Origin of the sequence: Tepidanaerobacter syntrophicus (assembly GCF_001485475.2) — a bacterium.
Classification (GTDB): domain Bacteria; phylum Bacillota; class Thermosediminibacteria; order Thermosediminibacterales; family Tepidanaerobacteraceae; genus Tepidanaerobacter; species Tepidanaerobacter syntrophicus.
In genome coordinates this window covers 173,015-395,430 of sequence record NZ_DF977000.1, presented here as the reverse complement: position 1 = coordinate 395,430, position 222,416 = coordinate 173,015, and the positions used below count along the sequence as shown (strand labels likewise).

General features: G+C 38.7%; 208 protein-coding genes, 3 tRNA genes, 1 pseudogene, 1 riboswitch and 1 other annotated feature (1 of these 214 cut by a window edge). Of the genes and pseudogenes, 94 read left to right on the top strand and 118 right to left on the bottom strand.

Annotated elements, in window-relative coordinates:
• Window positions 1-209 (top strand): annotated as a pseudogene (locus tag TSYNT_RS11975) (ISLre2-like element ISTxy1 family transposase); the annotation flags it as partial.
• 10 nt (window positions 210-219) lie between these two features.
• Here TSYNT_RS11975 and TSYNT_RS04980 read toward each other — a convergent pair.
• The 12 genes from TSYNT_RS04980 to pdxS all read right to left on the bottom strand — a co-directional run bounded on the left by TSYNT_RS04980 (window position 220) and on the right by pdxS (window position 12,564).
• On the bottom strand, window positions 220-1,647 hold the full coding sequence (locus TSYNT_RS04980; RefSeq protein ID WP_059032309.1) for a cellulose biosynthesis cyclic di-GMP-binding regulatory protein BcsB: 1,428 nt from the start codon (window positions 1,645-1,647) through the stop codon (window positions 220-222).
• Between the two features lie 9 nt (window positions 1,648-1,656).
• Window positions 1,657-2,886: a glycosyltransferase family 2 protein gene (locus tag TSYNT_RS04975; RefSeq protein WP_059032353.1), complete on the bottom strand. Its 1,230-nt coding sequence runs from the start codon at window positions 2,884-2,886 to the stop codon at window positions 1,657-1,659.
• 37 nt (window positions 2,887-2,923) lie between these two features.
• Window positions 2,924-4,567, bottom strand: a complete 1,644-nt coding sequence (locus TSYNT_RS04970; protein ID WP_059032307.1) for a DUF2334 domain-containing protein — start codon at window positions 4,565-4,567, stop codon at window positions 2,924-2,926.
• Entirely contained in the window at window positions 4,557-5,408 is an 852-nt protein-coding gene (locus tag TSYNT_RS04965) for a GGDEF domain-containing protein (RefSeq protein WP_059032306.1), read from the bottom strand. Before TSYNT_RS04965 ends, TSYNT_RS04970 begins: the two co-directional genes overlap by 11 nt.
• Window positions 5,405-6,556 carry a glycosyl hydrolase family 8 gene (locus TSYNT_RS04960; RefSeq protein ID WP_059032305.1) on the bottom strand — a complete coding sequence of 384 codons (1,152 nt, stop codon included), beginning with the start codon at window positions 6,554-6,556 and terminating at the stop codon, window positions 5,405-5,407. The genes TSYNT_RS04965 and TSYNT_RS04960 overlap by 4 nt, the downstream gene beginning before the upstream one ends.
• A gap of 249 nt (window positions 6,557-6,805) precedes the next feature.
• Entirely contained in the window at window positions 6,806-8,464 is a 1,659-nt protein-coding gene (ilvD, locus tag TSYNT_RS04955) for a dihydroxy-acid dehydratase (RefSeq protein WP_059032303.1), read from the bottom strand.
• Window positions 8,461-9,000 (bottom strand): acetolactate synthase small subunit, encoded by a 540-nt coding sequence (gene ilvN / locus TSYNT_RS04950; RefSeq protein WP_059032300.1) that lies wholly within the window; start codon window positions 8,998-9,000, stop codon window positions 8,461-8,463. The genes ilvD and ilvN overlap by 4 nt, the downstream gene beginning before the upstream one ends.
• A 21-nt stretch (window positions 9,001-9,021) precedes the next feature.
• Window positions 9,022-9,708, bottom strand: a complete 687-nt coding sequence (locus TSYNT_RS04945; protein ID WP_059032299.1) for a prepilin peptidase — start codon at window positions 9,706-9,708, stop codon at window positions 9,022-9,024.
• Between the two features lie 25 nt (window positions 9,709-9,733).
• On the bottom strand, window positions 9,734-10,108 hold the full coding sequence (locus tag TSYNT_RS04940) for a type II secretion system protein (protein WP_202859724.1): 375 nt from the start codon (window positions 10,106-10,108) through the stop codon (window positions 9,734-9,736).
• Window positions 10,109-10,199: 91 nt separating this feature from the next.
• Window positions 10,200-10,661, bottom strand: coding sequence for a chemotaxis protein CheX (locus tag TSYNT_RS04935; protein WP_059032297.1), 462 nt, complete (start codon window positions 10,659-10,661; stop codon window positions 10,200-10,202).
• A complete protein-coding gene (locus tag TSYNT_RS04930) occupies window positions 10,652-11,515 on the bottom strand; it encodes a response regulator (RefSeq protein WP_059032295.1) in 864 nt (287 codons plus the stop codon). Before TSYNT_RS04930 ends, TSYNT_RS04935 begins: the two co-directional genes overlap by 10 nt.
• A gap of 194 nt (window positions 11,516-11,709) precedes the next feature.
• Entirely contained in the window at window positions 11,710-12,564 is an 855-nt protein-coding gene (gene pdxS, locus TSYNT_RS04925; RefSeq protein WP_059032293.1) for a pyridoxal 5'-phosphate synthase lyase subunit PdxS, read from the bottom strand.
• A gap of 185 nt (window positions 12,565-12,749) precedes the next feature.
• Between pdxS and pdxR the strand changes: the two genes are divergently transcribed.
• Complete coding sequence (gene pdxR / locus TSYNT_RS04920) at window positions 12,750-14,207, top strand: MocR-like pyridoxine biosynthesis transcription factor PdxR (protein ID WP_059032291.1); 1,458 nt, start codon at window positions 12,750-12,752, stop codon at window positions 14,205-14,207.
• 1 nt (window position 14,208) lies between these two features.
• Here pdxR and TSYNT_RS04915 read toward each other — a convergent pair whose 3' ends face one another.
• The gene (locus TSYNT_RS04915; protein ID WP_059032289.1) at window positions 14,209-14,877 is read right to left on the bottom strand and encodes a GntR family transcriptional regulator; all 669 of its coding nucleotides are present in this window, start codon (window positions 14,875-14,877) and stop codon (window positions 14,209-14,211) included.
• Window positions 14,878-15,199: 322 nt separating this feature from the next.
• On the opposite strand from TSYNT_RS04915, the gene TSYNT_RS04910 reads away from it, so the two are divergent.
• Together TSYNT_RS04910 and TSYNT_RS04905 are read left to right on the top strand one after the other, a co-directional pair.
• Window positions 15,200-17,278, top strand: coding sequence for a PAS domain S-box protein (locus TSYNT_RS04910; RefSeq protein ID WP_238142642.1), 2,079 nt, complete (start codon window positions 15,200-15,202; stop codon window positions 17,276-17,278).
• A 42-nt stretch (window positions 17,279-17,320) separates the two neighbouring features.
• Window positions 17,321-18,313, top strand: a complete 993-nt coding sequence (locus TSYNT_RS04905) for an HD domain-containing phosphohydrolase (RefSeq protein WP_059032285.1) — start codon at window positions 17,321-17,323, stop codon at window positions 18,311-18,313.
• Window positions 18,314-18,460: 147 nt separating this feature from the next.
• On the opposite strand, the gene TSYNT_RS04900 is transcribed toward TSYNT_RS04905, so the two are convergent.
• The 11 genes from TSYNT_RS04900 to TSYNT_RS04850 all read right to left on the bottom strand — a co-directional run bounded on the left by TSYNT_RS04900 (window position 18,461) and on the right by TSYNT_RS04850 (window position 31,833).
• Window positions 18,461-19,468, bottom strand: a complete 1,008-nt coding sequence (locus TSYNT_RS04900) for an SIS domain-containing protein (protein WP_059032283.1) — start codon at window positions 19,466-19,468, stop codon at window positions 18,461-18,463.
• Between the two features lie 36 nt (window positions 19,469-19,504).
• Window positions 19,505-20,341 (bottom strand): carbohydrate ABC transporter permease, encoded by an 837-nt coding sequence (locus tag TSYNT_RS04895; RefSeq protein WP_202859723.1) that lies wholly within the window; start codon window positions 20,339-20,341, stop codon window positions 19,505-19,507.
• Window positions 20,342-20,354: 13 nt separating this feature from the next.
• On the bottom strand, window positions 20,355-21,230 hold the full coding sequence (locus TSYNT_RS04890; protein ID WP_059032349.1) for a carbohydrate ABC transporter permease: 876 nt from the start codon (window positions 21,228-21,230) through the stop codon (window positions 20,355-20,357).
• A 67-nt stretch (window positions 21,231-21,297) separates the two neighbouring features.
• The gene (locus tag TSYNT_RS04885) at window positions 21,298-22,614 is read right to left on the bottom strand and encodes an ABC transporter substrate-binding protein (RefSeq protein WP_059032281.1); all 1,317 of its coding nucleotides are present in this window, start codon (window positions 22,612-22,614) and stop codon (window positions 21,298-21,300) included.
• A gap of 24 nt (window positions 22,615-22,638) precedes the next feature.
• Window positions 22,639-23,445: a PfkB family carbohydrate kinase gene (locus tag TSYNT_RS04880; RefSeq protein WP_059032280.1), complete on the bottom strand. Its 807-nt coding sequence runs from the start codon at window positions 23,443-23,445 to the stop codon at window positions 22,639-22,641.
• 28 nt (window positions 23,446-23,473) lie between these two features.
• Complete coding sequence (locus tag TSYNT_RS04875; RefSeq protein ID WP_162780988.1) at window positions 23,474-24,208, bottom strand: GntR family transcriptional regulator; 735 nt, start codon at window positions 24,206-24,208, stop codon at window positions 23,474-23,476.
• 202 nt (window positions 24,209-24,410) lie between these two features.
• A complete protein-coding gene (locus TSYNT_RS04870) occupies window positions 24,411-25,775 on the bottom strand; it encodes an FAD-dependent oxidoreductase (protein WP_059032277.1) in 1,365 nt (454 codons plus the stop codon).
• Between the two features lie 32 nt (window positions 25,776-25,807).
• Window positions 25,808-26,722 carry a dihydrodipicolinate synthase family protein gene (locus TSYNT_RS04865; protein ID WP_059032275.1) on the bottom strand — a complete coding sequence of 305 codons (915 nt, stop codon included), beginning with the start codon at window positions 26,720-26,722 and terminating at the stop codon, window positions 25,808-25,810.
• A 214-nt stretch (window positions 26,723-26,936) separates the two neighbouring features.
• Window positions 26,937-28,184: a dicarboxylate/amino acid:cation symporter gene (locus TSYNT_RS04860; RefSeq protein ID WP_238142634.1), complete on the bottom strand. Its 1,248-nt coding sequence runs from the start codon at window positions 28,182-28,184 to the stop codon at window positions 26,937-26,939.
• Between the two features lie 78 nt (window positions 28,185-28,262).
• Window positions 28,263-29,537 carry an L-cysteine desulfidase family protein gene (locus tag TSYNT_RS04855; RefSeq protein WP_059032273.1) on the bottom strand — a complete coding sequence of 425 codons (1,275 nt, stop codon included), beginning with the start codon at window positions 29,535-29,537 and terminating at the stop codon, window positions 28,263-28,265.
• A gap of 523 nt (window positions 29,538-30,060) precedes the next feature.
• On the bottom strand, window positions 30,061-31,833 hold the full coding sequence (locus TSYNT_RS04850) for a sigma-54 interaction domain-containing protein (protein ID WP_059032271.1): 1,773 nt from the start codon (window positions 31,831-31,833) through the stop codon (window positions 30,061-30,063).
• A 270-nt stretch (window positions 31,834-32,103) separates the two neighbouring features.
• Here TSYNT_RS04850 and TSYNT_RS04845 point away from each other — a divergent pair, with 270 nt between their 5' ends.
• Genes TSYNT_RS04845 through TSYNT_RS04835 form a run of 3 tightly spaced genes read left to right on the top strand, consistent with a single transcriptional unit; the run spans window position 32,104 to window position 34,360 of the window.
• Window positions 32,104-32,841, top strand: coding sequence for an NAD-dependent protein deacylase (locus TSYNT_RS04845; RefSeq protein WP_059032269.1), 738 nt, complete (start codon window positions 32,104-32,106; stop codon window positions 32,839-32,841).
• 18 nt (window positions 32,842-32,859) lie between these two features.
• A complete protein-coding gene (locus tag TSYNT_RS04840) occupies window positions 32,860-33,690 on the top strand; it encodes a DegV family protein (protein WP_059032267.1) in 831 nt (276 codons plus the stop codon).
• 16 nt (window positions 33,691-33,706) lie between these two features.
• On the top strand, window positions 33,707-34,360 hold the full coding sequence (locus TSYNT_RS04835) for an endonuclease III domain-containing protein (protein WP_059032265.1): 654 nt from the start codon (window positions 33,707-33,709) through the stop codon (window positions 34,358-34,360).
• A 95-nt stretch (window positions 34,361-34,455) separates the two neighbouring features.
• On the opposite strand, the gene TSYNT_RS04830 is transcribed toward TSYNT_RS04835, so the two are convergent.
• Window positions 34,456-34,959: a flavin reductase family protein gene (locus TSYNT_RS04830; protein WP_059032263.1), complete on the bottom strand. Its 504-nt coding sequence runs from the start codon at window positions 34,957-34,959 to the stop codon at window positions 34,456-34,458.
• A 229-nt stretch (window positions 34,960-35,188) separates the two neighbouring features.
• On the opposite strand from TSYNT_RS04830, the gene speE reads away from it, so the two are divergent.
• Window positions 35,189-36,052, top strand: coding sequence for a polyamine aminopropyltransferase (gene speE / locus TSYNT_RS04825; protein WP_059032260.1), 864 nt, complete (start codon window positions 35,189-35,191; stop codon window positions 36,050-36,052).
• A 78-nt stretch (window positions 36,053-36,130) separates the two neighbouring features.
• On the opposite strand, the gene TSYNT_RS04820 is transcribed toward speE, so the two are convergent.
• Both TSYNT_RS04820 and TSYNT_RS04815 read right to left on the bottom strand, forming a co-directional pair.
• Window positions 36,131-36,460, bottom strand: coding sequence for a P-II family nitrogen regulator (locus tag TSYNT_RS04820; RefSeq protein WP_059032257.1), 330 nt, complete (start codon window positions 36,458-36,460; stop codon window positions 36,131-36,133).
• A 12-nt stretch (window positions 36,461-36,472) separates the two neighbouring features.
• On the bottom strand, window positions 36,473-37,174 hold the full coding sequence (locus tag TSYNT_RS04815) for a DUF1538 domain-containing protein (RefSeq protein WP_059032255.1): 702 nt from the start codon (window positions 37,172-37,174) through the stop codon (window positions 36,473-36,475).
• A 191-nt stretch (window positions 37,175-37,365) separates the two neighbouring features.
• Between TSYNT_RS04815 and TSYNT_RS04810 the strand changes: the two genes are divergently transcribed.
• From TSYNT_RS04810 to amrB, 3 genes are all read left to right on the top strand, one after another.
• A complete protein-coding gene (locus tag TSYNT_RS04810) occupies window positions 37,366-37,611 on the top strand; it encodes a thioredoxin family protein (protein ID WP_059032254.1) in 246 nt (81 codons plus the stop codon).
• 158 nt (window positions 37,612-37,769) lie between these two features.
• Window positions 37,770-42,617, top strand: a complete 4,848-nt coding sequence (locus TSYNT_RS04805) for an Ig-like domain-containing protein (RefSeq protein WP_059032252.1) — start codon at window positions 37,770-37,772, stop codon at window positions 42,615-42,617.
• Entirely contained in the window at window positions 42,614-43,489 is an 876-nt protein-coding gene (amrB, locus tag TSYNT_RS04800; RefSeq protein WP_059032250.1) for an AmmeMemoRadiSam system protein B, read from the top strand. Before TSYNT_RS04805 ends, amrB begins: the two co-directional genes overlap by 4 nt.
• A gap of 22 nt (window positions 43,490-43,511) precedes the next feature.
• Here amrB and TSYNT_RS04795 read toward each other — a convergent pair whose 3' ends face one another.
• The 13 genes from TSYNT_RS04795 to TSYNT_RS04735 form a co-directional block, all read right to left on the bottom strand.
• Window positions 43,512-44,078: a biotin transporter BioY gene (locus tag TSYNT_RS04795; protein WP_059032248.1), complete on the bottom strand. Its 567-nt coding sequence runs from the start codon at window positions 44,076-44,078 to the stop codon at window positions 43,512-43,514.
• Between the two features lie 253 nt (window positions 44,079-44,331).
• A complete protein-coding gene (gene pgmB, locus TSYNT_RS04790; protein ID WP_059032246.1) occupies window positions 44,332-44,985 on the bottom strand; it encodes a beta-phosphoglucomutase in 654 nt (217 codons plus the stop codon).
• A gap of 18 nt (window positions 44,986-45,003) precedes the next feature.
• Window positions 45,004-46,698 (bottom strand): sugar phosphorylase, encoded by a 1,695-nt coding sequence (locus TSYNT_RS04785; protein WP_174221081.1) that lies wholly within the window; start codon window positions 46,696-46,698, stop codon window positions 45,004-45,006.
• A 93-nt stretch (window positions 46,699-46,791) separates the two neighbouring features.
• On the bottom strand, window positions 46,792-49,152 hold the full coding sequence (locus TSYNT_RS04780; protein WP_059032244.1) for a glycoside hydrolase family 65 protein: 2,361 nt from the start codon (window positions 49,150-49,152) through the stop codon (window positions 46,792-46,794).
• 56 nt (window positions 49,153-49,208) lie between these two features.
• A complete protein-coding gene (locus TSYNT_RS04775) occupies window positions 49,209-50,249 on the bottom strand; it encodes a Gfo/Idh/MocA family protein (protein ID WP_059032243.1) in 1,041 nt (346 codons plus the stop codon).
• Window positions 50,237-51,058, bottom strand: a complete 822-nt coding sequence (locus TSYNT_RS04770) for a sugar phosphate isomerase/epimerase family protein (RefSeq protein WP_059032241.1) — start codon at window positions 51,056-51,058, stop codon at window positions 50,237-50,239. Before TSYNT_RS04770 ends, TSYNT_RS04775 begins: the two co-directional genes overlap by 13 nt.
• A 9-nt stretch (window positions 51,059-51,067) precedes the next feature.
• Window positions 51,068-52,123 carry a zinc-dependent alcohol dehydrogenase gene (locus TSYNT_RS04765; RefSeq protein WP_059032239.1) on the bottom strand — a complete coding sequence of 352 codons (1,056 nt, stop codon included), beginning with the start codon at window positions 52,121-52,123 and terminating at the stop codon, window positions 51,068-51,070.
• A 75-nt stretch (window positions 52,124-52,198) separates the two neighbouring features.
• The gene (locus tag TSYNT_RS04760; RefSeq protein ID WP_059032237.1) at window positions 52,199-53,584 is read right to left on the bottom strand and encodes a family 4 glycosyl hydrolase; all 1,386 of its coding nucleotides are present in this window, start codon (window positions 53,582-53,584) and stop codon (window positions 52,199-52,201) included.
• Window positions 53,585-53,596: 12 nt separating this feature from the next.
• On the bottom strand, window positions 53,597-54,592 hold the full coding sequence (locus tag TSYNT_RS04755) for a Gfo/Idh/MocA family protein (RefSeq protein ID WP_059032235.1): 996 nt from the start codon (window positions 54,590-54,592) through the stop codon (window positions 53,597-53,599).
• 4 nt (window positions 54,593-54,596) lie between these two features.
• A complete protein-coding gene (locus TSYNT_RS04750) occupies window positions 54,597-55,589 on the bottom strand; it encodes a zinc-dependent alcohol dehydrogenase (RefSeq protein WP_059032234.1) in 993 nt (330 codons plus the stop codon).
• A gap of 34 nt (window positions 55,590-55,623) precedes the next feature.
• Window positions 55,624-56,469: a carbohydrate ABC transporter permease gene (locus TSYNT_RS04745; RefSeq protein ID WP_059032232.1), complete on the bottom strand. Its 846-nt coding sequence runs from the start codon at window positions 56,467-56,469 to the stop codon at window positions 55,624-55,626.
• A complete protein-coding gene (locus TSYNT_RS04740) occupies window positions 56,453-57,325 on the bottom strand; it encodes a carbohydrate ABC transporter permease (protein WP_059032230.1) in 873 nt (290 codons plus the stop codon). The genes TSYNT_RS04745 and TSYNT_RS04740 overlap by 17 nt, the downstream gene beginning before the upstream one ends.
• A 132-nt stretch (window positions 57,326-57,457) precedes the next feature.
• Window positions 57,458-58,780 carry an ABC transporter substrate-binding protein gene (locus TSYNT_RS04735; protein ID WP_059032228.1) on the bottom strand — a complete coding sequence of 441 codons (1,323 nt, stop codon included), beginning with the start codon at window positions 58,778-58,780 and terminating at the stop codon, window positions 57,458-57,460.
• A gap of 270 nt (window positions 58,781-59,050) precedes the next feature.
• On the opposite strand from TSYNT_RS04735, the gene TSYNT_RS04730 reads away from it, so the two are divergent.
• On the top strand, window positions 59,051-60,097 hold the full coding sequence (locus TSYNT_RS04730) for a LacI family DNA-binding transcriptional regulator (protein ID WP_059032226.1): 1,047 nt from the start codon (window positions 59,051-59,053) through the stop codon (window positions 60,095-60,097).
• A gap of 18 nt (window positions 60,098-60,115) precedes the next feature.
• Here TSYNT_RS04730 and TSYNT_RS04725 read toward each other — a convergent pair whose 3' ends face one another.
• The 7 genes from TSYNT_RS04725 to TSYNT_RS04695 form a co-directional block, all read right to left on the bottom strand.
• The gene (locus tag TSYNT_RS04725; RefSeq protein WP_059032224.1) at window positions 60,116-61,033 is read right to left on the bottom strand and encodes a metallophosphoesterase; all 918 of its coding nucleotides are present in this window, start codon (window positions 61,031-61,033) and stop codon (window positions 60,116-60,118) included.
• On the bottom strand, window positions 61,011-61,286 hold the full coding sequence (locus tag TSYNT_RS04720; RefSeq protein WP_059032222.1) for a hypothetical protein: 276 nt from the start codon (window positions 61,284-61,286) through the stop codon (window positions 61,011-61,013). The genes TSYNT_RS04725 and TSYNT_RS04720 overlap by 23 nt, the downstream gene beginning before the upstream one ends.
• 67 nt (window positions 61,287-61,353) lie before the next feature.
• Window positions 61,354-62,109 carry an exodeoxyribonuclease III gene (locus TSYNT_RS04715; protein WP_059032220.1) on the bottom strand — a complete coding sequence of 252 codons (756 nt, stop codon included), beginning with the start codon at window positions 62,107-62,109 and terminating at the stop codon, window positions 61,354-61,356.
• A 247-nt stretch (window positions 62,110-62,356) separates the two neighbouring features.
• A complete protein-coding gene (trxB, locus tag TSYNT_RS04710) occupies window positions 62,357-63,601 on the bottom strand; it encodes a thioredoxin-disulfide reductase (protein WP_059032218.1) in 1,245 nt (414 codons plus the stop codon).
• Between the two features lie 18 nt (window positions 63,602-63,619).
• Window positions 63,620-64,162: a YeeE/YedE thiosulfate transporter family protein gene (locus TSYNT_RS04705; protein WP_059032215.1), complete on the bottom strand. Its 543-nt coding sequence runs from the start codon at window positions 64,160-64,162 to the stop codon at window positions 63,620-63,622.
• A gap of 15 nt (window positions 64,163-64,177) precedes the next feature.
• Window positions 64,178-64,405 (bottom strand): sulfurtransferase TusA family protein, encoded by a 228-nt coding sequence (locus tag TSYNT_RS04700; protein ID WP_013779586.1) that lies wholly within the window; start codon window positions 64,403-64,405, stop codon window positions 64,178-64,180.
• Between the two features lie 33 nt (window positions 64,406-64,438).
• Window positions 64,439-65,107, bottom strand: coding sequence for a YeeE/YedE thiosulfate transporter family protein (locus tag TSYNT_RS04695; protein ID WP_083497650.1), 669 nt, complete (start codon window positions 65,105-65,107; stop codon window positions 64,439-64,441).
• 133 nt (window positions 65,108-65,240) lie between these two features.
• Between TSYNT_RS04695 and TSYNT_RS04690 the strand changes: the two genes are divergently transcribed.
• Window positions 65,241-66,143: a selenium metabolism-associated LysR family transcriptional regulator gene (locus TSYNT_RS04690; protein WP_059032213.1), complete on the top strand. Its 903-nt coding sequence runs from the start codon at window positions 65,241-65,243 to the stop codon at window positions 66,141-66,143.
• 11 nt (window positions 66,144-66,154) lie between these two features.
• Here the strand turns inward: TSYNT_RS04690 and TSYNT_RS04685 are convergent, their stop codons facing one another.
• The 7 genes from TSYNT_RS04685 to TSYNT_RS04655 all read right to left on the bottom strand — a co-directional run bounded on the left by TSYNT_RS04685 (window position 66,155) and on the right by TSYNT_RS04655 (window position 71,655).
• On the bottom strand, window positions 66,155-66,376 hold the full coding sequence (locus TSYNT_RS04685) for a sulfurtransferase TusA family protein (RefSeq protein ID WP_059032211.1): 222 nt from the start codon (window positions 66,374-66,376) through the stop codon (window positions 66,155-66,157).
• Window positions 66,377-66,557: 181 nt separating this feature from the next.
• On the bottom strand, window positions 66,558-67,937 hold the full coding sequence (locus TSYNT_RS04680) for a PTS fructose transporter subunit IIC (protein ID WP_059032209.1): 1,380 nt from the start codon (window positions 67,935-67,937) through the stop codon (window positions 66,558-66,560).
• A 134-nt stretch (window positions 67,938-68,071) separates the two neighbouring features.
• Window positions 68,072-68,512, bottom strand: a complete 441-nt coding sequence (locus TSYNT_RS04675) for a PTS sugar transporter subunit IIA (RefSeq protein ID WP_059032207.1) — start codon at window positions 68,510-68,512, stop codon at window positions 68,072-68,074.
• Window positions 68,513-69,454 (bottom strand): 1-phosphofructokinase, encoded by a 942-nt coding sequence (pfkB, locus tag TSYNT_RS04670; RefSeq protein ID WP_238142633.1) that lies wholly within the window; start codon window positions 69,452-69,454, stop codon window positions 68,513-68,515.
• Between the two features lie 21 nt (window positions 69,455-69,475).
• The gene (locus TSYNT_RS04665) at window positions 69,476-70,240 is read right to left on the bottom strand and encodes a DeoR/GlpR family DNA-binding transcription regulator (protein WP_059032205.1); all 765 of its coding nucleotides are present in this window, start codon (window positions 70,238-70,240) and stop codon (window positions 69,476-69,478) included.
• Between the two features lie 271 nt (window positions 70,241-70,511).
• Window positions 70,512-70,838 carry a cupin domain-containing protein gene (locus tag TSYNT_RS04660; protein WP_059032341.1) on the bottom strand — a complete coding sequence of 109 codons (327 nt, stop codon included), beginning with the start codon at window positions 70,836-70,838 and terminating at the stop codon, window positions 70,512-70,514.
• Window positions 70,839-70,926: 88 nt separating this feature from the next.
• On the bottom strand, window positions 70,927-71,655 hold the full coding sequence (locus tag TSYNT_RS04655) for an ATP-binding protein (RefSeq protein WP_059032203.1): 729 nt from the start codon (window positions 71,653-71,655) through the stop codon (window positions 70,927-70,929).
• 93 nt (window positions 71,656-71,748) lie between these two features.
• Here TSYNT_RS04655 and TSYNT_RS04650 point away from each other — a divergent pair, with 93 nt between their 5' ends.
• Complete coding sequence (locus tag TSYNT_RS04650; protein ID WP_059032201.1) at window positions 71,749-72,450, top strand: Crp/Fnr family transcriptional regulator; 702 nt, start codon at window positions 71,749-71,751, stop codon at window positions 72,448-72,450.
• 2 nt (window positions 72,451-72,452) lie between these two features.
• Here TSYNT_RS04650 and argH read toward each other — a convergent pair whose 3' ends face one another.
• From argH to TSYNT_RS04615, 7 genes are all read right to left on the bottom strand, one after another.
• Window positions 72,453-73,835, bottom strand: a complete 1,383-nt coding sequence (gene argH / locus TSYNT_RS04645) for an argininosuccinate lyase (protein WP_059032199.1) — start codon at window positions 73,833-73,835, stop codon at window positions 72,453-72,455.
• Window positions 73,832-75,043 carry an argininosuccinate synthase gene (locus TSYNT_RS04640; protein ID WP_059032196.1) on the bottom strand — a complete coding sequence of 404 codons (1,212 nt, stop codon included), beginning with the start codon at window positions 75,041-75,043 and terminating at the stop codon, window positions 73,832-73,834. The genes argH and TSYNT_RS04640 overlap by 4 nt, the downstream gene beginning before the upstream one ends.
• 123 nt (window positions 75,044-75,166) lie before the next feature.
• On the bottom strand, window positions 75,167-75,973 hold the full coding sequence (locus TSYNT_RS04635) for a lipid II flippase Amj family protein (RefSeq protein WP_059032195.1): 807 nt from the start codon (window positions 75,971-75,973) through the stop codon (window positions 75,167-75,169).
• 73 nt (window positions 75,974-76,046) lie between these two features.
• Window positions 76,047-76,526, bottom strand: coding sequence for a 23S rRNA (pseudouridine(1915)-N(3))-methyltransferase RlmH (gene rlmH, locus TSYNT_RS04630; protein ID WP_059032193.1), 480 nt, complete (start codon window positions 76,524-76,526; stop codon window positions 76,047-76,049).
• Between the two features lie 32 nt (window positions 76,527-76,558).
• Window positions 76,559-76,873 (bottom strand): AzlD domain-containing protein, encoded by a 315-nt coding sequence (locus tag TSYNT_RS04625; RefSeq protein WP_238142632.1) that lies wholly within the window; start codon window positions 76,871-76,873, stop codon window positions 76,559-76,561.
• Entirely contained in the window at window positions 76,866-77,582 is a 717-nt protein-coding gene (locus TSYNT_RS04620; RefSeq protein ID WP_083497648.1) for an AzlC family ABC transporter permease, read from the bottom strand. The genes TSYNT_RS04625 and TSYNT_RS04620 overlap by 8 nt, the downstream gene beginning before the upstream one ends.
• 379 nt (window positions 77,583-77,961) lie before the next feature.
• Window positions 77,962-78,498, bottom strand: a complete 537-nt coding sequence (locus tag TSYNT_RS04615; RefSeq protein ID WP_059032189.1) for an HdeD family acid-resistance protein — start codon at window positions 78,496-78,498, stop codon at window positions 77,962-77,964.
• A gap of 297 nt (window positions 78,499-78,795) precedes the next feature.
• Window positions 78,796-78,910, top strand: a riboswitch (SAM riboswitch).
• A gap of 107 nt (window positions 78,911-79,017) precedes the next feature.
• On the opposite strand from TSYNT_RS04615, the gene TSYNT_RS04610 reads away from it, so the two are divergent.
• From TSYNT_RS04610 to TSYNT_RS04590, 5 genes are all read left to right on the top strand, one after another.
• Window positions 79,018-80,199: a homocysteine biosynthesis protein gene (locus TSYNT_RS04610; protein WP_059032187.1), complete on the top strand. Its 1,182-nt coding sequence runs from the start codon at window positions 79,018-79,020 to the stop codon at window positions 80,197-80,199.
• Entirely contained in the window at window positions 80,192-80,428 is a 237-nt protein-coding gene (locus tag TSYNT_RS04605; RefSeq protein WP_059032184.1) for a 4Fe-4S dicluster domain-containing protein, read from the top strand. The genes TSYNT_RS04610 and TSYNT_RS04605 overlap by 8 nt, the downstream gene beginning before the upstream one ends.
• Window positions 80,429-80,446: 18 nt before the next feature.
• Window positions 80,447-81,169, top strand: coding sequence for a UPF0280 family protein (locus TSYNT_RS04600; RefSeq protein WP_059032182.1), 723 nt, complete (start codon window positions 80,447-80,449; stop codon window positions 81,167-81,169).
• A 61-nt stretch (window positions 81,170-81,230) separates the two neighbouring features.
• Window positions 81,231-81,899, top strand: coding sequence for a vitamin B12 dependent-methionine synthase activation domain-containing protein (locus tag TSYNT_RS04595; RefSeq protein ID WP_059032181.1), 669 nt, complete (start codon window positions 81,231-81,233; stop codon window positions 81,897-81,899).
• On the top strand, window positions 81,880-84,273 hold the full coding sequence (locus TSYNT_RS04590; RefSeq protein ID WP_059032178.1) for a homocysteine S-methyltransferase family protein: 2,394 nt from the start codon (window positions 81,880-81,882) through the stop codon (window positions 84,271-84,273). Before TSYNT_RS04595 ends, TSYNT_RS04590 begins: the two co-directional genes overlap by 20 nt.
• Window positions 84,274-84,282: 9 nt before the next feature.
• Here the strand turns inward: TSYNT_RS04590 and TSYNT_RS04585 are convergent, their stop codons facing one another.
• The 39 genes from TSYNT_RS04585 to TSYNT_RS04390 form a co-directional block, all read right to left on the bottom strand.
• Window positions 84,283-85,035 carry an amino acid ABC transporter ATP-binding protein gene (locus TSYNT_RS04585; protein ID WP_059032176.1) on the bottom strand — a complete coding sequence of 251 codons (753 nt, stop codon included), beginning with the start codon at window positions 85,033-85,035 and terminating at the stop codon, window positions 84,283-84,285.
• Window positions 85,036-85,048: 13 nt separating this feature from the next.
• Entirely contained in the window at window positions 85,049-85,693 is a 645-nt protein-coding gene (locus tag TSYNT_RS04580; protein ID WP_059032174.1) for an amino acid ABC transporter permease, read from the bottom strand.
• A 71-nt stretch (window positions 85,694-85,764) separates the two neighbouring features.
• Entirely contained in the window at window positions 85,765-86,631 is an 867-nt protein-coding gene (locus TSYNT_RS04575; RefSeq protein ID WP_059032173.1) for an amino acid ABC transporter substrate-binding protein, read from the bottom strand.
• Window positions 86,632-86,835: 204 nt separating this feature from the next.
• Complete coding sequence (locus TSYNT_RS04570; RefSeq protein WP_059032171.1) at window positions 86,836-87,996, bottom strand: DUF362 domain-containing protein; 1,161 nt, start codon at window positions 87,994-87,996, stop codon at window positions 86,836-86,838.
• Window positions 87,997-88,099: 103 nt separating this feature from the next.
• Window positions 88,100-88,954 carry a two-component system regulatory protein YycI gene (yycI, locus tag TSYNT_RS04565; protein ID WP_162780987.1) on the bottom strand — a complete coding sequence of 285 codons (855 nt, stop codon included), beginning with the start codon at window positions 88,952-88,954 and terminating at the stop codon, window positions 88,100-88,102.
• Between the two features lie 5 nt (window positions 88,955-88,959).
• Window positions 88,960-90,237 carry a two-component system activity regulator YycH gene (gene yycH, locus TSYNT_RS04560; RefSeq protein ID WP_059032167.1) on the bottom strand — a complete coding sequence of 426 codons (1,278 nt, stop codon included), beginning with the start codon at window positions 90,235-90,237 and terminating at the stop codon, window positions 88,960-88,962.
• Window positions 90,238-90,253: 16 nt separating this feature from the next.
• Window positions 90,254-90,670, bottom strand: a complete 417-nt coding sequence (locus tag TSYNT_RS04555) for a hypothetical protein (RefSeq protein WP_059032165.1) — start codon at window positions 90,668-90,670, stop codon at window positions 90,254-90,256.
• A 199-nt stretch (window positions 90,671-90,869) separates the two neighbouring features.
• Entirely contained in the window at window positions 90,870-92,642 is a 1,773-nt protein-coding gene (locus tag TSYNT_RS04550) for an ATP-binding protein (protein WP_059032163.1), read from the bottom strand.
• Window positions 92,643-92,653: 11 nt separating this feature from the next.
• Complete coding sequence (gene yycF, locus TSYNT_RS04545; RefSeq protein WP_059032158.1) at window positions 92,654-93,343, bottom strand: response regulator YycF; 690 nt, start codon at window positions 93,341-93,343, stop codon at window positions 92,654-92,656.
• Between the two features lie 378 nt (window positions 93,344-93,721).
• Window positions 93,722-94,411 (bottom strand): transaldolase family protein, encoded by a 690-nt coding sequence (locus TSYNT_RS04540; protein ID WP_059032148.1) that lies wholly within the window; start codon window positions 94,409-94,411, stop codon window positions 93,722-93,724.
• Between the two features lie 121 nt (window positions 94,412-94,532).
• The gene (locus TSYNT_RS04535) at window positions 94,533-95,369 is read right to left on the bottom strand and encodes a PTS system mannose/fructose/sorbose family transporter subunit IID (RefSeq protein ID WP_059032146.1); all 837 of its coding nucleotides are present in this window, start codon (window positions 95,367-95,369) and stop codon (window positions 94,533-94,535) included.
• Window positions 95,356-96,132, bottom strand: a complete 777-nt coding sequence (locus tag TSYNT_RS04530; RefSeq protein ID WP_202859722.1) for a PTS mannose/fructose/sorbose/N-acetylgalactosamine transporter subunit IIC — start codon at window positions 96,130-96,132, stop codon at window positions 95,356-95,358. The genes TSYNT_RS04535 and TSYNT_RS04530 overlap by 14 nt, the downstream gene beginning before the upstream one ends.
• Before the next feature lie 239 nt (window positions 96,133-96,371).
• On the bottom strand, window positions 96,372-96,845 hold the full coding sequence (locus tag TSYNT_RS04525) for a PTS sugar transporter subunit IIB (protein ID WP_059032144.1): 474 nt from the start codon (window positions 96,843-96,845) through the stop codon (window positions 96,372-96,374).
• Complete coding sequence (locus TSYNT_RS04520) at window positions 96,829-97,725, bottom strand: sugar phosphate isomerase/epimerase family protein (RefSeq protein WP_059032142.1); 897 nt, start codon at window positions 97,723-97,725, stop codon at window positions 96,829-96,831. Before TSYNT_RS04520 ends, TSYNT_RS04525 begins: the two co-directional genes overlap by 17 nt.
• 44 nt (window positions 97,726-97,769) lie before the next feature.
• Window positions 97,770-98,204 (bottom strand): PTS sugar transporter subunit IIA, encoded by a 435-nt coding sequence (locus tag TSYNT_RS04515; protein WP_059032140.1) that lies wholly within the window; start codon window positions 98,202-98,204, stop codon window positions 97,770-97,772.
• 120 nt (window positions 98,205-98,324) lie between these two features.
• Entirely contained in the window at window positions 98,325-101,087 is a 2,763-nt protein-coding gene (locus tag TSYNT_RS04510; protein WP_059032138.1) for a sigma-54-dependent transcriptional regulator, read from the bottom strand.
• Window positions 101,088-101,731: 644 nt separating this feature from the next.
• Window positions 101,732-103,108, bottom strand: a complete 1,377-nt coding sequence (locus TSYNT_RS04505; RefSeq protein ID WP_059032136.1) for a peptidoglycan DD-metalloendopeptidase family protein — start codon at window positions 103,106-103,108, stop codon at window positions 101,732-101,734.
• A 358-nt stretch (window positions 103,109-103,466) separates the two neighbouring features.
• A tRNA-Gly gene (locus TSYNT_RS04500) sits at window positions 103,467-103,541 on the bottom strand.
• 45 nt (window positions 103,542-103,586) lie between these two features.
• A tRNA-Glu gene (locus TSYNT_RS04495) sits at window positions 103,587-103,661 on the bottom strand.
• Window positions 103,662-103,666: 5 nt separating this feature from the next.
• A tRNA-Lys gene (locus tag TSYNT_RS04490) sits at window positions 103,667-103,742 on the bottom strand.
• Between the two features lie 207 nt (window positions 103,743-103,949).
• Window positions 103,950-105,335 (bottom strand): NAD(P)/FAD-dependent oxidoreductase, encoded by a 1,386-nt coding sequence (locus tag TSYNT_RS04485; protein ID WP_059032335.1) that lies wholly within the window; start codon window positions 105,333-105,335, stop codon window positions 103,950-103,952.
• A 43-nt stretch (window positions 105,336-105,378) separates the two neighbouring features.
• Window positions 105,379-106,719 (bottom strand): replicative DNA helicase, encoded by a 1,341-nt coding sequence (dnaB, locus tag TSYNT_RS04480; RefSeq protein ID WP_059032134.1) that lies wholly within the window; start codon window positions 106,717-106,719, stop codon window positions 105,379-105,381.
• A gap of 8 nt (window positions 106,720-106,727) precedes the next feature.
• The gene (gene rplI, locus TSYNT_RS04475) at window positions 106,728-107,174 is read right to left on the bottom strand and encodes a 50S ribosomal protein L9 (protein ID WP_059032132.1); all 447 of its coding nucleotides are present in this window, start codon (window positions 107,172-107,174) and stop codon (window positions 106,728-106,730) included.
• Window positions 107,171-109,147, bottom strand: coding sequence for a DHH family phosphoesterase (locus TSYNT_RS04470; protein WP_059032130.1), 1,977 nt, complete (start codon window positions 109,145-109,147; stop codon window positions 107,171-107,173). The genes rplI and TSYNT_RS04470 overlap by 4 nt, the downstream gene beginning before the upstream one ends.
• Before the next feature lie 38 nt (window positions 109,148-109,185).
• Window positions 109,186-110,127 (bottom strand): YybS family protein, encoded by a 942-nt coding sequence (locus TSYNT_RS04465; RefSeq protein ID WP_059032128.1) that lies wholly within the window; start codon window positions 110,125-110,127, stop codon window positions 109,186-109,188.
• Between the two features lie 46 nt (window positions 110,128-110,173).
• Window positions 110,174-110,398, bottom strand: a complete 225-nt coding sequence (gene rpsR / locus TSYNT_RS04460; protein WP_059032126.1) for a 30S ribosomal protein S18 — start codon at window positions 110,396-110,398, stop codon at window positions 110,174-110,176.
• A gap of 25 nt (window positions 110,399-110,423) precedes the next feature.
• Window positions 110,424-110,843 carry a single-stranded DNA-binding protein gene (locus TSYNT_RS04455; protein ID WP_059032124.1) on the bottom strand — a complete coding sequence of 140 codons (420 nt, stop codon included), beginning with the start codon at window positions 110,841-110,843 and terminating at the stop codon, window positions 110,424-110,426.
• A gap of 12 nt (window positions 110,844-110,855) precedes the next feature.
• Entirely contained in the window at window positions 110,856-111,143 is a 288-nt protein-coding gene (gene rpsF / locus TSYNT_RS04450) for a 30S ribosomal protein S6 (RefSeq protein WP_059032122.1), read from the bottom strand.
• A gap of 69 nt (window positions 111,144-111,212) precedes the next feature.
• Window positions 111,213-111,425 (bottom strand): DUF951 domain-containing protein, encoded by a 213-nt coding sequence (locus TSYNT_RS04445; RefSeq protein WP_174221080.1) that lies wholly within the window; start codon window positions 111,423-111,425, stop codon window positions 111,213-111,215.
• Window positions 111,422-112,276, bottom strand: a complete 855-nt coding sequence (locus TSYNT_RS04440) for a mechanosensitive ion channel family protein (RefSeq protein WP_238142641.1) — start codon at window positions 112,274-112,276, stop codon at window positions 111,422-111,424. The genes TSYNT_RS04445 and TSYNT_RS04440 overlap by 4 nt, the downstream gene beginning before the upstream one ends.
• Before the next feature lie 61 nt (window positions 112,277-112,337).
• Window positions 112,338-112,913 carry a CvpA family protein gene (locus TSYNT_RS04435; RefSeq protein WP_059032118.1) on the bottom strand — a complete coding sequence of 192 codons (576 nt, stop codon included), beginning with the start codon at window positions 112,911-112,913 and terminating at the stop codon, window positions 112,338-112,340.
• A 67-nt stretch (window positions 112,914-112,980) separates the two neighbouring features.
• Window positions 112,981-113,520, bottom strand: coding sequence for a tetratricopeptide repeat protein (locus TSYNT_RS04430; RefSeq protein WP_059032116.1), 540 nt, complete (start codon window positions 113,518-113,520; stop codon window positions 112,981-112,983).
• A gap of 87 nt (window positions 113,521-113,607) precedes the next feature.
• The gene (locus tag TSYNT_RS04425) at window positions 113,608-114,483 is read right to left on the bottom strand and encodes a diacylglycerol/lipid kinase family protein (protein WP_059032114.1); all 876 of its coding nucleotides are present in this window, start codon (window positions 114,481-114,483) and stop codon (window positions 113,608-113,610) included.
• Window positions 114,484-114,517: 34 nt separating this feature from the next.
• Window positions 114,518-114,940, bottom strand: coding sequence for a bactofilin family protein (locus TSYNT_RS04420; RefSeq protein WP_059032112.1), 423 nt, complete (start codon window positions 114,938-114,940; stop codon window positions 114,518-114,520).
• Between the two features lie 11 nt (window positions 114,941-114,951).
• Window positions 114,952-115,863 (bottom strand): M23 family metallopeptidase, encoded by a 912-nt coding sequence (locus tag TSYNT_RS04415; RefSeq protein WP_059032110.1) that lies wholly within the window; start codon window positions 115,861-115,863, stop codon window positions 114,952-114,954.
• A gap of 89 nt (window positions 115,864-115,952) precedes the next feature.
• Window positions 115,953-116,477, bottom strand: a complete 525-nt coding sequence (locus tag TSYNT_RS04410; RefSeq protein WP_059032108.1) for a DUF4446 family protein — start codon at window positions 116,475-116,477, stop codon at window positions 115,953-115,955.
• Window positions 116,478-116,509: 32 nt separating this feature from the next.
• Window positions 116,510-117,199, bottom strand: coding sequence for a DUF554 domain-containing protein (locus TSYNT_RS04405; protein ID WP_059032332.1), 690 nt, complete (start codon window positions 117,197-117,199; stop codon window positions 116,510-116,512).
• A 728-nt stretch (window positions 117,200-117,927) separates the two neighbouring features.
• Window positions 117,928-118,770, bottom strand: a complete 843-nt coding sequence (locus TSYNT_RS04395; RefSeq protein ID WP_059032104.1) for a ParB/RepB/Spo0J family partition protein — start codon at window positions 118,768-118,770, stop codon at window positions 117,928-117,930.
• Complete coding sequence (locus TSYNT_RS04390) at window positions 118,763-119,524, bottom strand: ParA family protein (RefSeq protein ID WP_059032330.1); 762 nt, start codon at window positions 119,522-119,524, stop codon at window positions 118,763-118,765. The genes TSYNT_RS04395 and TSYNT_RS04390 overlap by 8 nt, the downstream gene beginning before the upstream one ends.
• 660 nt (window positions 119,525-120,184) lie before the next feature.
• Between TSYNT_RS04390 and TSYNT_RS04385 the strand changes: the two genes are divergently transcribed.
• The 3 genes from TSYNT_RS04385 to TSYNT_RS04375 all read left to right on the top strand — a co-directional run bounded on the left by TSYNT_RS04385 (window position 120,185) and on the right by TSYNT_RS04375 (window position 122,444).
• Entirely contained in the window at window positions 120,185-120,985 is an 801-nt protein-coding gene (locus TSYNT_RS04385; RefSeq protein ID WP_059032102.1) for a motility protein A, read from the top strand.
• A 2-nt stretch (window positions 120,986-120,987) separates the two neighbouring features.
• Complete coding sequence (locus TSYNT_RS04380) at window positions 120,988-121,749, top strand: flagellar motor protein MotB (RefSeq protein ID WP_059032099.1); 762 nt, start codon at window positions 120,988-120,990, stop codon at window positions 121,747-121,749.
• A 257-nt stretch (window positions 121,750-122,006) separates the two neighbouring features.
• Window positions 122,007-122,444, top strand: coding sequence for an NUDIX hydrolase (locus TSYNT_RS04375; RefSeq protein WP_059032097.1), 438 nt, complete (start codon window positions 122,007-122,009; stop codon window positions 122,442-122,444).
• Here TSYNT_RS04375 and noc read toward each other — a convergent pair.
• The 9 genes from noc to rpmH form a co-directional block, all read right to left on the bottom strand.
• Window positions 122,441-123,268: a nucleoid occlusion protein gene (gene noc / locus TSYNT_RS04370; RefSeq protein WP_059032095.1), complete on the bottom strand. Its 828-nt coding sequence runs from the start codon at window positions 123,266-123,268 to the stop codon at window positions 122,441-122,443. The genes TSYNT_RS04375 and noc overlap by 4 nt on opposite strands.
• Before the next feature lie 123 nt (window positions 123,269-123,391).
• A complete protein-coding gene (gene rsmG, locus TSYNT_RS04365) occupies window positions 123,392-124,108 on the bottom strand; it encodes a 16S rRNA (guanine(527)-N(7))-methyltransferase RsmG (RefSeq protein ID WP_059032093.1) in 717 nt (238 codons plus the stop codon).
• The gene (mnmG, locus tag TSYNT_RS04360; RefSeq protein ID WP_059032091.1) at window positions 124,101-125,987 is read right to left on the bottom strand and encodes a tRNA uridine-5-carboxymethylaminomethyl(34) synthesis enzyme MnmG; all 1,887 of its coding nucleotides are present in this window, start codon (window positions 125,985-125,987) and stop codon (window positions 124,101-124,103) included. The genes rsmG and mnmG overlap by 8 nt, the downstream gene beginning before the upstream one ends.
• Before the next feature lie 10 nt (window positions 125,988-125,997).
• Window positions 125,998-127,389 carry a tRNA uridine-5-carboxymethylaminomethyl(34) synthesis GTPase MnmE gene (gene mnmE / locus TSYNT_RS04355; RefSeq protein ID WP_059032089.1) on the bottom strand — a complete coding sequence of 464 codons (1,392 nt, stop codon included), beginning with the start codon at window positions 127,387-127,389 and terminating at the stop codon, window positions 125,998-126,000.
• Between the two features lie 67 nt (window positions 127,390-127,456).
• Window positions 127,457-128,071: an RNA-binding cell elongation regulator Jag/EloR gene (gene jag / locus TSYNT_RS04350; protein WP_059032087.1), complete on the bottom strand. Its 615-nt coding sequence runs from the start codon at window positions 128,069-128,071 to the stop codon at window positions 127,457-127,459.
• On the bottom strand, window positions 128,034-128,705 hold the full coding sequence (locus TSYNT_RS04345; RefSeq protein WP_059032085.1) for a YidC/Oxa1 family membrane protein insertase: 672 nt from the start codon (window positions 128,703-128,705) through the stop codon (window positions 128,034-128,036). The genes jag and TSYNT_RS04345 overlap by 38 nt, the downstream gene beginning before the upstream one ends.
• A gap of 61 nt (window positions 128,706-128,766) precedes the next feature.
• Window positions 128,767-128,976, bottom strand: coding sequence for a membrane protein insertion efficiency factor YidD (yidD, locus tag TSYNT_RS04340; protein WP_114272595.1), 210 nt, complete (start codon window positions 128,974-128,976; stop codon window positions 128,767-128,769).
• Window positions 128,936-129,307 carry a ribonuclease P protein component gene (gene rnpA / locus TSYNT_RS04335; RefSeq protein ID WP_059032083.1) on the bottom strand — a complete coding sequence of 124 codons (372 nt, stop codon included), beginning with the start codon at window positions 129,305-129,307 and terminating at the stop codon, window positions 128,936-128,938. Before rnpA ends, yidD begins: the two co-directional genes overlap by 41 nt.
• 91 nt (window positions 129,308-129,398) lie before the next feature.
• Window positions 129,399-129,533 carry a 50S ribosomal protein L34 gene (gene rpmH / locus TSYNT_RS04330; protein WP_059032081.1) on the bottom strand — a complete coding sequence of 45 codons (135 nt, stop codon included), beginning with the start codon at window positions 129,531-129,533 and terminating at the stop codon, window positions 129,399-129,401.
• A 250-nt stretch (window positions 129,534-129,783) separates the two neighbouring features.
• Here rpmH and dnaA point away from each other — a divergent pair, with 250 nt between their 5' ends.
• The 19 genes from dnaA (at window position 129,784) to TSYNT_RS04235 (ending at window position 150,731) form a co-directional block, all read left to right on the top strand.
• Window positions 129,784-131,151 carry a chromosomal replication initiator protein DnaA gene (gene dnaA / locus TSYNT_RS04325; protein ID WP_059032079.1) on the top strand — a complete coding sequence of 456 codons (1,368 nt, stop codon included), beginning with the start codon at window positions 129,784-129,786 and terminating at the stop codon, window positions 131,149-131,151.
• A gap of 253 nt (window positions 131,152-131,404) precedes the next feature.
• Window positions 131,405-132,538: a DNA polymerase III subunit beta gene (gene dnaN, locus TSYNT_RS04320; RefSeq protein ID WP_059032078.1), complete on the top strand. Its 1,134-nt coding sequence runs from the start codon at window positions 131,405-131,407 to the stop codon at window positions 132,536-132,538.
• Window positions 132,535-132,756 (top strand): RNA-binding S4 domain-containing protein, encoded by a 222-nt coding sequence (locus TSYNT_RS04315; protein ID WP_059032076.1) that lies wholly within the window; start codon window positions 132,535-132,537, stop codon window positions 132,754-132,756. Before dnaN ends, TSYNT_RS04315 begins: the two co-directional genes overlap by 4 nt.
• Before the next feature lie 4 nt (window positions 132,757-132,760).
• Window positions 132,761-133,873, top strand: a complete 1,113-nt coding sequence (gene recF, locus TSYNT_RS04310; protein ID WP_059032074.1) for a DNA replication/repair protein RecF — start codon at window positions 132,761-132,763, stop codon at window positions 133,871-133,873.
• Window positions 133,860-134,348, top strand: a complete 489-nt coding sequence (locus TSYNT_RS04305) for a DciA family protein (protein ID WP_059032073.1) — start codon at window positions 133,860-133,862, stop codon at window positions 134,346-134,348. Before recF ends, TSYNT_RS04305 begins: the two co-directional genes overlap by 14 nt.
• Window positions 134,333-134,599: an extracellular matrix regulator RemB gene (gene remB / locus TSYNT_RS04300; protein WP_059032071.1), complete on the top strand. Its 267-nt coding sequence runs from the start codon at window positions 134,333-134,335 to the stop codon at window positions 134,597-134,599. Before TSYNT_RS04305 ends, remB begins: the two co-directional genes overlap by 16 nt.
• Window positions 134,600-134,617: 18 nt before the next feature.
• Entirely contained in the window at window positions 134,618-136,525 is a 1,908-nt protein-coding gene (gene gyrB / locus TSYNT_RS04295) for a DNA topoisomerase (ATP-hydrolyzing) subunit B (RefSeq protein ID WP_059032069.1), read from the top strand.
• Between the two features lie 11 nt (window positions 136,526-136,536).
• Entirely contained in the window at window positions 136,537-138,960 is a 2,424-nt protein-coding gene (gene gyrA, locus TSYNT_RS04290; RefSeq protein ID WP_059032067.1) for a DNA gyrase subunit A, read from the top strand.
• Between the two features lie 13 nt (window positions 138,961-138,973).
• Window positions 138,974-140,422 (top strand): aminotransferase class I/II-fold pyridoxal phosphate-dependent enzyme, encoded by a 1,449-nt coding sequence (locus tag TSYNT_RS04285; RefSeq protein WP_059032065.1) that lies wholly within the window; start codon window positions 138,974-138,976, stop codon window positions 140,420-140,422.
• 190 nt (window positions 140,423-140,612) lie between these two features.
• A complete protein-coding gene (tmk, locus tag TSYNT_RS04280; protein ID WP_059032063.1) occupies window positions 140,613-141,239 on the top strand; it encodes a dTMP kinase in 627 nt (208 codons plus the stop codon).
• A 25-nt stretch (window positions 141,240-141,264) separates the two neighbouring features.
• Window positions 141,265-141,588 carry a cyclic-di-AMP receptor gene (locus TSYNT_RS04275; protein ID WP_059032061.1) on the top strand — a complete coding sequence of 108 codons (324 nt, stop codon included), beginning with the start codon at window positions 141,265-141,267 and terminating at the stop codon, window positions 141,586-141,588.
• The gene (locus TSYNT_RS04270) at window positions 141,585-142,019 is read left to right on the top strand and encodes a YaaR family protein (RefSeq protein WP_059032059.1); all 435 of its coding nucleotides are present in this window, start codon (window positions 141,585-141,587) and stop codon (window positions 142,017-142,019) included. Before TSYNT_RS04275 ends, TSYNT_RS04270 begins: the two co-directional genes overlap by 4 nt.
• Window positions 142,020-142,028: 9 nt before the next feature.
• Window positions 142,029-142,838, top strand: a complete 810-nt coding sequence (locus TSYNT_RS04265) for a DNA polymerase III subunit (protein WP_059032057.1) — start codon at window positions 142,029-142,031, stop codon at window positions 142,836-142,838.
• 1 nt (window position 142,839) lies between these two features.
• Complete coding sequence (locus TSYNT_RS04260; RefSeq protein WP_059032055.1) at window positions 142,840-143,652, top strand: PSP1 domain-containing protein; 813 nt, start codon at window positions 142,840-142,842, stop codon at window positions 143,650-143,652.
• A gap of 82 nt (window positions 143,653-143,734) precedes the next feature.
• Window positions 143,735-144,427 carry a zinc metallopeptidase gene (locus tag TSYNT_RS04255; protein WP_059032053.1) on the top strand — a complete coding sequence of 231 codons (693 nt, stop codon included), beginning with the start codon at window positions 143,735-143,737 and terminating at the stop codon, window positions 144,425-144,427.
• 93 nt (window positions 144,428-144,520) lie between these two features.
• Window positions 144,521-146,218 (top strand): sigma 54-interacting transcriptional regulator, encoded by a 1,698-nt coding sequence (locus tag TSYNT_RS04250; RefSeq protein WP_059032051.1) that lies wholly within the window; start codon window positions 144,521-144,523, stop codon window positions 146,216-146,218.
• A gap of 380 nt (window positions 146,219-146,598) precedes the next feature.
• Window positions 146,599-147,816 carry an NAD(P)/FAD-dependent oxidoreductase gene (locus tag TSYNT_RS04245; protein ID WP_059032049.1) on the top strand — a complete coding sequence of 406 codons (1,218 nt, stop codon included), beginning with the start codon at window positions 146,599-146,601 and terminating at the stop codon, window positions 147,814-147,816.
• Window positions 147,773-148,651 carry a 4-hydroxy-tetrahydrodipicolinate synthase gene (gene dapA, locus TSYNT_RS04240; RefSeq protein ID WP_059032047.1) on the top strand — a complete coding sequence of 293 codons (879 nt, stop codon included), beginning with the start codon at window positions 147,773-147,775 and terminating at the stop codon, window positions 148,649-148,651. The genes TSYNT_RS04245 and dapA overlap by 44 nt, the downstream gene beginning before the upstream one ends.
• Before the next feature lie 622 nt (window positions 148,652-149,273).
• Window positions 149,274-150,731, top strand: a complete 1,458-nt coding sequence (locus tag TSYNT_RS04235) for a sodium:solute symporter family protein (RefSeq protein WP_059032045.1) — start codon at window positions 149,274-149,276, stop codon at window positions 150,729-150,731.
• Window positions 150,732-151,211: 480 nt separating this feature from the next.
• On the opposite strand, the gene TSYNT_RS04230 is transcribed toward TSYNT_RS04235, so the two are convergent.
• Together TSYNT_RS04230 and TSYNT_RS04225 are read right to left on the bottom strand one after the other, a co-directional pair.
• On the bottom strand, window positions 151,212-153,044 hold the full coding sequence (locus TSYNT_RS04230) for an ATP-binding protein (RefSeq protein ID WP_059032325.1): 1,833 nt from the start codon (window positions 153,042-153,044) through the stop codon (window positions 151,212-151,214).
• 19 nt (window positions 153,045-153,063) lie between these two features.
• Window positions 153,064-154,023 (bottom strand): DNA double-strand break repair nuclease NurA, encoded by a 960-nt coding sequence (locus TSYNT_RS04225; protein ID WP_059032043.1) that lies wholly within the window; start codon window positions 154,021-154,023, stop codon window positions 153,064-153,066.
• Between the two features lie 118 nt (window positions 154,024-154,141).
• Between TSYNT_RS04225 and TSYNT_RS04220 the strand changes: the two genes are divergently transcribed.
• The gene (locus tag TSYNT_RS04220; protein WP_083497644.1) at window positions 154,142-154,471 is read left to right on the top strand and encodes an AbrB/MazE/SpoVT family DNA-binding domain-containing protein; all 330 of its coding nucleotides are present in this window, start codon (window positions 154,142-154,144) and stop codon (window positions 154,469-154,471) included.
• A gap of 85 nt (window positions 154,472-154,556) precedes the next feature.
• Here TSYNT_RS04220 and proC read toward each other — a convergent pair whose 3' ends face one another.
• The 3 genes from proC to TSYNT_RS04205 all read right to left on the bottom strand — a co-directional run bounded on the left by proC (window position 154,557) and on the right by TSYNT_RS04205 (window position 157,543).
• Window positions 154,557-155,399: a pyrroline-5-carboxylate reductase gene (proC, locus tag TSYNT_RS04215; protein ID WP_059032041.1), complete on the bottom strand. Its 843-nt coding sequence runs from the start codon at window positions 155,397-155,399 to the stop codon at window positions 154,557-154,559.
• A gap of 524 nt (window positions 155,400-155,923) precedes the next feature.
• Window positions 155,924-156,787 carry a 16S rRNA (cytidine(1402)-2'-O)-methyltransferase gene (rsmI, locus tag TSYNT_RS04210; protein WP_059032039.1) on the bottom strand — a complete coding sequence of 288 codons (864 nt, stop codon included), beginning with the start codon at window positions 156,785-156,787 and terminating at the stop codon, window positions 155,924-155,926.
• A 9-nt stretch (window positions 156,788-156,796) separates the two neighbouring features.
• Window positions 156,797-157,543: a tRNA1(Val) (adenine(37)-N6)-methyltransferase gene (locus TSYNT_RS04205; RefSeq protein ID WP_059032037.1), complete on the bottom strand. Its 747-nt coding sequence runs from the start codon at window positions 157,541-157,543 to the stop codon at window positions 156,797-156,799.
• A gap of 247 nt (window positions 157,544-157,790) precedes the next feature.
• Here TSYNT_RS04205 and TSYNT_RS04200 point away from each other — a divergent pair, with 247 nt between their 5' ends.
• The 11 genes from TSYNT_RS04200 (at window position 157,791) to TSYNT_RS04150 (ending at window position 171,327) form a co-directional block, all read left to right on the top strand.
• Window positions 157,791-158,363, top strand: a complete 573-nt coding sequence (locus TSYNT_RS04200) for a helix-turn-helix domain-containing protein (protein ID WP_059032034.1) — start codon at window positions 157,791-157,793, stop codon at window positions 158,361-158,363.
• Window positions 158,364-158,509: 146 nt separating this feature from the next.
• Window positions 158,510-159,586: a M24 family metallopeptidase gene (locus tag TSYNT_RS04195; protein WP_059032032.1), complete on the top strand. Its 1,077-nt coding sequence runs from the start codon at window positions 158,510-158,512 to the stop codon at window positions 159,584-159,586.
• 39 nt (window positions 159,587-159,625) lie between these two features.
• Complete coding sequence (locus TSYNT_RS04190; protein ID WP_059032030.1) at window positions 159,626-161,287, top strand: peptide ABC transporter substrate-binding protein; 1,662 nt, start codon at window positions 159,626-159,628, stop codon at window positions 161,285-161,287.
• Window positions 161,288-161,417: 130 nt separating this feature from the next.
• Complete coding sequence (locus TSYNT_RS04185; protein ID WP_059032028.1) at window positions 161,418-162,338, top strand: ABC transporter permease; 921 nt, start codon at window positions 161,418-161,420, stop codon at window positions 162,336-162,338.
• A gap of 13 nt (window positions 162,339-162,351) precedes the next feature.
• Window positions 162,352-163,293 (top strand): ABC transporter permease, encoded by a 942-nt coding sequence (locus TSYNT_RS04180; protein WP_013777179.1) that lies wholly within the window; start codon window positions 162,352-162,354, stop codon window positions 163,291-163,293.
• 23 nt (window positions 163,294-163,316) lie between these two features.
• A complete protein-coding gene (locus TSYNT_RS04175; protein ID WP_059032026.1) occupies window positions 163,317-164,321 on the top strand; it encodes an ABC transporter ATP-binding protein in 1,005 nt (334 codons plus the stop codon).
• A complete protein-coding gene (locus TSYNT_RS04170) occupies window positions 164,296-165,294 on the top strand; it encodes an ABC transporter ATP-binding protein (RefSeq protein WP_059032323.1) in 999 nt (332 codons plus the stop codon). Before TSYNT_RS04175 ends, TSYNT_RS04170 begins: the two co-directional genes overlap by 26 nt.
• A 328-nt stretch (window positions 165,295-165,622) precedes the next feature.
• Window positions 165,623-168,064 carry a trans-4-hydroxy-L-proline dehydratase gene (gene hypD, locus TSYNT_RS04165; protein WP_059032024.1) on the top strand — a complete coding sequence of 814 codons (2,442 nt, stop codon included), beginning with the start codon at window positions 165,623-165,625 and terminating at the stop codon, window positions 168,062-168,064.
• Between the two features lie 42 nt (window positions 168,065-168,106).
• On the top strand, window positions 168,107-169,012 hold the full coding sequence (locus tag TSYNT_RS04160) for a glycyl-radical enzyme activating protein (RefSeq protein WP_059032023.1): 906 nt from the start codon (window positions 168,107-168,109) through the stop codon (window positions 169,010-169,012).
• Between the two features lie 44 nt (window positions 169,013-169,056).
• On the top strand, window positions 169,057-170,607 hold the full coding sequence (gene pruA / locus TSYNT_RS04155) for an L-glutamate gamma-semialdehyde dehydrogenase (RefSeq protein ID WP_059032021.1): 1,551 nt from the start codon (window positions 169,057-169,059) through the stop codon (window positions 170,605-170,607).
• A gap of 147 nt (window positions 170,608-170,754) precedes the next feature.
• A complete protein-coding gene (locus TSYNT_RS04150) occupies window positions 170,755-171,327 on the top strand; it encodes a helix-turn-helix domain-containing protein (protein ID WP_059032019.1) in 573 nt (190 codons plus the stop codon).
• A gap of 173 nt (window positions 171,328-171,500) precedes the next feature.
• Here TSYNT_RS04150 and TSYNT_RS04145 read toward each other — a convergent pair whose 3' ends face one another.
• Together TSYNT_RS04145 and TSYNT_RS04140 are read right to left on the bottom strand one after the other, a co-directional pair.
• Window positions 171,501-172,622, bottom strand: a complete 1,122-nt coding sequence (locus tag TSYNT_RS04145; protein WP_059032017.1) for an alanine racemase — start codon at window positions 172,620-172,622, stop codon at window positions 171,501-171,503.
• Between the two features lie 210 nt (window positions 172,623-172,832).
• Complete coding sequence (locus TSYNT_RS04140; RefSeq protein ID WP_059032015.1) at window positions 172,833-174,179, bottom strand: GntP family permease; 1,347 nt, start codon at window positions 174,177-174,179, stop codon at window positions 172,833-172,835.
• A 471-nt stretch (window positions 174,180-174,650) separates the two neighbouring features.
• Here TSYNT_RS04140 and TSYNT_RS04135 point away from each other — a divergent pair, with 471 nt between their 5' ends.
• The 40 genes from TSYNT_RS04135 to rpe all read left to right on the top strand — a co-directional run bounded on the left by TSYNT_RS04135 (window position 174,651) and on the right by rpe (window position 217,996).
• Window positions 174,651-175,736 carry a BMP family lipoprotein gene (locus tag TSYNT_RS04135; protein ID WP_059032013.1) on the top strand — a complete coding sequence of 362 codons (1,086 nt, stop codon included), beginning with the start codon at window positions 174,651-174,653 and terminating at the stop codon, window positions 175,734-175,736.
• Between the two features lie 111 nt (window positions 175,737-175,847).
• Entirely contained in the window at window positions 175,848-177,371 is a 1,524-nt protein-coding gene (locus tag TSYNT_RS04130) for an ABC transporter ATP-binding protein (protein WP_059032011.1), read from the top strand.
• A gap of 31 nt (window positions 177,372-177,402) precedes the next feature.
• Window positions 177,403-178,455 carry an ABC transporter permease gene (locus tag TSYNT_RS04125; protein WP_059032009.1) on the top strand — a complete coding sequence of 351 codons (1,053 nt, stop codon included), beginning with the start codon at window positions 177,403-177,405 and terminating at the stop codon, window positions 178,453-178,455.
• A gap of 16 nt (window positions 178,456-178,471) precedes the next feature.
• Window positions 178,472-179,404, top strand: coding sequence for an ABC transporter permease (locus TSYNT_RS04120; RefSeq protein ID WP_059032007.1), 933 nt, complete (start codon window positions 178,472-178,474; stop codon window positions 179,402-179,404).
• A 17-nt stretch (window positions 179,405-179,421) separates the two neighbouring features.
• Window positions 179,422-180,351 (top strand): ribosylpyrimidine nucleosidase, encoded by a 930-nt coding sequence (gene rihB / locus TSYNT_RS04115; protein WP_059032005.1) that lies wholly within the window; start codon window positions 179,422-179,424, stop codon window positions 180,349-180,351.
• Window positions 180,352-180,381: 30 nt separating this feature from the next.
• Window positions 180,382-181,662: a M20 family metallopeptidase gene (locus TSYNT_RS04110; RefSeq protein WP_059032003.1), complete on the top strand. Its 1,281-nt coding sequence runs from the start codon at window positions 180,382-180,384 to the stop codon at window positions 181,660-181,662.
• Between the two features lie 59 nt (window positions 181,663-181,721).
• Window positions 181,722-182,462, top strand: a complete 741-nt coding sequence (locus tag TSYNT_RS04105; protein ID WP_059032001.1) for a glutamine amidotransferase — start codon at window positions 181,722-181,724, stop codon at window positions 182,460-182,462.
• Window positions 182,463-182,567: 105 nt separating this feature from the next.
• Window positions 182,568-183,581, top strand: a complete 1,014-nt coding sequence (locus tag TSYNT_RS04100; RefSeq protein ID WP_059031998.1) for a LacI family DNA-binding transcriptional regulator — start codon at window positions 182,568-182,570, stop codon at window positions 183,579-183,581.
• A 22-nt stretch (window positions 183,582-183,603) separates the two neighbouring features.
• On the top strand, window positions 183,604-184,509 hold the full coding sequence (rbsK, locus tag TSYNT_RS04095) for a ribokinase (protein WP_059031996.1): 906 nt from the start codon (window positions 183,604-183,606) through the stop codon (window positions 184,507-184,509).
• Window positions 184,510-184,698: 189 nt separating this feature from the next.
• Window positions 184,699-185,991, top strand: coding sequence for an HTH domain-containing protein (locus TSYNT_RS04090; RefSeq protein ID WP_059031994.1), 1,293 nt, complete (start codon window positions 184,699-184,701; stop codon window positions 185,989-185,991).
• 316 nt (window positions 185,992-186,307) lie between these two features.
• Window positions 186,308-187,837 carry an AbgT family transporter gene (locus tag TSYNT_RS04085; protein WP_059031991.1) on the top strand — a complete coding sequence of 510 codons (1,530 nt, stop codon included), beginning with the start codon at window positions 186,308-186,310 and terminating at the stop codon, window positions 187,835-187,837.
• 28 nt (window positions 187,838-187,865) lie between these two features.
• Entirely contained in the window at window positions 187,866-189,053 is a 1,188-nt protein-coding gene (locus TSYNT_RS04080; protein ID WP_059031987.1) for a M20 metallopeptidase family protein, read from the top strand.
• Window position 189,054: 1 nt separating this feature from the next.
• Window positions 189,055-190,347 (top strand): amidohydrolase, encoded by a 1,293-nt coding sequence (locus TSYNT_RS04075; RefSeq protein WP_059031984.1) that lies wholly within the window; start codon window positions 189,055-189,057, stop codon window positions 190,345-190,347.
• 352 nt (window positions 190,348-190,699) lie between these two features.
• Window positions 190,700-191,851, top strand: coding sequence for a baeRF3 domain-containing protein (locus TSYNT_RS04070; RefSeq protein WP_059031982.1), 1,152 nt, complete (start codon window positions 190,700-190,702; stop codon window positions 191,849-191,851).
• Window positions 191,852-191,919: 68 nt separating this feature from the next.
• Window positions 191,920-192,183, top strand: a binding site (T-box leader).
• Between the two features lie 60 nt (window positions 192,184-192,243).
• Window positions 192,244-194,187: a methionine--tRNA ligase gene (gene metG, locus TSYNT_RS04065; protein ID WP_059031981.1), complete on the top strand. Its 1,944-nt coding sequence runs from the start codon at window positions 192,244-192,246 to the stop codon at window positions 194,185-194,187.
• Between the two features lie 363 nt (window positions 194,188-194,550).
• Window positions 194,551-196,314 carry an indolepyruvate ferredoxin oxidoreductase subunit alpha gene (gene iorA, locus TSYNT_RS04060; RefSeq protein ID WP_059031979.1) on the top strand — a complete coding sequence of 588 codons (1,764 nt, stop codon included), beginning with the start codon at window positions 194,551-194,553 and terminating at the stop codon, window positions 196,312-196,314.
• Window positions 196,314-196,886, top strand: coding sequence for an indolepyruvate oxidoreductase subunit beta (locus tag TSYNT_RS04055; protein ID WP_059031977.1), 573 nt, complete (start codon window positions 196,314-196,316; stop codon window positions 196,884-196,886). The genes iorA and TSYNT_RS04055 overlap by 1 nt, the downstream gene beginning before the upstream one ends.
• A 13-nt stretch (window positions 196,887-196,899) precedes the next feature.
• Window positions 196,900-197,658, top strand: coding sequence for a TatD family hydrolase (locus TSYNT_RS04050; protein WP_059031975.1), 759 nt, complete (start codon window positions 196,900-196,902; stop codon window positions 197,656-197,658).
• A gap of 116 nt (window positions 197,659-197,774) precedes the next feature.
• Window positions 197,775-198,371 carry a TatD family nuclease-associated radical SAM protein gene (locus TSYNT_RS04045; RefSeq protein ID WP_059031973.1) on the top strand — a complete coding sequence of 199 codons (597 nt, stop codon included), beginning with the start codon at window positions 197,775-197,777 and terminating at the stop codon, window positions 198,369-198,371.
• 66 nt (window positions 198,372-198,437) lie between these two features.
• Entirely contained in the window at window positions 198,438-199,280 is an 843-nt protein-coding gene (rsmA, locus tag TSYNT_RS04040) for a 16S rRNA (adenine(1518)-N(6)/adenine(1519)-N(6))-dimethyltransferase RsmA (protein ID WP_059031971.1), read from the top strand.
• A gap of 44 nt (window positions 199,281-199,324) precedes the next feature.
• On the top strand, window positions 199,325-199,801 hold the full coding sequence (locus TSYNT_RS04035; protein WP_059031969.1) for a ribonuclease H-like YkuK family protein: 477 nt from the start codon (window positions 199,325-199,327) through the stop codon (window positions 199,799-199,801).
• 109 nt (window positions 199,802-199,910) lie between these two features.
• Window positions 199,911-200,186, top strand: a complete 276-nt coding sequence (locus TSYNT_RS04030) for a Veg family protein (RefSeq protein ID WP_059031967.1) — start codon at window positions 199,911-199,913, stop codon at window positions 200,184-200,186.
• 106 nt (window positions 200,187-200,292) lie between these two features.
• Entirely contained in the window at window positions 200,293-201,279 is a 987-nt protein-coding gene (gene ispE / locus TSYNT_RS04025; RefSeq protein ID WP_238142629.1) for a 4-(cytidine 5'-diphospho)-2-C-methyl-D-erythritol kinase, read from the top strand.
• Between the two features lie 14 nt (window positions 201,280-201,293).
• Window positions 201,294-201,992, top strand: a complete 699-nt coding sequence (locus TSYNT_RS04020) for a GntR family transcriptional regulator (protein ID WP_059031965.1) — start codon at window positions 201,294-201,296, stop codon at window positions 201,990-201,992.
• Window positions 201,989-202,750: a nucleotidyltransferase family protein gene (locus TSYNT_RS04015; RefSeq protein ID WP_059031963.1), complete on the top strand. Its 762-nt coding sequence runs from the start codon at window positions 201,989-201,991 to the stop codon at window positions 202,748-202,750. Before TSYNT_RS04020 ends, TSYNT_RS04015 begins: the two co-directional genes overlap by 4 nt.
• Entirely contained in the window at window positions 202,737-203,546 is an 810-nt protein-coding gene (gene purR / locus TSYNT_RS04010) for a pur operon repressor (protein ID WP_059031961.1), read from the top strand. The genes TSYNT_RS04015 and purR overlap by 14 nt, the downstream gene beginning before the upstream one ends.
• Window positions 203,547-203,696: 150 nt before the next feature.
• Window positions 203,697-203,957 carry a septation regulator SpoVG gene (gene spoVG / locus TSYNT_RS04005; RefSeq protein ID WP_059031959.1) on the top strand — a complete coding sequence of 87 codons (261 nt, stop codon included), beginning with the start codon at window positions 203,697-203,699 and terminating at the stop codon, window positions 203,955-203,957.
• A gap of 26 nt (window positions 203,958-203,983) precedes the next feature.
• Window positions 203,984-205,387 carry a bifunctional UDP-N-acetylglucosamine diphosphorylase/glucosamine-1-phosphate N-acetyltransferase GlmU gene (gene glmU / locus TSYNT_RS04000; RefSeq protein ID WP_059031957.1) on the top strand — a complete coding sequence of 468 codons (1,404 nt, stop codon included), beginning with the start codon at window positions 203,984-203,986 and terminating at the stop codon, window positions 205,385-205,387.
• Entirely contained in the window at window positions 205,371-206,312 is a 942-nt protein-coding gene (locus tag TSYNT_RS03995; RefSeq protein WP_059031955.1) for a ribose-phosphate diphosphokinase, read from the top strand. The genes glmU and TSYNT_RS03995 overlap by 17 nt, the downstream gene beginning before the upstream one ends.
• Window positions 206,313-206,451: 139 nt before the next feature.
• Window positions 206,452-207,087: a 50S ribosomal protein L25/general stress protein Ctc gene (locus TSYNT_RS03990; RefSeq protein WP_059031953.1), complete on the top strand. Its 636-nt coding sequence runs from the start codon at window positions 206,452-206,454 to the stop codon at window positions 207,085-207,087.
• A 43-nt stretch (window positions 207,088-207,130) separates the two neighbouring features.
• Complete coding sequence (gene pth, locus TSYNT_RS03985; RefSeq protein WP_059031951.1) at window positions 207,131-207,745, top strand: aminoacyl-tRNA hydrolase; 615 nt, start codon at window positions 207,131-207,133, stop codon at window positions 207,743-207,745.
• Window positions 207,735-210,593: a sigma-54-dependent transcriptional regulator gene (locus TSYNT_RS03980; RefSeq protein ID WP_059031949.1), complete on the top strand. Its 2,859-nt coding sequence runs from the start codon at window positions 207,735-207,737 to the stop codon at window positions 210,591-210,593. Before pth ends, TSYNT_RS03980 begins: the two co-directional genes overlap by 11 nt.
• 257 nt (window positions 210,594-210,850) lie before the next feature.
• Entirely contained in the window at window positions 210,851-211,948 is a 1,098-nt protein-coding gene (locus TSYNT_RS03975; RefSeq protein WP_059031947.1) for an SIS domain-containing protein, read from the top strand.
• Window positions 211,949-212,133: 185 nt separating this feature from the next.
• On the top strand, window positions 212,134-212,568 hold the full coding sequence (gene agaF, locus TSYNT_RS03970) for a PTS galactosamine/N-acetylgalactosamine transporter subunit IIA (protein ID WP_059031945.1): 435 nt from the start codon (window positions 212,134-212,136) through the stop codon (window positions 212,566-212,568).
• Between the two features lie 82 nt (window positions 212,569-212,650).
• Window positions 212,651-213,865, top strand: coding sequence for an N-acetylglucosamine-6-phosphate deacetylase (gene nagA / locus TSYNT_RS03965; RefSeq protein ID WP_059031943.1), 1,215 nt, complete (start codon window positions 212,651-212,653; stop codon window positions 213,863-213,865).
• Between the two features lie 41 nt (window positions 213,866-213,906).
• Window positions 213,907-214,377 (top strand): PTS galactosamine transporter subunit IIB, encoded by a 471-nt coding sequence (gene agaB, locus TSYNT_RS03960; protein ID WP_059031941.1) that lies wholly within the window; start codon window positions 213,907-213,909, stop codon window positions 214,375-214,377.
• 84 nt (window positions 214,378-214,461) lie between these two features.
• Window positions 214,462-215,244 carry a PTS galactosamine transporter subunit IIC gene (gene agaC / locus TSYNT_RS03955; protein ID WP_059031939.1) on the top strand — a complete coding sequence of 261 codons (783 nt, stop codon included), beginning with the start codon at window positions 214,462-214,464 and terminating at the stop codon, window positions 215,242-215,244.
• Entirely contained in the window at window positions 215,231-216,022 is a 792-nt protein-coding gene (locus TSYNT_RS03950) for a PTS system mannose/fructose/sorbose family transporter subunit IID (protein ID WP_059031937.1), read from the top strand. Before agaC ends, TSYNT_RS03950 begins: the two co-directional genes overlap by 14 nt.
• 87 nt (window positions 216,023-216,109) lie before the next feature.
• The gene (locus TSYNT_RS03945; RefSeq protein ID WP_083497641.1) at window positions 216,110-217,291 is read left to right on the top strand and encodes an SIS domain-containing protein; all 1,182 of its coding nucleotides are present in this window, start codon (window positions 216,110-216,112) and stop codon (window positions 217,289-217,291) included.
• Between the two features lie 39 nt (window positions 217,292-217,330).
• Window positions 217,331-217,996, top strand: a complete 666-nt coding sequence (rpe, locus tag TSYNT_RS03940) for a ribulose-phosphate 3-epimerase (RefSeq protein ID WP_059031935.1) — start codon at window positions 217,331-217,333, stop codon at window positions 217,994-217,996.
• A 165-nt stretch (window positions 217,997-218,161) separates the two neighbouring features.
• On the opposite strand, the gene TSYNT_RS03935 is transcribed toward rpe, so the two are convergent.
• Complete coding sequence (locus tag TSYNT_RS03935; protein WP_059031933.1) at window positions 218,162-219,877, bottom strand: copper amine oxidase N-terminal domain-containing protein; 1,716 nt, start codon at window positions 219,875-219,877, stop codon at window positions 218,162-218,164.
• A gap of 431 nt (window positions 219,878-220,308) precedes the next feature.
• On the opposite strand from TSYNT_RS03935, the gene TSYNT_RS03930 reads away from it, so the two are divergent.
• Window positions 220,309-221,454 (top strand): 1-propanol dehydrogenase PduQ, encoded by a 1,146-nt coding sequence (locus tag TSYNT_RS03930; protein ID WP_059031931.1) that lies wholly within the window; start codon window positions 220,309-220,311, stop codon window positions 221,452-221,454.
• Here TSYNT_RS03930 and TSYNT_RS03925 read toward each other — a convergent pair.
• A protein-coding gene (locus TSYNT_RS03925; protein ID WP_059031929.1) for a BaiN/RdsA family NAD(P)/FAD-dependent oxidoreductase crosses the window boundary here: on the bottom strand, window positions 221,451-222,416 show its 3' portion. Its footprint extends 285 nt past the window's final position; 966 of the gene's 1,251 nt are visible here — the last part of the coding sequence; its start codon lies off the right edge, out of view — the gene reads right to left on this strand; the stop codon is at window positions 221,451-221,453. The two genes, TSYNT_RS03930 and TSYNT_RS03925, sit on opposite strands and share 4 nt — an antisense overlap.

Here is a 222,416-nt window from a genome sequence, read left to right as displayed (position 1 = left end):
TATCTGTTAAAGATGCCATATTAAAGGAGCGCTATAAATCTTTAGAACCAATTAGCCTTTTACCAGATGTTATCTCTTATGAAAAACAAAAACTAAAGAAGGCAACTTCAATGATACGTGCAGGTGGCACATCTCTTCCCATCTTAAACTACAAGAAGAGCTTTACATCAGATGCCATTAAATCTCTTCTTGAAAGCTGCAATATTTAAAATCAATAAGTTAAAACAGATTTAATTTCTTTTGCTTGTTCTGTATAAGGTTGGCAGAGGTCTTACAAAAAAACCTAAGATTACTTGACGCGATCCCTTTGATTACCGTATCTTCATAACCCAAATCTTTCAGTGTTATAATATCAGAATTTTTCTCAGCGGCCTTCTCTTCCTCAATTTTTGAAGATATAAGTTGAGTATTTGTTTTCATTTGCAAGACAATATTGTCTAAAGTCAATGATCGGGCGGCTTCAAGCAGCATCTCATCGTTGTCTGAGAGAATATATAGTATACGTTTTGCTTCATCTATAGGGAGTTTAACTTCTTTTATAATTGCTGCATTTTTTAAATCCGGTAAAGTGCCCCTTATAGGATCAAAGATTTCATTTTCTGTATCGGAAGAATTTCCTATTACTATAAAATTAGCGTCTTTGCTAATGCTTTTTATATCCGTATAGCACTCAACTTTAATATCCGTATTGCTATAAGGAATTCTTTTTCCAAAATCTGCTGCAATCGTCAATGCAGCTGTTATTTGAGCGTTATTAGGATTATCCGGCACCACTATTATACAATCTACCGGCTGATCATCCGAGACTTTCAGATAAGGATACGGATAATTATTTACACCGAAAGTGTCAGGTATTCCTTCATACTCAATATGTATATAGGACTCCTTGCAAACCGTGAGCCAATTAGCAGGATTAACATAATCCATGCAAGGTTCTTCAGTAATTCTATGATATGTAGAAAGCTTTATCGTATTATATCCTTTTACAATTTTGTCTTTTGGAAGAAGTATCTTTTCTGCAGCTTGATAATTGTCTTTATCGCTTAAAGCAAAGCTTTTAATCGGCACATCATTTAGGAGAACGGTTAAAGTAGAATTTTTATAGTTTTTAATTTGGCTTTGATTAAATACAAGTTCAAAAAAGCAATTATCATTTAACTGCCAGTTTTCATCGATAAAGAAAAACAGGCTGTGGCTTCCGAATATGCCTTTTATAGTAACGTCCTCCGGGATAAAGATATTTTTAACTTGACTTTTTTCATTTTTCATAGTTTTAGAGACTTCAAGGGAGGCAGCGGATGCAGGTGAAAGAGATGTTGTTTTAGGCAAAGTAGGAGCAGTAGATTTTTGGGTGAGAATTAGAGTCTCAAAGCCTAAAGCTTCAAGCTGCTTTGCTGCTGATTCAGCTGTTTTTCTTTCCTTGTAGTTTCCCACATACAAGCGTGTTCCCCCGGCTACAGCAAATTTATAGACCGGAAATCCTTTTGCTTTTAGGAGGTTGTAACTTTCCATAAGTATAGTCGCATCTTTATAAAAACCTGCTTGAACAACATAATATGTATTTTGAGCAGATACTGATTGAGCAAACGCAAAACTACTATTTAATACTATGAAAAATACAGCTATTACGCATATCAGTTTCTTCATGGCAGCCTCCTAAAATCTTTCAGTTTTGTACCAGGTATGCTCTCTTTTAAAAATAGCATCTTTAAAATAAGAGTATATACCGGAAATACACACCATAATCCAACACTGACAATAAGTAAGATACATTATCACAATAAGAAAAAAGTTGCTCAAATTGTATTCGCCTTTTTCCATTGTAAGGTTTATGCTTATCTCAAGGATAAAAAGTATATAAGCAAGCATCCAAATTACCAAAAAATTCCCCGGAAGTGAAATTTTAGCGATGCCAAAAAGACCTAAAATAAATACAGCATCTGAGAATATTACCGCAAAAAAGAACAGAAAACTCTCTAAAAACATATATAGAAGATCAATAAGTATGGGTCCCGAGCATTTTGGAAGCGGGAACAAATATTTATTTACAACATATATATTGCCCTTTACCCATCTAGTTCTCTGCTTAAACCAAACTTTGAACGTTTCCGGTTCTTGTTCCCATGATACAGCTCTCGGCATAAAAGCTATTTTAAAACCATTGCCATAGACTCTTATTGAAAGTTCAGTATCTTCAGCTATTGCTTTTGTATCCCAACCGCCCAGCTTTTCTAATAAATCTTTTCTTATTATAAAATTAGTTCCGGGCAAAAGACATATGCCAAATTTTTTCCACCTGCCTCCTTGCATCATCCACTGAAAGCTAAGTGTTTCTATATTTATGAATCTGGTTAAAATATTTGCATCCTTATTTCGAGTTCTAAATTTTCCGATTACTGCCCCATATTCTTTCGAATTTACAATCTCATAGACTAGATAGCGAAGCGACATAACTTCTGGTGTATTATCCGCATCATAAACTACAACATATTCTCCTGTTGCATATTGTAATCCTATATTTAGTGCATTTGCCTTTCCTTTGCCTCCCGTCCTTGCATCAGTCGTTATTATCTGTATATTTTCGTTGGGATATTTTGACTTAATTTCTTCAAGAATAATACCTGTCTCATCCTTTGAATTATCATTTATTACAATCAATTGACGTTTATCTTTTGGGTAATCCATCTTCAAGATTGCTAAAATTGATCTTTCAATAACCTTTTCTTCATTATGAGCCGGCACTAAGATGGAAACCATGGGGTAATTATTTATGCCTTTAATAATATCAATTTTTCTCTCTTTGATTTCCTTAAAAAAACTATGTCCCGCAAAAGCAAGCCATGCATTAAAAAGTAATAAAATCCAAATTGAAAAAAGCGAATACATAAAAATATAGTCTACTGTTTTTAGCAATAATATTACCTCATTCTTTGAATAAATATTCTTTGGCTTTTCTTCTTCTATCTAAGAATATGTAAAGTAACCTAAGGCAAATTGTAGTTACTAAAATCAGTAATACAATAAATATTCTCCTAAAAATCCTGATTAATAAAGGTTCTTTTAAGGTTTTGACTTGCTCAATTTGAATATTTCCGCTTTGTGAACTGATTATGTAGTTTGCACCTTTTACCCAATTGTTCTCTTGTTTTAAATCAAGAAAATCTATGCCGCGTTTTTTAATTTCAACAATTATAGGTTCGAGTAATTTAGGATCGAGGTATGAATGAAAGTAAAAACCGGCAGTATAATCTCTTACTATAGCAACTTTTTCTAATTCTTCAAAAATATGTTCTTTATACAGTAAATCATCAGGGTCTACGTAACCCAAGTTTTCAGGAATCAAGTTATTATACAAAGATGAATAATGCAAGTTATAAGGATAAGGAGTTGTGGTATATCCTCTGTCAGACGTCTGTAAATGGCCTATGATTGTAGAAAAATACCTCTTGAGGTTTTTATAAGCTTCACTTGACGCTGCATAGTGAGGCGCTTCAAAAGCTATAGGTCCAATTCCAACCTCTGCGCATTCGTCAATTGCTGCATTTATCCTTTCGTCTACCCATTTTTTCATATCTACAGGCAGCGGCTGATCTTTTTCCCCATCCCAGAATTCAAAACCTTCCCCGGGCATATCTTTATGAATCTGATGGGTATAACCGTGAAGGACGATAGAGCCCCCGGAATCTTGCATATATTTTATGCAGCCAGCAAATCTCTTATTATCTTTTAAATCAAATATATTTTTGGTTTTAAAATCATAAAAAGAGGGGATAAGGGCAACCATATAAGGTACATTTTCCTGTTGAAGATAATCCGCTATTTTATAAAGGTTTTCAATAGATCTTTCTGCGTGAACATCTTCAATTCTGACGTAGATTTTAGGACTTGAAGTATCGTGATATTCTTCAAAAAAATCATGAAGAACATCAGCTAAAATATAAAACAATACACCTTGTGTATCAAGACATGAAACATACCATAAATTCGAAAGTCTTACTATATATGGATATAAACTCTGTTCATCGCTTACAGTGCTGAAAACCTGGCCGGCATCATTTTTTAAGATTATCTCTTGAAAAAACCGCTCTGTTTTTAATATAAATTCTCTGTCTTTGTACTTAACTTTTACGGGCTTAAGATTATTGCCCTTGAATTCTACTCCTTCCATGGGATTATATCGGAGTAGAGATTGTATCCCCTTTCCAATAAAAAGAAATGGTTTTTTATAGTCTGTTATATCTTTTAACAAATCATTTTTTAACTTCTCGTCAGAAATGCCTATATAAAATGTGCAATCATATCTTTGCATCATTCCCGCTTTATAAGACGAAGCCATTATTTCTTCTGTATTCACATTAAAATGGTAAAGCAGGTTAACAATAGCTGTTACTTCATCTGCTTTAAATCCAAAATAATTTCTTCTGTCGTAAATTATAAGGACATTCTTTGTAGAGCTGCCGTCTTTTGCCATTTCTTGGGCCATAACCGGTTTTCCAGCAGATACAATAAAAAAAACGGCTACCAAAATTATTGATACGAAATAGCAAATCTTACTTTTACACATCATATTCCAGCTCTTTTTCTAATTTATGTTTTATTTCAAATACATCGTTAGTTTTTTGATCATACTCCAAAATTCCGATTTTAAAATTGAAATTGAGTTTTTCCTCTTTCTTGCCTGAATTTAATGTTATGGCACTTAAGTTCGTACGTATTCTATTTTTTATAACTTCTGCACCATTTTTGTTGGTATTTGGCAGGATAAAAGCAAAAGTGTCATCTTCTAATCGATACTTTTTATCTTCTGCTCTTAAGGTTTCTTCTATATTTTTTACCATAAGCATTATGATTTCATTAGTTTTACTTTTGCCATATATATCTATAAGTTCCTTAAAAAACATGATCTTTACGATCATCATTGACAAATCGAAACCATGTCTTCTGGCCCGCCGCATCTCTTCAGAGAGATCTTCGTAAAATTTCTGTTTATTGCCCAGTCCCGTCAGGTTATCAACCCTTACAAGAGCTTGAATATTTTTTCTTAATTCTTGTATTGATTTATTTGAATCATTAATGCCTTCTCCCAATTGGCTGGAAGTATATGCAACTATGGGAAAAACTAAAAGCCAAAAATAGTCCGTCAAAAAGGTAAAATTGAAAACTCCAGCAAAAATTGCCTGGTATAAGATATAGCTGCCATAAGCAAGCACTAAAAACAGCGCACCAAAAAGCGCCATGACCAAATCCGTGGAAAACGACCATAACGCAAGGAAAAATGTGGCAGAAAGCAGTATGTAATTTTTTTGGCCTATCATGTCAGGTTTTAAGAAAAACAATGAAATTAGGATGAAAAATTCTAAAATTAGGAGCATAAAAAATGCCTTGGTTTTTTTAGACAAATTGTTCACTTTGCACCTCCGACCCCCTGAAGAGCCAATAATGCTTGCAAATTGTCAAATGAATAAACTTCTAATGTTTTGGAATCTCCAAATGCGCCATAAATAGGGCTTGATGCATCGGTAACTTGAAACATTAAAAGTTTCTCTTTCATCAGTTTATAAAGTTCTTCATCCTCTATATTCACCGCAATCCTGCAGGCTATAGCGTAGGAAGCCGGTGACTCTAAGGAAGAAGCCGGCATTGCTGAACTTATATAGTACTCGTTAAAGAGTGCATTACCTGTCTTCATCTGGCTTTTAAGCCACTTTACAGCCGCCTGGGGGCATAAATCTACCTCGCTTAGGTGAAGCAAGGTGTTTAGATAATCTATCATATTAATCTTGTTTTCCGTACTATAACTCTTTGTTTTGTAATTATAAGATTTTCTAAAAAATGGCACATTTTCTGATACAAAAGCATTATTTATAATGTTTAAACCCTTTTTAAATGCATTTTCCCAAGTATCGTCTTTTTGAGCTAAAATTTTCATAGTATAAAGGTCTATGTAGGAAATAGTTATGGTATCGGCCTTTATTTTGCTTTCCCCGTCGTAGAAATCTACAAGTCCGTCCTTTGCAAGTTCATACTTTTTGGCTCTACGCACCAGTTTATTTGCAAAGCAGTTATATTTTCTGTCTCCCCATCGGTCATCAGCGTAAATAAGGGCTCGAATTATCCTAAGATCATCTATTGATGCTGAGCTTTTTGTCAGCATTTCACCTTTTGCCCCTATCCTCCACGCTATAACTCCATTATCTAAAACCATACCGCGGACTATATTAAAATGTTCATCAAAAAGATCCTTATTGCCGCCCAAAACTGCATACAGCATAATAAGACCTTCAGATTCCGATAGTATCTGGTGTCCTGTTGCTGTTTCATTTATCTTATCATCATATAAAAAATTAGTAAAGATTCCTGTTTTTCCAGACAAGGATGCTTTAATGAAGTTAAGGCACAAAGCCTCCTCCGGTTGCGCAGGAAGTTTTTTCCATTTTATATCAAGATCCTTATAAGGTTTTTTTAAGCATAAAGTATAATAAGAGTATGATATTAAGCATAAAACAATTATAGTAATAACCGCTGTAATTTGCCTTGTGTGATTTGTTCTTAGCATTCTTTTCACCTATGTGTCTTAGAGCACATAGAGTACATAGAGTATAGAGGGACAGAGGTGGGACAGGACAGCACAGGCAGAGCAGCACAGAGGGACGGTTCTTTTGTGTTGTCTGACAACACAAAAGAACCGTCCCTCTGTGCTGTGTGCTGTGCGTGCTCTATGCCTCTGTGATGTTGTTGTTTGTGCTGTCTGTTTCTTTCTGTTCCTTTGTGCTGTGTCTGTGCTCATATTCTAATTATTCTATAATTATTCTAAAACTGCGCCGGTAGAAGCTGATGTCACCAAGCGGGCATAGCGGGAAAGATACCCTGTTTTTACCTTTGGCTCGGGTTTATGCCATAAGGTTTTGCGTTTTGCAAGTTCGTCATCTGAAAGAAGTACTTCAATTTTGCGATGATTTATATCTATTCGGATGATGTCGCCATCTTGAAGAAGGGCTATAGGACCGCCTTCCATTGCCTCAGGAGAAATATGCCCAATAGCCGCTCCGCGAGTTGCGCCGGAAAATCTACCATCGGTAATCAGGGCTACATCCTTGTCAAGCCCCATCCCGGCTATGGCCGAAGTAGGGGAGAGCATTTCTCTCATGCCGGGACCGCCTTTCGGGCCTTCGTACCGGATAACTACTACATCGCCCTTTTGAATTTTTCCGGAGAAAATCGCCTCGGTAACTTCTTCTTCAGAATTATAGATGCGGGCAGGGCCTTCATGATACAGCATTTCGGGGGCTACCGCAGCTTCTTTGACCACTGCGCCGTTTGGGGCAAGGTTGCCCCTTAATATCGCAAGACCTCCCGTTTCTCTGTATGGATTTTCTATGGTATGGATAACATCTGTATTTTTAATTTCGGCATTTGCAATATTTTCCCCTATTGTTTTACCGGTTACCGTCATTAAATCTAAATTGAGCAGTCCTTTTCGAGAAAGCTCTTTCATAAGGGCGGGTATTCCTCCTGCTTCGTGTAAATCTTGGACATGGTAGTGTCCGCTAGGTGCAAGCTTTGCAAGATAAGGTGTTCTCTGGCTTATCTTGTCAAATATATCTAGTTCCAATTTTATCCCTGCTTCATGGGCAATTGCCGGAAGATGAAGAACCGTATTGGTGGAACCCGCCATACCCATATCTACTGTAATCGCATTTTCAAAGGCTTCTCGTGTCATTATATCCCGCGGTTTTATATCCTTTCTTACCATTTCCATAACCTGCATCCCAGCCTTTTTTGCAAGGGCAACCCGAGCCCCGGAACATGCCGGTATCGTCCCGTTGCCGGGTAGACCCATACCTAACGCTTCCGTTAAGCAGTTCATGGAATTTGCCGTAAATATACCTGAGCAGGAGCCGCATCCCGGACAGGCGGCATGTTCTACTTCTTCAAGTTCTTTTTCCGTTATTTTGCCTGAGGTATATTCAGCTATTTTTTCAAAACATGTGTTAAGGTCTACATCTTTACCTTTATATCTGCCTGCAAACATGGGACCGCCGCTTATAACAACAGTCGGAATATTAATCCTCGCCGCTGCCATAAGCATTGCCGGCACTATCTTATCACAATTAGGTATGAGAACTAATCCGTCAAATGCATGGGCAACGGCCATTGTCTCTATTGAATCTGCTATCAATTCTCGTGATGCCAGAGAATACTTCATACCGATATGGCCCATAACTATGCCGTCGCATACTCCGATCGCCGGAAATTCTATAGGGGTCCCGCCGGCCATTGCCACACCTTTCTTTGCCGCCTCTGCAATGGTATCTAAGTGAATATGGCCTGGAATTATATCATTTTGGGCATTGACTATGCCTATAAGGGGTCTGTCAAGCTCTTCTTCGGTGTACCCCATGGCGTAAAATAAAGAGCGGTGTGGTGCTCTCATTACTCCTTTTTTAACTCTGTCACTTATCATAAAGTTTCCTCCTTCACTGCCGGCGTCTCATCTGCCACAGGCACATCATGGATACTTCCTTTGCCGCGCTGCAGGGCTATTCCACCGGTTCTTACTATTTCGATTATTCCATAGCGCTTCATTAACTCTAAAAATGCCTTCACCTTACTTAAATCTCCCGTAAGTTCTACGATTATCGATTCAGGATCAATATCAATAATCTTGCCTCTGAATGTCTCAACAATTTGAAAAACCTCTGTTCTGTTTGTATCATCAGTTTTGACTTTGATTAAGGCAAGTTCTCGCTGTACAGAAGTATTAACGTCAAGCTCTACTACTTTTATTACATCAACCAGTTTTTCTACTTGGCTTTTTATTTGAGCCAGTTCTCTTTCATCGCCTTCTGCCACTATGGTAATGCGAGATATTTTTGGGTTATCAGTCTCTTCGCCGGTAAAGCTCGTTATATTGAAGCCTCGCCTTGTAAAAAGCCCTGAAATTCTTGTAACAACACCATATTCATTGTGGACAAGCACTGAAAAAATAGCTTTACGCACTTTTTACACCTTCTTTATAAATTAAAAAATTTTATTTAACACAAACCACAAAATTATTTTGTCGCCAAAAAATAGACTTATGGCAGAAGCCAGCGCTATAAAAGGACCAAAAGGTATAACATCTTTAATGCTTTTGATTTTCAGCACTATTAGTATAAGGCTTATAACGCTGCCTAAGATAAATGAAAGTATTAGTGCAAGAATCGTAAGCCTTGCCCCTAAAAACAAGCCAACCATTCCAAAAAGTTTTACATCACCACCACCCATACCGCCTTTTGCAAAGAAAGCTATCAGAAAAATTACGCCAAACCCTACCGCAAAACCTGCCAAGTGATATAAAAAAATTTCTTTTCCCAAAAAAGCATGCAGTAAAATCCCTGCCGTGGCAGCAGGCAAAACTATGTTGTCAGGTATAATTTGAAACTCCATGTCAATAAAAGCTGCAATGGCAAGAACAGTTAGCAGGATTATTGAAGATAGAAACTTGAAAGTGAGCCCAAATTTGCAAAATGCCATGAGACACAAGGCGGCACACAAAAGTTCTATCAATACAATTTGTCCTAAACCTTTAGATAGTTTCTTGCATTTTCCTTTAAATAAAGAAGATGTGCCCGGGCTGGATTTATTATGATGTATTTGGTAAAAATATATGTAAGTATTTACAAACCCGCCGGCAATCAAGCCTAATATCAAGATAAAAAAGTCCACAAAATTTTCATCCTTTAAAAACTGCTTATTCTAAAGTATAGCTTTCTATATTGCCATCTTTACTTTCCCCGGCGGTATATGTCCAAGATTGATTCTCCTTGTTTTTGCCATTTGCCTTTTCCGGAATATTGTCTAAATATTTTTCGTCCACAAGTACTTTTAGCCCTTGCTCTTGAGAAGGGTATGTAGCCTTATCCGCATAATACCTTTCCAGTGCATTTCTTATAATTTTTTTGTTTGCTTCATCAGTTGCTGCCTCTGCATTATTCTTTACGCCGATTACTTTCGGGATGGTAAGTGTCGCTAAAATCCCTAAAACAGCTATAACAATTATCAATTCGATTAAAGTAAAACCTTTTTCATTTTTCTTGCTGCGTAAAAGCTGCAATTTGTAAAACACTATTTTGCACTCCTTATATTTTTTTAATGTTTTTAAATAACTGTCAATTGTTTTAACAGCCCTTGAAAAGACAAAGCTTGCCTACGCCTTATCACTCAATTGAAATATTTATTTCAACACTTATTCCATCATCAAGACCTACTTCCGCACATAAAATGTTTTCTGTGCTCAATTTTGTAGTAATATCTTTTCCATACATCAGGGTAGGTGTTGAAATGCTCATACTTACATTCTCTTTTGAAAATTCGGTGCTGGCGTTTGCAGTAAGCATATTTGCCAGTTCAGATAAAGCGCTTTGAGCCATTTCGCCAAACTCATCAACAGGCATGCCCATCATCATTTTGGAAGCTATTTTTTTAGCGTCATCCATGCTCATGGAATAAACCACATTACCTTTTAGATCCCCAACCAGTCCTACTATTATAAGTATACCATCTGTCCGCAAATTTTTTCCTTTAATAATTACTTCACCCTGGTTAATAATTTGAAAACCTATCTGTGGCAGTACATTTTGAAATGCCGCAAGAAAAGGAGCTGCATATTTTACATCCACTCAAAATCACCTCTGCTAAAACCAATATTTAAAATCATTTCGCCAAATTCTGTGTCAATCGTTACTGAATAGGTCTTAATCTTGGCAGATGAGATGTTCAGGCTTTTACCGTAAAACACCGAAGGTGGAGATACCCTCAAGCCGAATACCTTGTTCTCCCTGTTGAGCATAGAACAGGCGTTTCCTGATACAATATTTGCAAACTCTCCGATAGCCGCAATAATTTCAGTTTGTTTGCTGCTCTCTTTTTTAAGCATCTTATCAGTAAGAGCTGTTGCGCTTTCCACTGACATATCAAGAATCATTCTTCCTGAATACTTACCTATAATTCCAACAACCACCGCTATTCCTTTGGATTGTATTGTTTCATTGGACAGCCGCTCTCCTTTGTATGTAGCTATTGTTTTTGTCATTCTATTGAGAGCATCTGAAAAAGCCTCTTTGAAGATTGGAAGGTATAGGCTTTGGAAATGTTTAAACAGCTCTTCGTCATCTAAAACTCTTTTAACAGCCAGTATAAATTCTTCCTCATCTATCGGTTTTTGCACATAACCGCTTATATTGAAGTTTTTCGCTTTTTGGAGCATTTCATCATCAAGCATAGAACTTACTGCGATTACTTTAATCCCCTTATCGATTTTATGTATTTCTTTGGTGCACTCAAAACCATCGGTTCCGGGAAGGGTTATATCCATTGTCACAAGATCCGGTTTTGTTTCTGATACTACAGATATCACTTCATCTAATGTGCCGGCATGGCCTACAACCTCAAAACCATTTTTTTCTAAAATGTCTTTAATAATTAAAACAGAAAAATCCGAGTCATCCACTATAACAACACGCTTTTTATCCACCGCTTTCTCGTCCTCCTGTAAAAACCTAATATTACCAATAATATTATCAATTTCTTCGCCGATTTACAACCGAAACAGTCAAATAAATTGATAAAATACAGAAAAAATCTCTCTATAAAAAAAACAGCCGTCAAAACCTTATAAAAAAAGATTTGGCAGCTGTATGTTTAAAAATAATTATCTATGATACTGTATTACCATCCGCGCTCAGCATAATGATCTTCAAGCTTTTCTATTTCTAAGCTCTGCATAGCTTCGCCCAGGTCCTCAGATACCTTTGCAAGAACATCCGGATTATTATAATTTGCCACTGCTTTTACAACGGCTTTTGCTCTTTTTTCCGGATTTGATGATTTAAATATGCCTGAGCCCACAAATACTCCGTCGCAGCCAAGCTGCATCAGTAAGGCCGCATCAGCAGGTGTCGCCACACCGCCTGCCGCAAAATTTGGAACAGGAAGTTTGCCTTCTTTTGCAACATATTTTATAAGTTCAAAAGGAGCTCCCATCTCCTTTGCAGCGCTCATAAGCTCTTCATCCGGCGTATTTGCCAAGTCTCTGATTTGCCCCATCACAGTGCGGACGTGTTTTACTGCCTCAACTACATTGCCTGTTCCTGCTTCCCCTTTAGTGCGAATCATAGACGCTCCCTCTCCTATGCGGCGAAGAGCTTCGCCCAGATTTCTTGCACCGCACACAAAAGGCGTCTTGAATTTTGTTTTGTCAATATGAAAATATTCGTCTGCAGGTGTCAAAACTTCGCTTTCATCTATGTAGTCTATGCCTAAAGCTTCTAAAATCTGTGCCTCGACAAAATGCCCTATCCGGCACTTTGCCATGACGGGGATAGATACTGCTTCCTTAATCTCTCTGATTATTTTTGGATCTGACATACGAGCAACGCCGCCCTGCTTTCTTATATCAGCAGGCACCCGCTCGAGCGCCATGACAGCTACTGCCCCTGCTTGTTCAGCAATTTTGGCTTGTTCCGGTGTAGTAACATCCATTATTACTCCGCCCATTAATTTTTCATTGATTTGATTTGACATGTTTTGCCCTCCTATTTCCAAGACATAAATAGTATGATAGAATCAATGTATCGGTACATAATAAAATTTTAAGTGCAGTAATTAGCCATACATTTTGTCTTTGCAGTTTATACAAACATTATTTTGGCATTTAGCAAGGTGTTTGTCAATACAATTTAGCATAATTCGAGCAAATGGAGGACATTATGGAGAAATTTGAATCGATACATTTAGACAAAAACTCAACTGAACCCCTTTATATTCAAATATATAAGGGATTTTCCAATTTAATTCTGAGCGGTCAAATAAAATACGGAGAAAAGCTTCCGCCTATTCGTCTTATGGCTTCATTTTTTGATGTTAATACTGTCACTATAGTAAATGCTTACAAAAAGCTCCAATCCGATGGATTTGCTAAATCCAAGGTGGGCAGCGGAACATATGCTTGTTTTTTGGGCGATATTTCTTCTAAGTCAAAGCATTCCGACAAATTAGTAAATACCACTAAAGACAAAGGCATAAGATTCGACTTTAGTGCAGGTTCTATTTCACCGGATTATTTTCCGGTAAAAGAATTTAAGGAAATAATCAATGAGGTTTTGGACAGAGACGGCGGTTATGCTTTAGAGTATCAGGAGAGCAGCGGCTATCAGCCCCTTAAAGAATCTATTGGCCATTTTATGAGTGTGCAACATGATATTGATGTTCCTTTAGATGAAATACAGATAATATCAGGAGCGCAACAGGGCATAGACCTTATTGCAAAGGCTTTTTTAAACAGTGGCGATACTGTATATGTAGAAGCCCCGACTTACCCCGGCGCCATAAACGCCTTTAAATCCCGCAATGCCAGTATTGTTGAAATTAATATGGAAAAAGATGGGGTCGACTTAGAGGATTTAAAAAGGAATATTAAGAATAATCCTCCTGTCCTCTTTTATACAATGCCTATTTTTCAAAATCCTACAGGTTATTCTTACAGCACAGAAAAAAAGAAAGAGCTGATAGCCCTTTCTTGTAAATACAATTTTTATATAATTGAGGATGATCACATAAGTGATCTTTATTACACCGAAAAGCCTTCTTTGCTTAAGGCATTTGACAACTCTGAAAAGGTATTTTATATTAAAAGCTTTTCAAAGCTGTTTTTGCCCGGACTGCGTATCGCCTTTCTTGCAGTGCCGCGCCGGCACTTTAACAAAATCGCACTTGCAAAATATTCTTCGGATATATCTACTTCAGGTCTTTCTCAGCGAATTTTGGACTTATTCTTAAGGAAAAGCCTTTGGTCTATGCACATAAACCGGCTTCAAAGAATATTTTATGAGAAATGGCAGGAAACCCTAAAGGCTTTCGATAAATACATGCCATCAGGCATAAAATGCTTTGCACCCGGCGGCGGCCATTTCTTTTGGATTGCTCTGCCTCAAGACCTATATTCCTCAACTCTTTACCATGAGGCTATAAAAAAAGGTGTGTCTATCGTCCCCGGAGATCTTTTCTTTATCAATCAAAAGCCTTCTGAAAGTTTCAGGCTCAGCACAGCTCAAATTCCGACATCAGATATTGACAGCGGAGTTAAATTGCTCTGTGAGAGCATCCAATCGCTTATAGACAATACCGGCGGAGTTTTCCGAGGACCTGGTGACAAGCCTCTTTTGTAAGTTATATCTTATCCTTTTCAAAAAATGGTATAAGATTTGACCTTGCGCTTCCCACATGTTCTGTCATTGCCTTTTCGGCAGCATCGGCATCATGCGCCGCCAGTGCTTCATATATCTTGCGGTGTTCCTCTAATGAGTGGACAGCCCTGCCTTTAGCCTTTACAGAAACTGCGCGAGCTCGCTGAATAAACTGGTGAAAGTTAGTAAGCACCGATTCTAAAGGTCTGCTGTTGCTCGCTTGAAATATAATATCATGAAAGCGCGAATCAAGCTCTGAGAGCTTTTCGGTGTTGCCTTTTTCTGTGTAAAACTCCATAAGGTCTAAGATGTCTTTTAATTCCTTTAACTGCTCATCTGAAATCTTTTCTGCAGCCCATCTTGCTGCAAGCCCTTCTATCATTTTTCTGATGGTGTAGATATCTTCTACATCTTGTGGAGACACACCTTCAACGATAACACCTTTATTTGGAATGCTGGTTACCAGTCCTTCCAATTCTAATTGCCGTAATGCTTCTCTTATAGGAGTTCGGCTAACACCAAGTTCCTTGGCAAGCTTCATTTCTATCAAGCTTTCGCCTGGTTTATACACACCGTCTAAAATAGCATTTTTAAGGGTGTGATATATTTTGGTTCTCAGGGAATAGCCGGAATCCTGAGTCTCGGACGTCATTATAATACCTCCCTAAATTTGCAACAAATGCTGTACTAATTCTACTATATATTTGAGATTTTTTAAAGTAAATCCTTTTCTGTGCCAAAGTTTTAGCAAAATTGTCGGGATTTTATTAAAGCCGGCGATTATTTTATAATAACATGCAACAAAAAATTTCTTCTTTTTACAAAATTTGCTTGCTTTGAGGTGGCCAGTATTTTATAATTAATACAAAATAAGGAAGTCTTAAATTTCTATAGGGTTGGCATATAGCCCAGACTATCCGAAAAGAATGCAAAGGTGAAATCATTTGCGATGGCTGACAATTCTTCTCTATTTTATGTCTTCGGTATTCTACATTTTATTGATGGTATTTGTTTTGCGCCAAAATCCGAATAAACGGCTGAATCGAATTTGTGCTCTCGCAATGTTACCTTTTGTTATATGGAGCACAGGTTCTATACTTTTCGTGGGGGCACTGTCCAAGCAGGAAGCTTTGCTTTGGCTTAATATTCCGGCTTTGGGATGGTGCACTTTCCCCAGCTTTATTTTGCTTTTTTATATGGAATTTACCGGGCACAGTAAAATATCAAGGCGCCCTTTATTTACGATATTATGCTTTTTACCTGCCGTGCTTTGCGTTTACTGGCAGTGGAGCGGAAATAAGATTTTTTCAGATGTCATTCGGGATTCTTATGGCTGGACACAGGTTATTGCAAACACCCCTCAGTTGATTTTCTTTACTGCTTATTACGTAAGCTTTATCTCTATTAGCATATATTTAGCCTATGACTACTGGAAAAAGGCAAATATTAAGCGGCAAAAAGAGGCTGCAAAACTGTTTTTTATCACGCCTTTTCCTACGATTGTGCTGGGAACTCTGACCGATGTCATATTTCCGACTCTTGGAATTACCTTTGTTCCTCCTTTAGCAATCGTATTTATATTGATATGGGCAGGAGGATTTGCTTATGCTATATTAAAATATAATTTTATAGCTCTTACTCCTAAAGGAACTGCCGATGAAATACTTGCGACAATGAATGATGTTATATTTCTTTTAGACTCCAACAACAATATAACATTTGTCAATGATGCAGTCTTTCGTCTTTTAAATTATACGCCTCGCGAATTACAGGGTAAGCCTTTTGGATTTATTGCCGCATCTTATGAAGATAAAAAAGAAATCAGCGAAGAACTTGCAGAATCTGGCACCATAAGCAACCGAGAAATTTACTTAAAGGGAAAAGACGGAGAACTAATTCCGGTTTTAATTTCTGCATCTGTTGTAAAAGACCAGTTCGATGAACCCTCCGGTTTAATTATAAGTGCAAAGGATATCCGGCAGTTAAAATTGACTGAGAGAAATTTAAGAGAATCTGAGGAAAAGTATAGGAACCTGGTAGAACACGCTCTAATCGGTATTGGCATCCATCAGAATTTAATATTGGTTTATGCTAATCAGAAGTTTGCCTCAATGCTGGGCTATTCGCTGGAAGAAATATTGGACAAGCCCATTGAAGATATCATACACCCTGAAGAAAGAGCACTGATTTTAGAACGGGCAGAAAGAAGGCAAAAGGGAAGCAATGAACCGGAGACATATGAAATGCGGTTTTTAAAAAGCGACGGCAGCTATTTTTATGCGCTTATAAGCAATGTTTTGATAGAATACGAAGGGAAAGTTGCCACATTATTTAATATCGCAGATATAACAGATACCAAGTCCCGAATTGAACTTGAGCAAGCAAATAAAGAGTTAGAATCTTTCAGTTATACTGTTTCCCACGACTTGAAGGCCCCTTTAAGAAGCATCATAGGATTTTCTCGAATTTTATTGGAAGACTATAATGATAGTCTTGATGAGAGGGGACAGGATTATCTTAAAAGGATTTTTACCTCTGCCCGCCACATGCAAGAACTTATAGACGGTTTGTTAAAGCTCTCAAAGATTGGGCGAGCAGAACTTTATATAGGTCAAGTCAATTTAAGCAAGATGTGTATGGATATACTACAGGACTTAAAAACTCTTGAGCCTGCAAGAAAAGTTGAAACAGTTATTGCAGAAAATGTTACAGTCTTCGGGGACAGGAACCTTTTACGGGCAGCTATGGAAAATCTACTTCAAAATGCATGGAAATTTACATCTAAAAATCTCAGGGCAAAGATAGAGTTCGGAGTCGAAAATTCCGAAAAGGGCTGTGTGTATTTCGTTCGAGACAATGGTATCGGTTTTGATATGGCTTATGCGGAAAAATTGTTTAAACCTTTTCAGCGGCTGCACAGTGAAAGTGAATTTTCCGGTACCGGTATAGGCCTTGCCACTGTTCAAAGGATTATTCAAAGACACGGCGGCAAAATCTGGGTAGAAAGTGAAGAAAATGTAGGTACAACATTTTATTTTACTTTGCCATCATAAATCTTTTAACTAGCAAATATCTTCGGAAGGTGATGAAGTTAAGTGGAAAAACTGCTTCATGTCCTTATTGTGGATGACTCGGAAAATGATGCACTGCTTTTAGTTTATGAATTAAAGCGGGGCGGCTTTGCTCCCATAGTTGAGAGAGTAGAAACCGCCGAAGCTATGGAGGCCGCTTTATCTAGCAAAAAATGGGATGTGGTGCTTTGCGACTATCATATGCCGCGGTTTAGCGCATTTGAAGCCCTTGAAATTTTGAAGAAACAAGGTATTGATATCCCTTTTATTATTGTCTCCGGCGCTGTAGGCGAAGAAACAGCTGTAGCTGCAATGAAAGCCGGCGCTCATGATTATATAATGAAGGATAACTTAACAAGACTTGTTGCAGCTATAGAAAGGGAATTGGAAGAAGCAAAAATTCGCAGCAAACAGCGAGAGACCGAGCTTCAGCTTGAACAATCCTTTTTTGACCTTGCCGAGACCGTGGCAAGAGCCATGGACTCTAGGGATCCTTATACTGCAGGTCATGCGCGAAAGGTAGCGGAGTATGCTCAGAAAATAGGTGAAAAAATGGGCTTTAATAAGGATAGAATAAGCGGTCTTTATGCCTGTGGACTTTTGCACGATATTGGCAAGATATCCATACCGGAAAGCTTGCTGTGTAAACCGGGAGCCCTTATTGAAGAAGAATGGGCTTTAATTAAAACACATGCACTCCACGGATATCAAATATTAAAGGACTGTAACCTACCGTGGCCTGTAGCAGATGTAGCCTTACATCACCATGAAAATTTAGATGGCTCGGGGTATCCGGACGGCCTTAAAGATTCTGAAATAAGTATCGAAAATCGCATTATCAGAGTCTGCGACGTAGTTGAAGCCATGGGGTCTCATCGACCTTACAGGCCTGCAAGGAGCAGGCAGGAAGTTATTGACGAGCTCAAGAATGGCAAGGGAGTAAAATATGACCCTGAAGTAGTAGATATAATGCTAGAAATGTTAGAGGAAATTACGCCTGTTGTTGTTGAAAAATAGATTATAAAATTTTTTACCCCATTATGCTTAAAGTAATTTAAGGCTTTGAAAAACTAAACCACCCGTGATGATATACTTGAATAAAACGGGTGGTTTAAATTATTTATTGGTTTGGCAATCGAGCTTTAATAATTTATCACAAATCAATCAATAAGGTACTTTTCCCATATATCTTCTAATTGAGAGCGGATGATTTCTTATTTCTGCAAGTTTTTCTGAATATTTATCAAGGGCTGCCGATAGTGCAAAAGGTGTTAAATATCCCCTCATTTCTTCATCAACCCCGGGCAGGGGGTAGTCTTTTGTATCTAATATTACCAATCTCTTAGTGTATTTTTGTGAAAAATCAATTACTCTTTCCACAAGAGGCCTGCCAAAATCCTCTCCTTTTAATATTATTAAGTTCGCATTTTCATCGACAATTTCAAAGGGCCCATGGAAATATTCACCGGCATGGACAGGCTGAGCATACAGCCACTGCATTTCCTCTAATATACAAATTGCATAGGCATAGGCTTCTCCCCAGCTCAAACCGGCTCCTATCGTCAAAAACTTCGTTTCATCTTTATATTCATTTGCAAAATTTTCAGCTTTCTCTTCCGCAAGTTTTTTAACCTCTGCCAGGTTATCAGGAAGGGTATCTAATGCCTGCATTACAGCGTCATATTTTTCGAAGCCATCTAATTCGCGCATTATGCTAAATATAATCTCATAAAGCATTATCAAATTCGCGTTGGTGGCACCTGTTTTTGCATTATTTAAAAATACATAATCTACATTTTTACTAAGTGGAGAATCGGCTTTTCCGGTAAAACCGATTGTTGCAGCTCCTTTCTCTTTAGCAATCTGGACTGCTTCATTTGTTTCCGGTGTTGTTCCCGAATATGAAGCAGTAATAAGTAAGGAATTTTTACCAAGAAGCTTGGGGCACAGTTTATTAAATTCTCCTGCATTATATGCAAAGGCAGGTATGGACGAATTTTGGCGCATTATATACTCACAAGAAAACATAATAGCCAAAGAACCGCCGCATCCTGCAAATATCACATTTTTTATATCTCTTTTTAGTAACTCCTTAACGGTTTTTTCAATTTCATCCCTTTGGCTCAGAGCATGTTTTAATGATTCTTGATAATCCAATAAATTGTTTTCCACGATAACCTTTCCCCCTTAAAATTTAGTTTGTAAAATTTATCCTTTTACGCTTCCTGATGTCAAGCCCCTGATTAGTTGCTTTTGGAATATCAAAAACATGATAATCATCGGAAGCGCAGAAAGCGTAAGCCCCGCAAGCAGCACAGACCATTTAGTCGTAAGTGCCCCTCTTAAGTTCATAAGACCTACAGGAACTGTTCTAAGACTGTTATCTTCGATAAATACCAAAGCAAACATAAATTCATTCCAGGTAAACATGGCAGTAAGCAAAGCCGATGTAGCAATTATAGGCCGACTCATGGGCAGTACTATTTTCGAAAATACTTGCCAGCTATTACATCCGTCTATAAATGCAGATTCTTCCACTTCTCGAGGTAGCGTAATAAAGTACGAACGCATTAGAAAAACAGTAAACGGAATTCTATAGGCAGTGTAGGATATAATCAGCGCCCAGTATGTGTTATAAATTCTCAGACTGCTCAGTAACTTGTAAAGAGAAATAAGTCCTACCTGTGGAGAAAGCATAAGGCCGCCTATAATTATAGCTAGCACCAATTCCTTATAGCTAAACTCGAATCTGCTAAGTGCAAAAGCAGCTATCGCACTTATAGCAATAGTCAGCACTACTGAGGCTATTGTTACTATTACACTATTTAGAAAATATTGTTTTACTCCGTATTCCCATGCCAGCTCGTAATTGTCCCACAGCCATTTGCTCGGAAGTGCCCAGGTGTTGAGCATTATTTCTCTGTTTGATTTAAAACCGCTCATAGCCATCCAGCACAGCGGATATATTATGCTTATAGCGTACATTATCAGCAGTGCCATAATAATAAAATGGACAACTTTAGTTGACAGCGAAGTTTTCCCCAAAACCATGCACCTCCTAAGCTTTGTTATCGGATCCGAAGAATTTGTTTTGCAGAAACGATAGAATAAATGTTATTACAAATATAATAAACGCAATTGCAGCCGCGTATCCCATTTCATCATTTCTAAACGCCGAACGATACATGTATGTGGCAAGAACCTCAGATGCTCTTCCGGGTCCCCCTGCCGTCATAACATATACTTCATCAAACACTTTGAAAGCGCCGATTATAGTTATGGTGGTGCACACAAGTATCATTTCTTTAACTTGAGGGACTGTAACATTGAAAAATACCTGGATTCTGTTAGCGCCATCTATCATGGCAGCTTCATAAAGATCCGGGGGTATTTCTTGTATGGCAACCAGAAATAGCAGCATAATATAACCTGTATATTGCCACTGTGACACTGCTATTATCGCATATATCGCCGTTTTACCGCTGCCTAACCAATCATAGGCAAATCTTTCCAGGCCAATTGCCTTAAGCCCTGCATTTACAATTCCTATATTGGGATTGTAAATCAACTGCCACAAAAGCCCTACCACAGTAAGTGATATAACCGAAGGCATGAAATAAACAGTTCTGAAAAACGGCTGAAATTTCCTAACAAATTTTTCTTCCAGGATAGCAGCTAAAACTAATCCTAGGCCTACCTGAAAAATTATGGAGATTATTGCATATAATGTGTTGTTTCTTAAAGCCAAATAAAAAATAGGATCTTTGAAAAGTCTTTTATAATTCTCTATTCCAATATAAACTTTATCAGAAAAAGCGCTCCATCTGAAAAAGCTGTAAAATATATTGAGCACTACCGGAAAATAAATAAACACAACAACAAAAGCGACAGCCGGCAGCAGATATAAAAAAGCTAAACGTTTATTTTTGTATATATTCACGGCTAGCACCCCCTAATGTTTGCCCTGCTTTAAAGCAGGGCAAACATTAAATTGCTTATTGTTACTCGACTTCACTCTGAACTTGTTTAGCTACTTGTCTTACTTCTTCCATTATTTTCTCCGGTGTCTTGCTGCCGTTCAGAAGTTCTTGCAAACCGGCAAGATACACTTCCGCTACTTTTACATGAACGTCTGTATCTAGCCACAGAGCCATACCTTCTGCCTGTTCAATTGCTTTCATTCCTTCTACTAATAGCGGGAAGGCATTCGTTTCGTTAACAGCTCCAATTATAGGACTTGGCCAGCCTAAATCTTTCACAAGTTTTTCACTGTTTTCTTTTGAGGTCAAGAATTTCAAAAACTCTATGGCTTCCTCCGGATGTTTCGTCTTTGCTGATATCATAAATCCGTCAGGCGCACCTGTTAAGAAGTTTTGATTTCCTTTGCCTTCAGGTATCTTTGGCAGCGCAAAGAAATCCCATTTACCCGAAAAGTTATCTTCTACCTGCTGGAACTCTTCTAATTCCACATAGAACATAGCCGCTTGTCCTGCATAAAACATTTCATGAGCCATATCATGAGATGTAGAATTTACGCCTTCATTAAAGTAGCCATTGTCATTTAGGGATTTTAAATACTCTAGAGCTTGGACATACCCAGGGTCTGTGAATTCTCCGGTTTTCGGATTGTAATCCTTCATGCGTACATCTTGAGGCACAAGCTTCTGATTTAAACCAGTGAGATAATGGCATGCTGCCCATGGATATTGATTTCCCAGCGCTATAGGGGTAATATTGTCTGCTTTTAATGTTTCACATATCTTAATAAAATCCGCCCAGGTTTCAGGCTCTTGGAGATTGTGCTTTGCAAATATCTCTTTGTTATATACAAAGAATTTTCCATTAATTCTAAAGGGAATTCCATAAACCTTTCCATCCATTGTAAAGGGCTCAAGGCCTGCCTGCATAATGCTGTTTTTCCAGTCTGTATCTGCATTTAAGGCCTCAGTTATGTCTAATGCGTTGTTAGAACGAACAAATTTTTTGGCAAACTCACCACTCCAGGAAAAGAATATGTCCGGCTGGGAATCTGTTCCCATAAGAACCCGCAGCTTATCTTTAATCGGTTCATCCGCTACAGCTTCCATATCTATTTTTATATTGGGATGCGTGGCCTCAAAATCTTTTACCACATCTTCAAAATAGGGCATATTCTCTGGCTGAGGCCATTTGTGCAAGAATTTTAATACTACCTGCTCGCCTTGCGTCTCTTCAGTAGTGCCTCCTGTTTCCTGAGAGCCTCCTCCGCAGCCGGCAACCAAAGATAGTGCAAGAGTAAAGATAATCACCAGTGATAAGGTTTTTCTATAGCTCTTCAAAATTGTTCTCCCTCCTTATAAAAATTAAAATTCGATTCCATAGCCGAAAGCACCGTAATAGGTGCAAGTTTTGGCTGCATCTTCGGCAGCCTTTTGCATAGCAAAAGTTACCTCCTTCCCATCAAGAATACTTACTATCAGGCTTGCAATAAAAGCATCTCCTGCCCCTAAGGTATCCACAACCTTTGTAGGAACACTGTCTTGTAAATAATATTTGCCATTATAATAAAGGATTGCTCCTTTGGAGCCTCTTGTAATAAGAACTAAAGAGGGACCTTGCTCGCTTACTTTTTTTTGGAAATCCTTGATTTCTTCCAAAGATTTGCCTGAACCGGAAAAAAAGGCAAAATCAACATATGGAAGTGTTTTATTTAGGTAGGATTGTTCATAACTATCTGAAAAATCAAATGAAACAATTTTACCAGTTTCTTTTAGGTTTTTTAGTTCATCTTCTATGTAACTATAAACGCTGGTATGAATCAGATCAAATTTTTTCATATATTCAAAATCATCTTCAGTAAATGAAAGCTGAGTAGATACCCCCGGATCCCCTCCCACGAATACCCTGTCGCCATCTACTAAGGTTACTTCTGAATACGCATTAGGACCTTCTGTTATCCTTACACGAGATACGTCTATGCCTTCTTTTTGCAATGTTTCGTATATATGTCTGCCGGCTCTGTCTTCTCCCAGCACACCCATATAGGCGGCATCGGCTCCATATCTGCGGGAAAGAACAGCTACGTTTAGGGCATTGCCTCCCGGAAACATAAGCCCTAAATCTAAATATTTGTCTACTACGTTATCTCCGACTCCGATAATTTTTGCCATATTTCATGCCACTCCCAACTTAAAAATATTATGACAAATCGCTCCAAAGCTCAGTATAAAATTCGCACAGATCGCCTCTTGTAAGAGAATATGTCATTTCAACAGGCATATCATGTTTGGTATAGGTTATTGATTCTAAAATCAGTATAGGGGTATCCGGATTTATCTCCAGGACTTTTGCCTCGTATTCGTTGGCTTTTGCAAGTTTTATCCATTGTTTTGCGAATTTTAGTTTAAATCCATACTCTTCTTCTATGATTCTATATAAGGAATCTTTTTCCAGATCATAGTCCAAAAGGCCCGGAAAAAGCTTTACCGGCAGATAAGAATACTCAAGAGCAAAATTTTGCTGATTTCCTCGGCGCAGCCTTGTTATTTTATATACTTCTTCTCCAATTGAAATATTAAATTTTTCTGAAATTATTTTATCTGCTTCAAAGATTTCTGCTCCAAGTGTATAATTGCTTGGCTCTATGCCTCTTTCTTTAAGCATTTTGGAAAAGCCTGTCAAATGCAGTAAATCTCTTTTTATCTTCGGCTTTGCAACATATGTGCCTTTCCCCTGTTTTCTGTAAGCCCTGCCTTCGTTTACCAGCGAAGTTAGAGCATTTCTGGCAGTCATTCGGCTTATCTTGTATTGCTCGCTAAGCTCTCTTTCCGAAGGCAGTTTAGAGCCGGGAAGGTATTCGCCATTTTCAATTTTTTCTTCCAGCAATCTTTTGATTTGATCGTAAATTGGAGGTAGCTGTTCTTTAGATCTCAATTTAATCACTTTCTTTTTTAGTGGTTCGTGGTATATACCACCTATTGTATATTAAATATTCGACAAATATTTTAATATTCCTTCTTTGTGAATTTTTTATTTTAATATTTTATTTAAAAATCGGATAGCTTAAAATCCACGGGTGCGCACAATATTAAACCCCTCCAAATTATTTATTAATGAAGGGGTTTAATATTTTCGTTTATGTCTTTTCTAATGCCTTTATTCCGCTAGATGCAGCGATAAGCACAGGATCATAAACCGGCGATACCGGTGGTGCATAAGCAAGATCCAGTTCATTTAATTCGTAGACCGTCATACCTGCAGTAATGGCAGTGGCAAAAATGTCAATACGCTTTCCAACTCCCTCGCTCCCCGCCATCTGGGCTCCAATGACTTTAGCCGTATTTTTGTCAATGATGATCTTTACATGTATGGATTTGGAGCCGGGATAGTAGCCTGCTTTATCTACATGTTTTATCTTCGCAGAAATTGGAAGCATTCCTGCATCTTTTGCTGATATTTCATTAAGGCCTGTAGTTGCTGTATATGTATTGAAAATCTTAGTTACTTGAGTTCCGATAATGCCCGGAAAGATAACGCTGCCCCCTGCTGCATTTTCCCCTGCAATCTTGCCCTGCTTGTTAGCTGTAGTTCCTAGAGGAACATATACGGGCTTTTTTGTAATACGATTGTAAGTTTCCGTGCAATCTCCGGCAGCCCATATATCAGGACAGCTTGTGCGCATATATTTGTCTACTGCTATACCGCCTAAAGTCCCCGTCTGTATCTTTGCATTTTGTGCAAGAAGTGTATTCGGCTTAACTCCTACTGCGGCAATTACCATATCTGCATCAAAAATATTATTGCCCTCAGTAATTATCTTCAAGCCGCCTTTTTCGGCAGGTTTAAACTCAACAACTTTTGTGTTCTTATATAATTTTACTGAATTTTTTTCCAGCTCTGCTTCAATAAGAGCGCTAAGTTCTTCATCGATTTGGGGAAGAATTCTTGGAAGCATTTCAAAAATATTTACATCTATGCCCCAATTTCTAAGAGCTTCTGCTAATTCAAGCCCTATGAAGCCTGCCCCTAAAATTGCAGCGTGTTTCACATTTTTCGATGATAAAAATTCTTTAATTTTAATTCCATCTTCAATATTTCTTAATGTGAATATGCCATTATTATCAATACCCGGTATTTTAGGGACAACTGAAACTGCGCCGGTGGCTATTACCAACTGACCGTAGGGCTGATTAAACGTCTCACCGCTTTTAAGGTTTTTAACCTTCACGTACTTTTCTTGGGTATTTATGCCTACAACTTCATGCAATATATAAACATCGATATTTCTTTGTTTTTTCATGTATTCAGGGGTATAAGTTATAAGTTTGTTAACATCTTTTATGACATTTCCGATATAATAAGGCAGACCGCAAGATCCGTAAGTTATATAACCTGTGCGCTCAAAGACAATTATGGGAAGCGATGGGTCGCCCCGACGGGCTTGCGCTGCAGCGCTCATTCCCGCCGCAGTTCCTCCGATTACCACCAAATTTTTATCCATGAAAAAACTTCCCTCCTCTATAATCTTTAGCTTTATTTTTGTCCATATTTTTCGATAACGCCCATCTCATCCATCAGCTTTCTTAAGTCTTCCAGCTTTTCTCCTCTAAGATCTTGGTAAGGTCTGCGCAGCATGCCTCCCGGAAGTCCGAGAATGTTTAAGGCTGCTTTTATTACAATCGGATTTGAAAACCAGTAGAGTGCTTCAAGAAGCGGGTAATACTTAAAATAAAGTTTGCGGCTTTCCTCAACTTTTTCTATGCTGTCCCAAGGTCTTGCAATTGCAGCCATCTCCTCAGGTATTATATTCCCTCCGATATTTGCTGCTCCATGGCCGCCAATGGCAAGAGTAGGCAGTAAAATGGAATATTTCGGATAGTCGCAGCAGAGTATGTGGACTTTTTCTCCCACTCTCCTTTTTACTTCTACTAAATGCTGAACACTTCCCATGGCCTCTTTGTCTGCTACAAAATTAGGACATTCCTCAGCCAAACGTCCTATAGTATCAGGTTCAATAAAAACCCCTACCCGGCTGGGATTATTGTAGACAGCGACCGGAATAGATACGGATTTTGCACAAGCTACTAAATGGTCTGCCAGTGCCGACTGAGGCGGCAGCAAATAAGGGGGCGCAGTATAAACTAACCCATCGGCACCCTCTCCTTCCGCATACTGACTAAATTTGATGGTTTCCTCAGTAGTAGGAAATGCGGCTCCGAAGAATACCGGTATCTTTCCTTTGGCATATTTTGATATGCGCCTTACGATTTCTTTTCGCTCTTCCGCTGACAATAAAGTAACTTCTCCCGCAGAACCCATTACAAGCAAAGTTGATGTACCATGTGCTGCTTGATGGTCGATAAGAATCTCAAAACCTTTCCAGTCAATAGTTCCTGATTCGTTAAAGGGTGTGGGTATAGCCACCCAAGAGCCAATAGGTTTATACATAATTTGCCTCCTTAAGATATTTGAATAATTTGATATTACACAAACCAATATCCTTAATTACTATCTTAAAACTCTTAAGAACCTTAGATTTCTGTCTCTATCCTTTTTTAATTATATATTTTTTACAGATATTAATAAAGATTAATTATAATACTTAAAAAGCCAAGGTCCCATCTCATAGTTAATGGGCCTTGGCTTAACTTGGTTAATTCAGCTAACTTTCGTAAGCTTTTTCTCCTCTTTTTAAACCTTCTTTCGTTTTATCTGTACCAGGTTTTTCGTATTCCATTTCTTCCTTCATGAATCTTTGCGCAATTCCTGTTACCATAAGAGCTATTGCACCATCTCCTGTGACATTGCACGCAGTGCCGAAGCTGTCCTGAAGTGCGAAAATAGAAAGCACCATAGCAACTCCTGCCTGATCAAATCCTAACACGCTGGTAATAAGACCTAAAGATGCCATAACTGTTCCGCCCGGCACTCCCGGCGCAGCAACACCAAAAAGTCCTAAAAGAAAGATGAATGTTATCATCTGTGTAAGCGGCGGCATCGTGCCATAGAGTATTTTAGAAACGGCCATTACAAAAAATGTTTCTGTAAGCACGGAACCGCAAAGGTGAACAGTATTGCAAAGCGGTATTACAAAATCTTGAATATGCCGAGGTATCTCATTATTTTTATGGATACACTCCAATGCTATCGGCAGTGTTGCGGCGCTTGACATGGTGCCTACTGCCGTCATATAAGCTGGGCCATAATGTTTTAAAACATTTAAAGGATTTATCCCTGAAATAACTCCTCCTAATGAATAGAGAACTGCAAGCCATATCCAATGTCCTAAAATAACCAGAACTATTATTTGTAAAAAGACCGGAAGTTGTTTAGTTATGCTTCCCTCATAGGCAAGACCTGCAAATGTCGATGCTATAAAGACTGGCAGTATGGGGATTATTATACTTTGAACGATGTATAAGACCATTTTTTGAAATTCTTGCAATAATTTCTTTGCAGTTTCAGCTTTAGTGTTTGCGGCTGCAAGACCTACCATCAATGCTAGCACTAGAGCGCTCATAACGCTGAATATCTGAGGTATACTAAGTTCAATTAAGGGATTAGGTACTTCTCTCAAATTACCTAAATTCGCCGCTATTGAAAGATGTGGTATTATCGCATATCCCGAGATCATAGCAAATGCTGCAGCTCCTACCGATGATAGATACGCCAATAAAATAGTAATGGTCATTAGCCGGCTTGCATTAGATTTTAGTTCAGCTATTGCAGGCGCTATAAATCCAAGAATGATAAGTGGAATTGTAAAAAATATTATTTGCCCTAAAAAGTATTTAATAGTCGATATAGCCACCATTACGCTTTTTGGAACTACAAGACCAATTATAATACCGATTACAATACTTACCAACAGTTTGACTATTAAACTGCTGCCGCCTTTATTTTTTGCCAATTAAAAACACCTCCTGATTTATAATCATTTTATCATGGGAACTAACGGACGAGACTTTATCCATTAGTAAAACTGAACTCATCTACATTTTCCCAGCATCACCTCCAAAATTGTCTCATCGGTATTTATCATACCATCAGTTGATACCTTGCCAAGATTTTGTATGGTTTTTTCCGCTGTTTCGTCTACTATTCCATCATCAGGGGATATTACAACGCCGTTTAACGCCATCAAAGCCGATTCTAGCGCAGCATCTACAGAAATAGCAAGTTTAAAAGCACAGCCGGGTTTACCTCCATCGCAGATAATCCCCGCCATAGTGCCTATCATATTTTTGATGGAACCTTCGATTTGTTCAAGATTTCCCCCCAGCATATAGGTAACGCCTGCACCGGCACCCACGCCTGCAGCTACTCCGCACCCGCAAACAGGGGAAAGTGTGCCTGTGTAACTTTTCACATATATGGTAACCAGTAGGCTTAGAGTAACCGCTCTTACTATTTTATCATAACTTATACCTTTCTTTTCTCCTACAGCCACTACCGGCAGTATAGCAGTAAGCCCGTGATTTCCGCTGCCCGCGCAGCTCATAACCGGAAGAGGATATCCCGACATGCGCGCATAGCTTGCTACAGCTGTCAAATACTTTGCATATTCTCTATAGTTCATTTCATCAATCAAAGTCCCACCGCTTAAAGCCCTGCCATATTTACTATCCATGCCGGCTTCAGCCATTTTTTTATTCATTTTGATGCCTTCATCTACCAGCTCTAGGCTGCTTACTTCCACCTGTGTTGCAAACTCTACTAAATCCCTTATTTTCATTCCTTTAATACTTTCTTTTAAGGAAAATTTGTCTGTATTTTTTGCTTCTTGGTTAAATATTACTTCCCCGTTTTTCTCCACTAACACAATATTATCATGTTTATCTTTTATTATAACCTTGCTCTCTTCTTTACCGGAAATTGCTGTAACTTCTACATATAGTCCGGTTTTTTCTTTGGCAATATCTACGTGGATGATATTGCTGTCTACAATCTTACCGGCCTCAAGTATGTCTTCTTCGGTTATATCCTTTAATACCTCCAGCTTATACTTTGACTTGCCCGCTATAAGGGCCAGTGCCGCAGCCATATAAAGTCCCTTTTCTTTTGTTTTGGGTATGCCAACAGCAAGGGCGTTTTTAAAAATGTTTCTATCAACCTTAATTTCTAACCTTTCCGGCAAGCTGCCCAGAGTTTCCTTAGCTTTAGCTACGGCCAAGGCTACCGCTATAGGTTCTGTGCATCCCAATGCGGGAGTTACTTGATCTTTTAATATGTCAAATAAAAGTGAATTGGTCATTATTGCCATATTACCCCACCTTTTTTGAATGTATAATCAACTATTTTGCACGTTAAGCTTGCTTAATATGCTTTGCAAGCCCTTCTTTACAGATATGCTAATGCAAATTGTGTGCCATCCATCAGATTTAATTATCTTGTATGTCCGGAAAGTGCACGAAGTCAACGTTTGTAGGTAGTCTTGGCAATAATTAATTTCAGATAATATTAAAAAATAAATTTATTTTTATCAAAAATGAGAAAGGATAATTACCTAAAGTATCTACACCCTCTCTTAATATGTTATTTCTCAAATTTGATAGCTTATTTATCATTTATGAGAATTTAAGACAGGTTATTTGTATTTTTCAGTAATTTTGCCCATAAATAAAATGGTTTTTGCATAAGCTAAAAATTTATTGTATTTTCTAGTTTGCAGTATACAGAAAAGAAGAATTCCCGCAGGGAAATCGAAGCTGATTTCACCGCAGAAATTCTTCTTGAATGATGTCTAAACAAGCCGTTTATACAGACCTTGTTTATTAAATTGTTTATTAGTTTGTCAAATCCAGCTCTTTTAATTTGCGGTATAAGGTGGCAGTGCTTATATTAAGCTTTTCGGCTATTTTTTGCTTAGCTTCTGTGCTCTCACCGTATCGGTGCATTAAATCCTGTATTATCTGCCTTTCATATCTTGCCACCATTTCTTTGAGTCCTCCGGTTTCTGCTGTATAAGTGCCATTTTCTATGCTGATTTTCTTTAGGAGTGTTTCACCTTGAAGAAAATCACTCTTTTCAAAAATAACGCCGTATTCTATCAGGTTTTCAAGCTCCCGAACATTTCCCGGGTATGAGTATGAAACTAAGACTTTTTTTGCTTCTTTGGAAATGCCTTTAAGATTTTTATGGTAAATCTTGGAATATCTTTGAAAAAAAACTTCAGCCAATTCTAAAATATCTTCAGGTCTATCTCTGAGCGGTGGAATTTTTATGGGAACTACATTTAAGCGATAAAACAGATCTTCCCGAAACTCGCCGCGCTGCACCATAGCCTGCAGGTCTTTGTTGGTAGCGGCAATTATTCTTACATCTACTTTTATCGGCGTAATTCCCCCGACTCTGTATATTTCTTTTTCTTGAAGGACTCTGAGGATTTTAACCTGCATGTGAAGCGGTAAATCACCTATTTCATCTAAAAAAACAGTCCCACCGTTTGCGCTTTCAAATTTGCCTACCTTTCCTTTTGGATTTGCACCGGTAAAAGTGCCTTTTTCATAACCGAAGAGCTCGCTTTCTATAAGACTGTCTGGAATAGCACCACAGTTTATGGGCAAAAATATTTCATTCCTTCTTGAACTTTCATGATGAATTGCTCTTGCAAAAAGTTCTTTTCCTGTCCCGCTTTCTCCTAAAAGCAGCACTGTTACATCCTGGCTTGCTATCTGTCTTGCTTGTTCTTTTACTAGAGTAAAAGCCGGGCTACTGCCTAGTATTTTGCCAAAAGTAAAACTTTCGGGACTCTCGCTGATTTTAAAAATCGAACGGCGTAAATTATTAAAATCTTTTAAACTAGCAACTACACCTGCGGCTTTATGATTAAAGATTATGGGTTTTGCCGAAAGAAGAAAGCGTTGGTTTTTGCCGTTTATGTTTATTATTTCTTCTTGGTTTTTTATCTCGTTGTTTGTATTCAAAATCTTTGTTACGCCATTGCCGGGAAGAATTTCATCTATATCTTTCCCTACAACATCTTCGGCTTTTAGGCCTAGCATATCGCATGCCCAATTGTTTATGCACAAAATTTTTCTTTTGTCATCAATTGCAATAATCCCTTCATCTACTGAATCGATAATTGTTTTAAGCTCAATAGACTTGTACTGCAGCTCTTGATGCAAAATCTTTTCCTTAATGCTTGAGGCTATTAATTTGCTCATGCGGCTTACAAAGTTCATATAGCTAAACCGGTTTTTAATAAAGGCTTCCTTTTGTTCAGGACTAAAGGCTATCATTCCGATTACACCTGCAATACCTTCATCGCTTTCTATAGGATAACAAACCTCCGCCTCTTCCCGGCAGTTCTTTTTGTCGCTGCAGTTTATGCACTCAGTGCAAGTTCTCGGTTCCGTAATAACATATTCTTTGCCGGTTTTTATGCACTTTTCAAAAACAGAATTTTTTGCGGCATATTTACCTATCTTTTCGCGGTATTTTCCAGTTCCGGCTATTCTTTTCAACGAGCTATCAAGGATGGTTACATCAAGACCTGTAACAGACATTATAGCCTCAGCTATTTCTTGAAGTTCCTTTTCCAGGTTTTCTAACGGCAATTTTGTAACCCCTCTTCTATTCTTGAAATTAAATAACATTTATAATTTAAATTAAATTAACGTCGCACTCATCTTACATATTCTATTTTCGCCCTCAAAATTCCTTTTTTGTAATTGGATGCATTCGAGCTCCCCTGATCTTCACTGTTTTTCTCATATTTTCTTTGTATTACAATAAACAGATGCCGTTAATAATAGATTCGTCTAGAAAAGTAAGCAAAATTTCGCTATAATATAACATAGTAGAATATGGGGCAAAGGGGCGATTAAATGATTGATGCACTTGTGGATTTATTAAAATCCTCTAGAAATGCGATAGTTTTAACAGGTGCTGGCATCAGCACTGAAAGCGGCATCCCCGACTACCGAAGTAAAGGTACAGGCCTTTGGGAAAAAGTCGATCCTGCTAAAATGGCAAGTGTGACATTTATGCTTTCACATCCTGAAGAATTTTTCAGATTTAACATATCTCAATGGGCAAAATATACCGAGGCTAAGCCAAATGCGGCTCATCGCATAATAGCCGTCATGGAAAGGGAGGGCTATATTAAGGGGGTAATCACACAAAACATTGATAATCTTCATTACAAAGCAGGCTCTAAAAACCTTTTTGAGGTCCACGGCAATCTTAGGACGGCTCACTGTATTAATTGCACTAATAAATATGATTTCAATGATATTGTAGCACAGTTCTACGAAGGTATTAATCCGCCGCGATGCGAGATATGCGGCAGCCTTGTAAGACCTGACGTTGTTCTCTTTGGAGACCCGATGAATAAAGATTTTTATGAAGCCTTAAAAGCCGTCAAAAAATGTGACTTCTTGCTTGTTGTGGGCAGCAGCTTAGAGGTTTACCCCGTAGCGGAACTTCCACTTTACTGCCGACAATTTTCCATAATCAACCGAGATCCGACTCCCTTTGACGAAAGAGCAAAGATAGTGATACACGATAGTATAGGAAAGGTATTTTGTGATATTGCGGAAAAACTCAACTTGAAGTACGAATAATTTTTAGGAGGAAAAGCAGTGATACACATTGTAAGCGACAGTTCTTGTGATTTGCCGGATGAATATCTTGCGGCACATCACATCCCCATCGTCCCGCTGACTATAATATTTCCGGATGCGGAGTATAGGGAAAAGATTGACATCACTCCGGAAGAATTTTATAAAAAAATGACATCATCAAACACTTTGCCGAAAACAACTCAGCCATCGCCGGCAGCATTTTTGAAAGTTTTTGAAGAAACAGCTTCGCCGGGGGATGAAATCTTATGCATAACTATTTCGTCAAAGCTCAGCGGCACTTTTCAATCGGCAAATGTAGCAAAGACTATGACATCTATACCGGTTACGGTCTTTGATTCTCTTGCTGCATCATCAGGACATGCGCTTCAGGTCATGAAAGCAGTAGATATGAGAGATAAAGGATGCTCTATGGCAGAAATTGTAGATGCCCTTTCGGAGTTTCGTCAGCATATGACAATTTTTGTATACCTTCAGACACTGGAAAATATAGTCAAAGGCGGCCGCATAACACGGTTTCAAGGAACGGTTGCAAGTATAATGAATATTAAACTTATATGTGAGGGCATTGAAGGCGAAGTGGTCCCTCTTGAAAAAGTCAGAGGAAATAAAAGAGCAGTAGAGCGGCTTATTTCATTGATAGGCGAGAGGGGAAACGGGGATCTGTCAAATACTACTGTCTGTATTACACATGCTCAAAATCTTCAAGATGCAGAGCTTATAAAAACCGAAATTATAAATAGATATAACTGCCAAAATGTTTTAATTTATCCCGTCGGTCCTACTGTTGGGGCATATACGGGAATTGGAGGACTTGTAATAACTTTTTAGGATGGAGGTTGGATTTTTGCCGAAAGAAACTTTACTAAATATCTACAACGACATGTTCCAAGCTTTCGGCCCTCAGCACTGGTGGCCTGCCGATGATGATTTCGAAGTAATTGTCGGTGCCATTTTAACTCAAAGCGTTTCATGGAAAAATGTAGAAAAGGCCATTGATAATTTAAAAAAAGAAGGATTGATGTCTCTAGAGGCCATACTTTCAGCAGATAATGAAAAACTTGCCGGACTTATAAGATCTACTATGTACTATAATCAAAAAGCAAAAAAGCTAAAAAATTTTTGCCAATATATCGCCCGGAATTATGAAGGAGATATTCATAATTTTTTTAAAAACGATGTTTCCCAAATGCGAGACCAACTTTTAGGCATAAAAGGAATCGGGCCAGAAACCGCTGACTCAATAATTTTATATGCAGCCGAAAAACCAATTTTTGTCGTGGATGCTTATACGCGGAGAATTTTTTCGCGGTTGGGATTTTTCTGTCCTGATGTAAGTTATGATGAAATGCAGAGTTTTTTTATGGATAACCTGCCTCTTGATGCAGCTTTATTTAACGAGTATCATGCTTTAATAGTACGTCTCGGAAAGGAATGCTGCAAAAATAAAGGACCTCTTTGCAGCGAGTGTCCTGTAAAAATTCATTGTTCGAATATGTAAATGTACACAAACTAAAACAAGGCCATTTTATAACAAAGGCCTTGTTTTAGTTTATTGCTTTCTACGACTTTCATAAACACATGCAGGCATTCTTTTTATTCATCTGCCAATACCTTAATAACTTCTCCGTAATAAATAGTATGGTAATCATTGTCACTGTACCAGCGCTCTTTTATCTCATCAGAGAGAAGCTCCGGTTCCATAGTGTTCTTATAGACTATCTTGCAGATAATGTGCAGGTCTCCCTCGGCAATATACGGTGACTCTATGTTTTCAACATAAGAAGGCGTTAAGTTGAATTCCTTAAACTTGTCAATATCTCTTCCGCTTTTGCTGCCGCATCCTGCTATAGCCCCTTTTAATTTGCCTTTTGTTGAAAAACTTACTGTAAAAGAATCAGCATCTTTAATAATATCATGAGTAAATCTAGAAAATCTGACCATAACCGTAAGTATAGGCTTATTCCAGACACGTCCCAAAGTCGCCCAGCCTATTACCATGGTGTTCAAGCCGTTTTTAGACTTCACTGTAAGCAATGCGCCACCCGGCAATTCATTTATTATTTCTTCAGACACTTCAGAAATATGTAGTTCTTTCATTGTAAAACTCCTTTCAATTGATTGTATGCTTAGTTGCAAGCTAATTTTGCAAGTTTAGCACTTATTTTGTTCTACACAACTTATCCTCTCTTTATTATATCGCAATCAGATGTTGTTTGAAAATATTTTAGACTAATCCTCATTGCTTCCCCTGGGCTTTTTGCTAAATTTCTCAATACATGCTATCATGTATTACAGCTTTATAATAAACCGCTAAGGGGGTTCTGTAATGAAAACAGAAGAATGCTTGCAAAGAATAGGAGATGATCTGTGGTTCACCGAGATAGATCGGAACAACCTTAAAATTGATTATCGCATAAAAGAAGTAGTATATAGAGAAAATTCACCGCTTCAAGAAATAATAGTACTTGATTCTTACGATTTTGGGCGGATGCTGGTGTTAGACGATGCCGTCCAAACCACAAGCGGCGATGGATATATCTACAATGAGATGATTTCGCACGTGCCTTTAAACATCCACCCCAGTCCCAAAAATGTGCTGATAATAGGGGGCGGCGATTGCGGAGTTGCAAGAGAAGTTTCTAAGTATTCTAATGTAGAAAGAATTGATATGGTAGAAATAGATGAAATGGTAGTCCGGACATCCCTTAAATACTTGCCTGAGGTTTCCGGCGGCAAACCTGATCCCAGGGTAAACTTTATTTTCCAAGATGGAACCTGTTATGTTAAAGAAAACCGAGATTATCTGTATGACGTAATTATTATCGACTCCTCTGACCCTGTAGGACCGGCAGTTAAACTTTTTGAACTTGACTTTTACAAAGATGTTTATGACAATTTGTGTAAAGATGGTCTAATGGTGTGCCAAAGCGAATCACCTATCTTCTATACTGAAATCTTTACCAAGATATATAAAAATTTAAGCAGTCTTTTCCCCATTGTAAAACCTTATATGGCAACGGTTCCTACATATCCCGGCGGATTCTGGACTTTTACTATAGGTTCTAAAAAATATTCTGATGTAAATCCCGGCAAATTTGATAAGGAAACTAAATATGTGAATCGGGAAATCATAGAAAGTTGTTTTGCTCTTCCTAACTTTGTTAAAGAAGAGCTGGGGATAATAAACTAAGAAAACTAGGCCGGCAGGAGAAATTGCGGTTTTCACGAATGATATCCCGTTTTAAATAGGTTCATGGAAAATTAACATCTAATCTAAAGAAAAATTTTCGCGGTGATGCAGGCCGACCAAATTCGAGATAGGAAATGTAAATATTATACCTGTTCCCGGTTCTTTGAGTTTGCCTGCTTCAACTATTTCTTCAAATATCTGCCTGCATTTCTCTTTTTCAGTTAGTATTAAGATAATCTCTTTAGAAGATTCGATATGCACATTCAAAAACTTTTTTGCTTCGCTTTCTCCGGTACCGCGACCATATAATATAGTAGCTCCTTGAGCTCCCGCCTTTTTAGCCCGTTTTACTACATAGTCAGCTCTACCCCTTTCAACAATTGCCACAATAGCCATAACTTCGGTCACCTTTATCCCTCCTTAAATTCTAGTTAATACACCTAACACCAATACTGAAATTACCGCACCCATGGAAGTAAGACCTATTATTCCAAAACCATTAAGTAACGGGTCTGAAGTTTCCAGTATTTTCGAAAGGCCAAGAGCGATAGCCATATTAAGCGGTATGTTTACAGGTCCTGTCGTTGCACTGGCTGAGTCAATTGCAATATCCACAAACTCTCTAGGTGCAAAATAACCCAAAACCATTGCCGTAAGCAGCACGGGGAAAAGAATGGTTTTAGTTGGTATGTTATTTAGTATCTTCACAATTCCTAAACTCATCCCCACTCCAAAGCCTATTCCTACAGCTTTTATCAGCACATTCATAGGTATAGCTCCTGTTGAAATTTCTTCTACTTCCATAGCAAGAGCCTTAAGGCCGGGTTCGACCATTGTTGCAAAATATCCTACCACAAAAGCGAATATCGCAATCAGGTATTTGTTATTAAGCACTACCAGATTTTCTCCTACTGAATCCCCCAGCGGAATCAAGCTAAGGGATATTCCTTTCAAAAACAGATGAAGTCCTATTATGCTAAGGAGCGTCCCGATAATAAGAGTGTTTATTTCTTCCAATGGTTTTCTTAAAATGATCACTTTAAAAACGCATAAGAACAGAACTATTGGCAAAACATTTTTTGCTGTTTCCCAAAATGCCTTTAAAATGTCGAATACGGTCATTGATTTACCAACTCCTTCCTTTATCTAATCAATACGCTAATTTTCGCCTTCAACCGCTCTGCTATAACTAGGATATCGATATATTCTGCTTGTGTCAACCTTTACAGCCTAATAAATCAACATTCTTTTTTAAGGCTTCTCTTGCGAGATATTAGAAAATAATGTTATTATAAAACCAAGGAGGAATGCTTATGGATATAAAAGTTTTAGGTACAGGTTGTCCTAAGTGTAAAATCTTAGAAAAGAACACTCAGGAAGCTGTAAAAGAACTTGGTATAAACGTAAATGTGGAAAAGATAACCGAAATTAAAAAAATCTTGGAATACGATATACTTTTGACCCCGGCCTTAATAATTGACGGTAAGGTTAAATCATCCGGCAAGGTGCTCACTAAAGGGCAAATTAAAAAACTTATAGCCGAGGCTCAAAAACAATAACAGTTATGATTTTAGTTTAGATATGCTGCCTTTACATTGCGGAAGATGCGTAAATCATCAAGCGGTTTTGCAAGGGTGCATATCTTTTTATTTTTCCGGAACAATTTTCTTGACCTATCGTCTATATTATGAGAAGGTAAAACCAGGGAGATGAAAAAATGAAAAAATCAAAACATTATGCCGCTATCTTTGTTGCGTTAATAATATTTTTGGTTTTAGGTCTGAGTTTATATATAAATATGCGCCCTTCCAATATAGCTCTTGCATCTGAGATTACTATGAAGCCCACCGATGAAGATAGTGCAGGCGCTGCTATCGATACCAAATTCGTCCTTTCGGCAAATTCTGCCCTTGATCCAAAATTCATCCGTGAAAATCTTTCAGTAGATCCTGCGCTGGACTTTACTGTTTCAAGGGATTCTAAAGATAATAAAAAAGTTATTATCTCGCCAACCCAGCCGTTAGAGCCTCAAAAAATATATAAATTTATCCTTTCTTCAGGGGATACTTCCACCCCTTTCATGTGGGCATTTCAAACAAAGGGAGATTTTAAGGTAATATCTACGCTTCCCGCAAATCAAGCTACCGGCGTTCCTCAAAATACAGGCATTGAAATCACATTTAGCCATGTAAATTTCGAAAATCTGCCAAAATTCTTTAGCATCACTCCGGCAGTAGAGGGCAGTTTTGAAATTCATAAAAAAACGGCGGTATTTGTGCCAAAGGGTTTAGAGCCTGAGACTCTGTATACTGTTACAATCAAGAAGGGTCTGCCTCTTTCCGGCAGCAGCCAAACTTTGAAGGAAGACTATACTTTTCAGTTTGAAACTTTGGAAAAATCTCAAGATGATCAAAGAACAGAGCTTACTTTTTTCAGACCTGTCAGTGAATTTTCGTCGTCTGAAAACCCTGTTTTCCAATTCGGATATTATGGTTTGAACAAAAATTCACTGCCTAAAAGCATTGACTTTACTGTATATAAATATAAAACAGCCGATGATTATATAAATGCCTTAAGCAAAAGACAAGAAATACCGTTTTGGGCTTATTTAAGCCGACAAAATTATCGAGAAGATATATCAGGACTAGAATCTGCTGCAAAATTTTCTTTACCTGTAAGAAATTTCGATGATACAACTTTTGTTGAATTTCCGGATGTTATGCCTCCCGGCTACTATATAGCCCAAGCTGTTACAAAAGAGGGCAAGACATACCAGGTGTGGTTTGAAGTTACCGACCTTGCGGTATACGCAGCCGTAGACAAAGACCAGACTCTTGTTTGGGTAAATGATTTGACATCTGGCAAACCGGTATCTAAAGCCAATGTAAGGATTTGGCAGCAAAAAGCATCTTCCACCACAGACGATACCGGATTAGCCAAAATTTCAGGCCTGGACAGCAGTTTTACTCAAGTTTATCCTATCGTTTCAAAAGACGGCAAGGAAGCAGTGGCGGCTATTTATCCCGGCTACCGGTTTTATTTCGATCAGGATCTGGATGATTCTGCAAAAAGTTACTGGAAGTATCTATATCTTGACAGGCCTTTATACAAGCCTGACAGCACTGTTAATTTCTGGGGATTGGTTAAGCCGAGAGAAAGCGGCGCAAAGCCTATTAATGATATAACCGTGTCTTTAATATCGTCTCAAGTAGAAAATGCCATACCCATAGAGACAAAAAATATCTCCTTAGATGGCTTCAGCTATACAGGAAGTTTTAAGCTTCCAAATTTGATTCCGGGTTATTATTTTCTAGAAGTAAAGCATGGCAGCAACGTCCTCTCATCTAAAGGATTTGAGGTTGCGACCTATGATAAACCTGCCTATCAGCTGGAGATTTCATCTTCCAAAAAGGCTGTATATGTAGGCGATAAAGTTGATTTTGAAGTTAAAGCCGCCTTTTTCGAAGGAACTCCTGTGCCAAATACCTCTTTAGAATATTACATACATGACTACAGCCGCGGAAACGTCGTTACAAATAACGAAGGTAGTGCCACAATTAGTTTTTCTCCCGAATTTAAGCAAGAATACGGATTTCTTCAATATGCCATTTTATTTCTTACCGCAAAACTGCCTGAAGCCGGAGACATTAGTGCCGAAGCACCCCTTTTTGTGCTAAATAATGATATTAAAATCAGTGCAACAGGCGATATTAAAAACAGAATCGGTAAAATCCAGGTATCCGTTGACAGGCTTACGGTAGATAAGGTCAACAGCGGCACATCAGATCCTTGGGATGAAAACTCTTATATAAGCGGACCTGCAGCAAACCACCCTCTTAAAGTTCGAGTCTTCCGGGAAGTGTGGGAAAAATATGAGAGTGGCACCTATTATGATTTTATAAATAAGAAGGTTCAGCCGCGTTACGAATATGAATACAGCAAGGTCTTAGAATCTGAAATCGAGACTACAACCGGCAAAGATGGAAAGGCTTTGCTTGATATTCCGGTAAAATCTGAGAACTCTTATATTATCGAGATCACTGCAGTAGATTTTAGGGGTAATCCTGCTGTATGCGAATATGGGATTTCGGGAAGCGGCAAACCTAAATATTACGGTTATACATGGTATTATATGGATGGTAAAGATTCTTACAAAGTCAATGAAAATGTAGAGCTTTCAATGAAGCAAAACGAGGCTCCGCTGTCATCTAGACCCAAGGGTTTCCTGTTTATCACATTGCGAGATGGGATTAAGGAAAGCTATGTAAAAGATGATCCGAAGTTTCAGAGCGTCTTTAAAGAAGAATTTATCCCAAACTTTTGGGTTAAAGGAGTTTACTTTGATGGGCGATATTACCATGAAGCCTCTGATTTCTTGGTAAGATACGATTCCAAAGAAAAGGAGCTTGATATTGGCATCGAAACAGATAAAAGCGAATACAAGCCGGGAGATACAGTAAATGCGGTAATTGAAGTAAAAGATAAGAATGGCAAACCTATTAAAGCACTGGTTAATGTGAATTTAGTGGATGAAGCGCTGTATGCATTACGCCAGGAGTATACAGATATATTATACAGCATATATAGCGATTTTTACGATTCAGGTATACGCATGACCGGTTATACTCACGAAAGCCCTGACGGCTCGATGGGATCTGGGGCTGAAGGTGGAGGCGAGGGAGGTTCTGAGCGGAGAGACTTTAAGGATGCAGTGCTCTTTAAAACAGTTGGCACAGATAAGAACGGAAAAGCAAAGTTTTCATTTAGCGTCCCTGATAATCTGACATCTTGGAGGCTTACATGTCAAGCAGTGACAGAGGACATTTTTGCCGGGACAAAAACAGCTCCCATCGTCGTTAAACTGCCATTTTTTGTAACTGCCGTTACAAATGACACTTATCTTACCGGCGATAAACCTGTAATACCTATTCGCGCTTTTGGCACTAAAATAAAGTCAGGAATGCCGGTATCCTACGAAATAACACTTAAAGGACTAAATAGCGCCATATCTAGAAAACTGAGCGGCAGTGCTTTTACATCTACCGGCTTCTCGCTTCCTGCTTTAGAAAAAGGAAACTATGAACTTGCTATTGCCGCAAAGACCTCCGGCGATCTTGCAGATAAATTAATCTTAAACTTTAATGTTTTAGACAGTTTGCTTACAAAACAGCAGGTTGATTTTTGGCTGATGAGCGAAGACCTTAAAATATCCGGTGCTGAAAATACACTTACAACTTTAACCTTTAGCGACTACGAACGCAGTCAATATTTAAATATGCTTTTCAAACTCAGATGGGTTGATGGCAGCAGAATAGACCAGCAGCTTGCAGCGATAAAAGCTCAAAAGTTGCTTAATGAATATTTCAATGACTTGGATCTGGGAATTGCGGCGGGAAGTAAAGAAGACATAAATCTTCTTAAGTATCAAACCGAAAAAGGCGGTATTGCGCTTCTTCCTTATAGCAGTGCCGATTTGGAACTTTCGACAAAGCTTGCTGCCTTATGCGGCAATGAATTTGATAAGGCAGCCCTTGCAAACTATTTTTATAAGATTGCAGAAGATCCTACAGAAAGTCGAGAAAGAAGCATGATAGCTCTTTGCGGCCTTTCGGCTTTAAATGAGCCGGTGCTTACAGAACTTAAAATTTTTTCTTCACAAAAGGATCTTACTGCAAAGGAGCAGCTTTATCTTTCCTTGGCTTTTCTTGAAATCGGAGACAAGCCCTCAGCATCCACATGTATCAAAGAAGTTTTAACGAAATACGGAGAAAACCTGCAAACCCAAATGCGTATAAAATACGGAACAGATCAAGATGATATATTGGAAGCCACATCTCTTGCATCGGCGATTTGCGCAGGTCTTAATATGCCAGAGCAGAACAAGCTAGAAGCATATGTTGCAGAAAATCTGCCGAAAGATGAGCTTTTTTACATTGAAGAATTAATGTTCCTTGAAAATGCTCTTCCGAATCTGCCAAAAAATCAGGCAAGCTTTGAATATGTGCTAGAAGGCAAAACAGAAAAGGTGACGCTTGAGCCCGGTAAGACTTTTTCTTTGCTGGTTGCACCTGAAAAACTTGCAGGATTAAAATTTAAGAACATCCGGGGCAAGGTGGGAATTACAGCTGTTTATCCAAAGTCTTTCGATGCCTCTGCTGCTTCAAGCCTAGATGGTGTAAAAATCAGCCGAAGCTATCAATCATCTGAAGGCAAGGCTAAAACTTCCTTTAAGGCAGGAGATTTAATTAAAGTGAGTATTTCTTATGAGTTTGGCAAAACAGCTCCTGATGGACCGTATCTTCTGACTGATTTGCTGCCGGCAGGGCTTAAGATGGTCGAAATGCCATTTTATCGGGGAGCAGGCGACAAATATACTCAATATCCAATATTAATAGATGGTCAAAAGGTGATGTTTGTAGTTTACGAAAAGAAGAATTGGACCTTAAATTACTATGCAAGAATTGTCAATCCCGGCGAGTTTAAGGCTGAGCCTGCTATAATCCAGCATATGACAAGCGGTATAGTATATAGGGCGAGCTCGGAAGATAGGATGAGCATAAAATGAAGAGGAGAGCTGTATTTTTTGTAATACTTTGTGTTATGTTTGTAATTGGAGGCGCCTCAAATAAAACAGAGGAGGAGAAATTTTTGCCTCAATTTTCCTCCTCCTCTAAGGTTCACCCTAATAATTTCTTCGATCCTAGATATTTTAAACCTGAATCTTCTCAAAAGCCGATTCCTTCGAATAAAAAGATTCGGGGAGCTGTAGTGCCTCATCATCTGCTGGCACACAGGATGATAGCCGATGTCTTTTCCAAAATGCAAAACGCACCGCCCAACTTGCTGATTTTGGTGGGACCTAACCATAAAAACCTGGGTCCAAAAATTTTAGTAAGTCGGCTGGGATGGCAGACGCCTTTTGGGACGGTAGAAGCAGACATAGAAGCTGTAGATTACTTAGTATCTTACAATATAGCAAAAGAAGATGAGTATGTATTTGATGGCGAGCACTCCATGGGCAACCTCATGCCTTTTATAAAATATTACTTGCCAAATACTAAGGTGCTGCCTATTATATGTCATTATGATGTATCAAAAAAAGAGACAAAGAAGCTGGCTGAAAACCTTTTGTCCTTGATTCAAAACGGAGCAGCAATTGTAGCTTCAGTGGATTTTTCTCATTATCTGACTGCTGATGAAGCGGCAAAAATGGATAAAGAAACTTTAAAAGCTCTAAACGACAACAATTGGGACAGTATTTTTTTAATGGGAAATGACCATCTGGACTCTCCCGCGTCTTTAGCCACATTATTTTTTGCCATGGAAAACGCCGGCATCCCTGATTTTACACTGGTAAGCCACACCAACTCAGGCATATTGCTTGGAAGTGACATAATAGAAACTACAAGCTATATGACCTTCTTATTTCAAAAATAGATAGAAAAGAGGTATCTTAAATTTAGCGAGGTTCATCTGCTAAACCTAATTTTCGGAGTGAAGGCACGATTGCCGTAGCTGTAAGGGCGATTGCTACACTGTAAATCAAATCAGAAAACACAAATGGGAATAATCCTGCAATTACAGCTGCCTTAAATGACATAGGTTTGCCCAAATAGAAATTCATGATTAAATATAAGTGAATAATACCGCATGAGTACACAATAGACATACCCGCCAAAATGGGGCCTAGTAGGCTGGTCAGTGTGATTTTATCCAATCTTTCCGTAAGTTTGCCTATAATATATGCGCAAAGTGAAAAACCTATTATGTAGCCAAATGTTGGTTGGAAAATATACATAGGGCCGCCTCCCTGAGTAAAAACCGGGAAACCCATTAAGCCAACGCTTAAATATAAAAGTTGTGAGTAAAGACCCCGCTTTGCGCCCAGTAGAATGCCCGAATAAGCACAAAACAAATATTGCAGCGTAAAAGGGACAAGGGGGGTAGGTATTTTGATAAATGCCCCGATTGCCGTAAGTGCGGCAAATAAAGCTATTAAAGCCATATCCCTAGTCTTTATGTTCATAAAAATTACCCCTTCCCATAATATTTTCTCTTATAATAGCAAAGGGAGGGGTAATTGTCAACTTTAATTTATATTATGGTTGACAATATATGAAATATCTCCTGCTTATTTGGCTGCAATTCTATACATTTCTTAGAATCCGGCCTTTTTTAAGTATTTCGGGATTTTACTAGCTATTCATAGTTACTCGATATGATATAATAAAGACGGTGATTATATAGTCTTATTGTTATTCTAAAATCATCCTTATAATTCATTCCCCGATAACTAATTTTACAATTTTTTGTGTGTATCTTAGATCTTCTAATACCATATCGGCTTTTTTTAATATTGTCGGATCTCCTATGCCTATAGCAAACATTCCCGCTCTTTTAATTGCTTCAATTCCAGCCACTGAATCTTCTATACCAACACACTTTTTCGGTTCTACTCCTAAATTTTCTGCAGCCGCAAGAAATATTTCCGGATCAGGTTTTACATTTACTATTTTTGCAGCATCTACAATATAATCGAATTCGCTCTTTATGCCCAAGTTTTCTAAAACTGTGTTTGCGTTGCGGCTAGCCGATGCTACGGCTAACTTTACGTTATATCTTTTCAATATCTTTATTAATTCTATACTGCCGGGCAATATATCGCCGGGTGTTATTTTTTGTATCATGCTTTTAAAGTAATCATTCTTTTTTGACGCAAAATAGTTTTTTTGTTCCTGGGAGTATTCTTTTTCGCTTTGCTTCAAAAGGATTTCTAGACTTTCCATTCGGCTAACTCCCTTAAGACTTTCATTGATTTTTTCATCGAAATAAATTCCTAATTCTTCAGCTATTTTCTTCCAAGCTTCATAATGAAATTTTGCTGTATCAGCAATAACTCCATCCAGGTCAAAGATAACTGCCTCATACCGCAAGAATATCACCTCAATAAATTAGCTGATTTTCACCCACATAATTTGGTAAGGTTGTAAAACAAATTGATTTTCCAATCGCCTGTTACTTATCAGCTCATATCCTGAATAAGCTGTATTAATCAGCACTGTCTCGCCGCAAACGTTTATCATGGCCAAAATTTGATCCCCTGTATCTTCATTAGTTCTTAAAACAGAAAATACACGACTATCTAGGAATAAAGCATTCTGAGTTGCTCTTGGACTAAAGGCGCTTTGTTTTTTTCTTATGCTAATTAATCGGGATAACCCATAGAAAATATTTCTGCGAATCGTGTTTGTTTCTAATTCAGCAAATAGGATATTTTTTTCTAGCTTTTCACGATTAATTCTGCGATAAATCCCTGATTCTTGGACACCTTTATAATAGTTTCTTGAACCAAGTAAGCTATGAATATAAATACCCGGCACTCCGACAAGGGACAATAGAATTCCATGAGCGGCTAAAAATCTATTAACACGGGTTGTATCATCTTCCTTGCTATCAGTTAGAGCATCTAAATAATTTATATTTAATTCGTAGGGGCATTTTGTCCCATTTCCGTTGTCTTTATATGAAATCAGCCCGCCATGTTTAATAGTGGTTTTTAACATCAGGTCTCTTTCTTCTTCTTCTAGAATCCCTTCTGTTGGACGCATGCCAATGCCATCATGAGATGCAAGAAAATTTAAGTATGTTGTCATTTCTGAGGTCTGTTTTAAATTATCAACCCATTGAAGCAGCTTTTGAGCGTTACCGGTATAAAAAGAAAATAAGGTCAGGGGTGGAAGAGCAAACTGATATACCATATGTGCTTCATCATATCCATCCCCAAAATAACTTATATTTTCCTTGTGTGGAACATTGGCTTCAGCAATTAAAATCGTACCTGGTGCTACTTTGTCTAGTACTTCGCGAATTATTTTTACCACCATATGGGTTTCGTCCAGATTCAGACAAGTAGTACCTTTTTTCTTCCATAAAAACCCTATGGCGTCAAGTCGAATATAGCGAGCGCCATTAGCAGCATACATCGCTAAAATTTCAAGAATCTCTAATAGCACTGCCGGGTTTTTGTAATTAAGATCGATTTGATCTTCACTGAAGGTAGTCCATAAATATTTTTTTCCGTTCACCGTTTCAAATGGTGTAAGAAGTGGCAAAGCACGAGGCCGAGACACCTTGCTATAATCCCCGTTAGGATCGGCTTCAATAAAGTAATCGTTGTACTTTTCATGTCCTGCCAAAAAATTTTGGAACCACTCACTGCTTTTTGATACGTGATTTATGACCGCATCAAACATTAAATCATAGTTCTCGCCTATGGCCTTTATGTCCCACCAATCTCCCAGCTTTGGATTGACTTGACGATAATCAATGATAGAAAACCCGTCATCAGATGAGTAAGGATAAAATGGCAAAATATGTACAGCGCTTATGGAATCTTTAACATAAGTAACCAAAAACTCCTTTAAAGTTTTTAGAGGCAGCTGTCCGTTTTCATATATGGAATCCGCATACGTAATTAAAATTATATCATTTTCATCTACCCAAGATTTAGAAGGCTTTTTTTTATGCTTGTATTTTTTAACCAATGCTTTGATATCTTCAAGGATTAAATTACTTTGAGTTCCATATAAAAATTCTAATTTTTTAAAAATGCTTTTTTCCCAATTGATTTCTTCTTGTATTACCATCGTCAACCTCCAATATGGATACATAATGCATTTTTGCTAAAAAGGAAATGCCATTTAGCTTTTAATTTCAACCATGAAGCAAGATTACTAACCCTATTTTTGCGGGCTAACCCCTTGTAAATCCACTCTTAACTTCTCTTTGAGCAAATATTTATCATTCCCTATAAAAATTTCTAATGGATAATCGGTTTTTGTTTTATTTTTTATTTGAACACAATCACGTGTAATTTCAATTTCCATGTTGTAGCCTTGAAACTTTAATGGCAACTTCAGTTTAAGCCACAATGGTGGGATTTTAGGGTTTATGTGTAATTTATCATCTTCGATGCTGATTCCTGCAAAACCGAAAACAATAGCTTTCCATATCCCTCCAAGGGAAGCAGCATGTATCCCTAAATCTGAAGATTTCATATTCGGGCCAAGGTCAATTTGAGCTGCTTTTTTAAAAAAGTCATATGCAGTATTTTTGTCATTAATATCGCAAGCTACTATGCAATGTACAGACAAACTTAAGGAAGAATCATGAAGGGTTTTCGGCTCATAATACTGCCAGTTTGCTTCTTTTACATCTTTTGAAAATTTATCCTTTAGCAAATACAATAGCATAACCACATCTGCTTGTTTTGAAACTTGCATGTTGTTGACCTGTTCCCGACTATAATCTTGCAAAATCGTTTGCATGGCAGAAGCATTTTTATATTTCGTTATGTCAATCAAGGGTTTAGATAGATAGGTATCATCCTGAGGAATCACCTTATCGGTTTTTCTAGGTTGAGGTAAGTATATCTTGTCAACTACTTCATTCCAAAGTTTAAATCGACGTTCCAAATCTAATTTCTTATTTAATCTCTTGAAGGTTTGAGGCATCTTTTCTTTGCATTCTCTATAATGGTTAATAGCTGTTTGTATATTCCAATGGGCCATATAGTTAGTAAAAGCATTATTATTTACCTGTTCTTTGTATTCATCAGGTCCTATTACATCATTTATACAGTAAGATTTTTTCTCCTCATCCCACTCAACGCGCTTTGCCCAAAACGAAGCTGTTTCAAATAATATTTCACTGCCGTATTTCTTCATAAAGTCTATGTCTTGTGTAGCTTTGTAATATTGCCATAAGGCATAAGCAATGTCACAGGTTATGTGCTGTTCCTTCAATCCTGATAATATCCTTGTCGCTTCTCCCGTTAGTATGTTTACGGCGCCCCATTCAGGCGTTTCTTCATCACCGGTAAAAGCTGATTCCCAAGGATACATAGCGCCTTCAAATCCGTTTTTTATAGCTTTTTTTCGTGCGCCATTTAGAGTATGATAGCGGTATTCCAACAGTTTTCGCGCAATTTGCGGGTTTGTAAAAGTAAAATATGGAAGAATAAAAATCTCCGAATCCCAAAATGTGTGACCTTTATAGCCTTCGCCTGTTAAGCCTTTTGCACCTATTCCAAATCTCGAGTCATGAGCAGGTGTCATAATCAATAGATGATATTGAGCAAATCGAACTGTCAACTGGTCAAAGGAATCTTTGCTTTCGATTTTTATATCTACTTCTTTCCAATACCTTTTCCACTTTTTAGCACTTTCATTAAATAATAAATCATATCCTTTACGATTCAGCTCTATAAATTCAGTTAAAGTCTTATCACGTAAGTCTTGCAAACTATATTCTTTATAGCAATAAGATTTGTCTAGACTGGTATGAACTGTACATATTTTTTCCATTATTAAAGTTTTCCCTTTGGGAATCATAAAGTCATACATCATTTCTAATTTGCGGCGGCTTATAATCATTCTTGGAGTTGGAATTTGCTTGTCGCTGTCTATTTTCCATGTATGACCAGAATGAAATATAAAATCAATTTTTGATTGGCAAGTAGTCTGAATAAATTCCATTATATTTTGGTCATATATTCGCTTTTCGCCTTCGTGGAAATGCTGCACTCCTGAATTAGTCATTTGGCCATTTATACCCGAAGTGACCCGGATGCAAGATTCGCCAGTCAAGGGTGTAATATAAACTTTCATGCCAATCAGATGTAAATTATCCAGTGAAACAAATCGTTTAAAGCAAAGTTTATACTTATCTTTGCTCGGACTTTCCCAGATTATATGGCGCGCCAACTCGCCTGTCTTTAAATTTAAACTCCTTTGGTATGAATATATAACCCCTTTCTCAAGAGAAAAAACTTCATTGTTAAGCACAATTTCTAGTTCGACTACGTCTGCGGCATTAGGTAGTTCTGAGGGTTCATAACAGTCAAACTTATTAAAGGTTCCAGCTATAAAGAGGCCTCGAGTTTGCTTTGTATAATTTTCTTCCATTGACGATCTAAGACCCATGTAACCATTTCCTAAAGCCATGATTGATTCGCATTTTCCCAGTAGCTGTGCATCAAAAGAAGTTTCACATATGATCCAATTTTTATATTCCTTATTTCCGCAATCATATAGCAGCATCGCTACATTTTCTCCTTGTTAGTTCTATATTTTAATTCTAAAAGAAACTTTTGATATCACCATTTTAATGGCTGGCTTGTTTCAGAGGATTTGTACATGATGTCGATGATTTTTTGGATAATAAGGCTTTCTTCCGCTTTGTACAACGGCTTTTTACCGTAAACACAACTATTTATGAAATCTGCAATACTCTCATAGCGTTTATCTATTTCTTGCAGATAAGGAAATTCCATATTTGTTAATGCAGTATCTGTTTCAGAAAATACCTCCAGAGGAAAAGCCGATGCTCCTGCTTTTTCACCAAAAATATGCACATTCATAATAGATTCTTCTTTCATGTTTAGGGCAAAAGATGTTTCAAGATTTAATGTGGCGCCATTTTTAAAACGTATAAAGCCGAATAATGAATCCTCTACAGTAAACTTAGCAGGGTCCCAGGAACCCATAAGCCCTACGCCGGACCGGTTTCCAATTCTCTGATGGGCTCCTGCGGCCACATAATCAGGCTCAGGAAAACCCATCAGATACAGGGCTGCATCTAGCATATGTATTCCTATGTCTATAAGCGGACCACCGCCTTGAACTTCTTTGTTAATAAAGTTCCCCCACCCAGGAATACCTCTTCTCCGCAAAGCCTGAACCCTAGCTGCATATATGTTGCCGAACATTCCCTTGTCTATCAATTCTTTTAAAATTTTAATTTCCTGAGCATGTCTAAAATGAAAGTTGAATGTAAGTATTTTTTTATTTTTCTTTGAAGCTTCATACATGGCTAAGGCTTCTTCATAATTCATAGCAGGAGGTTTTTCGCACAATACATGGCATCCTGCATTCAATGCATCTACGGCAGCCTGAGCATGAAACCGATTTATAACACATACGCTTACTGCATCAAGCTTACATTCTTTTAGCATATCTTGGTAATCTTTATAATAAGCTGCTATACCGTATTTGTCTGCCATATGCCTTGCTTTTTCTTCGTTTATATCACAAATAGCTGTCAGCTCGACTATATCTCTGTGTTTTATATAGGCAGGGATATGTGCTGTTTCTACGATCTGGCCTGCACCTATAATACCGACTCTTAGTTTTTGCATTTACTCCACCTTGCCCTTGCGATACATTCTTTTATATATTCAACAGATTTCTTATATTCCTCGGCAGGATTTTCGCCTAAAACCCTGCATTCAAAAGCCATGTATCCTTTATAGTCTATATCAAGCAGCGCTCTGAAACCCTCGACGAAATCAAGGTGCCCGTCCCCAGGTTGATACCTGTGACTGTCTGCAATATGGACATGTCCTATAAATTCCTTATATTTTAAAATACTTTCTGCAATATTCTTTTCTTCAATGTTCATATGGAAAAAATCTGCGGTTATTTTTACATTTTTGAACCCACCGTCGCAAATTAATTGTTTTGCTGTCTCCAAGGTATTTATCATATGATCTTCGTACCTGTTCAAAGGCTCAAGAAAAATAGCTGTGCCTGTAGAACCTGCTATATTATCAAGCCTTTTTAGCGAGTCCAAGAGAACATATCTGTCCTCTTCCGGGCTCCTTGGAGGTACCATAGGAGGTAACCTTAATGAAAACATTCCCCATGCAGCCGGGACTACTATGCCTTTAGCCCCTATTGAACCTGCGCGCTTAAGTATATTTTCGATGTCAGATATTGCCTGCATGCGTCTTTCTTCATTGAAGTCCCCTATCCAACCCCTATATCCTCCGCATACACTAGAAATATCGACACTAGTATTTCTCACTGCTGCCTCTACTTTATCAAACTTTTCAATAAGATATGCGCCATCAATTTCAAAGGCATCAAAGCCCATATCTCTTATCTCCAAAAGTTTTTGTTCAATTTCGCTGGAGTAAAATGGTTTATCCTGAGTTGCAAGTTTCATAATAACCTCCTAAAACTCCACGCCCATTTTTATGCTTAGGTGCGGCTCCCTATCTACATATTTCATATATCCCTCTGCAGATTTTTCGAAAGGCACTACAGGGTTTATAATATCTTCACAGTTCAGGTATCCATTGGTTAAGAGTTCCCAGCAAACTTCTTCTATTCTTTTCCTGTTCCAGCGGGGATATTCTGGATTTGGCTCGCTGCAAGCTCTGGAAAAAACAATTCTGCCATAGTTGAAATGGGCCTCTTTCCCAAAATTTAGACCTCCGGTTATTTCCTTTCCAAATGCTCCGTATGCAATGATTCCGCCATAAGCAAGACCTCTCAACGCGCTTTGCAGTGCCGCCGGATGACCGCTGGTCTCAACTACTGCATCGACTCCCATCTTTTCTGTCAATTTTTTAAGCTCCATTCCTACATCCGTCGTCGTGGAATCTAAAACAACATCTGCTCCGTTTTTCTTGGCTACCTGTCTTCTTATCTCAATCGGATCTATAGCAGCAACAAGGCTTGTCCCCATTTTCTTGCATAGTTGAACAGCAATCTGTCCTATGGCGCCTAATCCGAACACCGCAACCCTATCGCCTACTCTTATATTGGCATCTCTTACTGCGCCCATAGCAAATTGTGCCGGATCATAACACAGTGCATTTTTCCAAGAGGCATTTTCTGGAAGTTTTCGCAGTCGGTAGTTGTTTACGGCATTAACAATATGGGTCTCCCTAATGCCTCCATAAGAACATACTCTATCACCTAATTCATAATCCTTTACCTCGCTGCCTTTTTCTATTATTCTACCAACCCATTGGTTTCCTAAGTTCCACTTGCCGAAGACTATTTCGGTTTGTTCCTCTTTTGCTCTCGGAACAAACATGTGCCATTCGCTATCGTACTTTTCTTTCAAAAATGGGCTGTTGCCCCTAAAATCCGTCAATTCCGTTCCATGCTTTGGCGCAGCATATTCAACTTTAACTTTTACTTCATTTGGCAAAATTTCTCTATCTTCGTATTCTACTATTTCCGCCACGCGCGGCGCTACAGCTACCAATTGTCTTGGCATGATATATCACCCTTTTAAAAATAATAGTTTGTTATCTTATACATTTTTAAGTTCTAAGCCTTAATTTTTTTGTGTCTATCTAATAGGTATAGAATCAAATCCTGTCAAATATTGCCGTGTATTTGAAAACATCTCATTAAACAATGCCTTTGCATTAGAGATGCTGATATTTTTAACTAATGGATCATTTAAAAATGCGGCAAAAGCTAACTTCTTTTTCTTTTCAAGCCCTGCCTTAAGTATTGCTTTTTGATTATTCATATGAACACTCATTATCAAGTTAACTTCATCAGGCAGCTTGCCTGCAGTCAAAGGACGTACACTGTTTTTTGTAAATAGCGCATTAGTCTCAACGACAATGCCTTCATCGCAATCCATCTGATTATGATTTGGCAGATTCACATTTGTAATTATATCCTTTAAGCCTAGCAGCGCTTTTATTTGGCGCACGCCCTCTTCGCCAGATGCCGTTATAGGTACTTTCTTCTCTTTATTAGCATATTCTCTGCTCAATTTTGCGAGCATTGCCTTGTTCTCTATGCGCCAATTTACGGGAGTAAGGTTGAAACCCCATTGAGCTATTGTTTTTTTATCTCTGGCGTAGTCAGGCACAAATTCTGCAAGATGCCTGTCTCCTGCTGCTGCAATAATTCCATATCTTCTATATAAATCAAATTTGACCAGGTTTTTTGACATAAAATGAACGTCGGTAATCTTATCACAAATCCCATCTTTATAATACTTTTTGACAAGTCTGTCATATATGGGCATTAGGTCATAAGTTTTATAGCTTGCTTCATTGATCCATGTAAAATGGTTGATCCCTAAAACATTGGTGTTTAAATTATGCCTGTCTGTTTCCTCAATACCTTCAAATTCCTTTAAAGCCATCAGCAAAAGTCTTTGAGCTCCAAAAACTTCATGGCAACAACCAAAGGCTTTTATTTCAGGAAAAACGGCGTATAACGTAGCCACGCAAATCGACATGGGATTAGTATAGTTTATCGCCCATGCATCTTTAGCGTATCTTTTAATAGAGTTTGCAATCTCTTCATACATTGGAATCGTTCTTAATGCCCGAAATATACCGCCTGGGCCGGTAGTATCTCCTACGGGCTGATAAATTCCGTATTTTTCCGGAGTGTGAACATCTGAAAACATTTCCTTAAACGTCCCCGGCGTAATTGATATTATGACAAAATCGGCTCCTGATAAGCCTTCTTCCAGCGTTGAAACGCTTTTGTAAGTCCAATGTCCTTTTGCTTCTTCATATCCTGAAATGATATTCCCGATAATGGCATTGGTTTCAGCTGATTTGCTATCAATATCATAAAGCCTTACCGTCCCGGACAAGCTTTCCTCCAAATACAAATCACTCATTAATTTCCATGCCCATCCTTGAGAACCACCGCCAATATAACAAATATTAATATCAGAACAGCTATTTTCTGAGTATTTCATACAGCACCTCTATCAAGTATTGTAATTGACCTTTATTGGTTTACCCGTTGTGCTTGATTTATATATTGCATCAACTAATATTAAGGATTTCAGTGCTTCTTCGCCGTTTACCGCCGGCTCTCTGTTTTCCTTGATTGCAGAAACAATGTCCTGTAATTGAATTTTGTGAGGGAAAACCGTTTCTGAACCTGCATATTCCTCACCGTTTCTCAGTTTCCACTGCTTAACAGTGTTATTTTCCAATATAACTGTACCATCATTGCCTGAGATATCTATTCTGGTATTAAAACCCGGATATGCGCAAACATTAGCTTCAAGAATACCTATCGCACCATTCTTAAACTTTAGCACAGCCATAGCAACATCTTCTGCATCAATATCTACATGAGCAAGGGTTTCTGCATATCCATAGACTTCTTCAACATCCCCCATTAAATATTGAAATAAGTCTAACTGATGAATGCCTTGATTAATAAGGGCGCCGCCGCCAAGTTCTCTAGAGCCTCTCCATGCCACTTCATTATAATACTCCTGTGGACGGAACCATTTTGTATGGCAGCAACCGGAATTTAACTTTCCCAGTTTATTTTCATCTATCGCTTTCTTTAAGTTTAAAATATCAGAGTCAAAACGATGTTGAAAAATACAACTCAGCTTAACATTGTTTCTCTTGCAATGTTCTATTAAGTCCCTTGCCTTATTGACATTAATATCTATAGGTTTTTCTACTATAACATGCTTTTTTGCCTGAGCAGCTTTTATGCCTAAATCTGCGTGCAGTCCACTGGCTGTCAAGATAATTACTGCATCAATATCCTCATTTTTCAGTAATAAATCAATATCGCTATACCCCTTGACATTTTCCATAGCTGCTACTTTTTTTGCTTTTTCTATAGTTCTGTCATATACAGCGACTAGATTGGCTTCATCGATTTCTTTTAAGGCTGCAATATGGGTTGTCGATATAGACCCTAATCCGATAATGGCAAAATTTACAATCTCCTTCAACTAATCATCTCCATTTCCAGGTAATAACAGAAGTTATATAATCATCGTTTCTTTCCAAAACATTTTTATAGATATTGTTGAATTTCTCAAAACTTTCTTTCTGTGATATCAAAGAGGTTACGTTTATTCTTTTTTCTTTTAAAAGATTTAAAAAACAAAGAGCATTATCTCTGAAACACCAATGAGCGGTATAGGATTGCATTGCAGGATTGGTAGAAATATGCGCTCCAATAACAACAAGCCCTTTTTTATGTATATCTTTATAAAAATTAATTTCTGTGTTTCCGCGAGTACTGCCTAAAATTATTACCCTGCCCAAATTACATGCATATCGCAATGATAATTTAATTGGTTCGGGAAAACCTGTGGATTCAATTACTACCTGAGGCAGGCAGCCATTATTCACATTCTTGAATTCTTGTTCCAGATTTTTCATATTGGCATCGAATGTATATGTACAGCCATTTATTTTAGCAAGTTCAAGCTTGCTTTCAACAACATCTATACCTATAATAGGCAATGCCCCATTAGCTTTTGCAAGCTGCATAGCCATTTGACCTATCAGTCCAAGGCCAAAAACTAAAACTCCTTCTCCAAGCTCTATCCTTGCTTTTCTGACGGCTTGCATAGCAATAACACCTATTCTAACAAAAGCAGCTTCTTCAAAAGTTACCCCATTAGGAATATGCACCAAATTATGCTGTTCTATATTACCGATTGTCCTATGGGCAAGGATTCCTGCAACTCTGTCTCCAGGCTTAAATCCTTTAACATTACTGCCGACTTTTGTTACTATGCCCGCAACACTATAACCTAAAGTTCTGGGATAGCTCTTATCAGTGTTTTCCATGCTCAATATAAATGCTCTTTCGGTCCCCGGGCTCACTACTGACGTTATCACTTCCACTTGAACCTGTGTATCAGATGGATCATCTACTTCTTCTTCTAATAAATATATCTTTGCATCTTCGTTTGATGTTATTCTTAGGCTTTTCATAGAAATCCTCCTATAAAGTATAAGCAGCTACTATTTAACCCTTTACTCCGCCTTCAGTTGCGCCTTTGCGCATAAGCAGTTCGCTTGCTCCATACATTAGGACAACGGGTATTGAGGTTACTATGGCGGATGCCATCATCCTGCCCCAAATGTAATCAGGTCGATTAAACAGTGAGTTTAAGCCTATAGATAGAGTAAACATATCTGATGAGCTTAAGAAAATAGAAGCAAACAAAAAATCATTCCATGCAACCATAAAGGCGTATACAAAAACCGAAACTATGCCAGACAGCGAAAGTGGAATAATTATATAAGTAATGACTTGTAACCTATTCAGACCGTCGATGCGTCCGGCTTCTTCTATTTCAACGGGTATTGTGTCAAAATAGCTTTTTAACATATAGATAGACGTGGGAAGCGTCTGCACAATCATTGTAATTATTAGCGCCTCTCTATGGTTGTACAATCCAATTGCTGAAATTATTTTAAATAGAGGCACTACTAAAAGTATGCCCGAAAACATATATACTAAATAAAAGCCATTATTTATGACCGTTTTCCCCATAAATTTCAACTTTGACAGACTATATCCCCCTAAAATCCCCAAAGCCACGGAAATAAAAGAGGACAACACGGAAACGTACATACTGTTTTTAAAATATGTCAAAAATGGAAATATCCTAGGATTAAAAATACTCTTGTAATGCTCGAAAGTTATGTTTTTAGGTAAAAATGTCGGTGGAAATTGGATAGCTTCGTTTGTAGTTTTTATAGAAACTACAAACATAATTAAAAAAGGAAACAGTATTGCCGCTAAAAAAACTATTAAACCAACATAAAATAATATATTTTTTAAAATCTTTTTATTCACTGCCGGCATCTTTGAGCACCCTCTTTCTGCCGCTGAGTATTATAGTAAATATTATTATAAATAGAATAATAGAAATGGCAGCCGCTTTGCCCATATCTTTTCTTGCAAAGGCAACCATGTAAAGGTAGACGCTTATAGTATTAACTTCTTTTGTTAGAAGGTAAACTTCCGTAAACATATAAAAAACCCAAATTGTCCTCAGTGTTACTATTGTTGCTAATACAGGCATTATTTCAGGTATTGTAATATATTTGAACTTGTGCCAACCGTTGGCACCATCAATTTCCGCTGCTTCATATAGGCTGCTATCTATGGTTTGTAGTATTGCATAAAAGGATATAAAGGCATACGGGAAGAATCTCCACACCGAAAATAAAACAACTAATATAAATGCGCTGTATTCATTGTCAAACCAAAGAGGGGCAGCATTAAATAAATGAAGAACATCCACTAGAATGTAATTGACAACGCCATATATGTTATTAAACATATATTTCCATGAAAAAATCAAAGCAATGGACGGAACAATGTAAGGCAGGATTATTAGCGCTTTTACTGTTTTTTTAAATTTAAATTCTCTATTTATGTATATGGCTACAAACAGACCTAACGCTGTGCTAAGTACAACTACTGAGGCTGTAAATAGGATTGTAGTAACTAATGACTTATAAAAATTTATATCAGAAAATGTGTCAATGTAATTCTTTAATCCTATAAAGTCAGATGGAAGTTTAGGATTTAACGGAATTTTATAAAAACTTATTATGATATTATTAATCATAGGGTAGCCGATTAGCAGCAAAACAAGTAAGATACATGGTGCCAATAATATATAAGCAAAATGGGATTCTTTTAATCTTTTCACAGCTTATGCTCCTAATGATTATTTTTAGGTGAAGAAAACGTTCCCCTGCATACCGCGAATAACTGTGTAATTTCAATATACAGGGGAAACAATACTAATTTCTTCTACAAGTATATTTTACCGCACTTATCTTTATTGTTCTAACAGAGCTTCTATTTCAGCATTTGTTTCATTTGCGACCTTTGCCGGATCTTCGCCTTTGACTGTAACTCGATTTACTGCATTAGATATAATCCCGCTACTTGTAATATCGCCCATTATCAAGAAATTTTTACCGTTAACTGAACCAAAGGCTTGCAAACTGTTAAAGGCTCCTGCAATATCATCGGCGATTCCGGCAAAAGATTGGATAACCGGGTTGTCTAAATATTTATCCGAAGCCGCTACAGATTTTAAGACCGGTTGCTGGCCACCAGGCGACATGTGCAGCCATTTTATATTCACTTCATCATCTAATAAATAACTTGCAAATTTTATAGCCGCGGTCCTTTCTGCTTCAGGCATATCAGCCTTTATTGTTATCAAGCCCACGTGCCCGTATGCTGCGCTTACTTTATTTTTAGGAATGGCAAAACCTACTTCTTCCATCTTACCTGCTTCATAAAGAGACGGAATCATATATGTAGAGTAAATTGCCATGGGCACTGATCCATTCATAAACGCATCCCTGACAGCAGTTACATCATTTGAGCCCGGCATAGTGTACTCATATAATGATTTGTAGAATGCCAAAGCCTCAATCATCTCAGGGGTGTTAAATGTTGCTTTGCAGTCTGCATCCAAAACGTTCGCATTGTTAGAAAGGGCAAACTGTGAAAAACCTTGCTGGGCAAAACCATCATTGGCAGTTGGTATTGCTATGCCGTACTTTTTGTTAGCGGGATCGGAAAAGGCTTTCGCTGCAGCTAATATATTATCCCAAGTATCTGGCGCCGCTAAATTTTTCTCTTCAAATGCAGTTTTGTTATACCATATTCCTTGTACCCAACCGCCTATAGGCACTCCCGTATAGTTTGTGCCGTCTTCAGTTTTGATAACGTTCAAAATTCCATCGAAGAAAGCGCTCTCGCCCTTTGAATCAATAACCTCTTTAACTGCGGCAAAATCAATAAATTCATTTTTTGCATTGAGTTTCGCCTGATCTTGACTCATTTCCATTATAGCCGGAAGTTCTCCGCTATTACCTAATGCAGTAATTTTTGTTTCATAGCTGTCTTCATCAGTAGGCATCTGCTCAACTTTAATACCTGGATTCTTCGCCTCGAAATCTTTTATTATGCCATCGATTATCTCTTGCCTTTCTTGCTCAATCATCGTGTGCATGAATTGAATTTTTACTTCTTCGCTTGTCTCACTATCTTTTCCTGGGGTAGTATTTTCTGAAGAATTTGATGCACAACCAACAGCACTTACCATTAAAACCATAACTATCAGCAGGGCTAAAAACTTTTTCATCTCTAACTCCCCTTTTAATTTTATTATTGGTTTTCATTATAACATTATGAAACCGTTTTTACAATTTTATAATGTTTCGTTTTAAAGGAACTTAAAATAAATTTTCCGCATATACTTGATTTTTCTTTGATTTTCTTCATTTTTCATTATTAAAATATTTTGTCACATTATATGTTATGAAACCGGTTTTTTCATTGACTTTTTTATACTATTAGGATTATAATTATGTACTAAGAGCGCAGATATAGAAATATTTTAGGGGATGATAAGGTGAGTGCAACAATACGTGATGTGGCTAAACTGGCAGGAGTATCTGTATCAACCGTTTCGAGAGTTATAAACAATGCTTCTAATGTTAATGATAAAACAAGGCAAAATGTTATGGATGCCATAAAAAAACTTAATTTCAAACCCAATAGAATTGCTCAAAGTTTGGGCAGCGGTTCATTCAATGCCATCGGAGTTGTCTCTACACGTTCTTTGCAGCAAGCTTTTCATAATCCATACTTTAGCTTGATGATACAGGCAATTGGCGAAGTGTCTGAAGAAAAAAATTACGATATTATTCTTAACAATGCGCTTAATGAAGAAAAAGAAATAGAAAAATGCTTATCAATGATTGAAAGTAAGATTGTTCAAGGGCTTATACTTCTTAGCTCAAGAATGAACGACAGGCTAATAGAAAAGCTATATCAGTCTAACATACCTTTTGTAGTAGTGGGCCGAGTTGTTGACGAAAGACTTGCAAATGAGGTTTACTCCGTTGATACAGATAATCTTAATGATTGCAAAGAAGCGGTCAGTTATCTTATAAAATTAGGCCATAAAAGAATAGGGTGTATACACGCTCCTCTAAAATATGTAGTAAGTGTGGACAGGCTTGAAGGATATATAGCCGCTCACAAAGAATCAGGACTCCCTGTTGACTATTCTATTATTGAAAATGGTCAATACACAATAAATGATGCATATCAAGCCGCGATTAATATATTAAAAAGCCCTACTCCTCCCACTGCTATCTTTGCTACAGATGATATTAAAGCAATTGGCGCCTATAAAGCCATCAAAGAATTGAACTTAAAAATCCCTGATGATATTTCTTTAGTGGGTCATAATAATTATGAATACTCTACAATAATGAGTCCTGAACTCACCACTATAGATGTTCCTATAGAACAATTGGGAAAGGTTTCAGCAAAAGTGTTATTCAATTTAATCGAGGGGAGAAAAACCCAGCAGCGGACTCTACTTAAAACAAAGTTTATTATACGCCAATCATGTAAGGCGATAAACGAAAATAGCTTGGAGCCTGTTTAAGGTATAAATATATAATTTTTAAGTTTTGGCATTTAGGCAGTGCAGGGTGATGGTTATTATTTCGGGGCGGTTAAAGACTCGAAGTTTTAGGGTGCTGTTGCCTAATCCCCTGCTTACTATCATCTTTGAGTCGCCAAGTTCAAATTCGCCTGCATCGTATTTTGGGAAAAATGTGGCATCAGGAGAAAGCAGTCCGCCTAAAAGCGGCAGCCTTACAATTCCTCCGTGAACATGACCCGATAAAACAAGATCCGCGCCCCACTGGCTGTATATCTGAAAATACGCCGGATTATGGGTAAGCAGTATATTGTATTTTTCTCTTTCACACCTGCCTAATTTTTTTTCAATGCTGGGTACATCTATGGATTTTTCTCCATTATAGTTAGAAGAGTATCTTCCCCTGTAAAGCAGCAGCGAAGTCTCAAGACCATAAAGATTTATTGAAGCATCATCCTTTTTTAGGCTGACTTTTTCATTTTCTAATACAATAACGCCTAGTTCCTTTAAGCTGTCTATGTAAGATTTAAACCATTCGGAACCTACTTCTTGCGCTTTAAATTCCGTTATTTGTTCGTGATTTCCTTTTATGTAATATACATCATAGTTTTTCACAAGTTCTCTTGCTAAATCATAGAATACTTCCCCTCTATCATCGCCGGAACTTAGCATGTCCCCTGTTGCTACAATAATATCAGGATTTTGAGCCTTAATTTTTTGTATAAGAAGCTCATTGTTTTTTCCAAATTCCTTGCTATGCAAGTCAGAAAGTTGAACTATCCTGAAACCTTCAAATTCCTTGGGGATTTTAGGCGATACAATCGTGTAGTCGCTTACTTGCAGCCAGTTTGCTTCTACATATAGAAATACAAAAATGCCAATAATTATGCACGAAACAATTCCAATACGCAGTTTACTATTTTTGCTTGTAATCTTCATTTTCCTCTCCTGCTGTCAGAATAATAAATATATATTGTAGTTTTGTTGGTTTTTTGCTTACTTGAATAAAAATTTTCGATTCCATGTTTTCCATTTCACCTGCGAAAGATCCGCCTTTTTCGCTTTTAACTGAAAATGCGATAATTACGCTATAAGCTTTTTCTTCTATCTGTAAAATATCCAAGATGCTAGAGATACTGATAATATCGGCATCTAGGGCAGAAACTGCCCAATTAAAGCCTGCAAATAGCACATAAGACCTAGTTATCGGGCAAGTTCAGCGAAACGGGAAGCCATCCACTTCTATAAGTATAGGTAGTTCATATATCGATATCTAAAAGTATCGGACAGTGATCGCTTCCCATAACGTCTGAATGAATCTCTACATCTCGAATTTTATCTTTTAATCTTTCGGATACTATAAAATAGTCAATTCTCCAACCGATATTCTTTTCTCGAGCCTTGAACATATAAGACCACCAGGTATAAGCATCTTTTCTGTCAGGATAAAGATATCGAAATGCATCTATAAAGCCGGAGCTTAGCAGCTCTGTCATCTTCTGCCGTTCTTCATCAGTAAAGCCTGCATTTTTTCTGTTGCTTTTAGGGTTTTTTAAATCTATTTCCTGATGAGCCACGTTTTTATCCCCGCAGCAGATCACCGGTTTTGTACCATCTAACTTTATGAGGTATTCTCTAAAGTCGTCTTCCCATTTCATCCTGTAATCCAGGCGGGTCAGGCCTCTTTGAGAATTAGGCACATACACATTTACAAAGTAGAAATTTTCAAATTCGAGGGTTATAACCCTGCCCTCCCCGTCGTGTTCCTCTATGTCTATTCCATATGAAACGGAAATGGGCTTTATTTTTGTAAAAACCGCTGTGCCTGAGTATCCCTTTCGCTTTGCATAATTCCAGTATTGCTCATAACCTTCCAGTTCAAGCTCTACTTGCCCTTCTTGCAACTTTGTTTCCTGTATTGCAAATATATCTGCATCTACTTTTTTAAAATAATCTAAAAATCCTTTGTCAAGACATGCTCTAAGACCATTTACGTTCCATGAAACTATCCTCAATTAACAAAACCTCCTGTTATTTTATATGATAAACATATTTTTCGCACAAGTTGCCTTGTTACATTATATCGTACAACGCAAAAGCTGCAATTGTAATATGCAAATACAGCACTGAAATACAAATTTACCTTCCGAATTAAAGACATCAGTCTCGGAAGGTAAATTTAAATTTTGCAGGCTGTAGCAAATAACTCAAGGTTACATGCCGCATACTTTGCTATATTAAATTGTGCCGCTTTATTAAACTTTAGAGATTTGCAGCCTTATCTTCTTTCAAATGTCTTAGCATATCTTCGCTAAGTTCAGAAAGAGGTATGGTATAGTCCACATATCCGCCGTTCATAACTACCAGGCAGGGATCGCCTTCAACGCCCAGTCTTTTAGCCATACTTTTGCCTTTATACACATCGATTTTGCTGAGTTTGATTCCCGGATTTTCTTTAGCAAATCCCTCCACAATAGCTAACTTCTCTCTGCTCACTGCATCAGTAGGGTCATAGCACATAACAAGCTGCATACCTGTGTATTCTTTGAATTCCCTCTGAAAAACATTGGTTTCTTCAATATATCTTTCAGCCATATAGCCTGCAACAGCTCCATCTCCTACAGCCGTTGAGACTTGACGCAGTGCCTTTTCCCGCACATCTCCTACAGCATAGACCCCGGGGATATTTGTCTGCATGTTTTCATCGGTGATTATATAACCTCTGTCGCTAATATCTACCATTCCGCGGAAAATCTCGGTATTCGGCAGGTAGCCGATGAATAAGAAACAGCCATCCACTTTAACCGGAATTTTTTCTCCGGTTTTTACGTTTTTCAGCATTACCTTTTCCAGATGTTCTTCACCTACAAATTCATCTACTACGGTATTCCAGATGAAATGCAGCTTCTCGTTTTTCATAGCCTGTTCCTGCGCTACTTTGTTGGCATCCATGATTCCTTCATCATGAATTACTGAGATATATATTTTTTTGGCAAACCTTGAAAGAAAAATTGCTTCTTCAATAGCTGCATCCCCACTGCCTACTACAAGAACTTCTTTGTCGGTGTAGTAAGCCGCATCGCAAGTTGCACAAAATGATATGCCGCGACCGAATAAAAACTTCTCCTCTCCCTTTGCGCCAGTAAGCCTGGGTTTACCGCCTGTTGCAATGACCACAGCTTTTGCATGGTAATCGGTGCGAAGGGTTTTTACTATCTTGGTATCGCCGTTTAAGTCCACCTGCCGCACATCGGCAAGTTTTGTCTTAACATTAAACTTCTTCATTTGACGTTCAAAAAGTTTCATAAGTTCTTCCCCGTTTGTGCCTTCAGGAAAGCCCGGATAGTTTTCTATTTCGTTAGTATAAGTTGCAAGACCGCCCATAAGCGTCTTTTCGATAAGCAGGGTGGAAAGCCTGGCTCGTCCAGCATATATCGCTGCCGTCATGCCTGCTGCTCCGCCTCCGATGACTATGACATCATAATTTTCAACTTTTTTGTCCGGCATTTTTAAAAGCCTCCCATTTTAAATGAAATACTTTACCAGAAGTTTTGAGCCAAAGAAAGCTCCAATAAACATGGCAAACATAAACACCCAGCCATGCAGCGACATAGAAGCCATTCCGCTAAAAAGGGCTCCTATGTTGCAGCCATATGACAGCCTTGCGCCAACTCCCATCATAATACCGCCTAATGCTGCCGCCACTATTTGCTTAGAGTTTTTAATTTTCTTGACTCTAAACTGGGAAGCCAGTAAGGTTGCAAGCATAGCGCCAAAGATAATCCCCAGATTTTGCATAGTTCCGCCATCTCTCATAAAGCCTGCGGCAAGAGCTTTAGATGCCGATTCTGACTGATAAAAAACCCAGTTTTCCGGATGACCTCCCAGGGCTTTGAGAATCCATGCTGCCCAATGAGAAAAAGTCGTAGTTACTCCCAAGCCTGATTTAAATATAATAACTGTCACTATATTCAAAAGCCCCAGAAGTATGGCTCCCATCCAATATGGAAAGGGGTCTTTTAGCAATGCTTTTTTCAGTTTGGCCGCTTCTTCCTGATATCTGTTCATCAAAAGCCGCCCCCTTTACTTATTTTTCTCAATATAAATATCGTAGCGCCCTTCTTCAATCTCTTCTAATTCTACAGGATATCCTTCTTTTCTTGCCCATTCCGGCACGTTTTTCATAGCGCAGCTGTGATCTATCTGCACAATTAGAATATCGCCAACATTGAGCTCCTTTAACTTATTTTGAGTTTTTATAAGGGGTACGGGACAAGCCTCTCCTAAACAATCAAGATATACTTCTGCCATTTATATCCTCTCCTTTTTATACTTTTAAAAATTTTATACTTCTCTATAATCCCACCAAAAAGCCAGCCAATATAATCCAAAAAGTACCAATATCTGCCCGAAGAAAGCTAAGGGCCAACCGAGCACATCAGGAAGAAATACTGCAGGCGAAGAGCGCACTATGTTATCTTTTACCCAACCGAAGATATATGCTCCAAATCCTGAGCCGATAACAAAAAACACCAGTGCCACCATATTCATCACATATGCTTCGCCTACCCTCATCAAAGTCCCTGACGCACAACCGCCGGCGATAACCGCCCCTATCCCAAAGATAATTCCTCCGAGTAGAGTATGGATTCCCACAGGGCTTATGTTGCCGGGAACAGCCTCTCCTGCGCTTACTGCCGCAAATTGCACCGCTGAAAATCCTATCATGGCTACCAGGATTGCTATGATAACCGCTCTTAGAAGTGATGTACTGCCTGTTAAAAAGGGATCCCTCATAGCTGCGGTAAAGCAAAACCTGGAGCGCTGCAGAATAAACCCGAAAGCAATTCCAATCATCCAGCGAAGAGCTACGGAAGTTGCTACAGTAGATAAATACCAGCCAAAAACAATTATTAGTGCAAGTAGTGCGATGCCGTAACCTATCTGGTTCTTCTTTTTAGCAGCAGGTTTTGATTTTATCCTGGATTTCAGTGAAACTTCTGATTGTGCCACAAAAACACCTCCTATAAAGATTGTACTTGTGATTTCCTTCACTATCTTTATTATACTTAGCTTAGGAATAGTTGTAAAATTAGCTAATTTTATGTTATTATAAGTATAGCTTATATCAAAAAGGTGGTTTACTATGAATATCGATTTTTTAAAGGCATTTGCTGCTATAGCTAAAACCGGTTCCCTTACCCAGGCTGCCGAGGAACTTTTTATCACTCAGCCGGCTCTTTCTCAACAAATAAAGCAATTGGAAAATTATTTCTCGATACAGCTGTTGAAGCGAAGCAATCGTGGCACAAGTTTAACCGACGCAGGTAGGCTGCTTTACGATTATTCCGTCAGGATAACAGACCTTTTTAGCGAGCTGGAATCCAAGATGGACAGCCTGCGTGCCTCGGTAGAAGGCAGTCTTACTATCGGAGCCACTTCGGTTGTCGGCGGTTATGCGGTGCCGTGCAGTATATTTATATTCAAAGAGAAATACCCTGAAACAAATTTAAAATTAAAAGTGGGAAATCAAACACAGGTTATCAGTGACTTAAAAGATGAAATAGTTGATGTGGCAGTTATTGAGGGCGATCGGGTTTCAGGTCCTTTTGCTATTGAAGAAATAGCCACTGATGATATGACAGTTATAGTGCCGAATAAAGAGCCCTGGAATGGCAAAAAATATTTGCTGCCGGAGGACTTTGTAAAACAACCCCTCATTATGAGGGAGCACGGCTCCGGCACTCGGCAAGTTGTTGAAAATTGCTTGAGCTCGGCAGGAATTGATATTTCCTCTCTTAACATTGTCATGGAACTTAGCAGCGTAGACTCCATCAAGGCCGCTGTAGAAGCAGGTCACGGCATATCAATAATGTCAAAACTTGCCCTTAAAAAAGAACTGCACAATAAAACTCTTAAGGCCGTTGATATCAAGGGCATAACTTTAAAGCAAAAAATTTACCTTGCCTATAAAACAGAAAAAGCCCAGAGCATTGTAGCACGGGCATTTATAAAGTTTTTACACCTTCCCAGCCGCGGATTTTGTTAATTTTGTAAGATTTATAATCTTATCACAACACGCCATATACCATTATCAATTTCTTGGGATGTAGCTCGGATTTTTTTCTTTTTCATATCATTTATTATGTTTACGGCTGCACAGCTGTGGTCTGTTTCAAGTATGATAACATCCCCTTGCTGAGCTTGTTCTAGTTTTTCCTGCACCATCATATTAGGCACCGGACACATAAAACCCATTGCGTCAATGTAATGTTCTGTCAACTTTCTCCACCTTTTTTTAGTCTTTATATGACTACGTTTTAAGATATTAAGATAAATTCAAAGCCTTCATATCCTATCTAACTCCAGAATATTGTTCCGTATGTAATATAATTATATACGGAAATAAACCACTTGGGCAAGCCAAGTGGTTTTACAAAAATAAATGGTTGTAATTTAGTATTTATAAAGAGGAGCTATTTTCTATAGGCTTTTTTAAAATCGAAAGCAATAATCCTGTAACTACTGTGCCTATAGCTATAGAAAGAATGTAAAAGAATAGATTTGTTACAACATTTGGTATAAAAAGCACCCAAATACCGCCATGGGGCACGGCTAGTGCGCAACCAAAAAGCATAGAAAGGGCTCCCGCTACTGCTGAACCTGCCATTATAGACGGAATCACTCTAAAGGGATCTGCTGCCGCAAATGGAATTGCCCCTTCTGTTATAAACGAAAGTCCTAAGACCCAGCCTGCTTTTCCTGCTTCTATTTCGGCGGCAGTAAACTTGTTTTTAGCAATAATCGTTGCAAGGGCTATGCCCAGTGGCGGCACCATGCCGGCAGCCATGACCGCAGCCATTATCGGTGTTGGTTGTCCCGCGGCTATTGTAGCAGTGCCAAAGGCATATGCCGCTTTGTTTATAGGACCCCCCATGTCAAAAGCCATCATGCAGCCCAGCACTATACCTAAGAGCACTGCGCTAGATCCTTGTAAGTTATTAAGCCATGCTGACATTGCATCATTTATAGATTTTACAGGCCCGCCTAATACCAGCACCATCACAAGACCCATAATCAATGTTGAAAGCACAGGCAGCACCAAAACCGGCATCAATCCCTGCATAGATTTTGGCAGCTTAATATATTTCTTTAAAAATGCCACAGTGTAACCTGCTATAAGCCCTGCAAGAAGCGCGCCTATAAATCCTGCACCTAATTTATCCGCAAGAGCACCGCCTACAAATCCAGGGACCAAACCCGGTCTATCACTTATGGAATAAGCAATATAACCTGCAAGCACCGGGACCATTAGCGAAAAAGCTAATTTCCCTGTTGAGAAGATAATCTCGCCGAGGCTTCCTACGTTTTCATAAACATATATGCCTCCAAAGGCAAATCCCAAGGCTATTAATATTCCGCCTGCCACTACAAAGGGTATCATATATGATACGCCTGTCATTAAATGCTTATAAAGACCTTTTTGAGATTCCTTTTCTTTACTTTTTGGCTGGACAGTTTCTTTTACCGCACTCACCTTCGGCTTAGCGGATAGGGCTTTATTTATAAGGGCCTTTGGATTTTTTATCGCCTCGCTTACAGAAGCTTCTATTACCGGAAGCCCTGTAAATCTAGATTTGTCAACATTAGTATCAGCGGCAATGATAACCGCATCTGCCTGCCTTAAATCTTCTTCTGTTATAACGTTTTCTGCGCCTACAGAACCTTGGGTCTCCACCTTTATCTCATGACCAAGCTCTTTAGCTGCCATTTGAAGCGCTTCAGCAGCCATATAGGTATGAGCTATGCCCGTAGGGCATGACGTAACAGCTACAATTTTCATATATAAGTCCTCCTCTTTTATATTTTATTAGTTCCAAAAGGCCTTATGCTATCCTAATAAAGCAAGTCAGCAGCGGCCTTGCCTCATATTTAGTAAAATTACCAAAACCTAGATATTTGTCTTAGAATTTGATATTAGAATGCTTCTATAAAATCCTCGAAGCTTTGAGCCTTATAGAGTTTTTCCCTTACTTCCTCATGCATCAGCCTCCTTGATATCTCGCTTAAAGCCTTAAGATGCACATCGTCAGATTCCTCAGGAACAGCTATAAGAAAGAACAAATGAGCCGGCTCGCCGTCCATGGAATTGAAATCGATACCCTTTGTGCTTTTACCAAAAACTATTGAAGCTTCTTTAACTGCGGCGCTTTTGCCATGAGGAATGGCAATTCCCATTCCTATACCTGTTGAAAACTCTTCTTCTCTCTTTAATACCGCTTTTTTAAATTCTTCTTTATCTGTTATCTTTCCGTCTTTGTATAAAATATCTATAAGTTCATCTATAACCTCTTCTTTGGTAGTTGCCTTTAAATCAAAACTTGTTCTTTCTTTTGAAAACATGTCTCTGATTTCCATTTAATAATTTTCCCCCTTAATGAAAACATTATCCACTAAATCTTTAACTTGCTCTAAAGTGCATGCTTCTGTGCCTTCCAACATTACAGTTGCTGCTCCGCAGGCATTTGCAAATTTTAACGTATATTCATCGCTAAAATCATTTATTAAACTATAAGCAAGAGCTGCTACCATAGAATCCCCTGCTCCTACCGTGCTTTTTACCGGCACTTTCAATCCGTCGCACTTGTATACTCCATTTTCCGTCACATATATTGCGCCCCGCTCCCCTAAGGAAACAAGAACCTTTTTTATCCCATATCCTACCAGTTTTTTTCCGGCTTTTATTATGGCATCATCTGAGCCATCATCTAGATTCATGAGTTTTGTAAGTTCGTGTATATTGGGCTTTATAATATCCGGTTTTGCTTTGACCCCTTCTTTAAGCAGCTCCTCTTCCGCATCAAGTATTGTTGTAGCTCCTTTTTCCTTGGCTATTTTAATAAGTTTCCCGTAAATATCGCAAGGCACCGATGGACTTACTCCCCCTGATAAAATTACTATATCGCCGTTCTTGCATGAATTTTCAAAAGTATACATGAATTTTTCAAGCTCTGATTTTTTTATCTCGGGACCTGCTTCATTTATATCTGTAAACGTGCCCTTTATGGCATCTACTACTTTTGTGTTAGTCCTTGTATCCTCGTCTATATGGGTAAAATTCGAGGAGATATTCCGGCGTTTTAACTCTTGCAAAAAATAACCTTCCCAAATTCCGCCCAAGAAGCCGAGACATAAAGAGTCTATATTGAAATTTTTCAGAACTTTTGAGACGTTAATTCCCTTGCCGCCGATGTCATATCTTGCCCCGACTACCCTGTTTACTGTTCCTATGGTAAAATTGTCCACATTAAGCGTTCTATCTAGTGCCGGATTTAGAGTTACTGTAATCACCATCTGCATTTGGTCACCCTTTCGCTTGAATTACTCATTTTTTATGATGATTTTGCCTCCCGCATCTTCAAATTCCTTTATCACTTCTTCATCTAAATCTCCACTGGTTATAATGGCGGTTACTTCTCTGATACTACTTATCACTGAAAAACAGACCTGGTTAAACTTGGAAGCATCTGCTACTATATATACCTTGTCAGCCACCTCCATCATGGCCCTTTTGGTTTGAGCTTCGATAAAATTTGGCGTTGTAATACCTTCTTTTACGGAAATTCCATTTGCTCCTATGAAGGCTTTGTCCACTCTAAAATTACGTATAGTGCTTTCTGCTATATGTCCTACCATGGCCCGAGTCTTTTTTCTTAGCGATCCCCCTGTAATCACAAGTTCCACATCGTCTCTTTCAGAAAGCTCAGAAGCTATGTCAATAGAATTTGTTATAACTGTTATGTCCTTTGCTTCAAGGCACCTTGCTATCTCTAGAGTAGTAGTGCCCGAATCCAAGATTATGGTATCATTATCTTCTATTAAAGAAGCTGCAGTTTTTGCAATAATTGATTTTTCTCTTTGGCTTTTGTCTTCCTTTTCCTTGAAAGTAGGTTCAAATATCATTTTTTTAATTCCAACTGCTCCCCCATGGGTTCTTTTTAAAAGCTGTTTTTCTTCCATCTCCTGCAGGTCTCTTCTTATAGTAGACTCGGATACATCAAACATCTTTGCAAGTTCCTTAACTTTTATACTGCTGTTTTTTTCAAGGAGTTCCAGGATTTTTTGCTGTCTTTCTTCTGCAAACACGAAAATCACTCTCGCTTTTCGCTATATAATTAATCATTTACTATCTTTATGCTTATTTGCTCTCGTTTGATTAAATTATACACCGATTCTAAATTTAAATCAATAGTTTTTTGCTCATTTCTAAATAATTTTGCTTAATTTTTATATTAACTACGCATAAATTAACATATTCTATTCTAAACTCAGGCAGATTCAATCATTTAAAAATAATTCTGAGAAATAAAGAAAAGCCGACGCTGTAAGCGCCGGCATAGCTGATAAGGCTAATGCCTTAATTTTTGGCAAAAGTTTTAGGGCTTGGAGCCTTAACCACAAAAAATTCTAATACTTCTTCATGATTGTTGCGTGCATTCATTTTTGTCTTATATGGAATTGCTATGATGCTTCCTGCAGGATAGGTGTGCTCATCCTGTGTGCCCAGCTGCAGTGAAATTTCGCCTCTTACTACAATCATGTACACATTTGAATTTGTATAGTGCTCGGGAAGCGCATCCCCTTTCGGAAGTATCATATGATTTATGTCTACATTATCGTCAGATACGACTCTTTCAATGGTTTTTGCATCCGAAAAGGTAAATTCATATCTTTTTTCTATCATAAAAAATCCCCCGTATAATATATTTGGTTTTTCAAAGTAGAAGATCTGTAAACCTCTATCTTTTTTATATTTCATCCTTGTTCTAAATTCAATCCTCGATAATATCCCCTTCTGTGCTTATAGTAACTACATTCCAAGGGATCATCTTGCCGCTTGCGATAAGCGCTTCTCTTACAGCGTTTGCGATGCCATTACAGCAGGGAACTTCCATTTTCAGCACTGTTACGCTTTTTATGTTGTTAAATTTTAGAATATCTGTAAGCTTATCTGTATAATCGACATTATCAAGCTTTGGACAGCCTATCAGCGTAACTCTGTTTCTCATAAAGTCATTGTGGATAGAGGCGTAGGCATATGCGGTGCAGTCGGCGGCTATAAGCAAATGAGCGTTGGCAAGAAACGGCGCATTTGCCGGAACAAGCTTTAGCTGGCAGGGCCATTGGGCAAGCCGTGATTGTTCTTTTACAGCAGCATACCCAATTTTTTGATTATCTTCCTTATTTAGTGTTTTTACTCTGCTGCCAGGACATCCGCAGGGCAGTTTGTTTTCTGAGGCATCTTGTGTGTTTTTGGCATTTTTTGCCATCATATTTTTCTTTACTGCTTCCTCATTATATGGTGCAGCTTCCATCTCCCTTATGGTAATTGCTCCTGTAGGACATTTAGGAAGGCAGTCGCCTAATCCGTCGCAGTAAGTTTCTGATACAAGTTTTGCCTTTCCGTCTATAAGCTGTAGCGCTCCTTCATGACAGGCACTCGCGCAAAGACCGCAGCCATTGCATTTTTCCTCATCTATGGTAACAATTTTTCTTTTCATTATGCTCACCTTCTTTTAATTACATGTTGTATGTTTAACTATATAGTAGTAAAATATAGACAATATTTCGGTAGCTATGGCTACAAAAAGTGGGTGATTTATATTTTTGATGTAAAAGCAAGCGTTTTGCCTGAAACTCTTTTGTTTGAAGGAATAAAAAAAGATGAATTGTCTCTCATGATGGGCTGTCTTGAGCCGAGGATATGCGATTACAAAAAGGATGAGCTTATCGCTATGGCAGGAGATGCTTTTGAGTCGGTGGGGGTGTTGTTGAAGGGCAAGGCAGCCGTAGTAAGAGAAAATTCTGCCGGCGATCGGCTGGTTATTGCGATACTGCAGCCCGGGGATATGTTTGGAGAGATGGTGATATTTTCAAAAAATCCGGTCTGGCCTTCCACAGTTATAGCTTCGGAAGACTGCGCTGTATTTTTTCTTTCAGGTAAAAAGATAACAGGTCAGTGCGATAAGGTGTGCCCATGGCACAAAACCCTAATACTTAATATGCTCAAGATTGTATCCGAACGGGCTTTGGCGTTAAATAAGAAGGTTGAATATCTGACAATTAAAAGTATGAGGGGTAAAATTAGCGCTTTCTTACTGGACCAATATAAAAAAACGGGTAAAACTACATTTGTTTTACCCATGAATCGAAACGACATGGCAGATTTTTTAAATGTATCTCGACCGTCCATGTCCCGGGAAATGAGCCGCATGAAAGATGAAGGGATTATCGATTATCACCGCTCAACAATCAAAATAAAGGATGTCAAGGCTTTAAGACGGTATGTGGAATAAAGTTATTTTTTATGTTCCTCTAAAAATTTTTTTGCATTATCTATCATGACAGTCACGCTTTCTCGGGATGGACCGCCATAAACCTTTCTATTTTGTATACAAGTCTTTAAATCTATTGCGCCTTTGATATCTTCATCGAATAAGTCAGAAAACTGCTTATACTCCTCAATGGAAATAGTAGATAAATCTTTGCCGTTTTCAATGCAGTATACCACCAAACGCCCTATAATTTCATGAGCTTGCCTAAAGGGCATCCCTTTTTTTACAAGATAATCGGCAGCGTCTGTGGCATTTGTAAAACCGCCATAAGCTGCTTTTAACATTACATCTTTATGAAAAGTCGCGGTAGAAAGCATGGCTGAAAATATGGAAATTGAATCTGTAAGAGTGTCAGCTGCATCAAAGATAGCTTCTTTGTCTTCCTGCATATCTTTATTATATGCTAATGGTAGGCCTTTCATAACTGTAAAAAGCCTTATAAGATCACCATAAAGCCTGCCGGTTTTGCCGCGGATAAGCTCTGCAACATCAGGGTTTTTCTTTTGTGGCATAATGCTGCTTCCGGTGCAAAACGCGTCATCTAATTCTATAAAATTAAACTCTGCGGAGGACCAAATCACAAGTTCCTCGCAAAAACGGCTTAGATGCATACCTATCAAGGCGGCACAGTTTAAAAATTCTATTTCAAAATCCCTGTCTGATACTGCATCCATACTATTTTCTGAAACCGATGAAAATCCGAGTTTTTCTGCAACAAAATGCCTGTCTATAGGATAGGTACTGGTAGCCAAAGCTCCTGAGCCTAAGGGCATAATATCAACTCTTTTATAACAATCGCCCAGCCGCTCATAATCTCGCTTAAACATCTGAAAATATGCCATCAAATAATGGCCAAGAGTCACCGGCTGTGCCCTTTGCAGATGGGTATATCCGGGCATTATGGTATCTATGTGAATAAATGCCACATCAGTAATTGTCTCCATTAGAGAAATTAGTAACTGCTGTATTTGACTTATAGCATCTTTTAAATACATTCTGATATCAAGAGCCACTTGGTCGTTGCGGCTGCGAGCCGTATGCAAGCGTTGCCCTGCTGTTCCTATACGGCAGGTCAACTGCTGCTCTATAAAGGTATGGATGTCCTCTGCATCTTCAGATATTTTAAGCTTTCCGCTTTCTATATCATCTAATATAGATTTAAGCCCTTCGATTATGCTTTTTGCATCCTCCCGGCTTATTATGCCGCATTTTGCAAGCATGGCAGCATGTGCTATGCTGCCATTTATGTCGTATTTGTAAAGGCGCTTGTCAAAAGATATGGATGAATTAAAGCGTTCCATAGCCTTATCTGCCTCTTTGGTAAATCTTCCGCCCCAAAGCTTCATGACTTCTTATTCCTTTCCATCATAAGGGCTCTAACCTTAAGCGGCAAGCCGAAAAGGTTTATAAAACCTTCCGCATCTTTTTGGTTGTACACATACTCTTCGCCAAATGTGGCAAGATCCACATCATATAGTGAATAATCTGATTTAATACCGGCAGGGGTGCAATTTCCTTTATAAAGCTTCATGCGCACTGTACCGGTTACGGTTTCTTGAGTGCTGTCTACAAAAGCCGACAGTGCTTCTCTAAGAGGTGTATACCAGCAGCCATCATATACCAGTTCTGCGAACTTTTGGGCTACGTGTTCCTTGAAGTGCGACGTCTGGCGGTCAAGGGTAATCGACTCCAATTCTTTATGTGCAAGGTAAAGTATAGTTCCCCCCGGTGTCTCATATATGCCCCGAGATTTAATGCCAACCAACCGGTTTTCTACCATATCTACAATTCCTATGCCATTTTTGGCGCCGATTTCGTTCAGCTCCTCTATCAGTTCTACCGGCTCATAACTTTTGCCGTTTATCGTCTTAGGCACACCTTTTTCAAAGCCTATTTCCACATATGTAGGAACATCCGGAGCCTTAGCAGGTGGTGTCACTATAAGGCAGACATCGTCCTTTGATTCGTTTGCCGGATCTTCCAAGTCTCCGCCTTCATGGCTTAGATGCCATAAGTTGCGATCCATGCTGTAAGGATGTTCCTTAGTTACCGGTATGGGTATCCCCCGCTTTTGGGCATATTCGATTTCTTCTTCTCGTGATTTTATATCCCACATCCTCCAAGGTGCGATTATTTTCAAATGAGGGTTTAATGCTTTAATCGTAAGCTCAAATCGAACTTGGTCATTTCCTTTGCCGGTGGCGCCGTGGGCTATAGCTTCTGCTCCCTCCGCTTCTGCTACTTCTACAAGCCGTTTGGCTATAACAGGACGTGCCATAGATGTTCCTAAAAGATACTTGCCTTCATATATAGCGCCTGCTTTCAGTGTTGGAAATATAAAATCTTCTACGAATTCTTTCTTTGCATCTTCTATGTAAATCTTGCTTGCACCTGTCTTTATCGCTTTTTCTTTAAGAGGATCCAGTTCCTCCCCTTGTCCCACATCAACAGCTACAGCTATTACATCATAATCAAAATTTTCCTTAAGCCATGGAATTATTACTGATGTATCCAGCCCCCCTGAATAAGCTAATACTACTTTTTTACTACTCATATTTTTACCTCCGTATCCGTATTATTTGATAATTATACACTATATTGCATATTTATGCAATAACTATCTTTAAAATTTACTATATGTCTGCTTATTTTTTCACAGCCATACATCTCTTTAGATTTATATTATAAGTTTTGTAAAATAAACTATGATATCTACAGCCGGTAAAAATATGAGTTGTCCTAAAAGCGTCCCGCCTATCTTGCCGCATACAAGCAGCGTCACCAGAGAAGTGGCATCTTTTGCCGGTCGCTTCCCCTGAAGGGTTTGATCTGTTATTAGGGCAGCTGTCGGATCTACAACAACCGCATACAGCACTGTAGCCACACCGTTTATAATGCCGGAAAGCTGACTTGCCGTCAGGCGGTAAGCAGGTATTACCACGCCTGCGTATACTGATGCCAATATACCTACCGTGTAAATTGAAGTTATGAGGGTGTGATACACTACAAGACTTATAGGAATGCCTGAATAGCGAACTTGTTTGAGATATCTTGTGCTGGGAGGTGCTATGCTTTTCTTGACTTTTTTTAGCGCATTTATAGAAAAGGTATGCATGAGGAGATTAGGAACTGAGCCAACTATTTCCAACCGATTTATGGCATATGTAAATATATTAATAAATGTAGGTATAAACATAGCGCCGACGATACTTCCAATAGTGGCCGACAGTATTATTAGCCGAAAATCGCCTAATATATCCTGCCTGCCAAACTTGATGGCAGAATCTACTATGCTTCCTACAAGAGGAGCTTGAATCATATTTGATGTTCTTGAAACAAGAACTATAATGTTAAAAAGAGACAGCGCCACAGCAAGCTTTTTTGTGCGGATACCGGCTATGCGTGTTGAGTAAGATAGGGTATCAACACTGTGGATTATCATGGTAAGTATGCAAATCACTGCTATTTTTTCAAACTCTTCCACAAGCTCAGCCCCTCATATAAGATTTTTTCAGTGCGCAAAATATTCGAGATCAATAACTGCCGCCTACCTATTGTTATTTATGATACGGTTCACCGTGTATTATTTTAAACCATCGATAAATTTGCTCAATCAATATTAGCCTCATCAGTTGATGTGGAAAGGTAAGTTTTGAAAACGAAAGGGAAAGGTCTGCTCGGGCTTTAACTTCCGGGGAAAGGCCTAAAGAGCCGCCAATGATAAATGTAACATGTGACCTGCCGTCTATCATAAGATCACTGAGCTTTTTAGCCATTTCTTCGGAGGAAAGCGGCTGTCCCTCAATGCACAATGTAATTATATATGAAGAAGGATTTAATTTTTGGAGAATATCCCTTCCTTCACGCTCTAATACCTGAACTTTCTCCTTTTCGCTTAAGGTCTCAGGTGCCTTTTGCTCTATGGCTTCGATAATGCGCAATTTGCAGTAAGGCAAAAGTCTTTTTTTATATTCATTTATGCCGTCTAGCAGGTATTTTTCTTTTATCTTGCCTACGCAAATAATATCTATGTTCATGAAAGCATTTCCTTTTAATTAAAATTAATATATTAAAATCCTAGCCAAAGCTGACAAATATAAGCCACTGCTATTCCTCCTATTGCAACTTTTATCATTTCTTGATCATGATAAGCTAAAAATAACGCAAAAGCGCCGCCCAGCGCTGATGCCACTATATTCCCCGTAGAAAAAAGGATTGCCGGAAATGTCATAGCTCCTAAAACAGCATAGGGCATATAATACAGAAAAGATTTAAGAAACCTTGATTTTAGTTTTCCTTTTATGAGAGCAATAGGCGCAACCCTTATTAAATAAGTTACGACAGCCATGACAATAAGTGCAAGATATGGATCAGTTTTAGTCACATTCATCATCCTCTCTTGGGAACGCGATGGCTCCAATGCTAGAGGCAACAACTGTAGCAATTATAATAACCCACCCCGCAGACAGGGAGCTTATAAGAGGCGCCCAGGTAAATAGTGAACTGATAAATATTGCTATTAAAGCTACTGCAAGAGCTGCTATAGATTTTTTTGCGGCAGGAACTACTATTGCAATAAACATGCAGTAAAGGGCTATACCCATAGAGTTTTGAAGCATTTGAGGCAATAGCGAAGATGCTAAAGCACCCATTATTGTCCCTATTGTCCAACCGATATAGGGAAGCGTAACAAGGCCTGACATATAAGACGAAGTTACCTCCCCCGGCTGCACGGCAGATACTGCAAAAACCTCATCTGTTATTCCGAAAGCAAGTATGTATTTCTTAAATGCCGGTATTTTATTTGAAAGCTTCTGTGAAAGAGAGATAGACATGAGCATATAGCGCAGATTTACTATAAGTGTTGTTAAAGCTATTTCAACAAGAGAAGCCCCTTCTATAATCAAATTCATCCCTGCAAATTGTCCTGCCGATGTTAAGTTAGTCATTGAAATTAAAATTGCAGCTAGTGCCGGTATGCCGCCTTTTACCGCCATGAGACCGAAGGTAAACGAAACTGGTATATAACCTAGGGCAATCGGAATCCCATGCATCAATCCTTTGTAAAATTCTTCTTTTGTATGTATCTTCAATTAGCGCAACCTTCCTCTTTTCTTTCTAGGATTTATAGAAATGTATCCTTTAGTGTGAATTAAACTTCTCCACCTTATATTTATTTGAAAGCAGGAGATTCTCGGCTTCATTAGCTTCTTAGCTGCCAGTCTCCGTTTGATGATTATTATATATATTAATACAGCAAATTTAATTGCCTTATGCTTCTTAATTTATGCATTACTGAAGTCGATATGCCTGTTATATTCTATCAAAACAAAGCTTGTTTTTCTACTAATTAAGCTTTTCTTTTTTATACTTTTATATTATTTAATTTCATAAATCAAGCCTTACAGGCAAGGAAAGTTCGCCCGCAAGGCTTGATATTCGTGTATCTTGAAAGCATCTATTCTTATTTATTTACTTGAAAGCTTTCGAAATATGTGCTATGCCGATTAAATTGACAATACCACTGATAGTTAATGTAATGCCGATGATTCTCGTGAGAATGACGCTACCCGCGAAAGGATTAAAGACCAGTAAAACTCCAAGCACGCCTGTCAAGATAGCAAAACAAAGATGCACCCACCATCTGTCATAACTTATTCTTTTTAGATTAATTGATAATTGCAGACGCAGTATACTGTCAATTATTATCACTATCCCTATCATTAGAGGAAATGCAGAAACAACTGCTTTAGGAGCAATTAGCATAAAGATACCAAGCAAAATAAAAAATAGCCCAAAGACAAGATCTAATCCAAATATATTTTCTTCTGTAGGTTTGCGCAAGAAATTTGCAAGCTGGATTATTCCCGGGACTAGTATTATAATACCAAAGAGCCGGCATATAGCTATTAGGGAAAATTCAGGTTTTGCAATTAGTATTATTCCTAAAACAATAAATAGAATAGATATGATCATAATAGATCTTTCTGATTTTTTCATATAATTCATATAATCGCCTCCATTTTTTGGGTTTGTTTCTATATATAATATTAACATATTTATTTTACTATTACCATAATTTTAATTCAGTCAGTCAGAACACATGGGGACGGTTCTTTTGTGTTGTCTGACAACACAAAAGAACCGTCCCCATGTGTTCAGTGGTCTCGAACCGTCTCTATGTGTTCTCCTATCATGATTCGCCATGCTGCTGTCACAACTTTTTCTCAAACTTAGGTAAAATACCCTTGACAAACTTTATCAAGTAATGTAAACTAATAAAAAATAAACAAAACTGAATAAAACATCTTATCCAGAGTAGCTGAGGGACGGGCCCTATGACGCTCGACAACCGGCATTTTCCATTAGAATGCATCGGTGTCAATTCCTGCAGGATAGTGATAATCCTGAGAGATAAGATTAACAGCCTGTTTTATTTGTTGTGTGCGCAAAGCAACGAGCTGCTTTTCTTATCGAAAAGCAGCTTTTATTTTGCAAAATTTTTTACTCCAGGGAGGCATTTTTATAATGGAAGTCAAAAAATCTTTCGAAGAAATCAACGAAAAAATCAAAAACGGAACCGCAGTTGTTGTCACAGCCGAGGAAATCATTGATATAGTTAAGGAGAAGGGCGTAGATGAAGCTACAAAATATGTAGACGTTGTAACCACTGCTACCTTTGGCCCGATGTGCTCCTCCGGTGCGTTTTTAAATTTCGGCCACAGCGACCCTCCCATCCGAATGACCAAGGTGCTGCTGAACAATGTGCCTGCCCATGCCGGCCTTGCAGCAGTTGATGCATATTTAGGCGCCACCGAAACTTCAACAGACAGAGGTATAGAATATGGCGGTGCTCATGTAATATGTGATTTAATATCAGGAAAGAAAATACATTTGCAGGCCACATCGCCGGGAACGGATTGCTATCCGAGGAAAGAAATTGATACTTATATAACAAAGGATTCAGTAAATGAGGCTTATCTTTTTAACCCGAGGAATTGCTATCAAAACTACAATGCAGCTACTAATACTTCATCACGAACTTTGTATACCTATATGGGAGTTCTGCAGCCCAATATGGCAAATATAAACTACTCTACCGCAGGCGAGCTAAGCCCATTGTTAAATGATCCGTATCTTCGGACAATCGGCATAGGAACTAGAATATTTTTAGCAGGTGCCCCAGGTTATGTAGCATGGCAGGGAACTCAATTTTTAACCGAAGTAGAGCGCGAGACAAATGGTGTTCCTATAGGTTCTGCAGCAACTTTAGCAGTTATCGGCAACTTAAAAGAGATGAGTTGTGATTATATTCAGCCCGCGGTATTTGAAAAATACGGTACCTCGATGTTTGTAGGCATAGGAATTCCGATACCTGTGCTTGATAAAGATATGTTGATGAATTTAGCAGTCGAAAATAAGGATATATATACCTATATTGTTGATTACAGCACCGGCCGACGTTCAAGGCCGATACTCGGCAAAGTAAGTTACGCCCAGCTTCGAAGCGGAACAGTTACTTTCGAGGGACGGCAAATACCAACTACGCCGCTTTCAAGTTTAAGCAAGGCTCGGGAAATTGCAGCAGAATTAAAGCGCTGGATACAAATGAAGAAGTTTACGCTGCAGGAACCGATAGAACATTTCGGTAAAGTTGCAAAGCTAAATACTCTTGAAGAAGTAAGGGAAGGAGAGTTTGAAGATGAGTAAAAATGTATATAGGCAAAAAATTTATATAGAATCGAAAAAATGCGTGGAATGCGGTGCATGCACTGCAGTGTGCAGTACAAAAGCGTTATGTTTTGACACCAAAGAATGGAAATTAGAATATGATATAAAGAAATGCAAGGGTTGTATGCTGTGCATAGGTGCTTGCCCTCTGCGCGCTATAAGCAGCGATTCAGAAGACTTGCCATCTGCAGCTGCTGCGGCTTTATAAGTATTTTCGGAGGCAAATATGTATCAAAAACGATTTTACAGAGATTATATGAAGGCAGAAGGTCTTGTAAAATTTAATGTTACTGAATACGAATCGGATTTAGAGATTATTTCTAAATCCGATTTGAAAAATGAGGCGACAATAGAACTTAAAAAATATAGGGGCGAGATTTCAGATTATATAAAGTCTTGCCCTGAATTTTTAACAAGCCTTGTGCCTGTAAACCCGGCAGAGGATGCTCCTGTCATAGTAAAGCATATGTGTCGTGCATCAAGAGCCGCCGGCGTCGGACCTATGGCTGCCGTAGCAGGCGCTATAAGTGAGTATGTAGGAAAGGCTCTTGAAAAATACAGTGATGAAATAATAATTGAAAACGGCGGCGATATATATATTAAGAGTAGCCGCGAAAGGCATGTATTGGTATATGCCGGTAAATCACCTCTCTCAAATAAAATTGCCTTACTTTTTCCACCATCTGAAAATTCGATAGGGGTATGTACTTCTAGCGGGACGGTAGGGCATTCACTAAGTTTTGGCAAAGCCGATGCGGCAGTGGTGGTATCCCACGACACTCTTTTGGCTGATGCTGCTGCAACTGCTGTTGGTAATAGAGTCAAAACCCCTGAGGATATACAGGCCGGAATCGATTTTGCAAGATCTATTCCAGGTGTGGAGGGAGTTTTAATTATTATAAAAGATAAGATGGGGGTATGGGGAAATATTACCCTTACCAGACCATAATTACTATAAGTTAGACGATTAAAATATTAAAAGTAAAGTTTGAATTTTTCGGGGAGCTATCATGAATATCGAATATGAAAATGTGTTCTGCTATCTGGGCTTTGGCGGTATCGAGCCAAACCCGGATACGATAAAATTAGTGGATGAATGCACCCATGAGATACAGGATATTTCAAATCCTAAATATACTTATGAGATTTTTGATATAAAGCGCCAAAATAAGGTGCTTTTTCTCAGAGGTAGCAACATAATATTTAGTGAAGATGATATACTGCATTATTTAAAAGACTCATCAAAAGTAGCACTAATAGCTGCTACGCTCGGTATAGAAATTGACAGAAGGATTTTGCTATACATGAAGACTCAGCCCATAAAGGGCCTTATCCTAGATGCATGCGCTTCAGCCGCTATTGAGTCTTTATTTAGCAAGGCAGATTCAGAAGTTAAATCAATAGCTTTAGCGCAAGATTTGTATGCAACTTTTCGATATGGACCCGGTTACGGAAAATTCCCCCTTCACTTTCAATTTGAGATACTTCAAGCCTTAGATGCATATAGAAAAATCGGCCTTTCTGTTACAGAAAGCTTCCTGCTTTCTCCCCGCAAATCTCTGACAGCAATTATGGGGCTTAGGCAGACTATGCCCCTCAAAGGCGAGAATCGCACAAAATGTATGTCATGTTCTGCTGTAAACTGCCAATATAGAAAGGATGAAAGCCTTCTTGAATAAGAAAATCGACTTCTCAAACTTTGTAATTTTCGATGGTGCAATGGGCACAATGCTTCAAACATATGGCCTTAAAGCAGGAGAGCTTCCGGAAAGCTATAACATTCTTCATCCTGAAATTATTAAAAAGGTCCACAAAGGGTATCTGGATGCCGGCGCAGATGTGATTACAACAAACACATTTGGTGCAAACAGACTAAAACTTGAAAAATACGGATATGATGTAACCGAAATTGTAAGTGCCGGTGTAAATATAGCACTTGAAACTGCCCAAGAAAAGCTCGTAGCTTTAGACATCGGTCCCATTGGACAGCTTATGAAGCCATATGGCTCTTTGTCCTTTGAAGATGCTTATGATCTTTTTAAAGAACAATTAATCATTGGCAGTAAAGCAGGTGCCGATTTAATTTTAATAGAAACAATGTCAGATATTTATGAAATGAAGGCAGCCATACTTGCAGCCAAGGAAAACACAAGCTTGCCTGTAATAGCTACAATGACTTTTCAAAAAGACAGAAGAACTCTTACCGGCACAGATCCTCTGACAATGGTAAATGTTGTCTCGAGTCTTGGCGTTGATGCCTTAGGTATAAATTGTTCTTTAGGCCCCCGCGAAATGCTGCCAATAATCGAAGAGGTCCTTTTATATTCAACACTGCCGGTAATATCTCAGCCTAATGCAGGCATGCCAAAACTCGTAGATGGAAAAACCATATTTAATGTAGGGCCCGAAGAATTTGCGGAATACGCGAAAAAGATAGCTGAAAAAGGCGCTATAATCTTAGGAGGCTGCTGCGGCACAACCTATGACCATATAAAGGCTCTTAGAAACGCAATTTCAGGTTTAAAGCCTGTAAAACGGCATGTTAAGCCAATGACAGCTGTAAGCTCTTTTTCAAAAACGGTAATAATCGGCGATGGAGTAACTGTTATCGGAGAAAAGCTCAATCCCACTGGCAGAAAGCGTCTTCAAACAGCATTGAAAAGCGGTGATATGGAATACGTCCTTCGTCAGGCTTTGCTCCAGCAAGATGCAGGAGCACATATTTTAAATGTAAATGCGGGGCTGCCTGAAATAGATGAAAAAGCTACGATGCTCAATATCGTTCGAGAACTTTCCAGCTCTATCAGTATTCCTCTTCAAATAGACAGTGCAAACAGCGATGTAATTGAAGCTGCTGTAAGAATTTATAATGGTAAACCGATAATTAATTCTGTAAACGGCAAGAAACAAATAATGGATGACATTTTCCCCATAGTTAAAAAATACGGAGCCTGTGTTATAGGCCTAACCTTAGATGAAAATGGCATCCCATCAAGAGCTGAGGATAGATTTAAGATCGCAGAGCGTATAGTAAAAACAGCCGAAGAATATGGTATATCAAAAGAAAATCTGCTTATCGATTGCCTTGTAATCGCAGCCTCTGCTCAGCAAGATGACGTAAAAGAAATCGTAAAGGCTGTAAGGCTTGTAAAGGAATATCTTGGCGTCAAAACCGTCCTAGGTGTAAGCAATGTTTCGTTCGGTCTTCCTAATCGCTCTTTGTTAAACCGCACTTTCCTTGCAATGGCCCTTGAAGCGGGGCTTGATGCGCCAATAATTGATCCTACCGATAAAGAAGTGATGGGGACGGTAAATGCCTTTAATGTGCTGTGGGGGCACGACAAGTATGCAAAATATTACATCAGTGAATATGCCAGTGCAGAAAAGGAGCCTGATGCCCGCAAAGTATTAGCCTCTTCAGATTTAGGCGATATTGAAAGTATTATAATAAACGGCCTTGCAGAAGATGCTCAGTCTAAAGTCAATGAAATGCTAAACTTCTTAACTCCCACTCAAATAATTGATGAATATCTCATCCCTGCTCTAGATAAAGTCGGCCGAAAATATGAGACTGGAGAAATATTTTTGCCCCAGCTTATTCAGTCTGCAGAGACTGCAAAAAGCGCTTTTGAGGCTATAAAAAGCTATATTGTAAAAACAGGCGCGGGAAATACCAGTATCAGCAAAGGTAAAATCATCCTGGCTACAGTGAGAGGGGATATTCACGACATAGGAAAGAATATTGTGAAAATACTTCTTGAAAATTATGGCTTTGATGTGATAGATCTTGGAAAAGATGTGCCTGAAGAAGAAATTATAAGACATATCAAAGCACATAATGTAAGACTTGTAGGTCTGAGTGCTTTGATGACAACCACAGCGCAAAATATGGCTAAAACAATAAAGGCGATAAGAGCAGAGGAACTTGACTGCGGGATAATGGTGGGGGGAGCAGTTCTTAATCCGGAATTTGCAAGAAATATCGGAGCAGACTATTACGGAAAAGACGCGCAAGAAGCCGTAAGAATAGCCCAAGAATTTTTTAGTGCCTAATTATCTACTTTAGTCCATCATAACAAAACTTTTTATTCTTTCATTTTCAATGTTGTTAAAGAACTCTTCTTTTCCAGCTTCTTTAACAATTCGTCCCTCATCCATAAATATTACGCGGTGTGCTACTCTTTTTGCAAAATTCATATCATGAGTTATTATTAAAACACCCATTCCATCGGCTGCCAGTTTTTCGGCAATTAATGCTATGCCTTCTCTAAGCTCCGGATCAAGAGCGGAAGTAGGTTCGTCAAGGCACATTATTTTTGGGTTTAATGCACAGGCACGGGCAATAGCCACTCTTTGTTTTTGCCCTCCGGAAAGCTCAAAGGGATAAGAGTTTGCTTTATCCTCTAAATCAAGCATTTTTAATAATTCTCGTGCCTTGCCCTCAGCCTCTTTTTTAGAAGCGCCAAATACATTTATCGGCGCTTCTATTATATTTTCCAATACAGACATGTGAGGAAAAAGGTTAAAATTTTGAAAAACTAATCCTACTTTTTTTCTTATCTCAAGGATTTGGGCAGGTTTCGCATACACGCTTGTCCCATTTTCATCCTTGCACAGGTACATCCCGTCAACTATTATTGTGCCTCGGTCGCACCGGACAAGATTGTTAATGCAGCCTAAAAGTGTGGTTTTTCCCACACCAGAGCGGCCAATTATCGCAAGTATTTCATTTTGAGCAAGTTGAAAAGTTATATCTTTTAATACAGCTTTGCCTTTAAAGCTTTTATAAAGGCCCTCTACACTAAGAACTGCCATAATTTAATTCCCCTTATCGAAAATATGAATATCTTTTCTCTAACTTTTGAAAAACAAATGTAAGTATAGCTGTCAAAGCTAAATAGAAAAATCCCACCGCAATAAGAGGCACCAGAGAAGCATCCCTGTTCGATGCTATCTTTCCTGCGCGCAAAAGCTCTCCAAGCCCTACTACATATACAAGGGATGTGTCCTTCACAAGTGTTATTACTTCATTTGCAACTGACGGCAAAACAATTTTTATCATTTGGGGAAGTATAATCCTTACAAAAGTTTGCCGCGGGCTAAATCCAAGGACTTTTGCCGCATCATATTGTCCTTTATCAATAGCCTCAATACCACCTCTAAAGATTTCACCGAAATATGCCGCGTAGTTTAGAGCAAATGCCAGGATGGCAGCGGGGAACCTGTCAAAAGTTATGCCGATAATAGGCAGTCCAAAAAATATTACTACTATCTGCAAAAGCAATGGTGTTCCCCGCATAACCCAGATGTAAAGCTCCATCAACAGCACTAAAGGTTTAATCTTAGAAAGTCTTCCCAATGCCACTAAAATCCCTAAAGGAATAGAAAGAATAAGCGTAAAGAAAAATACCTTTAAAGTTACTTCGAGCCCTGAAAGTAAAGCCGGCATAAGTATTAAAATGTATTCAAGCATGATAATTTTCCTTTACTTTTGTGATGATTTCTTGTATTGTCCTACAAAGCTATTACCGGTTTCCTGTTTCTTTATTCTGCAAACCATTTTTTGTATATAGTTTCATAGGTTCCATCTTTTTTCATTTCATCAAGTGTATTATTGACCATTTCCAAAAGCTTTTTATCTTGTTTCCTAAAGCCTACCCCATACTGTTCTTTTCCAAAGTCTTCATCAAGAATTACGTATTTATCTGAACCTTTTTGTTTGATATAGTAGCGTGCAAGGATTTCATCAGCTACTACAGCATCAACTCTTCCTGCCTCTAAGTCCATAAAGGCTTCGTTGTTTGTGTCAAAAAGCACAGGTCCTCCTCCGTCAAAAGACTTCACTAATTCAGCTTCAGTATTCATGGCATCTACAGCGCTGGAACCGGTCTGTGCCGCTACCTTTTTGCCGGCAAGATCGTTCTTGCTTTTAATATCAGAACCTTTAAGCACAACAATTACTTGTCTATTGTCAAGATAGGGCTTTGAAAATGCCACTTTTTCTTTTCGTTCATCTGTAATCGTATATCCATTCCAAATCATATCAATATTTCCTGCATTAAGTTCTGATTCTTTCATGGACCAATCTATGGGTTGGAGCACCAATTCCAAATCATTACGTTTAAATACTTCTTTAGCAAGATCTACATCAAAACCTACGATTTCATTATTTTGATCCCTAAAGCCCATAGGTGCGAATGTATCGTCAAGTCCCATAACAACTTTTCCCACTTGTTTTATCTTGTCAAAAGAATCTTCGCTTGCACCAGCCTGTTGGCTTTCATTTTCTTGAGAAGCTTTATTATCATCTGTATTTGATGCTGCATTATTGTTCGAACACCCTGCAAGAGAAAACATACCCAAAATTAAAACAAGTATTACTACGATTCCGATTTTAAAACCTTTTTTCATTGTATCCTTCCCCTCTTTTTTTAATTTCACACCTAAAAATTCTACTTCATTACGTTAATATGATAAAGTGTAAAAGTGTTTTTGTCAACAATAATTAAAAAGCCGCCTATACTCATGTAGAGTTTAGACGGCTATATAGATTTAAGTATATCATCGGACTGCCATCGCTTATAAAAGCCAAAGGAATTGCCTCATTGACCTTACTTAGCCTTTTGTATCCGGCTCAACTTTTTCACTTTCTTCTTTTTCATCAATTGTTATAAATTCGTATTCTTTATTTCCCATGCCGAGTTTATATGCTGCATCAATATGCAATTGAGCATCTTTGCCCGTTACTGCTTTTAAAATCGGTTCTCCGTATTTTACGTCTTTATCTGCTGCTTTAGATTGAGGTAAAGGTTGGGCTCCGTTTATCATATCAATTGTTGCCTGGTCGATAGCTACGGGATCAAAGGATACCATAACACCCTGGTCTTGGACAATGGGTGTGTCAGCAAGAGGCATACAATCACATTCAGGTTGAACTTCGGTAATAAAATTGATGTACAAAATTCTGCCCTTTTTAAAGGTGGATACCACAGCATGAGCCGATTCCGCAAGCCGTGCCTGAAAATCCTCATTTTTATCCGGTATAAAAAGGGCCTTTTGTTCGCAGACTCTAGTACAGCGACCACATTTTGTGCATTTTTCATCATTAATTACTATTTTATTGTCAATAAGGTCTATTGCGTGATGGGGGCAGACATCCACACAGTGCATACAGCGGATACATTTACTTTCAACCCACTCTATACGCTTATTTTCTGTAATATGTATTCTGCCTCTTTCGGCTTCACTGCAGGGCGCTTTACAACTTATTCCTCCCATGCCAAGGTTTTTGATGGCACCGCCAAACCCGGATTCTACGTGGCCTTTGCAGTGAGATACCACCACCATGGCAGGCGCATAATATATAGCAGAAGCTACCCCTATTTCGTTTAAAAAGGGCCCGCTTTTTACTTTTACCTGATCCCTTCCAAATATACCATCTGCTAAAATTACCGGTGCTCCTACAGAAAGATGATTCAGGCCTTCCATATTTGCTACATCTAAATACTCCAATCCGGGAATTCTTACGGTATCCGTAACAAAAGGTTTGCCGTTTACTTCTTTGATTTTATCTACCACTTTTCTTAAAAAAATAGGCCGCACAATTCTATGGGCGCCTTGCGACCCAAAGTGTGTCTTTACGGCTACATAATCCCCTTCATTTATAAACTCTTTAAAGTCAATCATATTTAAAATCTGCTCGAATTTTGCTACAAAACTATTCTTATAATCATAAGTTTTTACTCTGGCATCGGCAAAATAAATCTTTGTTTTCATTGCAAGCCTCCATTTTAATTAATTTTTTTTATTCCCCGGGTAATAAATTTTATAATAGTACTGCCCTTCAGATAGTATAAAGTGTTATTAGGAAAGTAGAACTTTATTGCTCCATTTCTCCTGTGTAAGCATTTACATAGTAGACTTGTCCATTTCCTAACTCTATCTTCCATACCGGCGGCATTTGCCATCTGTTTGCATCATAGATTTTTGAATAATAGCCTTGTTTTACCTCTACTATTGCAATAGGAAAAGTCATTGTTTCCTCTTCATTGATAACTCTCATAATAGCTATGAGAGGTGAAATTACACCACGCTTTTTGCCTACATATCCTAAAGGCTTGAGCCAGCATTGATAGTATGTTTTAATGCCGGATGGGGTAACAAGCACTGTAATATAACTGTTGTCAATGAAAAAGCCGTCATAGTAGCGCACATATTCGCATAAGTAGCCGCCGCTTTCCTTATCATATGTTACCTTGTCGAGCACCGCTCCTTTTGTAATTTTTGCCTGCTCCTTAATAAAATCTTCAGCTTCCTTTTCTGCCTGTTCTCTTGTAAGATTCGGCCATATAACTTCTTCGTTATTATTAAAATATGTTATAAATCCGTTATCTGCTACTATCAGCTGTTGATTTTCTAAGGTATATTTTCTACTATCCTGAACTTCAATAACTTCCGGGATCTCTTTTTCACCAAAAAAATTTTTCAGCACTTCTTCTTCATCTATTTTTTCAAAACTTACTTCAAGCAAAGATTGGGGCCGACCTTCCTTTAAACTTTCAACACTTAGGTCAACCCCTTTCTCTTTTAGAAATTTCTTTATCTCTTCCTGTTGGCCCGGTGTAAGACTGAATTCATCAGCAGACTTCCCCTGTCTATACAAATTAATTGCTAAAAATATATTGAGCGCTATAAAAGATGCTGTAAGAATACTTATTGCTTTTTTCCAATCCAAAAAAATCACTCCGAAAGGTCTTGTATAATAACCTCCAGGTCTCCCGTTTTAACAATCCACACAGGTTTTAGGATATTACTTTCTGCCATATAACCGGGATAAATGTCGCTTAATGCCCTTATATTTTTCGTAGCAACCGCAGTATTTAATGCTTCTACAGGAGTCATAAGGTCTTTAATGCCTTCTTGTTTTAGCAGCCACGTCACTTCTCTATAATAATACTTTACCCGGTTATCTTCAACAGTTACTTTGATATAGTCTCCCGAGTTTACAACACTAAGTCCGCCCACTCTAAGCCTGAAATTAAAAGTATAAGAGGAATCTTTCTGTGTCTTGCCGGGCATTTCATAAGATGCCAGGTAGCAGCCTTCCGGCCAGCCTCCGTGAGATACTATAAAATCTATTGCTGTCTTGAAAGCTTCATACAAGCTTGAGCCTTTCTTCTGCTCCGCAGACGCAGGAAAATTGTATTCGATACGGCCATCGCTATAAATTCTAAGTCCCTGCTGACCATCGGTGTATATTATGGTGCCGTCCCTTTCCTCAATCCTTCTGATTATGGAAAAATCTGCAAAAAATGTAGATGCAATATCTTTTTCAGCAACAGGTTCCCTTTTAAAGGAATACACAGGAAGCTCATACGGCAAAAGCGAAACATACACCTCTCCGTCAACTTTTAAGTTTACGCCTGCAGTAAGTTTTGCATACATGGGAGGATCAGAGTCGTTTATTTCTTTAATAAGAGCGTCTATTTCGGCAGTATCAGGAACTTGTCCAATCTTATAATAATTTCCACTGCTGTCTATCAAATAGCACATAAGCTCTTTATCCTTTATAACCAAAAATGAACGAATGAGTTTTTCTTCCGAACCTGATGCCTCGCCTGCACTAATATCAAAAAGCTGCCTTATAAATGACATCGGCAGCGGCGCAGGAAATACGACTTCCATACCATTTTTGTGGATAAAGTAATCTTGTTTTGCCAAATCCACTTCTTCCGGAGCTGCAGTTAAAGATAAAGCAATTAGTTTTTTTGAAACATCCCAGGTTTTATCATAGAAATATGAAGATGGTTTTAGAACTGTAGTAAAAGAATCGCCCAAATATACCAAGATTTTTTCAGGCTTGATAGGAGTTAAAAGATCTGTTACTTCCTGAGTATTTTGAATGGTTTTTGCAGACGGCAAATGGCCGGGAACTTTCGACCAAATGTTAAAAGAAAGAAAAAGGCTGATGGCCACAAGCAGGATAAAACTCCAGCCCAGGATAGAATCCCTCGACAATGGCAACACCGCCTTTTTATTTTAAAATGAGAAATGATTTGAGAGTCTGTATAAGGGAGCCAAGTTCCGGCAACTCTTGCCCTTTTTCAAGTTGATACACCTTGCGTGAAACCGTTTCTGTGTCTCCTGAAGGAAATGAGGCTTTAACGGTAATAATATTCTCTTTAGATGAAATTGATACTTGGGTTACAAAAATGCCTGCTGCGCCAACCGAAAGTTCTTTCGGGTCTTGCTTGCCGTTTATGAGGACCACTACTTTTGAATTTGGCACGGTTTCTCCGCTAACCAAAACTTTGCCCGCAGATGTCATATAATTGTCTTTAGGCTCGCTTAAATTAATAAAATTTTTCGCCTCATCTGCTTTAGCTGCGGGAGAAAATAGCATCAAAACAGCAATAAACACCATCATGACTGTTGCAATTTTTTTCCTCATAAATAATCTCCCTTTCCAAAATAAAAAACAAACGCCGGGCTTGAATCCCTTTTCTATCTCTACTATGTTTAGTTTAAATTAGCAACATTACAGAATTGTTACAGGCCTATTAAATATAAATTACATTTGTTTGTATGATCATATAGAAGGATTTTCTAGAGATTTTTACTTAGAAATTCAGAATTTTTCATGAGCTTTCCTATTTTATCGTCTGAGTAGCAGCTACTGCAGGAATTTCAAGGGTAACAGTTGTGCCTACTCCTACTTCGCTGTCTATAAGTATTTTGCCTCCATGAGCTTCTATGATTTCTTTTGCTATGGAAAGACCCAAGCCTGTGCCCCCCATCTCCCTGGATCTGGTTTTGTCAACCCTGTAAAAACGCTCAAAAATCCGTGGAAGATCTTCTTTTGGTATTCCGATTCCTGTATCCCTGAATTTTATTCTCACGATATTGTCTGCTGCCTCTACATCTAGATAGATTTTTCCTCCTTCAGGAGTATATTTATAAGCATTGCTGAGGATATTTTGAAAGACTTGCTCTATTCTATCCCGGTCTGCAAATATTTCCGGCACCTTATCCGGCGTATTTACGATGAGGATTTGGTTTTTTCTTTTAATATTCATATCCATCTTGTTGACCACGTTAATTAAGACATCTTTAGCATCTATAAGCTTCATATCCCACTTAACCTGCTTGTTGTCAAGGCGGGACAGTTCTAAAAGATTGTTTACAAGGCGAGTCATCCTGTCTGTTTCATCATTTATAACATTCATAAACTGCTGCGCTATCTCTTTTTCATCCATCGCACCGCTTATCAATGTTTCCACATAGCTTTTTATTGTAGTAAGCGGTGTGCGCAGCTCGTGAGATACGTTTGCCACAAACTCTTTGCGCATGTTTTCCAAGCGCTGCTGTTTCGTTATATCTTGAAATACAAAAATGTGTCCAACTATGCGATTTTCTCGTCTCAATGGCGCATAAATAGACTTTAATATTGCATCATTTGTGCTTATAAGGGTTTCACTGTTACTAAGCTTGTTTTTCAACAGGCTTTCCATGTCAATATTAAGGATCCTTCCTAATTGTTGAGCTGAAATGTTTTGGCCGTTAAAAGTTTCATCAAGAGAAAGCATTTGCCGGGCGGCAGGATTTATGTGTATTACCTCGCCCTCGTTATTTAGCGCTATGACGCCATCTGCCATGTTCAGCAAAATTGCTTCCATTTTTTCTTTTTCGTCCGATATTTCTTCCATGGTCTCTTTTAGGCGCATTGTAAGGAAGTTGAACATATCGGTAAGTTTTCCTATTTCATCATTAGATTTTACTTCTATATGCTGGTCAAAATCTCCGCTTGCAAGAGATGCAGCTCGTTTTGTAACCTCTTGTATGGGACCTGTTATCGTTTTTGAGAGGGCAAAACCAACTATTCCCGTGGCTGCTAGGCTTATCAAGGTAGCAGTAAGCAAAATAGTCTTTGTATTTGCAATGGTGTCGTATATGCTTTTCATAGAAGCGATTAGATATATAATGCCTACAACACTACCACCGCTTTTTACCGGATAAGCATAGTACATATAAGCAATCTTGCTCTTAGGATCAACGCGTATGTCTTTTGATGCTGTCCCAAAAGTAGCTTGAGTTATTTCAGGGGCAAAAAGTTTTGTATTAGGTTGAAATCTTGTATCATCTGTAGATGTAATAATATTTGCTGAAGGGTCTAAAACTGCGATTACCATCTCTTGGCCGAATCCTTTTATAACATCGTTTATATCTTCCGGATGGGCAACAGGTGTTAAATGTCGCTCTATATAGCCGCAAATTAGCTGGGCTTTATTGTCCAATGTGCTGGTTAAAGTATCGATATGATAATCTTCCATGGATTGAATCATGAAAACTCCTACAATCTCCATAGCCAGCAATATAAGCATTATATATATAATAACCAGCTTCCACTGGATGCTTTTAAACATTCAAAACCACCTTACTGCTTCTTAAAATAATAGCCTATACCCCTTTTTGTAATAATATATTCGGGATTTGCAGGGTCATCTTCCACCTTTTCCCTAAGGCGCCTTACTGTAACATCAACAGTGCGTATATCACCATAATACTCATAACCCCACACTTCTTCAAGAAGTTTTTCGCGGGTAAAAACCTGACCCGGCTGAGCAGCAAGGTAGCGAAGCAGTTCAAACTCCCTAAATGTAAGATCGAGGGGTTTTCCGTTTTTCCTTACAACATAGCTTTTTAAATCAAGCTCTAAGTCTCCCTGCTTTATAACTTCAGCATCTTCATCAGGCTCTGAAAAGGCCATACGTCTTAAATTCGCCTTCACCCGCGCCATAAGTTCCCGCATGCTGAAAGGCTTTGTAATATAATCATCTGCTCCAAGTTCAAGGCCCAAGACCTTGTCTACTTCTTCCCCTCGCGCCGTAAGCATAAGAATAGGACTTGTAAGCTTTTCCCGAAGTTTTTTACACACTGAAAAACCATCCTGCTTGGGCAGCATAATATCCAGCAATATTAAATCAGGATCTTCTTTTAAAGCGATTTCAATCGCTTCATCCCCGTCATAAGCCGTCAAAACATTGTAACCTTCTTTAGAAAGGTTATACTTTAGAATATCTACAATCGGCTTTTCATCATCCACTACTAAAATCTTTTCATTCAAGAACAAACACCCCCGTTATTAGTTATATTCGTCAAAAATTATGTTTTTCCTTCTATTTTTGAGCTTTCTTCATTTTTCCGGGTCCTTTATCTAAAAAATATTTAGCAGAAAAAAGGCGAAAGAAAATTTCGTACAAGAAAAAGCGGCACTTCTGCCGCATTTAAAAAGGGGGGATCGTTTGTTGTTGCTGACTGCTTGATTTTTATTATAAGTGATTATTATTAAACAAGTATTGCATTTATGTTACAAATATATTACAGTTGAAGAATTTGTAAAGAAAAAAAGGCTGCCGATGTAGCGTCAAAACCTTATGGCAGCCTTTTAAATTATGACTTTTTTAGAAGTAATCGCACTTTATTTTTTAAAATTTTTGCTCTATTATAGCTCGGATAATCTCTTATTTTTTCCGTAAGTATCTTCCCAATCTCTTCTAAAGCCAGCTAATGTTATAGGGGTTAGTGGATGAGTAGCACATGCTTCAAGCAGTTCATAGCTTACAGCTACGCATTGGGCACCTGCTAAAGCAGCCCTTTCAACAGTATTAGGATCTTTTATTGATGCAGCGCTTATCATAACATTACAATTTAACAATTTATAGGCTTTAGTAATATCCTCCAATAATTTAATGCCATCTCCTCCATTTTTATTAATCCTACTTATATAAACTGCAATTATATCTGCTCCAGCAGCTGCAGCAAGCAGAGCCTGATTAAGTGTCATCACAGCTGTACATGCTACTTTATACCCTTCTTCTTTTAATAATTGTATGGCTTTAAATCCGTTTTCGCACGCAGGAATTTTGATGAGCAAATTTCCGCTAACGTTTTTTCTTATAATTTTAGCATCTTCAACCATCTCACCAACAGACTCTCCAACAACCTGCACATATAATTCTGCATCTTCTCCAATTGTTTTTCGTATCTCTTGCAAAGATTCAAAAAAAGATTTCCTTGATCCTTTTAAATCTCTTGCCGCAATTGACGGATTCATGCTAAATGCTTTTATTGGAAATTTCTCCAAACCTTTTTTAATTGTATTAATATCTGCCGAATCTAGACTATAAATCACTTCAGTCATCTCCTAAAAATTATAATAATTTCTACAAATCTCTAACTTGCCCTATAGTTACTCTGAAAGTTTCTAAAATAGTTTCTAAAAAACCAATATTTATTTTAAGATAAATGTTATATTAGCCTATAATGCCCAACATACTCAATACAATTCCAGCAACAATTATGCCAATTAATACATTGATAACTTTTGCTTTCTTTTTTATAAATTGATAAATAATTCCTGTAGTCACTAAAGGTAATAGCTTAGGAAAGATTGAATCAAGTGTTTCTTGAAGGGCTATTTTATTTTCTCCTATACCGAAAGCAATTGGCGTTGTAACATTAACCAAACTTGCAACCATTGCGCCAATAACCATTAACCCAACTACCGAGGTTGCAAATGTAACTTTTTCCATAATATCACTTTCTGATATCCTTGTCATAAAGGTGGTGCCAAGTTTATATCCTTGCGTTACCCCTATATAGCGCAGTGAAATTGTAGGTATATTGTAAATAAGCAAAAATAATATCGGACCAAGAATATTACCCACAGTGCAAAATCCAGCAGCAATTCCTGTAGCAATTATCCTTAATGTGCCAGCTAATAAGGAATCTCCAATTGCTGCAAGTGGTCCCATTAATGCAACTTTCATAGCGCTAATAGATGAAGCATCAAAATTTGGATTATTAGCATTTTCTTCTTCCATTGCTGTTACAATAGCTGCTATGAAAGGATGCATTGTTGCTTGAGAATTATAAAATTCAAGATGTCTTTTATAAGCTTCTATTCTATCTTCTTTGTTTTTATAGAGTTTTCTAATAACAGGAATCATTGAGTAACAAAATGCCATATGTTGTTGTCTTTCATAATTCCACGAATGGGACGTTGTAAATGACCTCCAAAACACGCTTCTTAATTCTTTTTTAGTAACTTTGTTTAATTCGTTCAAAGAATTAGCATCAGAAGTCATCATTTTTAATTTCACCTTCTAAATTATTATTTTGTGGAATAAAATCGCCAAAACTAAACATTATTCCAAGTAAAGCTATTGCAAATGCTACAACACCAATTATGGGAATGTTTAGATATGCTACTAATAAAAAACCTGCAAAAAAATATACTATAACTCTTTTTGTAGCTATCATTTGAATCAATAATGCAAAACCTAGCGCCGGAAGAATGCCAGCAGCAACTTGAATACCAGTTATAATAGATTTCGGAATCGCATTAAGGATTGATTGGACAACTGCATTTCCCGCATAAAAAGCAAAGCCCGCTAAAATTGCAAATACTAAATCGAATAAAAAACCACTAAAAATGTGCACTTGCTCTATTTTTTTATAATTATCTTCTGATGCTCCTTTATCTGCCTGCCGTGCCATAATAGGTATAATAACCCCATAAAAGAAATTTACAATAAAAGCAGAGAGAACTGCGGCAGGAAATGCTATAGCAATAGCTGTTTCTGTTCCTGTTCCACTACTTATTGCAAAAGCAGTCCCTAAAACTCCACCAACAACCATATCAGGTGGTATAGACGCTCCTATAGCTTGCATTCCCATAAAAATTAATTCTAAAGTCAATCCAATGCTTACACCTTTTTGGACATTGCCAAGCGCTAACCCAACTAAGGGTCCTAGAACTATTGGGCGCTCTATCATAGCCGTCCCTAACCAGTAATCCGCTTTCCCCAAAAAAGTTATTGCGGCTATAAAAATAGATTGCATCAATAACATTTAACCTTACCTCCTTGTCTGGCTAAAATTGCTTTTCGGAAAGACTAACTTTATATTCTTTCTTTAATTATTAATTTATTCTACGGTGGCCACCTTTAGAATACACAAATAAAAATGATTACAATTCTTCTTATTTTGTCAAAAAAATATTAAAAGTTTTAATTTAAGACATTTAAAAATATTTTTATACGCCTTTCACTTTAATATAATTCCTTTATTTCAGCTTTGGACTTTTAAGATCATAGCATTTCTAGAGTCAATATCCTTTTAGAATCAGTAGGAACTTGCCTTATTTCAACTTCAATACCTTTTTCTAGAATTTTTCTTAATAATTTTTTGTCCTCTTCTGTAAGATAAAGTGCTTTACTTAATTGCTCACTTCCTTCAATTTTTTTAGTGCCCCCTAAATTTAGCGACTTTATTTCCTCAGTTTTTTCTAATAATCTATAAGCATCCTTTATACTTTCTACAATAATTATCAAGTTATATTTGTTTGTAACTCCGCTATTTATAGTTTCTGCAGCATCTTCGACATTTTTAATAACTAGTTTTATTCCTGCTGGCTTTGCTAGCTTAATTGTTGTTTTCCTAATTTCGTTGGTAGTGGCATCATCAGAAGCTATCAAAATCGCGTTTGCATTTATTGCATTGCACCACGAAAAAGCAACTTGGCCATGTAAAAGTCTATGATCTACTCTAAAAAGTTTTATCATGTTGTTTATTGCCCTCCATTTTCTCGCATTTTTTATGTTCGCTTAAAGCGCTCAAGCTTTTTTTGAAAATTTCAATAGTCTTTAAATCTTCTACTGAAGGGTTTCTAAAGCAAACAGGATTAACAAATTCAAGCGAAAACCCTCCATTATATCCATTTTTATAAAAATGCTTTAAATCATTTGTCATATTTCGATTACCTCTACCCCACGATAAATGGCCAGTTGGATTACCATCTACAAAATGGCAGTGCTCAATATCTTCTCCAAAGGCTTCAAACCAATCTTTTATGCTTTCATTTGCTGCAGATATAGCTCCAAGATCAATTGTGAGCTTTAAATTTTTTCTATTTATTGATTCTTTTAGAGTTTTTATTTTTTCAATATTTGGAGCAATATCAGATGATTGTTTCCATATACTCTCTAGTACTAAGGTGACTCTCCTTGATTCTGCATAATCGCATATGTTCTTTAACATTGTAGCAGACCTCTTTCTCGCTATTGTTAGTTCTTCATCATAATAATTCCAACCTGGAGTAACTAAAACCTTGCTACATCCTATATAGTTCGCTAAATCGATAATTCTTTTAAAATAATTATAAGTGCGTGAAATTAAAAATTTATCACGAGCTGCGATATTATTAGGCTTTGGATTATTTTGCTCTGGGCACAAACATTTGATTTTAATATCATAGGTTTTTGAAAGTTCTAGAAGTTTTTTTGGATTTTCTGACTCATTATAATTTATAAAAAAGTGTTGAGGACAAAGCCAAATTTCGGCATTTTTAAAGCCATTTTGTTTTGCTACTTTAAAAAAATATTCTAGTGGATAATATCTGTAATGGGTATTCATTGCATATAAATTATTTTCTAGCGAAAACATTTTATCTTTCTTCTCCCTCTGTAGTCACATTTATTTTAACAGACTTAGAAATCTTCATCACAGGGCACCTCATCTAAAATTTGATTGCAATATTTAATACTTTTGATAGATCGTGCAACTATTTCTGTTATATTTTTATCTAATTCTTTATCTTCTATGCTATTTTTATCTTTAAGTGAGACAACCAGATCAATCACAAGTGGAAGATTTAGACCGCTTATTAAATAGAATTTTTTTTCATTTAAGCGACTTAAAAATTCATTATTAATACTTCCCCCAAAAATATCTGTTATAACGATAAGTTTGTCATCTCTTCCTATACTTTCAAATATTTTATCTATTGTTTTAGCTAATTCAAAATTTTCGTCCTTATATGCGCAAACTGTATAAACGTTATTTTGTTTTCCAATAATTAATTCAAGGGAATTAAGCATTCCTTCTGCTAGCATACCATGTGATGCGAAAACAAATTTAATCATTTCAATATCCTCCTGATTAATTGACTAATTACATAGATGATAAATTAAAGAGCTTTAGTATTCTTTTTATATTTAAGATATAATGCAAAAAGCGTACCAATTACCGGTACGCCTTTTATTTTAAACCTCGGCCGTTAAGAAATCGCATATATAGCCGATTTCCGCAGTATTTATTTTGACACTATATGTCTGTTCTATGACACTAAAAGATTCTTTGATGATTTTTATCATTTCTTTTTGACACTGTTCAAAGTTATTTATATTTTTATATGTTTCAATGGGCTGTCTGCGAATGAGTCTTTCCACAAGACAGCTTACATGAACATAAAGTCCAATCTTTCTTTCATTTGAAATTCGCCGCTTTAAGCGAACTTCTAGTTGATTTACAAATTCCTCAACTTCCGACAAAATTTTGTTGCAGTCGAGTATTGTAAGCGAATCTATGACGCGTTCCAGAGAACAATTTCTGACAATATTTTTATTGATCTCAGAAAGGCGTTCTTCTTCGCCTACCGCCGGTTTTAAGACTTTTCGAATTTTTTCTTCACTGTCTCCTGCGATAAGCTCTTCAAGGGAAATATATGGTATTTCTTTGATGCCCGGATCCGCTGTCCCTATAATCGCAAGTACATTATACACTTTAAATATTGCTTCATTCATACCGGATTCCCTTAGTGCATTATAATCGTGGGCCAAGATTTTGATGCCCAGCTCTTGCGGTATACTGTCTTCTAATAGTTTTTGAATCTGCAGCGCGGTGCCTATCCCTGTTTGGCATGAAGTGATAATAACATCTTCCTTTTTTCTTTTAGGATAAATTATCTTATATTCAATTTGGTTTTCTGTTTTGAGCCTTTCTACAATTTCTTCCAAGAATAGTTCCTTGTCCAACATGCTGCCCAGATAAAGCGCCATCTGAGTTGACACGTTGTTTATAATCGCTATAGGGCCTTTTACTTGGTCTTTAAACTCCTGATATATATCCTTTAGTGAGCCCATATCAACAAGTATTATAAGTCCTTTTGATACATCAGTGTCTTTAATGTAATCCAATACTTTTGCAGCAATTTCTTCAACTGAAATGTCAATTGGCATATCAAAAGGTTCGAAGATATTTTTTCCAAGTAACCTGTTTACAACATTTGCGATACTACTGGCAGTAGCATATCCATGAGCTAGAATTACGGCTTTAACTTTTTGAGGAGTCTCCGCGACTTTCAGGTTTCTTAAATATATCCAAAGAAAGACCTTATCAAGTTTGTCAAGTTTAACATCCACTTTATTTTCCAAGATAGTTTCCAGGTATTTCACCAACGTCTGCTCAAATTTATATAATGGCTTGATGCTTTCTATTAACTGATTTATTAACTGTTCCTGCCTTTTTGACCAGTGAATAGAATTATTGCCTTTATAGTATAAAAAGTGAGCTATCGCATATATACTGTTGCCGTTAAATTTTATTCCATAGTTTTTCTTAAGGTATTCAAGGGCTTCTTGAACGTTTGCTATCATGAGTTTTAGCATTGTGCCCTGTTCCTGCTGAGTATTGTTGAATATCAGGTTGTCAAGAAGGGCGTTTACCTCGTTAATGAGATTTTCTTGAAAATACTCCGGGGAAAATCCTTTTTCCTTAGAATTAGCAAAAAGCGAAAGAATTTTTTCGTAGGTGTCTTTAATACATTTTAGGTGGGAAGTATTGAGCTCATATAATTTTTCAAGCGTTGAGTTTTCATCAATAATGATTTCCTTTGAATTTTTTAATTTTGTATCACTGTAGTTTAGGCTATCCTCTATTATGTTTGCCGGCAAATCCTGTATGGTAATTCTAACTTCTCCCAAGTTTTGAGATTTAACAAGGGATGCCGCCACAATATATTTTATTGTATTTTTAAGTTCGCCCATATTCCCAGTATAACGATGGCGCGTCAGTGCTTCCATTGCCCGATTTGTTATTCGTATCGGCAAATGAACCTTTTTTGCTTCATTTATTAAAAACATATACACAAACTGCTCTTTTTCAGCCTCTCCCCGCTCATCCAGACTCGGGATTGTTATACGTATAGGAATGCGGCGGAGGAAAGTCTTTAAAAAGTTTTTTTCCAGTTCTTCGGTGGTGGCAAATATCAATCTAACATTTACCCGATGGCATGAGTCGCTTTCTCCCATTCTTCGGTAAACTCCCTGATCCATAAGCGTAAAGAGCTTCTCCTGCCCTTCTGCATTTAGTCGATGAACCTCGTCTAAAAATAGTATGCCGCCGTCGGCTGCCGCCAGCATACCGTCTTTTGTTGTGTTTGCCCCTGTAAATGCTCCTTTTGCATAGCCAAACAAATTACTCGACAAAAGCTCGGGATTGTTTGCATATTGAGCGCAGTTAAAGCTTACAAAGGGTGCATTTTTTGGCAGTATATTTTTTTCCAAACAATATTTATAGATAAGTTCTGCCGTAAAACTTTTTCCGACGCCTGTAGGTCCGCATAAAATTATAGGCAGACCGCCCGGATAAAGCACCGATGCCTTGATTTGAGTAATGGCTTTTTTAAGGCTGCCGTCTGCACCAATTAGCTCATCAAAAACGTCAGTTTCCTGCTCTTTGACAGGTTTAAGATCTTCCAGTTCTTGAAAGCTTTCAAGAATGTTAGTGGGCAGCGGGTAAAACTTTGATTCAAACACCGCCCGATTCAAGAAATAAACAGGCCTGGTATTTATCTTTAAGGCCTTTCCCTCTTTTACCAACTGATTTAGATAGTGGCTTATTGTATTCCTCTTTACTTTAAAAACGTCTGCTATATAATTTGCAGTTAAGCCGGCTGAGGGCCTTTTGATATTAAATTTTTCAGTCTCATTTCTTAAATATTCCAGTAATTCTTCTTTTAAACCCATAAATAATACACCTTCTAAAAGTCTTTAAACTAACAATTGCCCATAAAAAATAGGAATCTTGCAGGAGGTTTGCTAAAGTCTCATCATAAGCCTTGTAAAAATATATAATTGCAAAAATCGTGCCAAGTACAGCCGCTTAGTATGATGCTATGCACCAGCTCAAAATCAGCAGCATTAGTGTCAATTGTTAGCTGACTGCTCAAGATGGCAATATACGCTGCTGCTTATAATGATATTGTATGCTTTGGCTCAAGGTAATATTACATAATTTGTCATCATTATGCACTCAACAAAACAGTCTGTCGTTCCAAATAAAGTATAGTAAATAAGGAATCTTAAATTCGGCCTTATAACAGAAATAGGGCTGCATGATGGCAGCAGCCCTTTCTTTTAGATTTTGTCGATTGCTTAATTCTTTATTGTATTTCAAATTTATTCTATTGCTTGTTATCTTTTTGTGTTATTGTATTTTGATATATTTCTTGTTGTTTAGAGCAAGTGATACTCTTATGCTAACGTCTTTGCATAAACAAAAACATGTTTCGGCTTACTTAACATATATGATAATATGATAAGTAAAAAGCGGCTATAGATTTATATAACGCAGCATGAAAATAATTTAGGAGGCACTTGCTTAAAAATTACTACTTATTTAAGTAATTTAAAGGATTTACCGAGCTTCCGTTTATACGAATTTCAAAATGTACATGGCTTCCGCTAGCTCTTCCGGTAGAGCCCGCTCTTGCAATTTGCTGCCCTTTTTGCACTTGCTCGCCTACTGATACAGTAATTGAACTATTGTGAGCATAATAAGTCTCAATTCCGCCACCATGGTTTATTATAACAAGGTTTCCATAACCTCCGCTCCAGCCTGCAAAAGTTACCGTTCCGCCATTTGAAGCATATACAGGGGAGCCGCTGCTTTTAGCGATGTCAATACCTGTATGAAACTCACTGCCTCTGTATCCATATGGTGAGCTTATCTGTCCTACCACCGGCCATGAAAATCTTCCGCTTCCACGGAATGCAACCTCTGCCTTTGTGCCTTTAGCCACTATGCGGTTTACAGGTTCTTTTACGACCTTTTCACTGATAACGGTTTGAGAAACTTTGACACCGTTTTTAAAGACAGCTTCTGCTGCAATTTCTTTAGTACCATTTTCCCCGGCCTGCTTTACCTTCTGATCCCATGTCCACATTGTGCTATCTTTTTGCACTTCAGTCTCATAAGGTATGGCCTCACTATATGTAATCTTCTTTACCACTGTAACATTTAGCAGTGGTTTGACTTCAGTCAAGTTAATTTTATCGCCAAGAGCTAATTCGTCTTCAGATTTTAGCTGAGGATTTGCTTTAATCAAATCATCTAGTGGTATTTTTTCTTTTTGAGATATAGACCAAAGGCTATCGCCTTCAACAACTTCATATGTTTTGATTTCTATTGCGCCTTTTAGAATCAGATTTTTTGCATCCTCTGCGCTAAGCAGTGCTTTAGGTTCTACAAATTTCTCTGTAAAATTTACTTTTTCGGCTATTTCAGCTTTCACTAATTCTCCCGGCGTCTGGCTTATGTAGTACTGTTTTACCTGATTTAACACTGATTCAGCCGTGGTTTTATCCTTTACAATCGCCACTTCTTTTTCTCCAACTTCAATTGCTACAGCTTTTAATTTATAAGTTAAGGCTGATTCCAGCTTTTTCATCATCTCATCGTCAGAATCGAGCTTTTTCCCAATGGCTTTTACCGGCAAGGCTTTTATTTCATCTGCAAATTTTACTTCCGTTCCGAGTTTTTCCTCATATTTTTTCTCTAACTGTTCCTTGATTTCATTTAGTTTTTGATAGCTTTGCAGATTTCCCAGTGTCTGCCCATTTACACTCACCTCAATCACCGAACGGCTAAAAATTGCTGCTACAAAAAGCAATACTACAATAGCTGTGCATCCGGCTATGAAGAGCATTTTTTTCCTTTTGTCGGTCTTTACCTTAAGAAAAAGTTCTTTAAGTTTAGACGTTTCCATTCACCCACTCCTTTCTTTTTTGTACACAGCAAAAGAATATAAGACACACTTTCACCGGTACATGCAAGCAAAGGCACTAAATAGTTCCATCCCTTCCTTACATTATAGTAATATTTATTTAATACTTTTGTAATATATTTGTAACAAACACACCATATTATATTCTACATAAAAATCAAATATCCTTCTTCTAATTTAAAATTTTTTTCTTTTTTTTTGCAGTAAGAGCTTCAATTTTTCTGTAAGGATACAATTTTCTAAACGGTGTAAAAAGTCTCTGAGAAGCGTATTCGACATACTTAAAAAATAAAGGTTTTTGGAAGAATTATAATCTCCAAAAACCTATCTGTGTCATATTTGGAGCGGAAAACGGGATTTGAACCCGCGGCCCTCGGCTTGGGAAGCCGATGCTCTACCGCTGAGCTATTTCCGCCCACTAAATATATTATAAAACCGCCACCATGTTTTGTCAATCTTATGGTGACCCCGAGGGGATTCGAACCCCTGATACCGCCGTGAAAGGGCGATGTCTTAACCACTTGACCACGGGGCCACAAATGGTGAGCCATCCGCGACTCGAACGCGGGACGCCCTGATTAAAAGTCAGGTGCTCTGCCGACTGAGCTAATGGCTCATTAAAACAGCAGTTACTATATTACTATAAAAGTTTTAGGCTGTCAACCCTTTTTTTGAAAAACGAGCAGAGAAGCGAGCACAGGGACGGTTCTTTCGTGTTGTTTTTTGATGCAGTTAGGATGAAAAGATTAGTTTTTCAGCGGTCTCTAACCGTCCCATGTTACTTCCCCTGCTCATTGTGTATGTTCTCCTGTGCTGTTAAATCTTATACACGTTTTAATATCTCCCTTGCAACTATTACTCCCGAAGCCGATGCCTGGGCGAGGCCACGAGTCACGCCAGCTCCATCCCCTGCTGCAAAAAGATTTTTTATTTGCGTCTCAAGACTAGAGGTCAGCGCCGGACGAGCCGAGTAAAATTTGACTTCTGCACCATAAAGCAGGGTGTGATAGGAATTTACGCCAGGCACAACTTTGCTTAGGGCCTCTAACATCTCTAAGATACTTACCATATGCCTGTAAGGAAATACCAGGCTCAAGTCTCCCGGCGTTGCTTCTTTTAAAGTAGGCTCCACCAGTCCTCTTTTTATGCGTTCAGGCGTAGACCTTCTTCCTGAAAGCAAGTCTCCAAGCCTCTGGACAAGTACACCGCCGCCTAACATATTCGCCAGTGTCGCAATATTCTTGCCATATGCGATGGGCTCCTTAAAAGGCTCAGTAAATGTCTTGCTTACCAGCAGTGCAAAGTTTGTGTTTTCTGTTCTGCGGTCGGAATAGCTATGGCCATTTACCGTTACAAGACCATTGTTGTTTTCCATAACTACTTCGCCATAGGGATTCATACAAAAAGTCCGGACTTTATCATCAAAGGACTTGGAATAGTATATTAGTTTTGATTCATATACTACATCAGTTAAATCTTCCATTATAACAGCCGGAACCTCTACTCTAACTCCGATGTCCACAGGGTTAATCGACATTGGAAGCTTTAAAGAACCTGCTTGCTTTGAAAACCACTCAGATCCCTCCCTGCCAGGCACCACGACTACATAATCGGCAAAATATTCATTGCCATCTGCGGTTTTTATTCCTCGCACTCGGGTATCTTCAACAATGAGTTTTATAACCTCAGTATTTGTTTTTATCTGGACTTTTTGTTCCAGATAATCCTTCATATTTTTTAATATTTTTGCGCAGGTTTCAGTTCCAAGATGTTTTAATTTTGCAGGTATGAGTCTTAAATCAGCAGTAGCTGCTTTTCGTTGCAGCTCTCGAATTTTTTCATCTTCTGTGCCATAGATTTCCTTTGTCCCGCCAAATCTTACGTATATGCTGTCCACATAATTTATTAATTCCATTACTTCTTCTTTTGGCAAATATTCATCAAGCCAGCCCCCGAATTCTGTGGTAAGTGTAAGCTTACCATCACTGAAAGCTCCTGCCCCTCCCCACCCGCTCACAATCGAACATGGGTTGCAACGCATGCATTTGGTGCTGGTTTTTTCTTTCAAGGGGCATTTTCGTTTCTCGATATCTTCTCCTTTTTCAATAACAAGTATTGAAAGCTCGGGGGCATGTTCTATAAGCTCAAGGGCTGTAAAAATGCCGGCAGGGCCGGCTCCTACTATAATTACGTCATATTTTTCGCGCATAAAAATACCTACTTTCAGTTCCAAAAGTTTATACATTAATTTTTTAGCTAACTTGAGTTTGACGAAATTTCTCCAAGCTAGCAAATTTTGTGAATTTAGGAAGCCATACCAGCTCCACAGTGCCTGTAGGGCCGTTGCGCTGTTTGGCAATTATTACTTCTGCAATATTCTTTTTATCCGTATCAGGATTGTAGTAATCTTCCCTGTACAAAAATGCTACTACATCAGAGTCCTGCTCCTGACTGCCTGACTCACGAAGATCACTTAAAATCGGCTTGTGATCGGCTCTCATTTCCGGTGCTCGTGAAAGCTGTGAAAGAGCTACAACCGGCACCGAAAGTTCTCTTGCTAAAGCCTTAAGTGCACGAGAAATTTCGGAAATCTCTTGCTGCCGGTTTTCAGAACCTATACGGCCTGACATAAGCTGAAGATAATCAATTATTACAAGACCTAGACCTTTTTCTGCTTTCAATCTTCTTGCTTTTGCCCTAAGTTCTAAAGAAGAAATGCCGGGAGTATCATCTATATAAATCGGTGCCTCTGAAAGCGGCCCCATAGCCCTTGCCAGCCTTGGCCAATCCTCTTCTTCTAGTCTTCCCGTCCTAAGTTTGTGGCTGTCCACATTAGATTCGGCGCAAAGCATTCGCTGAACTAACTGTTCTTTGGACATTTCCAAGCTAAAGATGGCTACAGGAATACTGTGGCGAATCGCGGCATTCTGTGCGATGTTTAAAGCAAAGGCAGTTTTACCCATGCTGGGTCTTGCAGCAATAAGGATAAGGTCTGATGGCTGCAAACCGGAAGTTTTTTCGTCAAGGTCGGGAAAACCGGTAGGCACGCCGGTGATTCCTCCTGCAGAATTGTATAGTTTTTCTATATGTTCAAATGTGTCAAACAGTATCTCTTTTATATGATGAAAGTTTTCAACGCGTCTTTTTTGTGCAATCTCAAAAATTCTTCGCTCGGCTTCATCTAAAAGCTCTTCCACTTCGCGTTGGGCATCATATGCCATAGATAATATTTCGGAGGTAGTATTGATAAGTCGTCGGATAATCGCCTTTTCTTCCACAATCTTGCAGTAGTATTCTACATTTGCGGCAGTAGGTACTACCTCCGTAAGATAAGTAAGATAAGTCACGCCGCCGATTTGTTCCAATATTTTGGCAGATCTTAGAGCCTCTGTTACTGTTACAAGATCTGCCGGCTCTCTGTTTTCATACAAATTTACTATAACTTCAAATATACTTTTATGAGAATCTTTATAAAAATCTTGGGGCTGAAGCTTTTCAGCAGCTACAACAATGGCTTCTTTCGATAAAAGCATTGATCCTAAAACCGACTGCTCTGCCTCTAGATTATATGGAGGAACTTTCAAGCTGTCCATATATGTCGTCACCCTTCGACTATTTTAACAGTAAGTTTTGTCTGCACTTCGGGCGCAAGTTTTACTTCAACTGCATAATTTCCAAGAGATTTTATCGGTTCATCAAGCTCTATTTTACGCTTATCTATGTTAATTTTGCACTGCGTTTTTAGCGCATCCGCCACATCTTTAGATGTAACCGAACCAAACAATTTTCCGTTTTCCCCTGATTTTACTTTGATTGTGACCGTCATATTTGAAAGTTTCTCAGCAATCTTTTTTGCCGTCTCTATCTCTTTTTGCTTCTTTTTCTCCATTGCGGCTTTTTCCTGTTCTAATTGCTTTACGCTTCCTTCTGTAGCTTCAATGGCCAAATTCCTGGGAAATAAGTAATTTCTTGCGTAACCATCGGCTACATTCACCATGTCTCCTCTTTTTCCGAGACTCTTCACATCTTCCAGTAATATAACCTTCAATTTGTTTCACCTTCCTTCAAGTGTTTCAAAATTGCCTCTTTAACTTTTTCAATAGCCTCTTCCATAGTCACATTAGAAAGTTGAGCTCCCGCTACGGTCATATGTCCGCCTCCGCCTAATTCCTCCAAAATTCTGTGAACGTTTATATCTCCTAAAGAACGAGCGCTTATTGTTATCCTTTCTCCCATGGGGGCTAAAACAAAGGAGGCAGAAATTCCCTTTAGTCCTATAAGGCCATTGGCAGCCTGAGCAGCTGCAACTGTCGGATTTTTAGGTTCCTCATCAAAATATGAAATAACCACATGTTCTGCCACCTGCTGCGCTCTTTGCAGTACCTTTGCCCTTTCGTAAACCGCATCTGCATCTTCTTGAAATAGTTTGTATACCATAGTGGGATCTGCTCCTGCTCGTCTAAGATACGAAGCTGCTTCAAAGGTTCGGGCGCCGGTTTTAAACGCAAAGTTACGCGTATCTACCGCAATACCTGCTAGCATGGCAGTTGCAACGATTGGTGAAATTTTAATATCATCGCCCATGTATTGTATTATCTCTGTTACTATCTCGCTGGTTGACGATGCATAGGGCTCTAAATAAACAAGCAATGCCTTATCTATAAATTCTTCGCCTCGGCGGTGGTGATCTATTACAACTACTCTTTCGGCTTTCTCAAGAATTTTTTGTGACATTACAAGTGAAGGCTTATGTGTATCTACAACTATAAGTAGAGTCTTTTTAGTAATCTTGTTTAATGCTTCAGATTCCTCAATAAAGCTTCCCTTTATCTCCTCATCTGTAAGTAGGAGTTCAAGAAGGGAATCAACCGACGATGTTTGTTCAGGGGTCAAGATTATATATCCCGGTTTATTCATGCTTTTTACCGCATTTGCCAGGCCCGCCGCAGCTCCAAGGGCATCCATGTCTAAAAACAGGTGTCCTATTATCATCACTGAGTCCGACTCTTCCACTAAATCCCCCAGTGCATGAGCAATTACTCTGACTCTGACACGGCTGTATTTGTTCATTTCTTCGGTCTTGCCGCCGTAAAAATACGTCTTTCCTTCAGCTTTCACTACTGCCTGGTCTCCACCTCTGCCAAGGCAAAGCTCTAAAGCGTTTTGCGCTATTTTTCCCGCTTTTGTTAAAGATGGCTCACCGTAAGCCGCTCCTATGCTGAGCGTCGGAGTCATAGTTTTGCCTGCCTTAATTTCTCGAATCGCATCGAGTATATTCAGCTTTGCTTCCTCTGCCTTCTTAAAATCCTTTAGGCTCATTAGTACCAAATATTTGTCATTATCGTATTTTCTCACAAGTCCGTTGTAATTATATACCCATTTTGTTATTGTTTTATCTATCTCTGCAAGAAGTTCTAATCGGTTTTCTTCTCCACAAGCTACCATGACTTCATCAAAATTGTCTACATAAACATAACAGACCACAGTCTCTTTTTCTCTAAGCTGCAGCTTTAGATTGTATATCTGTGTTATATCGTCAAAATAATAAATCTGGAGCATCTTTTCAGGTTTCTTGTTATTAGCCTGGATTTTGACCTTTTTGACTAAAAAGCGCTCACTGCCAATGTCAACTTCTGCCGGTTCTTTCTCTAAGGTTTCAAGCACATCAGCAGATAATATATCAACTACATGGGATATACGCTGACCTGGTTTTTGGATTTTATTTGTAAAAGCCATATTTTCCCAGATTATCCTATCGTTTGCGCCCGTAAGGGCAATGGCAGAACTTGTCTTATTCGCTATTTCTTTCCAAAGCGCCTTATTAAAAGACACTGTAGGTTCGATAATTGAAGGCAAGGGCCTACCTTCCTTTGCAGACAACAAGTAGTAAAGGAGCAGAGCGAGAATAGGTAAAAGCGCTGCCGCTATTTTGTAGTCGTAAAATATACAGGTGATTGCGGCAAGAATCGCTGTAAAGAAAACTGCCGCCCAAAGGACTCGTTTCTTACTTTTTTGTGTCATGGCAAATACCTCGCATGATAATTATGTTTTGCATTTAACTATATCTTGCGAAAATTGAACAGAACATCAAAGAAGCCTGCGAAAAACACTATTTGTAAGAATAAAGGATTGAAAAGGACAAAGAAAGCAATAATGGCCCTAAAGAATTTTCCTACGTTAAATTTTGCAAGGTAATAAGTGAGCAGTGACAAGCCTTGTAGAAAAAGTATGCATCCAAAAACAATAACCAAATTCATTCCAATAGCCTTAAGTATTCCCTTTGGCCAATATGGCTCTAACATTACCAATACGCTTCCTAAAAGGAAAATTGCTACAGTATAATCCGGAAACCGCCACAAGACAAATGGAGTAAAATCTCTAAGCTTTTGTCCCATGCGCGACATTACTGCCTTTGTTATCATATAGGTTAGGAATGCATCAAAAACTGATGCTATTATGAAGATGGCAGGAATTATAAGAGGTAAGATGTCTAAAGCTTTGTTAAAACTTTCGACTGTGGTTTCTATTGCTTTAGGATCTACACCGAGTTTATTGTAAAATTCAGTGGTCATCGAAATTGATTCTTTTAAAATGTCTAGTTCTTGTGTAATGGGATTTATCCCCATTACCCACATGCTAATAAGCATTAGTATCAAAATAGAAATCATGGAAGCTACACTGCCAAAGGCTATTACTTTAAAAGGAGAAGCATCTTTTTTTATAGTCCATCCTATAACCAGGCCTAAAATTCCGAAACCTAGTACAATGCCTACAGCTTGGAAGGGACCGCTTACCATTGCTACTATTATGCCGGCTACTATCATAGAAAGCGTGGCCGTCCTTATCCCATGTCTTACAACAAGTATGACGATTGGTACCGGCCATACCAAGGTAGCAAATGTGCCCATTATCGGCATATATATCGCCATTAAACTGAGGATAACATTTATTGCGGCAAGCAGCGCTCCCTCGATAAGAGATTTGGTGCTATTGGATTGCATCAAATTTACCTCCTTGTTATGGCAAAAAAGAGAGGGTAGACCCTCTCTATTCTGATGTAAATGGTAGCAAAGCGAGATTCCTTACTCTTTTTATTGCAATTGTAAGCTGCCGTTGATGTTTTGCGCAATTGCCTGTGATGCGCCGAGGCAGGATCTTGCCACGCTCAGTTATATATTTCCGTAAGCGGCCATATTCCTTATAATCGATATGTTCTATCTTATCTGCACAAAAACTGCAAACTTTTTTCTTTTTAACTCTTTTTGGTTTCAAGTTATATTCCTCCTTTCAATTGCTTTTAGAAAGGCACTCCGTCGCCCTCTATGTCATCTAAGCCGGGATCAAAACTAAAATCTGCATCAAAATTGTCAGGACTGTCATCATTGGGTCCGGATTTGGCTTTATCCAAAAACTGGACAGTATCAGCTACGACCTCTGTCACATATTTGCGCTGGCCGTCTTTTCCGTCATATGACCTAATCTGCAGGCGTCCTTCAACTGCTACAAGGCGTCCTTTTGTAAGGTTTGCAGAACATATTTCAGCAAGTTTCCGCCATGCTACGATTCTTATAAAATCCGCTTCTCTTTCGCCTTTTTGATTTACAAAAGGCCTGTCTACAGCTATAGTAAATTGAGTTACCGGAACGCCGTTAGCCGGTGTAAATCTAAGTTCCGGATCCCTTGTCAATCTGCCTATCAATACAATTCTGTTTAGCAAGGTTTCCACCTCTTATTTTTCTTTGTTGACAACTAAAAATCTCATGAGTCCGCTGGTAATCTTGTAAATTCTTTCCAGCTCCTGAGCTGTTGCGGGGTTTGCGGTAAAATTCATTAAGAAATAATACCCTTCTCGTTTGTCGTTTATTGGGTATGCAAGTCTCATCTTGCCCCATTCTTCGACATCTGAAACCTGTCCGCCTTGCTCTTCGATCAGACCCTTAAATTTGTCAACAAGTGATTTTACTTCATCTGTTTCAAGATCAGGGTCAACAATAAATACGGTCTCATAATTTCTCATCTTTTTCACCTCCATGGACTAAATCGGCCCCGGTTTTTCCAGAGCAGAGATGCCGAAGGTATTATACCATTAATCAATTTTGTTTTCAAGTTCATCATTTTTTGCTTGAACTAGAATTTTTCGAACGCTTTTTTCAAATTTGTTTCGGGGAATCATTACTTTTCGGCCGCAGCCTGTGCATTTTATTCCAAAGTCCATACCGACTCTCCATATTTGCCAGGTATCGCTGCCGCAGGGGTGCTTTTTCTTCATTTGAACTACGTCGCCCACATTATACGTCAATTGTCCTTCCCCCTTTTGCTTTCTCTTTTTATGTATACCATCCTGGGATATGGTAGCTCTATTTCATTTTCACCAAATTTTTCCAAAATTGCTTTCCTAAGCTGTCTTTCCACATTCCACTGCTGCATTGGGATTGTTTTTGCCAGTATACTTATTTCTATATCAGTTTTTCCTAAATTTGCTATGCCAAGTATCGAAGGAGCTTCAACTAATATCTCTTGATTATTTTTAGTAACTTCCTCACAGGCACTTTTTAGTGCTTCAAGGGCATCCGGCAAGTTTTCTTCATAAGCTACGCCTACTGTAACCATTGCCCTCATGGCGCCTCGCGAATGATTTGTAACCTTTGTTATTTCTCCGTTAGGAATGGTGTGCAGTTGTCCCCCGAAATCCCGAAGTTTTGTTGTTCTGATACCTATTTCTTCAACTGTTCCCCCAACACCCGCCGCCTCAATATAATCTCCTATATTGTACTGATCTTCTAGTATAATGAAAAAGCCGGATATAACATCTTTTACTAGATTTTGAGCTCCAAAGCTGAAGGCAAGACCACCTATTCCTGCAGCTGTAAGCAAAGACGCAGTATTTATTCCCAGAATATCCAGGATATTCACACCTGCCACAAAATATGTCCCATACCTTACAATGCTTTTTAAAAGGCTTGCCATAGTCCTTGTCTTGTTTTCATCGACAGGTTGTTTGCCATAGTGCCCTCTTGAAAAAACCTGTGTTACAAATCTTTCCGCAATCTTGATAAATATAACTGCCGCATACCACACTATTAAAATTTTTACAAGGGGTACAGCAAATGCAGGAAGTTTGCTAAGTAAATCATTATATAGTTGTGACATATTATTCAAAACACCGTCACCTCACGATAAAGCTGAGCAAACAGAGTTTTTTACAAACGCTTTATATAAATTTTATCACAATAGGGCTGATGAAGTCCAAAAATCTTAAATGATTTAAAATATACGAGGCATTTAAACCTTTTTCTAGAAAATTTTCGGGGAATGCAACAATAAAAGGAAATATTACAGTGTTTAATATGGCAATCCATAGGGCTGTCTGCACCACGTTGAATATTCCGCCACAAAGCTTATTAAGCGGCGACAAGCCGACTATTTTTATCAAGCCGCCGATAAAATGAGCAATAAGTACAAATCCCAACTGGACCAATAAAAATACCGCAAAAAAACCGAGAGCTTTTAAAGCAAGGTCAGCAATACCGTTTGTGTTTATTGCGCTTACAGGACCTGAATTGTTTAAAATCGGCTCTTGTAATAGTTTACTCAGAACTTTATCTAAGCCTAAACGGTTTTTAAGAAAGTCTGCAGCTGTATCTCTATAAAATATGCCTGCCCATATGCCAATGACAACTCCGGCCGTCTTAAATGCAGCTAATATAAAGCCCTTTGAAAAACCATTTATAAAGCTTTTTATAAAAAAGGCAATTAAAACAATATCTACCCAGTTTATATTGTCCATATTGCCGCCTCCCCTGTTTTGCCGTCTACAAGCTTATAAGCTCAAGGCAGAGAACGCGCAGCCGATATTACCCCTTAAAGAGCCTGATTAAGACATATAAAATTAAAGCTACTGCAATAAAACCCAATATACCCGTACCGGTGTATGAAGATGTTGCCCTTTGTCTTTTGCCCGGTTTATCTTTTTGCGGGTTTCTCAGCTGCTTATTGGAAAGCTCTACTGATTTTTTGTAGAATTTTACAAATTTATCTATTTCTTTTTGTTTCTTATAAATTACCGCAAGATTATTGTAAGGAATCGGGTTGTCCGGATCCAGGTCTATGGCTTTTTCGTAACATTCCCTTGCTTTTTCTAATTCTTCCTTTTCAAAAAAAATGTTACCTAAGTTGCTGGCTGCGGAGGAAAGTTTCGGATCCAGTTCTAGCGCCTTTTTAAAATAAGCTTCGGCTTCTTCATTATTTTTTTCATAGGCTGCAATAACCCCTAATTTGTTATATGCTTTTGCATTATCCGGCTCATCGTTTATAATTTGCTCGTATATGTGGCGCGCTTCTTCGTATTCGCCACGCTCTAGATGCTTTTCGGCTTCCATCATGAGTTCATCCACAAAAAATCTCCCTCTGTTTCTATAAAACTTCTTTATATTAACATTCTATATTTTATTCCAAAAACCTTTTTTAAACTCTGCAATATTTTAATCTTTCACAGGAGTTATAACGCTCAATGCCCTATTTACTATTGAAAACCGCACCGGCGTGAATCCTTTTGCATCTCCGTCTACCTGCACCCTTACAGGTTTAGCAAATTCTATCTCTACATTTTTCCCTCTTATAACCTCAAAACAGCGATGCTTTTTATGGCTTCCTGTAAATACCGAAGGTAGGAACCGCAAGATTTCAGCTCTACTCATATCATTTATAATGCACACATCGAGCAATCCGTCATTTATTATGCCATCTGGGTTTATCATCATGCCTCCTCCGAAGTAGCGTGCATTTGCGGCAAGTACAAGCCAGGGCTTGCGAAAGTATTTTTTCCCGTCAACTGTGATCACAGCGTTGCAGGGACTATAGCGCGCAAGATTCCAGACAAGGCTTGCCACGTAGGCTAAGGTTCCGTTTAAAAATTTTAGATTTGAATTTGTCATATTAGCAACTTCTGCATCAAAACCAGCTCCTGCTATATTGATAAAATAACCATCCTGAAACTTTCCCAAATCTGTAAAAGTAAGATTTTTCCCCTCTTTAATGATTTCAAGGGCATAGCACGGATTTTCAGGTATCTTAAGTGTCTTTCCAAAATCGTTGCCGGTTCCTGCAGGAATTATTCCAAGCCTTATATCACTTCCTGCAATGCCGTTTACAACTTCTGATATTGTGCCGTCTCCTCCAACTGTAACTATAACCTCATAGCCTAGTTTTTTGGCATGTTTTGCAATTTGTGTTGCATCGCCGCATCCCTGTGTAAATTCATATTCGTATGGAAAATTTATATAAGGCCTTATATCCTTCCATACTTTGGCGCTTCTCTTTCTTCCTGCAACAGGGTTGATTATAAACAATGTTTTCAAGTATCTCCCACCTTATACAAAGCAAAACCCAACTTTAAGTTGGGTTTGACGTTTCTGCACTTTTATTCTTTTTAATAGGAATCGGCTCACTTTTTTGTGTCTCGCCTTTCATTTCACATTTTCCGTTGAAAAAAGCTCCATCTTCAACAAGTAGGCCAGCTGCCTTTACGTCCCCTGTTAGTTTACCTGTATTTTTAAGTTCCAACTTGCCGTCCAAGCAAATATTTCCCTCATATGCCCCTGCAACTATGGCATTTCTTGCCTTAACATTTGCAGTAACTTTTGCGCCTTCTCCTACAATCAAGTCTCCATCGCATTCCATATCGCCATCAAATTGGCCTTCTATGCGCATAAGGCCTGAGGCTTTTATTGTGCCTGTAAATTTAGCATTTTTCCCTAAAATCGTATCTATTTTATCTGAATTTGTTATTATGGGTTCATCTTTTTTTCCAAACACGTAATTCCTCCTCACTCTAGATAATTTTTTGGATCTTGGAGCTGTCCATTAAGTTTTACCATGTAATGAAGATGCGGACCTGTGCTTCTTCCGGAATTTCCCACTTTTGCGATCGCCTGACCTTTTTTTACTTGCTGTCCCGCCTTTACGAGTATGCTCGAATTATGGCAGTATGAGGTTTCAAGGCCATAACCATGGCTTATAGTAACCGTTCTCCCGTATCCTGCCTGATAACCTGTGAAAGTTACCATTCCGTCAGCTGTTGCTACAACTGTTGTACCATAGGATGCGCCTATATCTACCCCATCATGAAATTCCTGCCGAGTTCCAAAAGGTGATCTGCGGTAGCCAAAATCAGATGTTATCTCACCTTGCACCGGATATATTGTAGGGGTATGTGCTATCAGATCGATTCGCTGAATAACTGCATCCTTTAGCTCTTTTAAACTTTGTTCTTCTTCTGGAATCTTTTCTTCCAATACTTCTAGCTTATTTATGAATCTTTCTCTGTCTATGCTGCCGCGGCTTGGGAGGGTCGTTCTTTTCGTGGCGGTCTTGCTGCTTTGGATTGTAGCACTGTTTTTTAAAACAGGATCATTTGCCAGCAAATCCCTTAAATCCGCGTCTAGCTTTTCTATTTGTGCCATTTTTTCTTCTAGATCACTTGTTTTCTTCATAAAAAATTCCAGCTGATTTTGAAGGGCGTTATAGTCCTTTGCCACAGCCGAAAGTTCTTCAGCCTTATTTTTAAATTTGTTGCGAGATATGTAAATATTTGTTGCAAAAATCATCGAGATAAGAAATATTGCAGCAAGCAATCCACCTGCAATTTTCAAGGTCTTAAGGGATACTGAAATCGCAAATGTGGCCTTACCCGAGTGGGGAATTACCATCATCGTGAATTTCTCTTTTTCATCCTTCACTCTGAATAATCACCGCCTAATCCCCCTAACAATTTTTATGTACACAAATTTATTATTCGCCACAGCTTTCAAAAGTCCTTCTAAAAATATTACATATTTTTATTTGAGAGGGCTCGCATAATTACTTCCTCTTCTTCCGGAGAAAGGGTATAACTGCTTTTTCCGGAGTTTACAGGTTTTAGGTAAATCCGATTTTCATCCCTTCCGTAAATGCTTGTAATTATTACACCGCAATTTCTGTCATTTAGTAATGCCAGTGAAAAGCTCAGATCGCTTCCCATATCGGAAAAGGCATTATATCGTTTCCAGGCGACTTTCTTTATCATTTCACGGTTTTCTTCTGCCATCTTTGCCATGGCTCGCTTCATGTCTGCTATTTCACTGCTGATGTCATCTGTGCGCCGCGCCTGATGTATTAACAAGCTTTCAAGATTTTCGCCCTTTGTCCCTTCCATAAGAGTTTTATACATTTTCATAGTCTTTGAGAGCTTCATATTAGATCTTATTGTAATTATAAGTAAAATACCAAACCCAATTGTGACAAGCAGGAGGATGCTTCCTGAATTTTTTTCAAAAATTTCGTTCAAACTATTAATGTAATTTTCTATTGCCACCTAATATTCCTCCATAAGGTTTATTAAGATATTCAAGACAGACCGGCAAGGATTATCGCAAGTGGGATTGCCACAAATATAGCCGGCAGCAGATTACCCACTTTGATTGTAACTTTAGTATTTAGCATATTAATTCCTATGCCAAAGATCAGAAGGCCCCCTGCAGCTGACATTTCGGTAATAACCGAAGCAGTTAAAAGGTCTTTTACAGATGAAGCCGCCAGAGTAATTGCCCCTTGATAAAGGAGCACAGGTATCGCTGAAAAAGCCACACCGATTCCCATTGTAGATGAAAAAACGATGGCTGTTGTGCCGTCAAGTAGAGATTTTACAAAGAGGATATCATAATTTTGGTTAAGGCCGCTTTGAATAGAGCCTAAAACCGCCATGGCTCCTACACAGTACATCAGGCTCGCTGTTACAAAGGCACGGGTAAAGCTGCCACTTTCATCTGTAAACTGAGCTTCGAGCTTTCTTCCCAAACCATCAAGCCTTTCTTCTATTTTCAATAGTTCGCCGATAATCCCGCCTATAACCACACTAAGTGTAAGCACTAACATGTTTTCAGTCTTTACCGCCATTGAAATCCCTATGACCATTACTGTAAGGCTCAATCCTTGCATAACGGTATTTTTAATTTTTTCATCAAATCTGTTTTTAAGCGCTGTTCCAAGCAGTGTGCCTAAAATAATTGTAAGAACATTTACGATAGTGCCAAGCAATGTTTTCGCCCCTTGATGTCTTTGTTTTTTCAATTTTATCACTAGCTGCGTCCACCGTAAAGACCTTGCTTTGATTAGGCATTTTATCATCATTTTTTAAAATATTTCAATCTATCATCGCATGTAAACAGCTTTTATGCTAAAATGTACAAAACCATAAGGAAGAAGGTGTAATTTTGATTCATAAAGGTTTTTACTTTCCAAATACTGCTTTTTTGCTTTTCTCTGTTTTTGCGGTTGTTATCTTGTTTTTTGCAGTAGTAAAGATTTTCCAGTGGCTTTGGAATATCACGATGCCTCAAGTCTTTAATCTAAAAGAGCTCACTTATTGGCAGGCTTTTAGGTTGCTTATAATAAGTTCTATACTTTTTGGCGGCCTACACTTTAATATGTAGCTTGATTTTCAAGTATGGATATAACAGAAAAAACTCTATAAAAGAACGTAGGGGGCTCAGTGCAGCCCCCTTAAATTCCTTATTTTAAAAACCGTAGGACCGAGTTTTACATAGATTTATATTGCTGCCAACTGCTCCAAATCCAGCAATTATGATTAGTTTTTCGAAAATGTTTCACGTGAAACATTTTAAGTTTTTTCAATTCTAGAGACTCAAAAACCTTAAAATTACATTAGCACATATAAGATTGAATTGCAAATCAAAGCAGTCTTACACCCAAATGTCCCAAAAATTTATTCCTTTTGGACGCTCGGAGTCATTTCAGATAAACAGTTATTGTTCTGCTATAACTTCAAGTATTCTTTCGAGTTCCTCGCTAGAGTAAAACTCTATCTCTATCTTGCCCCGTTTTTCACTGCCTCTTATCCGAACTTTCGTGCCGAGACTTTGCTGCAGTTTTTCTGCGATATCTGACATAATGGGGCTTATAGTTGTTTGGCGAGAACTTTTCTTCTCTTTCTTCTGCAGCAAATTTTGTGCAAGTTGCTCTGCTTGGCGAACCGATAGTCCCTCATTACTTATTTTTTTCGCAAGCCCATAGCGCAATTTTTTGTCTTCAATCGAAAGAAGGGCTCGCGCATGGCCTGCAGTAAGTTTGCCTTCAAATATAAATTTCAAAATTTCTTCTTCAAGATTCAGTAGCCGCAACGTATTTGCAATTTGTGACCTGCTTTTGCCGACTCGTTTTGCAAGTTCTTCCTGTGTAAGTCCAAACTCATCCATAAGCTGCTTATAGGCCGAAGCCTCCTCAATAGGGTTTAAGTCCTCACGCTGCAAATTTTCAATAAGAGCTATTTCAAGTACATCCCCATCTGAAAGTTCTTTTACAACCGCAGGAATCTTTTTTATTCCGGCTTTTGCTGCTGCTCTCCACCTGCGCTCACCGGCTACTAACTCATAGCCTCTACCTACTTTTCTCAGAATCACCGGCTGTAAGACGCCATGCTGCTCCATGGAAGCAGCCAGCTCCTCTAGCTTTTCTTCATCAAAATCTTTTCGCGGTTGTTTATTGTTTACAACGATCTCATCTATATTTATCTCTTGTATGGTTTCTATTCCTTCTTGTTCAGTAGGAATCAGCGCATCAAGGCCTCTACCTAATCCATGCTTATTCAATACCTAAAACCTCCTTTGCAAGCTCCATGTAAACCTCTGATCCTTTGGATTTTGAATCATAGCTTATGATTGGTTTTCCATGGCTTGGAGCCTCACTTAATCGGACGTTACGGGGAATAATAGTCTTATAGACCTTGCTTTTAAAATGCTTTTTGACTTCCTCAACCACCTGCATTGACAAATTAGTCCTAGCATCAAACATGGTAAGAAGCACGCCTTCCACTTCAATGCTCTTGTTGAGATATTTTTGTACAAGCGAGATCGTGCTAAGGAGCTGTCCTAAGCCTTCTAAAGCGTAATATTCACATTGAATCGGAACAAGAACAGTATCAGCAGCTGTCAGGGCATTTAAAGTAAGAAGTCCTAAGGAAGGTGGACAATCGATTATTATAAAATCATATTTATCGCGGATGCCCTCAATGGCGTTTTTCAATTTGTGTTCCCTTGAAATCGCAGGCACCAGTTCCACTTCAGCTCCCGCCAATTGGATATTCGAAGGCAATATATATAGATTTTCATACTCGGTTTCGATTATATTTTCTTCTATGGGTTCTTCATTTACTAAGACATTGTATATGGTTTTTTTAATCATCATTTTGTCAATGCCCACACCGCTGGTACTATTTCCCTGAGGATCGATGTCAATTAGCAGCACTTTTTCCCCAAGCACGCCTAAACACGCGGCAAGATTTATGGAAGTTGTGGTCTTGCCTACCCCGCCTTTTTGATTTGCTACGGCTATAACTCTTGCCATGGTTATTGAAACAGCAAGCACTGTTGCGCCTGTTGTTTCTGCCCTCCTTTCAAAACTTATATATATTGCGTTTCTAAATGTCACGCTTTCTGAGACGACAATTATTTAGGATTATAAAATTTCGGATAAAGATTTTTAGTTAAAAGTTTTTAGAGCAGCAGCTCTATTGAAGTCTTAAAATTAAAGATAAAAAGTCCGGTAAATAACTTAAATTCTTTAAATAGCTAAAAGGTTGTCCTCCAAAAATGTTTTGCTTCTTATAAAAACTTTCCTTAACTAAAATGATAGCTGAAATATATTTACTTGTCGAGGCCGATTAACAGAGGCCGAATTAATTCCATGAAAGCCTCCGCTTTTTGTAAGTTTATATTTATCCTCTAAGTGATAGGTATTTCTGATAATTATATTGTATCAAAAAAGAATATTTTATGCTGTTTTATTTTAAAGATATCCTATAAGTATTTTACTTTATGTAAAATTTAAAGCTGACAAACCTCACTTTCAAAAACAATATATTTTACAGATATTGCTATATTGTAATTCAATATTGTATAATTTAAGTACAATTTTAAAGTAATTTCTTTAATAGTAAAATACTTCCACTAAGTTTTTGGTATTTACGGCGAGTAAAATATGCTGTTTTGAGGAAGTGCATATAAAATGGATTTAGCTTCACTGTTAGGTTTGTTACTTGCAATATTCTCACTGCTTTTTTCAGAAATAATAACCGGAGGTTCTCTTGCTGCCTTGTTGAATATTTCAGCATTCATTCTTATTATAGGCGGCACTATCGGAAGCACTATGATATCTTACTCTATGAAAGAAATAATGCAACTTCCGTCATTTTTAGTAAAAGCATTTAAAAATTCTGAACCTAATTTTAATAATATTATCGATGAAATAGTTAGATATGCCGAAATCGCGAGAAAGGAAGGATTGCTTTCATTGGAATCTAAAGCTTCCGCATCTTCCAACAAATTTATTGCCCATGGCCTAATGTTGGTCAGTGATGCTGTGGAAACTGACTATATGGAACTTATTTTATCCTCAGAAATCGCAAAAAGGCAGCGCCATGAGAGGCTGGGGGCAGAAATAATGGGAACGGCTGGCGGTTACTCTCCCACCATGGGCATAATCGGAACGGTTATGGGGCTTGTGCATGTGCTGGGAAATATTTCAAACACAGATGAACTTGCAGCTTCGATTGCGGTAGCTTTTCTTGCTACATTTTACGGCATAGGAATTGCGAATTTATTTTGGCTGCCTTTAAGTGGGAAATTAAATAGGCTTGCAAAGCAGCAAAAATTAGCTGATGAAATAATTTTAGAAGGACTTATAGCAATTGCCGAGGGAAAAAGTCCAAAATTAATCGAGGAACAACTAAAGAGTATGGCACTTTCTGAGGATATGGCACAAGCCAGAGATAGGGAAACTATTGTTTCGGCACAAGGGAGTGACTGACAGTGTCAAAAGCAAAACGTAACTATGATGACGAAGATAACGAAGAAGGGGAAGGCGGAGGCCATGACAATTCAGGAGGATTGCGGTGGTTGCTAACATACTCTGATATGATAACACTTCTAATGGCCTTTTTTATAGTAATGTATGCCATGTCACAAATAGATACCGCAAAATATCAGTCGCTTTCAAAATCTATGGGCCAAGCTTTAGGAGGCACAAATTACATAGGTATGCAAAGTGGCGGATTAATACCTGGCGCAGAAGGCGGAACTGAGCTGGCAGGCAAAACCACAGAAGATAGTTTGGAACAAATTGCAAATGATTTAACAGATTATGCAAACAACAATGATTTGAGCGGAAAGGTTTCGTTTTTCCTCAGTGAGGAAGGGTTGAATATAAGTTTTACAGGGTCGGTATTATTTGACAAAGGCAAGGCCGATTTAAGGCCTGAGGCTATACCGGCTTTAAAAGAAGTAGCAAATTATCTTCATAAAGTCCCCAACTACATTGGTGTGGCCGGCTCCACTGATGATTTGAAAATCTCTACAGAGCAATTTCCGTCTAATTGGGAGCTTTCGGTGATCCGGGCAACAACTGTTGTACGTTTTCTTGTAGAAAAGGAAGGAATCGACCCCCATCGTATTATAGCATTAGGTTATGGTGAATATCATCCGCTTTATCCTAATATCAATGAAGTAAATAGGAGTAAAAATCGTAGGATAGACATTATTATATATAAATCGCCGCCGTTTTTAGGAAATTAAACTTATCTTCCAAAAAGCAATCAATAAATTGTCCTTTGGTTTGATAATGTCGACATTTTTCAAATCTTAATAACCTTGCAAATATTATAAGCAGTCTTAAGAAAAGGCTTAAGGTTTACCGCTTGCATTTTAGTTAAAATAGCTGGTGGATGGCAGTTAAATATCTCTAATCACGATTTAGGAAAATAGGCTAATTTTTTTGCGGGGAAAAATCATAATAAAAGAATTTTACTTATTGAAATCTAAAGGGTGATTTTATGGACATATGTTCGTTTCCAAAGGAGAAGGTGTCTGAGGATTTAATGGAAATAGCCGTAATATTTGCAGTTTACAAAGGTAAGATAGTATTCGTAAAAAACAAGGGAAGAGGCGGATGGGAAATGCCGGCAGGGCATAGAGAAAAAGATGAGCATATAAATGTTACAGCATCTCGAGAGCTTCGCGAGGAGACCGGCGCAGTAAAATATGAGATAAAGCCTCTTTGTGACTATATGGTAACATCTGATGACCACATAGGCTATGGCCGCCTGTTTTATGCAAAAATCTATGAGCTTTCCCCTATAAACGATTCGGAAGTTGAAGAAATAGGCTTTTTTACCCAGCAACCTGAAAATTTGGTATATCCCGATGTACAGTCTGCGCTTTTCAAAAAAGCAATTTCTGTTGTAGGCCCTTTGCAAGGGGAAGAAAATTAAATCTTGTTTTTAGGCAGTTTTACAGTAAGCTCAATATACTCTCCTTTGTCTACTTCGCTGTAATCAGCTGTTATCCCTGCATCTTTAACTGTTTTTACAAGTTTTCTTACTGAATTTACAAAAATTCTCACATCTTTTATCGCTATCTTAAAGCTCTTTTCTTTGGGATGAGTTCTTTCTTTGCCCCTTTCAGACGCAGCAAGCTTTCCGAGGACAGTTTCTATCATTTCTTCTGTCTGCCTTACAGTTAGATTTTCTGACACGATTTTGTTTAAGACCTGAAGCTGTAAATTTTCATCAGGTAATTTTAGAAGGGCCCGAGCATGCCGCTCACTTAACTTTTCCCGGGAAATAATTTCAATAATCTGTGGGGAAAGTTTAAGCACTCTTAGTTTATTTGCGATGGCAGACTGGCTTTTACCAAGTTTTTCAGCCAGTTCCTCTTGTGTTATGCCGTATTCTTGAATAAGCTGCTTGTATCCTTCTGCTTCTTCTAAAAAATTCAGATCCTCCCGCTGTATATTTTCTATTAAAGCAAGAATCCCAGTATCAGCATCTTTTGTATCTTTTATTATTGCCGGCACTTCTTTAAGACCCGCTCGTTGGCATGCTCTCCAGCGGCGCTCTCCGGCAATTAGTTCATATTCGTTTCGGCCTGTGCGGCGCACTACGATGGGCTGTAAAATACCATAATTTTTTATAGAATTTGCAAGCTCATCCAGTGATTCTTCGTCAAACTCTTTTCTGGGTTGACGCGAGTTAGGCCGTATGGCATCCAGTGAAATATTTACAACGCCTAAATGGGGCTTTGAAATTCCAAACACACAAGCTCCCTCCCTAACATTTCCCTAACATTTAAAACCTTTATCTATTCTCATATCCCTTTTGTGCCTCTTAATATCTGTGTATATGTTTTAAATAGCGTAAGGCCTTTTTGCGGCTTATAGTTACAAAGGCTTCTTCTTTATTGCTGCGGGGCTTCGGGGGTATTTTTCAGGAGAATTTTTTACCTTTGAAATCACTAGAAGGCTTCGGTATGAAATCCCGTCTAAGCTGTATTTGTGATATGCAGTAAGTTTCCCGCCTAATATATTAATAGCATTTTGTGCGGCATCTATTTCTTCTTCAGGTTCTGTGCCTTTTAAGGCGAGAAACACTCCGCCAATTTTTGCAAAGGGCAGACATATTTCTACAAGTGTATTTAAGGAAGACACCGCCCTAGCTGTTACTATATCATATTTTTCTCTATATATTGCACTATGTCCTGCTTCCTCTGCCCGCTTATTTACAACATGTACATCTGAAATATTCATTTTCTTTACAACATCTTCAAGGAAATCTGTTTTTTTTCTTATTGATTCTACTAATAAAAGCTTTATATCCGGCCTGTAAATTTTCAGTATAAGACCGGGTATGCCGGCGCCTGTTCCAATATCGGCAACTCTAGCCCCATAAGGTATGCTTACGTGTTTAGTTATAATAAGTGAATCTATGATGTGCTTTCTTGCGAAGTCTTCGTCTTCTGTTATATTTGTCAAATTAATATATTTGTTTTTTTCAAGAAGAAGGCATCGAAATGTATCAAGTTGTTGGATTTTGTCAGGCTCCAACGGTATACTACTTTTTTGTGCTTCACATCTTAGTATTTCCTTAAAATCAGCCATTAATATTTTTCCTCTTTCTTGTCTCAAGATGTATTAAAAGTACATTTATATCAGCGGGGTTTACTCCAGGTATACGGGATGCCTGGCCGATAGAAATAGGTCTAAATTTTTTAAGTTTTTCCCTTGCTTCAAAACTCAAGCCGTAGACTTCATCATAATCAATATCCTCAGGGATTTTTTTGTTTTCCATTTTTTTAAACTGCGCCGCTTGCGCCATCTGTCTTCGTATATAGCCTTCGTATATAGTGGAAATTTCCACTTCTTCTACAATGTCGGCAGGCAGTTCTTTTCTTTCTTGATCAAAAATCTTAAGTTTTTCATAATTCAGTTCCGGTCTTTTCAATAGCTCTTCTAATGTGGTAGGAGAATTAAGGCTAGAGGTGCCCAGCTCATTTAAGATTTCATTTGTCTTTTCTGTAGGCGTAATTTTAATCGACCTTAGGCGCTTTATTTCTTCATCGATTTGGTTTTTCCGCTCTATAAATTTCTTATACCGCTCATCGCTTACAAGACCTATCGAATGGCCTATCTCAGTTAATCGAAGATCTGCATTATCCTGGCGCAAAAGCAGCCTGTATTCTGCACGAGAGGTTAGTATGCGGTATGGTTCTGTAACTCCCTTTGTCACAAGATCGTCTATTAAAACTCCAATATATGCATCTGAACGGCTTAAAATAAGCGGTTCTTTTTCTTTTAGTTTCAAAGCAGCATTGATACCCGCTATAAGTCCCTGAGCTGCTGCCTCTTCATACCCTGATGTGCCGTTTATCTGGCCTGCCAGAAAAAGTCCGCTTATGGACTTTGTTTCCAAAGTCGGTTTCAATTGGGTTGGATTTACATAATCATACTCAATAGCATAGCCAAATCTCATAATCTTGGCATTTTCTAATCCTTTTACGGAATGGGTCATCTCTATTTGCACATCTGCCGGTAAGCTTGTAGAAAGGCCTTGCACATACATTTCCTTTGTATTTAGCCCTTCAGGCTCTATGAATATCTGGTGACTCATTTTGTCTTTAAAGTTTACTATTTTAACTTCTATACTGGGACAATATCTGGGACCTGTTCCTTTTATCTCGCCGGTATAAAGGGGCGCTCTGTAAAGATTGTCAGATATTATCTTGTGTGTTATCTCGTTTGTGTAGGTAAGCCAGCAGGGAACCTGTTCTCGCTGTATCTTGCCCGATGAATAAGAAAAAGGTATGATTATTTCATCTCCGGGCTGCATTATCATTTTTGAAAAATCCACCGAATCTTTGTGTATTCTGGGAGGTGTGCCTGTTTTGAATCTGCCAAGTTCAAGTCCCAGCTCTTCCAAGGACTTTGAAAGCTCGTTTGCAGGAAAAAGGCCGCTGGGACCACTGCTGTAGCTGAGATCTCCTATTACTATTCTTCCTCTAAGATACACTCCCGTTGTCAGTATTATAGCATTTGCTTCATATATGCCGCCGGTCTTGGTTACTACGCCTCGAACCCTTTCGCCTTCAACTAAAATCTTTACAACCTCTTCCTGGACAATATCAAGATTTTCCTGGGATTCAACGGTATATTTCATGGCAGCAGAATAAGCTCTTTTATCCAATTGAGCCCGCAGCGCCCGCACTGCAGGACCTTTCTTGGTGTTTAGCATCCGCACCTGTATAAAGGTTTTATCTGTATTAATTGCCATTTGACCGCCTAAAGCGTCAATTTCTCTGACTAGATTGCCTTTTCCCGGTCCTCCAATTGATGGGTTGCATGCCATAAGGGCTATGCTGTCTAAATTAATCGCAAAAGCTACTGTCTTAAGACCCATCCGCGCCGTAGCCAACGCAGCTTCGCAGCCTGCATGCCCCAGTCCTACTACTGCCACATCATACTTTCCAACTTTATATTCCATATTTCCACCTTCATTTGCCGATGCAAAATTTTTGAAATATTGTATTTATAATCTCATCACTTATTGTATCTCCTGTAATTTCGCCGAGTTTCTCCCATGCGTCTCGTATGTCAATCTCCACCATTTCAATAGGCATGCCTCTATCTATTGCGGCAAGGGCTCCTTCTAAAAACTTTCGGCTCTCGTCTAAAACCCTCCGCTGTCTTTCGTCGGCAGTAATTATGCCTTCATCTGAAATAAATCCCATTTTATCGCTGATTACTTCATAAATTGTATTTTTTAATTCTTCTATACCTTCCTGCTTTAACGCCGATATCTTTACAAACCTTGCCTCGGAAAGAAGGGCTTTAATTTCTTCATCGTCTACAGCAGCAGGAAGATCTACTTTATTTATAACAACAATTACAGTCTTATCTTTTATAAGGTTTATAAGGTTTAAGTCATCTTCGGTTAATTTTCTCGAAATATCGATTATGAGAAGTACCAGTTCTGCTTCTTCCAGGTATTTCATGGCGCGACTTATGCCTATCTGTTCTACCTCATCAGCTGTCTGTCTGATTCCAGCTGTATCTATAATCCGTATTGGTATGCCGCAAATATCGATATATTCTTCAATAATATCTCTGGTAGTCCCCGGTATATCTGTAACAATCGCCCGTTCTTCTTGTAAAAGGGCGTTTAAAAGAGAGGACTTGCCCACATTTGTATTTCCAAGTATTAAAGTAGACAAGCCTTCATTGAGTATCCGTCCGGCACCTATGTTATTTATAAGTTCTTCTGTAATATTAAGTGCTTCTGTGATTTCGCCCTTTATATAAACAGGATCTGCTTCCGGTATGTCTTCTTCGGGAAAATCTATATTCGCTTCAATATGCGCCATAACGTCTAATAATCTTGACCTTACTTGTTCTATCTTTTTCGAAAAATCTCCTTTAAGCTTCCTGTTTGCCGCAGCCAGTGCTCTGTCGGTTTTGGCTCGTATTATGTCTATTACTGCTTCGGCTTGAGAAAGATCTATTCTGCCGTTTAAAAATGCTCTTTTTGTAAATTCTCCGGGCTCCGCAAGTCTTGCGCCCATATCCAAAATACATGAAAGGATGCGCTTTTGCGATGCAAGTCCGCCATGGCAGTTGATTTCCACCATATCTTCTCTGGTATAAGTATAAGGCGCCTTGAAAATAGCAAGGAGCACCTCGTCAATTATTTCGCCTTTCGAATCAATTATATTTCCAAGATAAAGCGTTCTGTTTTTTAAATCGCAAAAGGGCCTTTTCACCTTCGGTCTAAAAATCTTTTGGGCAATATCAAAAGATTTAGGTCCCGACATCCTAACAATTCCAATACCGCCTTCACCCATAGGGGTAGAAATCGCTGCAATAGTTTCACAATTGTCTTTTAACATCAGATTCAACCTCACTTTAAATAAGCCCCAAAGCTTTATGCTCGGGGCTCTTGTGCAAAATCAGTTTTTATTTTAATGAAATAATTACTCTTCTGTAGGGCTCTTTTCCTACACTTTTTGTTACAATCTTACGGTCTTTTTGCAAAGTGGTATGAATGATGCGCCGCTCATTGGGATACATAGGTTCTAACATAATGCTTTTTTTAGTTTCCTTAACTTTATCTGCTATTTTAAGAGCTAAATGTTCCAATGTGTCTTCCCGTTTTTCCCTGTAATTTTCCGCATCCAGCACAATGCGCACAAATTCTTCGCAATTCTTATTTACGACAAGAGAGGTTAAATATTGAAGAGCATCTAATGTGCTGCCGCGCTTTCCTATCAGTATACCTGCATCTTCGCTTTCGATTTCGAGTTTTAAAATCTCATCTTCCGGTAAGCATTTAACTTTGGCGTTTTTGTCAATAAAATGTAAAAGACCGTTTAAAAAACCTACAGCTACCTCTTCAGGTTTTGGCTTTACAGTAACTTTCACTTTGGTCGGTTTGGAAAGGAAACTTAAAATTCCCTTATTGCCTTCATCGATTACCTCTACTTCTACTTCATCACGGCTTACCCCAAGTTCCTCTAAAGCCAGCTGTACAGCCTCATCTACTGTTCTTGCCTGCTTTTCTAAGACTTTCATCTACTTTTATGTCCTCCTTAGCAATAGGTTGTGGACGCATAAATATTAACTGTTGTATTATTTGGACCACATTGCTGACCACCCAATAAAGTGCAAGGCCCGCCGCAAATTTTATTGAAAACCATCCTATCATAAGCGGCATTACTATATTCATTGACGCAGTTTGCTGATTGCTTGTTCCAGGCGGTGTTGAAACTTTTGTCTGTATATATGTTGTAACTGCTGCAAGTATCGGGAGTATATAAGTTGGATCAGGCTTGCTCAGGTTCGGTATCCATAAAAAGCTTGCTCCTGCAAAATCATACGACTGGAATACTCTAAATAGCGCAAGTATAATCGGCAGCTGAATTAAAAGGGGCAGGCAACCGCCGAATGGGTTTACCTTATTTTCCTGATATAGTTTCATTATCTCTTCATTTAGTTTTTCTTTATCATTTTTGTACTTCTGCTGTAGTTTTTGTTGAATCGGCGCTATTTCCTGCATCTTCTTCATTGAATTAATTTGCATGAAGCTGAATGGCAAAAGCACTAGTTTTATCAATACTGTAAGTAATATAATGGCAATACCGTAGCTGTTGGTATAGGCACAAATAACGTCCATCAACTGTTTTATTAAACTTTCAAAAAAGGCCATCTAGCCGTTCCTCCTGTTTTTTAGTAAATCTTTTGGCAGTTGTTGAGTTTGTAATTTATATTTAAACGGGGTCGTACCCGCCCGGGTTGAAAGGGTGGCACCTTAAAATTCTCTTTATTGCTTTAAAGCCACCTACGACTACTCCGTATTTTTCAATAGCAAGAATAGCATAATCAGAACAAGTGGGATAAAATCTGCAGGTTCTGGGTTTTAAAGGAGAAATAAACTTTTTATAAAACAATATTGACCAAATTAAAAGCTTTTTTATCATTGTATATACGACCTCTTTTTAATAGACTTATAATCTCCTTTTCTATCTGGGCGTAGTTAAGTTGCACCGCAGCAGGTTTTACTGAAAACACTATATCCCAGCCGCTGTTTATAAAGTCGTAATTTTTCCTTATAATTTCTTTAATTTGTCGTTTTATTTTATTTCTTACCACACTTTTCCCAACTTTTTTAGACACTGAAACCCCTAATCGGGAATAACCTAAATCGTTTTTTTTAATGTACATGACAAAAAATGGGCTGCTTATTCGCCTTCCCGATTTATACACATTAATGAATTCTAAATTTTTCGTCAATCTTAAGGCTTTTTTCAAAAAATTAAAATCCTCCAAATAGAAAATATTATATTTTCAAATATTTAAGATCGAGCGACCTTAAAATAGGCCGCTGAAACTTTTTCTTTACTTAGGCGGTAAGTGCCTTCCTGCCCTTTAATCTTCTTCTTTTAATAACATTGCGACCGCTCTTTTTAAGCATGCGTGCTCTAAACCCATGAGTCTTTTTCCTGTATCTGCGATTGGGCTGATATGTCCGTTTCATCTGTCCACCTCCGATATTTTATGTAAATATTAATTATTATAAAAACCATAAAAATTATTCTTGCACAGCTACTTTTAGTTATCACGATTATAACTTATAATATAATTGTCTGTCAAGAAATTCTGCCCTGAAATTGCTATCAGGGTTTATATTTTTCGTTTATTGAATGAGAGAGCTAATTTTGATATTATTAAATTGGTCTCTTTTAAATTTATTAATTATTTTCTTCGCTTTTCGAGGAGGTTTTTTTATGTCTGGTCAAGTAGACCCTTTGCAATTATGGCAACACATCTTGAAAATCTTGAGCAATGAACTAAATAACGATATGTCTTTTAATACGGTCTTAAAGCCTTCAAGGCTTGCGACGCTAGACGACGGGCGGGCTGTTATAGAAGTACCGAATGATTTTATAAAGTCTGTTATAGAAAGGCGTTATTTAAACCTTATAAAAGATATTTTCAACTCAGTTTTAAAACAAAATACCAGTGTAGAAGTAAGAATAAATCCTACAGGTTTTGATTCGGAACTTGTGCAGGAAAACCTGCCTATATCTGATGATACATCAGAAGTTAAAGCTTTTTCAGACGATTTAACGCCTTCCCTTAACCAAAAATACACATTTGATACTTTTGTAGTAGGTAACAGCAATCGTTTCGCCCACGCTGCCTCTCAAGCAGTGGCGGAGTCACCGGCAAAGGCTTATAACCCTTTCTTTATATACGGAGGAGTGGGTCTTGGTAAGACTCATCTAATGCACGCTATCGGTCATTATATACTTCAGCGGGATCCTAACTGCAAAGTCGTCTATCTTTCATCGGAAAAATTTACAAATGAATTGATAAATTCTATCCGCGATGACAAAAATGTAGAATTTAGGAATAAGTATAGGACAATCGATGTGCTTTTAATCGACGATATTCAATTTATTGCCGGAAAAGAAAGAACACAAGAAGAGTTCTTCCACACATTTAATGCTTTACATGACGCTAATAAGCAGCTTGTGATATCCAGTGACCGCCCCCCAAAAGAAATCCCTACTCTTGAAGAACGTCTAAGATCAAGATTTGAGTGGGGGCTTATAACTGATATTCAGCCGCCGGATTTTGAAACGCGTATTGCAATTTTACAAAAAAAGGCTATGATGGAAAACCTTATAGTTCCGGATGATGTAATAAACTTTATAGCCACAAAAATCGAAACAAATATTCGTGAGCTCGAGGGGGCGCTGATACGAGTAGTAGCTTATTCATCTCTTACTAATTGTCCTATAGACATGCAGCTTGCAGAACAAGTGCTTAAAGATTTAATTCCCAACGGAAAGCCGAAGCAGGTTACATCGGTGCAAATCGTAAAAGAGGTTGGGAATTATTTTTCCATAAACCCTGAAGATTTTAAATCAAAGAAAAGAACTAAGGATTTAGCTTTTGCAAGGCAGGTAGCTATGTATTTGTGCTGCGAGCTTACAGACCTTTCCCTTCCAAAAATCGGAGAAGAATTTGGAGGCAGGGACCACACAACAGTAATACACGCAAGAGATAAAATAACATCTGACATGCAGCAAGATATACAATTATTAAATGCAATTGAAAGTATAAAAAAGAAAATATTATACAGTTGATAAGCTGTGGAAAGGTTCGGGACAAGTTGTTGATGGTATGTGGATAATTTTAAGTTATTAAGGGTTGCTGTTGATACTGTGGATAAAGTTATACCCATTGTCAACAGGTTATCCACAGCAAAAATTCAAGGACAGCACTTATTAACATAATTTATCCACATATCCACAGCCCCTACTACTATTACTACTATTTTTATATATATATTATTAGTTTTAGTATATTTATATATATAAAGATTTTTTGGAGGTTTAAATGAAATTTATAATTAATAAAAATGAGCTTGTTTCAGCAATCTCTATAGTAGAAAAGTTTGTGCCTTCAAAAACACCTATGCCAACCCTTGCAGGAATAAAATTTTTAGCAACGGAAGATAGTTTATTTCTTACGGCTACAAATCTTGAAATGGGTATAGAATACAAAATTTACGGCGAAGATACCGGTCTTTTGGTGAAGGAAAAAGGAAACACTGTAATAGAATCTAAGATTTTATCAAATATTATTCGCAGAATAGATGAGGATATAATAGAATTTGACTGTAATGAAAATAGCGCTAATATAAAGTCTAGCGGTTTTAATATGGTACTGCCTTGCTTTAATGTAATGGATTTTCCTGAAATTTCCAAAAAAAACTCCCTTAAAACCATTAAATTAAAACAAGGTATTTTTAAAGACATGATACGAAAAACAATATATGCAAGAGCTGATGAATTTTCCTCAAGGCCCCAACTTACAGGTGTTCTTGTAGATTGTAAAGATAATATTTTGAATATGGTAGCCTTAGATGGTTTTAGAATAGCATGGAGTTATGTTGAACTTGATGATTTGGCAGAGGATTTTAAAGTGATAGTTCCGGGTTATACACTCCTTGAAATTTCAAGGATTTTTAAAGACGAAGATGAATCTTCTTTTGAATTTTGCTATAGTGCAGGCAGTGTAGAATTTGCAACAGAAAACTTTGTGATTACATCTAGAGTACTTGATGGAGATTTTATAGACTATAAGATGATTATGAATATTGAACCGAAATTAGTTGTAAAGGTTGATGCAAATAAACTTCGTCTTGCAGTGGAAAAAGCCGGCATTATTGCAAGAGAAAGCAGTGCCGGAAACTTAATAAAATTTAATATAGCAGAGGGGATAATTGAGGTTCAAGCAGAAGCTGAGTCAGGCCGTATTTCAGAAAAGGTTGCTTGCAGCACAAAGGGACAGGAAATGCTTATAGCCTTTAATGCCGGATTTTTCCTTGATGCTTTAAAATCTATATCAGAGCCTGAGATAAGATTAGAGTTTTCTGATGAAGCAGGTCCTTGTATAATTACACCGGTAGAAAATGAACATCATAAGAACTTTATTTTACCTGTGAGATTAAAGGGTGAGAAATTATGACGAAGGAAAAAGAGGTTTTTATTAATACCGACACAATAGAGCTTGATAAATTTTTAAAATGGGCGGGAGTTTTCTCAACCGGCGGCGAAGCGAAACTTGTGATAAACGAAGGCAGGGTGAAAGTAAACGGACAAATTGAAACCCACCGCTCACGAAAACTTAAAGTTTCTGATATAATAGAGGTTGACGGCTTAAAGCTGCAGGTGTGCCGGAGGTAATGACGTGTATCTTTATAATTTAAGGTTATATGATTTTCGAAACTTTTCCGAGCTGAATACAAAATTTAACAATGGAATCAATATCTTTTATGGTGATAACGCTCAAGGGAAGACGAATTTGCTGGAGGCTATATACTTTATATCGGAATTAAGAGCGGCAAGAGCTTTTAAGGAATCTGAACTTATAAAATACGAAAGGCCACTAGCTTTTATAAAAGGTGAATTTAAAACGAATACCGGGCCTATTACAAGACAAGTAACTTTTTATCGGGATAGAAAAAAAGAGGTTAAAGAAGGAGAAAACAAGAAAAACAAGCGGTCAGATCTTTGCCCTGATATAAGTGCGGTATATTTTTCGCCGGATGATGTGGATTTGATAAAAGGGGAGCCGGGACTTAGGCGCAGATTCATAGATAATATAGTCTGTCAATTTAGGCCTACGTTTTATAAATATCTACAGGACTATCAGCGGGTGCTGGCCGAGAGAAATATGTTGCTTAAAAGTATAAAGGTAAAACCTGAACTTATAAAAACATTAGATCCATGGGACAACCAACTTATAGAGTTTGGTTTTAGGGTTATAAGCGAAAGAATAAGTATGCTTTCAAAGATATCACAAAAGGCCAAAGATTACTTTAAAAGCTTCAGCCCCCCTGAAAGCCACCTTGATATAAAATACAAAAGCGAAATAGACTTCACTAATCTTTCTTTAATTAAAAAAGATTACAGTAAGAAACTTATAGAAAACAGAAAAAAGGACATAGGGAGAAGCTTTACATCTTTAGGACCCCATAGGGATGATATAGAATTTCTTATAAATGGCAGGGATGCTAAGTATTTTGCATCTCAAGGACAACAAAGACTTATAACCTTGTGCTTAAAATTTGCCCAAAGAAGCCTGCTTAGTACTGAAAAAGGCGAATTTCCCATATTACTTTTAGATGATGTGATGTCTGAACTTGATGAAGGGCACAGAAAGCTTATACTAGACGATGAAAAAAGTCAGGTATTTATAACAACAACAGATCTAAAATTTATACCTGACAATATCCTGAAAAAGGCATCACTTTATTTAATAAACAATGGTAGGATAGGTGAGCAAGATGGAAAAAATTGAAAATATATTAATTGGCTTGCTCAAAAAATCCCATATAGACAAGAAAGTTTTACAAGCTCATATAATCGCCTCCTACGGCGGTATTGTGGGAAAGAAAATTTCGGCCGTCTCCAGGCCTTTATATATACAAAATGACATACTTTTTGTAGGTGTTGAAAACTCTGTATGGATGCACCAGCTTTATCTGTTAAAACTTGAGCTTATCAATAAAATTAACGCAAGTTTGCCTTATCCGCTCTTAAAAGATATTAAGTTTTTAATAAGAGATATAAAAAATTCGGAAAGAATTGATGAAGATTTAAAACAAAGCGGTAATAAGAATACCGTCTTAATTCCAAAAGATATTTTAGAAACAATAGACGAGGTAAGTAAAACTATTTGCGATAATGAATTAAGAAATGCTTTTACAAAACTTATGATAAAAGATGCAGAAAATAAGCTGAAAAAGGAGGAGAAACATTGTTTATCCACATAGGCGGCGATGAAGTAGTTTTAACAAAGGATGTTATAATGATTCTTGATAAAAGTGCGCTTTGTGCCAAAGATACATCTTCATTTTTGCAAATCGCAAAAGAAGAAGGATTTGTCAGAGAAAACAAGGATTTGTTCTGCAATGAAGCAGACAGCAAAAAAACTGCAGTTATTATGGACAATAAAGTACTATTTTCACCTATTTCCGCCACTACGCTTTCGAAAAGGGCGGATTTTATAAAGAATCTCAAGTAGGTGTTGGAGGTTGTAAGTTTGGATAAAAAAAACGAATATGATGAAAATAAAATAGAAGTATTGGAAGGTATAGAACATGTAAGGCTAAGACCGGGTATGTATATAGGGTCTACCGACAGCCGCGGTCTGCACCATCTGGTGTATGAAGTGGTAGACAACAGCATAGATGAAGCGCTGGCAGGATACTGCCAAAATATAACCGTTATAATACATCAAGACAATTCAGTTACAGTGGAAGATGACGGCAGAGGAATTCCTGTCAAAATTCAGCCAAAAGTTGGAAAATCCGCCATGGAGGTAGCGCTTACAATGCTGCATGCCGGCGGAAAGTTTCACAACAGCGGCTACAAGGTATCAGGAGGTCTTCATGGTGTGGGCGTTTCAGTGGTAAATGCCCTTTCTTCATGGATGGAGGTCGAAGTAAAAAGAGATGGCGGCATATTTTATCAAAGATATGAACGAGGTAAAGCTGTCACAGATGTTATAAGAAAAGGCGATACCGACAAAACAGGCACTAAGATAACATTTATGCCGGATGATGAGATTTTCGAAGAAATCAATTTTTCCTATGACATACTAACACAGCGTTTAAGAGAGCAGGCGTTCTTGACTCGGGGAATCAAAATCGAATTAATAGATGAACGCACAGGCAAAACCAATGTTTTTCACTACGAAGGCGGTATTGTATCTTTTGTTAAATACCTGAACAGGACAAAAGAAGTGCTTCACGAAGAGCCGATATATATGAGGGCTGTTCGTGATGATATTGAAGTAGAAGTTGCGCTTCAGTATAACAATTCTTATATCGAAACCGTGTTAAGCTTTGCAAATAATATAAACACCCAAGAAGGCGGTACCCATCTTATCGGCTTTCGTACCGCTTTAACCCGCACAATGAACGACTATATGAGAAAAACAAATATGCTAAAAGAGCAGGATGCGAACCTTTCCGGTGAAGATGTAAGAGAGGGTCTTACGGCAGTAATTAGCGTAAAACTTCCAAATCCTCAGTTTGAAGGTCAGACAAAGACAAAGCTAGGTAATAGTGAAGTGCGCAGCCTTGTTGATTCTATAGTAGGGGAAGGCATGTCTCGATTTTTAGAGGAAAACCCATCTATAGCAAAAATTATAGCTGAAAAAGCTCTAGGCGCTGCAAGAGCGCGAGAGGCAGCCAGAAAGGCAAGAGAGCTTACGCGGCGAAAAAGCGCCTTAGAACATACTGCCCTGCCCGGAAAACTTGCAGACTGCAGGGAAAGAGACCCGAGGCTTTGTGAATTGTACATTGTAGAAGGAGATTCAGCCGGCGGCTCGGCAAAGCAGGGGCGAGATCCTAATACTCAGGCAATACTTCCTCTTCGAGGAAAGATTTTAAATGTAGAAAAGGCCAGGCTTGATAAAATATTAAACAACGAAGAAATTCGTGCTATGATTACAGCTTTGGGTACCGGCATCGGCGATGAGTTTGATATAGAAAAACTGCGCTATCATAAAGTAATCTTGATGGCAGATGCAGATGTGGACGGTGCTCATATTCGCACATTACTGCTTACATTCTTTTACAGATATATGCAGCCTCTAATAGAAGAGGGCAAAGTATATATTGCTCAGCCCCCTCTTTACAGAGTGGTGCTTGGCAAAAAGGATTATTATGCCTTTGACGACTATGAGCTTTCCAAAATACTTGAAAGTCTTGGAGATGCAAGGGGAAGAGCAGAAATCAAGCGATTTAAAGGTCTTGGCGAAATGACAGCGGAACAGCTTTGGGATACCACTATGAATCCAGAAAAGCGCACAATATTAAAGGTGACACTGGAAGATGCGGTAGAGGCTGATGAAATATTCACAATTCTTATGGGCGACAGGGTAGAACCTAGGCGACAGTTTATATTCGAACATGCTGCAGAAGTTCAGAATCTTGATATATAGGAGGGAGCTAAATGGCTGAAAAAACAGGAAAAGTTGTTCCGGTTAAAATTGAAGAAGAAATGAAAAAATCTTATATCGATTATTCTATGAGCGTCATCGTAGGCCGGGCTTTGCCTGATGTAAGAGATGGCTTAAAACCGATTCATCGCAGAATTTTATATGCCATGAGTCAGCTCTCTCTTACTCCGGATAAGCCCCACAGAAAATCCGCAACAATAGTGGGAGAAGTTATGGGTAACTATCACCCCCACGGTGATGCCGCAATATACGATGCAATGGTGCGTCTTGCTCAGGATTTTTCTACCAGATATTTACTGGTAGATGGTCACGGAAACTTTGGCTCCATAGACGGAGACCCACCTGCCGCTATGAGGTACACTGAAGCCAGAATGACAAGGCTTGCATTAGAGATGCTTTCTGATATAAATAAAGATACAGTTGATTTTGTTCCTAATTATGACGAATCTTTAAAAGAACCTAGTGTATTGCCGGCCAGATTTCCCAATCTTTTAGTAAACGGTTCCTCAGGAATCGCAGTGGGAATGGCTACAAATATACCTCCCCATAACCTTAGCGAGGTAATTGACGGAGTTATCATGATGATTGATAATCCGGATGTTACAGTGGAAGAACTTATGGAAGTAATTAAAGGGCCGGATTTTCCGACAGGAGGCATTATAAAGGGCTACAGCGGCATAAGGGATATGTACACCACCGGCAGAGGTTCTGTTATAATGCGGGCAAAAGCCACGATTGAAGCGATGGACGCAACCAGACACCGAATTGTAGTAACTGAAATACCTTATATGGTGAATAAGGCGCGGATGGTTGAAAAAATCGCAGAACTTGTAAGAGATAAGAAGATTGAAGGTATATCAGATTTAAGAGATGAAAGCGACCGAAACGGTATTAGAGTTGTAATGGACCTTAAACGGGACGCAAATCCCAATGTCATCTTAAACCAGCTTTATAAGCATACTCAGATGCAAAGCACTTTTGGAGCTATAATGCTGGCTTTAGTTGATAACAAACCCAGAGTGCTAAATCTTCGGGAGATGATTTACTATTACCTGGAACACCAGAAAGAAGTAATAGTCAGAAGAACCAGATTCGATTTAAATAGAGCCGAGGAAAGAACCCACATCTTAGAAGGATTAAAGATAGCTCTTGATAATATAGATGAAATAATTCCGATTATTAGAGGTTCAAAAGATGATGCAGAGGCAATGAAAGCCCTAATTTCCAGATTCGGGCTTACCGAAAAACAAGCCCAGGTCATACTTGATATGAGGCTAAAGCGTCTTACGGCTCTTGAAAGAGATAAAATTGACGAGGAATACAATGATCTGCTGATAAAAATTGAGCATTACAAAAAGATACTTGCAGATGAACAAATGGTTCTTTCGATTATAAAAGATGAGCTGATGCAAATAAAGGAAAAATACGGCGATGAGCGAAGAACTCACATAACCCACGATGAGGGAGATTTAGATATTGAAGATTTAATTGCCGAAGAAGACATAGTTATAACCTCTACTCATTTTGGATATGTAAAACGCCTGCCCCTTTCTACTTATCGCAGTCAGCGACGAGGCGGACGGGGCATAACGGGAATTACCACAAGAGAAGAAGATTTTGTAGAAAATATATTTGTCTGCACCACACACCATGTTGTATTATTCTTTACAGACAAGGGTAATGTATACAGGCTTAAAGCATATGAAATTCCGGAATCCGGCCGTACCGCAAAAGGCACTGCTATAGTGAATATCTTGCCACTTAAGCCTGACGAGAGAGTCAATGCCATGATTCCCATAAAAGATTTTAGCGATGCAAAATATTTGATTTTCGCCACCAAAAACGGCATTGTAAAAAAGACTCTGCTTTCAGAGTATGATACATCCCGAAACGTTGGGCTGATAGCTATAACTTTAAGAGATGATGATTCGCTTATAGGCGTGCGCCTTGTAGATAAAAACGAAGAACTTATTTTAGGCACCTACAACGGAAAAAGCATACGATTTTCAGTAGATGACGTAAGCGCCACAGGTCGGACTGCTCAAGGCGTAAAGGGTATAAGCCTTCAAGGTAAGGACAAGGTTGTATCTATGGATATTGTTATAGAGGGTCATGATGTACTAGTTGTTACCGAAAAAGGTTTTGGTAAACGCATTAATGAGAAAGAATTCAGACGTCAGGCAAGAGGCGGGAAAGGTGTCATTATCCAGAAAATCACCGAGAAAACCGGCCACCTTGTGGGTTTACGTGTTATTAAAGAAACCGATGAAATAATGCTGTGTACGAATTCCGGTATAATGATACGGATTTTGGCTTCAGACATATCCAAGATGAGCCGAAACACCATGGGCGTTACTCTTATAAAACTGGAAAATGATGATATTGTAGCATCTCTTGCAGTGGTAAGCGAAGATTAAAGGATATGAGGACTTGGAGAAGCAGGAAATAAATAAATTTAGTAAAACGCCTCTTATACAAGCTTTAAAAGAATATGAAAAAAAGGATTCCTTAAGGTTTCACATGCCAGGCCATAAGGGAAGATGTCCCAAAGGAGTATTTTGTGACATTAAGGAGAATTTATTTGGCTGGGATGTAACAGAAATACCGGGACTGGATGATTTTGCCCAGCCGGAAGGCCCTATAAAAGAAGCCCAGGAAAAACTTAGCGCTCTTTATGGGGCAGATACCTCCTATTTTCTTGTAAATGGTGCAACTTCAGGGATAATCTCCATGATGGCGGGAGCGCTTAGCGAAAAAGACAAAATCTTAATTCCCAGGACAAGCCATAAATCTGTGCTTTCCGGGCTGATTTTAACCGGAGCATCTGCTGCTTATATAATGCCGGAAAGATGTGAAGAACTAGGAGTATATGCTCAGGTTGAGCCATGCGCCATAACAAATAAGCTTATAGAAAATCCTGATATCAAGGCGATCCTTGTTACAAATCCTGTATATCAAGGATTTTGCCCTGATATTGCAAGGGTTGCAGAAATCGCAAAGGAAAGAGGCACAACGCTTCTTGCAGACGAGGCCCAAGGTCCCCACTTCGGATTTAGCAAAAAAGTTCCTCAAAGTGCCGGCAAATTTGCAGATGCATGGGTGCAAAGCCCCCACAAGATGCTGACATCCCTTACCCAAAGCGCCTGGCTTCACATAAAAGGGAATCGAATAGATAAGGAGAGGCTGGAAGATTTTTTGCATATTGTAACAACATCCAGCCCTTCGTATATTTTAATGGCGTCTCTTGATGGGACGAGGGAGCTTATAGAAGAAAATGGAAATTCGTATATAGAAAAAGCTGTAGAGCTTGCCCAAAAAGCAAGATACGAAATCAACAATTCCACGGTATTTTATGCACCGGGCCAAGAAATCTTAGGCAAGTACGGGATAAGCAGTCAAGATCCTCTGCACCTTATGGTAAATGTATCCTGCGCAGGTTATACGGGATATGATATCGAAAAAGCTCTCAGAGAAGATTTTTCTATATATGCGGAATATGCGGATTTATGTAATGTTTATTTCTTAATAACATTTTCCAATACTTTAGAAGATATAAAGGGATTGTTAGCAGTCCTTTCGCATTTTAAGCCTTTGAAAAATAAGGTGAAGCCTTGTTTTTGGATAAAAGACCTTCCGAAAGTTGCATTAGAGCCGAAAAAAGCCTTCAAGCTTCCGGCAAAAAGCGTGCCGTTCAAGGACTCTGCAGGCTCTGTGTCTAAAAGGCCCCTGGTTCCGTACCCGCCGGGGGCGCCGCTGGTTATGCCGGGGGAAATCATTGAAAAAGAACATATAGAAATGATAAATGAAATTTTAAATTCCGGGGGATACTGCCAAGGAGTGACATCTGAAAAATTTATCCAGGTAGTAACTGACTTTTAGGAAACCCGCCGGGAATCCCCCTATTTCAATGGGGAATAAAAAGCGGCGAAGTATCTTAAACCTATATATAAAGAGCGACAGGTAGGGGCAGTAATGATAGGTCAGGCGGGCTAAATCTTGCGGCCTAGAATTACGAAGCTCGTTATTTCAATGCCGGGTAGTTTACGTAAATGGGTAAGAGGGGAATTTTATGAAAGGTAAATTTATAACAATTGAAGGTCCTGACGGAGCAGGGAAGAGCACCCAAGTAAAAAAACTGAGTGAGCATTTAAAAACAATAGGCTATAAGGTGCTGACAACCCGGGAACCCGGAGGCACTCTCCTTGGAGAAAGGCTTAGAGAGGTTTTGCTTTCAACAGAAGGGGAAAGTCCTGTGCCGGAGGCTGAAGCTCTTATATATGCCGCATCTCGGGCACAGCTTGTAAAAAAGGTAATTGAACCTGCATTACAAGAGGGTTTTATTGTTATATGCGACAGATTTGTAGATTCCAGCCTTGCTTATCAGGGATGGGCAAGGGGGCTTGGAATAACAGAAATTGCAAATATCAACAGCTGGTTTTTAAAAGATACATGGCCGGATTTAACTATAATTCTCGACATAGACCCACAACAGGCATTTCTGCGTATGCAGTCTAAGAAAGACAGGCTTGAAAGCGAAAGCCTTGAATTCCATAAAAAGGTAAGAGAAGGATTTTTGAAGGTGCAGGATATGTATCCTAAAAGGGTAAAAATAGTTGACGCATCGGCAAAACCGGAAGAAGTATTTGAAAATCTATTGTTCGAGATTGAAAAATCAGGTATAATAAAGACAAATTAGGCAGTATCTCGAAGGAGCGATATAAATGAAACTTATAATGGCTGTAATCCAGGACAATGACGCTGGCCGACTAATGGAAGCGTTGAGTCGAAAAAAATTCGGCCTGACGAGACTTGCCAGTACCGGTGGTTTTTTAAGAAGCGGCAACACTACGCTAATGATTGGTGTTGAAGATGAAAGAGTCGAGGAGCTTCTTGGCATAATAGAAAAAACCTGCAAGCCCAGAAAAAAAATAGTCACACCACTGCCTGCAGGTCCTGCTGATGCTTATGTTCCATATCCGGTAGAGGTAACAGTGGGAGGCGCAACTTTATTTATTCTAGATGTTGAAAGGTTTGTAAAGGTATGAAAGTAAATCTGCCTGTAGATTTTGGACTTCCGAGGGAACTTTTAGTAACAAAAAAACACGAAAGCTCCATTTTTTACGAGGAACTTAGTAAAGCCTCAAAAGCGCAGTTAAAAAATCAGGCAGAAATTGAGCTGGATATTATAACAAAATTAGGGCGCACAGTTTGCGAAAACATGACACTGGCATCTCTTAAGGAATTTAAAGACAGAATAGCCCAATTTTTAAATATGTGCATTTCGGGCGGCCTTTGTTTTAAAGAAGAACGCTTTCGCGACCGCAATGGTAGAATAAAAGCTCTTTCAGTTGTAAAAATAATAAATCAAAAACTGTTGGAGCTGGCCGATGAACTGCTTTCAGAAAATAAAGACTCATTAAAAGTAATCGCATTAGTTGATGAAATATGCGGATTACTTGTCGATATATATGTTTGAGGTGGTATATTGAAAAACATATCCCATGCTTATATTTTTTTAGGCAGCGAAGAAGAAACATCCCGGCATGCTTTAAATCTTGCCCAAGCGGTAAACTGCCAGAACGCTGATTTTGCACCATGCTTATCCTGCAGTGCGTGCAAACAAATAGAGCAGGGCATACATCCGGACGTTGTTCAAATATTTCCCGATGGAGTCTCAGTTAAAATCGATCAAATAAGAAAGGCCATACTGGAAATTGCAGAAAAACCCATAGAGGGGAAAGCTAAAGTTTACATTTTTCACAATGCGGATACTATTACCCGAGAAGCTCAAAACGCTCTGCTTAAAACATTAGAAGAGCCCACTTCGGATAGTGTTATCATTTTGCTTACAAATAATCTTAAACAATTAATTCCCACAGTTATATCCAGATGCCGGGTTGAAGATTTTTCAAAAAACGATTATACAATGCGTCTTTCTGATGAAAACAGGCAGAAGATTATCGAAATTTTGGGCAGTGTAATTGAAAAACCGAAAGATATAAATATTTTTCTAAAGGCAAAAGAACTTGCCGATATAGATGAAAAAATCGACGAGATATTAGAACTTATAATTTCGTTTTTAAGAGATATGCTAATTATAAAGGCAGATGCTGATGCGGTGCTTATAAATGACGATTTAAGACAAATGATTGAAAAATATGCCTTGATGTCTTATGAAAAATCAATAATTATGGGTATTGAGACTGTGCTAAAACAATTGAAGGCCGCAAAATACAAAGGCAACAAAAATCTAATCTGTTATAATTTATTGATGAGCCTTGAGGAGGGATTTTGATTTGGTAACAGTAGTAGGTGTTAGATTTAAGAAGGCCGGAAAAGTATACTACTTCAATCCCGGGGCTCTCGATCTTACTGTAGGCGATAAGGTTATAGTAGAGACAAGCCGAGGCGTTGAAGACGGAGAAGTAGTTTCAGGGCCTAAAGATGTGGATGAAGAAAACATAGTAGCACCTCTTAAGGATGTAATGAGAAAGGCTACTGATGAAGATATAGCTGTAATTTGCGAAAATATAGAAAAAGCCCAGGAGGCTGGCCGTATTGCTGTTGAAAAGATAGAAAAGCATGGGCTTGATATGAAACTTGTAGATGTGGAGTATACTTTTGACAGAAGCAAACTTATTTTCTATTTTACGGCAGACGGGCGCATAGACTTTCGCGAGTTGGTAAAAGATCTTGCATCTGTATTTCATACGAGAATAGAACTTAGACAAATTGGTGTCAGAGATGAGGCTAAAATGCTGGGTGGTATTGGCCCTTGCGGCAGATGCATTTGCTGTTCGACGTTTTTAGGCGAGTTCGACCCGGTATCTATTAAGATGGCAAAACAGCAGAATCTTTCTTTAAATCCGGTTAAGATTTCAGGACTGTGCGGCAGGCTTATGTGCTGCTTGAAATTTGAAAGTGAGACTTATGAAAACACCCTGATAAAGTATCCTAATGTGGGAGACAAAGTAATAACACCTGCCGGCGAAGGCAAGGTAATAGGTGTCTATAAAACAAAAGGCTCTGTGAAAGTGCAACTGGATGATGCTAAAGAAGCCATGGAATTTCCTGTGGAAGAAGTGGACGCAGTAGAAGTGATTTCTTGACAAAGAAGGCCGCTGCATATATAGTATTAATAAAGTTTTTAAATAATTTTTACAAGATGTTTCCCTGCAAAGGAGGGATATTATGTTTTTTTATTGGGATTACACGATGGTTTTGCTTATACCTGCCATGCTTCTTGCCATATATGCACAGACAAAGGTTTCAACTACTTTTGAAAAGTATTTGAGGGTTCCGGCAAGATGCGGGATGACAGGAGCTGAAGTTGCCACTGAGATACTCAGAAGAAGTGGAATTTATGATGTAAGTGTTCAGGTGCAGGGCGGCAGGCTTACCGACTATTATGATCCGCGACAAAAGGTGTTAAAACTTTCAACAGATGTCTATAATGGCCATTCTCTGGCAGCCATTGGAGTTGCCGCACACGAATGTGGACATGCGATTCAGCATGATGTGGGGTATGCGCCTCTTGCGATTCGAAATGCCATTGTTCCTGCAGCAGGCATTGGCTCACAGCTGGCAATTCCGCTATTTTTCATAGGCCTCTTGTTTCAAGCTGATTTCTTGCTTACACTGGGAATATTGCTATTTTCTCTAGCAGTGCTTTTTCAACTTGTAACACTGCCGGTAGAATACAATGCTAGCAATAGAGCAGTAGCAGTTTTGGAAAGAGAAGGATTTATCGACAGAAGTGAAGTAGGTCCTGTAAAAGCGGTGCTCGGTGCAGCGGCACTAACTTATGTTGCGGCTACGCTTACAGCCATAATGCAGCTTTTACGGCTTATAATTCTGGCCGGTGGAAACAGGGACAGAAGATGATTTCACCAAACCCTACTGTTTAATACAGTGGGTTTTTGTTTATTTTAGAGATGGAAGTTAATTTGTAAAATTTTTTTGAATAAGGTGAAAAACATGCTGGAATTGTCAGTGGGAATAGTGGGGGCAGGAAAAGGGGGTTCTGCCCTTATAGAGACACTATCAGATTTTGACAACATAAAAATCGAGGGGATTGCTGATATAAACCATGAGGCCCCTGGCTTGAAGCTTGCAATAAAAAAGGGCATCGAATGTTTTGAAAGTGCTGAGAGCATGCTGAGAAGCAAAACCTTTGATGTGATATTTGAAGTAACCGGAGACAAGGATGCAGCTATTAATATCCGCCGGCTTATTCCTGATTCTACCGCTTTAGTAGATGGCAGGACTGCCAATATTATGCTTACATTAATAAAAGATAGGGAAGAACTTTTAAAAATAAAGGAGACAAAGGAACAGCTTGCCATAATACTAAACTCAGCTCAAGAGGGTATTCAACTTGTAGACAAAAACGGCATAATTCAATATGTAAATGAGGGTTACACCCGCATAACCGGAATTCCGGCAAATGAGCGTATAGGCTGCAATGTATTTGATGTTTCCCAGGACGGGGCACTGGTAGAAGTGCTCAGGACGGGAAAGCCTTGTATGGGTAAGCCTAATAGGGCAGTAGGATCTAATGCTCAGGTAATCTCAAATGCGGCTCCTGTGATAGTAAACGGTGAGATGACCGGGGCAGTAGTTGTGTTTCAAGATATAAGTGAAGTTATTCGGCTTACAAAAGAACTTAAAAAGTCCTCTAGCATGATTGATGGTCTTAAAGACGAAATAAAGAAAATGAATGAAGTGAAAGGCACCTTTGATGATATTGTCGCAAGAAGCTCCGTGATGCAGGATGTGATAAACATGGCAAAAAAAGCTGCAAAAGAGGATTCTACAGTATTGATAACAGGGGAAAGCGGCACAGGAAAAGAACTTTTTGCAAATGCCCTTCACAGCGGAAGTACCCGGAGCCTAAAGCCGATGATAAAGATAAACTGTGCTGCAATTCCGGCAGAACTTTTGGAGAGCGAACTTTTCGGACACGAAGCCGGAGCCTTTACCGGTGCGGCCAAGCTTAAGCTTGGAAAATTTGAACTTGCAAACGGTGGCACCATTTTCCTCGACGAGATAGGAGATATGAGCCCACTGCTTCAGGCAAAACTTTTACGCGTGATTCAAGAACAGGAAATAGAGAGGGTCGGCGGCACAAAACCCATAAAAATTGATGTGCGCATTATAGCTGCCACCAATCAGAATCTATTAGAACTTATCCGTGTTGGAAGATTCCGAGAGGACCTTTATTTTAGATTGAATGTAATCAACATAAATATACCGCCTCTGCGGGAGAGAAAAGAAGATATTATAGCCCTTGCGGAAACATATATAAAGGAATTTAACCGCAAGTTTTATAAAAATGTCAAAGGCTTGACAAATAAAGCCCAGGATCTACTGCTTTCATACCAGTGGCCCGGTAATGTAAGAGAGCTTAGAAATATTTTTGAAAGGACAATTTTAATGGTGGAAGGAGAGTGGATAACTGAAGATTTACTATTTCCGTATTTTAATCAAATCAAGAGAAAGGACCCCGAAAAAAATGGCCTAATGCCTATAGAAGAAATGGAGTGCAGGATGATAAAAAAGGCTCTTGAAGAATACGGCTCAAGCGTAAAAGGCAAACAAAAGGCCGCCAAAGCCTTAAAGATTTCCCTTGCCACACTTTATAACAAAATAAAAAAATATAATATTGAGGCTTAAATTTTAACCTAGACTTGAAAATTTTCCTAATCTTACATTGCTGTAACCGCTGCACTTTACGAAGGTAAATAAAACAAATTCCAAGCTAAGATTTAAAAAATGATAGGAAAATAAAAGGTAGGTTCTAAAAATAAGATATTATCTCTAAGAATTAGAATATATATTCTATATTTTAGAATGGCGCAATTTTGTTGATACTTTTCGAAGATTTTAGCAGGAGACTTCATTAAAACTTATAATAATTATAAAAATAAATTGAAAAAGCCTGAAATATCAAAGGGTTTTGTTGGCATATTATTTGCATATATATTATTTTATGGAATATAAATAACGGCAAGGGTATCTTATATGCTTAAGATACATTTGGAAAGGGGAAGCTTATGCACGAGGCAGATGTAGTAGTGATTGGCGGCGGTGTTATTGGATGCTCTATAGCATATCATCTTGCAAAAAAAGGTGTATCTGTCATACTGCTAGAAAAAAATGATGTGGCATCGGGTACATCAGGAGCATGTGACAAGGCAGTGCTTTTACAGTCAAAAAACCCGGGGCTTCATCTTAAGATGGCCCTTGAAAGTGTAAAACTTTTTCCTGATTTGCAAAAAGATATGGATATAGATATAGAGTTTAAAAATGCCGGTGGCATGATTGTAATTTATACCGAAGAGCAATGGGAGATAATGAAAGAATTTGTAGAAAGGCAAAACAGCTATGGCCTTTCAGTAAGTTTAATCGGGAAAGACGAAGCAAGGCAGAGACAACCGGCCTTTTCAAAAGATATAATAGGCTCAACTTACAGCGCGATGGATTGTGAAGTAAACCCTATATACCTTTCACTTGGATTTTTCCGCAGCGCAAAAAGATACGGCGCAAAAGCAATGCTTGCAACCGAGGTAAAAGACATAAAGGTTAAAGACGGCAGAGTAGAAGGCGTTGTAACTGATAAAGGCGATATTGCAACGCATACGGTAGTCAATGCTTGCGGAGTGTATGCTCCCTTTATCGGAAACATGGTAGGAATAAAAGTTCCGATAGTGCCCAGACGAGGTCAAATAATAGTAAGTGAGGCTGTAGCACCATTAGTTCACGGTGATATAAACTGTGCAAGATATATTACGGCAAAGTTTAATCCGGAGCTTCTGGGTCAAGGCGAAAGCGCCCGACTTGGTATAGGGCTTTCCTTGGGTCAAACTGAAAATGGCAATCTGCTGATAGGCGGAACAAGAGAATTTGTGGGCTATGATAGAAGAACCACCCATGCTGCTCTCAGGGAGATATTAAAACATGCGTCAAATCTAGTTCCTGCTTTAAAAGACGTCAGCATTATACATAGTTTTTCCGGTCTTAGACCTTATACACCTGACGGCCTTCCTATCCTTGGACCAGTTCCGAATTTGAAAGGGTTTTATATGGCGGCAGGACATGAAGGAGACGGGATAGCACTTTCGGCAATTACCGGAAGGTTGATGTGTGATGTTATCACTGAGGGCAAGACATCTATGGATATAGATATGAAGCAGCTTTCAATAGAAAGATTTAAGGAGGACGATGTAAATGATTTTTGGACAAGTCATAACTGCAATGGTCACACCTTTTGATAAGGATTTGAGTATAGATTATAATGCTTTGGAAAAATTAATTGAGCATCTTATTGCAACAGGAAGCGACACCCTTTTGGTGGCAGGAACTACAGGGGAATCACCTACACTTTCGGATGCAGAAAAACTAGATCTTTTTAGAGCATGCAAAGAAATTGCCGGTAAAAGAGCAAAGATTATGGCAGGCACAGGCAGCAATTCTACGATTCATAGCGTGGAGTTTTCGCAAGAAGCCGAGAAGGTGGGAGTAGATTGCCTTTTAGTAGTATCCCCTTATTACAATAAGCCGACACAAGAAGGCCTTTACAGACATTTTAAAGCTATTGCCGATGCAGTGGATATTCCTGTTGTGCCTTACAACATACCGGGCCGAACGGCAGTCACAATAGAGCCTGAAACATTGGCGCGTCTTGCAGAGATTAAAAATATAGTTGCAGTAAAAGATGCAGTAGGTAATCTGGAAAAGACCAGCAAAACCAGGCTGCTCGCACCTAATCTTGAAATTTACAGCGGAGATGACAGCATGACACTGCCTATGCTGGCACTGGGCGGCCAAGGCGTTATAAGCGTAGCATCCCATGTGGTAGGTAGTGAGATAAAGCAGATGATAACAAGCTTTAAGGAAGGAAAGACAAAAGAAGCAGAGGAAATTCATCTAAAGCTGTTTGATTTGTTTAAGGCTCTTTTTGTCATTACAAATCCTATACCGGTAAAAGCTGCACTAAACCTAATCGGCATACCTGTAGGAGGCCTGCGCCTTCCTTTGTGCGAAGCTGACGAAAAGACGGTTGCTCTTTTGAAAAGTGAGCTGAAAAAGCTGGGTAAAATTGAATAAACAGCACATAATTTTAGCAGGTGGCAGTACTTGTTTCGGGCATAAAGCAATACGTGTATTGCTGCCTGCTTTTACGCAAAAGCGGTAAGTTTTAATACTTTTACAAAGGAAGATGAATTTGCAAATATTCCAAAAAGAAGCCGCATCTATATAATATGAAAGTTCTTCGATAATCAGACGTATTGACTATTTATTAAAATTGATTGGCGAAAGATGCGGCAGTTGAGCTGAAGCTGCCTGATTTTATAAGCGGTGTCAGCTTAATCTATTATTTTTTATACATAATAATTTTATAAATCGGTAATTGCAGTAGTGGCAATATGAAAAAAGGCTTTTAGACTTTTACGAGGTTCTTTAAAGCATGGAATTTAGTGAAAAAAGGAGGTAGAAATTCAAAAAAATTTTGATAAGAGCTGCTAGTTTCAAGGTTTTAATTTAGTGCAAAATTGAAATCACGGACCGTCTTTATTCATTCTATTACATCCAAGCAAGAGCAAATTACACAGCAATAGCAGCCAATAAGCAGTTACAGCTTCACTAAGCTGTAAAAAAGCAAACTATCATTAATAGGATCTTATTTCTATTTACTGGGGTTAAAAATTAAAAAACGGGAGGAATTGTAATGAATCTTGGCACAATACTCTGGATTGCAACAGTAGTCCTGGGAGCCTTTTTCCTGTGGATCGGATTTAAAGTCAGACATAAAGCCAGCGCCAGTTTTGCCGACTATTCGATTGCAGGCGGCAGTTTGCCCCTATTCCTCATATTCTTTACTGAATTTGCAAATATTATGGGTGTAGGCAACTTTGTGGGTCATGCAGCAAAAGGTTACGCAAACGGCTTGCCATGGTTGTTTTTCATACTTGGCGAGCAGGGTTCCAAGATAATCTTTGCTCTGGTGTTTGCAGGTTTTGCTGGAAGATACACTTACAGTACATTTATTGAAATGATTGATGATCTAATCGTAAAAGATAAGGTAACGCGTGTTATTGGTGCAATACTTGCCTGCAGTATAATGATAGCTTGGACAGGTGGGCAAGCTAAGGGATTTGGAACGATATTCCAAGTTATAACAGGAGCCAATCCCGTACCAATAGTATTCTTATTTACTGCCATCTATATCGTATACACAACGCTAGGCGGCTACTATTCCCTTGTTTGGATGGATTTTGTGCTTGGACTGATGGTTATCGTATTTGGCGGAATGTTCTATTTTGAGGCATTCAAGATTGTAAATTTCAGTTTTGCTGAAATTGGGGCGCGTCTTACTGCAATGGGAAGACCTGAGATGTGGAGCCTAAGCGGTGCAAATTATGGTGTGGCCTTGACTAATTTCGTAACAGGCTGTGTCGGCATCTTAGCAGCTCAGATGTATTGGCAAAGCTGCTTTGCTGCAAAGGATTCAAAGACTGCCCGCAATGGCCTGCTTGCCAGCGGAACAATTGCAATTATATTCGTTATGCTTACTGCTATAGTCGGTATGATAATCTATACCGTAAATCCTAATCTTACCGGAGAACAGCCAATGCCCTGGTTTATGATGAACATGGTGCCTACTATTGTGGCTGTGGGCATATTCTTGTGCATAATGGCGGCAGGCATGTCCTCGGCAGACTCCAACCTGAACTCTGCTACGGTTTTAATGACTAATGATATTATAGCAGTATTTAAACCTGATCTTACAGATAAGGAAATGATTTTTATTGTCAGAGTCTTGACGGTTATAGTAGGTATAATAGCAGCTGTTGTATCTATTTATTCCCCCTCAATTTTGGATCTGTTTTCAAGGGCTTATTCCATGGCTGGAGGCGGTTTAGTGCCGCTGCTTGTTGTAGGCCTGCTGTGGAAAGAGCGGCCGGAAGATCCATTCCAGCCCGGAAAGCGAAACAGCAAAGTGACTCCCTGGGGAGCAAGAGTAGGCATGATTACAGGCGCTGTTTTGTCACAAATCAACTCTCTTGGCACATATAAGATACTTATTGCTCTTGCTGTTTCAGCCATTCTTATTATAGTTGTTTCTATGATGACAAGAAACAGTGATTCTGCATTGCATCTACAGCAGCCTAAATCCGGTATTTGAAACGCCTTTATATTTTGGAATAGAGCCTGTCAGGCGGACTAAAGCTTGCGGCCTATAATTATGAGACCGGGTATTTCAATGCTGAGCCGTTTACTTAACAGGTAATAAGATTATATATAGGCTATGGAAATTGCGAGCAAGGGTCATTTTTAAAATCTAAAGGACCTTCCTGAAGATTATAAGTTATCTTCCGGAAGGTCCTTAATTTTACTTTAGAAAAGCCTTCAGATACTTTGCAATTCGGAGTGAAGGGAAATGAAGAATCTTAAGACTTATCATCGAAGATTCTTCGCTTGCGCTCATGATGACATTTTTCGGTGATATTCTTACTTAAAATAAGGTTTTTTCTGGCAGTATTAACGTTTTAATGATGATATTCTAATTACGTTATCGCTTAGGGCAACAATTTATGCTCAATGCTTCAAGGCTCGATAATATCTCTAAGAGAGTGCTCTGCCGTTGGGTTCTGGCATTTTTTATTCAGGGCTCGATAAAAATATCTCCCAGAGGGCTTGCTTGTTTTTTGAGCTTTCCCTTTGCTACAAGTTCATCCAGCGCTGCTTTTAGTGTCCTTACTTCGTAGTTTGCACCGGCAGCTGCATTGATTTCTTCTACAGCTTTGGCAAAATTTGCAGCATATATGGGAAGATGCGGTTTTATGGCATCGAACAGATTATCTTCGGAAGTTTCGCGATAAAACTTTATTTCATCTAGTGGATTTTGAGTATGGGGGCTTCGAGTATGAGGAAAACGAACGCGTATCGCAACGGTTCTTCCAAAAAGCGGCGATGAAACAAAAGCATCTCCTGAAGGCAGGTAAGGCAGCCTTCTAGCTTCCTCAACCTTTATATCGGTTTCTTCGGAAATAGTGCCGATATCAGAGGCACGCACAGTGCGAAATATGATTTTTGTATTAAGCTGCGCTGTGACGGTTTCATCAAGAAGCGTAGGCCGCTGCGTGGCGAGTATTAAAAATACGCCGTATTTTCTTCCTTCCTGGGCAATTTCTGTAATTATTCCTTTTGTGGCAGTATCTTTTCCTTTTGGCGCAAAATTATGAGCCTCATCGGTTGCGATTATGAAGGGCGGGAAATATTCCCCTGATGGCTGGCCTTTTAGCTCGCCATCCTTATAATCTCTGCGCTGGTGGTAAATGTTAGAAAGCAGGTAAGTGGAAAATACCTGCAGAAGCCATATAGGTCCCTGAATTACTGCAAGTTTCCCCTGCATCATTGTCTCTTTTACCGGCTTTATATCATGGCTGAAAAGACCGGAACTATATAATCGTCTCAGCCGCCATATGATACCCTGCACAGAAGGCAGAGGGGTATTTTGGTACTTTTCAAAGAGCTGGCGCATTTTAATATATTTTTCTTGCTCCATAGGTTCCATATCCTGTTTTAGTGCCTGCTCAATGCGGGATCGCCCCATCTCTAACGCTTCGCCCAAAAGCTCAAGGCGATTTGAAAAGCTTAAATATGTATCGCCTCTTAAATGAAGCTCTTGCACAGCGCTTGACATGGCTTCTGTTAAAGGAGATACGGCTGAAAGCAATGCCATCAAATCTCCTCTTGATAAATTTAAAAATTCTACGCCGATATCTTCGCCTATCTGAAATTTTTTAAATACATCTTTAAAATCCCGTTTTTCTAAGCCGTTTTCTTGGCTTTCCGAAAATTCCATTTCATAATGCGGATCCAAGATTAAGGCCGGAAATCGATGCTTCATTACTTCTTCCATAATAACTCTAAGACCGAAAGATTTGCCGGAACCCGACCCGCCGAAAACTCCGATATGGGGATACTGTTGAAATGACCTGAGATCCAAGAAAAACGGCACGTTTCGCGTCTTGTAAACCTTGCCATTAGAAAACATTTCGCAAAGGCCGCGAAGGTCTTCCTCCATGGTCTCGGCAGTTTCTTCGGTATTTTTGATTTCACCTATCAAAAGTCCGTCTTCTCGCGCGCCTTTTAAAAGATGACTCCTGACCTCGTCGAATATAGGAAGGCGAGCTTTACATCCTGTTACTACCGGAAAATTAGCTTCTGAAATAAGCTTGACTTTTGCAATATTTATTTCATCTTCGTTTATTGAATACCCTAGATGCTTTAAGGATTCTATAACATCGGCGTCGTGAATGCCATTGCCTATGGAAAGGGGAATAAATCTGTTGTAAGAATTGCTTTCAACCACTTCGCCTATAAGGTTTCCTTGATAAGGATCCTCTATAACCAGCAGCTCATTTATCCGAAACTTTCTGTCTCTTGATGCTACATACACCTCTTGCGGTGTTGTAAGCCCAACTACCTGCATATTTGCCATAATATTCCTCCTACATCTCCCGTTTTTCTCGCTTAGGCTTTATAAATTCTACATAATCTTCTCCGAGGTAAGTGTGCAGCAACCCTTCCATTACTGCATCACTTATTCTTACGCTTTTATCAATTATATCAAGCCAAAGAGGTATCCCCCTGCTTTCTTTCGGGGTTAGCGTAAATACAAGATTCGGTACAAGCCCTATTGCTTCCTGCTGTTCTTCTAAAAGGTCAATTCCTATAGGTTTTGGATCAAGAGATGACCTCATAAAAAGCGTCCGAAACCCTTCTTTAAATAAGCCTGGCATAATTTCCAATGCTTCTCCAACCTGCAAAAGTCCGAATAAAATTTCCCAATCTGATGCGGGAAATCCGTCCATGTCCAGGGCATCCTTCAAGCACTGGCTAATTATACCGGTGGATATACCTTCTACAACACCTGCCAGCAGGACTTTTTGACTTATTGCCTCTTCTTTTAATTTATTCCACAAAGCTCCGGCCTCAATTTTATAACGGACTAGAGAGCCGTCCAGCAAAATTACTGCGGGCTTGAATTTTTCTAATGCCAGAAGCGCCGCTTTTGCCTCTAACTGGGCAAGGTTGTGCTTTACAAATTCCTGATATTCTTCTTCGTTCGCTACATCTTCTGTTATAAGGGGAGAAAATGCATCGGTTACGAGAAGATCGTTTTCTCCGGAGATGCAAAGTTTTGCAAGAGCTTGTTGGAGGGTAAACAGATAAGGAAAAGGTCCTCCCGCACTGTTTGTTGACCCGTCCACCCCTACAATTCCGCCTTTTTGAGTAATGCCCGAAAGCTCTTTTTGCCCAAGTCTTTCGCACATAACAAAATTTCCCAGGCCCTTTTCTGCTATAATAGAGCGCAGCGAAGAAGGAGAAGGCCTTTTTTCCAAGCGCAATCGCATGGCGCTAGCTGTCTCTTCGAATTTTTTCTTCAAATCGGCATTTACCTCAAGCATTTTTACACCTGCCTAAGTTTTTAAAAATTTTACAATTCTGTATTGACTTTTTTTGTCATTTCTGGTATGATTTTGTCCAGGGTAAATCATTATATATAAAATTAGGGGGCGTATGTAAATGAAATCTACAGGAATTGTAAGAAAGGTCGACAATCTGGGGCGTATTGTTATTCCTATAGAGCTGAGAAAGACTCTGGGAATATCCGTCAAGGATCCGCTGGAAATTTATGTGGATACCGACAAAATAATCCTCAAAAAATACCTGCCTGCCTGCATTTTCTGCGGCAATGCCGAGGATTTAATTGTTTTTGACGGAAAAAACATCTGTAAAGATTGCGCAAAAAAGATTGAAAAGGCCTTGGTGAAACGCACTGTAGAAGGTAATCCTTCAAAGCGGAGCGCTCGCCTTACAGATGACGACAGCGAAGCATCTGCCGAGGCGAAGTAAAAATAAGTCAAGCTAAGCGAGCCAGTTAAATACTAAAAAGAAGAGATCCCTAAAAAAGTTCTCTTCTTTTTTCGTATCTAAAATTTTACTCGACTATACACTTGGAATTGCGTTCTTGCATCATCTCAGCGGATCTTTTGGCAGCGCTTTCAACTGTTTTGACTATTAGGCCGATAAAGTCTGCATTTTCCAAGACTTTCATCCCTGCCATAGTTGTGCCACCAGGCGTTGTGACCTCGCTGCGCAGTTTAGAAGGGGACTGTCCGGTTTCGACTACCATTTTTGCCGCTCCATACACTGTCTGCACTGTAAGCTCTTCAGAAAGCGGACGAGGGATACCTGCCTTAACCCCTGCCTCTATTAAAGCGTCCATCAGCAAATAGACATAGGCAGGACCGCTTCCTGAAAGCCCTGTCACTGCATCCATCATGTCTTCCTCTACTATAGATACTTTACCTACCGAAGAAAATATTTCCTCTGCAAAATTTCTAGCCTCTTCTTTGGCATATCGCCCTAAAGCTATTGCCGTAGCTGATTCTCTTACTTTGCATGCTGTATTGGGCATTGCCCTAATAACCTGTATTTTTTTGCCTAATGCATCTTCTACATAGCTTGTTGCAACTCCTGCTGCAAGGGTAATTATAATGTGATTATCAGTTATATCATTTTTGAGCTGTTTTAGCAGATTATCAATATCTATTGGTTTTACGGCAATTATAAGATATCTGCAATTTGACAATATTTCCTTATAGTCCCTTGTTGTATGAACATTATATTTCTCCCTAAGGACCTGAAGTTTTTCATCATTTTGCTTGTTTGTTACATATATATCTTCAGGATTTATTATATTCTGGCTTAAAATACCATCTAGCATCGCAACTGCTATAGATCCTGCTCCGAATATTCCTATGGTTCTATGGTTTTGCACTTACTTTCCTCCCATCGCTTGCGCTGATTTTTGATTTTCTATAAAAATATCTTGACATAGAACATTATCAAGTATAAAAAACCTTCCGCCGTGAGAGGACGAAAGGTCGTTGCTTGCCGTCTTGATTTCTTGGTCAAATGCTTGAATTTTGGTACCGCACCTTTCCTCTGCGCCGTTAGGTGCTTTAAGGACTTTTGTGATTAAATAATATTTTATAATACTATCTAGTAAAGTGTCAAGTGAGCTTGCTACTTATAAAACAGGCGAATTCCAACTTCGGTGAATTTACCTGCCGAACTCGGTATTATACGTTTTCTATAGATCTTAATAATGAAGAATATTAAGCTGTTCAAAGAAAGATCATTCACCTTGAAAGACTTTCTACTTTGTCAGGTATCACATGGCAAAGCCAGCTGTTCAAACAGGTATTTCCTTCATAAATACTGATGTGTTGGTTTTTGATTTACATCATATCCTAGAATATTTAGCAGCTTATCTTATATCGATAAAAGATGGAAGGCCTGTCATTTTTCTATTAAAATTTCATATGCCTCATTTCTTGAAACACCGACTTGTTTTGCCGCTCTTTTTAAGGCTTGGTTTTTTGTAAAGCCTTTAGACATTTCTTCTTTAATAATCGATTGAAGGGAAGCTTTTAGCTCATCTTCGTCTGCTTTTGCGCTCTCAGATGGGCTTTTGCAAGGTGTAAAACCCTCAACCACTAAGACCATTTCGCCTTTAGGAGTAGATGCCTCAAATCTTTCTATAATCTCTCCTATGGTGCCTCGTATAAATTCTTCATGGATTTTAGTCATCTCTCGAGCGATAACAATTTTTCTGTTTCCAAAGATGTCAAATAAAGTTTTAAGGGTTTTTACTATACGATGGGGTGCTTCGTAGAATATCAATGTTCTTTCATCTTCCACGATTTTCGTAAGGAACTCCCTTTTTTCTTTTTGTTTTAAAGGCAAAAAGCCTTCAAAAGCAAAGCGCCTTGTGGAAAGACCTGATGCGACTAAAGCGCATACAGCCGCTGCTGCTCCGGGAAGAGGAACAACTTTAATTTTTTCTTTTATGGCATCTTGAACCAAATCTTCTCCGGGGTCTGAAAGAGCCGGGGTGCCGGCATCTGTCACAAGGGCAATGCTTTTGCCTTCATTTAACATATTAATGAGTTTTGGACCCTTTGAAATTTTATTGTGTTCATGATAACTTGTAAGCGGTGTTTTAATTTCAAAGTGGTTTAATAATTTTATTGTAACCCGGGTATCTTCGGCGGCTATAAGGTCTACTTCCTTTAGAACATTTAAGGCTCTAAACGTTATATCATCAAGATTTCCAATTGGAGTGGGACATAGATATAGTACACCTTTATCTGAATCTGACATTTTGCTCTCCTACTGACTTCCGAAATATATTTTTATTATCTCATCGGTATAACTGCCGTCGGCATTATAAACTACTAGCGGCGGAAGCATCTTTAATCCTGAAGATGCACCTTTTTTTGCCATGACAAGAAATAAATTTGGGCCTTCGCTGAATTTTGGATGCACAAAGCGCATAAGTTTGGGTTCAAGCCGAAAGCTTCTCATTAAGCAAATCGCATCAACAAGTCTTACAGTCCTATAAACCATATAAAACTTTCCGCCGAAAGTTAAAAGGTTAGAAGCGGTGCTTACAACATCTCTCAGCGATGCGGCGATTTCATGTCTTGCAATGGCGATACTTTGGTTGGGACTAATTTTCCCTTCATCTACGGTCATATACGGAGGGTTTGCCGAAACCACAGTAAAGCTTTCACTGCCAAATATCTTAGGGGCTTTTTTAAGGTCTGCGCAAATGATTTTTGCTCTGTCTTCAAGACCATTCATTTTTATGCTTCTCTTTGCTCTGCTGCAGGCTGCTTCATCTATTTCTATGCCGATTATCTCTTTTGCACAAGTTTTAGCGCAAAGCAGTATGGGAATGACTCCGCTTCCTGTTCCCAAATCTATTATCCTGTCGTTTTTACCGGCCTTTATAAAATTTGCAAGCAGTACTGAATCGATGGCAAACTTATATGCCCCGTCCTGCTGGATGATTTTTAGGTTATCGCACAATAAGTCATCAATGTGCTCGCCGGGATATTTTAAGTATTCTTTCATTAACTTCACCTTACGCTAAAATGTCTTATTTCATTATATCAAAAGGCAAATGAATTAACAATTGATTAAACAATGTCAAGGCTGTTCTTGCCAAAGGGCTTGAACTGAAACGATTTGAGAGTCTATGATGATTTTAGCTGAAAAACAAAATATATTAATAAATTATAGTAAAAATAGAGGAATTTTTACATTCATGTCGAATTTTAATTAAACGATAAAATTTTAAGATATATTTTCCAAGTAAGGAGTGAATAAAATTAAAAGAAAGGATATTGGCAATAAGATAAGAGAACTGCGCAACAACAAAGGGTTGACTTTAAAAGAACTGGGTGAGAAGACAGACCTTTCAATCAGCTTCTTGTCTCAAGTTGAAAGAGGAACAAGTGCGGTGTCTATAACTGCTCTTGAAAAGATTGCAGGCGCCCTTGAAACTGATCTTGCCTATTTTTTTACTCTTCCACAGAAACATGAAAACTTAATAATGCGAAGTTATGAGCAAGAGATTTTTTCAGTTGAGGAATCCAGGGTGTATAACAGGCTTGCAAATGATGTCAACGGAAAAGTCTTAGAATCTATGTTAATAACCCTTTTCCCCAATCAAAAGGAAAATAAGGTGGCAACATATACTCATGAAGGAGAAGAATTTGCATATGTTTTAGAGGGAATCCTGACAATTTTAATTGATGATGAAGAGTATCAATTAAATCCGGGAGATTGTGTTCATATGGCATCTACTATCCCTCACGAATGGGTAAACTATACAAATAAATTGGTAAAAGTCCTGTGTGTAAGCATACCGCGGATTTTTCAACAAAAATAAAGATTTACTCTTATTGAATACTTAAAGTCTATTGTATCATAAAAATATCCTGTTTTGTGCGACGGGAGCAATAGGATCTTTTGAAAATAGAAGCGAGAAGAATATAATTATAATAAGTATCAAAATCAAGAAGGGAGAAATGTTTTATGAAGGAAAGACTTGAAAAGCTGTTTGATCTTATGAAAAAAGAAAATATAGACGGGATATTTTTGGCAAAGGATGCTAATGTCCGTTATGTCAGCGGATTTACAGGTTCAGAATCTTATGCTTTGGTATCAAAGGATGCCCGGGCGCTTATAACCGATTCAAGATACACAGAACAAGCTGAACAGGAATGCGAGGGTTTTGATGTAATAAAGTGGAAGGCTCCTCATCCTACTTTGCCGGAGGCGGCATGCGGGGTATGTGAAAAATACGGAATAAAAAAGCTGGGTTTTGAAAAAGACGTACTCACAGTGGATTTTTACGATAAGTTAAAAGAAAATTTAAAAGGCATAGAGCTAATAGGAACAGTAGGCCTTGTGGAGAAAATCCGACAGGTAAAAGATGAAAACGAAATTTCTTATATGAGAGAAGCCTCAAGGATTACGGATGAGGCTTTCAATGAAGTGCTAAATTACATAAAGCCGGGAGTTACCGAAAAGGACGTAAAAAGAGAGCTTATATATCTGGTGCAGAAAAAAGGAGCTGACGACGTAGGCTTTTCATTTATAGTAGCATCAGGGGAAAATGGCTCAAAACCCCATGCAATCCCTTCTGACAAGCCCATTGAGGCAGGGGATTTTGTGACAATGGATATTGGTTCTCTCTACAATGGCTACAGATCTGATATGACAAGGACCGTTGCGGTGAAAATGGCAGATGAAAGGCAAAGATATATTTACAATGTTGTTAAAAGATCTCAGGAAGAAGGAGTAAAAGCTGTAAGAGCCGGAGTAGAATGCAGGCTGATTGATAAAGCTGCTCGTGATGTGATAATATCTGAAGGCGTAGAAGGAATGTTCGAGTACGGCATAGGTCACGGCGTGGGCCTTGAAATCCATGAAGCCCCAGCCATGTCGCCTAACAGCACCCATATCTTAGAGGCCGGGAATGTGATTACCGTGGAGCCTGGTATATATATACCTGGATGGGGAGGTGTTAGGATTGAAGATATGGTAGCAGTAACTAAAGACGGTTGTGAAATTTTGACACGATCACCAAAAGAGCTTATTATCGTATAAATATGGTTTTGCTGACAAAATTAAATTGGGGGTATGAAAATGAGCAAAAAATTTAAATCAATCCTTGCCCTGCTGACGGCATGCATTTTAGCATGCACAGTGCTTGCCGGCTGCGGTGGCTCCGGTACCACCGAAAAAACTGAAAATGCAGGAGACGCAACTACTGTAAAGCAAGAACTAACCTTTTCTCAGTCATCAGAGATACCCAGCCTTGACCAGCAACTTATCAATTCAATGCCGTCAACTGAGGTTTCCAACGCAATTTTTGAAGGCCTAGTAAGGCTCCATGACGGTAAAGTCCAGCCTGGCATGGCAGAGACATGGGATATTTCCGAAGATGGAAAGACCTATACGTTTCATTTAAGGGATGCAAAATGGAGCGACGGAAAGCCGGTTACAGCAAATGATTTTGAGTACGGAATAAAAAGACTTCTTGATCCTAAGACAGGAGCAGCCTATGCTTTTGCCGGATATATGATAGTAAACGGCGAAGCCTACAATACGGGAAAAATCACAGATGCAAGCCAAGTAGGAGTCAAAGCCATAGATGAAAAAACACTGGAAATAAAGATAGCAAACCCTGCACCATATTTCTTAGGCTATTTAAGTCTTGCGTGCTTTATGCCTACCCGCCAAGACATAGTTGAAAAATACGGAAAAGATTTTGCTCTTGAAGCTGCTAACAATGTCTACAACGGTCCATTTATTTTGGAAGAATGGAAGCATGAGTCTAATGTAACACTGAAAAAGAACCCGGACTACTGGAATAAAGATGCTGTAAAATTGGAAAAAGTGACCATACTTCAGATTACCGATCCTAATACTGCCTTAAGCATGTATGAAAACGGAGAACTGGATTGGGTGTATGTGCCAAATACTCTTTGGGACAAATACAAGGATAATCCCAGCGTAAAACTTATGATGAACGGCGCTGTAGATTGGCTAAGACTTAATCTCAATGCCGAAGACAGGCCTTGGCTTGCGAATTTGGACTTTAGAAAAGCATTGAATTATGCACTGAATAGAGAAGAATATGTAAATGCCGCTACAAAAGGACTTTATCTGCCCTATTCCCGCCTTGTACTGCCCCTTGTAGCAGGAGCAAAAGGAGGCAAGTATACCGAGGAGTGTCCGATTGATGGTTATCCGCTGTCCGGAGACATGGAAAAGGCAAAAGAGCATCTTGATAAAGCAATGGCTGCACTTAACATAATGGACCCGAAAGATATATCTCTTGAACTTAAGTTTTCCGATGCAGCAGGAGACAAACCCCTTGCTGAGGTGCTGCAAGATCAGCTGACAAGGAATCTGGGAATTACAGTAACAGTAAACCCTGTAACATACAAACAAAAGCTTGCAGACGATGTGGCAGGTCAATATGAGGCAGTTTACAACGGCTGGATGCCTGACTATGATGACCCGATGACATATCTCGAGCTTTTTGAAAGCAACAATACCCAAAACTCCACGGGATGGAAAAATCCTGAATATGACAGGTTGATTGAGGCTGCAAGGGTGGAAACCGATCCTGTAAAAAGACAGCAGTATTTCTGGGATGCTGAAAAGTTGCTTATAGAGGAATGCCCCTTTGTTCCGCTGCAGTGCAGACAGGTGGCATATCTTGAAAAAGAAAACCTTAAAGGTATATCCAGGTATTTTGTGGGTTCGGATGTAGACTTTATATATGCATATTTTGAATAAAGTTATATAATAATAAAAAGTTCAGTGGGGCATTTTATCTCTCACCGCAAAATGCCCCACAATTTAAACCCATCGACCTTTGTTTAGAGAGACTATGAAAATTTTATCTTGAGAAGGGAGGGACAGATTTTTGAAAAGATATATACTTCAAAGATTGATTATATCCTTACTTACAATATGGGTCTTGGTAACTGTGGTATTTATTCTTGTAAGACTTATGCCGGGAGACCCTTTTATAAGCGAAAAAATGACGCCTGAAATACGAAAAAACATGATGGAATATCATGGCTTTGACAAGCCTTGGTATGTGCAGTACTTAAAGTATTTAAACAATCTTTTGCATGGTGACTTAGGACTTTCACTAAAATACAGCAACCGCAGTGTAAATACAATACTTGCTCAATCTTTCCCGATTTCTGCCGACCTTGGTATAAGAGCTGTGGTTCTTGCAACGGTTCTGGGACTTTTCTTAGGGGTAATGGCCGCTTTAAACAATGGCAGATTTTTTGATTACTTTTGTGTCATTATAGCGATAATAGGCGTATCTGTTCCGGACTTTGTGGCAGGTTCGGTTCTGCAGTATGTTTTCGGATTAAAATTGCACATGTTTCCCATAGCAAGATGGGAAAGTTTCAGGCATACAGTGCTTCCTGTAGTCGCCTTGTCCCTTAATACCCTTGCAGTTATAACTAGGACTATGCGTTCTAGTATGTTGGAAGTAATAAACGAGGATTATATACTTACAGCTAAGGCAAAGGGACTTTCGGACTGCGAGATAGTCACAAGGCATGAAATTAGAAACGCCATACTTCCCATTGTGACCATTTTAGGACCTATTACCGCAGGCATACTCACCGGCACCTTTGTTATTGAGCAGATATATGCGATACCGGGCATGGGAAGATTTTATGTATCCGGCATAAATGACAGGGACTATAGCATGATTTTAGGAATGACGGTTTTTTACGGCGTATTCTTGGTTGCGGCAAATTTTGTAGTTGATATAATATACGGATTTGTAGATCCCAGAATTAGAATATCCGAGAAATAAGGTGATGTAGATTATGGACAGTTCGGATATTATAACCGATGAAATGTTCACTGTTGTAGGAAAAGATATAGAAAACTATAATTTAATAACAAGACCCAGCCTTTCTTACTGGCAGGATGCATGGATAAGACTGAAGAAAAACAAGGTGGCCATGTTAGGCCTTGCTATAATAATATTTTATATAATTATGGCGATAATAGGACCTTATATGACTTCTGCCGACTACAGGATGACAAATTCAGCTATAGCGGATCAACTGCCCAGCAAAGAACATTGGTTCGGAACGGATTCTCTCGGCAGAGATCTTTGGGCCAGAGTTTGGCTTGGGGCAAGGGTGTCTCTTACTATCGGCTTTGCGGTAACACTGCTCAATCAGTTTATCGGCATCATTATAGGCGGCATATCCGGCTACTTTGGCGGCAAACTTGATATGATAATAATGAGGATAATAGATGTGCTTTACGGCATACCGTCCCTTATTGTTGCAATACTTGTCATATTGGTAAGAGGCGAGTCCGGCATAGCAAGTCTCATAATAGCTATGATAATAACCGGATGGATTGGAAGTGCGCGATTTGTAAGGGGTCAGGTGCTTCAATTAAAAAATCAGGAATTCGTCCTTGCCGCAAAGGTCCTTGGCGCAAGCAGCATGAGGATAATTTTGCGCCACCTTATACCAAATATGATGGGACTTTTAATTACGAATATTACAATGGCTATTCCGGGAGCCATATTCTCGGAAGCATTTTTAAGCTATATAGGTATCGGTATTCAACCGCCGGATACAAGCTGGGGGCAGCTTGCAAGAGAAGGTGCCCAGGTATTTATGGCATATCCATGGGAGATATTCCTACCTTCATTTTTCATCAGCACAACAATGCTGTCTCTGAATTTACTTGGCGACGGGCTTAGGAATGCCTTAGATCCCAAAATGCGCGGGACGGCAAAAGTTTAGGAGCCGCGAAATAGGGGGTAAAGATGGACAAACTACTTGATGTAAAAAATCTTGAAGTAAATTTTAAAACTTACGGCGGCACTATAAATGCTGTAAGAGGCATGTCCTTTGACATAGACACAGGAGAATGTCTTGCGATTGTAGGAGAGTCGGGATGCGGAAAAAGTGTTACTGCAAAAGCCATAATGGGTCTTATTCCTTGCCCTCCAGGCGAAATATCAGGCGGCAGCATCCTATTTGACGGCACTGACCTTTTAAAGCTTGATAGAAAAAGTATGATGAAAATAAGGGGCGCAAAAATCGGAATGATATTCCAGGACCCCATGACATATCTTAATCCAACGATGACAGTTGGAAAACAAATTGAAGAGGTGCTGAAAAAGCATACAAATTACACTAAAAAGCAAATGACTGAAAGAATTATAGAGATATTAAATTTTGTAGGCATAGCAAATCCAAAAAGGAGAATGCGCCAATATCCCTTTGAGCTTTCAGGAGGCATGAGGCAGCGGGTTATGATTGCAATAGCAACTGTGTGCACCCCAAAGCTCTTGATTGCAGATGAGCCCACTACAGCTTTAGATGTTACTATACAGGCTCAAATCCTGGAACTTATAAAATCACTGCAAAAAAGCATGAATACCTCAGTGATGCTAATTACCCATGACTTGGGAGTTGTGGCAAACATGGCAGATAGAGTGATGGTGGTTTATGCCGGGAAGATAGTAGAGTCAGGGGTGGTAGACGATGTATTCTATAAGCCGCAACATCCTTATACTTGGGGGCTTTTAAGCTCAATACCTACTTTAGAGCTTAAAAATAAAGAAAAGCTGCCTTCGATTGAAGGCACGCCGCCGGATTTATTTTCACCGCCGACAGGGTGCGCCTTTGCAGCCAGGTGTGCCTTTGCTATGAAAATTTGTAAAGAGATGTATCCTGAAACGGTGGATTTAGGAGAAGGTCACCACTGTGCCTGCTGGCTGCTGCATGAGAAAGCCAAAAATGTGCGGCAGTCTTTTAACCTGTGAGGTGAACAAGTTGCATGAAAATAACGATTACCTGCTTGAAGTAAAAAATCTAAAAAAGTATTTCAAGGTTGGCGCAAACCAAATATTAAAAGCGGTAGATGATGTAAGTTTTTCCATAAAAGAAGGAGAGACATTAGGGCTTGTTGGCGAATCCGGCTGCGGAAAATCTACTACCGGAAAAACTATTGCAAGACTATATGCTCCAACAGGGGGCAAGGTTATATTTGAAGGAAAAAATGCCCACAAATTAAACGGACAGGAAGCAAGAGAGTTTTCCAAAAAGGTTCAGATGATATTTCAAGACCCTTATGCATCTCTTGATCCTAGAATGACAGTAAAAGACATAATCGGCGAAGGCATTGATATACACAACTTATATAAGGGCAAAGAAAAACTTCAAAGAATATATGAATTACTAAATCTTGTAGGTTTAAACAAAGAACATGCAGACAGATATCCTCATGAATTTTCAGGGGGACAAAGACAGCGTATAGGAATTGCCAGGGCACTGGCAGTGGAACCTACCTTTATAGTATGTGATGAGCCTATCTCGGCTCTTGATGCCTCGGTTCAGGCACAAATAGTAAATCTGCTTATATCACTACAGCATAAACTTCGGCTCACCTACCTTTTTATAGCCCATAACTTAATTATGGTAAAACATTTATCAGACAGGGTGGCAGTTATGTATCTTGGCAATATTGTGGAACTTGCAGACAGCAGCGAGCTTTATGATAATCCCCTGCATCCGTATACTAAAGCTCTAATTTCTGCAATACCTATTGCTGACCCAAAACTTGAAAGAAGCCGACAGAGGATTCTAGTAGAAGGTGATGTTTCAAACCCGATAAATCCGCCTCCGGGATGTTTGTTTAAATCAAGATGCAAGTTTGCAAAACCTGTATGCGAGCAGGAAAAGCCGCCACTTAAAGAGATAAGTCCTAACCACTTTATATCCTGCTATCTGTATTAGAAGGAAGGCAAGACTGATTTTAATGTAGAAAGTTGTTTTGGCGAATGTGACGAACCTTTATATAAAGCAATACTTGTTGTTTTAAATTCAATCTTCAGTGCACAAGAGTGTTCAGGCATTTGCTGTCAGTTACCTTCTTGCAGGGTTAAGAAGGATTTTGCGCCAAAGTCAAGACCAAAAAGTCTTTCGCTCCAGGTAAAGCATAGTTGGTATAGCTTTCGGATTTACAGTTAGTAAAACGATATATAAGGTTTAATTTTAAAGGATCAGAGTATATGCACCTTAGAAAACCTCCAATTAAAAGAAATTTAAAAGAAGGTGTAAATTTATGAGCGACGGTTCATTAGGAAGGCCGGCACTGGAAAAGGAAATCCAAAAAAGAAGATCTGCGGTAAAGCCGATAAATGAGAGGATAGCAAAGCTTCGAGAAGAAAGCGTAAATAGCAAGGTAAAAATATCCCCTGAACGGGTAAAAATCATAACTGATTTTTATAAAAGCGGTGCCGCAAAAGGCAAATCGATTCCGCATCAAAGAGCGATGGCTTTTAAATACTTGATGGAGCGGGTAAGTTTACCGGTGGAAGAAGGGCAGCTCATTGTAGGCATAAGAGGGACAGGTCCTCAGGAAGTGCCCACATATCCTGAGATATGCACCCACAGCATAGAAGATCTTAAAATACTTAGCAGCCGGGAAAACATGCCTTATTTGGTGGATGATGAGACTTTCAAGCTGTACGAAGAAGAAATAATACCAGAATGGCAAGGCAATACAATGCGAGACTTAATATTCGGCAGTGTTTCAGATGAATGGATAAAAGCCTATGAAGCCGGGATATGGACGGAATTTATGGAGCAGAGAGCTCCGGGACACACTGCCGGCGGCGAGAGGATATTTAAGACAGGCCTCCTTGATATAAGGGAAGAGATAAAGAAGAAAATTGAAGAAGCAAAACCCAGCGATCCATACTATTATGACAAGATAGAAGAGCTGAAGGCTATGGACATAGCTGCTGAGGCAATGCTTATTTATGCGCGGCGTTATAAAGAAAAACTGGAAAAGATGGCCGAGGAGGAGCAAAATCCTGAAAGAAAAAAGGAACTTTTAGAAATGGCAAGAATCTGCAGCCGTGTTCCTGCCCACGCCCCTACGACATTCTGGGAGGCACTCCAGCATTACTGGTTTATTCATGTAGGCATAGTATATGAAACAAATCCGTGGGATTCTTACAATCCGGGCAGATTCGATCAGCACCTTTTCCCCTTCTATAAAAAAGATGTTGAAGAAGGAAGACTTACAAGAGAAAGAGCCAAAGAGCTTTTAGAGGCATTTTGGATAAAAGTCAATAATCAACCTGCAGTGCCGAAGGTAGGAGTTACTGCGGAGGAAAGCTTCACATACAATGATTTTACAAAAATAAATATCGGCGGCTTAAAAGAAGATGGGTCTGACGGTGTAAATGATGTGTCATATCTGGTTTTAGAGGTCCTTAATGAAGTTAGAACACTGCAGCCTAATACCGCTGTTCTTGTAAGCGACAAAAACCCCAGGCATTTTCTCTTGAAGGCCCTTGAAGTTGTAGGACCCGGTTTTGGCGAGCCGCCGTTTTTCAATTTCGACGGTGCCATTGTGAAGATGCTAAGACAAGGCAAGAAATTGGAAGATGCTAGAACGGCAGGGGTCAGCGGATGCGTAGAAACAGGATCTTTTGGAAAAGAGTCCTATATCCTGACAGGCTATTTTAATCTCCCTAAGATTTTAGAAATAACATTAAATAATGGAATAGATCCAAAGACCGGCCGAATGCTGGGAATCCAGACCGGCGATCCTTCATCGTTTAAAAGCTACGAAGAACTTTGGAATGCGTTTTTGGAACAGGTAAAGCATTTTATGGAAATAAAAATGGCAGGCAATGATATTATAGAGGCGCTTTTTGCAAAGTATATGCCGGTGCCTTTTCTATCCCTTTGGACAGAGGACTGCGTAAAGCGCGGGAAAGATTACAACGCAGGGGGTACCCGCTACAATACTCAGTACCTCCAGATAGTAGGTCTTGGAACTCTTGCTTACAGTCTGACATCCCTTAAGTTCCATGTATTTGATAAAAAGACCATCTCTATGAGCGACATGCTTGATGCTTTAAAGCAGGACTTTGAGGGAAAATACGAGATAATGAGACAAATCATCTTAAATAAGACGCCGGTATACGGAGAAGATGAGGATTACAGCGATGTGATAGCAAAAGAGATAGTGGATACTGTAGTTGATATAGTAGAGTCCTATCCCCCTTCCCCTGTTAGGAAAGCCTCAAAGAGAGTTTATTTCCTGCCAACAACTGCCCATGTCTACTTCGGAAAAGTTACAGGCGCCACACCTGACGGCAGAAAAGCAGGTTTTCCTGTTTCAGAAGGGATTTCACCGGTCCAGGGCACAGATAAAAAAGGCGTTGCGGCAGTTTTTAGGTCTATTACAAAGTGCGACTGGGATAAGACCGGTGGAGCACTACTTAATCAGAAGCTTACGCCGGATCTTTTAGAGGGTCGGGAAAATTTAAAGAATATCGCAAGCCTTATTAAAACCTTTTTCAACATGGGAGGACACCATGTTCAGTTTAATGTGGTAAGTTCAGAGCTTTTGCGAACAGCCCAAGAGCACCCAAAAGACTTTCAGGATCTGATGGTAAGAGTTGCAGGCTACAGCGACTATTTTGTAAATCTGCCCAAGGGACTGCAGGAGGAAATAATTGCAAGGACAGAACATAAAAATCTTTGATAAATTAAAAGATAGCAAGGTTAAAACGGCGGAGGGAATTTTATGGCAAATAGCGGGTTTATTTTTGACATAAAAAGATTCGAGGTTCACGACGGACCAGGTATAAGGACAACGGTGTTTTTTAAAGGATGCCCGCTTAGGTGCTGGTGGTGCCACAATCCGGAAGGCATGTATTTTTCGGAGTCAGTTATGTATTTTGAATATAAATGTATAGGATGCAGGACGTGCGTGAATGTATGCCCCCTTGATGCGATTTCCTTTGATTTTGGCAAGCACCATATTGACCGCTTAAAATGCAGCAGCTGTGGCATATGCTGCGAAAGCTGTCCCTCAGGCGCATTGACTTGTATCGGCAGAGCGGTTACTGTAGATGAACTGATGACGGAAATACAAAAAGATGTACTTCTTTATGACAACTCAGAAGGCGGGGTTACTTTTTCGGGAGGAGAGCCCCTTGTGCAGTATGAGTTTTTGACAGATATATTAAAAGAATGCAGGAAACTGGATATTCATACTGCGTTAGATACCTCAGGATATGCGCCGGAAGATGTTTTTGCGCGCGTTGCAGAAAACGTGGATATTTTTCTTTATGATTTAAAATTGGCAGACAATCCTAGCCATATTATTTATACCGGAGTTTCCAATGAGCCAATTAAGAAAAATCTCAAGATGCTGGCGGATTCAGGAAGAGGCGGCGATGTAATCCTGCGTTTTCCGGTGATTCCCGGCATAACCGATACGCAAGAAAATGTAGAAGGTCTTGCGGAATTTATTTCGACTTTAGATGGCATAAAGGAAATCGATCTTCTGCCTTTTCATGACATAACCGAAAAATATACAAGGCTTGGGATGAAATACAACATGTCTGCCCAAACTGCACCTTCTGAAGAAAAGTTAGAGTATATAAAGAAAAGATTTGAACAGTTAGGACTTTATGTTAAGCTCTAACGTAAAATTTATATAATAAATTCAAAGGAAAGAGGGGCGATGTTTTGTTTTTACAATTTGAAAATCAAAAGTTGATTGATTTTAGCCTTCAAGAAAACAGAAAAGCTATGCAAGAGGCGCTAAATCAAGTCAACGCACAGATGGGCAGGCATTATCCGGCTATAATAGGGGGCAAAAAGCGGGATGCATCGAAAAGGATTGTTTCAATTAACCCCTCGAATATTGACGAAGTTATAGGAACGTGTGCAAAAGCGGACAGCAAAATGGCACAAGAGGCGATAGATGCTGCCTCCGGCGCCTTTGAGAGCTGGAAGCGTGTGCCGCCTGAGGAAAGGGCGAATTACCTTTTTAAAGCTGCAGAAGTTATGAAAGAAAGAAGATTTGAGTTTTCTGCATGGATAGTCATGGAAGCCGGGAAAACATGGAAAGAAGCAGATGCAGATACGGCAGAAGCCATTGATTTTTTGGAGTTTTACGGAAAACAAATGCTTTATTATGCAAAAGGGATGCCGGTAAGCAAAGTTCCGGGCGAAGAAAATGAATGTTTTTACATACCAATAGGTGTAGGCGCCGTTATTTCCCCCTGGAACTTTCCCCTTGCAATTTTAACAGGCACGACAGTTTGCGGGGTTGTGGCAGGCAACACCGTAGTCGTAAAACCCGCAAGCAATACCCCGGTAATTGCAGCAAAGTTTGCAGAAATTTGGCAGGAGATAGGTTTACCTGATGGCGTTATAAATTTTTTGCCGGGGCCGGGAGATTCAGTCGGAGATTATCTGACGTCAAGTCCCGAGACAGGCTTTATAAATTTCACCGGTTCAAAGGATGTGGGACTTAGAATAAATAAATTGGCGGCAGAAATAGTGCCGGGACAAAAACGGATAAAAAGAGTTGTTGCCGAGCTCGGCGGCAAGAACGCCATTATAGTAGACAAATCTGCCAATCTGGATGCTGCGGCAGAGGGTATTGTAACATCAGCCTTCGGATATCAAGGGCAGAAGTGCTCGGCATGCTCCAGAGCGATAATTCATAAAGATGTATATAATGAAATGTTAGAGCGTATTGTGGCAAAAGCCGAAAAGCTAAAAGTTGGACCTGCAAAAGATTATGAGTCAGACATGGGTCCTGTAATAGATGAAAAGGCGCTAAATAAGATTTGCCGCTATATTGAAATCGGAAAAAGCGAGGGAAAACTTATTCTCGGAGGAAAAGCCTTAGAAGGCGGCGGGTATTTTATTGAACCTACAATATTTGAAGGCGTTAAAAGTGATGCGGTCATTGCAAAAGAAGAGATATTCGGACCTGTGCTTGCGATAATGAAAGCCGAAGATTTTGATGATGCGTTAAATATTGCAAATGATACGGACTACGGTTTGAGCGGCTCTGTATATGCTGCCGATAGGGAAAAATTAAACAAGGCACGCGAGGATTTTAACGTGGGCAACCTTTATTTTAACCGCAAATGCACGGGAGCCTTAGTAGGAGGTCATCCTTTCGGAGGCTTTAACATGTCAGGCACCGATTCGAAAGCAGGAGGAGCAGACTACCTGCTGCATTTCATGCAGGCAAAAGCCGTTTCGGAAAAGATAATGTAGAGCAGCAGGGTTTGAAAAAATTAACAAAAAGCCTTTCATTTAGCATTGATTTTATGATAACAATCTGTTGTCCTGAAAATTATTTGTAAATAATATTATATTCATGTTAGAATATGCACTGTAATAATAGCTGGAAGGAAGGCAGAAATGAAGAAAGAACCCTATGAAGAAAATACTTTTTACAGCAGGATAAAAAAATTCAGAAAAGAAAAGAAGATGACGATAAAGGAACTTGCTGAAAAGGCAAACATTACATCATCTATGTTAAGCCAAATAGAAAGAGGGCTTGCAAATCCTTCTATAAATACGATGAAGCTTATTGCAAATGCTTTAGATGTGCCGCTTTTTAAGTTTTTCATGGAAGAAGAAGACGATATTAGAAGCCAGGTGGTTACTCCGGAAAACAGAAGGCGTGTATATCTGCCGGACTCTAATGGCGTAATTTATGAGCTCTTAACTCCTGATTTGGCGGGAACCATTGAATTTTGCCAGCTAACCCTAGAACCTTATATGTCTACCTCGGATACCCCTATGGGGCACGAAGGAGAAGAAGTGGCTATTGTAATATCAGGAACGGCAGAACTTGTCTTGGACGATTCTAAGATAATCATGGAGGCAGGGGATAGTATAAGAATCCCACCTCATACTAATCACAAATGGTATAATCCATCAGAGAAGCCATTAGTACTTATTTTTGCGATAACACCCCCCAGCTTTTGAGAGCACAGAGAAAGAGCATTAGAAAGAGCACAGAGACCAGCTAACGAGAAAAGAGCACAGAGGAGCACAGAGGGACGGTTCTTTTGTGTTGTCTGACAACACAAAAGAACCGTCCCTCTGTGCTCTCTAAAATGACTTGACTTTAGTTAGCTGGTCTCTGTGCTCTTTTCTCTTTATTCTTGCTTTACTCCCTTAGTAGTAGAATTTCCTCTCATATCAACTTTAATAAGCTTTTCAACTTTTTGACCGCGGCAGCCTATAAGGTAGCTGGTAAGATTTGCGGTAGAACAGCTGTGATTCGGTATAATCTCAATCGTATCGCCGACTTTAAGATTTGTTTTTCCTTCTACATGAAGCTTGCCAACCTCTTCTGAAAGACTAAAAACGGTAAGCTCCGGATGCCCTTTTACATGTCCATAGCCTTTGATTGCAGTATTTCCATGAGCACCCTGGTCAAGGCCGAGGCATTTGGCCCCTGCATCGCATATAAATAATTCTTCTGAAGGATGAGAAATAACTGTAGCATATACAAAAAGCGCACAATCTGATTCTTTTGCTGTATTTGTAGAAAGCTGGATATTATCCATAAATACATAATTGCCGGGGTGGAAAACGTTGATATTTTCATCTAAAACTGCATCATAGAAAGTAGGTGTGGATCCGCTGGTTATAAGTTTCAACTCATACCCTGCAGCTCTGAGGGAATCTGCTGCGGTCTTTACAGCATTTTTCTCATCTTTTACATAAAGTGGGATATCTTCCTGCTTTGAAGCGGAGTAAACATGGCCCGGATGGGTTGAGATACCTAAAAAGTTTAGAGCCTTAAAATCCTTTAATGAGTTTGCAAAATCTAATACCTTTTCAGGCAAAATACCAAAGCGATGCAATCCGCTGTCAATTATAATCGTATAATTTACTTTAACTCCCGCAGCCTCTGCCGCATCATTTAGCATCTTTGCCCCGTCGTAATTATCGATTCTTATAATGAAATTGCATTTTTTGCTAAGCTCAATAACCCTTTGAATATTTACAGGGCTTGCAACAGGATATGCATACATGATGTTTTTGATACCTGCCTTGGCAAGTCCCTCACACTCATCTAGTGTGCCGCATAAAAACCCGGCGGCTCCTGCTTCCTGCTGCATTTTTACAATCTCTGTGCTTTTGTGGGTCTTTATCATTGGCCACAGTTCTTTGTCATGTGCATCACACAGCGCTTGAGCCTTCTTAATATTGTTTTCTAAAATATCCAGGTCAACTAGTATAGCCGGTGTTTGAAGTTCTTTCTTTTCCATAATTAAAAATCCTCCTTAAATTGATAACATTTTAGTTTATAATTTAATTTTGCCATCTATTTAAATTGCTATGGCTTAATTTTAACCGCATTACAAAGCTTGCGAAAGTTCAATTAAGGATATGCCATCGAAAAAATAGGTATAAAAACCAAGATTTTAACAGGATATTTGAAATTAAAAAAGTCAAGAATCTAACCATTTAGTAAAAGGTTACAAAAAGATTGCCTGAAGAATGAATACTAAAACAATGGCAGTAAGGGATTGAGCGATGCTGATTATCGGCAAAGTCCGATAAGCAACCTCAGGCTTCATCTCAGACGTAGTAGTGATTACCCAGAAGAAATCATCATTGCCGTGAAATACCATAAACCCACCAGCTGCACAAGCAAGCATTGCAATGACTCGACCCATAGGAGTTGTAAAACCTAAAATATCCAGGAGAGGCAACAACATAGATGCAGCCGTAATCATTCCGACAGTGCCTGAGCCAATGGCGGTTCTAAATATTGTACCGATTATAAATGGAATGAGTATACCTATGGTCATCCCGGAAAAATACATTGTCACCATCTCCTCAAGATTTGAGGTCCTAAGGACAGATGCAAAAGCTCCGCCTGCACCTACGATTAAGACTATCTGACCTGCGGTTTTTAGAGCTTCACCAAAAGCACCATCAAATGTCCAGACTAAATTATCTTCAGGATAAATGCTGCGATATGTGATAAATGCAAAAATTAAGCCAATAAGCAAGGCGGATACAGGTTGACCAGTTGCTGCGAAAAGCGATGTAATGAAATTATTTTTTCCAAAGGGAGCGCTTTCTAGCGATGAAATTGTATTTAGGAACATTAAGAGAATTGGCAATAAAATAGGCAAGAATGCTTGTAAAGCACCAGGCAATTTTTTGTCAGTAACAATTTCCTCGGTATCAGATGGGAGATAATAATATTTTGAGCCAAAACGTGTTCCAAGATAGTAGCCAACTAGAGTAACAGGTATTGATACAACCATACCCAAAAGAATAACAAGTCCCAGATCTGCGTTTAAAATACCGGCAACAGCTAAAGGACCTGGTGTAGGTGGAACCAACATATGTGTTGCATGAAGGCCCATTGCCAAAGATACTGCCATTGTAGTCATGCTAACCTTTGTATCCCTACTTAAACTTTTTGCCAAAGGAGAAAGTATTACAAAAGCTGAATCGCAAAAAACCGGTATTGAAACGAAATAGCCGGTAATGGCTAGTCCTAATGCAGCATGTTTCGGGCCGGTAATTTTTAAAATAGTTTTGGCCATTGTTTCTGCTGCTCCGCTCTTTTCAAGCAAAGCGCCCATCACTGTCCCGATGGCAATAACAATGCCGATTCCGGCTATTGTGCTGCCTAGTCCTGATGAAAATGCAGCTATGATGTCTGGGATAGACTGACCGGTTAAGATTCCAAAAGTAAATGCAGCTGCAGTTAAAGAAAAGAATGGGTGTAATTTTACTCTAACTGTTAAAAAAACTAATACAGCAATAGAAATAGCAATTGAAAAAACAGTGAACAAAGGATTCATTTACCTCGTCCTTTCTTGATTATTTTGGCAATTCTAATTCTAACATTATCAAGAGTAAAAAGTCAATAAGAAATTAATTAATATTTAATTTATCCTTAAGTATTTAATTTATATTTAATAATACTACTGTCTCTTTTCTTTGAATAGCTAATTTTTTCTATTAGAACCAAATGCATGATTAAATCACATTTAGCTTTTACTTTCTGCTGCTATCGTCAAAATTCATATATTTATACATGTTTGACAATTTTAATAATCAATAATATAATAAACTAAAGCGTTTTAGTAAAGCGTTTTAGTTAGTAAAGATGAATGACAAAAAGCCCTGAGTAAGATTTATACACTCTTTGCGGCAGGCGGTTTTGCGTTTTACACAAATACGGTTTACCTTTTTACAGCTGCTCACAATAAATATTGTGGCCAGCTAATTTATAAAATTAAAATAAATTTAAATCAGGGAGGAAAAGTTAAATGAAAAAAATCCTTAGTGTCATGTTAATCTTTGTTTTCGTTATGGTGATGGTAGCCGGCTGTTCATCACAGTCATCTCAACCAGCTGATTCTTCAAAAGAGGAAACATCCGGCGATAATGCCGCCGGGTCTAAAAAACTTAGAGTTGCGTTGGTCTATTCCGGGTTTTTAGGAGATAAGTCTTTTAATGATTCAGCTCATGCAGGCGCTATGAGAGCTGTAAACGATTTTGGCATTGAGTTAAAAGAATTGGAATCGAAAGAACCGGCTGAATGGGAATCTAATGTAGTAGCTATGGCATCTGAAGGATATGATTTAGTTGTATGTGTTTCGACCCAGTTTCAAGATATTCTTGCAAAACACGCCCCTGAATTTCCTGATATAAAGTTTGCATTAATTGATGGAGTAACAAAAGGAGATAATATCGTATCTACTACTTTCGCACAAAATGAAGGCTCATTTCTTGCGGGCGCTGCAGCAGCAATGTTTACAACAAAAACGCAAGTACCTAATGTGAATGCTGATAAAGTAATCGGATGGGTAGGCGGAATGGATATCCCGGTTTTACATGACTTTTTTGTAGGATATGAGCAGGGAGCAAAGTACATTGATCCTGATATAAAAATTTTGCAGTCGTTTGCAGGAACATTTAACGATCCCTTGAAAGGCAAAGAACTAACTCTTGCTCAATACAGCCAAGGTGCTGATATTGTCATGAACGTAGCTTCGGGCACTGGCATGGGTGTACTAGAAGCAGCTAAAGAAGCAGACAAGTATGCTATCGGAGTCGATATGAATCAAGACGATGTATATCCCGGCCATATTCTAACATCTATGGTAAAAAGAGTGGATAATGCTACTTATTTAGTAATAGAGTCAGTAGTAAAAGGAACCTATAAAGGCAACACTACAGAATACCTTGATATAAATAAGGGCGGAGTAAGCTTGACGGATATGTCAGTAATGAAGGAAGCTCTGGGAGATAAGTTCCCTCAAGATATTCCTGAGAAAATAGCAGAACTGGAAGAAAAAGTTAAATCCGGAGAAATTAAAGTGAATGCTTACGAAGGATTTGGAAGAAAGTAACCTTTAATAGCAAAAAGCCTTTTCTAAGGAATAATTGAGCTTTATGCTCGGTTATTCCTTAGTTTAATAAAAACTAGCAATCCTAAAAATCTACAAGCGGGGTATATATTAATGGATGAATATATTATAGAAATGATAGATATCACAAAAAGCTTTGGCGATGTAAAAGCAATTCAAAATGGACAATTTAATTTGCGCAAAGGCGAGATACATTCATTAATAGGTGAAAATGGCGCTGGCAAATCTACAATGATGAAAATACTATATGGCATACATCAAAAAGATTCTGGAATAATTAAAATCAGAGGAGAAGAAGTAAGAGAGCTAACCCCTAGAGTAGCAATCCAATACGGAATTGGGATGGTTCATCAAGAATTTATGCTTGTTGGGGATTTAACAGTGCTTGAGAATATTATATTGGGTTTTGAACCTCGAAAAGGCATCGTCATAGATTTTGATGCGGCAGAAAAAGAAATTAAAAAATACATTAATACTTACGGAATGGACATACAGCCGAATAAAAAAATTAATCAAATTTCAGTGGGTGAAGCCCAGAGAGTTGAGATAATAAAGACTCTTTATAGAGGTGCAGAAATTATTATTTTTGATGAACCTACATCCGTCTTAACTCCCCAGGAAACTGTAAAATTCTTCGAGATCCTAAACAATATGAAAGCAGACGGCAAATCAATAATATTTATTTCACATAAATTAAATGAAGTAATGGAAATCTCAGACAGAATTACTGTTATGCGCCAGGGAAAGTATGTAAATACTGTTAACAAATCAGACACAAATAAAAATGAATTAGCCAAAATGATGATAGGACGCGAGATATTTCTAAATATAGAGAAAAAGGAATCCAACCCTGGAAAAAAAATATTAGAAGTAAATGATTTGTGGACATCAGGTGAAAAAGAATTATCAAAAATACGTGGAATTTCATTTGATGTAAAAGCAGGGGAAATTGTTGGCATTGCTGGCGTGGACGGAAATGGCCAGAGCGAACTTGTAGAAGCACTGACAGGATTAAGAAAGGTAGAGCGCGGCAAGATAACTGTTGATAATGTAAATGTAACCAACCTTTCTCCTTTACAAATAAGAGAAGCCGGAGTAGCTCATATTGCAGAGGATCGGAATACAAGAGGCCTAAACTTAAAAATGAATGTTGCGGAAAATTTAGTTGCTCTAAAATATGACAAAGAACCATTAGCACAGGGTATTGTTCAAAACCGCAAATCAATTGAAAGCTTTGCAAAACAGCTAATTTCAACATTTGATATAAGGCCGAATAACCCCTGGGCTTTAGCAGGCTCTTTATCGGGCGGAAACGCACAAAAAGTTGTAATTGCAAGGGAAATCGATGCAGATGCTAAATTATTAATTGCCGCTCAGCCTACACGAGGAGTAGATATAGGTGCTACTGAATATATAAGAAGTAAAATTAATAAGGTTAAAGAAGAAGGCAAAGCAGTCCTTCTAATTTCGGCTGATTTAGAAGAAGTACTTTCGCTTTCTGACAGGATTATTGTTATGTATGAAGGCAAAATAATGGGCATTCTAAATGCTGAGGAAGCCAATGAAGAAAATGTAGGTATACTTATGATGGGCGGAGAAACTGAAGTTAGCTTGTGAACATTTAATTAAAACGGGGATGATATAGACTATGGAGCAAACAAACAAATATCTAAACCTCCTCCTTACAATTCTTTTGTCAACAATTATTGGCGGGCTGATAATGCTGTTTTTGGGTCATAATCCAATCGAGGCCTATATTCAACTTCTAAGAGGCGCTTTTGTCGGTAAATTAAACTTTGGAACAACACTGCAAAAATTTGTTCCTCTTCTTTTGACTTCCGTGGCTTTTCTGGTAGCTTCGCGCGTTGGCGTTTTTAATGTTGGCGTCGATGGAGAGCTATACTTAGGAGCGATAGCAGCAGCTTGGGTAGGTTTTACATTTACGAGTGTCCCAGGTCCGATTTTAATACTTATGTGCCTTGCTATTGCTGTCATCGTTGGCGCAGCATGGGCATATATACCAGGATCTTTGAAAGCTTATCTTGGCGTCAATGAAATATGTGTAACTATACTTATGAATTATGTTGCGACATATATTACTTCATATTTGGTCAATGGTCCGCTTAGCGCAAAGACTGGCGTGCCTCAAACCCCAACAATTGCAGAAGGAGCCCAGTTGACAAAGATTTTAAAGCCAAGTCAAGCAAATACAGGTCTTTTTATCGCACTAGCAATCGTTGCAATTATCTATTGGATATTACAAAATACAACAATTGGATACAGATTTAAGAGTGTAGGATTAAATCCTATGCATGCAGAATACGTAGGAATAAATCCTAAAAAAACAATAATCAATTCGATGCTTCTAAGTGGCGCAGTAGGCGGCTTGGCAGGTGCCATTGAAGTTTTAGGAGTATATGGATATTTTTTAGACGGCTTTTCTTCAGGAGTCGGATTTGATGGAATGTTAGTTGTGCTTATGGTTAAGGGCGACATGAAAATGGTGCCATTTGTCGCATTCTTCATAGCTGCCTTAAAGGCTGGAGCCTTAGGTATGGAACGCTATACAGGTTTACCTAAATCGATCGTTGATACTATAATAGCGATATTTATCATATTTGCAACCATGGAAAATTTATTTTCTTTTTATAAGAAGAAGAGAATAAAAACAGTTCAAGCTTCGGTTAGCGAACGAGATTAAGGGGAGGATGCTATAAATGGATCTGGGCACTATTTTTGATTATACTTTAATATATTCCACTATAAGAGCTTCTACGCCGATTTTATTTGCAACATTAGCGGCAGTGATTACACAGCAAGGCGATATATTAAATATAGGCGTAGAAGGAATTATGCTTGTTTCAGCATTTTCAGCTGTTTTAATAAGTTATTTGACAAGCAATTGGCTTTTAGGTATTGCTGTGGCGATGATAGTCGGAGTTATAATGGCAATGATTATGGCTGTTGCAAGTATCAAGTATAATGCGGATATAACTGCAATTGGAATGGCAATAAATATGCTTGCTCTGGCTGTTACGAAATTCGGGATTAAACAGTTTTTAGGAACAACAGGAAGTTTTACAGATCCCAAAATTGCGGGTATTCCTCGCCTCCATTTTGGATTCCTTGAAAAATATAAGTATCTTAATGGAATATTTAATAATTGGTCTCTGATGGAAGTAATAGGTATCTTGATGGTTTTGGCATTAACATTTGTGCTTTATCACACGGTGTGGGGGCTGCGCTTGCGTTCTGTGGGGCGCTTGCCAATGGCTGCCGAGACTGCAGGTATAAATGTTAAAAGTATCAAATACCAAATTATGGCAATTTCCGGGTTACTAGGAGGATTAGCAGGAGCCCATTTGTCGATTGGATATTCTAAAATGTTTATAGAAAACATGACAAATGGACGAGGCTTCATGGGAGTGGCAGCTATGTTTTTTGGAGGCGCAAATCCTGTCTTAGCTTGGATAGGCAGTCTTCTTTTTGGACTTATCGACAGTATAGGAGGAAGGTTGCAGGCATATGGATGGCCTTCACAATTTGTATTAATGCTCCCATATATTATAACAATATTAGTTTTATCTGTTTCTTTGTGGCGCAGTGCTAAAAGAAGAGAGAAAATGAAGAGTTCTTTATTACAAAAATAAAAGGAGTGCTGAACTATATGAGAAAAATAATTTTAGATTGTGATCCGGGGCATGATGATGCTGTAGCAATTATGATGGCGGCAAAACATCCAGATATAGAGCTTTTAGGAATAACTACAGTTGCAGGTAATCAGGTATTAGAAAAAACAACAAGAAATGCATTAAACGTCTGCCAATTTTTAGATATTGATGTGCCTGTATATGCCGGATGCAGTTTGCCGTTGGTTCGTTCTCAACAAATAATAGCTGAGGATATTCATGGCACAACCGGATTAGATGGACCCACATTCGAGCCGCTTACCAGAAAAGCCGAGTCGAAGCATGCAGTTGATTTTATAATCGAAACCTTAATGGCCTCTAATGGCGACATAACCCTTGTGCCTACAGGGCCGCTTACCAATATAGCAATGGCTATGCGAAGAGAGCCGAAGATATTAGATAAAATCCAAGAAATAGTCTTGATGGGGGGAGCTTATCAACTGGGCAATGTTACGCCTGCTGCAGAATTTAATATGGCAGCAGATGGCGAAGCCGGTTATGTAGTATTTACTTCGGGGAGACCAATTGTAATGATGGGCCTTGACTTAACAAGACAAGCTCTGTGTTATCCAAGCATAGTAGACAGAATGGATAAAATAAATAACAGAGCTGCCCGACTATTCGTAGATCTAATGAGGTTTTTTAATTCCACACAGAAAAAGGTCTTCGGGTGGGAAGGAGGACCTCTACATGATCCCACTTGTATTGCTTATTTAATAGATCCTAGCTGTGTTGAAACACGATCTATGTTTGTTGAAGTTGAGATAAGAAGCGAAAAATGTTATGGGAGGACCCTCTGCGACTATTTTCATGTAACGAAAAATGAACCAAATGCTAAAGTTGGAGTAAAGCTAAATCAAGAAAAATTCTGGGATATAGTAGAGGAATGCATTAAGTTTTATAATTAAAAAATTAACTCTCATTAAGGAGACAATTTTATGGATGCCAAAAATGATAGATTAAAGTCAATTTTGGACAAGAAAAAAGACGAGTATGCATTGCAACTTTCCCAACTTGTGGCAATTGATACTCATGTATTGGGTCATGGCATTGACGGCGGATTAGAACAAAAAGGGCAGGAATATTTGATAAAATTATTTGAGCAAATGAATGCAGATTCAATTGTTAAAGACTTTCCTAGCGAAGAAATTCTGGAAAAGAGTCTTAATCTATATAATGAGGGCAACTTAGGCCACAATTACGATGGCAGGTTTAATGTATACGCTACTTTCAAGGGAAACGGCGGCAAGTCCATAATGTTTAATGGCCATATAGATACTATGCCTGCCGGTGATGTAAATAAATGGAATACACCGCCTCATGAGCCTATAATTAAAAATGGAAAAATGTACGGTCTTGGAGTTTGTGATATGAAAGGCGGATTAATGGCCTCTATAATGGCCGTTGATCTTCTAAAGGAGGCAGGAATCGAGCTTCCAGGAGATGTAATAATTACTTCTGTTATAGATGAGGAGGGCGGCGGCAATGGTTCTATCATAGCCGCAATGAATGGCCAAAAGGCTGATGGAGTTGTAGTTTGCGAACCGACAAATTTAGAACTTGTTATCGCACACATGGGCTTTATATTTTTTAAAATTGAAATAGAGGGACTGGCGGTTCACTCAGGGATGAAATGGGTTGGGGTAAGTGCTATAGAAAAAGCTGTGAAGATAATGAATGCAATAGACGAGCTCGAGCATAAGTGGCTTATGCAGCATAAACATATTCTTCTGCCTGGACCGTCTTCGAATGTGGGTGTTATTAATGGCGGTGTAGCAGGTTCTACTGTTGCAGATTATTGTTGTTTTAAAACATGTGTGCATTATTTACCAGGTTCTATGAATCATGAGAAAGTTGTTAAGGAGTACACAGGAGCAATTTATAGAGCTTGCGAGGGGGATGACTGGCTGAAAGATCACAAGCCTCGTGTATCAATATATCAAGCCGGCGGCCCGTTTGAAATGGAAAAGGATCATGAATTTGTAAAGTCATTTGAACGCGCATATGGATCAGCAGAAGGTAAGGAAATAAAGATTGTAGGTTCGCCGTCTGGATGTGATGCAAGAGTTTGGAAAAATATTGCCAAATGTCCAACTGTACAATTTGGACCGGGTTCACCGAGCCAATGCCATGCAATAAATGAATTTATTGATATGGAACAGTATTTCAAATCTATATTGATATATGCGAATTTGATCTTAGAATGGTGCCAGGGATAAAATTAAATAAGTGGGCAACTTTGCTTGGGCAACTTTGCTCAAAACAGGAGGAAAAACTAATGAAGAAAGTTTTGATCGCTGGAGAATCATGGGTTAGCCAAACTACTCATATAAAAGGCTTTGACAGCTTTTCTACTGTTGTATATGAAGAAGGCGTTGAATACATACGCAAAGCTATTGAAAAAGCAGGATATGTGGTCGAATTTATTCCAAACCATCTTGCTCCGGTGCAATTTCCATCTTCTATAGCGGAATTGAACACCTATTCTTGCGTTATCTTATCCGATATAGGATCGAATACTTTACTCCTAAGCCCGGAAACGTTTTCTAAAAGTATAAAGACACCAAACAGGTGTGAACTTCTAAAAGAATATGTTTACCAAGGCGGAGGATTTATGATGATTGGAGGCTATATGTCTTTTTCGGGAATTGATGCGAAAGCAAGATATGGATTTACCCCTGTAAAAGATATCTTGCCGGTAGAGTGCCTAAAAATAGATGACCGAGCAGAACATCCTGAAGGCATATCGCCCATAATTGTAAAAGAACATGAGGTTTTTAGAGGAATCCCAGAGGAATGGCCGCAATTTCTTGGCTATAATAAAACAAAACCAATTCCTCAAGGAGAGGTAATAGCCACAATAGATGGCGATCCTTTTATAGCCGTCGGCGAATTTGGAAAGGGGAAATCAGCAGTATTTACATCTGACTGTGCACCTCATTGGGGTCCCCCTGCTTTTGTAAATTGGGAATTTTATGATATACTTTGGGCAAATCTAATGGATTACCTGACGAAGTAAGTTTATTTTGACTTTCTACTCTTTTTTATGATATTTATTTTGTAAGTTAAACTATTATGTAATATTCTGTAGAAAACATCATAAATTTTTTAAGGAAGAAACGATATGTCTATTACAATTAAAGATATTGCTGAAAAGGCCGGAGTGTCCATTACCACAGTTTCTAAAATAATTAATAAAAAAGATGATGATATAAGCGACAAAACAAGAAATAAGGTATTAAAAGTAATTGACGAATATAATTATATTCCAAGTGCATTGGCTACAGGTCTTGTAACTAAGAAAACTAATACTATAGGCCTGCTTTTACCTGACATATCCAATGCTTTTTTTGCCGAGCTTGCCAGAGGCGTAGAAGATGGAGCAAATTGCGAAGGTTATAATGTTATCCTATGCAATACAGACGATGATCCCGAAAAAGAAAACCAATATTTAAGCGTTTTAAAGTCAAAACATGTAGATGGAATAGTTTTCCTTTCTACAGCACTGTCAAATCATGGAGAAATCAGAGAACTAAACAGTAAGGGTTTTCCTGTTATAGTGCTTGACCGGGCATTTGATGATGAAGATATATTGGCTGTATTTATTGATAATGTCATGGGCGGCTACCTTGCGACGAAACATTTGACAGAATTTGGGCATGAGGCAATAGGTTGTATTACAGGGCCACTAAAACCTAAACTTGCAATACAACGTCTTGAGGGTTACAAAAAGGCGCTAAAAGAAGCACATATTGATTTTAATGAGGAGTTAATATATGAGGGTAATTTTAAAACAAAAAGCGGAGAACTTGGCGCAAAAAAACTTTTAAAAGCAGGAGCAACTGCAATCTTTGCCTCAAACGACATGATGGCATATGGGGTATATAAAGCAGTTCATGATGAGGGCCTGAGTATCCCCTATGATATATCCGTAGTCGGTTTTGATGACATATTTTTGTCAGAAATACTGTCGCCTCCCCTAACTTCAGTTAAACAGCCGACTTATGAGATGGGTATAATTTCAGCAGCCATGCTAATAAAAAAGATTAAAAACGAGGAACTAAAACAGTTGAGGGTGGAATACAAACCTACACTATCCGTGAGAAAAAGTGTTGCTTTTCCTGCCGATAAAGTTTAAACCTGAGTGGGAGGGTTCTAGATTGAAGAAAATTGTCGTAGTTGGAAGTATTAATATGGATGTAGTCATAAGGGTGCCTCATATCCCGACTATAGGCGAGACGGTGCTTGCAAAAGGTCAGCAGCTTTATGGCGGAGGCAAAGGGGCCAATCAAGCTATTGCAGCAAGCAGATTAGGCGGCAATGTTTATATGATAGGCCGGCTTGGCGATGACGCTTATGGCAAAAAACTATATAATGAATTAGTTAATAATAATGTGAAAGTAAAAGCCGTAGAATACGATACAAATTTTCCTACCGGAACAGCATATATATGTGTTTCGGACAAAGGCGATAATACAATTGTCGTAAATCAAGGAGCCAATGGCAGGCTTGACATTGAGCAAATAAAAAGGTATGAATGTATTTTACAAGATGCTGACTACTGTATACTCCAAATGGAAATACCAATTAGTACCATAGAATACGTAATTGATTTCTGCAAGAAGAAAAATATTAAGGTAATTTTAAATCCGGCTCCCGCCCATTTGCTAAGCGATGAAACGCTAGAAGGTATCTATATGATACTTCCCAATGAAACAGAACTTGCAATTCTTTGCAATAACAGCGGCACGATAGAAGATATGGCAAAAAGCTTGCACAAAAAAGGCATTGAAAATGTGATTGTAACATTGGGCGGAAATGGTTCTATGTTAGTAAATGAGAAAACAACAAAACACTTTCCCGCTATGTCATTTCCTGTGGTAGATACGACGGCAGCAGGTGATGCTTTCGTAGGTGCTGTTACAGTTGGGCTTTCTGAAGGAATGGATCTTGAAAAAGCGATCGAATTTGCCACATGTGCAGCCGGTATAACCGTGAGCAGAGAAGGTGCTCAAGCATCACTGCCTGATAGAAAGATGGTTGACAGCTATTTTTCTATGCGATAAATATAAATACTCTACTAAAAACGACACTTTAATTATTCAGCCTTGCCACCCCATAAAATTTGGGTGTATTGGGGCTGATTTTTTGTTGAAATCAAAAAGTATTGGACTTGCTGCTCAGACTTAGTGTATCATTATTATAGTAAATATAGAAAATACTCAGCTATAATAATAGGGAGAAAGGCGAGATCCATGAATATACGTCTAGGCATTGTTGGACCGGAAGACTCTCTGATTTTACTAAGAAAAGTCTTGCGTGAGTTTGACAGAGAGATTACGGTGGTTGAAAAAGCTTATGAAAATTTTGAAGACCTTGGGGATATTGCAACAATGGCCCAAGATGTGGATATAATACTTTATAGTGGTCAGGCACCTTACTTTTGGGTAAAATCCAATGTCAATATTGAGACACCCGGGGTTTATATCCCTAGAAACGGGACGAGCCTTTACAAGGTGCTTTTTGACATTTATCGTGATGGCAAAGATGTTTCTGCTTTGAGCTTTGATACGATAAGCCGTCGCGATATCGAGGAAACTTATATGGAACTTAATCTGCCGCTTACCCAGGTATTCACAATGGATTACGATAAATATCTTCCCTATGGAAAACTTGTAGATTATCATAAAAGTTTATGGAATGAGGGCAAAACCCATGCGGCAGTGACGTGTCTTAACAAAACTTATGAAGAGCTTAAGAAATCAGGCATCCCTGCCTATAGAATATTGCCTACTATTTCTAGCGTCCGGCACAGCTTGGAAAAAGCGATAATGTATGGAGAAAGTATCAAGCTTAAGGAAACTCAAATGGCGCTTATATTAGTAAGGGTCGAAGACGTTGAAGATACATTATATGAAAGCTCCAACTATCAATTGCAAATAAAGCTTCTTGAGCTTTATCAGATAATTTTAGGCTATGGCGATCAGACAAACGCTACAGTAACCAAGATAAATGACACAGAATTTATGATAATAACTACCCGCGGGTGTTTGGAAGAATCTACAGATATATTTTTAGGTTCGCCTCTGCTTCGAGCGCTAAAATCCAATACGAATCTTAAAGTAACCGTAGGAATAGGATTCGGCAGAACAGCGAAGATGGCCGAGACCAATGCCCGACAGGCAGTAAAGCTTTCTAAGGAAAACGGAAGCGACTGCTGCTTTTTGGTGACGGAAGAAGGTAAGGTAATTGGACCTATGCGAGAAGATAGGGGCGCAATAAAAAGTGTTGCAGATTTAGATTTGGAAGAGCTGGCGAAAAAACTAAATATGAATGTAATAAATTTGAGTAAATTCAAATCTTCTCTGCGCCGCTTAGGAAAAAATAAGGTGACCGCTAAGGAACTTAGTGAATACATGAACATAAGTCAGCGAAGCGCTCGTAGGATTTTAGCTCAATTAGAAGAAAAAGGAGCGGCTAAAATTTTGGAAAACAAAAGTGTATTAGGGAAGGGCAGGCCAAGTCGGGTATATCAAGTATTAATATAGGGCTAGCTCAGTTAGAAAACTAATTATATTAAGATCATTACATTTTCTGGAATTATTTTAAAGATGAATTGTGCAAACTTTATTTAATTAGATGTAGTCAATTTAAAAATTAACAATTTACAAAAAAAAAGTATACCGGTGTTTGTAACCGGTATTTTTATGTTTAAAAGAACTTTTTGGTATAAAGAAATTTTTGCGATGACAAGTATACTGTATACATTTTAAAATCAAGAAGGATTTTAAGAGAAGAAGATGAATTCATAATAAAACATATATGGCCACATAACCAAAATTTGGCCGAAAAGGAGGAAATCATGTGACTAAAAATGAGTTGACAAAACAGAAAGGCAGTTTTGAAAGGTTTTTGGATTGGGTGGAGCGCGTAGGGAATAAACTGCCACATCCATTTTTCCTGTTTGTTTATCTGACTATAGGGATAATGCTTCTATCTGCTGTTTTATCTATACTGCAAGTTTCAGCGATAAATCCCGGCAGCGGGGAAGAAGTTATGGTCAAAAGCCTTTTAACCCGAGAAGGCGTGGAGTGGATGCTGGTAAATGCCCTTAAAAACTTTACCGGTTTTGCCCCTCTCGGACTGGTACTTTCTATGCAGATGGGCATTGGTCTTGCAGAACAGGCGGGTTTGCTGTCTGCCTTCATGAGAAAAACCATGTATGGCGCACCTTTATGGGCTATTAGTTTAGCAGTAATGTTTGTAGGCATAAATGGGAACATTGCATCAGATGCTTCCATAGTCATTATACCGACACTTGCGGCAAGTATCTATCTTTCCCTGGGGAAAAATCCGCTAGTAGGTCTTATGGCGGGATATGCTGCAGCCTGCGCCGGCTTTTCCGCAAACCTTATAATAGCAGGAACTGATGCGCTACTTGCAGGCATAACCCAAGAAGCCGTAAAAATCATAGATCCAAGTATTCAGGTCAACCCCTCTATTAACTGGTATTTTATGTTTGCCTCAACATTTATATTTACTTTTGTAGGGGCATGGGTTACTGATAAAATCATAGCACCGAGACTTGGAGAATACAAAGGTAAAATAAAAGTTGCCGAAAACCAAGACCTTACGCCTATTGAAAATCTTGCCTTAAAAAATACAGGCAAGGCAGCATTAATATTTCTTGTAATCTTGGCTGTTGCAGTCCTACCTAAAAATGCCATTTTAAGAAATGCTGAAACCGGTGGACTTATACCTTCGCCACTTTTAAACGGTATTATTCCAATTCTAATGCTGTTTTTTATAACAATAGGTGTGGCATACGGAAAGACTGTCGGCACCATAAAAACTGCCGGCGACATACCGAAACTTATGGCTGAAGCAGTAAAAACCATGTCAAGTTACATAGTTCTTGTTTTTATCATAGGCCAGTTCGTAGCATATTTTAACTGGACTAACATAGGTGTTGTAATAGCGGTAAAAGGGGCAGAATTTCTTCAAAATGTGGGATTTACAGGTTTGCCGCTGATTATAGGAATAATATTGCTTTCTACCATAGTAAACCTGTTTATCGGCAGCGGATCTGCCAAGTGGTCTATACTTGCGCCCATATTTGTACCGATGCTGATGCTGTTAGGCTATTCTCCGGCAATGACTCAGGTAATATACCGCATCGGTGATTCTTCAACCAATCCGATAACACCGCTTTTCCCATACTTCCCCATAGCCTTGGGTCTTGCTCAGCACTATGATGAAGATGCTGGAATTGGGACTTTGATGTCTTTGATGCTGCCATATGCATTGATATTTTTGGTAGTGTGGACATTACAATTGATAGTGTGGATGGTCTTAGATTTACCATTGGGACCGGGAGCAGGAATTTATATGTAAATCTTGCAAAAAGGAGTGCCTAAATCGCATGGAAGAATTGGAAAAACAAATATCCGAGATTTTAGAACATATAATATCAATTAGAAGACATATTCATCAAAATCCGGAGCTGGGCTATGAGGAAAAAGCTACTTCGGAACTAGTTGCAAAGGAATTAAAGTCTTTATGCCTTAAGGTGGAAGAAGGCGTGGGCGGATACGGCGTAGTAGGGATTTTGGAAGGCGACCGACCGGGAAAAACTCTACTCCTCAGAGCCGATATGGATGCACTTCCTATTGAGGAAGAAACCGGACTTCCCTTTAGCTCAAAAGTCGCCGGCATCATGCATGCCTGCGGTCACGATATTCATACAGCTATTTTGCTTGGCGCAGCTAAAGTGTTATCAAAATACAAAGATCGCATCTGTGGGCAAATAAAATTTGTATTTCAACCGGCAGAAGAGTGCAGTCCACAGGGTGGGGCTAAGGCAATGATAGATGCAGGAATACTTAAAAATCCGAAGGTAGACTATGCCTTAGCACTACATGTAATGCCACAGCTTTATGTAGGCGAAATCGGTTTATGTTCCGGACCTTGCACAGCTAAATCAGATCGGTTCTTTTTAAAAGTAACAGGTAAATCCGGTCATGCATCAGCTCCCCATCAAGGAATAGATGCATTGGTAGCGGCTGCGGATGTAATATCAAGCATGCAAACTATAATATCAAGGCGGATAGATCCTCGGGACAGTGTAGTTATCTCCATTGGCAAAATCACAGGCGGCCAGAGATACAACGTTATATGTGATAAAGTGGAGATGGAAGGCACTGTAAGAATCATGACGCCGGGATATGAAGATGAAATTAAGGAATATATGAACCAGGTAGGGAAGGGTATAGCTTACGGCCATGGTGCCTTTTTTGAAATGAATTATCTAGAAGGATATCCTATGGTGATAAATGATGCTAGCCTTACGCAGAAAGTAAAAGAAATTCTTATCGAAAAGATGGGCAAAGATACTATAAAAGATATTCCCCAGGAAACTTCCGGCGAAGATTTTTCCTTTATTTCTCAAGAGGTGCCATCGGTATATATGAAATTAGGTTCTTCTTCGAGAAATGCCAAGGAAATATTGCCCCTACACAATAGCCGCGTAATTTTTGACGAAGGCTGCATACCCATTGGCATTAAGGCACTAGTGGCATTGAGCATGGAACTGTTGCAGCAGGAGGAATAGCATGTATGATATAAAAACATTGGTAAATAAGATAGAACCGAAAGTTATTGCATATCGCCGAGATTTTCATAAATACCCCGAAGTAGGCTGGACGGAGTTTCGCACAAGCAGCAAAGTAGCTGAAATTCTCATGGATTTAGGCTATGAAGTAAAACTTGGCAGAAAAATTCTAAAAGAAGAAGCGATCATGGGTTTTCCCCCACAGAAAGAAATACTAAACGAAATAAAGCGGGCGATAAAAGAAGGGGCGGACCCTAAAATCATAGAGATGATGGAAAATCTGCCGGGGGTTGTAGGAATTCTTCATACCGATAAGCCGGGTCCTACGATGGCTTTTCGCTTTGATATGGATGCCCTAAGTATTACAGAAGCTCAAGATGATGAACACAGACCATACAAAGAAAGCTTTTCTTCGGTGCATGACGGAATAATGCACGCTTGCGGCCATGATGGTCATACAGCAGTGGGACTGGCTCTTGCAGAAATTCTTATGAAAATCAAAGATGATTTATCCGGAACGATAAAGCTTATTTTTCAACCGGCTGAAGAAGGAGTAAGAGGTGCGAAAGCCATGGTGGAGGCAGGTGTCGTAGATGATGCGGATTACTTTTTCGCTTTTCATATAGGCTTTGGAGCTGCTGATTCAGTGAGCCTTGTAGCTAAGACCACAGGTTTTTTAGCTACATCAAAAATAGATGTTGATTATATAGGTCAAACTGCCCACGCCGGTGCTTGCCCGCAAGAAGGGAAAAACGCCCTGCTGGGGGCTGCATCTGCAGCTCTTAATCTGCACGCCATAGCACCTCACAGTGAAGGAATCACTCGCATAAACGTTGGCGTATTGACAGCAGGCACAGCTGCCAATATAATACCCGGAAGTGCTCATATGAAAATTGAAACTAGAGGCGAGACTACAGCATTAAATAATTACATGCAGGAGAAAGCAAAAATCATACTTAAGGCTTGCGCAAATATGTACACTCTTGGCTGCCACATCAAAGATGCCGGCAGTGCGCCAAGCGCCAAAGGCGATGAAGAGCTTGCTAAAACAGTAAAACAGATTGGTGAGAGCTTAGGAATTTCGAAAATAGAAAATGAAAGTAACTTTGGCGCCAGTGATGATGCTACATATTTCATGGAAAGGGTTCAATCACAAGGGGGTAAAGCCCTTTATTTTCAAGTTAAAACTCCAATTGCATCCGATCATCATACAAACAGGTTTGATTTTGATGAATCCTGCCTTAAAGTAGCCATTCAAATATGTGCACATTTAGCTCTTAGAAATTTTATCTAATGCCGGATTTTACCATCCGGCTTTTTTATGTGCGCAATTTTACTTTGTCATTCTGAGTGAAGTTAAGATGAGAATCTCAAGGTTATTTTTGATAAAGATCTTTTGCTGATGCTGAAAATAGTAATATTTGTGTGCTTTGGAAGCTTTATTTAAAAAATACGAAAATAACACAAAAGAACCGTCCCTCTGTGTACTTCTTGCAAAAACAAAAATTTCTCAAAATCAGAAATTAATGGATTTATCTCTTAATTTAGTGTATTATTGTATTAAGCAGGTAGCTGCTTTATATAATGCATGCATACTTGCGTGAAGACAATAGGCTCACTATATGACGGTTTAGGAGGGAAAAAATATGCTTTATGAGATTGTAAATGATTTTCCTCACGAGATTTTAAATGCGAAAAATCCCCCTTTTATTTCACTTTATCAGCCGACCCACCGCTACAGTCCTGAAAATAAACAGGATGCAATTAGATTTAAGAATCTTATTCGAGAAGTGGAAGATTCGCTAATGCGAAAACACCCAAAAAGAGAAATAGTCAATATCATGAAACCTTTTTATGCCATAGCCAAAGAAAAAATGTTTTGGAATTATACCTTAGATGGCTTGGCAGTGCTTGCTACAGAAGACAGATGTATAGTATATAATCTTCCAAGACCTGTAAAAGAGGTAGTGGTAGTAGCTGATACCTTTTATATCAAACCTCTCATAAGAATTTTTCAGTCAGCAGATCGCTATCATCTTTTAGGACTGAATAGAAAAGAATTTAAGCTTTATGAAGGCAATAGATATGGATTTAAGGAAGTTAAAATTCCACCTGACATCCCAACGACCATTGAAGAAGCCTTAGGGGAAACTTATGGCCGCAAAGAACCTTCGTTAAGCGCAAGAACTGTTAGTTCTATGGGAAGCGGCGTGTTTTATGGGCAAGGCAGTAAAAAAGATATAATCGATAGTGAGACAGAAAAATTTTTTAGATATGTAGACAAAGTAGTTTGGGAAAATTATTCTCGCCCCACAGGATTGCCTCTTATGTTAATAGCCTTAAAAGAACACCATACATTTTTTAAAAAAATCAGCCGCAATCCTTTTCTAATGAAGGAAGGTATTGAAACAGCTTTTAATTCCTTAACAGTAAGCGAATTGAAAGATGCTGCATGGGAAAAAATGGAGCCAATATATTTAGGAAAGACAAAAAAATTAATTGATGCCTATGAACTGGCAAGGTCTAAGTTTTTGGCTACAGATGATTTGGCGCAGATTGCAAGAGCAGCGCTGTCGAATAATGTCGGAACTTTACTCGTAGAGGCAGACAGGATAATTCCGGGGAAAATTAATAGGGAAACAAGTGAACTTATAGAAGGAGATTTAAAAGATGTAGAGGTAGGCGATATATTGGACGATCTTGCTGAAATGGTGTTTAAAAACAAGGGGGAAGTAGTCGTACTTCCAAAAGAAAGAATGCCGACAGATACCGGAGCAGCAGCAATTTTCAGGTATTAAAGACTTCTGCCTCCTTGACTTTCTCGCCTTAATATGATATAAATTTTATTAATTCGTGCAATTGAGCGAGAAAGACTATGAAGGGAAGAGTAAGCAAGCAGAATAGGCCTAAAGAGAGCCGGAAAAGGTGAAAGCCGGCGCCGAAGACCTTGCTGAAGATGGCCCCGGAGTTTGGTCGTCGATATGTAGACGACTGCGGTGAAGGACCGTTATAATCCTTCAGGTATCGGAATAGTGGCTGAAAGCCTGTCCATTTACTTTATTCCCGTACTTGGCAAAGGCCTTTAACCAGGCGAATTTGGGTGGTACCGCGAGAATGCCTCGCCCCTTACTTTGGGGCGGGGCTTTAGTGTTATTTTCACAACGAATTTTGTTAGGAGGACAAAACAAATATGAATGAAAAAGTTTTTTATGTTACAACCCCAATCTATTATGTTAATGCCGAGCCTCACATAGGCCATGCTTACACAACTGTCATAGCTGATTTTTTAAATAGGTGGCACCGCCTTGCGGGGTATGATTCTTATTTTCTGACAGGAACTGATGAACACGGTGAAAAGATAGCTCAAGCGGCAAAAGCGGCGGGAGAGGAGCCCCAAGTTTTTGTAGATAGAGTGAGCAATCGTTTTAAAGAGGCTTGGAAAAAGCTGTGCATCGAGTATGATGATTTTATAAGGACCACTGAGCCCAGACACAAAAAGGCAGTCCAATACATTCTCCAGAAAGTATATGATTCGGGAGACATTTACTACGGAGAATACGAAGGACTTTATTGTGTAGGCTGTGAGCGCTTTCTCACCGAAAAAGAACTGGTTGACGGGCTATGTCCCGATCATGGCATGGCTCCTGAAAAACGCCGTGAAGGTAATTACTTTTTTAAAATGGAAAAGTATCGTCCGTGGCTCAGAGACTACATAAAGTCCCATCCGGATTTTATACGTCCTGAGGGTTACCGCAATGAAATTCTTTCGATTCTTTCAGAACCTATAGGAGATTTGTCCATTTCAAGGCCCAGTAAACGCGTATCCTGGGGAATACCAATGCCATGGGACGACAGCCATGTAACATATGTGTGGTTTGATGCCCTCATAAACTATGTTTCAGCTTTAGGTTACCCTGACGGAGAAAAATACAAGCGCTACTGGGAACATGCCTCACATCTTGTGGGGAAAGACATTATTAAACCCCATGCCATATTTTGGCCTACTATGCTTCAAGCAGCAGGTATTCCTATTTACAAAAATCTGAACGTAGGCGGTTTTCTCATGGGACCTGACGGCAGGAAAATGTCCAAAACTTTGGGTAATGTGGTAGACCCCTTTGAACTTGCCGACAAGTATGGAGCAGACGTTGTAAGGTATTATCTTTTAAGTGATATACCCTATGGGCAGGATGCCCCGGTAGGGGAAGCAAACCTTATTTCAAGGTATAATACTGATCTTGCCAATGACTTAGGCAATTTACTGTCTCGGACCGTTACCATGGTTGAAAAGTTTTGCGGCAGAACAATTCCTGCTCCGGGACCTAGAGAAAGTCTTGACGAAGAATTGATAAACATGGCAGAAAACTTGCCTGAAACAGAAGAAAATCTTGTAAACAGCATGCAGCTTAATGCAGCTATTAAAGAAATCTGGAAACTTGTAGGAAGAGCAAATAAATATATAGATGAAACTTCACCATGGAGCCTTGCAAAGGATCCTACAAAAAAAGAAAGACTTGATACAGTGCTTTACAATCTGTTAGAAATTTTAAGGATAACGGCTGTGCATATATCGCCAATTATGCCCAATATTTCTAAAAAGATTCTTGACCAACTGGGAATAACAGATGAAACTCTTTCTACATGGGAAAGTGTGAAAAAATGGGGAGGACTTCCTTCCGGTCTAAAAGTTTCGCGAAAGGAAATCATATTCCCGAGAATTGAAAATAATAAGGGGAAAGGCGAAGCACCAAAGGAAGACCAAAAGATGGCACAAGAAATATCACGGAAAGTAGAAAAGGAAGAAGGCGCCAATGTTATCTCTATTGAAGATTTTGCTAAAATAGATCTTCGAATTGCAGAAGTTTTAGAGGCTGAAAAAGTAGAAGGCGCCGACAAACTATTAAAGCTGCAAATTAAAATAGGAAATGAAAAGCGCCAAATAGTGGCGGGCATTGCCCAACATTATACTCCGGAAGAATTGATAGGCAAGAAGATAGTAGTTGTTGCAAATTTAAAGCCTGCAAAACTCCGCGGCATAGAATCCTGCGGCATGCTTCTTGCTGCGTCTGACAGCAAAGGCCTTACGCTTGTTACTGTAGACAGAGACATAGATTCAGGGGCAAAAGTAAAATAATGTTCGGCAATATATAAAAACTTAGAGCCCGTCTGAGTTTATCCACAATTTTATGCACTTATCCACAGATTCTGTGGATAACTTGTGGAAATTGGTCTAATAACTTGTGGAAAACTCTTTTACAAGCACGAAAATCCTAAATTTATCTTGTTTTAGAGGGTAGGGACTATCCAAATTAACGCTTGTGAAGACGGTAGGTTTCAAGTTCAATGAAGCAGGAAATTCTGGCGGTAACGCTGGAAGCCTGCTGTTTCGTTGACGAGATGTTCACAAAGAGCGCAAATTGCGATATACTTAAAATTATTAAGCAGTATTTACTTTATCGGTATAGGCAATTTTGGTCTAAAGGAAGGAGAGGTAATATTGAAAGAGATAATGACAGGCAACGAAGCTATTGCCCGCGGAGCCTATGAAGCAGGATGCCGTGTAGCAGCAGCTTACCCCGGCACTCCCAGCACTGAAATACTAGAAAATATAGCTAATTACAAAGAAATATATTCTCAATGGTCTGTAAATGAAAAGGTAGCAGTGGAAGTCGCCGGCGGAGCGGCTATTTCAGGTTCAAGAGCTTTAGCAGCCATGAAACACGTGGGTTTAAATGTTGCCTCAGATCCGCTTTTTACTCTGTCTTATACAGGAGTAAACGGAGGTTTGGTAATTGTTACTGCAGATGATCCGGGACTTCACAGTTCCCAGAACGAGCAAGACAACCGCTACTATGCCTTACATGCGAAAGTGCCAATGCTGGAGCCTTCAGACAGTCAGGAATGCCTGGACTATACCAAACTTGCATTTGAGTTAAGTGAAGAATACGACACACCTGTCCTGCTAAGGACAACTACAAGGGTGTGCCACAGCAAATCCCTCGTTACACCTGGAGTTCGTAATGATCCGGGAGTTAAAGAATATAAAAAAGATGCAAAGAAAAACTGCATGATTCCGGCTTTTGGCAAACTAAAGCATTATGTGGTTGAAGAAAGACTTGCAAAACTTCGTGAGTACAGCGACAGATCTCCCTTAAATCGAATAGAATGGGGAAATCGCAAGATAGGCATTATCACAAGCGGCATTTCCTATCAGCATGCCCGGGAAGTTATGGGTGATGACGCCTCCTATTTAAAGATTGGCTTTAGTTATCCCCTTCCCGCAAAGCTCATCAAGGAATTTGCAGATGGTGTAGATACTCTCTATGTTATTGAGGAAAACGATCCATACCTTGAAACATTTGTTAAGTCTTTAGGCATTAAATGTATAGGTAAAGAAGTTTTTCCAATATGTGATGAGCTTAATCCGGAAATCATTGAAAAAGCACTAAAACCCGAAAAAACCAGAAGCACATACACTTTGGACGTATCAATACCTGCACGGCCGCCGGTGCTTTGTGCCGGATGTCCTCACAGAGGAATATTTTATGCTCTAAAAAAATTCAAGGATATAGTTGTAACAAGCGACATAGGCTGCTACAGCTTATGTGCTATGCCTCCCCTTGATTCGGCCCATACCATGATCTGCATGGGAGCCGGTTTTTCTGCCGGAATAGGGTTTGACAAAGCTTTTAAACAGGCGGGAAAAAATACGAAAGTTTTTGGATGCCTTGGGGATTCCACCTTTTTCCATTCAGGGATTACAGGCCTTGTAGATGCTGTTTACAACAAAAGCAATATTGCCATGATAGTACTTGACAATAGAACTACGGCTATGACCGGACACCAGCCGAATCCCGGTACAGGCGTGACTTTAAGCGGTGAAAAAGTTCCTCCCGTGGATGTGGTGCAGATTGCAAAAGCCGTGGGAGTTAAGGATGAAAATATAAAGGTCATAGATCCTTACAATCTTGCCGAAACTCAAGAAGTGCTTCAAAAAGCCTATGATGCTAATGAACCCTTCGTAATTGTTTCAAAGAGGCCCTGCGCTCTGCTGAAGGAAGTTCAAAGGGAAAGAGCGAACTTAAAATGTAAGGTAGTTCCGGAAAAATGCACAAAATGCAAGATGTGTCTGAGGATAGGATGTCCTGCTATATCTTTTAAAAACGGAATAATATCTATAGATCAGAGTTCCTGCAACGGATGCACCCTTTGCAAACAGGTATGCAGGTTTGATGCCATTGAAAGGGTGGGTGAAGAATAATGACAAAAAGTTTTCTACTGGCCGGTGTAGGCGGACAAGGCACTATACTTACTTCCAAGATACTTACCGAAGGATTAACACAACTGGGATTTGATATAAAAATGTCAGAAATCCATGGAATGGCTCAGCGCGGCGGAACCGTCACCACCCACATAAAATTTGGTGAAAAGGTTTATTCGCCCATTATCACTTCAGGAGAAGCTGATGTACTGCTTGCCTTTGAAAAACTGGAAGCAGCAAGACATTTAAGCTACTTAAAACCCGGCGGAACTTTAATAGTCAACGATTATGAAATCTATCCCATGTCGGTTTTAACAGGGCAGGTAGAGTATCCTGAAAATATCTTGGATATTCTCAAATCAACGGTTCCGAATACTGTTGTCGTAAATGCATATGATATTGCAAAAGACGCAGGCAGCGTAAGAGCGCAAAATATTGTTTTGCTTGGAGCAGCAGTAAAAATACTGGGTATAACAGATTTAGATTGGGAGCAAATAATAAAGAGCTACCTTCCTGAAAAATTTCATGAAATGAATATCAAGGCATTTAATACAGGAATGCGGGAAGCATAAAAGGGGCTGAAAAATGTTTGTAGATGTACATGCCCATTTAGATGATGAGGCTTTTGATACTGATAGACAGGAAATGATTAAAAAAATAGAAAAAGCCGGCATTATTGTCGTAAATGCCGGCTCTGATATGGCATCTAGCCGATTTTCCGTAAAGCTTGCGGAAGAATTTGATTTTATATATGCCTGTGTTGGCATTCACCCCCACGAGGCCAAAAAAGTCGAAAAAGATTATCTTACAGAGCTGGAGGAACTTGCAAAATCTCCTAAAGTAATCGCCATAGGCGAGATAGGTCTTGATTATTACTATGGCAGCAGTGAAAAGGACGCACAGCAGAAGGTTTTCAGGGAACAGATAGAGCTTGCAAAGAGTCTGAACCTTCCGGTAGTAGTACATGATCGAGATGCCCACAAGGATACGGCTGATATATTAAAAAATATAAAGCCTGAGCGCGGTCTGATGCACTGTTACTCCGGCAGTCTTGAAATGGCTCAAGAGTTTATCGAAATGAATTTTTATTTTTCTTTCGGCGGAGTGATAACCTTTAAAAATGCAAAAAGGCCAAAAGAGGTTGCGGCAAAACTACCATCTGACAGGATTTTACTTGAAACTGACTGCCCTTATATGTCCCCTGAACCTTATCGCGGAAAACGCAACGATCCTACGCGCATCCCCATCATCGCCGCCCAAATGGCTGCTCTTAGAGGAGTAATGTTGGAAGAGATAGAAAGGATTACTTATTCTAATTTCAATAGATTATTTATTACACGTTAATTTTTTTTGAATTCGGCTAAAGCTACTGTTTATTGTTATTTTACAAGGATTGTGTTAAAATAAGGTTTGTTATAATATTACTTTTTGTAAGGCTTAATGTTACTGGATGGTGTAAAATGATAACATATGAATTAGGAAATGCATTATATTTGAATATTACTAACAGATGCACGAATAACTGCAAGTTCTGTATAAGGCAGTATAGTCCGGGAGTAGGGGACTACAACCTGATACTGGACAAAGAGCCCACGACTAAGGAAATTATCGAAGCCATAGGAGACCCCACAGGATATAAGGAAGTGGTGTTTTGCGGATACGGAGAACCTCTCTTACGGCTGCAGGTAGTGGTGGATGTAGCAAAATACATTAAAAAGACTTATCCCGCTACCCCTGTAAGAATTAACACAAACGGCCAGGCAAATTTAATTTATAAAGAAGATGTAACTCCATATTTTAAAGGAATTATCGATGCTGTTTCAGTTAGTTTGAATGCGGAAAATGCAGAAAAATATAACGAAATATGCCGGCCTGAATACGGAGAGGATGCCTTTTATTCAGTGCTTGAATTTATCCGAAAGTGCAAGAGCCATGTTCCATATGTTATAGCTACGGTAGTAGATATACCTGAAATAGATATTGATAAATGCCGCAAACTTGCCGAAGAATTAGGTGTTGAATTTAAAATAAGGCGCTTTGAGAAAAAGATAGGTTGACCTATCTTTTTTGCTAGCCGTGTAAAAGTTTTCTAGGAGGAAATAAGCATAGATACAAAAAATATAATGAAAAAATATAATATAAGAGCCGACAAACGGCTGGGGCAGCATTTTTTAAAAGACGAAGAGCCGCTTTTCTCTATGCTCAAAGCAGCCCAACTTACGCCTGAGGATAATGTTTTAGAAATAGGACCGGGTTTGGGCGTGCTGACACTTGAACTTTGCCGCATTGTAAAAAAGGTTGTAGCCGTTGAAAAAGACAGGCGTTTTGTGCCTATATTAAATGACCTGACGCAAGATTTCAAAAATGTTTGTATATTAGAGGAAGATGTGCTAAAATTGGATTGGAAAAAAATAAGAGAAAGCATTTTTGAAGGCGATTTTAAAGTAGTAGCAAATCTTCCCTACTATATTACGGCACCCATAATTATGAAGATTGTAGAAAACCGACAGTTTATACCTCTTGCAGTAATAATGGTTCAAAAAGAAGTTGCTCATCGCCTGGCGGCATCTTGCGGCAGTAAGGACTATGGTATTCTTTCGATTGCGGTCAATGTATATGCCGATGTGGACATAATATGTGAAATAGGCCGCGGCTCGTTTGTACCGCCGCCGAAAGTAGACTCAGCCATAGTAAGGATAACCCTTAACAAAAAACCTCGCATATCTACTGATGAAGAGTTTTTCTTTAAAGTGGTTGAAGCAGCTTTTGGAGAAAGACGAAAAACCATAAGAAATTCTCTAAAAAGCAGGCTAAACCTTCTAGAATTAGACCAGAGTCACATAGACAAGGCTCTTGACACAGCCGGTATTAATCCTATGCGCCGGGGAGAGACTCTCTCCATTGAGGAGTTTGACAAATTAGCTGGAGCCCTTAAAAGAGCCCTTAATATGTCAAAAAATAATTAAATACTTTTACTATTTTTTGCGATTATGAGGATGTGACGATAGCTATGAATTTTATTAATCCTACAAAAGGCAAAATGTCTATAAGCAGGATGGTCCAAGATATTGTGGCTTTTATGGAAGAAGATCCCTCTGCAGAGTATAAGCTGATAGTAGGTACTGACTCGCAGTCCGGGGAAAATACTTGTTTTGTTACCGCCGTTATAATCCACCGCGTCGGAAGAGGCGCGCGCTACTATTACTACAGAAAGTATATCCCCCACGTAAGAAATTTGCGCCATAAAATATTTACAGAAACTTCGATGTCTCTTGATACGGTAACCCGATTAAAAGAAGAAATGATAAAAACCCGGTACAAAGACATGGATATGGAAATTCATGTTGATATAGGACAAAACGGTGATACGAAAGAGCTTATCCGGGAAGTAGTAGGATGGGTAATGGGTATGGGAAACGGCTACAAAGTTAAAATAAAACCGGATGCTTGCGGTGCCAGCAAAGTTGCGGACAGATACACAAAATAAATTTGGTATTGACAAACAAAGCCTGCTCTGGTAAAATATTTACTTATTTGACTTTTGCCTGTATAAATGTTATAATACATTCAGTATTGTGTTATAGCGAGGTGAGGCTATGGCTTCGGCAGATACATTGAGAAAAATCCGCAAGGATATAGAATCTCATGTAGGCGAAAGAGTAAGACTCCGGGCCAACCGTGGCCGTAAAAAGACCTTTGAAAAAGAAGGCGTACTCGAGCAGGTTTACCCAAATATATTCATAGTGAAAGTTATTGAGTCGCCCGAATTTGTAAGAAGGATTTCTTACAGTTATTCGGATATTTTGACCGATACAGTGGAGCTTACTATTTTAGACGATGAGGAACCTAACTTAAAATGCAACTCTCTTTAATCCCAGGCATGGGATTATTTTTTTATCAATTCATAGCTTATCACATACATTTATCCACAAATACTGTGGATTGTATGTGGATAACCTGTTAACAATGTGGATAAACTTGAAAATTTTAGTGTTTCAAGCAAGTTTTATTTATGTTATTATAATTATATCATCTTACTTTGGCAGGGTTTTAGGATTTTGTGCAAAATATATCATAGTTGTGATGCTCTTTATCGGAGGTAGAAAAGTTTTGGGTAAGTTGGATGTAGACGCAAAAGGCAAGATTAATCTTACGCTGGACGTGCTTTTCAAACGACCTGACGGTTATCATGAAGTTGAGATGATTATGCATACTATTTCATTAAAGGATACTGTTTCGTTAGAATTAATTTCTACTCCCGGAATAAAGCTAATTACAGATTATCCTAAGATTTTACAAAACGAAGATAATCTGGCATATAAGGCTGCAAAGCTTATGATGGAAAAATACAGTCTTGATGCAGGAATCCTAATTAAAATACACAAAAGCATTCCTATAGCGGCAGGCCTTGCGGGAGGCAGCACTGATGCGGCAGCGGTTATTTTGGGAATGAACGAGCTTTTTGATTTAAAAAGGCCAAAGGAAGAACTTGCACTACTTGGCAAAGAAATAGGGGCAGATGTTCCTTTTTGTGTAATGGGTAAAGCAGCTGTTGCAAGAGGAATAGGGGAAAAGCTTACAATGATAAAACCGCTTTCTGATGTGGATATACTCATTGTAAAACCGAAGTGCGGAGTTTCTACAAGAGAAGTATACAATCGACTGAATATAAAAAACATAAAAAGTCATCCGAATACCGATGCAATGTTAGAACATATTGAAAAGAGAAAAATTGACAAGGTGGCCTCAGGGCTTTGCAATGTGCTGGAAGAAGTTACTTTAAAGCTTCATCCTGTCCTTTGCGATATAAAAGAGTCTATGCTTCAAAACGGAGCGCTGGGAAGTCTGATGTCAGGCAGTGGCCCTAGTGTTTTTGGGATTTTCGAAAGTGCAAAAGATGCAGAAAAAGCAGCTGAAAAATTTTTAAGAAAAGGCAACGAGGTTTTTGTAGCTAAAATGGAATAAAGGAGGGAAGGAAATTGAGCGAGAGATTTCCTACAATAAAATTAGACAATTACAAGCCCTTGAGAGATTTGGTTTTTGAGGCTATGAGAGAAGCAATTTTAAGCGGCAGGTTAAAACCCGGCGAAAGACTGATGGAAGTTCAATTAGCTGAGGAGATGGGGGTATCAAGAACTCCGGTTCGAGAAGCTATACGTAAATTAGAGCTTGAAGGACTTGTGGTTATGGTTCCTCGCAAAGGAGCCTATGTATCGGGGTTTACCTTAAAAGATGCTGCAGAAGTCTTTGAAATACGCAGCAGTTTGGAAGGACTTGCGGCAGCCCTTGCAGCTGAACGCATTACAGATGATGAAATTGCGCTTTTAGACGAAGTTTTGAAGGAAATTTCTGAGGCTGTTGCAAAGGGCGATATTAATGAGCTGGTCAAAAAAGACGGTGAATTTCATCAGATTTTGTTTAGTGCTTCAAGAAATGACAGATTGACTCAGATGATAAACAATTTAAAGGAACAGATAGATAGATTCAGAGTTCAGTCTTTTACAAATCCCACTAGATTACAAAGCGTCTTGACAGAACACAAAAAAATCCTGGATGCGATAAAGCGTGGTAACGCTGAGGATGCGGAAAAACTTGCAAAAGAACACATTTATAAAGTAGAATACAATGTGATGGACATACTCAGAAAGCAGATGGACTTCGAGGAGGAACCATTATGAAAGCCCTTATTTTAGCAGGTTCACAGGAAGATAGTCCTTTAACTAAGTTTTGCCAAAACAAAGCGCTTCTTAAAATTTGCGGCAAAGAAATGATAAAATACATCATCGATGCGATGAGAGAATTGGACTTTATTGATACTATAGCAGTTGTTGGTCCTAAAGATGAACTAGTATCTCTTGAGGGTTTTGCAGACATCATTATAGACAGCGGCTCGTCTATGACTGAAAATGTCCTAAAAGGAGCCGAAGTTTTCCCTGATAGTGAATTAATTCTAATAGCGACATCAGATATTCCGATGATAACTTCAGAGGCAATACGGGATTTTGTAGAAAAAGCGCAAAAAGTAGATGCTGATTTTTATTATCCCATAGTTAGAAAAGAAATAAATGAGAAAAAGTACCCCGGTGTAAAGCGCACCTACGTCAAAATAAAAGATGGCACTTTTACCGGGGGTAATATTGTTTTAGTTAAGGTAGATACAGTAAAAAGATGCATTAAGCAGGCTGAAGAATTCATGATATATAGGAAAAAACCTTTAAAGCTTGCACAAATCTTAGGCCCTGTTATAATAATCAAATTTTTAATGGGCACAATAACTATAAGTGAATTGGAAAAACGAGTGGGAAAGTTATTTGGTATAAAGGCTAAGGGCATCATCAGCGATTATCCGGAGATAGGGACAGATGTAGATAAAGAAAGCGATGTTGAGATTGCCGAAAAAGTGCTGTGCGGAGGGATTGCAAATGAGGCGCAGTGATAGAATTGCTATAATCTCCAAAATGCTTACAGAAAACCCCAATAAGGTTATTTCTCTTAATTATTTTTCCCAGCTTCTCGATGCGGCAAAGTCTTCCATCAGCGAAGACTTAGACATAATTAAGGATACCTTTGCTGTGATGGGCGAAGGTGAAATTGCTACAATTTCCGGAGCATCAGGTGGGGTCAGATACCGCCCTAAAAAGACAAAGGATGCAATTATAAAGTTTTTGCATGAACTTTGCAAGACTCTGCAGGATGAGAAACGAATAATTCCCGGCGGCTATCTTTATATGACAGATGTAATATTTTCTCCTGAATATTCCCGCATAATCGGCGAAATTTTTTCACAGCTTTTCATTGAGTATAATCCTACACATGTCCTAACAGTTGAAACTAAAGGCATACCTATTGCATTGATGACCGCTCGAGCGCTGAATGTGCCAATGGTATCAGCTAGGAGAGACAGCCGTGTGACCGAAGGGCCGTCTGTCAGCATCAGCTACGTATCGGGTTCAAGCCAAAGGATACACAATATGTCCCTTGCAAAGCGAGCGCTGCCTGAAAGCGCAAAGGTTTTAATTGTGGATGATTTTATGAAGGGCGGAGGAACCGCGCGAGGCATGATGGAACTTGCGGCTGAGTTTAAAGCTGAAGTTATAGGCACTGCCATGGTAATCACAACAGCTGTGCCTGATAAAAAACTGATAAATGATTTTGTATCGCTCTTGATTCTCGAGGGTATCGACATAAACGAGAACAAGGTTTACATAAAAGTGAACGATAAATTATTATAAATCTTTTTTATTTTAATTATTATTTTTCATACAGAAGGATTTTTAACTTTTGTATAGAAATTTTATCACAAAGGTATTAAAATAAGTTAGTATGTATTTGTTTTTTAATTAAAGTTCGACAACACTAAAACTTCCCAGGAGGTATCGCCAATGAATATTACTGATGTGCGTATACGTAAAGTACCAGAAGGAGGAAAGATGAAAGCTGTTGCATCAATTACTTTCGACAATGAATTTGCGGTTCATGATATCCGAATCATAGAAGGCGAAAACGGACTATTCATAGCTATGCCAAGTCGACGGACTCCTGATGGAAAATTCAAGGACATTGCCCATCCTATTAATTCTGAAGCCAGAGCAAAAATTCAAGAAACAATTCTAAAACACTATTACGAAAGTGCTTCTGAGTAGATTGCAAATTTTGAGGAGGTTATATTATGAAAGAATTTACAGCCGTCATTCTTGCTGCCGGTGAGGGCGTCCGCATGAAATCGAACATACCAAAAGTTATGCATAAGGTTTGCGGTAAGCCTATGCTGACCCATGTTATCAACGCAGCTAAAGGAGCAGGAGCAAACAAGGTAATTATTGTGGTCGGCAAAGATGCAGATAAGATAAAAGAAGCATACATAAATGAAGATGTTGAATTTGTTATTCAAGAAAAGCAAATGGGCACTGGCCATGCGCTGATGCAGGCTGAAAATGCTGTAAAAAATAGCTCTCATATTGTCGTGCTATGTGGGGATATGCCTCTAGTGACTGCAGAAAGCATAAAAGGCATGGTAGATTTTCACGAAAAAGAAATGGCCGATGCTACTGTTATGACGGCTAAAGTTTCAGACCCTACAGGTTATGGCAGAATTATACGGGAAGGTAAAAAAGTTTTGGATATTCGCGAACATAAAGACGCAACACCTGAAGAACTTAAAATAAACGAAGTAAATGCCGCCTTTTACTGCTTTAACACAGTAGATATTTTTGCTTCTCTTGCAAAAATACAAAACGACAATTCTCAGAAAGAATATTATTTAACAGATGCCATAAAAATTTTAAATCAGGAAGACAAAAAAGTTGTTGCATTTGAGCTTTCAGACCCGGAGGAACTTAATGGAATAAACGACCGCAAGCAGCTTGCAAAAGTCCAAAGCATCATGCAAAAAAGAATTATCGATAAGCTTATGGAAGATGGAGTAACCTTTATTAATCCTGATACATGTATGGTAGACTGTGATGTCAAAATAGGCAAAGATACTACAATATATCCCGGCGCAATGCTGGAAGGAAGCACTACTATAGGGGAAAATTGCTCTATTATAGGTCCTTGTAGAATAATAGATACAACCATAGGCAATGACTGTGAGATAGTTATGACGCAAATTAACAAATGCGTTATCGAAGATGGCGTAAAAATTGGCCCTTACACGAACTTAAGACCAGATTGCAGACTTTCACAAAAGGTTAAAGTGGGAGACTTTGTAGAGCTAAAGAACGCAAAAGTTGGCGAAGGAACTAAGATACCCCACCTGTCATATGTAGGAGATGCGGTACTAGGCAAGCACATAAATATTGGGTGCGGGACGGTATTCGTAAATTATGATGGATACAAAAAACACCAAACAGTAGTGGAAGATAATGTGTTCATAGGTTGCAATTCAAACCTTATAGCCCCGGTTACTCTAAAAGCAGGCTCTTTTATAGCTGCCGGTTCTACCATTACAGACGACGTGCCTGAAAATGCTTTGGGGATAGCTAGAGCAAGACAGGTAAATAAAACCGGTTGGGTGATAAAACGAAAACAAAAATTTGAGGGAGGAATTAGTGGCAATGGAAACCAGGCTTGAGGTTTTTACCGGCAATGCTAATCCGGGCCTTGCAGGAGAAATTGTAAAATACCTGGGTATACCTATAGGAGATTCTTGGGTGGGAACTTTCAGCGACGGAGAAATTCAGGTAAGGATAAAGGAGAGCGTGCGCGGCGCAGATGTATTTGTAGTCCAGCCGCTTTCATACCCTGTAAATGACAGCATAATGGAAATGCTCATAATGATAGATGCTCTCATGAGGGCATCTGCAGGCAGAATAACTGCCGTAATTCCATATTACGGTTATGCGCGCCAGGATCGCAAAGCCCGCTCCAGGGACCCTATTACAGCTAAACTGGTTGCTGATTTAATTACAGCGGCCGGAGCAAACAGAGTGCTTACGATGGATTTACATGCAGGACAAATCCAGGGATTTTTTGATTTCCCGGTAGATCATTTAAAAGCTATGCCGATATTAGCGGATTATTTTAAAAGCAAAGATTTGTCAGATGTGGTAGTTGTATCGCCTGACGTGGGCGGAGTGACCCGTGCCAGGGAGCTGGCAGATCGCTTGGTTACCCCTCTTGCCATAATTGATAAACGTCGGCCGGAACCTAATGTGGCCGAAGTTATGAACATTATAGGAAAAGTTGCAGGGAAAACCGTAATTATAGTGGATGATATGATTGATACAGCAGGAACATTAACATTAGGAGCCCAAGCCCTAATTGATAGAGGAGCCAAGGCTGTATATGCCTGCTGTACCCATCCTGTGCTTTCCGGCCCTGCCATAGAAAGGCTTAAGGCAGCTCCGATTACCGAAATTGTTGTTACAAATACAATACCACTGCGCGACAGCCAAAAATTAGATAAAATAAAGGTGCTTTCAGTTGCTCCGGTTTTTGCTGAGGCAATACTTAGAATCCATGAAAATAAGCCTTTAAGCACCCTGTTCGATGATTAAACAGGAACTTGCCTTAGATGCAAATGGTTAGTATAATATATAAGATGCTGTAAGGATAAAAGCTTAATGCTTTTTACTTTAAAAACTCAAAACAGATAGATAACGATAAAATAGAAGAAGGCGTGGAGGGATTACTATTATGGAACGTCCAGTTTTAACAGCGACAGTTCGCGAAGCCAAAAAAAGTGAAAATAATAAATTAAAAAGAGAAGGCAAAGTTCCGGCAGTTGTTTACGGCAAAGGATATGGCCCAGTAAATATCAGCGTGGATGAAAAAGAGCTTTTTAAGATTCTAAAAGAAAAAGGAGAAAGCTCCCTTATAAATCTTGAGCTAAATGGCGAAAGATTTCCTGTGCTAATAAAAGAAGTGCAGAGACATGTATTGAAAGATACCTTTGAGCATGTAGATTTCTTTAAGGTATCAATGGACGAACAAGTTGAATACAATCTTCCTGTTATCCTTAAAGGCACGGCAAAGGGATTAAAATTAGGCGGAGTCTTGCAGCATCAAAAACACGAAATTACAGTAAAATCACTGCCTGATGATATGATCGAAAGCCTTGAAGTTGATATTTCTGATCTTGATATTGGAGATACTTTGACAGTAGGAGATTTGAAAGTCGACAGCAAGATTACTATTTTAGACGATCCGGATGAAGTTATAGCTTCAGTGCTTGCGCCTAAGCTTGAAGAAGCTGCTGAGGCTGCTGAAACTACTGAAGAGGCCAAGGAACCGGAGCTTGTTAGAGAAAGTAAAGAAGAAGAGGAAGAATAAGGGCGCATTGCCCTTATTTTTTTCTGTGCGGGAGGATTGTAAGTTGTTTTTAATAGCAGGTCTGGGCAATCCCGGTAAAGAATATGAAGATACGCGCCATAATGTAGGATTTATGGTGCTGGATAAAATATCTGAAAAATTAAATACATCAATTAATAAAGTTAAATTCAAGGGTTTAATTGGAGATGCTATGTATAAGGGCGAAAAGATTCTGCTTTTAAAGCCCCTTACATTCATGAACCTGTCAGGTGAAAGTGTAGCAGATGCTGCAAGATTCTATAAAATACCTCTCGAAAACATTATAATAATTTATGATGATATGGACCTTCCTACAGGCCGCATAAGAATAAGACCTGAGGGAAGCAGCGGAGGCCATCGGGGGATGGACTCAGTAATATATCAGCTAGCATCCGACAAAATCTGCCGAATTCGCGTAGGAATAGGCAGACCTGATGGCAGGAAAGATCCGATAAACTATGTTTTAGGCAAGTTTCAAAAAGAAGAGGCGGAGGATATTAAGACGGCAATAGAAGCAGCAGCAGATGCCGCTCTTTGTATAATATCAGAAGGCGTGCAGAAAGCTATGAGCATTTACAATGGCTTTGATGCAGCACAGGACAGGCAAAAAGGCAAAGGAAGTGACTTATTTGACAAATAAAGAAAAGATATATGAACTGGTAAAAAAAGGCACGATCCTTGCGAATAACCAAAAAACTCCTGATACCGTCGGTGTTACAGCTGAAGAAATTTCCAATGCCTTGGGACTAAAGCGCAACTATGTAAGCTCCCTGCTTAATGAACTAAATCGAGAGCAAAAATTAATAAAGGTAAATACTCGACCGGTGCACTTTATAGATAAAAACGTTTTTGAGGAGCGAACAGGAAAAAATGCTGCCGAAAATCTAATTTATGGAAGCTTTGAGGAGCTTTTTGAAGAAAACTCACAGACAAAAGAAAAAGATCTCTGCAACGTGCATTTAACCGGACAAAACCCTTTCTCAAAATTTATAGGGTTTGACGGCAGCATAAAATATCAGATTGAGCAGTGCAAGGCTGCAGTAAAATATCCTCCAAACGGTATACCGATACTAATAAACGGTCAGACTGGCACAGGAAAGAGCTTTTTAGCTCAGCTTATGTTTGAATATGCCCTGCAAAACGAAATTATACAACCGGAAGCGCCTTTTTTAATTTTTAACTGTGCAGAATATGCAAATAACCCTGAGCTGCTTTCGGCAAACCTATTTGGATATGCAAAAGGGGCGTTTACAGGGGCGGAAAAAGATTTTAAAGGAATAATAGAACAGGCAGACGGCGGCTACTTATTTTTAGATGAAATTCACAGGCTGCCGCCTGAAGGCCAGGAAAAGTTGTTTCTGTTTATGGACAAAGGCATATTTCGACGCATGGGAGAAAGCAGCGGATGGAGAAAGGCTAGTGTCAGATTTATCTTTGCAACCACTGAAAAACCCGAAACATTTTTACTTGATACTTTCTCAAGGAGAATTCCTATAGTAATTACGATACCTCCGCTTAAGGAACGGCCGATTGCAGAAAAAGTACAGCTCATATATATCTTTTTTAAACAGGAAGCGCTGTCTATTAAAAAAAATCTTTGCATTAGCAAGCAAGCCTTGAGAGTTTTGGTAAATTCTGATTTTAAAGGCAATGTGGGGCAGCTTAAAAACGATATAAAACTTGCCTGTGCCAGAGCTTATAACGATTATTCCAATAAAAACCAAGCAAGAGATTGTATCGATATTAATCTTATGATGCTTCCCGAACATTTATCCCACAACTATATAACAGATGAGAGCATCTCGGAGAGCACAATTTCTGAAATGTTAACAGATGATCTTATTATTAAGGCTTTGCAGGACGATTCACCGGATGTCTTCTCCTTAATCAATAAAAAACAAGCCGAGACATATAAGATATTCTTTAATGATATTGTCCAGCTTTCAAAAGCTCTTCAGGTTGAAAGCAATCGTGATGCTGTTTTGGATAAGATTGCAGTTGTAATAGATGACTTTTTTGATTATCTGATATTAGGAAGCATGAGACCATATGCTGCAAATGATACAAGAAATATAAGGTTTGATACGATTTTGGCAGCTGTCCACAATGCTTTCGGAATAATAAAAAATAAATACAATCTTAGATATTATGACAATGTAGGATACAAAATCGCGGGTTTTATAAATCAATCTATTGAATATCGCTATTTAATAGATATCAACGGATATGATGTTAAATCTAATAAATATCTTGAAAATATTAAGCGCCTTTTTCCGGAAGAATGCGGAGCATCTGAAAAGATTTCAGACTTTTTAAGGACAGCGCTTGATATATCTTTGACGCCTTTTGAAATTTATATAATAACACTTTACCTGCTCAGCATGAAGAAATCAGAAGTTCCCAAAAGACCCAAGGCCGTGGTGATAGCTCATGGATTTTCAACGGCAAGCAGCATAGCTAACGTAGCCAATCACCTGTTGGGAGAAAATATTTTTGAATCTTTCGATATGCCTATTGATGTTAGAACCGAAGAAATCGTAAAGAAATTGAAACAATATATGCAAGAAGTCAATACATCTTACGGCATAATTATTCTAGTGGATATGGGCTCACTTGAAGAAATATACGAAGGTCTTGAAAGCATTTCCGATGGAGTTATAGGGATAATAAATAATATCACCACTCAACTGGCTTTAGATGCAGGCAGTCAAATCTTACAAGGTTTAAGCGTTGAGGAAACGATAAGTAAGGTAACCGGCAATCACCGCCTAAACTACAAGCTCATAAAACCTACAGCCAAAAAGAAAAAAGCGATAGTTACCACCTGCATTACCGGAATAGGCACTGCCATGAGAATTAAAGACCTTATGGTAAAAAGCCTTGGAGAGTATTCTAACCTGCTTGAAGTAATTCCCGTAGACTATCTGGAATTAAAGAACAAAGGGACAAAAGCAGGCACATTAAACAGCTTTGATGTGATTGCAATTATAGGAACAAAGAATCCCGACGTAGACTTTGCGCCTTATTATTCACTAGAAGATATTATATCGGGCAAACGAGAGGAAGAGTTTGGAAAATTGTTTAAAAACATTATTCCGGAAGACGGGATAATGCAGCTAAACCAATCTATAATTAAGTATTTTTCTCTGGAAAACGTATTAAAACATATAACTATCTTAAATCCAGACAAGATACTTGACCATGCAGAAGCCGCAATTGAAATCCTCCAGTATGAATTAAAAGTTAAGTTTACCAATGATATAAAAATATGTTTATACGTTCACGTAAGCTGTTTAATAGAAAGACTTGTTACAAAAACGCAGATTGGCGGTCTCGATCCGGAACTCTTGTTTAATTTCGAAAAACAAAACAAAGATTTTATCGAAAATGTAAAGAAAAGTTTTAAAGATATAGAAAAGCTTTATAATGTAGATATTCCACTATCAGAAGTGTACTTTATCTATTTAATGCTGGAAGGCAAGTTGTGACAACAATAGTGTAACTAGTTTATGAAGCAGTGTAAGCATAGTTTCATCATAGGTTGTATTAGTGTAACTAAATTTTAATTAAATATTTAAACTCGCTATCTAGTTTCTAGATAAGTTAAGGGATAGCGAGTTTTTTATTTTAGCTTATACTAGTTGGCATAGATCTTGCAAAACAATATTATAGTAAGAAAAATATTATTAAATTGGTTAATGGCAAGAACATATAGACCGTTAATAATGAAATGGAGGATCTTATTATGGCCGTTAAGGAAACAATGATGGATTATATCAAAGAAACTTCTATAATTGGCAAGGCAAATACTGAAGCGGCAGAGGAAATTGTAGCTCCTTTGGTAAATGAATTTTTAAAAAGAGAGTACAAAAATATAGTAATAATTGCATCAGGTTCTTCTAACAATGCTGCTACTACCGCAAGATTATATATGGAAAAAAGTTTAAACATGGATGTGAAAGTAGTTACACCCTTTACGTTTGAACATTATGATCACCGTTTAACAGAGGATACCTTTGTATTTGGAATAACCCAAAGCGGACGCAGCACAAATACAATTTCAGCATTAGAAAAAGTAAAAAAGTTAGGCAGAGAAGCTATAGCGCTAACCGGTTTTCCTGAAAGCGAGGTTAAAAATCACTGCGATGTTGTGATAGACTTTAAAGTTGGGATAGAAACTGTGGGCTATGTAACAAAGGGATACGTAATGACAGTCCTATATCTTACGCTTTTTGCCCTTATGGCATCTAAAAAACTTAATTTAAAAACGGAAAATGAAGTCGCAAAAGACATAAAGCAAATCCTTGACGCTTTTTCGATTCATCCCGAGGCCGTTCAAAAGTCAATTGAATTCTATAATAAACATAAAGAAATTTTTACCAGAATGAAACGCTTACAAATATGCGGCTACGGGCCAAATTTTGGCACTGCCGTGGAAGGAGCTCTAAAGATAAGCGAAACTTTTGGGATACCTGCCAGCCCTTATGAAATAGAGGAGTTTATGCATGGAGGATATTTAGAGCTTACACCTGAGCATGTGGTTGTATTAATCAATTCCGGCGGTGCAGGGAGCCAAAGGACTTTGGAAGTTTATAATGCACTTCACATAATCACTCAAAATGTATTTATGATAGGGTCTTTCGACCTACCTGAGGAAGATAAGATTTTACGCATAAAACACAATATAGATGAATGGTTCAACACTTTATTTTTAGTTGTCCCATTTCAGGTGCTTGCCCATATGATATGCACAGATCTTGATATTTGGGGTAAAGCTGAAGAAATTATTAAATTTGAGAATGCAATAAAGAGCAAAACCGAAAAGCCTGACTACCTTCAATAAAAACTGAATGTGCATGTTAGATTCGCTAAGCAATTAAGCAAAAAGTGTAAAGAAATTTAGAAAATTGTTCTTTATGCGAAAGTTAATAGTTGAAACTTCTAAAAAAATCAGATATTGTAACTTATAAGCGATGCTGTATGGTAGTGGTATTTAAAATCAATAAATAAAAGAGGTGAAAGAACGCGGTGATAGGCGTAATACTAACAGGGCATGGCAATTTTGCGACAGGAATGGAAAGTGCGGCTCAATTAATTGTGGGGAAGAAAGAGAATCTTGTGGCTGTTGATTTTAAACCGGGAAGTTCTGATACTGATCTTAAAAATGAGCTTGGGAAAGCATTTGACAAATTGGCGTCCTGCTCCCATATTGTTGTTTTAACTGACTTGATGGGAGGCACGCCATTTAAGACATCAGCCATGCTGAGCGTAGAACACAAAAACTCCACAGTCACATATGGGGCAAACCTGCCTATGGTTTTAGAACTTTGTATGTCGATGGCGGATCCCATAAATGATATTGAGGATTTTATAGATAAAACTATACAGATTGGCAAAGAGCAAATCAACAAGTTTGTTTTTGATAAAGTTCAAGGATCTAATAATGAGGATGAGGGAATTTAATCTATTTTAACTTAGTAAGTTTAAAGAATCGGCGGTTAAGTTATAGAGATTCTTAATGAAAGAAGGCCGGGAGGAAAAATAATTGAAAAAACTTATTAAATCTACGCGAATTTATACGGAAAGGGGATGTATTGACGGAGGATTTGTTATTGAAAATGGTAAATTTAAGAAGATATTCTTAAAACCTGACTTGCCGCATACTTTCGATGGAGAAACAATTGACTATGGAAATCAAAGAATAATTCCAGGCATAATTGAAATGCACATTCATGGCTATATGGGCTGGAACGCTATGTCGCCCGATGTGAAAGAAATCAAAAAACTAAGCAAATCCCTTACAACTTGTGGTATTACAGGCTTTACTCCTTCCAACCATTATTCCTCAACTGTCTTTGACAACAATGCGGCCATAGCTCAAACAATGAACGAAAAACAAGAAGGGGCAAGAATTTTTGGAATTCATATGGAAGGCCCCTTCATCAGCAAAGAGCGCTTGGGCTCTGTGATGCCTTCAGAAACAGCAAATCCAGATTTAAACTTAATGAAAAAATACTATGAAACTGCCGAAGGAAAAATTACTACAGTGACGCTGGCGCCAGAGCTTGAGGGCATTTTTGAAATAATCGATTTCTTAGTTGAAAGGGGAATAAATGTCTGCTTAGGCCATACCAATGCTACCTATAGTGAAGCTATAACGGCAATTGATCGAGGAGCAATTATAACTCAAAAAACTGGCAATTGTATGAAGCCCATGCACCATCGTGAAATGAGTGTTTTAGGAGCAGCGCTTTTAGACGAGCGCGTTTACAATGAAATAAATTCGGATGGGGCGCACACGAGCATTGAGTTTTTAAAGCTGTGCTACAGATTAAAAGGGAAAAATAAGTTATGTATTATTGCAGACAATGGTGTTATGTCAGGGATGAAAAAAGGACGATATAATTTGCCGGACAGAGGGATATATGAAGTAGGATGCGACGGTTTGCTGCATATCAGCGACGGTACAATAGACGGCAGTGCGCTGCCTATGATTCACGGAATACGCGTTTGGGTTGAGAAAGTGGGCATTCCTATGGAAGAAGCAGTTCAAATGGCCGCGCTAAATCCTGCTCGCGTGCTAAAACTCGATCACAAAAAAGGCTCAATACAAGAACTTAAGGATGCTGATTTTGCTGTAATAACCGATGATTATGAGGTAGTTGCTACTTACGTAGAAGGAGAGCTTGAATATAATTTAAGTCAAAAAGGCTCATACGAGAACAAAGATATTTACGAATATCTGATAGAAAGTTATTAAAACCAAGAAGCAATCATTTTGTTTACAAGGAAGGAATATTTATGACAACACCTAATATAGTTTTTACAAGAATTGACAACAGACTAGTGCATGGACAAGTGGGCAATGTTTGGGTCAGACTGACTAAGGCAAACCTTATAATCGTGGTGGATGATGAAGTAGCAAAAGATCCTTTGCAACAGCAATTAATGAAGATGACAGCCGATTCTTACGGCGTTGGTATTAGGTTTTTTACTGTTCAGCAAACTATCGATACCATTTTTAAAGCATCTCCAAAACAGCACATATTTATCGTAGCCAAAACCCCTGCAGTTATTAGAAAACTAGTTGAAGCTGGCGTCCCGATAAAGCAGGTAAATGTTGGAAATATGCACTTTAGCGAAGGCAAAAAACCTTTAACACCATACGTATATGTGGATGATAAAGATCTAGAAGACATCAATTATCTAAAAAATAAAGGGATAGAAGTTTTTGCTCAAACTATACCAGATGACAAAAAAGTAATTCTTTGATAACAAATTTTTATTCTGCCTCAACCTTTATGTAAAACAGAGCAGAATAAAAAATAAAATTTAACAATATAAGGAGGGTTCTAGATGGAAGTTACTTTAGCTCAAGGTATTTGGATCGCAATAATGGCCTTTATCTGCGGCATAGACTTTTCTCTTGAAGCATTCTTCTGGTTTAGGCCGATTATTGCAGCGTTTTTTACCGGTATAATTCTTGGAGATGTACAATTAGGCTTGGCCGCAGGTGCAATTACAGAATTAGCCTATGTTGGATTACTAACAATAGGCGGTACTGTACCGCCAAACCCGCTAATGGCAGGAATCATGACAGTTATCATTGCGTACACCACCGGCAGCAGCCCTGAAGCTGCGCTTGCACTGTCACTGCCTTTTGCGCTTTTGATGCAGTGGATAAATATTTTTTACCATTCCGCATTTTCAGTTTTTCTGGTGCCTGTGCTGGACAGAAAAGCGGCTGAAGCTGATACAAATGGGTTTACTAGAGCTGTAATACTAGGAGCAATAATTGTTGGTCTGACGTACGCTGTGGTTACTTTCGTATCTGCATATGTAGCGCAAGAACCTATTGCTCGATTTGTTACCTCGTTTCCAACTTGGTTTGTTCACGGCTTTGAAATCTGCGGCCAGCTGCTACCAGGCGTAGGTCTTGCTTTGCTGCTTAGGACAATGTTGACCGGAGATAACGCGCCTTTCTTGTTTATCGGATTTTTGATGGCAACTTACTTAGAATTAGGAAATGTTTTGCCTGTTGCTATTGCTGGCACGGTAGCCGCTGTTTTGGTATATAAATCTGAAAAGAAGTCTGCACAACTTAGAACTGAGGGAGGTGGCCCGGATGAAGGAATCTAGTAAAAAATTAACACGAAAAGATATTGACAGAATGAGCCTGCGTTCTATAATCTTACAAGCTGGTTTCAACTTTGAAAGAATGCAGGCCGGTGGATTTACGGCCTCGATGTTGCCGGCTATCAAGAAAATTTATGGAGACAAAAAAGAAGAAGTATCTGAATTTATGACCTATAATATGGAATTTATGAATACAGAGCCTCATATGGCCACGTTTTTAATGGGACTTATATTGTCACTTGAGGAGTCCGGAGAAGACAGGAGTTTAATTAAAAACCTAAGAAACGGATTATTTGGTCCTCTGGCAGGAATAGGCGATGCAATATTCTGGTTTACACTGCTCCCGATTTCAGCGGCAATTTGCAGCTCCATCAACCAGCAGGGTTCGATCTTGGGCCCGATTTTATACTTAGCAATATGGTTTTTGGCAGCGATTTCCAGGATATGGTTTGGACGTTTAGGATATTCTCTAGGTGTTAATGCGATACCAATGATTCAAGAAAATGCCAATATCTTAACTAAAGTTGCAGGTATTTTAGGAGTCACGGTTGTAGGCGGCTTAATCCCCTCCTATGTAGATTTTAGTTTTAGGCCGGAACTTAAAATTGCCGGGACAGTTGGAGTGCAAGACATATTTAATTCTATTTTACCAAATCTATTGCCGTTGGGTTTTGTCTTTTTGCTTTATTATCTTATAAAAGAAAAACGTATGAAGACAATAAATTTGATTTTGTATATAATAATTTTCTCTCTTATAATGTCGTTGTTAAACCTAATGTAAGGTGATCGTGCTTTAAATAAGAGGAGGCTTGTAAACCTCCTCTTATTAACTAAATAGACTTTATCCGAGAAAGGAAGGCAATAAATTATGCTGTTAGGTTTTGATGAAGAATTTTTAAAAGAAAGAAATGCATATATTACAGCAAGCGCAATTGCGAGTCAGCCTAAGGCATGGAAGGAACTATTCGGGTATTTAATAAAAAACAAGGAAGACTTTAAAAAGTTTCTAGACCCAGTATTTCAGACTAAAAATGTGAAGATTATATTGACAGGAGCCGGCAGTTCAGCGTTTGTCGGCGATTGCAGCGCAGGATATTTGCGCAGGGCTTTAGATCTAGACGCAGAATCCATTGATTCTACAGACATTGCAGCGGCTCCGGAAAACTATTTTTTAAAAGATAGGCCTACTCTTTTAATATCCTATTCAAAATCAGGCAACAGTCCGGAAAGCTTAGCTGTAATACAAGAAGCTCAACAACTTATAAACAATATATATTTTCTCAATGTTACTTGCAATAAAGAAGGTCAGTTAGCAAAGATGAAAATTGGTCAAGAAAGGAGCATGTCGCTGGTGCTGCCAGAAGAGGCCAATGATTCAGCTTATGCTGCGACAGTCAGTTTTACCACTATGCTCCTTGCAAATCTGCTGCTCCCCTATCTGGTTGATAAAAAATGTGGCGCAGACGATATATTGCAAATTCTGGTAAATGAATCTAAAAGAATACTCAATGAAGACTGCGATAAGATAAAAAATATCGCGGAAGAATCCTATGATAGACTGCACTTTTTAGGAAGCGGTAGTTTAAAAGGCTGCGCAAGAGAGGCTGCCCTTAAGTCGTTAGAATTAACCCAAGGGACAGTTAATGCGACATATAGCAGCTTTTTAGGCTTAAGGCATGGACAAAAATTTGTAATAAATGATAAAACGATTCTGGGATGCTTTGTATCAAATAATGCTTATACTCAAAAATATGATTTAGATCTCATAGATGAGATAAGCCACAATAAAATGTACAAAGGGAAAATTCTACTTTTTGAGCCAAAAGCTTTGAGGACCGAAGAGGCCGATTATGTGGTTTCGCTGGAAAACAAAGATATTAATAATCTAGACGAGGCTTTTTTAACCTTGCTTTATGCTTTATATGCTCAAATGCTAGGACTTTTTAAATCAATCAAACTAGGAATAAAATCCGACAACTTAGATCCTGCATTTTCTATCGAGGAGCAGGCTTATGGTGTCGTGGGAAAGTTTAAGATATACAACTTGTGAAAGCAATAAAATTAGTTTAAGAGGTGGCTTGCTTTAGACATGACTATAGAAATTTCTTCTTCATTAATGTGCGCGGATTTATTGAATTTGGAAAGCGAAATTTTAAAACTGGAAAAAGCCGGAACTGATATGTTCCACATGGATATAATGGATGGACATTTCGTAAATAATCTGGCACTGAGCATTGACCTTTTGAAGGCTATCCGAAGTGTATCTACTACTCCCTTAGAAGCACACCTGATGGTTGAAAATCCTTTAAATTATATTGAAAAGGCAAAAAAGGCCGGTGCCGATATAATAAGCGTTCATCTGGAATCTACACCGCATATCCATAAAGCCCTCAAAGAAATAAGAGAGTGCAATATGAAAGCGGGAATAGCAATTAACCCCGGGACGTCCCACCTTCTTATAGAGCCTTTATTAGAAGAAACAGACTTTATTTTGACAATGGCAGTAAATCCCGGGTTTGCAGGGCAAGAGTTTATAAAATCTACAGTTAATAAGGTATATAAAATAAATGAAATGTTAAAAGAAAATCATTTAACAAATATTAAGATAGAGGTTGACGGAAATATAAACTCTGAAACGATACCGCCGCTTTACAACGCAGGAGCAAGGATATTTGTAGGCGGTACATCTGGAATATTTTTTGGCGACAGAAATTATGAACGAAATATAGAAAACCTAAAAAACTCAATAAAATAGCGGTTTGCAAGTGATAATATTTTTTAGGCTTTCTATGTAAAATTTATTTTAAAAACTTAATGTGCCAGTTAGGCTTTTTCTGGAACAATTCCTAAAATAACCAGAAATACTTCTTTATTACAGCACAGACATTTTATTCATCATGCCTCGCAAATTCTAAGTTGCTTACTCAAACCAATGGACGCTAATCCAATCTGGGTAATAATTTCCATAGTAACCGGGCCTGCCTCTTAAGCCCCGCAAAATCTCCACCGCCTCTTCCGGCGCATTTATCGGCTGTAAGTAAAGCGACCCTTGATCGTAGCGCTCCAATCGCAGAAAGATAATTTCTTCCCCAGAGGGCGATGGGTTGGGAAAATAGTCGGCTGTATCGGCGGGTCCTGCTGTAACAGGCACGGCATTGCCATCATTGTCCAGCTTATAAATCCGCTGGCCGGGAGCCAAAGTCCCCGGCAAAATTTCCGATTGGTATAGGGTCTCGGCTTCAGGGCCGCGGCAAAAGAGTAGTTCATTAGTTTTATTCGAAAGCCATATGGGTTGGGTATCCGCATAGCCCTTTTGACTGTAATCAGTAATCTTGCCGCTGATAAGATCAACTATTTCCAAGCGCTTGTTGAGCATGGCATCCCGGCCTCCGCCGGCAATATAGGCCAGTTTTGTGTTATCCGGGGAAAATGCCAGCCATTGGAGATAATTTAGACCGCCGCTCAAGTTAAAGGATTGGCCGGTTTTAACATTTAGCACGCCCGTTTCAACGCCATCGGCTGTGAGGGAGGCGGAATTCACTCCAAGATGATAGGCAAGGTAGCGACCGTCCGGCGACCATTTTAGACTAATAAAGGCCCAGCTATAAATGCCCTCGAGATCCACGGGCGCTTCATCTTTTAGAGTATAAAGCACAGTCTGCTCGCCGGTAAGGTTTGCTTGCACCAGCGTAGGCGTTTGCTCTACGGTGCGCGGGAAAGAAATAGTTATGCTTTCCCCGCTCGGATGCCAAGCTAAAGATGGAATTGAAATGAAGTCTTTTTCCAGCAAGGTATTGACTTTGATTCCTTCCGCTGCAATATCGGCATATCTAACAATGCTCGCCGGAATGTAGCCATCAGCGCTGTCTTTCATGACAGTATAGGCTATCTTGTTATCCTTAGGAGACCATAGCGGGTCACCGTAAATAGGCTCCGTATCCACCTGACCTGCAGTCTTTCCATCAGCCCGAACCACCCATAAATAAGGGGGTGTGCTTTCACTGCTTGCATATTTATAGGCAAGCCATTCACCGTTGGCTGACCAGCCTATTAATTCCGCATAGCCTGACTCTGTAAGCTGCTTTGGCAGAACATCTCGTTTCCGCCCGTCAAGCAGCCACAAATTGCCTTTATCGGTATATGCTACTACAGCATTAAACGTCTCATCACTTATCCGTTCCGGTGGAGTGTGGCGCTCGCCTGTAATAATCTGAACCTGATAAGCGCTATTATCCCAGACTACAGTGACTCCTAGATTTTCCGCTACGAAGCGAAGCGGCACATAGAACGTGTCATTGATCAATCGAGGAGATACCGGGACGGAAACTGGCTCTCCATTTTTGCGCACTTCTCCCGTAGAAGGCCGAAAGAAAATCGTGCGTCCGTTTTTTTGAATCCAGGTTGTTCCCTCGGCCTCATTCCACTGAAAGCTGGCATTAAGATATGCAGCGAGCTCTTCTAATGATATTAAAATCGATTCATTGTCCCAACAAAGAGGCGATGCCGGTGACATAAGCTGACCGTCCACCATAAGCGTCGGTATCTTGACATCAGCTGTTACAGGCAGTGCTGCTGACATCAATACCATAAGCCCTGCCAGCAAAGCGGCAAAGCTGCGCAGTCCAGTTGTTTTCATAATAAATACACCTTCCCTTCTTCCTTATAATTATAACTTATTTACACAGAAATACACCTAGTATATTTAGACTCAATTCATGATTAAAAGTTCCGATTGGCGCAGGGAGCAAATGAATTGCCCTACTTTCGAGGTTATTTTGACAGTATGGTTAGCGAAATGACGAAAGAACAAAGAACACAAAAGGAACACAAAAGAACCGTCACTCTGTGCACTTCTAACTCCCGTCTTGCATCTTGATGGGTTATAGTGTATAATTATTATCAAGCTAATAAGCTCTCTAAACTAATTTAGTCATTCAAAAAATTTTATAATTAAAAAACAAGTACAATGTAGTATTTGTTTTTTATGTAAAAGGCAACGTTGCCCTTATATCTACGCTTTTAAAAGCGTGGGTTTAAGGGCTATTTTTTTAAATAAGGGGCGATTTTATGGTAAATTGGAGAGGAAGTTTTTGTGTTCCGACAAGGATACATTATGGGTTAGGCTCTCTAGAGGTATTAGCTCAAATAGGTATCAAAAATGCATTGATTGTTTCAGACCCCTTTTTAGTAAAATCAGGAATGATAAAGAACGTGACAGAACAATTAGATAAGGCAAATATTAGCTATACAATCTTTAGCGATGTAGTTCCTGATCCTACCGTTGCGGTAGTTGTAAGTGGAGTTGCAGCAGCGCAGAAGATTTTGCCTGAAACCATTATTGCTTTCGGTGGAGGTTCTGCCATAGACACTGCCAAGGGCATACTCTATTTTTATGCTTGTATTAATGAGGAAAAAAATGAAGAGTCTAAGCCCAGGCTGATTGTAATACCGACTACCAGCGGCACAGGCTCAGAAGTTACTGATTTTGCAGTAATTACAGACGAGAAAGCAAAAGCCAAAATTCCTTTAAGAGATAAAAAATTAATGCCAAATCATGCGATTTTAGACGCAAATCTTGTGCGTTCATTACCCCCTACAGTAACGGCAGATACAGGGATAGATGTCTTGACTCACGCCATAGAAGCTTATGTCTCCACCCTGGCATCGGATTTTACAGATGCACTTGCCGAAAAAGCCATAAGAATAGTTTTTGATTATCTGCCGAAGTCTTATCAAAATGGCAATGATGATGAAGCAAGAGTCAGGATGCATGATGCCTCAACTCTGGCGGGTATGGCCTTTACTCACACGTCCCTAGGCATAAATCACAGCATGGCCCATGCCTTAGGAGGAAGATTTCACATACCTCATGGCAGAGCAAATGGCATACTTCTTCCTTATGTCATAGATTACAACAGCAAAGAAGAAAAAGCCGCTGTAAGATATGCCGAGATATCCAGGCTTTTAGGACTAAACTATATGTCGGATATATACGCTGCAAAAGAGCTCAGAAATATGGTTATAAAGCTTAAAGAAAATCTAGAAATGCCGTCGTGTTTCAAGGAAACCGGAATTCCTGAAGCAGATTTTTTAGCCAGCATAGAAGCTCTTGCAGCAACAGCTATGAGGGATTCTTGCACGCAAACAAACCCCAGGGTGCCAACCCAAGAGGATTTAGAAAAACTTTTTAAGAAAGCCTATTACGGAAATTAATTTGGCGCACATGAGGCAGATTTGCCGGCGAGGTAACCGGAAGACCAAGCCCACTGTAAATTAAAGCCGCCGCAGGCGCCGTCTATGTCGATTATTTCACCGCAAAAGTAAAGACCTTTTACAAGCGTGGATTCCAATGTGTATGGATTGATAGTTGTTGTATCCACGCCGCCTGCCGTGACCTGAGCGCTGGGCCAGGATCTGGTGCCTGTAATTTTAAATCTCCAATCCGTTAAAATTTTTGCGATTTTAGCCCTTTCTGCCGTAGAAACATTGCAGACGGGCTTTTTTATTTCACCAATCCCTGCCTGCCTTAATATAACAGGTATCAGTCGCTTATTTATAAAGCCCACAAGACTAAAATCAAGAGGTTTTTCAGGCATATTGCGAAAACGTTTTGCAAGAAACTCATCTAATTCATTTTCGCTCATATCATCTATTATTGAAACTTTAAGCACAGCTTCCCTTTTCGCATTTATTAATTCCCCTGCCTTACGGCTAATCTGCAAAATAGGAGGACCGGAGATGCCATAATTTGCAAAAAGTATGTCGCCTCTATCTTTTACAATACTCTTGCTGCCTTCCATAACTTCGGCCGTTCCTACAAATTTTACCCCTTCAATCTGTTTAAAAAAATCCCCTTCAAGTTTTAGCTGCACGAGGGCAGGAAATATATCAACTACAGGGTGGCCTAATTTTTTAGCAATCTCAAATCCATTTCCGTCTGAACCGGAAGAAGGCATGGCTTTACCGCCACAGGCAAGTATTACTTTGCTTGCTTCTAAAATTCGTCCATCTTCAAGCCGGAGCATAAAGCCTCGCTTTGTTTTCTTTATGTCTTTGACAAAAGTATTGCATATGACATTTACGCCTGCTCGATTCAGCTCATATAAAAGGACGTCTAAAACGCTTGAAGCTTGATCAGACATAGGAAATACCTTTCCTGCGTCTTCGATGCGGGG

Bases quoted from the DNA above. Each gene is read 5' to 3' on its own strand.
- TSYNT_RS04595 (WP_059032181.1), top strand. From the start codon at position 81,231: ATGAATATCGAATATGAAAATGTGTTCTGCTATCTGGGCTTTGGCGGT.
- TSYNT_RS04865 (WP_059032275.1), bottom strand. From the start codon at position 26,722: ATGTATAAACCTATTGGCTCTTGGGTGGCTATACCCACACCCTTTAAC.
- TSYNT_RS04580 (WP_059032174.1), bottom strand. From the start codon at position 85,693: ATGCTTGAATACATTTTAATACTTATGCCGGCTTTACTTTCAGGGCTC.
- TSYNT_RS04810 (WP_059032254.1), top strand. From the start codon at position 37,366: ATGGATATAAAAGTTTTAGGTACAGGTTGTCCTAAGTGTAAAATCTTA.
- TSYNT_RS04735 (WP_059032228.1), bottom strand. From the start codon at position 58,780: ATGAAAAAGTTTTTAGCCCTGCTGATAGTTATGGTTTTAATGGTAAGT.
- TSYNT_RS04390 (WP_059032330.1), bottom strand. From the start codon at position 119,524: ATGGCAAGAGTTATAGCCGTAGCAAATCAAAAAGGCGGGGTAGGCAAG.
- TSYNT_RS04485 (WP_059032335.1), bottom strand. From the start codon at position 105,335: ATGCGCGAAAAATATGACGTAATTATAGTAGGAGCCGGCCCTGCCGGC.
- TSYNT_RS04575 (WP_059032173.1), bottom strand. From the start codon at position 86,631: ATGAAAAAAGGTTTTAAAATCGGAATCGTAGTAATACTTGTTTTAATT.
- TSYNT_RS04435 (WP_059032118.1), bottom strand. From the start codon at position 112,913: ATGGACAATATAAACTGGGTAGATATTGTTTTAATTGCCTTTTTTATA.
- pfkB (WP_238142633.1), bottom strand. From the start codon at position 69,454: ATGCAGATGGTGATTACAGTAACTCTAAATCCGGCACTAGATAGAACG.
- TSYNT_RS04660 (WP_059032341.1), bottom strand. From the start codon at position 70,838: ATGATAGAAAAAAGATATGAATTTACCTTTTCGGATGCAAAAACCATT.
- TSYNT_RS04150 (WP_059032019.1), top strand. From the start codon at position 170,755: ATGAAGAAAGAACCCTATGAAGAAAATACTTTTTACAGCAGGATAAAA.
- TSYNT_RS04570 (WP_059032171.1), bottom strand. From the start codon at position 87,996: ATGAAAACAAAGATTTATTTTGCCGATGCCAGAGTAAAAACTTATGAT.
- TSYNT_RS04590 (WP_059032178.1), top strand. From the start codon at position 81,880: ATGAAAGCCTTCTTGAATAAGAAAATCGACTTCTCAAACTTTGTAATT.
- rpmH (WP_059032081.1), bottom strand. From the start codon at position 129,533: ATGAAACGGACATATCAGCCCAATCGCAGATACAGGAAAAAGACTCAT.
- pdxR (WP_059032291.1), top strand. From the start codon at position 12,750: ATGGAGAAATTTGAATCGATACATTTAGACAAAAACTCAACTGAACCC.
- TSYNT_RS04910 (WP_238142642.1), top strand. From the start codon at position 15,200: ATGTCTTCGGTATTCTACATTTTATTGATGGTATTTGTTTTGCGCCAA.
- rihB (WP_059032005.1), top strand. From the start codon at position 179,422: ATGAGAAAAATAATTTTAGATTGTGATCCGGGGCATGATGATGCTGTA.
- agaC (WP_059031939.1), top strand. From the start codon at position 214,462: ATGGAAGTTACTTTAGCTCAAGGTATTTGGATCGCAATAATGGCCTTT.
- TSYNT_RS04130 (WP_059032011.1), top strand. From the start codon at position 175,848: ATGGATGAATATATTATAGAAATGATAGATATCACAAAAAGCTTTGGC.
- TSYNT_RS04175 (WP_059032026.1), top strand. From the start codon at position 163,317: ATGGACAAACTACTTGATGTAAAAAATCTTGAAGTAAATTTTAAAACT.
- TSYNT_RS04785 (WP_174221081.1), bottom strand. From the start codon at position 46,698: ATGGTAATACAAGAAGAAATCAATTGGGAAAAAAGCATTTTTAAAAAA.
- TSYNT_RS04640 (WP_059032196.1), bottom strand. From the start codon at position 75,043: ATGAGTAGTAAAAAAGTAGTATTAGCTTATTCAGGGGGGCTGGATACA.
- TSYNT_RS04375 (WP_059032097.1), top strand. From the start codon at position 122,007: ATGGACATATGTTCGTTTCCAAAGGAGAAGGTGTCTGAGGATTTAATG.
- TSYNT_RS04220 (WP_083497644.1), top strand. From the start codon at position 154,142: ATGAAATCTACAGGAATTGTAAGAAAGGTCGACAATCTGGGGCGTATT.
- TSYNT_RS04315 (WP_059032076.1), top strand. From the start codon at position 132,535: ATGACGAAGGAAAAAGAGGTTTTTATTAATACCGACACAATAGAGCTT.
- TSYNT_RS04830 (WP_059032263.1), bottom strand. From the start codon at position 34,959: ATGAAAGAACTACATATTTCTGAAGTGTCTGAAGAAATAATAAATGAA.
- TSYNT_RS03990 (WP_059031953.1), top strand. From the start codon at position 206,452: ATGGAACGTCCAGTTTTAACAGCGACAGTTCGCGAAGCCAAAAAAAGT.
- TSYNT_RS04795 (WP_059032248.1), bottom strand. From the start codon at position 44,078: ATGAACATAAAGACTAGGGATATGGCTTTAATAGCTTTATTTGCCGCA.
- spoVG (WP_059031959.1), top strand. From the start codon at position 203,697: ATGAATATTACTGATGTGCGTATACGTAAAGTACCAGAAGGAGGAAAG.
- TSYNT_RS04585 (WP_059032176.1), bottom strand. From the start codon at position 85,035: ATGGCAGTTCTTAGTGTAGAGGGCCTTTATAAAAGCTTTAAAGGCAAA.
- yidD (WP_114272595.1), bottom strand. From the start codon at position 128,976: ATGATAAAAAAGCTTTTAATTTGGTCAATATTGTTTTATAAAAAGTTT.
- TSYNT_RS04525 (WP_059032144.1), bottom strand. From the start codon at position 96,845: ATGATAAAACTTTTTAGAGTAGATCATAGACTTTTACATGGCCAAGTT.
- dnaB (WP_059032134.1), bottom strand. From the start codon at position 106,719: ATGGACAGCTTGAAAGTTCCTCCATATAATCTAGAGGCAGAGCAGTCG.
- TSYNT_RS04195 (WP_059032032.1), top strand. From the start codon at position 158,510: ATGAAGGAAAGACTTGAAAAGCTGTTTGATCTTATGAAAAAAGAAAAT.
- trxB (WP_059032218.1), bottom strand. From the start codon at position 63,601: ATGCCGGACAAAAAAGTTGAAAATTATGATGTCATAGTCATCGGAGGC.
- TSYNT_RS04510 (WP_059032138.1), bottom strand. From the start codon at position 101,087: ATGGGTTTAAAAGAAGAATTACTGGAATATTTAAGAAATGAGACTGAA.
- TSYNT_RS04815 (WP_059032255.1), bottom strand. From the start codon at position 37,174: ATGACCGTATTCGACATTTTAAAGGCATTTTGGGAAACAGCAAAAAAT.
- TSYNT_RS04530 (WP_202859722.1), bottom strand. From the start codon at position 96,132: ATGTTATTGATGCAATCTATTTTTATAGCCGCAATAACTTTTTTGGGG.
- TSYNT_RS04135 (WP_059032013.1), top strand. From the start codon at position 174,651: ATGAAAAAAATCCTTAGTGTCATGTTAATCTTTGTTTTCGTTATGGTG.
- purR (WP_059031961.1), top strand. From the start codon at position 202,737: ATGAGGCGCAGTGATAGAATTGCTATAATCTCCAAAATGCTTACAGAA.
- TSYNT_RS04230 (WP_059032325.1), bottom strand. From the start codon at position 153,044: ATGCAGGTAGTTGGGCTTACAACACCGCAAGAGGTGTATGTAGCATCA.
- TSYNT_RS04015 (WP_059031963.1), top strand. From the start codon at position 201,989: ATGAAAGCCCTTATTTTAGCAGGTTCACAGGAAGATAGTCCTTTAACT.
- agaB (WP_059031941.1), top strand. From the start codon at position 213,907: ATGACAACACCTAATATAGTTTTTACAAGAATTGACAACAGACTAGTG.
- TSYNT_RS04615 (WP_059032189.1), bottom strand. From the start codon at position 78,498: ATGAATTATATGAAAAAATCAGAAAGATCTATTATGATCATATCTATT.
- TSYNT_RS04385 (WP_059032102.1), top strand. From the start codon at position 120,185: ATGGATTTAGCTTCACTGTTAGGTTTGTTACTTGCAATATTCTCACTG.
- TSYNT_RS04270 (WP_059032059.1), top strand. From the start codon at position 141,585: ATGAAAGTAAATCTGCCTGTAGATTTTGGACTTCCGAGGGAACTTTTA.
- TSYNT_RS04035 (WP_059031969.1), top strand. From the start codon at position 199,325: ATGAATTTTATTAATCCTACAAAAGGCAAAATGTCTATAAGCAGGATG.
- TSYNT_RS04675 (WP_059032207.1), bottom strand. From the start codon at position 68,512: ATGGAAATCAGAGACATGTTTTCAAAAGAAAGAACAAGTTTTGATTTA.
- rsmI (WP_059032039.1), bottom strand. From the start codon at position 156,787: ATGTCAGATTCAGATAAAGGTGTACTATATCTATGTCCCACTCCAATT.
- glmU (WP_059031957.1), top strand. From the start codon at position 203,984: ATGAAAGAATTTACAGCCGTCATTCTTGCTGCCGGTGAGGGCGTCCGC.
- argH (WP_059032199.1), bottom strand. From the start codon at position 73,835: ATGAAGCTTTGGGGCGGAAGATTTACCAAAGAGGCAGATAAGGCTATG.
- TSYNT_RS04205 (WP_059032037.1), bottom strand. From the start codon at position 157,543: ATGAAAGAATACTTAAAATATCCCGGCGAGCACATTGATGACTTATTG.
- TSYNT_RS04725 (WP_059032224.1), bottom strand. From the start codon at position 61,033: ATGAAGATTACAAGCAAAAATAGTAAACTGCGTATTGGAATTGTTTCG.
- TSYNT_RS04610 (WP_059032187.1), top strand. From the start codon at position 79,018: ATGGAAGTCAAAAAATCTTTCGAAGAAATCAACGAAAAAATCAAAAAC.
- TSYNT_RS04760 (WP_059032237.1), bottom strand. From the start codon at position 53,584: ATGAAATACTCAGAAAATAGCTGTTCTGATATTAATATTTGTTATATT.
- TSYNT_RS04705 (WP_059032215.1), bottom strand. From the start codon at position 64,162: ATGAACAGATATCAGGAAGAAGCGGCCAAACTGAAAAAAGCATTGCTA.
- TSYNT_RS04070 (WP_059031982.1), top strand. From the start codon at position 190,700: ATGCTTTATGAGATTGTAAATGATTTTCCTCACGAGATTTTAAATGCG.
- TSYNT_RS04160 (WP_059032023.1), top strand. From the start codon at position 168,107: ATGGCAAATAGCGGGTTTATTTTTGACATAAAAAGATTCGAGGTTCAC.
- TSYNT_RS04535 (WP_059032146.1), bottom strand. From the start codon at position 95,369: ATGATGACTTCTGATGCTAATTCTTTGAACGAATTAAACAAAGTTACT.
- rlmH (WP_059032193.1), bottom strand. From the start codon at position 76,526: ATGAACATAGATATTATTTGCGTAGGCAAGATAAAAGAAAAATACCTG.
- dnaN (WP_059032078.1), top strand. From the start codon at position 131,405: ATGAAATTTATAATTAATAAAAATGAGCTTGTTTCAGCAATCTCTATA.
- TSYNT_RS04245 (WP_059032049.1), top strand. From the start codon at position 146,599: ATGCACGAGGCAGATGTAGTAGTGATTGGCGGCGGTGTTATTGGATGC.
- TSYNT_RS04605 (WP_059032184.1), top strand. From the start codon at position 80,192: ATGAGTAAAAATGTATATAGGCAAAAAATTTATATAGAATCGAAAAAA.
- TSYNT_RS04075 (WP_059031984.1), top strand. From the start codon at position 189,055: ATGTATGATATAAAAACATTGGTAAATAAGATAGAACCGAAAGTTATT.
- TSYNT_RS04555 (WP_059032165.1), bottom strand. From the start codon at position 90,670: ATGAGGAAAAAAATTGCAACAGTCATGATGGTGTTTATTGCTGTTTTG.
- TSYNT_RS04855 (WP_059032273.1), bottom strand. From the start codon at position 29,537: ATGGCAATAATGACCAATTCACTTTTATTTGACATATTAAAAGATCAA.
- TSYNT_RS04960 (WP_059032305.1), bottom strand. From the start codon at position 6,556: ATGCTAAGAACAAATCACACAAGGCAAATTACAGCGGTTATTACTATA.
- TSYNT_RS04275 (WP_059032061.1), top strand. From the start codon at position 141,265: ATGAAACTTATAATGGCTGTAATCCAGGACAATGACGCTGGCCGACTA.
- TSYNT_RS04255 (WP_059032053.1), top strand. From the start codon at position 143,735: ATGTTTTTTTATTGGGATTACACGATGGTTTTGCTTATACCTGCCATG.
- TSYNT_RS04680 (WP_059032209.1), bottom strand. From the start codon at position 67,937: ATGAAAATTGTAGCTGTTACGTCATGCCCTACGGGCATAGCTCATACC.
- rsmG (WP_059032093.1), bottom strand. From the start codon at position 124,108: ATGGCTGATTTTAAGGAAATACTAAGATGTGAAGCACAAAAAAGTAGT.
- TSYNT_RS04600 (WP_059032182.1), top strand. From the start codon at position 80,447: ATGTATCAAAAACGATTTTACAGAGATTATATGAAGGCAGAAGGTCTT.
- TSYNT_RS04110 (WP_059032003.1), top strand. From the start codon at position 180,382: ATGGATGCCAAAAATGATAGATTAAAGTCAATTTTGGACAAGAAAAAA.
- TSYNT_RS04345 (WP_059032085.1), bottom strand. From the start codon at position 128,705: ATGGCCTTTTTTGAAAGTTTAATAAAACAGTTGATGGACGTTATTTGT.
- TSYNT_RS04655 (WP_059032203.1), bottom strand. From the start codon at position 71,655: ATGAAAAGAAAAATTGTTACCATAGATGAGGAAAAATGCAATGGCTGC.
- TSYNT_RS04100 (WP_059031998.1), top strand. From the start codon at position 182,568: ATGTCTATTACAATTAAAGATATTGCTGAAAAGGCCGGAGTGTCCATT.
- TSYNT_RS04470 (WP_059032130.1), bottom strand. From the start codon at position 109,147: ATGACACAAAAAAGTAAGAAACGAGTCCTTTGGGCGGCAGTTTTCTTT.
- jag (WP_059032087.1), bottom strand. From the start codon at position 128,071: ATGAAAGTCTTAGAAAAGCAGGCAAGAACAGTAGATGAGGCTGTACAG.
- TSYNT_RS04515 (WP_059032140.1), bottom strand. From the start codon at position 98,204: ATGATTAAATTTGTTTTCGCATCACATGGTATGCTAGCAGAAGGAATG.
- tmk (WP_059032063.1), top strand. From the start codon at position 140,613: ATGAAAGGTAAATTTATAACAATTGAAGGTCCTGACGGAGCAGGGAAG.
- rpe (WP_059031935.1), top strand. From the start codon at position 217,331: ATGACTATAGAAATTTCTTCTTCATTAATGTGCGCGGATTTATTGAAT.
- TSYNT_RS04845 (WP_059032269.1), top strand. From the start codon at position 32,104: ATGATTGATGCACTTGTGGATTTATTAAAATCCTCTAGAAATGCGATA.
- TSYNT_RS03945 (WP_083497641.1), top strand. From the start codon at position 216,110: ATGCTGTTAGGTTTTGATGAAGAATTTTTAAAAGAAAGAAATGCATAT.
- TSYNT_RS04915 (WP_059032289.1), bottom strand. From the start codon at position 14,877: ATGACGTCCGAGACTCAGGATTCCGGCTATTCCCTGAGAACCAAAATA.
- TSYNT_RS04980 (WP_059032309.1), bottom strand. From the start codon at position 1,647: ATGAAGAAACTGATATGCGTAATAGCTGTATTTTTCATAGTATTAAAT.
- TSYNT_RS04105 (WP_059032001.1), top strand. From the start codon at position 181,722: ATGAAGAAAGTTTTGATCGCTGGAGAATCATGGGTTAGCCAAACTACT.
- rpsF (WP_059032122.1), bottom strand. From the start codon at position 111,143: ATGAGAAATTATGAGACCGTATTTATTGTTGACCCTGATCTTGAAACA.
- TSYNT_RS04690 (WP_059032213.1), top strand. From the start codon at position 65,241: ATGAATATCGATTTTTTAAAGGCATTTGCTGCTATAGCTAAAACCGGT.
- TSYNT_RS04775 (WP_059032243.1), bottom strand. From the start codon at position 50,249: ATGCAAAAACTAAGAGTCGGTATTATAGGTGCAGGCCAGATCGTAGAA.
- TSYNT_RS04055 (WP_059031977.1), top strand. From the start codon at position 196,314: ATGACAAAAAGTTTTCTACTGGCCGGTGTAGGCGGACAAGGCACTATA.
- TSYNT_RS04050 (WP_059031975.1), top strand. From the start codon at position 196,900: ATGTTTGTAGATGTACATGCCCATTTAGATGATGAGGCTTTTGATACT.
- rsmA (WP_059031971.1), top strand. From the start codon at position 198,438: ATGAAAAAATATAATATAAGAGCCGACAAACGGCTGGGGCAGCATTTT.
- TSYNT_RS04125 (WP_059032009.1), top strand. From the start codon at position 177,403: ATGGAGCAAACAAACAAATATCTAAACCTCCTCCTTACAATTCTTTTG.
- gyrA (WP_059032067.1), top strand. From the start codon at position 136,537: ATGGCTGAAAAAACAGGAAAAGTTGTTCCGGTTAAAATTGAAGAAGAA.
- speE (WP_059032260.1), top strand. From the start codon at position 35,189: ATGAAAACAGAAGAATGCTTGCAAAGAATAGGAGATGATCTGTGGTTC.
- metG (WP_059031981.1), top strand. From the start codon at position 192,244: ATGAATGAAAAAGTTTTTTATGTTACAACCCCAATCTATTATGTTAAT.
- TSYNT_RS04745 (WP_059032232.1), bottom strand. From the start codon at position 56,469: ATGCCGGCAGTGAATAAAAAGATTTTAAAAAATATATTATTTTATGTT.
- TSYNT_RS04550 (WP_059032163.1), bottom strand. From the start codon at position 92,642: ATGTTTAAAAGCATCCAGTGGAAGCTGGTTATTATATATATAATGCTT.
- TSYNT_RS04465 (WP_059032128.1), bottom strand. From the start codon at position 110,127: ATGCAATCCAATAGCACCAAATCTCTTATCGAGGGAGCGCTGCTTGCC.
- TSYNT_RS04780 (WP_059032244.1), bottom strand. From the start codon at position 49,152: ATGCTGCTATATGATTGCGGAAATAAGGAATATAAAAATTGGATCATA.
- TSYNT_RS04975 (WP_059032353.1), bottom strand. From the start codon at position 2,886: ATGTATTCGCTTTTTTCAATTTGGATTTTATTACTTTTTAATGCATGG.
- TSYNT_RS04090 (WP_059031994.1), top strand. From the start codon at position 184,699: ATGAATATACGTCTAGGCATTGTTGGACCGGAAGACTCTCTGATTTTA.
- TSYNT_RS03935 (WP_059031933.1), bottom strand. From the start codon at position 219,877: ATGAAAACAACTGGACTGCGCAGCTTTGCCGCTTTGCTGGCAGGGCTT.
- TSYNT_RS04305 (WP_059032073.1), top strand. From the start codon at position 133,860: ATGGAAAAAATTGAAAATATATTAATTGGCTTGCTCAAAAAATCCCAT.
- mnmG (WP_059032091.1), bottom strand. From the start codon at position 125,987: ATGGAATATAAAGTTGGAAAGTATGATGTGGCAGTAGTAGGACTGGGG.
- dnaA (WP_059032079.1), top strand. From the start codon at position 129,784: ATGTCTGGTCAAGTAGACCCTTTGCAATTATGGCAACACATCTTGAAA.
- ilvD (WP_059032303.1), bottom strand. From the start codon at position 8,464: ATGATAAGTGACAGAGTTAAAAAAGGAGTAATGAGAGCACCACACCGC.
- TSYNT_RS03950 (WP_059031937.1), top strand. From the start codon at position 215,231: ATGAAGGAATCTAGTAAAAAATTAACACGAAAAGATATTGACAGAATG.
- mnmE (WP_059032089.1), bottom strand. From the start codon at position 127,389: ATGTTAAAAGACAATTGTGAAACTATTGCAGCGATTTCTACCCCTATG.
- TSYNT_RS04190 (WP_059032030.1), top strand. From the start codon at position 159,626: ATGAGCAAAAAATTTAAATCAATCCTTGCCCTGCTGACGGCATGCATT.
- TSYNT_RS04805 (WP_059032252.1), top strand. From the start codon at position 37,770: ATGAAAAAATCAAAACATTATGCCGCTATCTTTGTTGCGTTAATAATA.
- TSYNT_RS04750 (WP_059032234.1), bottom strand. From the start codon at position 55,589: ATGAAAAGCCTAAGAATAACATCAAACGAAGATGCAAAGATATATTTA.
- TSYNT_RS04225 (WP_059032043.1), bottom strand. From the start codon at position 154,023: ATGCTTGAGGTAAATGCCGATTTGAAGAAAAAATTCGAAGAGACAGCT.
- TSYNT_RS03975 (WP_059031947.1), top strand. From the start codon at position 210,851: ATGGCCGTTAAGGAAACAATGATGGATTATATCAAAGAAACTTCTATA.
- TSYNT_RS04170 (WP_059032323.1), top strand. From the start codon at position 164,296: ATGTGCGGCAGTCTTTTAACCTGTGAGGTGAACAAGTTGCATGAAAAT.
- TSYNT_RS04080 (WP_059031987.1), top strand. From the start codon at position 187,866: ATGGAAGAATTGGAAAAACAAATATCCGAGATTTTAGAACATATAATA.
- TSYNT_RS04045 (WP_059031973.1), top strand. From the start codon at position 197,775: ATGATAACATATGAATTAGGAAATGCATTATATTTGAATATTACTAAC.
- TSYNT_RS04505 (WP_059032136.1), bottom strand. From the start codon at position 103,108: ATGGAAACGTCTAAACTTAAAGAACTTTTTCTTAAGGTAAAGACCGAC.
- dapA (WP_059032047.1), top strand. From the start codon at position 147,773: ATGATTTTTGGACAAGTCATAACTGCAATGGTCACACCTTTTGATAAG.
- TSYNT_RS04520 (WP_059032142.1), bottom strand. From the start codon at position 97,725: ATGTTTTCGCTAGAAAATAATTTATATGCAATGAATACCCATTACAGA.
- TSYNT_RS04970 (WP_059032307.1), bottom strand. From the start codon at position 4,567: ATGATGTGTAAAAGTAAGATTTGCTATTTCGTATCAATAATTTTGGTA.
- TSYNT_RS04765 (WP_059032239.1), bottom strand. From the start codon at position 52,123: ATGCCAAGACAATTGGTAGCTGTAGCGCCGCGCGTGGCGGAAATAGTA.
- amrB (WP_059032250.1), top strand. From the start codon at position 42,614: ATGAAGAGGAGAGCTGTATTTTTTGTAATACTTTGTGTTATGTTTGTA.
- TSYNT_RS04180 (WP_013777179.1), top strand. From the start codon at position 162,352: ATGGACAGTTCGGATATTATAACCGATGAAATGTTCACTGTTGTAGGA.
- TSYNT_RS04250 (WP_059032051.1), top strand. From the start codon at position 144,521: ATGCTGGAATTGTCAGTGGGAATAGTGGGGGCAGGAAAAGGGGGTTCT.
- TSYNT_RS04235 (WP_059032045.1), top strand. From the start codon at position 149,274: ATGAATCTTGGCACAATACTCTGGATTGCAACAGTAGTCCTGGGAGCC.
- TSYNT_RS04880 (WP_059032280.1), bottom strand. From the start codon at position 23,445: ATGGCAAAAATTATCGGAGTCGGAGATAACGTAGTAGACAAATATTTA.
- TSYNT_RS04870 (WP_059032277.1), bottom strand. From the start codon at position 25,775: ATGGATAAAAATTTGGTGGTAATCGGAGGAACTGCGGCGGGAATGAGC.
- TSYNT_RS04120 (WP_059032007.1), top strand. From the start codon at position 178,472: ATGGATCTGGGCACTATTTTTGATTATACTTTAATATATTCCACTATA.
- TSYNT_RS04700 (WP_013779586.1), bottom strand. From the start codon at position 64,405: ATGGCAGAAGTATATCTTGATTGTTTAGGAGAGGCTTGTCCCGTACCC.
- TSYNT_RS03995 (WP_059031955.1), top strand. From the start codon at position 205,371: ATGGAAACCAGGCTTGAGGTTTTTACCGGCAATGCTAATCCGGGCCTT.
- TSYNT_RS03930 (WP_059031931.1), top strand. From the start codon at position 220,309: ATGGTAAATTGGAGAGGAAGTTTTTGTGTTCCGACAAGGATACATTAT.
- TSYNT_RS04145 (WP_059032017.1), bottom strand. From the start codon at position 172,622: ATGGAAAAGAAAGAACTTCAAACACCGGCTATACTAGTTGACCTGGAT.
- TSYNT_RS04140 (WP_059032015.1), bottom strand. From the start codon at position 174,179: ATGAATCCTTTGTTCACTGTTTTTTCAATTGCTATTTCTATTGCTGTA.
- hypD (WP_059032024.1), top strand. From the start codon at position 165,623: ATGAGCGACGGTTCATTAGGAAGGCCGGCACTGGAAAAGGAAATCCAA.
- TSYNT_RS04440 (WP_238142641.1), bottom strand. From the start codon at position 112,276: ATGTCACAACTATATAATGATTTACTTAGCAAACTTCCTGCATTTGCT.
- TSYNT_RS04030 (WP_059031967.1), top strand. From the start codon at position 199,911: ATGGCTTCGGCAGATACATTGAGAAAAATCCGCAAGGATATAGAATCT.
- pdxS (WP_059032293.1), bottom strand. From the start codon at position 12,564: ATGTCAAATCAAATCAATGAAAAATTAATGGGCGGAGTAATAATGGAT.
- TSYNT_RS04770 (WP_059032241.1), bottom strand. From the start codon at position 51,058: ATGAAACTTGCAACTCAGGATAAACCATTTTACTCCAGCGAAATTGAA.